Below are 230,686 nucleotides of genomic sequence, written 5' to 3'. Positions count from 1 at the left end.
GGTCAGCTCGCAGCCGGCGTACCGCAGGCCGACATCGTCCGCCAGGTGGCGCTGTTCGGGGCGCAAAACCGCGACGGCTGGGGCGTAGGACTTACGATCCTCATGGCACTCGCCAATCTTCTGCCTGTGCTGCCGGAGGAGGAAATCTATCTCGCGCTGTTCCACGGCGCACGCCGCGTGGCGGCGGACTGCGACGGCGCGGCGCCGCGACGGGAACGCGCGCCGCTTGGCAGCCGGCCGGAGCCGGCCGCGCTCAAGCGCTGGCTGCGGCGTTGGACAAACGTGCGCCATCGTGAGGCTGCCGAGCGCACCCTGCTCACGGCAATTGCGGCCGGCTTTTCCCCGGCTGAACTCGCCGATGCCCTGCTCGCCGCTGCGACCGAGCGGGCGTTCGCCGACACCGGGCACTCGCTCGACTTCATCAACAAGGCATTCGAGTGCCTCGACCTGATCGGCTGGCAACACGCGGCCGCTCTGCTGCCGACAGTCGTCGGTCAGATGGTCGCGGCCCGCGGCACCGAGGAATCGACGGCCTGGCGCCAGCCCGTTGACCTTGTTGCGTTGTGTGAGGAATCAACCAGCGAACTCGCGGACCTGTTCGCTGCCGGACGCGGCTCGCGTGAGTGGTCGGGCCAGGCCGCACTTGCTCAAGAGCTGCTCGGTGACGATCCGGACAGGATCGTTAATGCGCTCAAGGAGGCGATCCGCGCCGGTGCCGCTCCTGCGGAGCTGGGGCAATCCCTCGCGTACGCGGCCGCGCTCAGGGTGGCGCGCTTCGGCAATGCCAATGAGCACGCCGACTGGAAGACGGCGCATCACGTCTTCACCTATGCCAACGCCGTCCACCAGATGCTGGCGCGGATGGGCACTGCCAACATCGACACTCACATCGCGGCCGTCCGCGGCGTATTGCACGGAGCGATGGCGCTCTACCTTGCTCGCTATCTCAATGTGCCGCCGGCGCGCATCCCGGGCGACGGCGGCGAGCGGCTCGATGATCTACCCGCGAATCCAGAGACAATTGGCACCGCCTTGCTTGAGGCCTTCGACCGGCAACGACAGGTCGATCTCGCCGCACGCCTAGTGACACGGCATCTCCAGCTGGGCCATTCGCCGCAGGCGCTGATCGCCACGCTAGCGCATGCGGTGCTGCGCGAGGATGCCGGTTTCCATGCGTATCAGATGCTGGAGGCGGGGATCCGGCAAGTCGGCGCATGGGGCCACACGAACGAGGGCCGGCACATCCTCATCGCGGTTGCCCGCTATCTGGCGGCCCATTCACCGACCGAGCGCGCGTCACTGCAGACAGCCGACATCGCCCGCCGCTTGATGCGGGGCGGCGAGCTGCACCAAGAGGCTGGATCGTTCTGATGTCACGCCCTGATCTGAAGTGGCAACAGCCTGCGCCGGCGAACCAAGACAGGCTTCCAATTACCATTTCGCATTGCCTCTGCTTTGCGAATGGGTATGACGTCCTGATCATGTCCCGGATAGAACCGCGACTGCACGGCTCAATTGGGGGTCCTCTGCTCCGGCGGAAGTCGCGCCGGCCGGGATCTCGATCGTCGGCGTCACGCCTACGCCCTCCAGGCGCTCGCCATCGACCAGGACATCTTCGACTGCGAGCAGCAGCAAGCCGCCTCCGATGAGAAATGCGGTGGCGGCAAGGACCGCGCCTTCTGTCCGGGTGCCGATGAGCTCGCCCAACCTGTACTTTTTGAAACCATAGGCAAGGACCTCCTTGCCGCTGCGCGTACCGCCGTTGATGAGCATCGCAACAGGCTTGCGCCACTTCACATTTACGATTTCGCTGGTACCGCTTCGGTCGGTGACCTGCATTGTTGGCGCCCGACCGTTGAACAAGTCGAGATATTCGGGCTGTGCGCCGCCCCAGCCATCCCGCAAATCCCAGATCAGCGCATCTGCGTCCTTGAGCTCACCTTGCGACAGCAGGCGTTCGAGAGTGCGTTGATAGACGTAGCCCGCATAGCACCAAACATGGACATAGCCGATGCGTTGTCCGTTTGACTCAATGATCCGTGCACTCGACTCCAACCCACGAAGGAACATTTTCGTGGGCTCGAGATCGACCGGCCTGACCGGGATTTGCATCACCGTGGCGCCCCGCTGCACCTCCAGGACAACCGATTCGCCCACCTTCCCACGGAATGACCCGACCGGCTCAAATGCCGTCCCGTCAGCCGCAACTATCTCATCTCCAGCACGGAGGCCCGCCTGCTGAGCCGGCGTTCCGTCTATGACGGCGGTGATCGTGTTACGGCCAGACGTTTCGAGACGCGAAATGATGCCTATGCCAGGGTACGAAATGCGACCGTCCGGAAATGCACCCTGCAGTCCCCGGCGTCGCAGTACGCCGGAAAAGATATCTGCAAGTTGATAATATTCCGGCTCATCCGGCGTGTAGAAGCGCGTATGCGAAGCGCGCAACTCAGACAGCATGGTATTGATGATGCGCGCCAGAGAGTCCTGGGAAGTTGCCCGTTGAACCTCCGGAAGATATCTCTCCCGAACCGCCGGCCAGTAAAGTCCGCTGTGACGCGGATCGTAAAAATGATCACGTACAGTCTGCCAGACGCTCTCGAAGGTCGAAACGCCATCAGCGGGAACGTAGGAGTCGTTGGCCCCTCCCCTTAGAGGCTCCGCGGCGCTCGGGGCCTTCGCAGCCACGGCACAGGCCACCCCTATGGCGGCCAGTCGCAACACCTGGCGACGCGAAGGCGATGTATCGATAGCCTCTTTCATCGTCTGATCTCTCGGCGAAGCGCCGGCCGGGCGCATTCGCCGGCCGTGCGATGTCGGCTCGCTCGCGCTCCGTTGGCGACGTCAGGGCATGCCAGACAGGCAGCGGCGATCTGAGCGAAATAGCCTTTGGTGCGCCCTATGTACCACCGGTGTCATCTGGCCGGCAGGTGGAGAGTATGCATGGCTCAAGCCCCTGCGATCGCGAGCGTTTTGTGCAAGCCGGGCTGGAGGGATGGATTGCCGCACCGCGCCAGAAAAATAAACAAAAATCAATGACTTAACGCCAGTCGCATTGACCCGCGTGTACCAGCGTTGTGCCTGAAGTCGAGCCAAATTGACCGATCGCCGTTCACAACTGAATCACCACAAGATCCTCCAGCGCTCCCCCTCACTGAGCTTGCCCCAGCAATCATTCATTCTCCGCTGCAATCTGAAGACCCGGAGTTCAACCCTGCGCAGGTTTAGCTCTGAAGATCTGCTAACGCAGGCGAACCGGACTAAAGATGTAGTTTCCTTAATTTCCGAGTCTGACCGATGCTGTCGAAAAATGCCCTGCCGCAAATCGCTTGCTGTTGGGGAGACGTTTTCACTTGGCCCGTGGCTGGGCGTCACGGCCTGGCCGGCGAACACATCGCCCAAATTGCCGTGCTTCTTACGCAATCGACGCGCGCACCTGACCGGTTGGCGGGCCGAGCAGATGGAGCGCCATCGTCTTGAGGTTCTGCACGATGGCGGCAAGGTGAAACTCGTCACGAGCGCCGGAGAGACCTCTGAGCCGCATGCGTTCGAACCCGTGGTGGGTCTTGAGATGAGCAAAGCGCATCTCAATGCGCTTGCGTTCATCTCGCGATTTGAGGAAGCGCTTTGTCCCCATCAGCCGTCGCGCCATATCGCGAGCATCTTCGTGAATGTCACGGGGTACCTGTCGGGCAGCCATATTCGGACAGCATCGCATCTTCAGCGCGCAAGCATCGCAGTCGAATTTGGAGGCACGGTAGCGGAGCATGTTGCCGTCGTGCACGGTACCGGTGGTGTGAAGCACTTTGTTTGCGGTTATCCGGGCCTTGCTGGACCTGCGCCTCGGCCTCAAGTCCAGCAAGATACTCGGCCACGGCACCCTTCTGTCGTTGCGCGTCGGTCCAGTCCAACTCATCCGGCGCTTTGGCATGATAACGGCTGGCGTTGGCTTCCATCACGCTCGCATCCACCCCGAACCCTTCGCCCTTGACGAGGCCGGCGGCCATGCACGTTGCAACCACGCGCTCGAAGATATGCCGCAGGATCTCGCTCTCACGGAAGCCTCGCGGCCAGCGCGATGTTCACCACCGAGCCGTCGATGAAGCCACGGTCGACCCGACTATGGTCGTCGTCAGTGTCAGCCACTTGCGACTTGGTGACAGGGCCGCATCAAAAACCGGCGTCGCCTGGATGACCCCCGCGTCGCAGGGCGGCCGTGTGAATCCAATCATTGCAGTCTCGAGAAGGACGGTTATCGCCGGTTAGGGTGCGCCTCGACCCTATCGCCCAATGAAACGCGGTCGCCGGGGTTGCCCTGTAGGACAGTCGAGCGCGTCACGATCCCAACTTCCGAGGTCGGCTGCGGCCTGATAAAGAAAAGCCATGAGTTGTGGGATGGATGACTATCGTGATCTCGTAAGCGCAGGGCTCGCGCTACTATGCGCCGGCATCATGTTGGTCGCCGGCCACCTGTTCCTTGAATGGCAGGCCAAGCGCGCCGACGCTGGTACTCAGATCGAATCTCCAAGAAACAGCGGTCAGCCGCCTGCATTGCTTTCAAATAGTTCGTCATCGTTAAAGGAAACACCTGCTCGAACTCCAAACGGAGGTTAGGCTAACGCAGTCTGCGTGACGCTTTTTGCGCGCGATCGGCTGTGCGCGGGCATCCGCGTTGATGCGTAACTTAAATCACACGCAGAGCTTCCTTCGGCATCTCCCGGATCAGCATGTCGATATCGCCCTGCTCCAGCGTCTCCTTCTCCAACAGCTTCTTCGCCGCGCGGTCCAGAATCGACCGTCGTGTGTTCAGAAGGCCCTGCGTGCGCTGGAAGACCTGGTCGACGATATCCTTCACTTCGCGGTCAACCGCGGCTGCGGTCTCTTCGGCATAGTCACGTTCGCGAACCGGATAGGGCTGGTCCGTGCCCGCGAGGAAATTGCCGGGATCTCGCTCATAGGCGACGCTGCCCAGCTTGTCCGACATCCCGTAGCGAGTCACCATGCTGCGCGCGATGTCGGTCACGCGACGCAGATCATCCGCGGCGCCGGTGGATAGATGGCCAAACACGATCAGCTCGGCTGCGCGGCCACCGAGCAGCACAGCCATCTTGTTTTCCAGCTCCTCCTTGGTCATCAGGAAGCGGTCTTCGATCGGGCGCTGAATGGTATAACCTAGCGCACCTACCCCTCGCGGGATGATGGAGACCTTGTGCACGGGATCGACGCCGGGCAATGAGAGTGCGACTAGGGCGTGTCCCATCTCATGATACGCGACGATCTCGCGTTCCTTGGCGTTGAGCAGACGGTTGCGTTTTTCGAGGCCTGCGACCATGCGCTCCACAGCGTTGTTGAAGTCGCTCATGCTGACCGCCTCGGCGCCACGGCGGGTCGCCAGAAGCGCGGCCTCGTTGACGAGGTTCGCGAGATCGGCACCGGTAAATCCCGGTGTCAATGCTGCAACTGCTTCTGGCTCGACGTCGGCTGCGAGCCGCACTTTCTTCATATGAACCTTTAGAATCTCGATGCGTCCTTTCTTGTCGGGACGATCGACCAATACCTGGCGGTCGAAGCGGCCGGCGCGGAGCAGGGCAGGATCGAGTATTTCCGGCCGGTTGGTCGCAGCAAGGATGACGAGCCCCGAGCGCGCATCGAATCCGTCGAGCTCCACCAGCAGCTGGTTCAGCGTCTGCTCCTTCTCATCGTGGCCACCGGCAAAAGGGCCGATCCCGCGGGCGCGTCCGAGTGCGTCGAGCTCGTCGATGAAGATGATCGCCGGCGCCTTTTCGTGCGCCTGCTGGAACAAGTCGCGCACCCGTGCCGCTCCCACGCCGACGAACATCTCGACGAATTCCGAACCCGAGATCGAAAAGAAAGGCACCCTGGCTTCTCCGGCGACGGCTTTGGCCAGCAAGGTTTTTCCTGTGCCAGGCGGGCCGACCAGCAGCACACCTTTCGGCATGCGGCCCCCAAGTCGGCCGTAGTCGGTCGGATTCTTCAGGAAATCGACAACCTCGCGAAGCTCGTCTTTGGCTTCGTCGACGCCGGCGACATCAGCAAAAGTGACGCCGGTATTGGACTCGACATAGATCTTGGCCTTGCTCTTGCCGATCGCCATCAGCCCGCCGCCGAGACCACCGCCCTCCGTAATGCGCTTGCCGATGTACCACCACAGTCCGACGAACAACAGCACCGGCATGACCCACGAAAGGAGATCGCGCAAAAATGTGCTCTCGATCTGGCCGGTGAAGCGGACGTTGTACTTTTCGAGTTCCTGCGCGACGTCCTGATCAACGCGCGTCGTGATGAATCGCTTCTGACCACCCGGCAGGGGCTCCTTCAGAGTGCCCTGCACTGTGCGATCGGAGATGCCCACGGCATCGACTTTCCCTTGACGCAGCAACTGCTGGTATTCGCTGAAGGGGATAACGGCTATTTGGCTGGCGGTCGAGATGAGATGCTGGATCAAGAAAACCGCGAAAATAGCGGCGATGGCGTATCCCAGATTGAAGCGGTTTTTCCTGGTCATGCCGGAACTCGCTGGCTGTCCCCTTGCCGGACGGCGCGATGCTCAATTTCTCGCGCTTGCTTGGCCTGGATATTCTTCCGGAGCTACGTTGCGCCAACAGAACTGTTCGCCGGCGCTCTAGTTCCCGGACCGGCAAGCGTGGCGGCTCGTCAGGAGGTGGCTGCGACGAACTGCAGGGAATGCCAAGCCAGGATCGCTTCCCGCCCCAGCGCGACCGCAAGGTGCGTCTTGCCAACTCCGGGCGGCCCAAGGTGGCTCGCCAGTGGTGCCCTGCTGGCGCCGATCGGCGACCTCCCGTGTCCAAGCCTCAAGATGCGCTTCAAGGGCTTCCCAGCTCGGGAAGGCGCGGCCAGCGATCGCATTCCGTTTTACGTAGCCAACGCCGTTCTCGGTCTTGCCCTTGGTCCGGGCTCGATATGGCGCGCAGGCGCGTGGCCGGAAGACCCAGTGCTTGGCAAACGCGGTCAGCTTGTCGTTGAGGTCGACCGGGGGCGGCTCAAGAGCCTGGCATGCCGATGCTATGCGCTTATGCAGCCCATGATTGATCACATGTAGCGCCAGGATTTGTCTGCGGCCAGCAACCTGGCCCTCGCGCCGTTCCGGGAAAGCTCCATCGTCGCCACCGACATTCAGAGAGGTCAGGATACTTGCGCAGCGTCGAACGATGGATGCTCAGCTAGTTGAACTGTAATTTCCGGAACTGCGCCAGAAAGCAAGGCAGGCTCGGGCTCGATCTATTCTGCGAATGGCCTCTGCCTGCTGCACGCAGAAGGCAGTCATACGGATGTCACGCCGGGCGGCCTGCACCTCGTGCAATGCATGATTGATTGCCTCGGCAAAATTGTCCATTTCGGCTTCCGAATGGACCGCGGCCACGGCGGGGCGCACGAGCCTGCTTTCACCAACCATTGAGCTACCTACTCCGATGATGCGTACCCGTACTCGGATCGATAAATCGCCCGATCAGCAAGGCCCCCCGAAGGATCCGGCTCGAGCTTAGGAGGGAGAGGAGCCCCAGCGCCATCAGCAGCACGCCGAGCCAGGTTGCCGTCCACCCCTGGCCGTCCTCGCCCGCATCGGCGATGGGATCGGTGACCAGGGTGGCCGGCAGCAGTGAGGCGGCAACCGTATCGGTGGCGGCCGGCGCCGCCGCCAAAAGCGTCTCCACGTCGACCTCGCGCGACGTGGGTTGGTCGAGCTGATCGGTCGCGGGCTTCGCGACAAGGGGGGCCGGCGGCACGAGCGCCGCAGCCCCCGGAGCGGCATCGACCACCTTAAGCGCGGGCGCGGGTGGCGTCGGGTGGGGCGTTTCCGCCGGTGCGGAGCGCAGCAGCTCGGCACGCGCATCCACGCCCGCCTTTCGCTTGCGCAGCGCGGCCTTTATCTCCTCGGGAGCAGCGACACGCTGCTTCGCGGCGCGATGATGCACCGGCTTCTTCACCGTGGCGACCTCCTCGGCGGCCTGGAACCAGCATTTGCGGTGGCCATCGTAACGATAGACCCAATGCTGGCCCTCGGCCGTCGACTTGCCGGGTTTTGGCAAGCACTGCTCTTCGGCGGGAGTGGGAGCAGTGGCTTTCGCGGGAGCGGCATCGAGCGAGAAGAAGTCGGCCAAAGAATTCGAAAATGCCGGCGACGTCGAGAGACCTGCGAGAAGAAAAGTGGCGAAGCAAAATCGCAAATGACCGGACATAGAACCCCCGGTGTTGCGCCCCGCCCGGGAAAACCTTTGGCCGCGACCTGGGTCGCAATGCGACCTAAATCCGGCAATGCGGAGGATTCATTCTGGCCTGGAACCGGAATCCGGGCACGCCGATCCTGCAATCGCGCGCGTTTCGCCGTTGACATCGTATTTGGTCACCGATCCAGTCAGATGAAACGACCCGGCGGTCGCGCCAGGCGGCGCGATTCAAGAGGCCGGCAATGGTCGGGACCAGCCCGGCGGTCAATTTGACGAAAGAGCAAGCCGACCGCATCGAGCGGATGCTGTTGGCTGAGTGGGCAGGCGGGATCATCCCCGATTCGTATCGCGCGCGATAAGAAATCAGATTGGTGGGTGGAGACAGCTGAGAAAGCAAAAGCATTCTGCTTTGAGCACCCAAACGCGAAAACCTCATTCAGTGCAGTCTGCGAAAGAGACGGTGTTGAACTCACCGAAGCCTGGTTGGCGTCAAGCGATTCCAGGTTGTCGAAGCGGGATGAATGAATGATGCCTCGCTGCATGAGTCCGGAAGCGGCCCATCGTGTCATTTCGCGGCCTTGCGCCCTAGATATTCGGCGCAGATGGCGGCGAGCGCATTGCCTTGCGGCAATCGATTGGGATTGTCCGGGTCGCGCGGCTTGGTCGCCTTGGTGATGGCGCGCTCGACCTCTAGCAGAACGACGACTACGGGAAGGATTATCTCAAAGGACTTGAGGCTGTCCGTGAGGTCGTCAAGCATGGGGTATCGATTGTGGGTTTCGGCGACACGAAGCGCTGACGGCTTCCTCGCCGGAAGGGAAACTTCCCCAGTGGAACCAAGCGACTTGTCGCCCGTTGGGGCGCTATTGGCCAGCGGAGACGACGCGCAATCGCGTCAACAGACTTGACTACTCGGCTCGGCCTCCCTCGCGAGGGAAACGACATGGCCGGTGCCGTAAATCAAATTCCCGATCGCATTCCAATCAATCTTGTCGTCAATGGTGTCAGGCGCAAGCTCGACCTAGTGCCCTGGACCACACTCCTGGATGTCTTGCGTGATCATCTCGCGTTGACCGGCACCAAGAAGGGCTGCGATCACGGTCAATGCGGCGCCTGCACCGTGCTGGTCGATGGCCGGCGGGTCAATTCCTGCCTGACGCTCGCGGTCATGAAGGACGGCGCGGAGATCACGACCGTCGAAGGTCTTGCCAGGGATGGCGAGCTGCATCCCCTGCAACAGGCCTTCATCGACCATGACGCCTTCCAGTGCGGCTATTGCACGCCGGGACAGATCTGTTCGGCAGCCGGCCTCCTCGCCGAAGGTCGCGCCCGGGATGCTGACGAGATCCGGGAGCTAATGAGCGGCAATCTCTGCCGCTGCGGCGCCTATCCCAACATCGTCGCTGCCATCCAGCAGGCAATGGGGCGGCCATGATCAACTTCCAATATTCCCGCGCCTCTGATGTCGCCGATGCGATCCTCCTGCTTACCGCCCACCCCGGCGCCAAGCTTATTGCCGGCGGCACCAATTTGATCGACCTGATGAAGGAGAATGTCGAGCAGCCTTCCCGGCTGATCGACATTTCTCGCCTGCCGCTGCGCATGATCGAGGAGACGGCCGATGGAGGGCTGCGCATCGGCGCCTTGATGCCGAACTCGGACCTCGCCTACCATCCGCTGATCGAGCAGCGCTACCCGCTACTCGCCAGCGCCATCCTGGCCGGCGCATCGGCGCAGTTGCGCAACATGGCGTCCGTCGGCGGCAACCTGATGCAACGAACGCGTTGCGCGTATTTTTATGACACGGCGACGCCTTGCAACAAGCGAACTCCCGGCAGCGGCTGCTCGGCGATCGACGGCGTCAATCGCAACCATGCCATCCTCGGCACGAGCGCCGCCTGCATCGCGACCAATCCGTCCGACATGAGCGTGGCGCTGGCCGCGCTCGGCGCGCTAGTGCATATTTCAGGTCCATCCGGCGAGCGCACGATGGCGCTGACCGATTTCCATCGGCTCCCCGGCGACACACCTCATGTCGATACCAATCTCGGCGCCGGCGAGATCATCACGGCGATCGAACTGCCGCCACGCGGCTTTGCCCATAACTACAGCTATCTGAAAGTCCGCGACCGCTTGTCTTATGCGTTCTCCCTCGTCTCGGTTGCTGCCGCGCTCGAACTCGATGGCAACGCGATCAGAGAGGCGCGCGTGGCGCTCGGCGGAGTCGCGCACAAGCCCTGGCGCAGCCTTGAGGCCGAAACGGCGTTGCGCGGCCAGGCCGCAACTGTGGAGCATTTCTCCCACGCTGCTGATCTCCTGCTGCAGGGCGCCAAAGCCCGTGCGCATAACGGCTTCAAGGTCGAGCTCGCTCGCCGCGCCATCGTGCGGACGCTGATGCAGGCCGCGAGCGCCACGCCGCAATCGCAGGCTCACAAGAAGATCGCGTGAGGGACCGATGAACGCCTATGTCGGAACACCAACGTCTCGCGTCGATGGCCGGGCCAAGGTTACCGGGGCCGCCAAATATGCCGGCGAGTTCACGGCCGACCGCCTACTCCATGGCTTCGTCGTCGCGGCCACCATTCCGCGCGGGCGCATCGCCCGGCTCGACACCAGCGAAGCGCTGAAGGTGAAGGGCGTGCTCGACGTGCTCACCCATGCCCATCGCCCGCCGCTCGCCGACAAGGACGAGGCCTGGATGGACGAGGTGGCGCCGGACGAAGGATCGCCATTCCGTCCGCTCTACGACGACAATATCAAGTTCAACGGCCAGCCGATCGCGCTCGTCGTGGCGGAGGACTGGGAAACTGCGAAATTCGCCGCGACGCTGGTGCATGTCGACTATCAAGTGGAGCGGGCATTTGCGACCGATCTCGAAGCCGAACGCAGCAAGGCAACGGAAGTGAAGAAGCCCCACGAGCCGCGCGGTGACGCCGCAGCAGCGCTTGCCGGCGCGGCGGTACGGCACGAGGCGGACTACTTCATTCCGACCGAGCATCACAATCCGATGGAGCTCTATGCAACCACGGTCGTCTGGGACGGCAATGGCAGGCTCACGATCTATGACAAGACGCAAGGCGTCCAGAACGTTCACAAGTATCTCTGCAGCGTTTTCGGCAAGAAGCCGGACGACATCCGCGTGCTCTCGCCCTATGTCGGGGGTGCCTTCGGCTCCGGCCTACGGCCGCAATACCAGGTGGTGCTGGCAACGCTTGCCGCGCTGGCTCTGAAGCGCTCCGTTCGCGTCGTGCTAACGCGGCAGCAGATGTATGGGCTCGGTCACCGGCCGGCGACGATCGAGCGCGTCGGGCTCGGCGCCAGACCTGACGGCACGCTCGAGGCGGTCACACACGAGGCCACGGCCATCACCTCGCGCTATGAGGACTTTTCGCGCAACGACAGCGGCTGGGCCGAACAGCTCTACAAGAGCCCGAACAGCCGCTATTCGCACAAGCTCGTCCGCCTCGACGTCTCCACGCCCTGCGACATGCGCGCGCCCGGCGCAGCTTCGGGCGTCTGCGCGCTCGAATGCGCCATGGACGAGCTGGCAGTCGCGCTCAAGCTCGATCCGATCGAACTGCGGCTGAAGTGCTACTCCGATCGCGACCAGAGCGAAGACCTACCCTACACCAGCAAGCAGTTGCGCGAGTGCTACGCCCGCGGCGCGGAAGCCTTCGGCTGGAGCAGACGCACCCCTGCGCCGCGCTCAATGCGCGATGGCAAGGAGCTGATCGGCTGGGGCATGGCGACAGGCGTGTGGGAGGCGCTGCAGATGCCGGTCGCAGTCCGCATCGTGCTGACCGCCAACGGCCATGCCGAGGTTTCCTGCGCGGCGTCCGACATCGGCACCGGCACTTACACCATCGTGGCGCAGGTCGCGGCCGATGCACTCGGGCTGCCGATCGAGAACATTAGCGCGAAGCTTGCCGACTCGATCTTGCCACAAGCCCCCGTCGAGGGCGGTTCCTGGATGGCTGCATCGAGCGCACACGCAGTATTGGGAGCGGCCGAGGACATTCGCCAGGAGCTTGCGCGTCTTGCGAAGGCGATGCCTGCCTCGCCACTCCGCGACATCGATGCGCCCGATCTGATTCTTGTCGACGGCACGATCGCCAAGGCCGGCGACAAGGACCGTGCGGTCTCGATCGTGGATGTGATGCGCTACGGCAAGCTCGAGCGGATCGAAAAGCAGAAGCTCAATCAGTTCGCAGAGGACACGTCGCACGCGCGCAACACGCATTCGGCCACCTTCGCCGAGGTGAAGGTGGACGAGCAGCTCGGCGTCATCCGTGTCACGCGAGTCGTGAGCGCCGTTGCGGCCGGACGGATCCTGAACACCAAGACCGGCCGCAGCCAGATCATGGGCGGCGTGGTCTGGGGAATCGGGATGGCCCTGCACGAGGAGACGGTGATGGACCACCGCTTCGGCCGGATCATGAACGCGAATATCGCCGAGTACCACATCCCCGTGAATGCCGATATTCACGACATCGACGTGATCTTCGTCGACGAACGCGACGACCGCATTAACAGGCTGGGCGTCAAGGGCCTCGGCGAAATCGGCATCGTCGGCGTCCCCGCGGCTATCGCGAACGCCGTCTATCACGCCACCGGCAAACGCATCCGCCGCTTTCCTATCAAGCTGGACAAGCTTCTTGCCTGACGCGTCCGACGGTATTCCTGACGGATAACCGGCGGCTCGCCGGCACGAGGCCAGCCGCTCTCATCCAACTCGTTGCGATCGGCGCCACCTCGCAGGTCGTCAGCGCCTTTGCACTCTATGCCGAACTCTACAGAACATCGCGTTACGAAAGGACGCTCCGTCAGAAAGGGGGTAACGATCTTCTTGTTTCACTCGAACTGACCGCGCGCAATTGGGTTTTAAAGTTCAAGCTGGGGCGAGCGTGATGGCAGGCGCGCCTCTGATAGAACTCGGACCTGCCGTGCTTAGCCTCACCCAGCAGAACGATATCGGAAAAGCGCCCAAAAAAACGCCCCGAACTTGTCGCGCTCCGGCGGGGCAAGTGTTCGCCGGCAATGCGCAACCCCGCCATGAGCTCGCGATTGACCTCGTCGCGGGCGCGGCTTCGCGTAAGACGGCGATGGGGAGGGTTTCCCTCCATGGAGTGGCGGCGGCCTCTGATGTCGATGTGGATCGCCGGCCGCAGGCGAAGCCGACCGAAAGCCGCTCAGTCCAGCAAGAAACTCGTGCCGCGATGGACAGTTCCCAACGATCCATAGAAACCTTTGCCTAGACCTGTTGTTGGACCGACAAGACAAGCTGCTTGGGGAGTGCCCTGCAAGGCATCTCGGAGGCGACCGACAAGGAGCGCCGCCACAGCACAGCAGCTAGGAGCCGGCCGGAGGCTAGAATGCCATTCAGCTTGACAAGCCCTGCGTTCCGCGACGGCGAGCGCATACCTATCAGATACACCGCAGACGGCGAGAACTTCTCACCGCCGCTGCAATGGTCGGATCCGCCACCGGGCACCAAGAGTTTTGCGCTCGTGGTCGAGGATCCGGATGCTCCATCGGGCACATTCCGTCATTGGGGACTCTACAACATCATGGGCGGACGTACCCTCCTGCCGGAAGGCTTCGGCAGTGGCAAGGCCAAATCAGAGGACATGGGCAAGGGTGTCAACGACTTCGGCGAGCCGAACTACCATGGGCCGGCGCCACCCAAGGGCCACGGCACGCATCACTACCATTTCAAGCTCGCGGCGCTCGACATCGACGTGCTTTCGCAAGCACCAAGGCTTGCCGTGGCCGATGTCTGGAAGGCGGCCGAGAAACATATGCTTGGACAGGCGGAACTCGTCGGCACCTACAGCCGGTGAACTGTCAGATTGTGTCTGCTCGGCACCGATCGAACATCTCTGGTCGCAGGCTGTGGAGTACGGCCGGCGATCGAAGCGGATTGCCAGACAATGGGAAAAAGCAATGACAGTGAAGACAGCGTTTCGAAAATTGTTCCTCGGCCGTCATCGAACGTCAGTTACCGGCGGCATGATCGCTTGGATTGAGCATCTTTGGATTGCTCGCTTGCATCTGGGTCCGCGAGGTTGATCCGGCATTTTTGCGGATTTTCTTCATCATGCTCGCCTCCTTGGCTTTGGTCGAAAACACGCCATTGCGAAAGAGGTTGCTACTAAGTAGCGCTAAAGAGCGAAGCCGTCGTGATGCCCGTGATCCCGATGACCGACAAGGAGCGATGTCTGGATGCGCGCGCCGTGGGATGAAGCGATGGCGCTGCGACGGCCGTTGCCGGATGATGTGCCCAAGATCGTGATGCGCGGGACCGAGAAGGAAGATGGGGCAGCGGCCCGGCTGAAAACGAGGAACAACTCTCCTAAGCCCGAATTGGCTCTCTGGGCCACAAGTTAAGGTCGGCGCGAGGTCCCCACCCCTTTGTGCCTCCTGCCCAAGGCGGGGACCTGCGCTCTGGGAGAATTCATCATGGCTCACCCAACAGAAGAGCAGATACGAAAACGCGCGTTCGAACTGTGGGAGCAGGCGGGCAAACCCGAAGGACGCGAAGACGAGTTCTGGCAACAAGCGCAGGGGGAATTGCAGAGCGCAGAAGAGAGTGGTGATTCAAACAAAGGTGCCGACATTTGACGCCACCGGCGCCGGGGCCGAGATGACGCTGATGCGCTTGGGGCATGCCACCGCCGCCGCGCACTGTCTGGCCCGCCGGTCACCAACATCCGCAACACCTCATCGCAATCGCCGCACTGGCGCGGTTGGCTGAAGCCTCAGAACCGCTGCTCCAACTAGATGGTCTGCAAACAGAAAAATCGCGCCGACAGGCATGGGCGCGACTTTCTCGAATTCGTCAAATTCGATTAGGAATGACGCCGTCGATTACTTCTCTTTGATAACGGTCGTGCTGCCGCTGCTACCAACTGTGCCTTCCTCGCAGACTTTGGTCTGCTTGATGCGGTCTTCGGCTTCCACGCGGGTCTTGAACGCCATCGGACCGATCTGCGTCACGACTTCCTTGTCCGCAGGGCGTGTGGTGGTAATCGTGCATTGACGGCTCGGACCTTGGACGACGTAGTACTCATCGGCTAGTGCTGGTGCCGCGCATCCGATGATTAATGCGCCAGCAAGAAGAAGTGGTGCTTTCATTGTCGCCTCTCCATCAAGTAACTGCCGAATAAAGGACGATCGCGATCAAGAGAAACGCACACGACCGCTCATCCTTCAATCCTCTCGGCGGTTCTGTAACTCGTCCGACAGTTCGGAGTTCCCCGAGTTCCTGGGACGAGGCGAGGCGTTGCAGCGGTCGTTGTTTCCAGGCTCAGCCTATTTCGCAATAGCAACGTTTCTGCGACAGGTTTATTGTTGCCCCCATCACCGGCCAGGGCTATGCCCGTAGGCGTCGGTGGCTGAGAGACCCTTTGCGCTCCCGCCTCACAAGAGCGGCGTCTTCCCCCCACGTCGTAGTTTGACCGAATTCCGGAGCAACCGACACTTGGTGGCCGAGGGAAAGTGGCGCCCAGCAGCGGTTGGGAATGTGAGGTCTGGTATCGCGAAGACTCCAGGACCCGCGTTTCGCCAAATCGCAGGGTCGGTCCCCTAGTGGCTAATCATCCACGGCCGCGCGGTGGGGAAGCCCTTGGCGCCGCTCTTGGTCTTGGTCATCAGCCGCGCCTGCTTTGTCTTGCCGGTCGCGCAGCAGCCGCAGCCGGGACCATGCGAGGCCTTGTATTGCGCCAGCGTCTGCGGCGCGTGGGAGCTGCGCTCGTTGACCGCATGGGCCTTTCGCGTTTCCGACGGAATGCAGAAGAAGTTCGGCGCAGTCAAGATCACTCGGGGCGCCATCGCTTCGCAATGCGGACAGGCTTGAGGATCGTCACATTCCGACATCGGACGGAGATCCTTGAAGGGACCGCAGTCGTCACAAAGATATTCATAGACCGGCATCGCATCTTCCCCTGCGCTTTAGCCTGTTCGACACACCCGCGGCGGACGCGGGGCGGCAAGAGGCACCGTCCCGCATCCTTCTCGCGCAGGGATTACTTGTCCGGCGATATCGGCATCTGGATATCGCCGGTGATGTGCTTGATGGGGCCAGCCGCCGACGGGATGACGTCGAAATCGAAGATCTCTGTCGGCAGCCACAGCGTGGCGCAAGCGTTCGGCACGTCGACGACGCCGGAGATGTGGCCCTGGCACGGCGCGGTGCCGAGGATCGAATAGGCCTGGGCGCCGGAGTAGCCGAACTTCTTGAGGTACTCGATCGCGTTCAAACACGCCTGGCGATAGGCGATGTGAACATCGAGATAGTGCTGCTTGCCGGCCTCATCCACCGAGATACCCTCGAAGATCAGGTAATCCTTGTAGTTCGGTGTGATCGGCGACGGCTTGAAGATCGGGTTCTTGATGCCGTACTTCGCCACTCCGTCCTTGATCACGTCGACCTTCAGATGCAGCCAGCCGGCCATCTCGATCGCGCCGCAGAAGGTGATCTCGCCGTCGCCCTGGCTAAAGTGCAGGTCGCCCATCGAGAGACCGCCGCCCGGCACATAGACCGGGAAGTAGATCTTCGAGCCGCGGGAGAGGTCCTTGATATCGCAATTGCCGCCGTGCTCACGCGGCGGGACAGTGCGCGCACCTTCGGCGCCGATCTTGGCCTTCACGTCCCCCTTGGCGCGACCGCCATGAGCGGTCGGCGCGAACGGCGGATTGGCGAGACCGGGCACGCGCGTCGGATTGGTCGAGATCAGCTCGGCCTCGCGCTTGTTCCACATGTCCAGCATCTTCGGATCAGGCAGACAGCCGATCAGGCCAGGATGGATCAGGCCGGCGAAGCTCACGCCGGGGACATGACGCGACGAGGTGTAGAGGCCCTTGATGTCCCAGATCGACTTTTGCGCCAACGGGAAATGATCGGTCAGGAAGCCGCCGCCATTCTGTTTGGAGAAGAAGCCGTTGAAGCCCCAGAGGCTCTGCTTCAGCGGGCCAACATCAAGGAGATCGACGACCAGCAGATCGCCGGGCTCGGCCCCCTTGACGCCGATCGGGCCAGACAGGAAGTGCACGATCGAGAGATCGATGTCGCGCACGTCGTCGGCGGAATCGTTGTTCTTGATAAAGCCGCCGGTCCAGTCATAGGTCTCGATGATGAAGTCGTCGCCGGGGTTCACCCAGGCCACGATCGGAACATCCGGGTGCCAGCGGTTGTGCACCATGTCGTTTTCATAAGCCGATTTGGTGAGATCGACCTTGATCAGTGTCTCTGGCATCGAGATGCTCCCCTTTTACACGGTTGGTTAGACGGACAGATATTTCGAGACCTGCGCGGCATCGACGCTGTCGCGCGGATCGTCGCGGACGATCTCGCCATTCTCGATGACCAGCACGCGGTCGGCGATATCGAGCGCAAAACTCAGGACCTGCTCGGACACGACAATCGAGAGCCCGCGCTCGTCCCGAATGCGCTTCAGGGTGCGCGCCATGTCCTTGATGATGGACGGCTGGATGCCCTCGGTCGGCTCATCCAGCAGCAGCACCTTCGGCTTGGTGGCGAGCGCACGCGCGATCGCAAGCTGCTGCTGCTGGCCGCCAGAGAGATTGCCGCCGCGGCGGCCCTTCATCTCCAGGAGCACCGGGAAGAGCTCGTAGATACTGGCGGGCACATCCGAGTCGCCCGCGACCACGAGTCCCGTTTCGATATTCTCCTTCACCGTCATGGTGGAGAAGATCATTCGGCCCTGCGGCACGTATGCGAGGCCCTTGGCCACCCTCTCGTAGCTTTTCAGTCCGCCGAGCTCGGCGCCATCCATCGTCACCGAGCCGCTTCTAGCGGGCAGGATACCCATCAGCGACTTCATTAACGTAGTCTTGCCCATGCCGTTGCGGCCCATGATCGCGACGATCTCATTCGGCGCGACCTTGACATTGAGCCCGTGCAGTACCTCGCTCTGGCCGTAGGCAACGTGAAGATCAGAAATGGCAAGCATCGATGTACCTCCTCAGTGGCCCAGATAGACTTCGATCACCTTGGGGTCGTTCTTGACCTTCTCCATGGTGCCCTCGGAGAGGATCTGGCCCTGGTGCAGCACAGTCACTTTGTGCGCGATGTCTTCGACGAACTTCATGTCGTGCTCGATCACCAGCACCGACCGGTCCTTGATGATTCGATTGAGGAGCTCGGCGGTCTTGACGCGCTCGGACACGCTCATACCGGCCACAGGCTCGTCCAGCATCAGGAGATCCGGGTCCTGGATCAGCAACATGCCGATCTCGAGCCATTGCTTCTGGCCGTGGCTGAGCTCATCGGCATAGGTGTCGAGCTTGTCCTTCAGGAAGATCATCTCGGCGATCTCCTCGACGCGCGCCTTGACCTCTGCATCGCGCTGGAATGCCAGCGAGCCGAACACTGTGCGGCCGCGCGGAAAGGAGATCTCGAGGTTCTCGAAAACGGTGAGATCCTCGAATACCGACGGCGTCTGGAACTTGCGCCCGACGCCGGTCTGCACGATCTCGTTCTCCTTCAGCTTCGTGAGCTCCTTGCCGCGAAACTGGATCGAGCCGGACGTCGCCTTGGTCTTGCCGCAGATCAGGTCGAGCACCGTCGTCTTGCCGGCACCATTGGGGCCGATGATGACGCGAATCTCGTTCTCCTCGACATAGAAGGAGAGGTCGTTGACCGCCTTGAAGCCGTCAAAAGAGACGGTGAGGCCGCTTACCGCGAGCAGAAAGTCCTTGGGCTGATGTCCGATGAGCATGACGATCTCCTCACTCTGCGGGGGCGCCGTCGGCGACGGAGGCGTCGTCCCACGCGGCCTTGGACTTGCGCGATCCGATCAGACGATCGATGCGCGGCTGGACGTGATCGGCCCAGATGCCGGCGAGCCCACTCGGGAAGGCGAGCACGACCGCGATGAACAGGGCGCCGAGACCGAACAGCCAGAGCTGCGGGAAGGACTCCGACAACATGGTCTTGGCGAAATTGACCAGCAGCGATCCATAGACCGCGCCGAAGATCGACATGCGCCCGCCGACAGCGGTGTAGATCACCATCTCGATGGAGGGCACGATGCCGACGAAGGACGGTGACATGAATCCGACCTCGAGGGTGAACATCGCGCCGCCGATGGCGGCGAAGATCGCGGCGCCGCAGAAGGCGAAGATCTTGAAATTGGCGACGCTGTAGCCCGAGAACCGCACGCGGTCTTCCTGTTCGCGCATCGCCACCAGGATTCGGCCGAGCTTGGTCAACCGGATGAACTGCGCCGCGACGATGCAGCCAAACAGCAGGACCACCTCGACGAAATACAGGATGAACTTGGCGTGGTCGGTGCGGATGTCCCAGCCGAGCAGCGTGCGCAGGTCGGTGATGCCGTTGACGCCTCCGGTGTAACCCTGTTGACCGATGATCAGGATGCCGAGGATGGCCGCGATCGCCTGGGTGATGATGGCGAAATAGACGCCGCCGACGCGGCGCTTGAACATCGCCGCGCCGATGATGAGGGCAAAGATGCCCGGCACGAGGATAATCGCCGCGAGCGCAAACGGAAGACTGTGGAACGGCTTCCAGAAGAACGGCAGCGCGGTGAGCTGGTTCCAGTCCATGAAATCGGGAATGCCGGGCGTCGACTGGATCTTGGTGTTCTCGACGCTCGATGCCTCAAGCTTGAGGAACATCGCCATGCAGTAGCCGCCGAGGCCGAAGAACACGCCCTGCCCGAGGCTCAAAATGCCGCCATAGCCCCAGCACAGCACGAGGCCGATGCCGACAAAGGCGTAGGTGAGATATTTCGCGACCAGGTTCAGGCGGAATACGTCGAGCGTCAGCGGCAGGATGACGAAGAGCAGGAGCGCGAGCGTCACGAAGCCGATCAGTTCGGAGCGGTTGAAGAAGCGCGAGTTGATGATCATGACCGTGCTTTCTGTTCCTAGCGGCGGACCTTGAGGGCGAACAGACCCTGCGGCCGCATCATCAGGATGGCGACGATGCCGAGCAGCGTGATCACCTTGGCCATTGAACCCGACATGAAGAACTCGAGCGTCGAGTCGGTCTGCGAGATCGTGAAGGCCGAGGCGATGGTGCCGACCAGCGAGGCGGCGCCGCCGAACACGACGACCAGGAACGTATCGACGATGTAGAGCTGTCCCGCAGTCGGCCCGGTCGAGCCGATCATGGTGAAGGCGCTTCCCGCGACACCGGCGATGCCGCAACCGAGGCCGAAGGTCAGGCGGTCGACGCGCTCGGTGTTGATGCCGACGGCGCCAGCCATGACGCGATTCTGCACCACCGCGCGCACCTGCTTGCCCCAGCTCGACCAGAACAGCACGTAGGACACGGCGATGGTGATCAGGATGGTCAGGCCCATCACGAACATGCCGTTGATGGGTATCTGGATGGAATCCGTCGCCTGCCAGGATCCCATCATCCATTCCGGCAGCTCGACGCCGACCTCGCGCGCGCCGAACACCGAGCGATAGGCCTGCTGCAGGATCAGGCTCAGGCCCCAGGTCGCGAGCAGCGTGTCCAGCGGGCGCTTGTAGAGGTGCCGGATCATTGCCCATTCCACCAGCATGCCGAGCGCGCCGGAGGCGATGAAGGCCAATGTCATGGCGATGAAGAAATAGCCGGGGAACAGCCAGGGCGCGACGTGCTGGACGGTGTTCGACGTCATCCAGGTGACGTAGGCACCGAGGATCATGAACTCGCCATGCGCCATGTTGATGACGCCCATCTGGCCGAAGATGATGGCGAGCCCGAGCGCCATCAGGACGTAGACGGAGAACAGGATCAATCCGGCGAAGCCCTGCATCGCGAAGATTGCGCCTAGATCACTGATCGAATAGTCACCGAACATCAACAGTCCTCCGGAATTCCAAATCGGGGCTGCGCGCCGCGCGGGAATAGAGAGCGTGGGCCAAAGAGGTCCACGCCGTTTGTCGGAGAATGAGGGAGCGCCTCAGGACGAGGCCGGTCTCACTGATAGCCCTTGGGGAACGGATCGGGCTCGACTAGATCGGCGGTCTCGTAGACCAGCTCGTACTGGCCGTCGGCCTTGGCCTTGCCGACGCGCGTTTTCGACCAGAGGTGATGGTTCTCGTGGATGCGCACGTAACCTTCCGGCGCGCCCTTGAACTCGACGCCGGGCGAAGCGGCTGCGACCTTGTCGATATCGAAGCTTCCAGCCTTCTCGACCGTCAGCTTCCACAGCCACGGGCCGAGATAGGCAGCCTGCGTCACGTCGCCGATCACGGTCTTCTCGCCCCACATCTTCTTGAACGCGGAGACGAAGGCCTTGTTGTTCTCATTGTCGAGCGACTGGAAGTACTTCATGCAGGCAAACGCGCCCGCAATGTTCTCACCGCCGATACCGTCGATCTCGTCCTCGGTCACCGAAATCGTGAGCAGCGTCTGCTTGGACAGATCGATGCCGGCCGCCTTGAGCTGTTTGTAGAAGGCCACGTTGGAGCCGCCGACGATGATCGCGTAGATCACGTCCGGCTTGGTCAGCTTGATCTTGTTGATCACCGAGTTGAACTGGGTATGGCCGAGCGGGAAGTATTCCTCGCCGACGACCTTGGCGCCCTGCAAGTGGCCCTCGATGTGCTTGCGCGCGATCTTGTTCGAGGTGCGCGGCCAGATGTAGTCGGAGCCGAGCAGGTAGAAGGTCTTCGCGCCCTTGGTCTTGTTGACCCAGTCGAGGCCCGCGATGATCTGCTGGGTCGCTTCCTGGCCGGTGTAGATCACGTTCTTGGATTGCTCGAGACCTTCATAGAAGGTCGGGTAATACAACATGCCGTTGTACTGCTCGAAGACCGGTAGCACGGCCTTGCGCGAGGCCGAGGTCCAGCAGCCCATCACGGCCGCACATTTGTCGTTGACCAGCAGCTTCTTCGCCTTTTCCGCGAAGGTCGGCCAGTCGCTCGCGCCGTCTTCCTGGATGAACTTGATCTTGCGGCCGAGCACGCCGCCCGAGGCATTGATCTGCTCGATGGCGAGCTTTTCGGCTTCCACCGAGCCGGTTTCCGAGATCGCCATGGTGCCGGTCACGGAGTGGAGGATGCCGACAGTCACCTCGGTATCCGTCACCGCGAGGCCCGTGGTGTTCACAACGGAGGTCGGAACGTCCGCCAGCGACGGGCGCGGCAGCATCGTGACGGCCGGCAAGGCCGCCATTCCCATCAACAATTTGCGCCGGAGCGGCGAAATCAGGCCCTTGTTTGCTTCGTCTGACATGAGCACCCCATTTTTGTTCGAGGACACGCGATTGGTCCGGTGAGGATGGCTCGGATTTGTGCACCGCAAGCATACGCAAGATCGCGTATACTGCACCGCAAAATAACGACGTAGGCTTTTGGTACGGGATTTGCGAGGGCTGCGGCCAGCAATCGGGAGTAGGGCTAAGTGGCAGGGCGGCAGCGGATAGACCGTGTCAGGCGCCAATACAATCAGTGGGTCGCCAACCAGACACTGGAAGACTATGCGCTGCGCTTCACCGCAAAGGGCGCGCGCCGCTGGTCCGCCGCCCGGGTCGCCAATACCGCGATCGGCGCAATCTCGTTCCTCGCGCTGGAGGCGATCGGCGGCACCATCACGCTCAACTACGGCGTGACCAACGCCACCGCTGCCATCCTGGTGGCGAGCACGATCATCTTCTGTTGCGGCGTGCCGATTGCCTATTACGCGGCCAAGTGTGGCATCGATATCGACCTGCTCACCCGCGGTGCGGGCTTCGGCTATATCGGCTCGACAGTGACGTCGCTGATCTACGCCGCCTTCACCTTCATCTTCTTTGCGATCGAGGCTGTGATCCTGGCGACTGCGCTCGAGATGTGCTTCGGCATTCCGCGGCCGATCGGCTATCTCATCAGTGCGGTGGCGATCATTCCCCTCGTCACCTATGGCATCACGCTGATCAGCCGCTTCCAGCTCTGGACGCAGCCGCTGTGGATCGTTCTCCATGTTCTGCCCTTTGCGGCGATCGCCTATGCCGATCCGCACTCCTTCACCGAATGGCGCAATTTTGCCGGCGAGCACGGGGATCCATCGGGCAAGCTCGATCTGCTGTTGTTCGGGACGGCAGCCTCTGTGGTGTTTGCGCTGGTGGCGCAGATCGGAGAACAGGTCGACTTCCTGCGCTTCCTGCCGCGCGACCGACGCAGCTCCAAGACCTCGTGGTGGATCGCGCTCATGAGCGCTGGGCCAGGCTGGATCGTGCTCGGCGCGCTGAAACTGCTGGCCGGCTCGTTCCTCGCGTTCTTCGCGCTCAGCCACGGAGTCTCGCCCGAAGACGCCGCCGAGCCGACGCACATGTACCTCGAGGCCTTCCGCTACGTGCTGGCGCGTCCCGACCTCGCGCTCGCTCTGAGCGGCACATTCGTGATCCTGTCACAGCTCAAGATCAACGTGACCAACGCCTATGCCGGCTCGATTGCCTGGTCGAACTTCTTCTCGCGTCTGACCCACAGCCACCCCGGCCGCGTCGTCTGGCTGGTCTTCAACGTGATGGTGGCGCTGCTGCTGATGGAGATCGGTGTCTACAAGGCGCTCGAGCAGACACTCGGCCTCTATTCCAACATTGCGATCTCCTGGGTCGGCGCGCTCGTCGCCGATCTAGTCATCAACAAGCCGCTCGGATTGCGTCCACCGCAGATGGAGTTCAAGCGTGCCCATCTCTACGACGTCAATCCGGTCGGCGTGGGCTCGATGACGATCGCGACCATCGCCTCGATCATGGCGTTCTATGGCGTGTTCGGGCCGACGGCCAAGGCGCTGGCACCCTTCGTCGCGCTCGCCACGGCCTTCATCACGGCCCCGATCATCGCCTGGTCGACCGACGGCAAGTTCTACATTGCGCGGAAGCCAAAGAAGAGCTGGGCCAATATCGAGCAGATCCAGTGCTGTATCTGCGAGCACAGTTTCGAACCGGAGGACATCACCTCCTGCCCCGCCTATGCCGGGCCGATCTGCTCGTTGTGCTGCTCGCTCGATGCGCGCTGCCACGATCTCTGCAAGCCTCATGCGCGGGCACAGGCGCAATTTTCCGAGATGCTCGGCAAGGTATTGCCTGAGCCTATCTATCAACGGATCAACTCTCAGCTCGGCCACTATCTCGGTGTGTTCGCGATTTCCGCCGGGCTCGTCGCGCTGGTGTTGGGACTGATCTACCTACAGAGTTCGGCAAGCGGGAATGCGAACAGCACGCTTGTCTCTGATGTGCTGTGGAAAGTGTTCTTTGCGCTGAGCATCATAATCGGCGTGGTCGCCTGGCTGTTCGTGCTGGCGCAGCAGAGCCGTCGTGCCGCCGAAGCGGAGACGCGGCGGCAGACCACGCTGCTGATCCAGGAGATCGATGCGCACAAGCGCACCGACGCCGAATTGCAGCGCGCCAAGGAAGTCGCAGAGTCCGCCAATCTCGCCAAGAGCCGCTACGTCGTAGGCTTGAGCCACGAGCTGCGCTCGCCGCTGAACGCGATCAGCGGGTACGCCCAGCTCCTGGAGCAGGATACGTCGCTCCAGACCCGGCCGCGCGAGCAGGTCCGTGTCGTCCGCCGCAGCGCCGATCACCTCTCCGGCCTGATCGACGGCATTCTGGATATCTCAAAGATCGAGGCCGGACGGCTTTATTTGTCCCGCGACGAGGTCCGGCTGAGCGAGTTCCTGGATCAGCTCGTGGGCATGTTCCGCCTCCAGGCGGCCGCCAAGGGCATCGAGTTCGTGTTCAAGCGGCCGGCGGCGCTGCCGGTCGTGGTTTATGCCGACGAGAAACGGCTGCGCCAGGTCCTGATCAACCTCCTGTCCAACGCTATTAAGTTCACTCAGGCCGGCAGCGTGCATTTCGTAGTGCACTACCGCAACCCCGTCGCAGAATTCGAGGTAACGGATACCGGCCCCGGAATTCAGGGCGGCGATCTCGAGCGCATCTTCGCGCCTTTCGAGCGGGGTGCGCTCGGCGTTTCGCAACCACAGAGCGGCACGGGGCTCGGTCTCACCATCAGCCGGCTCCTCGCCGGCGTGATGGGCGGCGATATCAAGGTGAGCAGCACCGTGGGCGTTGGCTCGACATTCAAGGTCAAACTCCTCCTGTCGGAAGTGAGCAATCCGCGGCGCATCGCACCGGTGGAAGCACCGGTCTGCGGCTATCTCGGTCCGCGCAAGACGATCCTCGTCACCGACGACGATCCCGTGCATCGCGACCTCTTGCGCGAGGTGCTCGCTCCCCTCGGATTCATCCTGCTCAGCGCGACGGACGGCCCGGGCTGCCTCGCGCTGGCACAGCATTGCCGGCCGGATCTATTCCTGCTCGACATCTCCATGCCCGGCATGGACGGCTGGACCGTGGCCGAGACGCTGCGCGCCGGCGGGCACAATCAGGCGCGTATTCTGATGGTATCGGCGAGCGCACTGGAGGCGCATGGAGCACCGCTGGCGCAGCCCTTCCATGACGGCTATCTGATGAAACCGATCGACATTCCGAGATTTCTCGAGACGATCCACCAGCTCCTGAAGATCGATTGGCTGTACGAGCGGGACGAGATCACCCTGCCGGACCGCCTGCCGTACAGCGGCTCCCGCCCCTCGGTGCAACATATCGAAGAGCTGATCGGGCTCGGGCAGATCGGCTATGTGAAAGGCATCCGGTTGAAGCTCGACGAAATCGGCAGCACGCATCCCGAGCATGCTGATTTCGTCGCCGAGATGCGAACACTAGTCGAGCGGTTCGATCTCGATCAGTACATGTCGACATTGAAGACTCTGCACTCACATGAGCATTGAGCCGAAAAAGCGCGACGTCGCGCTGGTCGTCGACGACTCCCCCGAGACATTGCGGCTGCTCACCGACGCGCTCGACGGCGCGGGCATGACCGTCATGGTCGCCCTCGACGGCGCCGCGGCCATGCGCATCGTAGACCAGATCACGCCGGACATCGTGCTGCTCGACGCCGTGATGCCAGGCATGGACGGATTCGAGACCTGCCGGCGGCTCAAGAGTGACGCAGGCCTTGCCAACGTGCCCGTGATCTTCATGACGGGCTTGGCCGAAACCGAGCACATCGTACGCGGCCTGGAGGCCGGGGGCGTCGACTACGTGGCCAAGCCGATCGTGATCGAAGAGATGCTGGCGCGCATCCGCGTCCATCTCAGCAATGCGCGCCTCACGCAGAGCGCACGCGCGGCTCTCGACGTCTCCGGGCGCTTTCTGTTCGCCGTCAACCGGGAGGGTAAGGTGCTGTGGGCAACGCCACAGGCGCATAGGCTGCTATCCGACCATTACAGCGCACAAGGACGAGAGGACGCGGACTTGCCGACGTCGCTGCTGCAATGGCTGGAACAGGTCCGGAGAAGCAAGGGAAACTCGAAATCGCAAGCCGCCGCGCTGCCGGGCAATCCGCAGCTTCGGATCTACTACATGGGCGAGCTCGCACCCAACGAGTTCCTGCTACGCCTATCCAAGGAGGCCGGCACCAGCCTGCCTCCCGAATTCAGCAGCGAGCTCGGCCTGACCAGTCGCGAAGGCGAGGTGCTGGCCTGGCTTTCCAAGGGCAAGACCAACCGCGACATCGCTCAAATTCTGGGATTGAGCCCGCGCACGGTGGACAAGCATCTGGAGCAGATCTACGCCAAGCTCGGCGTCGAAAACCGCACTGCAGCCGCTGCCGTTGCGGTCAATGCAACGCGACGAAGCTCGTAAACTATAACGATCGAACGCTTCAAGCTGCCGGACGTCGGTTTTGCGCCATAAGCTGCCTGCCAGGCCGAGCGCCCCAGAGGGCGTGTTCGGACAACACCGCGGCTTCAGTTCGCAGGCGTCGCAGTCATGCTTGCTGGCCGCCGCGACCCTGATGCCGTTCTTCGGCGAGCTCGCCGCCGCGGGCGCTGAGGGCGCGGGCATGAACCGGCTGCGCGCTATCGGCGTTGCCGCCGAGCGCGCGATGCTGGCCGCAACACATGGGGTCAACACACATCGCGGCGCGATCTTCGGGCTGGGTCTGCTTTGCGCTGCGGCCGGGCATCGGAACGCCGTCGGCATTCGCAAATCGCTCGGCCGGCTGGTTTCGGAGCGTTGGGGCGACGACATCCTGTCGGGCCCGGTCTCGCTGCGCAGCCATGGCGCCGTCGCATCGCGGCGCTACGGCGCCGGCGGGCTAGGGCGGAAGCTGCCGACGGCTTTCCGTCGGTCTATGACATCGCCCTGCCCGGGCTGCGTGCGGCGCGCAAGCTCGCGCCCCATGACGAGGACGCCGTTCGTTAAGACCTGCATGCGGCTGATCGCCGAGGTCACCAACACCAATCTCCTGCATCGGGGCGGAGTGGAAGGACTGCGCTTCGCCCAGGCGAGTGCCGCCAGCTTCCTTGCCGCCGGCGGCATCGGATCGCCGGATTGGCACCCACGCGCGCGCAACATTCACCAGGCGTTCGTGTCCCGGAATCTCGGCCCCGGCGGCTCCGTGGACCTACTCGCGATGGCGCTGTTCGTCGATCGGCTGGAGGTCAGATGCTGACCCTGCTCTGCGGCGGACAAGGTACGCTTTCGGACACGATCTTTGATCTTGTTGCGGACCAGCCCGCTGCCGAGCCGGTCTTCGCCGCCGCGGCAGCTTTTCTCGGCGCGGACCCGCGGGAGTTCATCGGGACGCGGACCGCGGATGAACTCTTCGCCAATAAGTCCAGCCGGATCCTGACCGTCACATCGGCGCTCATGCGCTGGCCGAGACGATGCAAGCCTTTCGATCCTCCACCCGGTGCTACGCGGCCGACGGATTCCGCACCATTGCGGGCCTGCGCAAGTGGATCGCTTCGGCCTGTGCATCGATCGAGCTCCCACCATTTCTGTCGAATCGGCTGGTCGGTGCCACGCGAGTGGAGTGCGTCCCTGCGGGGGTGAGCAGATCGGTACGGCTCTTGGGTCTGAGGGCCCTCCGCATTCAGGTGAATGCTGCTCACGCATGGGTGCAAAGTTCTCATTTGTCGGGCTATTCCGCCGCGACGCAGACTAGCCCCAAAGTCAACGCTCTCGAGCGTTTTTGGGGAGGATGCGTGCTTCTGCAACGCCAACTGCGTCCATTCAGGTTGCGGGCGACAAACCCCGACCAGCGATGCGCCGCTGCAAATTCTCGACATAGATGAATTTACTTCTTTCGGCCAGGTCGGCGCCGACAGGTCCGTTCTGCCTGCGGCTCCTAACCGGTCAAGCATCACGTGAGAAGCGCTCCGAAGCCGGTTCTCCCAGGCTCCGGACGCCCAAGAGGAGGAGGAAGGGATGAAATTCAGGACGTTTCTCAGCGCGGTCGCTGTCCTAGTGCTCGCTGCCAGCTCGGCGCCGGCTGCCGACAAGGATGCGGCCGACACCGCGGTCGAAGCCGCGAAGAAGTACGCGGGCACGACCATCAGCATCGTCTGGGAGGCCGGCCTCCAGTCTCTCGACCCGCTAAATTATTCAGGCCCGCAATGGGAGAAGCTCACCGGCATCAAGGTGAAGGTCGTCGAAGTCCCAACCGATCAGATGTTCACAAAGATCATGCAGGATTTCAAATCAGGCGCCGGCGCCTATGACGCGCTGAACGTCATCCCGTCCTGGATGCCCGATCTCGCGCGCGCAGGCGCGCTCGAGCCGCTCGACAAGTATGTCGACAAATTTGGCTATCGTGACGAGTTGCAAGACATCGCGGCCGCCTATCGCGACAACCAGATGCAGTACGACGGGAAGATCTACGGCTTTCCGGACGACGGCGACGTGATGCTGCTCTATTACCGCAAGGACATCTTCGAGGATCCGAAGATGAAGGACGAGTTCAAGGCCAAGTTCGGTTACGAGCTCGCTCCACCAAAGGACTGGAAGCAGTTCGACCAGATCGGCCAATTCATCACCGACAAGATGGCGCCCAAGGTTTACGGCGCCGGGTTCTTCCGCACCGCCCCCTATCCGCAATACATGTTCCAGGAGCGCTTCCGCATGGAGGGCGGCAAGTTCTTCAATGCGGAGACCATGAAGGCGACGGTCAATGGTGACGTCGGCCTCAAGGTGTTCAAGGAAATGCTGGCGGAGAACAAGTTCATGCCGCCGGGCGTCGAGCAATGGAATTTCGTCGACAATCTCGCTGCGTTCCTCCAGGGCACGACCGCGATGACGATCTCCTGGCCACCCTACGGTCGCTGGGCCGCGGGCTATGGCTCGGGCGAAGAAGCATTGAAGTGGGTGCCGAAATCGCAAGTCGCCGGCAAGGTCGGCTATGCGCTCACCCCTCTCGGCCGCCCAGAGCTCGGCGTCGGCTTCGACCTTTCGGTCTCGGCCACCAGCAAGAACAAGGAGGCCGCCTATCTCTTCATCCAATGGCTGAACAGCAAGAAGACCAGCCTCGAGCGCGTCCAGCTGCCCTATACGCTGCGCGATCCGTTCCGCCTGTCGCACTATGCGAGCGAGAAATATCGTGGACTCTGGCCCGACGCGCCCGCCTATCTCGATACGATCAAGACGTCCGGCGAGAAGGGCCTGCTCGACCTTTCTCTGCTGCAACAGGACAAGTACGACGAGGCGATGACCAAGGCGATCTCGAGCCTCTGGGCCGGCGAAGATCCCAAGGCCATTCTCGGTCGCATGGCGCAGCAATTCGACGCCATCACCGAGAAGGTCGGCATCGAGAACCAGAAGGCCGTTTACAAGGTCTGGGCCGCCAAGCCCGGCGCCTATCCCCAATAGCTGCCCTAGACACCGCACGGGAGACGTTCGCCCTCCCTGCGGTGCCGTTTTCCTGGACTGATCATGGCGCTTTCCGCAAGTCTCAACGCTGCCGAACAACGCAAGCCGAGCCGCCTCGGACGCGTGCTCGAAGACCGTCTCCCCTATCTTATCGTCGCTCCGGCCATTCTGATCCTTCTCCTGGTCGGTCTGTTTCCCCTGATCTACTCGCTGATCGTGAGCTTCCAACGCATCACGATGACCGAGAATGACACGTCCTTCGTCGGCCTGTTGAACTATGCGGAGCTCTTCAAGGACACCCGGCTGTGGGTCTCACTTGGTCATACCGCCATCATCACCGTGATCGCGCTGCCCTTGGAGTTGCTGATCGGCTTCCTGATGGCGCAGCTCTTCATCGATCGCATGCCGGGGCGCCAGCTCTTCGTCGCGCTGCTTGTGCTTCCGACGGTGATCTCTCCGATAGTCGCGGGAGCGACCTGGCGGCTAATGTTCGACGTCCGCTTCGGTCCAATCGGTCAGATTCTCAGCTCCTTCGCCGGAGAGCCAGTACGGATTCTCTGGACCGTCAATCCCGCCTACGTTTATCCGGCAATCATCATCTGCGAAGTCTGGCAATGGTCGCCGTTCATGTTCCTGCTGCTGCTCGCGGCGCTGTCGAATGTCGATCAGTCCCAGCTCGAGGCCGCTGAGATCGACGGCGCGTCGTACCTGCGCGTGCTTCGCGCAATCGTCTTGCCGGCCATCGCGCCCATCGTCGCCGTCGCCTGCCTGATCCGCGGCCTGGACCTCGTCCGCATCTTCGACATCATCTGGGCCCTCACCGAGGGCGGACCGGGCTCGATGACCGAAACCGTCTCGCTCTACACCTATGTACAAGGCTTCTCGCAGTTTGAGACCAGCTATACTGCCGCTATCTCGTTCCTCGTGATTGCACTGCTCACGCTTATTACCACCCTGGTTCTCAAGCGCATGGACCTTGCGCGATGAGGATCGGCAGGCTTCCGGCCAGAAAAGCCCGCATCCTGGCGCTTCGCTATCTTGGCGCCGGTGTCGTGACCCTGCTGTTTCTGTTCCCGGTCTACTGGCTGTTCATGATCTCGTTCAAGACGCCGGACGAGATCTATCATCTGCCACCCCTGTGGATTCCCGGACAGATCCAGTTCTCGAATTACTACGTTCTGTTCAAGGACGGCGACGTCCTTGCCATCCTGAACAGCCTGATCGTCGCCGGCGTCAGCTCGGGCATCGCCATTGTCCTGGGGACGCTCTGCGCCTACAGCCTCGCCCGCTTCGGCACCGGTGGCGAGAACCTCGCGATGTGGATCATCTCCCAGCGCATGATCCCGCCGATTGCCGTCGTCTTCCCGATCTTCCTGATCTATGTCTATTTCGGCTTGGTCGACGGCTATCTCGGGCTGATCCTGCTCTACACGGCATTCAATCTTCCTTACGTGATCTGGATGATGCGCGGTTACATCGTCGATGTTCCGCTGGAGCTCGAAGAGAGCGCGCTCGTCGACGGCCTCAATCGATGGGAGGTGATCTGGAAGGTCGTCTTCCCGATGGTCCGTCCAGGCCTCATGGCAACCTCGGTCTTCACCTTCGTCTTTGCCTGGAACGATTTTCTGTTCGCACTGGTGCTCACACGCACCGAGGTCATCACGTTTCCGGTCATGCTGACGCACTACTTCGGCGGACAATCGAATTTCTGGGCAAAGATCGCAGCGATGTCGGTCCTCGGCACGTTGCCGATCTTCGTCGCAGTTTCGGTGATGCAACGCTATCTCGTGCGCGGCATCTCCCTGGGCGCAGTCAAGGGTTAGGGAGAGCGGAGTGGCTGACGTCAAGCTGTCCAGGGTACACAAATATTACGGCAACGTGCATGCGGTCCGGGGAGTTGATCTCACCATCGCCGATGGCGAATTCGCCGTGCTGGTAGGGCCATCCGGCTGCGGTAAGAGCACTCTCTTGCGAACCATCGCCGGTCTTGAGGATCCGGATGGCGGAACCATTACGATCGGCGGCGCGGTCGTCAACGATCTGCGCCCCCGCGAGCGGAACATCGCGATGGTGTTCCAAAACTATGCGCTCTACCCCTATTTGACTGTCAACGAGAACATCGCCTTCGGCCTGCGCGCGCGCAAGACTCCAGAGATCGAAATCAGGAAGCGGGTCAGCGAAGCCGCCGAGATGCTCGGCATCGGCACTCTCCTAATGCGCTATCCGCGTCAGCTCTCCGGCGGCCAGCGTCAGCGGGTCGCGATCGGCCGCGCCATCGTCCGCAAGGCGGACCTCTTCTTGTTCGACGAACCGCTCTCGAATCTCGACGCCCAGCTCCGCGACGAGATGCGAACCGAGATCAAGCGCCTGCATCACGAGATCACGACGACGATGATCTACGTGACCCATGACCAGGTCGAGGCGATGACGCTCGCCGACCGCATCGTGCTGCTGCGCGAGGGAAAGATCGAGCAGCAGGGAGCTCCGCTCGAGCTATTCGAGCAGCCCCATACGGGATTTGTGGCCAGCTTCCTCGGCTCTCCCTCGATCAACCTCATCCCGGCGACTCTCAAGACAAACGGCGCCGATGCAGCCGTCGTGTTTCAATCCGGCGATGTGCTGCCCCTTCCGAGCGCTAAGGCCAAGTCACTGACCCATGGGGAGGCGCGGCAAGTTCTCGTCGGCATTCGGCCCCAGCATTTCAGCCGGGCTGGCAGCGGACCTCTGCGGGACGGCGTGGTCGCTTATTCAGCCGTCGCCGACCTTATTCAGCCAACCGGAACCCGCACCTTCACCACCATCAGGCTCGGCGGCGTGGACGCCGTTGCCGAGCTTCAGGCTCATGACGTCACCAGCCATGGCGAGCGGATCGATCTAGCCATCGATCTCAATCGCGTGGTGCTGATCGATCCGGCCAGCGGGCTGGTCATCGCCTAACGAGCGCAACATTCGAGAACGGGAGGGATGAATGGCGTCGATACTGTTTGCATCTGGAATTGGAGCGCCGGAGGGCCCGGTGTGTCTGCCCGATGCATCGATGTATGTGACGGAGATGTCAGCTTCGACCCTTTGCGTCACACGGCTCGATCCTCGCGGCAATCGCCGCGTGATCCGGACGACGGGCGGGCGACCGAACGGGCTGACGACCGACGGCCACGGTAGGATCTGGATCGCGGAAGCCGGCCTCCGGGCGCTGATCTGCATTGACGAGAACGGAAACGAGATCCGACGCATGCGGGGCGAAGGCGCGGACCGCTTTCTGTTTCCAAACGACCTCTGCTTCGGTCCGAACGGACTGCTCTACATGACTGACTCCGGCATGGCCGCGGAGGATTTCATCAACGGCCAAGCTTTCGTCGACAGCTATATGGATCTCGATTGGGACGGCCGTGTGTATGAGATCGATCCGGCAGCCATGAAGGTGCTCCGCGTGCTCGATCGCAAGATCCGCTTCACCAACGGGATTGCCTTCGGTCCCGACAATCACCTTTATGCCAACGCATCCTTCACCGGCGAGATCTACCGATACGACGCGCTCGGCGAGGCCGCGCCGAAACGCGTCCTCTTCGGCAACGTCCTGCAACCTGATTCAAATCCCGATTTCAAAGGGCCGGACGGAATGGCCTTCGGCACGGACGGTCGGCTTTATTGCACGGTCTACAACCAGAAGAACGTCACGGTGCTGGACCAGCGGGGTGAGGTCGCCGATCGCCTTATCCTGGATGGACCCCAGCCGACCAATTGCGCCTTCACGCTCGAAGGCAAGAAGCTGCGCGTCACCGAAGTCGGCAATGGTCAGGTCGAGGAGATCGATATGCCCTGCGAAGGCTTGCCGCTGCATCTTCCGAAATTCGCCTGACGAGGTGCCTCGCGGTTTTGTCCCGCGAGGTCCCTCTCCTAGGCGTCAAAGGAAGCCGATCGATAGCCAGGGCACCGCGGCGACGATGAGTGTGCCGATCAGGAGCGCGATCATGTAGCCCACGATGGGTATCATGCCCTCGTCCGGGTGGATGCGGCTGATGGCGCAGGCGGCATAATAGCCGACGCCGAACGGCGGCGCGAACAGGCCGATGCCCATGGCGAGGACCACCACCATCGCATAGTGGACATCGTGCACCCCGACCTGCCGCGCGATCGGGAACAGCAGCGGCCCGAACAGGACGATAGCCGGAATCCCTTCCAGCACGCTGCCCAGGATGACGAAGGTCACGATCGTCACGGCCAGGAAGACAGGAACGCCGCCGGGAAGGCTTGTCATGAACTTTGCGAGAGAGGCGGAAAATCCTGACTGGGTCAGCGCCCAGGCCATCCCTGTCGCCGCCCCGATGATGAGCAGGATCGCCCCGGACAGCGAGGCCGTCTCGACCAGCATCGGATAGATGCGGCGCCAGTCGAACTGGCGGTAGACGAAGAGACCCGCACAGGCCGAGTAGAGGATGCCGATGGTCGAGACCTCCGTTGCCGTGGCGACGCCCTCGACGACGGCGGTCCGGATGACGAAGGGCAGCGCGATGGCGGGAATCGCGATCACAAAGGCACGGCCGATCTCCCCCAGGCTCGCCCGTTTGACGTGGGACAAATCCTCGCGGCGGTATCGCCACCACACGACAGCGGCGAGCATGACCGCAAGCACCACGCCCGGGAGCAATCCGCCTGTGAACAGTGCGGAGATCGACACACCCGTCACCGAGCCGATCGTGATCAGAACCAGTGAGGGCGGAATCGTCTCGGTCTGGGCGCCGGTCGCCGCGAGAAGCGCAACGAGGTCTCCCGGTTTGGCCCCGCGCTGCCGCATCTCGGGAAACAGGACGGGAGCCACCGCGGCCATGTCCGCCGCCTTGGAGCCGGAGATGCCCGAGACCAGATACATCGCTCCGACCAGCACGTAGTGCAGCCCGCCGCGCACGTGGCCCAAAAGGCTCGCCAGGAAGCCGACCATGGCGCGCGCCATGCCGGTCATCTCGATCAGAAGGCCGAGAAAGACGAACAGCGGGACGGCCAGAAGGATCAGGTGGCTCATGCCCTCGTCCATCCGTCCGATCATCACCACGTCGGGCGTGCTGGTGGTCAGGGCGAGATAGCCGACGGTGGCGAGGCCGAATGCAAACGCAATCGGCACGGCGGCAAAGACCATTGCGCCGACGACGAAGACGAAGAAAATCAGAAGATTCAGATTGCCGAGCGGCTGCAAGACCGGCGCCAGCAGAACGAAGGTCGCGATGATTCCTGCGACGATCGCCAGGGACGCCAGCAGGCTGCGCAGGCTCGCGATGCGGATGAGCCTGAGGACCGCCGCGATCAGCATCAGTCCGATCCCGATCGGCAGTGCGGCCGCACGCCAGCTGTTGACGATCTCGAGCGCCGGCGTCGTGACGAAAGCCTCATCGGCCGCGAATTCATAGGCCGGCCAGACGACGAGCACGAGGAATGCCAGCGATGCCGCGGCTGCTATCACATCCAGGAACGCGCGGACTTCCGCGCTGAGGACGCCGACGATGGCCGTCATCCGCATATGCTCGCCGCGCTGGAACGCAATCACGGATCCGAGCATGGCGAGCCACAGGAAGAGAATGCCGGCGAGCTCGTCGGACCAGACGATCGGCGAGCGGAAGACGTATCTGCCCACGATTCCGGCGGACAGAACCGCGATCTCCGCCAGCACGAGCAGTGCTGCCGGGACCGCGACGACATGGCCAAGCACTGTGTTCGCCGTCACCACCCAGCTGCGCGGGCCCGCTTGAGACTTGCCGGCCGCCATAGCGGCATCGACATGCGGCGTATGGCTCATGCTGGTCATGATAGCTGACCCGCGGCTTTTTCGAGCTGCGACCATGCCTCTTCGCCAAACTTGCCCTTCCAGTCGGCGTAGAAGCTGGTCTTGGACAGAGCCTGGCGGAAGGCGGCACGATCGACGTCGATGAATTTGAGGCCCTTGGCCGAGAGATCGGTGCGCAGCGACTGGCTGAGCTTTGCGATGTCGGCGCGCTGATCAACGGCAGAGCGATCGAGCTCGCGCGTCACGATCTCCTGCACATCCTTGGGCAGGCGTTCGAAGGCGCGCTTGTTGCCCAGGATCCAATAGCCGTCCCAGACGTGCCCGGTCAGGCTGCATGCGCTCTGCACTTCGTAGAGGCGCGCGGTCGCAATAATCGGCAACGGGTTCTCCTGGCCGTCGACGACCTTGGTCTGCAACGCGGAATAGACCTCGTTGAAGTTGATCGGCGTTGGCCCCGCCCCGAGCGCCTTGAAGAGCGAGGTGAGCAGCGGCGCGGGCGGAACGCGGATCTGGAAATTCTTGAGATCATCCGGCGTCCGTATCTCCCGGCCGGACGAGGTCACCTGGCGAAAGCCGTTGTCCCAGGCCTTCGACACCGCCATAATCGGCGTCTTGGCAATCTGCGCCCGGATATAGGTGCCGAGCTCGCCGTCCATCGCCTTCCATACGCTGCCGTAGTCGGCGAATGCGAAGCCCGTGTTCACGATGCCTGCGCTGGGCACCAGGGTGGCGAGAATCGAGGACGATTGATTGAAGAACTCTACGCCGCCGCTGCGAACCTGGGTCATGAGCTCGGTGTCGGAGCCAAGCTGATTGGCCGGAAACAGCCTGATCTCCAGCCGGCCGCTGGTCGCTTCGTGAATCCGGTCGATCGCCTCCTGCGCTCGGATATTCACCGGATGGGTCGGGTCCTGTCCGGTGGCAAACTTGTAGACGAACTCGGCGGCAGATGCCGGCCGGGTCAGAATCCCGCAGAGCGGTATGGCCGTGGCCGCCATCAACAGCGAACGGCGGCTGAAGCTTCCGGGCTTCGAGACAGTCATGATTTCCTCCTGATCCTGCATTGATGTTGGCACCGGCTGCGTCAGCCCAAGCTGGCGTGCGGCCTTCAGGCTCTTCCTTCACCGGCTCTCGATCGCCGGCATTCGGGCAAGAGCCATCGCTCGCCGCCGCAACAAGCGTCGGGCGTAGCTCTTTACCGGGGCTTGGCTGGGGGGCGCTTAGCGCCGGTACACTAGAGCCACTGCTTGATCCGCCTTGCGACCTCTGCGGTGGAAATGCCGTAGCGGTCGTGCAGTGTCGGAAGCGCGCCGGCGTCAAGAAACTCGTCCGGCAATGCAATTTGGCGGAAAGGCGGATGAACGCCTGAACGCATCAGAAGCGCGGCAATGGCCTCGCCAAGGCCGCCGATCGTCGTATGGTTTTCGGCAACGACGACAAGGCGGCCGGGCTTTCCGGCTTCGCGCAAGATCGTCTCGGTGTCGAGCGGCTTGATGGTCGGAACGTGCAGCACCGCTATATCAACGTTGTCGCGCTTCAAGGTCTGCGCGGCCTCGAGCGCACGCATCGTCATGATGCCGGATGCGACAACCAAGGCGTCCTTCCCGTCACGAATCAACTTGGCCTTGCCGAGCTCGAACTTGTAGTCGTATTCGTCCAGGACCACCGGAACCTGGCCTCGCAACAGGCGGGTGTAGACTGGCCCCTGATGAGCCGCGATGGCAGGCACCAGTTGCTCGATTTCGTGGGCATCGCAGGGATCGATGACCGTCATGTTCGGCATCGCGCGAAACAGCGCGAGATCCTCCGCGGCCTGATGGCTCGGGCCATAGCCCGAGGTCAGGCCTGGCAATGCGCAGACGATCTTCACGTTGCGGTCTTCCTCAGCAATCGTCTGGTGTATGAAATCGTAAGCGCGCCGCGAGGCGAACACAGCGTAGGTGGTCGCGAACGGCATGAAGCCTTCGGCAGCAAGGCCCGAGGCAGCGCCGAACAGAAGCTGCTCTGCCATGCCCATCTGGTAATAACGGTCCGGAAATTCCTTCACAAAGATGTGTAGGTCAGTGTACTTGCCGAGATCGGCCGTCATGCCGACCACATCAGGGCGCCTGCGTGCAAGCTCGACGAGCGCGTGGCCAAAGGGCGCCGGTTTCGTCTTCTGTCCCTCCGCCGCGATCGAAGCGATCATGGCTGAGGTGGTCAGGCGCGGCCTGCCCGGGTGTGGTGCTGATCTGATGGCTTTCATGCCTGCCTCCCGGCTTCGAGCGCGGCAAGCGCGAGCTGCCATTCGTGCTGCTCGACGCGGATGAAATGGTTCTTCTCGCGCTGCTCTAGGAAAGGAACGCCCTTGCCCATCAGGGTGTCGGCGACGATCATACGCGGCTTGGGCTGGGGGTGCGATTTGGCCGCATCGAAGGCAGCAACCACGGCATCGAGATCGTTGCCGTCGATGCGCTGCGCGAACCAGCCGAAAGCCTGAAGCTTGTCGACCAACGGCTCGAAGGCCATGACCTGCGTGGAAGGACCGTCGGCCTGCTGATTGTTGACATCGACGATGCCGATCAGATTGTCGAGCTTGTAGTGGCCTGCCGACTGGATGGCCTCCCAGACCGAGCCTTCGTCGAGCTCGCCGTCGGAGAACAACGTGTACACCCGCGCCTCGGATTTCTTGCGCTTGAGGCCGAGGCCCATGCCGACGGCGATGCTGAGTCCAAGTCCGAGCGAGCCGCCCGACATTTCCATTCCTGGCGTATAAGACGCCATACCAGACATCGGCAGGCGGCTCTCGTCGCTGCCATAGGTTTCGAGCTCTTCTTCGGGGACGATCCCCGCCTCGATCAAGGCCGCGTAGAGCGCGATGGCGTAATGCCCGTTCGACAGAAGGAAACGGTCGCGGCCCTGCCAGGAAGGATCTTCGGGCCGGTAGCGCATCGCGTGGAAATAGGCCACGGCGAGAACATCGGAGATGTCCAGCGCCTGCGCGATATAGCCCTGCCCCTGGACTTCACCCATGCGCAGGGCGTTGCGACGAATGTTGTAGGCGCGGTCGGCTAGCTTCGGCGTGTTGGTAAGCGCGTTGCTCGGCGTTTCCATGGATTTGGACCTTGTCTCGCTGGGCTCAGTGGATGAGCATGCCGCCGTTGACGTCGATCACGGCACCGGTCACGTAGGCGGAGAGATCCGAGGCCAGGAACGTGTAGATCCCGGCGACGTCTTCGGCCGTGCCGAGGCGATTGAGCGGAATGCCTTCCAGGATCTTCGCCCTCATCTCGTCGGTCAGCTTGCCCGCGGTGATATCGGTGCCGATTAGGCCGGGCGTGACGCAATTGACGCGGATGCCGTCCGGACCAAACTCACGGGCCATTGCCTTGGCAAGACCAAGCACGCCGGCCTTCGCGGCCGAATAGTGCGGCCCGCCAAAAATTCCGCCGCCACGTTGGGCCGAGACCGACGACATGCATGCGATCGATCCGGATTTCCGTGCGCGCATATGCGGGATCACCGCCTGGGAGAGGAACAGAACACCCTTCAGATTGACGTCCTGGATGCGATCCCAATCGGCCGCCGTGATTTCCAAGAGCTTCACCGGCTGAGTGATGCCGGCGTTGTTGATCAGGACATCGACGCCGCCGAAGGATTCGACCACGCGCGCCACCGCCTGCTCGCAGGACGATTTGTCGGCGACGTCGCACCGAAGTCCAATGTGGGACTGCCCAAGGGATGCCGCAGAATCCGCCGCAGCGCCGGCATCAATATCCAGAATGGCGACCCGAGCGCCCTCGGCGGCGAACCGTCGGGCGGTGGCAAGACCGATGCCGCGCGGCGAAGCCGCGCCCGAAATGATGGCCGTCTTACCGCTGAGCAGCATCAGTTCCTCCCGCATATTGTTCTTCCTTGGCAAGGCTAGGAATGACCCGCGGAAGGCCAATGGACAAGCGCACAGTTGTCATGGATCGATGAATCTGGTTCACTTGTGAAATGCTGTCGAATGTCCCGATATCGGCAATTCGTGCCTTTGAAGCCGCGGCCCGCACCGGATCGTTTCGCGATGCGGCGAATGAGCTTCACCTGACGCCGAGTGCAGTCAGTCATGCCATCCGCAAGCTGGAGGCCACGCTTCGCACGGTTCTGTTCGAGCGCAGCGCGCGCTCCGTGCGGCTCACGCCGGCCGGCGAAAATCTGATGCGTCACACGGGAGCGGCGTTCGATCAGCTCCGCCGCGGACTTGAGGAAGTTGCCGCGCGCGGACCGCAATTGGTACGCGTTCATTCCGCGCCGAGCTTTGCCGCGCAATGGCTTGCGCCGCGCCTCGCACAGTTTCTCGCCTCTTATCCGAAGCTAGAAGTTCGGCTGGCTGCGAGCACGGACTATGCTCGCTTCAGCAACGACGATTTTGATATCGACATCGTCTACGGTCCGCCGCGTGCGGAGGGCGTCGAGATTGCCCCTCTCCCAGAGGAGACAGTCACTCCTCTCTGCTCGCCTGCCCTAGCAAAGTCGATAAGAAAGCCTTCTGATCTCATCGATCAGACGCTCATCCGCTCGGATGTGAAGCAGGTTCAATGGCACCAATGGTTCACCGCCAATGGATTGGAAGCCCCCGCCCTTCACGGAATGAGATTCGATCGGAGCTTTCTTGCGATCGCGACGGCGGCCGAAGGCTTGGGCGTGGCGTTGGAATCGACGCTTCTGGCCGAGCGCGAACTGGCGAGCGGGCGATTGGTGTCTCCATTGGCCGGACGCGCCAACGATATCCGCTACGTCGGTCACCGCTTGATCTACCCGCGCGCAAGCCGACAAAGATCGTCGGTACGAGCTTTTGCGGATTGGGTCGTGGCCCAACTCGGCGGCGGAGATGTTCGCTCCTCGCAGTGAGCGGCAATTCTGGTCGAGCATCACCGCAATCAGACAAGCGAACCGCCGCTTTGCGCCCCCAAGCTGCCTTCCCCGCCAAGTCGCTGCCCGGCTCTTTCTGGAGAACGCCGGGGCGAAGGTCCGCATTACACGAACCGCTGGCAGACTAGATTGTCCCTTTCGCTCGCTCTAACACCCTATTCTACGACGACCACAGGACCGACCTGTATTGTCGGCTCTGCGCGCTGTATTGGAATGGGTGCAGGTACAAAAACAAAAGCCGAACAGCAATATAGCATGCAACTCGGACCATGAAACGTCGCACGACAACCGCTTTATTCTCGACCGCTATCTCCGCGAAGCTCTTGAAAATAAAGGTTTTTGTAATGGTGGGCGCACCAGGGCTCGAACCTGGGACCCGCTGATTAAGAGTCAGCTGCTCTACCAACTGAGCTATGCGCCCGAAAGGCGGCTAACGCCTTGCGAGGCCGGTCGTTTAGCAAAGCGATCCCGGGAAGGCAAGCGATGTGGACGAGGTTTTCCAAGTCTTCATGGCCAGGTCCCAAAAGGAGAAAAGCCGCCGGATTCCAGCGGCTTCGCTCGCTCGGCCCGGAGAATTGCGGGGCCTTACAGGCCTCCGCCATCCAGGTCCGACCCGCCATCCCGGTTCCCGCCGTGGAAGCGGTCCATGCCGCGGTCCATGAAGCGATGGTGCCAGCCCCCCTCACCGCCGAACGGGCCCTGATGACGGGTCAGGACAGCCAGGCGCCGCTTCTGGCCCTCATCGAGCGTCTTGTAGAGGGGATCGGCGGCATCGGCGATCTTCTTCAGCGCCGCGGACGCGGCGCCCATGTCGTCGGCGCGCTGGCGCAGGCGGGCGACCGGATCCTCCGGCTTGTCGGAATCGTCAGGCGCCGCATTCATTCGCGCATTGGCGCGATCGATTCGCAGCTTGGCGAAATCGCGCACGGCCGCCTCGACCGGCGGCCATAGCTTCTCCTGGTCGGCATTCAGCTTCAAGCCGGCATGCACCGCCGCGATCCGCGCGTCGACGAAGGCGGCCCGGTCTTCCGGATTCATGCGCATGTGGCGCATGTGGTCGGAGAAGCGGTGATATTGCGCGTAAACCGCGCCGGAGCCGGCGATGCTGAGCGCGGCGATGGCGGCGATGGCGAACCTTCTCATACGAACCCTCCTCTTGCAAGGTTCCCTGAAGATGGGCGCCATTTGCGCGCGGTTCAACTTACAACTTCGATAGAGAGAGCAGTCTTACCAAGATGTAATCCACGGCTGCACTTTGAAATCATTCGCAACAATCATGCTTGAACGGACGAAGGGCTTCCGCGTCGCGCGGAAGGCCTTCTCGCGTTGCAACGACGGGCGAACTCAATTCGTCGCGCTCTTCGCTTCCTTCTGGAATTCGTCGATCAACGGCTGGCCGACGCGACTCGCGGCATCCTTGTAGACGGGCTCCATCGCCTTGCGCATCGCCTCGTCCTGCTCCGCCGTCAGCGAGATGATCTCGCTCTTGCCGCTCTTCTTGATCTCGGCGAGCGCGTCGTCGTTCTCCTTCTGCGACTGTGCGTTGTTGTAGTCGGTCGCTTCCTTCATCGCCTTCGCAAGCTGGTCGCGGATGTCGGCCGGCAAATCGTCCCAGAACTTCTTGTTCACGATCACGACATAACCGATGTAGCCGTGATTGGTCTGGGTGATGTACTTCTGCACCTCGTGCATTTTCTGGGTGTAGATGTTGGACCAGGTGTTCTCCTGCCCGTCGACGACACCGGTCTGGAGCGCCTGGTAGACTTCGGAAAATGCCATCACCTGCGGCAACGAGCCCAGCGCCTTGAACTGCGCCTGGAGCACGCGCGAGGACTGGATGCGGAATTTCACGCCTTGATAATCGGCCGGCGTGATCAGCTTCTTGTTGGCGCTCATCTGCTTGAAGCCGTTGTCCCAATAGGCAAGGCCGGTGATGCCCTTGGTGTCCAGCAGCTTGAGCAGCTTCGCGCCGAGCGGTCCCTCCGTCACCTTCCGCAGTGTCTTCAGGTCGGGAAGGATGTAGGGCAGATCGAACACCTCGAACTCGCGGATGCCGAGCGGACCGAACTTGGAATTCGACGGCGCCAGCATCTGCACACTGCCCAGCTGCAGCGCCTCGAGCTCTTCCTTGTCCTTGTAGAGCGTCGAGTTCGGATAGACCTCGACCTTCACCTTGCCGCCCGTGTACTTCTCGGCGAGCTCCTTGAACTTCTCGGCCGCCTTGCCCTTCGGCGTATCCGTCGCAACCACGTGGCTGAACTTGATGACGATCGGATCGGCGGCGGCAGCACCGGCAAGCCCCAGAACCAAAGCCGCGACGGATGCCGCGATCGCGAAGGTGCGCATGATCTCTCCCTTGTTGTTATTTGGGCCGCCCAGCATGCGGGCGGCCTTGATCGAGCCGGCTGCATCCATACAGGCCGGCGCGCGCAGGTGCTATTGGCCGTTAGCAGGGCAGGTATTCATCATGAACGCCGCGAGAACCGCTGCGCCCCCTCTCCCGCTTGCGGGAGAGGTTGGGGAGAGGGCGTATCCGCAAGCGTATCGGCAAGCGAGAATCCCCGAGAAACTCTCACCCGCCGCGCTTCGCGCGTCGGCCTCCCCCGCAAGCGGGAGAGGCGAAGTCAGCAACGTCAGCTCGCCGCCGCCGTCTGCACCGTATCGCGCTGGCGCTTCATGACGATCTTGTTGAGCGCGCCGAGATAGGCCTTGGCGGAGGCCACCAGCGTGTCCGGATCCGCCGCACGCGCCGTCATCGAGCGGCCCTCATGCGACAGCCGCACCGAGACTTCGGCCTGCGCGTCCGTGCCTTCGGTGACGGCATGAACCTGGTACAGCTCGAGTTTTGCATCGTGCGGCACCAGGGCCTTGATGCAATTGAAGACCGCATCGACAGGCCCGTTGCCTTCTGCTTCCTCAATACGTGTCTGGCCGTCGACATAGAGCTTCATGGTCGCGCGTTGCGGACCATGGGTGCCGGCGATGACTGTCAGCGAGGTCAGCTTGATGCGGTCGTGCGAGGCCGCCATTTCCTCATCGACCAGCGCCTCGATGTCCTCGTCGTAGATGTCCTTCTTGCGGTCGGCCAGCGCCTTCATCCGCGCGAACGCATCTTCCAGCTGGTTCGGACCGAGCTTGTAGCCCATCTCCTCCAGCTTGTGCACGAAGGCGTGGCGGCCGGAATGCTTGCCCAGCACCAGCGAGGACTGCTTCAGGCCGACCATCTCGGGCCGCATGATCTCGTAGGTCGAGGCGTCCTTCAGCACGCCGTCCTGGTGGATGCCGCTCTCATGCGCGAAGGCGTTCCGACCGACGATCGCCTTGTTGTACTGCACCGGAAACGAGGTCGCCGCAGACACCACCTTTGAAGCGCGGGTGAGCTGCGTGGTGTCGATCTTGTTCCAGTACGGGAATTTGTCGTTGCGTACGTTGATCGCCATCACGATCTCTTCGAGCGCGGCATTGCCTGCACGCTCGCCGATGCCGTTGATGGTGCACTCGACCTGGCGCGCGCCGCCGACGATGCCGGCCAGCGAATTCGCAACGGCCATGCCGAGGTCGTTATGGCAGTGTACGGAGAACACCGCCTTGTCCGAATTCGGCACGCGCTCGATGAGCGTCTTCATGAAGTGGGTGTACTCGTCGGGCGTGGTGTAGCCTACGGTATCGGGAATGTTCACCGTGGTGGCGCCGGCCTTGATGACGGCCTCGACGATACGGCAGAGAAAATCCATCTCGCTGCGGGTGCCGTCCTCGGCCGACCATTCGACGTCGTCGATCAGGTTGCGGGCGCGAGCGACCATGGCAACCGAGGTCTCGATCACCTGCTCCGGAGTCTTGTTCAACTTCACCCGCATATGCAGCGGCGAGGTCGCGATCACCGTGTGGACGCGGCCGCGCTTTGCAAACTTCACCGCTTCGGCGCAGCGGTCGATGTCGGCCGGATGCGCGCGCGACAGACCGGCGATGACGGAGTTCTTGGAGCGGCGGGCGATCTCACTGACCGCCTGGAAGTCGCCTTCGGAGGTGATGGGAAAGCCGGCTTCGATCACGTCGACGCCCATATCGTCGAGCAACTCCGCGACTTCGAGCTTCTCCTCGAACGTCATGGTCGCGCCGGGGCACTGCTCGCCATCGCGCAGGGTGGTGTCGAAAATGATGACGCGGTCCTTCTCGGACTTGTTCACGGGGGCCATTTCGAAATTTCCTTTAAGCTGGTGCGCCCTTCGGTTGGCTCGAGCGCTTGAGGTGTCCGGTGATCTCGTACAACCCCTGAGTGCCAAGGCGCGTCTCGCCCAGCCGGCCCTCAGGGGCAGGTAAGAAGGAGCTCGCCAAGAAGAAGGGTGGGCAGCATCGCGGGCGCGGACGCGGCGGCGCCGGCAGCCGGAGCCGCCTCCCCCGAAATCCCGTCGTTTTGGCCGCGAATCAGCATTGCCAGACCCTTTGAGCCACGAAATCCTCGGCCAAAACCGTTGACGGTTCGTTGCCGGGAGGCTCGTTGAGGCGTTTCTAGACGAGAATTGGCTGAAACTGCAACGCCAAAAGATGGTCAGGGTAACTGACCTGATTAGGGCACGGCATCCGCAGACGTCCGAGGGCGGTCTCGTGGATGTCGCCCGATGAGAACAACCGCCGCGCCCACCCGCTGCGCAAGCTCGCGGCCACGCCGCCGGCCGCTCGCACAAGCTGAACCTCATGGATGCCTTCGGCAAGGACTGGTTCGACGTGCGCGAGGGCGAGGCGTCGGTGTTCAAGCCCGACGGTGCCGGCGGATCGAAGCTGTTCGTTCGCATCGCTGGCGGAGAGGGTGAGGTGAATGCCCTCACCGCGCGCGCACGCGTTCGAACTCCACCTGCGCCCGCGCGAACTTCTGATTGAACAGCCACATCGCATCGAGGATCTCGCGGAAGCTCGCCGACGTTCTTGCCCTGTCGGCGCGTCCGTAGGCAAAGATGCTGTTGTTGCGCAGATATTTCATGACCGTCGGGTCGGAGATCCGGCTTTGAAGCAGATTGCCGGACTTGAGCGCGGCTCGCGTCGCGGTCGGGATGATCTGGATGAGTTCGAAGAATTTCATCTGGTCGATCGGGTCCGGCAGTGTCTTCACGATGTCGGGGATCTCTGCGAAGAGATCGGCGTGGGCATTCATCAGGCCGTCACGCACCGCGGTCCAGTGGTTGAGCCGGTGGTCGAGCCGACCGATGCGGCCCTCTTCCTCCTCGTCGCGCGCGATCAGTTTTGGATCAAGCGAGGCGATGGATGGCTTGATTGCTTGCCATCGTTTCTGGCCATTGCGGTCTTCGGAGGGACCGGTCTGAAAGCTGCCGATATAGGTGTTGGAGCGCCCATTGCCGACATTCTGCTTGCCGTTGGTCTCGGCGAAGAACAGCCCCAGGCTGATGCGGCCGGCCGCATCCGCCTGCCGCGCATCGAGTCCCTTCGCCCGCCCAATCGCGATGCCGAGATCGGCGACGTCCTTGAACGGGGTCTTTGAGGCCTGCGCATTTGCGGGCGGCGCCTCCATGACGTCGAAGAGACTTCTGTACTGGTCGATCAGCGGTTCGATGTCGGCGTCGAAATAGGCCGGTGGAACCTCGTATTTGTTGGGCCGCCCGATCCGCGACGGAAGTGCATCGGTGAGATCCTTGTAGGTGCTCATGACGTCGACGCGCGCCAGGTAAAGGGCTTGCCCCGGCAGGTTCGGAAGCGGCTCGTGCGCCTCGATCTGGCGGCGTCGCTCGGCAAGGATCGCCCTGAAGCGGCTCAAGGCATCGTTGTAGGCATCAATCGCCTTTGACTGCGTGGCTGTGAGCGCGACCTGCTGCGCTTTCGCGGCAGATGTAAGGCCAATGGTGACCGCGGCCGTCAGGCCGATGCCGACCACAAGGACCATCGCGGTGACGTCACGCCTTGCTTCCATGGCTGGTTCCCAAGCCTTGCGCATGCGCGCTGCCTGAATCGTAACCGCCCGGCCAGCAACTTGGAAGCGTGAGCCTTGGTCCAGGCCTCGGCTGCGAGCTGCGTCTTCACGCCAAGTGTCAGATGTTTGCAACACTGCAAACCTATTTGCGCCGCGCCACAATCGCGCCGCAGGAAATACCAAATCGAAAACGCAAGGTGATCCGGCAATGCAACATCAGGGGACACTGATGCGAGAACAGCGGGCGATGATTGGCGACAAGGAGCGCGTCGGCTTTACCTTCTCCTTCCAGATCGCAGATGGCGGCAAACGGCGGGCGTGCTGCGTCAGGGTCGATGCTGCGAACTTTCATGACGCATCGGCCCTGTTCCGCGAGCGATGGCCCGCCATCGAATCGGTGGCGCGCGACAGCATCAGGGCGGCCGGCACAGGCGACGGCGTCATCGCGCTCGAGTTGCCTTTGCCGGCCGACTGACGAAGCCGGTCAGGCATTCGTCGCGCTGCTGCGCCCCAGCACCTGGTAGAGCACGATCGCGCCGAAGGTCGCGGTGCCGATGCCGCCGATCGTGAAAGCGCCGAACTTCAGTGTGAGATCGCCGGCGCCGGCGGTGAGCGCCACCGCGACCGTGATCAGGTTGCGCGGATCGGAAAAATCGACCTTGTTCTCGACCCAGATCCGGCCGGCCATGGCCGCGATCAGGCCGAACAACACGATCGACAGACCACCGATCACGGGACCTGGGATCGACAGGATCAGCGCGCCGAACTTCGGTGAGAAGCCGAGCAGGATCGACACCACCGAGGTGACCGCGAACAGCAGCGTCGAATAGACCTTGGTCGCCGCCATGACGCCGATGTTCTCGGCATAGGTGGTGACGCCGGTGCCGCCGCCGCAGGCCGAGACGATCGTTGCAAGGCCGTCGCCGAGGAACGCACGACCGAGATAGCCGTCCAGGCTTCTGCCGGTCATCACGCCGATGGCTTTGATATGGCCGAGATTCTCGGCGACCAGAACGATCGCGACCGGCGCGATCAGGACAATCGCATCGGCATGGAAGGTCGGCGTGGTGAATCTCGGCAGGCCGATCCAGGGCGCAGCGGAGAGTTGGGCGAAGTCGACCGGCTTGCCGAGACCCAGGCCATTGGCAAGCAGGAGATAGAGGAGATAGCCGCCGACGGCTCCGACGATGATCGGCAGTCGCCGCCACAATCCCGGGGCCGCCACCGCGGTGAGGCCGATGATCAGCACGGTCAAGAGCCCGACCCATGTTTCGAACGTGCCAGCACTCACGGCCTTCACGGCCACCGGCGCGAGATTGAGACCGATCGCCGCGACAACCGCGCCGGTGACGACCGGTGGCATCAGGCGCTCGACCCAGCCGACGCCGGCCCACATCACAATCAGCGCAATGATGCCGTAGAGCACGCCGGCGCCGACGATGCCGCCGAGCGCAACGTCGATATGCGGATTTGGTCCCTGCCCGGAATAGCCGGTCGCCGCGATGACGACGGCAATGAAGGCGAAGCTGGAACCGAGATAGCTGGGCACACGCCCCGCAACGACCGCAAAAAAGATCAGCGTGCCGACGCCGGAAAAGAACAGCGCGAGATTGGGATCGAACCCCATCAGCAGCGGCGCGATGATGGTCGCCCCCGACATCGCGACGCCATGCTGCAGGCTGGCGATGATGGTTTGGCCCCAGGGCAGCCGTTCCTCGGGCAGGATCACGCCGGAGGTCTTCAGCTTCCAGCGCGGAAAGTAGCCGTCTTGTCCCGGACTTGTCGTCGACATGGTTCACCCCCGTTTCGGCGCTGGTCTTGCTGCGCCATCGCCACAGGTCTTGAACAAAATATCAAAAACAACCCCATGCAAAGGAGTCGACGGTGGCGGCACGACGGCCTTCGTTTTTTGCGAAATCATTTGACACGTCGGGCAAATCACTGGCAGAATGCCATCATCGGAGCGAAACCCGCCAAACACTTGCCGCAACGCTCTTAACACGATCGCGCCGTCAGGCGCAGATGGGTTGCCCGGCCTCGAGGCTGCGGGGTACGGTTCATCAAGAAATCGGCGGAACGGGGAGAAAACGCATCATGACCTTACGCCGTGCTGTTTACGCCATGTGCCTGGCCAGCCTCGTCGACAGCGGCCTGGCGCAGGCCGGAACCAACGATATCCTGATCGGCCTTGACAGCAAGATCACGTACGGTGCCGAGGGCCAGACGAACGGCGCTCCGGGCAATGACGCCGTGCTGGTCATGGATATCTCCAACCCAGCCAAGCCCAGGATTCGCTCAAGCCTGCCGCTGGCGAACTCTCTGCTGGGCCCGCCCACGAACCTGCAGATCACACCAGACGGCAAGCTGGGCCTGGTCGCCAATTCCGTGATTCACGTCCAGGAGGGCAACTCCTGGAAAACGGTCCCCGACGACAAACTGTACGTGATTGACCTCACCGCCGATCCGCCGAAGTTGATCGACACGGTTGCCGTCGGGCGACAGCCGTCCGGTCTATCGATTTCAAGCAAGGGCGATCTCGCATTGATTGCCAACCGAGAAGGCAAGAGTGTCTCTGTTGTCTCCATCCAGGGCACAACGGTCAAGGCCGTCGGCGAGGTACCGCTGGAGCAGCAGGCTGCGGCCGTTGTCATTGCACCCGACGGCAAGCGCGCCTTCGTCTGCCTCAACCTCGTGAACAAAATCGGCGTGTTGACAGTCGATGGACAAAACGTGACCTACGACAAGTCGTTGGACATTCCATCGGCATTCAATCCCTACAACATCGACATCACGCCGGACGGCCAGTACGTCATCGCATCGAACACCGGCGCACAGAAGAACAACGCCGATGCCGCGGTGGTAATCGCAGCGGCGGGTCCACATCCCCACGTGGTCGACGTGATGACCCCCGGTACCGGACCGGAAGGCTTCGCCATCGCGCCCAATGGCAAAACCGCAGCCACGGCGCTATTGCTCGGCACCTCGGCCAAGGACAGCGACTGGTTCAAGACCAAACGTGGCGAACTCGTTCTGATGTCGATTGGCACCGACGGCAAGCTGACAGTGACTGCGCGTGCGCCGCTCGGCGGCCTGCCGGAGGGCATCGCTTACAGCCCGAACAGCGACCACCTGTATGTGGCCAACTACATCGACCAGGACCTGCAGGTGTTTAACCTCGCCGATGGCAAGCTGACCGAGGTAGGCCCGAGGCTGAAGCTCCCAGGACAGCCGGCGTCCATGCGCGCGCCAGCGCGCTAGAGCCTCGCAACCCCCTCCAGGCGCTTGATCGGCTTCGATGAACCGGTAATTGTTGCAGAGCGGCCCGCTTAAGCGTGGTCGGCGTTTTATCACTGTTCACTCACGAACGGCCGAGGAGCTTGCGCCGCAAGCTGTAATACCGATCACGCCAAAATCCGGTACGGTATCCGGCCATGGCGGCCTTCGCTTCCGTCAGAGCGTCATCATACGACACGCGCAGGAACTCGACGGTCAGCACGACGCTGTCGAATAGTGCAAACTCGGCCAATTTCGGTTGAGGCTTGCGTGACGCGTCCAGCGATCCTGGGTTGATGAAATATTCGCGATCGGGATCCAATTTCACGACTCCGTTCGCAGGAAGCTCGCGGATGTCTCCACCCTTCCCGATCTCGAAGACTTTTTGCTGGTGCACATGACCGTAGAAGCAAATCTTGCGGCCCGGAAGATCCGCGCGAAGGTAAGCAACATTCTCCGCGATATGGTGAGTGCCGATCATATACTGCTGCACGTCGCGCACGCCGCCATGAACCAAGACTGCACGATCCTCGACAGGAAGGCTTAGCGGCAGCGAACTCAGGTACTCGACGGTGCCGGGCTGGAGCGAGCAGCGCGTGCGCTTGAGCGCATGCATTGCCTTGTTCGAGCAGCGCTCAAAACCAAGGATGCCGATGCCGATGAGATCGTGATTGCCTGCGATCGAGACCACCCCGCGCTCGCGCAAGATGGCAGTGCATTCATCGGAGTCTGCGTTATAGCCAATGATGTCACCGATACAAAGGAGCCGTTCGGGACCGTAAGAATCGATCGCCGTAAGAGCCGCGATCAGGGCCTCGCGATTGCCGTGGATGTCGCCTAGGATGCCATAGAGAGCCATTGGCGCCCACATGCCATCATCAGACTGAACAACTTGCGAACCTTTCGCACGAACGCCATCGCGAACGGCACTGGATCGCTCCACGCGAACACGTTGTAGACGGTTCGCGAGAAGAGGATCGAGGAAACCCAATCCGCGAGGTTCAACTGCCCTTGCCGCGAAAGTGCGCGGTAGGCGCGCCAATCGAGCGGTAGGCTGAAGTAGCGCGTGTCCGTGCGATAGGAAAGACGTGGTGGCCGCCTACCGGCGACGACGTAATTATAAGCGACCTCCATGAGGTTGAGGCCGTTCGCCGCGCCAAGGCAATGCCAGAGATTGAATCGCGCATTCACCTCCAACGCGAAATGCTGACCGGATTCGGGATCGGTCTTGAAGTCTATTTTGAAGGGACCCTTCAGAGGTAACTGTTCGGCAATCCGCCGTCCGAACGCCGCGAGCTCATCGTTCTCGATCATCTCGATAAAGGAGCTCTCGCCCGTGAGCGGCGGGAAGGTCCGCAACTTCCTCCCGACGAAGGAAGCGAGAAGCTTGCCCTGCTCGTCGGAAACCCCATGGAATGACCAAAGCTGGCGATCATTTCCCCGGACGTATTCCTGAAATACGAGCTGATCCCTAAAGGACGCAACAGAAGCTTGCGCCATCGCGGCGCCGCCATTCTCGAAAACAAGGGCCTTGCTACAGTCGCCGAGCAGCCGAGCCTGCAGCATCGAATGGTGCCAATCGCACTTGGAGCGCGGCTTAGCGAGCACCGGTCCATCGATCTCGGAAAGTATATCCCAGTCAAGGCTGCGTGGCACAGGGACTCCTCTGGCGCGCGCGAGTTCGTCAAACCGATCCTTCGTCAGCAGCCCGATCGCGACGTCCGGATCGCATAGAAGCAGCAGAAACTTCTCCTGCAAGCGCTCGCGATGCATATAGATGAGCTCGAGGAAGTAATCCTCGCCATACATTAGAGGAACACGGCGGCCGAGACGGCTGGAAAGTCGTTCGCCGGCGTCAAGCAGCGCATCGACAAGCGCAGTTGGTTCGCTGCGCGGCGGAAGAAGGCAGCGGCCGCCGCAATAGCGGGAGGCGAATGTCGGATCATCGCCTTCGCTCGAGGCGACGATCGCCGGAATGCCCGCCATTCCAAGTGGCCGAAGCAAGACGGTGCCTGCCGCGAGCAGAACAGGCGGCTGCTCCGTCCTCATATAGCGATCCCTCACCTCGAGCATGCTGACCATTGCTCCTGCTCTTGCCCGACCAGGCCGGTCTGTGACCAGCCGAGAGGTCGCTCGCGCTAACTGAAAGCGAAACGGCTTAGGAGGATCGTCAGCCAGCAGAGTCCAACTAGCCACGCCGCCTCCGAAATGATCATAACCACAATGACAGAGGCCGGCACAATCGTTGCTCTGTAGGACCGCTCGGTAATAGCGAGAGTGCTTAGGCTCGACGTTGGTTCGAGAGACATGGGAACGAGCCCTCGGCAACCGGAGTTGAACGGCGCTCGGCTATATGTGGGAGAGATCGTCGCATACGAAACTGCAGGCCGCGATGCGCCGCCACATGCGTTGCGAAGCCGCTTGGCCGCGGCGAAAGCGCGCGGATGGCGCCGCAGCTCCCGCACGGCGCGGTCGGCGAGCACGTCAGGCATGCCGCGCCAGGACAGTGCGATGCTGACATCCGTCATAGGGATCGGCCTCGCGCCGAAACGCCGTTTGTAATCGCTGTTGCCGATGCTGAGATCGAAGTGCCGCACGCCTTGCCTGTGCTGGGCCGCCATCGTCCGTTCGATGCAAAGCAGACTCGGCGAGCAGTTCGACCATGGCCCCCCGGCGTTGGAACTGCGCACCAAGGAATAGTCCGCGCCGTGCCTCAGTCCCAGTGTGGTGGCCACGACCTCATCGCCGCAGAAAAGTGCCGAAACCACGGCGTAGCCGTCTTCGAGTCCGCGGCGGACGACGTCGCGATAGAACTTCGCGTTGCGGGGTTCGTCGAGTACGAACCTCTCTCCCAACTCCTTCATGCGCTTGTTCTGCTGGCGATCCATCACGTCGAGAATCCGCAGCGCCTCGTCGACGTTGACGACGATCTCGAACCTGGCTCCGGGATTGCGGGTGAAGACGCGCCAGCGGCGCGACAACTGTATCTTGGCGATCGAGGCACGATAGTCCTCGAAATCATCGGTGAACTCGACGAGGTTGCCGTTCAACGGGCAGGCAGTCGCCCGCCCGTTCGTCGCCAGCGGGTTGGGACGCCCACGGATCTCGAGCGGCATCTTCACCAAGTGGATTAGGTCGGGGCGCTCGGGCAAGGCGCGCAACGCCGTCAGCAACGCGGAATCCATGGCGCGCAGGCTCGCGGAATCGCGCGGCGCGTCGGACGCCAGTATCGGAGCGTTGTAATCGCTACAGCCAAGATCGGCGAACTCGACGACGCGCACGCCGTGGCGTCTGCCCCACACCAGCGGAACGAGCGCGATGTCGCGCCGCGCTGCGGCATCCACGATGAAGGCGATCAGGGGAGCAGCGTCGAAGGCGCAGTACCACGCATTGAGCCAGTGCTTGTGCTGGAAGACCGTGGCATCGCCGCCGTCGCCCCAGCGCGCGGAGGCTTCAGCCCAATCGCGGGCGAACTCCACACCGTACGACCCGACCTGGTCCATGCTGTTCACTCACCGCGCTTACATAGACTAAATAGGCCGCCGGCGGCTCTTAACTCCGGTGGCCGGCCCTGCCAGGGTCGTGGGGCGCGTTCATTGCGAGGCGCAAACTTGCCCTGCAACCCGGCCATCAGCCATGGAGCAATGTGGTCTGCCAATTCCCGGGGCAAATTGACCGCCGGATTGGTCCCGACCAATGCCGGTCCCCTCCGCTTGCGGTCGTAAACCATCCATCCCTTGCAGCCCTCACGCACCAAATATCTGGGCGGAGCAAGCTCCTTGTCGGTCATCTGTTGCGCCCTTGCGAAGGGGAGTATCCAGCCAATCGCAAGCAGAAAAAACTTGGAAAGCTGGTTTATTCCCGCAGCAGAATCGATCTGGGGCCGTCCGTGTCAATCACATAGGACGCGGCGCAGTCTGTTAGAATATGAAAAAAATGTCAGGTTCCCGGCATTGAGAAGCTTTTTTGGGATCGTCGCTTCCGACTTGTCCTCTTCAAGGCCGTGCAACTGCTATCCGATCGAGGCACGCAATTCGCCTTAGCGCAACAGGGGCGCGTTGGGGATAGCCCTGCCGCAATCGCTCCGCGATCTTCTCGGGTTTTAACGGTGACCAATCAGGTTACTGATGACGCGGCGCGCGCCTCCTCGCAACCAGCTGGCAGGCCCGCGCGATAATCGCGGGTCCAGGCTCGTGGATGTCGCGCTCGACGGCGTGCAAATGTCCGACAAATCCGAGCAGAGTGAATTCCTGGATTATATGCCTGCCGCATGCGCATGGCGCAGCCGAGGCTTTAATTTCCGCGGACTTGGTTCGCGGAAACTAGCGGATGACTCGTTCGCTGGTGTCACGCCGGTAGCTCGTCGAAATGCGCGCGTGAAACTGGATTGCGATGAGAATCGACAGTCAAAGGCAATCTCTCTGTTGGATGTGACATGTCGCGAAACACCGTCAGAGCAATCTGGCTGATGATTGGCGCGACCTGATCGCCCGTTTGCGACCGCAAATGCGCTGGCTTATGCCGGAGCGGCGCGAGAGCAGCAGCGAGCTAGAAGCGGCGGCGCGCAAGCAGGCGACGGAACCGGCATGCTCGACCCTCATGGCGACACCATGGAAGCGGCCACAGTGCCGCTCTCACAACGTGCCAGTCGTCTTGCTCTCCGAATTCGTTAAAGTTTTATGAGCTCGATTGAGGCGCCTTTAAATCGGTCTGCATCAATCTATCCTAGGAAAAAGTGGCAAATACCCCGGGAGGATACATGAGCCTCAGGAAGATCTGCAGCCGCTCCTTCAGTGTTTCACAACACCTGTCGCGCAGTGGAGCGAGTCCGCGCCTGCGCCAGACCAGTTTGTTTCAACAGTTCATTCGAGACCAGTCCGGCAGCTACGTGATCCTGTCCGCGCTGTTGATGCCTGTTTTGGTCGGCACAGCCGGCCTCGGCACCGAGGTTGGATGGTGGTACTACAAGCATAAGAATATGCAGAGTGCCGCCGACTCAGGCGCGGTGAGTGCGGCAACAGCCGTAACTGCGAGCGGCGACCTGACCTCCGAAGCCAATGCCGTGACAGCGAACTATGGCTACGCGAATGCCGTGAACAACGTCACCGTTGTGGTCAACCAACCGCCGAAGACGGGCAACTATACCTCGAACACCCAGGCAGTCGAAGTCGTGGTGAGCCAGCCGCAACAGCGGCTGCTATCGTCGCTGTTCGGCTCAGATCCTGTGCTCATCACCGCGCGTGCGGTCGCCCTACCCAATTCCGGGACAGGCTGCGTACTCGCGCTCAATTCGAGCGCGAGCCCGGCCGTGAACGTGGGCGGAAGCAATCAACTCAATCTGATCAAGTGCAACCTCTACAGCAACTCCGGCGCGAGCCCGTCCCTCAACGTTGCCGGCAGCGCCTCCGTTTCCGCTAATCAGGTCGGAGTGGTTGGCGACGTCTCCGGCGCGAGCAACATCACCGCGACCAACGGCATCCGGACCCACATGCGGGCGGTCGCCGATCCCTATGCAAACGTAGTTCCACCCTCGGAGCCGAGCTGCGACAACAAGAAGTACACGATCAACGCCAATGGGAAGACCAACTCCCTCAGCCCTGGCTGCTACAGTGGCGGCATCACCGTCAATGCTGGAGCCACTCTAAGCCTAAGCCCGGGCATCTATTACCTGGACGGCGCTAATTTAAGCGTCGCCGGTAACGCGACGATTACGGGCACTGGCGTGACGCTGGTCTTTACGGGGTCGGGCAGCAACTGGGGCACGGCCTCGATCGGCAGCAACGCGATCATCGATTTGACGGCGCCGACCACCGGCTCCACCAAGGGGATCGTCATGTACGGCGACCGCAACATGCCTGCGGGAACGGCCTTTAATCTCACGGGCGGCGGCACCCAAAACTTCGGCGGCGCGATCTACCTGCCAAAAGCCAATCTTAGCTTCAGCGGCGGCAACGGCACGAGTACCTCCTGCACCAAGATCATCGCGGATACCCTGACATTCACCGGCACGTCGAATCTTCAGGTCAATTGTTCCGCACTCGGCACTGCGGCGATCGGCTCGCAGACCGCGCAACTCGTCGAATGAGGTGGCTCCGATGCAAATGAAAAAGTCATTATCCGAGAACCGAGGTCGATTACCTTATGTCTTGCGTCGGTACGTCCGCGCGGCAGTCGGCGATCCAAGCGGCGCAGCCGCCATCGAATTCGGCATCATGATCCCGTTATTGTCTCTGATGGTCGTCTCGGTGGCTGATATTGGGCTCGCGGTCTATCGCAAGATGCAGGTCGAGGAGGCGGCGCAGGCGGGAGCGCAATATGCCATTGCGCGCGGCTTTGATACGAGCGGAATCTCCAGCGCGGTAACGAGCGCAACGAATTCCACAGCCATCACGGCATCACCTGCGCCCGTTCAGTTTTGCGGCTGCCCAACAAGCGGTGGAGTTAGCAGTGTTGGCTGCGGTACGGTTTGCCCGGGCGGCGCGCAGGCCGGAACATATACGACGGTCTCGGCGCAGGCGACGTACTCTACTCTGATCAACTATCAGATCGTCGCCGCCACCTACACCTACAACGCTCAATCCACTGCGAGGCTGCAGTGACGTTCACGACGATATGGCGAGACAATCGAGCGGCGTCAGCGCTGGAATTTGCTCTGACCGCTCCGGTTTTCTTTTTATTCATATTTGGAATCATCGAGTTCGGGCTGCTGTTTTGGACCCAGCTCGGCCTGCAACATGGGACGGAAATGGCGGCACGCTGCGCGACCGTCAATCCAACGCTTTGCCCGAGCAGCGACGCTATTGCCGGTTACGCCGCCCAGCAGGCGTTCGGCCTCAGTCTCCCGGCGCAGACATTCACCTACTCCACGCCAACATGCGGCAATCAGGTGAGCGCCAGTTATGCGTTTCAGTTTCCGCAAGTGCTCAATCTCTCGCCACTAACGTTGACGGCCCAGGCGTGCTTTCCTAGTTGAGCACTGTCCTGTCGGTCCGCGCTCAGGTGCGTACCGACGTCGCGCTTTTGGCTCCGAGGCGGACATGCTCCGTGAGCAAAGCGGAATGGGCGGCGGTCGACCTGGTCGCTCGCTGAGGCTGATGCGGTCGGCCCGGAGGACAAAAGGCCTCACTCGTCGATCTGGTCGACCTGCTTGAAGTGGTCGCCCTCGACCGCGTTGACAAAGATCACGGCTGACTTGTTGTCGCCCTTCTCCGTCCATTGCACCGGCTTGGCGTAGGCGATGCCCTGGAATGTCAGCTTGCGCAGCGCTGCCACGACGTCGGCGCGTGTCGGGAGGCCTTGCTTTTCCTTGGCGGCCTCGGCGATCGCAGCCATCAGGACACGGCCCGAGTCGTAGGAGCTCGCTGCATAGTTGTTGATCGGTCCGTACTTCGCCGTGTACCTGGCGCCGAACTCGAACGATCCGGGAACGGTGCCGATGGCGGGTGCGGCGGAGAGAACGCGAACACCTTCCGCTTGCGTCGCGGCCCCTTCGGCGGCCTGAATGAAGGCCTTGGTGTCCCAGCATCCGTCGCCGCAGGCGAACAATTGCGTCAATCCTTGCGCCCGCATCTGCTTGAGGATCAGCGCGCCTTCGCGAATGCCGGCAAAGAACAGCACGTCGAAATCCGCAGGGAACGACCTCACGAAATCGGAGAAGTCCTTCTCCCCGACCTGTACGGATTTGCGCGCGACCACCGTGCCGCCGTCGCCAAAACCCGCCACGAACTGGTCGGCGAGGCCTATGCCGTAAGGCGTTCCGTCGTCGACCACGAGCGCGCGTGTCTTGCCCATCTTCCGCATCAGGTAGCGCGCCAGACCTGGCCCTTTCCTGTCGTCACGGTTGGTCAGGCGGAAGATGGTGGCAAAGCCGCTTTCCGTCACCTTCGGGTTCGATGCCATCGGCGTGATGACGGCAAGGCCGCAGTCGGCGTAGATCTTGCCGGTGGCGATGGCCACGCCGCTATTGACATGTCCGATCACGCCGAGGATCGCCGGATCGTCGCAGAAACGCTTCGCGATAGCCTTTCCGGTCTCCGCGTCCGCCTTGTCGTCGGCAGCCACGGCCGTGACCCTGGCGCCCGCGACGCCGCCCGCGTCGTTGCGTTCATCGACGGCGAGTTCCACCGCCTGTTTCATCTCGACGCCGAAGCCGGCCGAGGTCGTCGTCAACGGCCCGCCGATGCCGATCTCGACATCCCTGCCAGCCAGCTGCGCGACGGCTGGTGCTGCGACCGCGACAGGCAGGACAAGCAATGAGACGAGCAAGGGGAGAGCGCCGCGACGACCGGTCATGGTAACCTCCAAATATCGTTTTGCCGGGATCAGGCTGTCACGCACACCGCGACCAGTCAATAATGGATAGATGGTTACAGATTCCGCTGTGCGCCGGATGCTGAAATGCCTTAGGATGGAGCGGGTCATGGCGCGGCGGAGACCATGCCGGGCACCCGCTGCCACGCAAACATGCGGTTTGATGGTTACACATGAACGCTGATCGCAGGATCAAGACCCCGCTTCTGCTACCCTCGCGCGCCGGCAGTCTCGATCTCGTCGGCGGCGAGCTGGCATGGGATTTCACGAATACGACGTCGGCGCACGGCTCTCCCGCGAGACAAGAGCACCTGAGAGGCTTCGACACGCTCATGCAGTGGGTCGAGCACGCGCGCGTGATGCCGCCCGCCGATTGCGCCTATGCGCGTGCCGCGCTCGCCGGCCATCCGCGTCGGGCGCAACGCATCTTCGAGCGCGCGATCGAGCTGCGGGAGTTGATCTGGACGATCGGGACTGCGCTTGCCGAGCAGAGGCCGGTCGCGGGAAAGCTGATCGCGTCGCTATCGGCCGCCCACTCTGCAAACCTCGGCCACGCCGAGATCAAGATGCGCTTTGGCAGCTACATCTGGGTCTGGGACCCGCGTCGCGACATTGCCGCGGCCATTCTGGGCCCCATCACGCTCTCAGCCTTGACGCTGTTGATGGAGAAGGACCTCTTGCGTACCAAGCGATGCGCGGGCCAGGAATGCGGCTGGCTGTTCTTCGACACGACCAAGAACAATCGCCGCCGTTGGTGCGAGATGCGGGTTTGCGGCAACCGCGCGAAGGTGCGCGCCGCCCGGCATCGGCAAAGACTGGCTCGAAAGAGCTGATCGCTGCGTGGGAAATCTGTCCATTCAACTCAGTGTGGCGGGCAGCGCGGGTGTAAGACAATGCTGACGCAAATCTACGAAGTGGCGACACCTGCGGAAGCCGAGGCGGTTTCGGCAATCGGCGTGGATCATGTCGGCGTGCTCGTCGGCGACGGTGCCTTCCCTCGGGAGCTTCCGGTTCAGAAGGCGGCAGCCGTCATGAAGATGATCCGGGCGCCGTCCGTACTCTCCGCGCTGTTTCTCTCGGCGGATGTCGCTGTTATCGAACGGATGGCACGGGAGCTTGATCCGCCCATCGTCCATCTTGGCGCTTCAAGCGAATTGCTAACGCCCGATCTCGTCGTGGCGCTGCGAAAGTCTCTGCCAAGGAGCAGATTCATGCGGAGCGTACCTGTCACGGGACCTGGGGCGCTAGGTGTGGCGCAAGCATATGACGGTATTGTCGACTGGATCCTGCTTGACAGTCATCGCACGGGTGATGCGCAAATCGGCGCGCAGGGCGTGACGCATGACTGGAGCATCAGTCGAAAGATCGTGGAACGTGTTCGCACCCCGGTCATACTGGCTGGTGGCCTCGGACCAGACAATGTCAAAGAAGCCATTCGGTCGGTGCGGCCTGCCGGTGTTGATTCGAAAACAAAAACCGATCGAGAGGGCACTCACTCCAAGGACCTGGCGAAGGTAGAAGCGTTCTATCGCGCTGCGACGAGCGACTAGATCGCGCTTCTTGTGCCTTCCAACTCCCTTCAGGCCGGCTGGCGACTTTGCGTCAAGAGCAGCGCTCCCGCGCAATTCCGCCAAGGCGGCACAGGGGCGGCCAAGCACAGTATCGTCGCAGCGATCTGGAACAGAAACGGCCGCCGTGCCAAAATGGTCGTGCCCAACCACAGGAGGTCAGCATGCGAACGATTGCAGTGGGAGCACTTTGGATCGTCGCAATGATCACAAGCGCGAATGCTGCGATCAAGGAAGAGCCGGTCACGTACACGGGCGGCGAGACCACGATGAAGGGTTTTGACGACGCGGTCGCGGCCAAGCGCCCCGGAATCGTGATGGACAAGGTGGATCAGGAGGCAAAGGCCGAGGCGGCCAAGTTCTTTGCCGCCGACCTTCAAAAATAGACGAAGGGCCACGCAGGTGGTGGCCTTTTCAGGCAACTGCGCGCCCGTGATGGCACTAGCCCACGCAGCGACGCTAGTTGTTGCGCTTGCGGCATCTCACACATACGCCGCTGACATTGATTATCTGGCTCCCCCCGGAGTTGCGGCAAAAGAGTTTCCCTCACCTCAGCGCCCCGTTGCACGGATTGTCAGCCCACGCCGCTCCGCCGAAGAGCACCGCGACGCCCTGGATGAGGCCGGTCAAATCGCCCGTCTTCTTGAATTGAAGCCAGGCATGACGGTCGGCGACATTGGCGCAGGCAGTGGCTACCACACGGTCAGGCTTTCTTATCTGGTCGGGGCCGCCGGCTCCGTGGTTGCCCAGGACGTCAGGCGGGATTACCTCATCGAGCTTGCCAGGAGAACGGAACTCCTGAAGTTGACGAACGTCAAATTTGCGCTTGGTGACCCACACGATCCGCGCCTCCCAGCTGCCTCGCTGGACGCCGCGATCCTCGTGCACATGTATCACGAGATCGCCGAGCCCTATGCCTTCCTCTACAATCTCACGCCCGCCTTGAAGCCGGGTGCACGGGTCGGAATTGTCGACCTCGAGCTTCCGACGTCGAAGCATGGCACCCCAATTGAGCTCTTGCGCTGCGAACTGACCGCCGTCGGCTATCGCGCGATCGCCACGTACAAGCTCGCAGGGGACGGCGGATACCTGGCGATATTCTCTCCGCCGGAGGTCGCGGATCGAAAATCGCCCTGGGACATCGTTGCCTGTGGGGATCGGCCCGGCACGCGCTGAAATCTGATGGACGCAGGCAGCGCGCCATGAGCTGCCCTCCGCGAAGTCACGCCTTCGCCTGCACTGCGATCACTCGTCCAGGAGGTCGAGGAATTCTTCGACCTTTGCAAGCGGTCCATCGCGTCCTTGGCTGACAGAGACGACCCGATCGCCATCGCGCTGCAGCGATCGCCCCCTGGACTTGCGCAGTCGTCCGGGCAGGAATGTTGCAGCCACGGCCTCAGGTCCGGCATCGAGCCTCACGATTCCCCGCCGCCTACATTCGATCCTGAACCTTGCCATCGCAAAGAAAGCGCTGGCCGCCGCCGGCAATTTGCCAAAGCGGCGGGAAGTCTCCTCCTCCAGGTCGTCCAGCTCGTCTTCGTTTCGGCACCGGGCCGCCCGGGCGTAGATTTCCAGCCGAACCGCCTCCGATTGCACGTAAGTCGCCGGCAACAATTCGGCGACCGGCACATTCAGATCGGGCACCCAGAGATCGGCTGTCCTATCGTTAGCCTTCTCCGAGGCCAATTTCAGAAGGTGACTGTAGAGCACGGGTCCGAAGACCTGCACATGGCCCGACTGCCGCTCCGAAAGCACGTCTCCCGCTCCTCTGAGGTCCAGGTCCCGCGCACTGATGGCAAAACCTGCGCCCGGCCTGTTGAACTCCTCCAGAACGGCCAACCGCTTCTCGGATCGCTCCGAACCCGAGTCGGTCAGCAAATACGCAAACGCACGTATCCCGCTGCGTCCGACCCTTCCCCTGAGCTGATGAAGCTGCGCAAGGCCGAACCTTTCGGGCCAACAGATCACCATCGTATTCGCACGCGGGATATCGAGCCCGCTTTCCACGATGTTGGTCGCAAGCAGAACGTCCGCCGCGCCTTCGACGAATCTCATCATCCGGTCGTCAATTTCGTCACCGGGCAGCTTCCCGTGAAGACAGACGATGCGGAGCTCCAGGGCAATCGCCTGCACTCGCGCCAGCATCGGGTCGAGATCCTGAATGCGCGGACAAATGAGGAAGCTCTGCCCGTGGCGCCTTTGCTCGCGCAGCAATGCCGCAGCAATGGCGGCATCCGACAGCGGCGCAACCTTCGTGACGACTGGAAGTCGTTGAACGGGCGGAGAGGCGATAACGCTGAGATCCCTAAAGCCCGCAAGGCCTGCCGCGAGAGTCCGCGGTATGGGCGTCGCACTCATCCAAAGGGAATGGGCCCCCCTGGCTAGTTCGGATAGCCTTGCCTTCTCCGCCGCGCCAAAATGCTGTTCCTCGTCGATGATGACCAAGCCGAGGTCGGCGAATCGCACATCCTTCGAGGAGAGCGCCTGCGTTCCGACCACGATCTTCAGCTTTCCGCTCTTCAACCCCTCTTTCACTTGCCTTGTTTCCGAGGCCGAGCCGGCCCTCGACAGGTTTCCCACGTCGATCCCGAACGGAGAGAAGCGCTTGCGGAAGGTCGCGACATGCTGCCTTGCCAATACGCTGGTCGGCACGGCGATCGCGACCTGCTTGCCGGATAATACGACGGCGGCCGCTGCCCGTAGCGCCACCTCGGTCTTACCGAAGCCGACGTCGCCGCAAATGACCCTGTCCATGGGGTGGCCGGACGCAAGATCATCCAGAACGTCCCGAATGGCCTTCGCTTGATCGATCGTCGTGAAATAGGGGAAACGAGCGACGAACCTCTCGTAGTCGGGCCCAGGAGGCAGAAGCTTCGGAGCCCGCCGGCGACGCCGCTGACTGATGTGCTTGGAGAGCTGCCTTCCGGCGGCTTGAATTTCTTGCTCCGCCTCAGTGCGCCGACCCCACCACGTACTTCCGTCGGCTTTATCCAGTGTCAGCCCGCCGCGCTCCGATGCGTATGGCCAGATAAGCGCCAGATCGGCAGGCGGAACGAGAACGGCATCGTCTCCCGCAAATGCGAGCCTGATCATTTCGCGCGACGACTCGCGGCCCATTGCCACGGTCTGCAGTCCGTCGAGCACGGCCAGTCCGCGCTGCAGATGAACGACGACTGCACCCTGCTGCGGCACATCTGCGTGGTCGAAAGCCGAATTCCAACTTCTGGCCATCGGCTGCGGATGATGAGCCCTGCTGCCGAGCACATCGGAAGCTGTCACGACGACAAGAGGTTTTCGACCAGGCGCGACAAAACCGGCATCGAAATCAGTCAGAAGTGCGATCTCGCGATTGCGTCCCGCCATGGCCTCGTTCCAGCTGGGAAAGCGCTCCGCCTTGACTCCGCTCATACGCTCCATGGCACGCAGGTCCTCCTCCTGCGCCGCAACGAAAATGAGTCGCGAACCAGTGCGTCGCGTTTCGTCGAGAAACGCGCGGAGAGCCTTCCTCGGCTTTGCAACCTTCGAAAAATCCGGCGTGGGACTGAAAGGAGCTTTTTGGGGCAGCACGCTCATACGCCTGGTCCACTGCTTCCATTCGCGCCGCCCGAGGTATTCGCGCTCTCTGTCGGAGCGACCAGCAGCCTCCTCGATCGTGCTCAGCCAGGCATCGGCATGGGCGAGAACGCCGGCATCCGCGATCCACTTGGCCTGCCCGCAATAGTCGAGCAGGGTCGACCGTTTTCCGCGCTTATTCCCGAACGCCAGCCGCTCCGACATCGGGTCGATCAGAAGCTCCTTGGTCTCGAAAACGATGTCATGCTGCAAGGGATCGAACGCCACGATCCGACTTATCGACCGACCGGAATGTTCTACCCTGAAGGGCCCGAGGGCGCCGGCGGGAAAAATCTCGAAGGTCTTCCCGTGGAACAGCGCGGCCCCGGGATAGTCGGCCTCTTCATCGAGGTCGTATCCGAGCGCTTCAAGCCGCGCCCGAAGCTCTTTTTCTGAAAACGCTGCCCCCACCTTCAATCGGAGAACGGCGCGGGACCAACTCGCCAGCACAGGCAGGCGCTCCATGACGGCCTCTGCCGTGGACACGAGCAGGATCGGCTTCTCCGGCTTGGCAAGGCGCCTCAGGACCGAGCTCCGTCTACCGGCGATTTCGTGCGATGGCTCCAGCTGGTCGAACGGCAGCGTGTTCAGCCTTGGAAAAACTAGCGCATCGCAGCCAGGATCGAGACCATGAATGACGGCACCCAGCCGCTCGGCCCGATTCTCGTTCTCGGCAAGAAAGACAACGCCTTTGCGGCCCGACTTCCTCCATTGCTCGAGGAGATGAAGGGCCACCATGCCGAGGGGGGATGAGGACGAGATCGCAGTCCGAGGTGAAGAATTCTTGCGCTTCGTTGCCTTGCTGGCAACGTGCGCTTTGCTGGAACGACCCACGTTGAACCTGTCATTGATTCGCGGCCAGCCGAGGCTGATGGCGCGTGTTGCTTCGAACAGGCTCACTCCGTTGTGGGAGCTCCGCCTGGGGCTTCGTACATATGCGAATTCGGCCGCGGGCGCACCCTTTCGAAGCTAGCCGCTCCGCAGAGACAATTGCGAAGTCCGCGATTGGTTCTCCCCGCCTGCAATTCCGTCCTATCGCAAATCTGCAGGCAAGGTCGCTAAACTGAGCCTGGAGGCTATACAAGCTCCAGCCGCTGAAGCCAAGTTCGGCGCAACATCGTGCTGTTTCGCGACCTGCGGACCTCGCTGACGGACGTCGATTCAGCGCTCAATTGCCGAACATCCGTTTGAAGGCGGCGCGGGGTAAGCGAGGCCGTCCCGCCTGGGCTGAGCCGTCGCTTGGAGACCCTTTATCGCAGCATAGGCGTTGTTGGGCTATGGACGACAGTTCTAGGCGCCTGGCAACGCGTCCCGAACGTTGAGGCGTTCGCCGCCGGGCTTGGTGACGTAAAGGTGGCTTTCCAGGACGGATTGCATGTTCTCGAACATCGAATAGAGATCGTCGCAATAGACTGACGGATTGTCGTAACCGTTCTTTTTGGAAAAACGATGCGGAAGATAACCGCCGCCGCAAGCGCCCATGAACTTGCAATGCCGGCACTTTTCGCAGAGCTTGATTGACGCATCGCGTGCGGCTTTCCAGCGCGGCTCGTTCCTCACCTCGTCGATTGCATGCTCGAAGATGTTGAAGGCCGTTCGCGTGAAGCCGTCGCCCGCAATCCGCAGCACATCGTGGGCCTCTACGGAACCGTCGGTCATGACGGTGCAAAGTTCAACTGGCTTGTAGCCGACGCCCTCGGTCGGCGAAGTGTTGCCAAGCAAAGCGGTGATCATATCGGAGATGATTCGGATGTTGACCGTTGACTCGCTGCGGTTAGCCTCAAGCCAGAGTTTGAACAGGCCGTTGTAAAACGCGGCAATGGATGGCGGGTTCTCATCCGCTGTCGCATCGGGGATCATGATGTCGTAATTTGCAATCCCGCACTCGGCGAAAAAGTCAACATAGTCCGTGGGCAGGTAAGCGGGATTGCAAACTGCGAGAGCGATTGCTCCAATGCCGCGTGATGCGAGCATGCGGGCGGCCCGCTCCACCGCAGCGTGGGTGCCCGCGCCCTGAAATGTTCGGCGATGAGCGTCGTGAATATGCGCCGGCCCGTCCAGGCTGATTGCGACCGAAATCTTGTGGGCCTCGAAGCAATTCAGCCAGTCATCATCAATCAACACACCGTTGGTGGTCACCGCGATAGGTATTTCGCAGCCGGTTCGTGACGATATTCCCTTGCAGGCTTCGGCAATGCGGTGAAAATTCTCAACTCCCCACAGCAAGGGCTCTCCGCCGTGCAGAACGATAGGGAAATCGATAAGCGGGTTTCTGACCAGGTGCTCCTCTATGCGCTGCAACAGCCGATGCAGCACCTCGGCACCCAATAGCTTAGGCTTGTTGTAAACGGACGCGTCGCGGAACCAGTAGCAATAAGAACAATCGATGTTACATCTCGTTGCAACCTTGACAAGCAGCTGCGAGATCGGCTGGTCTTGGAAGGCGGCAGGATCTGGGTCGTCAGCCGACATGCCAATACCGGGATGCACTCAAAGGAAACTACGACGATCCTAGTAGCCTCGGATAAATCCGCCTTTGCGGAACGCACCAACTCCCGGAGCGTACCCGGCCCTGCGAAAGGCGCCAGCATTCGCCCCTTTGACAAACCCGCCTCGTCTGAAGGCGACCTCCGTGACGGCTTCGGTGCCTTGTCCGCGCAGATCGCCCAGCAACGCGTTGATGCCCTGATGATCGCTGTCGATCGTCGCGCCCGGCCCGTGCAGCTGCAAGAGGCTCGCCAGGATCTTCACTGTCACAATCGACATGGTCATGCTCCTATTCGCGACGCAACTTGAGGGTCGATCGAAAGGCCGGCGCGGACAACCGGCTGAGCGTTCCCTGACCATATACGTTTTCGGCTGCCGCGGCAATGTATCTGGGGTCCAATGTCAAGTGGTTCCGCAATGACCGCATCGCGCTGCTATATTGTGGCGGCGATCGCAGAACGAGATTCTTCATGACCTCAAAAGCTTGGTGCAGGTGGCTTGGTGTGCAGCTGATCGCGCTTGTCTTGATCGGCTTGCCGTCGGTTTCGTCAGTGCACGCCGTCGAGGATGGCCACAAGGTGAGCGTGGTGTCCTTCGGACTTTACGGCGATCAAGGCGTGTTTAGACGTGAGGCGACCGGGGCCGCCGAAGTCGTCGCGAACCGTTTCGGGAGTGACTCCATCGATGTGCAGTACAACTCGCGGACTGGTGGACGAGCAACGATCCAGGCGCTCGCCAAATCGCTGCTTGCTGCAGCCAATGGCCTGGACGCCGAGAACGACGTTCTGTTCTTGATTCTCACCTCGCACGGCTCCCCTGACGGGCTTGCAGTCAAAGCGGGACGGCTCATGCAAACGCTCACGCCCTCCAATCTCGCCGAAATGCTGGCGCGGACGGGCGTGCGACACAAGGTGGTGGTTATCTCGGCCTGCTATTCGGGCGTCTTCATCCCTCGCCTCGCGACCCCCGATGTACTCGTCATCACCGCGGCCGATGCCGAGCATTCGTCGTTCGGCTGCCAGGACAAGGCCAGATGGACCTATTTTGGCGATGCCTTTTTCAATGTCGCGCTCCGGCAAGCCAAAAGCCTGAAAGACGCCTTTGCGATTGCGCGCTCACTCGTCAGGAAGCGAGAGTTGAGCGAGCACTTCGAACCGTCGAATCCTCTCATCGCGGGTGGCGCGAATGTGCAGCCGTTGCTCATTGCGCGTCCCTGAGCGACCTACATGTGCGCAGCCGATGCATGCGCGGCGAAAACGTCGTCGTATTCGTCTGCAGTTCACGTTCAGCGCATTTCAGTAGCCTTCTCGGACTGTCAGGAGTGGGGTCACTCTCCCAAGATCAGTCGTCCCAGTCGACTATTCGCACCCGTTACGAATTCTTTGGGATTTAAGCACTCTTTTGCTCGCGGAATTTACGCGTTCTCGGCGAGGAGAGCCTTCGTGCACCGCAGATCGGGTATGATGATCTTCCCGTCGATGCTCGTGCTGAGCGGAGCCAACAAAGCACGCGCTGCCGGGATCTTGCCCTGAGAACACCATAGCCCTGCGAGGGCATTCGAGGCGCGCAGTTGCCACAGGCGTGCTCCCTGCCGCGCGGCAACGGCTATCGCCCTTTCGTAGCAGATTTCCGCGGCTGCTGGGGAGCCGTTCCCCCTGACCAGCAAGTCGCCCTTTAACCGATGAAGCTCGGCCTCGTACCAGCGACCGCTCGTTCCAGCTACCGTCAACAAGGTCTGGTCAACGAGCTTCATGGCATCGACAAGTTGCTCTGCTTTCGCGAAGGCCTGCGCCAGGAGATAGCGAGCGAACTGCACCCAAATCAGCGCACCAGTCGCTTCCAGCGCCTTCACGCTCTTGCGAAGCTCCGGAAGGCCCTCTTCCACATTCCCGCGATCACAACTCGCCCAGCCTCGAAGCATCCGGCCACCTGCCAGCCAAAGCGGAAACGCATATTCGGTAGCTAGCCTAACGGTTCGTTCGGCGACCGGAAAAGCTGCATCTGAGGCTCCGCATAGCACGTGCGCTCCAGCCAGAAACGCGAGCGCATTGCAGAGACTATGCGGATGCTGGTGCTGTTCGGCGAGGCGCACCGCGTCTTGGCCAGATGCCAGCCCGCGATCGACGTCGCCAAGCAACGTAGACGCAAGCGTCAAATAGGTCTGCGAAACAATCGGGGTAAGTGGCGCGTGATGCGTCGCATCATATAACCCGAGCGAATTGCTCAGATGATCACGAGCAGAAGCCAATTCGCCAATCAGAAACAGCGCCTGGCCCAGAGCACGATGACCGATCAGCTTGGGCATCGCGTTATCCTGCTGCTGAGCTCGCATCAACAACTCTTCCGCCAATGTCCGCGACTGCTCGAAATCGCCTCGAGTGACGTGGAAGGCAATGATCCCGTTGAGTACCGCAAATCTCTGATCAGGGCTCTTGGCCGTGTTGCATAGCTCAAGCGCTCGTTTGTAAGCTTCAACGGTTTCGGCGGCGGCAAACCCCTTTGACGCGGCGAACGCATTCCCCAGCGACTGCTGCAGTTGCAACTCACGATTGTCGCGCTCCAAACCCGAGGGAAGATCGAGCAAGCGCTTGAGGGCCATTTGAAGGTGAGTGCTGGCTTCGACGAAAGCAGATCGTGCACTAGCTTGCCGCGCAGCCCGCATCCAGTAGTCGATCGCAAATTCGGGTCTACCCGCTTCGGCATAGTGCTGCGCAACGATTTCGGGAGCTGTATGAGCAATTTCCGGGACGTCTCTGCATAGAATGTCTGCGATCCTTCCATGTAGCTTTCGGCGCTGGTCATTAAGTATGCTCGCATAGGCTTCGTCTCGAAGGAGCGCGTGCTTGAAGGAGAAGCTCTGATCGCTCAGGTGACCGCTTCGGAATACCAGACCGGATGCCAGCAAGCGATCGATGGCCGCCTGAACATCGCTTTCCGAAAACGGGGCCGTCGCCTTCAACAGCTCGAGGGAGAAGTCACGACCAATTACGGACGCGATCTGAGCGACAGTTTTCGCTGGGGCGAGCAGGTCCAGACGAGCCATTAGCGAATCATGCAATGTATCCGGCACCAGCAGCGTCGAATGCGCGCCGGACCGTTCTTCGCGCGATCCACCACCTCCGCTTTCGAGGACGGCCTTCGTGATTTCCTCGACAAAGAGTGGCACGCCATCCGTCTTGGCTAGAATTTGATCGATTGCGGTCCGCGGCAAGTCTTTGCCCCTGGTCAGGGACTGGACCATTGAAGACACCTGCACCCGGTCCAGTCGATTGACCGCCAACGAGGTCACGTGCGGTTGTTCGGCCCAAGGCAAAGTAAGATTCGGACGATGCAGTAAAATGACCAATACGCGCCAATTCCTTACGCTGTCGCGGATACGCTCGAGCAGTTCGAGGGACGTTGGATCTGCCCAATGCACGTCCTCGAATACGAGGATCATCGGTTGCCGCTCGGCACTGGCCTGCAGCAGAGTGAGGAGAGCGCTGAAGGTTTGGCCCTTTAGCTGCTCGGGTGTGAGTTCTCGCTGGGGATAGCGATCGTCGGGCGGGATCGACAGCAGCGCTGCCAGAGGCGGAACGATCGACTTGGCTTGATCTGTCGTCCGGCGTACCAGATCCTCCAACTTGTTCAGTCTAGCCGCAGCTGAGGTATCGCGAGCTATATCCGCTGCATGCTCCAGATAATGGATGACTGGGTGTAGCGCACTGCTCGTATGATAAGACGAACACTGAAATTGCAAGAAACCGTATCTGTCTCCGGCCAGTCGGTGTCGTAAGGCCAGGATAAGTCGAGACTTGCCAATTCCGGGTTCGCCAGAGATCAGGACTATCTGGCCCTTGCCGTGTTTCGCTTTGCTGTACTGCTTGTGCAAGAGGCGCACTTCAGCTTGCCGACCGATCAGGGGCGTCAAATGCAAGGAGGTACGCGCCTCAAATCGACTCGATAGCGAACCTGGCGCTACGACTCTCCACACCCGAATCGGTCGCTCGAATCCCTTTAAATTGTGATCGCCGAGATCAGCAAATTCAAACAACCCGCCGAGCAGGAGCCGAGTGCGTGGGGCGACCAATATCTGGCTAGGCTCGGCCAGGGCTTGCAGGCGAGACGCCAGGTTTGGTGCATCGCCGACAAGCGCGAACTCGCGCGAAGGGCCTTCTCCGATCAGATCGCCGACAACCACGAGGCCACTTGCAATACCGATACGGACCTCAAGCTTTCCGGCGACCGGAACGGCCACGGCCGGAACCGATTCAACCATCTCCAACGCCGCCTTTACCGCACGTTCGGCATCATCCTCGTGGGCCGATGGAAAACCGAAATAGGCGAGAACTCCATCGCCCATAAGACGCGCTATGTGCCCGTCATAGCGACGAATGGCGTCGCCACAACAGCGCTGGAAGTCAAAGAGGATCTTACGCAACTCCTCGGGATCGAGCTGTGCAGATAAGGACGTCGAACCAACGAGATCGCAAAACAGCACAGTCAGGTGGCGCCTCTCGGCGCTCTGGGTTGTCGTGTGCGGCGATCGGGGATCGACGGACCGGCTGGCGGCGTGCGACGAGCCGCAACGAGCCTGGATTGCCTTAACCAGTTTTTTCCGGTGCCCTAGAGAAACGCCGAGCTTTTCCAGATCGCGCTCGGTCAGATCCGGCAATATTTCCCAATCAATATCATTGCTAACAAACAACTCGGCATATTGCGCCAGTCCAATCTCTTCCAGCCAGTGCTGTAGATCGGTCATCTTGGCACACACCCCGATCGCTTCTGGCGGTCGCGCCGAACCCGCCGACGTGGCACAGCGAGACTGCCCCATCATCCTGCGCATGGATATCTGTGTAGGCAAGCTGAAACTTCTGTCTCTCGGCGCCCTCGTCGGGAACGATCGACTTGAAGGGCGGCAGTTTTGACATCTGCACGGCAGCAGGCGCGCTCGGGACAAAGTAAGGGCCGCTGACGCTCTGAACATGTGACGCCAAAGCGAACCTGTGAAGCTTCCCTTCAGACCACAACAAATGCGGGCGTTCTCCGCATTTTTCTTTCGTCACCCACCTATTTCATCCCGCAACCCCGCGTGGGACGTAGCGCCGGGCCTCGCTTATGCGCCGGTTGGATTGAAAACCGGGCTGGTGCGCTGCCGAGCAATCCGCACGCCGCGTTGGCCAAGGTCGCGCAACTGGACGAACATCATCGCAGTCATCAAGGCGTCATCGAAAGCGTCATGCTGTGCAAGGGTCGGAATCTCCAAGTCCCGGAGGATTGCGGCGAAGGAGAGATCGATTGACGTGTTGGGGGGCGCGTCACCGTATTTGCGCTCGTAGTAGAGCCGGGAAATTTCGATGCGCTCGTTCGGCAGCTCGATACCCACCAGCGGAAGGATGTACTTGTCCAGCATGGCGATGTCGAAGTCGACATAGTAGCCGATCAGCGGGCGCGAGCCGATGAATCGCAGAAAGCTCGGCAGCACCTTCCACACGATCGGCGCCGCCTCGACATCGGACTGACGCAAGCGGTGGATCTTGATGGCTTCCGCCACCATCTCGCTGTCGGGGTGCACGACTGCCTCGAAATGCTCACTGGTCAAGATGCGATTGCCGCGGATCTTGATTGCGGCAATGGTGACAACGTCGTCCGTCCGCGCGTTGAGACCGGTCGTTTCGCAATCGATGACAACAACGTCGTCGTCCGGCGGACGATCGAACATGAAGCGATACGACTGATCGCTCAGGGTCGCCTGATGCAGCAATCGCTTGAGCGCACGAGGGAGCATTTCAGAAGATGCCGAGCTTGAAGTGATGACGAACGATATCGCGAAACTGTTTCACGACCTGGAGCGCGTCTCGCAGCAGATGACGTTCCATGCTCGACAAATGCGCGGGTCTTACCAGCGTGCCGGACGTGCCGGCGGACGCGGCGAGTTGTCCGTCGATCCGGAGCATCAGCAGGAATCGGAAGGCCTGCTTCAAGTCGCGACCAAAATCGGTTCGCAAGACTCCCAGGTCGCAGAGTCGGGATATCCGCTTGTCGGTGGACGTCTCGCGCAAGCCCTGCTCGAGGGCGAGGCTGCGAACGCCATGCACGATGGGAAAAATGCCGCCCTTCTTGAGGTCAAGCGCGTCTCCGCTGCCCTCGGATGTGATGAGGTTATTGAAGAGACCGATCGGCGTTTCGAAGGCGTCGATCGCGCGCGCGAAATGGGCCAGGAATGCCTGCTCGCCGCGGATCAGGTCGATCAGTGCCATCTTGGCCTTGTCCAGCAATTGTTCATTGCCGGCGAACGCTTGCGCGTCATAGATAATGGCCACGTTCATGTGCGCGGCCTGGTCGGGGATTGCGAGCCAGCGGCGGAAATCCGCAAGATAGTCGGAAAGTGGTTTGGACCATGCCGGATTGCTCACCATAATGTTGCCGGGACAGGGCGGAAAGCCGAAACGCTCCAGGGCGCCGGAGAACTCGTTCCGGAACAGCTCCAGCGTTTCGCTTTCGATCGGGCCTTCGAGGATGAGGCCGTTGTCCTGGTCGGTGCGCACGGTCTGCTCGCCTCGCCCTTCGCTGCCCATCGCGATCAGGCAACTGCTGGTGCGCAACTCGGCCGGTGCGACCATCTCGAACAGCCGGGACATCAGGCGCCGGTTGAGGTCTGAGACGATCTCGGCGATCACCTCCACCTTGACGCCCTGCCGCCGGTGCAAGCGTACCTGCGCTTCGATCTGCCGCGCGGCAATCGCCAGATCCTGCTCGCTTGATGCCCGATCGATGCGGCCGGCAATGACCTGAGCGCTGCCTGCCAGAAAGCCCAGGAGGTCGATTTCTTCCAGGACGCCAACGAACCGTTCGCCATCGTGAACTGCGAGACGCCGCTTGTTGTGTTTCGTCATGAGCAGGAGAGCCGAGGAGACGAAATCGTCGGGCCGCACTGACACGATGTCGAAGTTCGCGAGTTCGCGTACCGGCGTCTGGATCGACTGACGCCGCAGCACCACCGCCTTGGACAGATTCATGCCGGTAACGATGCCGATCCGCTCGCCGTCGCGGACAAACAGCGCATTGCTGCCGATCTCGCGCATCCGGTGACCGGCGGCTTCGATCGTGTCGCTCGCAGCCACGAACGATGGCGCATGCAGAAACAGTTCGCCGACCTTTGCGTTCATCAGCGAGCCGTAGCGCCTGGCTTCCTCGTCGTTTGCAAGCTCATCCAGCTTTTGCGAGATTTCGCGGTAGAAGAACGCGGCAAAGCGTGCATTGGCCTTGATCAGCCCAAGGGCCGTTTTCCTGGGGATGACGTAGCAAAGCGTCTCATCGCGGGCGACAAAAGCATGCCCGTTCCGGTCGTGGACAAGTGCACGGCTGTCGAAGGTATCCTTTGGACCAAGCAGGGCGAGCAGACCGGCTTCATCCCACTCCTCGACGGTGCCCTTGATAACGACATAGAGAGCATCCGCCGGAGTATCCCTGCCGATGATTGCTTCGCCCGGACGGTAGTACGCGATATCGAGCGAGGCCCGCAGCGTCTCGGCTTCGCTCGACGCCAGACGATCGAACGGCGGGTTGCTGATGTCGAATGCCTTGGGCATCTCGGCGTTCCGACGACGTGGACGATCCGGAACCGGACGGCGACAATGAAACGGGGCGCCGGCTGGTCCATCGGACCGGCCGGGGCCAAAACGTGTTCCGCAAGTTCTAGTGCGTCGTAGCGGCAGCCGCTCCGATACCGGTCTGGCTCCGGATATATTGCGCGTCAAAGCCCTCGCGGTCGATAGCGGCACGCTTGCTGCGATCCAGGACGGAGAACAGCCAGATGCCGGCGAACGCGAGCGCCATCGAGAACAGGGCCGGATTGTCCAGCTTGATGGGTGCCGAACCCTTGGCATAGCCCAGCGTCACCTCCCACACGGCCGGCGAAAGCACCACGCCGACCACGGCGCTGATGAGACCAAGGAAACCGCCGATCAGCGCGCCCCGCGTCGTCAGGCCTTTCCAGAAGATCGACATCACGAGCACCGGGAAATTGCAGGAGGCTGCGATCGCGAAGGCGAGGCCTACCATGAAGGCGACATTCTGGTTCTCGAACACGATGCCCAGGAAGATCGCGAGCACGCCCAGGACCAGTGTCGCAATCTTCGAGACGCGGATCTCGTCCTGCTCATTGGCTGCCCCGCGCTTGATCACCATGCCATAGAGGTCGTGGCTGATGGATGACGCTCCGGCCAAGGCCAATCCGGACACCACGGCCAGGATGGTGGCGAAGGCGACGGCCGAGATGAAGCCCAGAAACAGGTTGCCGCCGACCGCGTTCGCGAGATGAATGGCGGCCATGTTGGAGCCGCCCTTGATCGCCGCGATCCCGCTCTTGGTCTTCTCCAGGATGGCGCCGTCGAGAAACGCGGCATCGGTGGAAACCAGCGTGATCGCGCCAAAACCGATAATGAACGTCAGAACGTAGAAATAGCCGATGAAACCCGTGGCGTAGAACACCGACTTGCGGGCAGCTTGAGCGTCCTTCACCGTGAAGAAGCGCATCAGGATATGAGGCAGGCCCGCCGTTCCGAACATCAGCGCCAATCCGAGCGAGATCGCGGATAGCGGATTGGAGATCAGGCTGCCGGGCTCCATGATCGCAACCTTCTTGGGATGCACCTGGGTTGCCTTGGCGAACAGTGCTTCCGGACTGAACCCGAACTTGTAGAGAACCGCGCCGGCCATGAACGTTGCGCCTGAGAGCAGCAACACCGCCTTGATGATCTGCACCCAGGTTGTTGCTTTCATTCCCCCGAAGGTCACGTAGATCATCATCAGGCCGCCGACCAGGACCACCGCGATCCAGTAATCGAGTCCGAACAGCAGCTGGATCAGCTTGCCGGCCCCGACCATCTGGGCAATCAGGTAGAACGCAACGGTCACCAGCGAACCGCACGCCGCCAGGATACGGATGTCGGTCTGCCCGAGCCGAAATGACGTGACGTCGGCAAACGTGAACTTGCCTAGATTGCGCAGTTGCTCGGCGATCAGAAACGTGACGATCGGCCAACCCACGAGCCAGCCCACCGAATAGATCAGGCCATCGTAACCGGAGGTGTAGACGAGGCCCGAGATGCCGAGGAAGGAGGCCGCCGACATGTAGTCCCCGGCGATTGCAAGGCCATTTTGGAAACCCGTGATTCCACCGCCAGCCGAGTAGAAATCTGCAGCCGACGCGGTCCGCTTTGCGGCCCAATAGGTGATGACGAGCGTCAGGGCGACGAAGCCTATGAACATGCCGATCGCCGACCAGTTGGTCGCCTGCTTGGAGCCGCCATCAATGGTGCCCGCGGCGAGCGCGAAAGTGGGCATGCCAGCGAGCAGGATCACCACTAACCAAGAGAACTTCTTCATGAGCGGTTCTCCTCGACAATCTTGCGAACGAGTACGTCGTAGCTGGAATTCGCCTGGCGCACATAGAGGCCCGTCAGCACGAAGGCGAGCACGATGACGGACAATCCGATTGGAATGCCGATCGTCGTTACGCCGCTGCCCAGCGGAGTGCCCAGGAACTTGGGCGCGTAGGCCACCAGCAGGATGAAGCCGAAATAGACGACAAGCATGATCAGCGACAGCATCCAGCCCAGCGACGAACGTCGGCGCACGAGCTCCTGGTAGTTCGGATCGCGTTCAATCCTTGCGAGGTTGCTCACATCAATGATCCCTGGAGTTCTTCCCGTTAAGAAGGCCCCTCACCTGCCGGGGTCTGCCTGCCTACACTGTATTGCCCGCGGACAGGTCTCCATGATCCAGATCAAAACCGGTTGATCTACGACTTACGTCTCGGATGAAGCGTTTTCGAGCGTCGCCACTTATACAGCGTACACAATTATATTGCACATGACCTAATCATCACCGTCAGAATTGCAAACAAGACCACCAGAACACCAACGATCGACATGAAGCCAGAGGTCGTCGTCATCCCTTTTTTCCGACGTCGATCGCGCCAAGCAATTCCATGCGAACCTCGGATGGAGGCTCGATTGCCGATTTCGCAGGGCCTGATGACTACCGCGTGATCCAGTTCACGCCGCGCCGCCATGATGGCGACGCGGCCGCAGACTCTACGGATTGGCGGATTCGCCGGTAGGCCTGGCCGCGTGGATTCTCGACCACGGTGACGGTGATGCGCAGCCGGCGGCGACGATCACTTCGGCCGTGCTCGGACGCACCATCAACGGGCACTCCGCAGGCGCCGTGACCCGCGACGACGTCCTCGACGACATCACGCTCTACTGGCTGACGAACACCGCGATCTCGGCGGCCCGCTTCTATTGGGAAAACAAGGGAATGAGCGCGCTAAACGCGGTCAACATCTCGATTCCCACTGCCGTGAGCGTCTTTCCCGGCGAGATCTACCAGGCTCCGCGCAGTTGGACCGAGCGGGCCTACCACAAGCTCATCTACTACAACAAGGTCGACAAAGGCGGACACTTTGCGGCCTGGGAACAACCGCAGCTCTTTGCGGAGGAGGTTCGTGCAGGCTTGCGGTCGCTGCGCAAATCGATCTGAGCATTCTGCCAAACCAAGGGAGCTCGCTGACGTTCGCCGCCCTTCCGACGTCCGGCTTGCGCCCAGAGCTGACCTCCCCGATGTTCGCTGTTTCGCGGCTGTCGGGGACAAGCGGACATGGGGCCGCCTGATCCGAGCGCCAATTATGGGTACGGCCTAGCTCGCCCAGTTCTCGCGGAATTCGCCGAACAGCGTGATGCCGCCGCAGGCATAGATGGTCTGGCCGGTGATGTAGCTCGACTCGTCGGAGGCGAGGAAGGCGAACACGGCCGCGATCTCTTCCGCCGATCCGACCCGGCCGAGCGGGATATGGCTCTCGACCTCCGCACGTTTCTTCGCATCCCCCGTCCAGGCTGCGTTGATCGGCGTGTCGATCGCACCCGGTCCCACGGCGTTGACGCGAATGCCGCGGCCGGCGAATTCGAGCGCCAGCGTGCGCGTCAGGTTCGCCATGCCGCCCTTGCTGATCGAATAGGCGAGATAGCCGGGCTTCGGGACGACCTGGTGTACGCTCGAGCAGTTGACGATGGTGCCGCCGCCTCCACGGCTCACGAAATGTGCCAGCGCCTTCTGCGCGCAGAGCACGGCGCCGCTGAGATTGACGTCGATGATGCGCCGATAGGCCTCGATGTCGAGCGCCTCGCTCGGCGATTCCTTCTGGAAGCCGGCGTTGTTGACCAGGCAATCGAGGCGGCCCCAGCGCGACAGGACGGTGTCGAACATCCGCGCGATGTCCCCCTCGACGCCGACATTGGCCTGAACCACGAGGTGGTCCTGATCGCCATGCCCGCGCTCGCGCGAGGCGGCTTGCGCCTGTGCGAGCGTTTCCTCGGCATCCGCACGGTGCTCAAGGTAGTTGATGGCGACGGTCGCCCCTTCCTGCGCGAAACGAACGGCGATCGCGCGCCCAATCCCTTGGGACGCGCCGGTCACCAGGGCATATTGTCCGATCAGGCGGGAGGCGAATTGAGTTGATCGATCCGATGACTGCATTGGCGGCGTATCCAGATTTCGTCGAGCGGCCGATGACCGTCGATCACAAACGCCGCCCCTCATGCAGCGTTCCAGCGCCGCCTGCAAGAGGCGGCGCTGGATGCTTGCCGGCCGCCGTTATTGCGTGCGGTCCGAGGTCCAGCCCTTGTAGTCGTTGACGTTGTCCCGCGTCACGAGCTTCGAGGGCAAGAGCTCGACGGTGGACGCGGGCTTCTGGCCGCCCAGGATGCCGACACCGACCTGCACGGCGCGGCGCGCCATGAAGAACGGATCCTGCGAGGCCGAGGCCTGGATCTGCGGCGACTGCGGGTCCTTCAGCGCGGCCTCGATGTCGGGGGCGCCGTCGACCGCGGTGATGACGATGCCGGAGCGGCTCTGCTGGCGCGCGGCAAGGTCAGTGCCGATCGCCTGCGGATCGTTGATGGCAAAGATGGCGTCGATCTTGGGGAAGCGGGTCAGGTAGCCCTGTGTCACCGTGAGGCCGCCCTCGCGCGAGCCCTTGCCGTCCTGGTCGCTGGACAGGACCTTGATGCCGGGGTTCTTGCCGAACACGCTCTTGCAGCCATTCACGCGATCGATCACCGCGGAGACCTGCGGGCCGTTCTCGATGATCACGTCGCCCTTGCCGCCAAGCTTGTCGACGATGTACTGGCATGAGATCTCGCCGGCCTGGACGTTGTTCGTGGTCACCGTGGCGTCGGCGCCTTCGGCTGCGGTGTCGACTGCGACGACCACGATGCCGGCGGCCTGCGCTTTCTTGATCGCCGGGCCGATCGCCTTGGGATCGCCGGGGTTCAGCAGGATCAGGTCGACGCCGGCGGCGATGAAGTTATCGATCTGGGTCACCTGCTTGCCGAGATCGTATTCGAAGCCGACGGTCGTGACCTTCACGCTGGGATTGGTTTTCTTGGCCTCGAACTCGGCGCCCTTTGACAGCGCGACGAAGAACGGGTTGCCGAGTGAACCGAGCGAGACGCCGATGGATTTGAGCTCCTTCGCATGCAGCGGCGCGGAGCTCAGGGCAAGCGCCACAGCGGCGCTGGTAAGCGAAATCGTCTTCAACATTGGCTTCCTCCCTGGTCTGATTTGATGTCCGGCGCGACAGACCAGTTGTCGCGACGGAGTCGGACAGCGCGAGTGGCTGTACCGCGCAACCGGTCAGGTGCGCGCCGAGCCTTGCAGGCGGTAACGATCGAGCGCGACGGCGCCGATGATCACCAGGCCCTTGATGACGTATTGCCAGATGTCGGACACGCCGATCAGGATCAGGCCGTTCGACAGCACGGCGATGATCAGCGCGCCGACCAGCGTTCCCCAGATCGAGCCGATGCCGCCGACGAAGGACGTGCCGCCCAGGATCACGGCGGTGATCGCATCGAGCTCGTAGCTTTGTCCGAGCTGCAATCCGTTGGCCGCATAGAGCCGCGCCGCCTGCATTGCGCCGCCGAGGCCGGCAAACAGGCCCGAGACGCCATAGACGAAGATCAGCACCGCCCAGACCTTGATGCCGGCCAGCCGCGCCGCGCTTTCATTGCCGCCGACCGCATAAATGTGCACGCCGAGCACGGTCCTGCGCAGCACCAGCCAGGAAACGAGGATCACGAGCAGCGCAATCACCGACAACCAGGGAATCGAGATCACGCCGGGGATGAGGGTGAGCGAGCCGTTGCCGATGAAGGCATAGGGAATGGAAGGGTTGAACACGGTGGTGTCGGCGCCGAGCAGGCGCGCCAGACCGCGCACGGCGGTGAGCGAACCGAGCGTAACGATGAAGGGCGGCAGCCGCAGCAGCGCGATCAGCGCGCCATTGACGACGCCGAAGCCGAGGCCGGTGAGGACGGCGGCCGGCAGCCACAGCGCCCCGAGCTCGGCCAGCTTTGACAGCGTCAGCCCCGCCATCGCAGACGCCGCCAGGATCGAGCCGACCGAAAGGTCGATGCCGCCGGTGAGGATGACGAAAGTCATGCCCGCCGCGAGCACCGTGTTCACCGCGGCCTGCTGCAACACGATGCCGAGATTTTGCCCCGTGAAGAAGCGACCGTCCGACAAGTAGTGAAAACCGGCGCACAGGAGCAGCAGCACCGGTAGCATGCCGGCGGCGCGGATCAGGACCCGGACGCGCTGGCGCTTGGTCTCCTGCGCGGCGGCAAGCCCGTTGGCCGTGACAGCCTTTGCAGTTCCCTCATCAGGCATCGATGTGCTCCGTCCCCGTAGCGAGTGCCATGATATCCTCCTGGTTCAGCGGCGACTCGGTTCGCCTGATCTCGCCTTCGATGTGCCCCGACCGCATCACGATGACGCGATCACAGATGCCGATGATCTCCGGCAGATCGGACGAGATGACGAGGATCGCGGTGCCGGCCTTGGCGAGGTTGTCGATGATCGAATAGATCTCGGACTTGGCCCCGACGTCGACGCCGCGCGTCGGCTCGTCGAGGATCAAGACCTTTGGCGCGATGGCGAGAAGCCGCGACAGCAGTACCTTCTGCTGGTTTCCGCCGGAAAGCCCGCCGGCGGGCACGCCGACATTGGCGGCACGGATGCTGAGTCCGGCGAAGGCCCGGTCGGCGCGCTCGCGCGCTTTGTCGCGATCGAGAACCCAGCCGAGCTTGGCATCACGCCCGAGCGCCACAAGGTTGATGTTGTCCAGGCACGACATGTCGAGGAACAGGCCGAGCGCCTTGCGGTCCTCGGTGAGATAGGCGATGCCGGCCTCGAGCGCCTCGCCGGGCGTGCGAATCTCGATCGGACGGCCCTCGAGCTCGAGCCGACCTGAAATCCTCGGCGCAGCGCCGATGATGAGATGTGCAAGCTCTGTACGGCCCGCGCCAATCAGGCCGGCGAGCCCGACGACCTCGCCCGCGTGGACGGTGAGCGAGCAGCCCTTGACGCGATGCCCATCGGACATGTCGACCGCGGCGAGCACCGGATGCCCCCTCCCCGCCTCGGGATCATGATCCTTCTTGTAGAAGGACGAGACGTCGCGCCCCACCATCATGCGAACGATGGTGTCAGCGCGGATGTCGGATTTGTCGAGCGAGCCGACCAGCCGGCCGTCACGCAGCACCGTGACGCGATCGCCGAGCGCGTACACCTCGTCCATGCGGTGCGAGATGTAGATGATGGCGAGCCCCTCGGCGCGGAGTTGGCGGATCAGCGCGAACAGCCGCTCGCTCTCGGCGGCCGACAGCGAGGTGGTCGGCTCGTCCATGATCAGGATTTTCGATCGCACCTGCAGCGCGCGGGCGATCTCGACGAGCTGGCGCTGGCCCATGGAGAGATGCGCCACCAGCGTCGACGGCGTGAAATCCGCGCCGAGCCGCTCCAGGATCGGGCCGACGCCCTCGCGCATGCTGCCGCGCGCAAGCAGTCCTGAACGGGAAACCTCGCGGCCGAGGTAAATGTTCTCTGCAACCGTCAGGTTGGGAGACAAAGACAGTTCCTGATAGATGATCGAGATGCCGGCCGCGCGGCCGCCGAGCGGGCCGTGGATGTGCACCGGCTTGCCCTCAATGCGGATCTCGCCGCCAGGATCGGGCCGGTAGGCGCCCGACAAAATTTTCATCAGGGTCGATTTGCCAGCGCCGTTCTCGCCCATCAGGGCGTGAATCTCGCCGGCATAGACGGTGAGGTCAACGGCGCGCAGCGCCTTGATGCCGAAGAAGGATTTGGAGACCCCGCGCATCTCGAGGATCGGATCGTTCATCGTGCCTCCCGGCGCACAATGCGTTTCCCGCGCCTCTTGTTCGTTTGTAGCGCGGTTTGCCCATTAAACAAAAGCGGTGACACAGAGCAATACCGAAGACGGGTATACCGAAGTATGGAGAGCCAGATCGCGCAAGGTTAGTGACGCGGCCGATACAGATCGCGCCACGCGGGGAGCCGCGCAGCGTAAGCGTCGGCCAGCGCGCGCTCGGGCTCAAACGTCTCGACGCGCCGCGGTGGCGTGCAGACGGCGGCGATCGCCTCGCCGGTGACAGCAAGCCGCCCCAATCTCGCCGCACCGAACGCGGCACCGGTCTCGCCTGCTGCAAAGCGATGGATCGGCACGTTCAGCACGTTCGCCAGCACGGCGAGCCAGAAGGCGGAGCGCGACCCGCCGCCGATCGCATCGGCCTCCGCCACGTCAAGGCCGGCGGCGGCGAGCGCGTCGCGGCAATCGGCCAGCGCAAACGCAACGCCTTCCAGCACGGCCTGCACGATCGCCGTGCGATCGGTGCCATGGCTCAGACCATCGAGCATGCCGCGTACATCGGGGTCGTCATGCGGCGTCCGCTCACCGGCAAGATAAGGCAGGAAGCTGACGGGCGACGGCGACTGCGGGCGCGCACCGAGCGGCGCCAGCAATTCGGCTTCCGGGGCGCCAAGCAGCCGCGCGATCCAGGCGAGACAGGACGCGGCCGAGAGGATCGCGCCGGCCTGGAGCCACATCGCGGGGATCGCATGCGCGAAGGTATGCACGACGCGATCCGGGTTCGCGGCAACCCTGTCGGTTGGCGTCAACAGTGCGCCTGATGTCCCCAGCGAGATGAACGCAGTTCCCGGGTGGACCGCACCGATGCCGACGGCACCGGCCGGGTTGTCGCCGGCACCCCCCGCAATCATCGGCCGTTTTACCATGCCCCAGCGCTCGCTGAGCTCGCGCGTCAACCGCGCCGCCGGCGCACAGCCTTCGACCAGCCGGGGCATGTGCGCGCGCGACAGGCCGGTCGCGGCAAGGCCCTCATCCGACCAGTCGCGCCCGATCACGTCGAGCCATAGCGACCCCGAGGCGTCGGAGACATCCTCGATCGCTTCGCCCGACAGGATCAGGCGCAGATAGGCCTTCGGCAGCAGCACGAGCTTTGTCGCCGCAAAGATCTCGGGCTCGTGCGCCGCAATCCACAAAAGCTTCGGCGCGGTGAAGCCGGGCATCGCCTTGTTGCCGGTCGTGGCGCGCAAAGCCGGCCAGCGCTCTTCGAGCAGGCGGCACTCGGCCGCAGAACGGCCATCGTTCCAGAGAATGCAGGGGCGGAGTGGCTTGAGGTTCGCGTCGAGCAGCGTCGCGCCGTGCATCTGGCCGGACAGGCCGATGCCCTCGACCGCGGCCAGTTCGTGCGGATGATCCGCCCTCAGCTCATCCAGCGTCACAAACGCCGCCTCGATCCAGACCCGCGGATCCTGCTCGGAATAACCGGGACGCGGCGAGGCCGTCGCGAGCGACCGGCTCGTGCTCGCGATCACGCGCTGGGTGTCGTCGACGAGAACGGTCTTGACCGCCGAGGTGCCGAGATCGATGCCGAGATACATGATGCTGCCGCGATGCCGCTCCTTGCGGGATTCTACTCTTCGAAGAAGCCCGGATGTTTGGCGACAAAGGCCTGCAGCTCGCGCGACACGCGATCGAGATGGTTGGACATCTCACGTCTGGCCTCATCCGGCTGATGCGCGGCTATCGCGCCATAGATCGCCTCGTGCTCGCGGAACGTTGCTTCGGGCCTGCCCGGCTCGGGGAGCAGAGTGCGGCGCACGCGCTCGAGATGCGTGCGGATCGGATCAAGCACTTCGCCGACGCGCGCGAGGTTCAGGTTTTCGGTCAACTGGCGGTGAAACCTGGTGTCGAGCTCGTGGAAGCCTTCAAGGTCTCCGCTGGCGATCGCCGCTTTCTGATAGGCGAGATTCTGACCAAGCGCCGCGATCGCCTTGTCCGACATGTCGCCAGCGCAGACTCCGACGACCTCCACCTCCAGCGCGCGCCGCATCAACATCCATTGCCGCACATCCTCGAGGTGAATCCGCGCGACGTAGGAGCCACGCTGCGGCTCGACCACGACCAGCCCTTCGAAGGCGAGCCGGTTGATCGCGGTCGTGATCGACAGCCTCGATACCTCGAAAATGGCGCACCACTCGTTCTTGTCGATTGGCGTTTCAGGCGCGAGTTTTCCGGACACGATCGCGCGCTTCAGCGCCACGTAGGCCTGATCTACCTTCGACCCGCCCGCCCTGCGCCCTCGCACCGCAACGGTTCCTCCGCTCAATCCACCCACTGAATGCATGCTCTGGTCCCCCGACTGATTTTCACTTTTTCGATTGGCGAAGTCCAATTGCAAGGACGAAGGCTTGACGAACTGCAGCTGATATAACTAGCATATCAGTCAAAGAACGACCATCAGCTGCGGCTCAGTGTCCGTCAGAGACTGAAGGCCCGGGCTGGGAGGAACAGCACGATGGAAACACGCTTCGGTGCAGTCGGAGCGCCGGATGAGTCACGTGGCCACGCCTCCCGCGTGATCGAGCTTGGTGCCCGCGCCAGCGCGCCGAGCGACCGCGTCGCCCTCTTCGCCGAACAGATTTCCAAATCCTTTGCCGGGGTGAAAGCCCTCAACAACGTCGACTTCGATCTGCGTCACGGCGAAGTGCACGCGCTGATGGGTGAGAACGGTGCCGGCAAGAGCACGCTGATGAAGATCCTTGCCGGCGTGCACACGAGTTACGACGGCGCCATTCACATCGAAGGTCATGCGGTGTCGTTCAGCGGCGTGCGCGACGCCGAGGAAGCCGGCGTGGCGATCATCCATCAGGAGCTCAATCTCGTTCCCGAGTTGAGCGTGGCGGACAACATCTTTCTTGGTCGCGAGCCGCTGATCGGCGGCCTGCTGATCGATCGCCGCCGCATGGCGAGGGCGGCCAAGCGCCTGCTGGCGCGCCTCGGCGTCAACCTCGACGCCGAAAGCCGGATTGCCGACCTGCGCGTTGGCGAGCAGCAGCTGGTGGAAATCGCCAAGGCGCTGTCGCTCGACGCCCGTATCCTCATCATGGACGAGCCGACCTCGGCACTGTCGTCATCGGAATGCGAGACGCTGTTCAAGATCGTGCGGCAGCTCGCACGCGAAGGCGTTGCGATCATCTACACCTCGCACCGTATCGAAGAGGTTATCGAGCTCGCCGATCGCGTGACCGTCCTGCGCGACGGCAGGCGGGTGGTCACCGCGCCGATCGGCGACTTGTCACGCGGCGCGATCATCTCGGCGATGGTCGGCCGCGACATGACCGCGAGCGATCGTGGTTCGACGGCGATGGATGGCGCGGTCATCCTGTCGGTCAAGGACCTGACGCTCGATACTCTCAGTCCGCGCGGATCACGGCGGACCCTGCACGGCGTCAGCTTCGAACTGAGACGCGGCGAGATCCTGGGGATTGGCGGGCTGCTCGGCGCCGGCCGAACGGAGATCCTGGAGTCGATCTTCGGCGTCGCGCGCGGCTGGCGCGGCGGCCAGATCGCGATCGATGGCGCGGTCGCCAGCATCCATTCGCCGGCGGACGCCTATCGCCTCGGGCTTGCGCTGGTCAGCGAGGACCGCAAGGAGCGCGGCCTGCACCTGGCCGCCTCGATCTGCGACAACATCGCGCTGCCCTCGATCGGCGCGCTGTCGCAATTTGGCGTGCGCGCCTTCGGACGCGAACGTGCGCTGGCGGCCGAGATGATCAGCCGCCTGTCGGTTCGCTGCACCGGCATCGGCCAGGCAGCTGCAGCGCTGTCGGGCGGCAATCAGCAGAAGGTCGTGATCGGCAAATGGCTCGCCACCGAGCCGCGCATTCTCCTGCTCGACGAGCCGACCCGCGGCATCGACATCGGCGCCAAGCAGGAAATCTATCGCCTCATCTTCGACCTCGCCGGGCAAGGCCTCGGCATCGTCGTGGTCACCTCGGAAATGCCCGAGCTTCTCCTGTTGTCCGACCGGATCCTCGTGATGTGCGAGGGACGACAGACAGGCCTCCTGACGCGCGAGAACGCGACACAGGAGGAGGTGATGCGCCTCGCCGCACCGGGCATGGCGGCGTGGTCGCAGGAAACGGCATCATGACGCTACTCAGGCTCCTTTCGCGCACCAAGCTCTATTGGGGACTGCTGATCATCTGCCTGATCGGCGCCCTCACCTCTCCGCACACATCGTCCGGCAACAACATCTTCATGTCCTACGCCAACCTGACCGACGTGCTGCGCCAGGTCTCGATCACGGGGCTCGTGGCAACAGGCATGACCTTGGTCATTCTGCTCGGCGGCATCGATCTATCGGTCGGTTCGGTCATGGGTTTCTCGACGGTGATCTGCGCAATGCTGCTCACCAAGCCCGGCTGGACGTCGGCATCGGTGATGGGCGTGCCGGCAGCGGTGCTCGTCTGTGCCGTCGCCGTGGCGCTGACCGCGCGCTTCATCTTCGCAGGCCTTGCGCGCAGCCGCGATGTCGGTACCGGGCGGCGCCGCGAGATCGCGCTGTCGCCACGGCGCAGCGTCGGCATTCCGGTGCTGCTCGGCATCATCGTCGCGACCGCTGTTGCGTGGTGGACGGCGAGCCAGGTACCGGTCAAGTTCGGCGTTCTCGGCGTCCTTCTCGTTGCGCCCTGCCTCGCGCTTGCGCTCGGAGCGATCAACGGACTGCTGATCGTCAGCGGCCGGCTGCAGCCCTTCATCGTGACGCTCGCGATGATGGTCAGCGCGCTCGGCATCGCACGCCTCACGGCGGGCCAGGACAACGCCGTGGTGCCGGTCTACACCGGAACCAATGCGACCGAAGCATTTGAGCTGCTGCGCTCGATGCTGTGGGGCGTGCTGCCGGTACCGAGCGTTTTCTTCCTGGCCGCGATCATCCTGTTCGGCGCGATCCTGCGTTTCACGACCTTCGGCCGCTATGCCTATGCGATCGGCGGCAATGTCGAGGCGGCGAAGCTCTCGGGCATCAAGGTCGCGCAAGTCCAGTTCACCGCCTATCTCCTCTCCGGCCTGCTCGCCGGGATCGCCGGCGTGCTGTTCGTCGCGCAATACCGGCAAGGCAAGCCCGATGCGGGCGCCGGGCTCGAACTCGACGCCATCGCCGCGGTGGTGATCGGCGGCACCAGCCTGATGGGCGGCCGCGGCGGCCTCGCCGGCACCTTCGTCGGCGTCCTGATCTTCGGGCTCCTGTCGGACATCCTCCAGCTTCAGAACATCGACTCCAACGTCCAGCTCCTGATGAAGGGCTTGATCATCGTCTGCACCGTGCTGGTGCAGGAGCAGAATCTCGGCCAGCTCATCTCGCGATGGCGATTCAGCCGGTCGTGGGAAGCGAGCGTCGATCCGAAAACAGCCGAATCCCATCGGCTGCCAAGCGCCGCAAAGGCGCAATTTGCAAGGGAGGATCTCGATGAAGCGTCGTGAATTCTTAAAACTGTCGACCACCATGGCCGGTGCGGCCATGACCGTTTACATACCTGCCGGCTGGAGGCCGGCCAAAGCCGCCGCCAAGTGGAAGGTCGGCTTCAGTCAGTGCACCACGCTCGAGCCGTGGCGCGTGCAGTTCAACAAGGACATCCAGGCGGAAGCGAAGAACCAGCCTGATGTCGACCTCGTCATCACCGACGGCCAGGACAAGACCGAGAAGCAGGTCGCCGACTGCGAAAACCTCATTGTGCAGCAGGTCAACGTGCTCCTGATCTCGCCCAAGGAGTCGGCCGGGCTGACCGGCGTCGTCGAGAAGGCAATCGACGCCAAGATTCCGGTCATCGTGCTCGATCGCAACGTCGAAACCAAGCGCATCACCCAGTTCATCGGTGGCGACAACGTCGCGATCGGCAAGGCGGCCGGCGAGCATGCGGTGAAGCTGCTCGGCGGTCCGGGCAAGGCAGCCGGCAACGTCGTCGAAATCTGGGGCGGCATGGGCACCCAGCCCGCGCATGACCGCCACGACGGCTTCCACGCCTTCACCGACAAGGAGCCGGGCATCAAGAACCTGCTCAACAACCAGTCCGGCGACTGGAAGCAGGACAAGGCCTACAACATCATGACGACCGCGCTGCGCAACAACGAGAAGATCGACCTGGTGTACGGCCATAACGATCCGATGGCCTACGGCGCCTATCTTGCCGCCAAGGACGCCGGCCGCGACAAGGATATCAAGTTCATTCTCGGCATCGACGGGCTGCCGGACGAAGGCGTTACCTGGGTCGCCAAGGGGCAGCTCACGGCGACGTTCCTCTATGCGACGCCCGGCGCCGAAGGGCTGCGGCAGGCAGTCAAGCTCCTCAAGGGAGAGAAGCTGCAACCTGTCATCACCCTGCCGACCATGCTGATCACCAAGGACAACGCCCCCGAAATCCTCAAGAAGAACGGGCTGCTCTGATCGGCTGGTGCCACGGCCGCACGCAAAAACAACGAAGTCCGGTTCGACCCGATTGAACCGGACTTGCGGAATCTTGACGTCGTTATGGACGGCGGCGCCGTGACGTTGGATAGTCGTCAATCCAAGAAACTGATCCGTGTCCCGGGAGATGCCGCATGCTGAAGTCAATCGATCCTCTTTTGAATGCCGATGTTCTTTTTGCACTGCGGTCCATGGGGCACGGCGACGATCTCGTGCTTTGCGACACCAATTTTCCGGCCGACGCGGTCGCGCGCCAGAGCGTGCTGGGGAAGCTCATCCGCATCGACAACGTCACCTCGGCTCGCGCCGCGCGCGCGATCCTCTCGGTGCTGCCGCTCGACAGCTTCGTCGACAAGCCGGCGTCCCGCATGGAGGTCGTCGGTCAGCCCAACGAGATTCCGAAGGTGCAGGGCGAGGTTCAGGCCGAGATCGACGCGGCGGAGGGACGATCCAGTCCGATGGGATCGATCGAGCGCTTCGCCTTCTACGAGCTCGCAAAGAAATCCTATTGCGTGATCCAGACCGGGGAGCGGCGCTTCTATGGCTGCTTCATTTTCAAGAAGGGCGTCATCCCGCCCGATGCGGCTTGAGGTGAACACGGCCCCGCCCGGTCAACGCGACGGCCACACGAGACCGCCGGCATGAATATGACATCGAGATGATGTCGCGCTTACGGAACCGGCGCGCTCATCATCGGCGATGGCTGCACATCATCGCGCCGGCGCATTCATCTTGCAGCGCGGCATCGCGAGGAGTCTGCTGGTCATCGCCGGCGCACTCGGCCTGAACTCGGCGTGCATTCGTTGACTTTGATATGCGCCGTTGCATACTCGATGCGGCATCTGTCACTCATCACGACGACACCGAAGCCCATCCTCGATGTGCTCCGGTGACTCAGACTTCACATCAAGAAGGTCAAACTTCACATCAAGAAGGTCAAAAGGGAGGGTATCGCGATGAAACAGCAAGATTATGATTGGCTTTCCGCACTCCATGCGAACCGGCGTACGGTGCTGAAGGGTGCGGCAAGCGCCGCGGCATTGGGCGCGAGCGGAGCGCTCGGCACGTTCTCGGAGATTGCGCTCGCACAAAACAATCTTCGCGCGCAGATTGGGCAAATTCCAGGCGTGGGCAAGGGCGCGCCGACGGATGCCGACTGGCAGAAGGTCGGCGAGCTCTGCCTCGGTCCGACCAAGGCAAGCATCAAGGAAGGCGAGTTCAAAGGCGTCGAGCTCTCCTTCATGGGACTGAACAATCAGAACCTGCACAACCTCCTGTTCCGCGGCTTCCTCAAGCCATGGGAGGCCTATACGGGCGCGAAGATCTCCTGGATCGATCTCGCCCAGGCCGACTACAACCCGCGGCTCCAGCAGGCGATCGCGACCGGCACGGTCGATTTCGACATCCTGGAGATGGGTGCACCGTTCGAAGGCGATGTCTGCGGCAAGGGCCTGGCGTCGGAGATGCCGGACTGGGTCAAGAAGCAGATCGATATCGACGACTATGTCGATTATCTGAAGCCGCCCGTCGGCACCTGGAACGGCAAGACCTATCGCGTCACCATCGACGGCGATTGCCACAACTTCAACTACCGCACCGATGTCTTCTCTGACCCTGCCCTCGCCAAGGCCTGGAAGGATGCCGGCAATGCGAGCGAGTGGGGCGTGCCGAAGACCTGGCAGCAGGTCCAGGCGGTGACGAAATTCCTCAAGGGCCAGAAGTTCAAGGGCCAGAACGTCTACGGTTATCTCGATGCGCCCAAGCCCTGGGGCGGGTTCGGCTTCTATTTCCTTGGGAGCCGCGCCACGGCCTACGCCAAGCATCCCGACGACAAGGCCTGGCTGTTCGACGTCGACACGATGAAGCCGCGCATCAACAATCCGGCCTGGGTGCGCGCCATCCAGGACGTGATCGACGCGCTGCCGTCCGAGCCGGCCGATCAGCTCAACGCCGATCCGAACACCACCGGCTTCCAGCAATTCCTGGCCGGCATCGGCTCGATGATCCCCTGGTGGGGCGACATCGGCCAGGTGGCGAAGGCGAGCGACACCTCGGTCATCGGCGACACCGTCGGCTTCGACATCCTGCCGGGCTCGGACGATGTCTATAATTCCAAGACCGGCAAATGGGAGAAGCTGCCAAGCGGCCCGAACCACGCGCCGAATTGTGCCTATCTCGGCTGGGGCATCTACGTAATGGCGCGCGTCAATGGCGACGAGAAGAAGCACAAGGCGGCGTGGAGCGCGGCCGCGCATCTCGGCGGCAAGGACCTCTCGTTCTGGATGGTGCTGTACCCGTCCGGCTTCCAGGCCCACCGGACCAGCCACTTCCAGTACGATGAGTGGGTCGCAGCGGGCTATGACAGGAAATATATTACATCCTACCTGAACTCGCAGATCGGCTCCTACAACCACCCCAACAGGGCCGTCGAGCCGCGCATCCCCGGCATCTTCCAGTACTACAGCATTGCGGAAGACGAGCTGACGAAGATCTTCGCCGGCAAGGTCGACCCGCAGACCGGGGCGAACAACATCGCCGCGGCCTGGGAGAAGCTGACCGACCAGATCGGCCGCGAGCGGCAGATCGGGCTCTATAAGGCCTCGCTCGGCGTGTAGCGCGATTACGCGAGATCATCTACCCTCGGCTGGCGCTCCGCGCCAGCCGAAAACTTGCCCGGCCGCATAACCGGCACTGAATGCGACTCATCTCGATGCAGAATTCCGTATCCGTAAGCGACGACCTGCACCACCAGCCAGCGGCGAAGCGCGCGCCCGGCAGCAGGAAGGCCGCTGGCCGCGCGCTTGTTCTGCTGGCTTCGCTCGGCTTCGCGCTTGTCGTTCTTATTCAGGTCTTGCACACGACCGGCGCAACTGGCGCCGGATTTTCCGATTGGCGTCCGATCCTCATCGCCTACCTGGTCTGGGCCGTTGCTTTTGGCGTCGGACGGGTTCTGACCCGTGGCGAGCGTGGCCAGCGGGCGCTGTTCCTGCTGCCGGCGGTGTTCTTCACCGTCGCCGTCGTGATCTTCCCGACGATCTTCGGGATCTATATCGCCTCGCTTGACTGGAATCTCAGCTCGATCGAGGGCCCGCGCTTCAGCGGCTTCGACAATCTCAGGGGCATGCTGAACGACACTTATTACTGGAATGCGCTCGGCAACATGGTCTTCTACACCGTCGCGGTGCTCGGCGAATATGCGATCGCGTTCGGACTGGCGCTGCTGCTCAGCGCCGAGATCCGCGCGCGAAAATTCTTCCGCGTGGTCTTCCTGCTGCCGATGATGCTCAGCCCGGTCGCGGTAAGCTGGATGATCGGCAAGTCGCTGCTGGAATATCGTTTCGGCCCGGCGGCCACGCTGGCGCGCTATCTCGGCTGGGACAACCCGGCATTCTTCGCCTCGCCCTGGATGGCGCGGTTCAGCATCCAGGCGATGGACGCCTGGGTCTCGATCCCCTTCATCATGATCATCCTGCTCGCAGGCCTGCAAGCGATGCCGAAGGAGGTGCAGGAAGCGGCCAAGGTCGACGGCGCGAATGGCTGGCAGTCGTTCTGGCACGTCACCTTCCCGATCATGCTGCCGGTCAGCATCACGGTCCTGATCATCCGCATCATCTTCAAGCTGAAGCTCGCCGACATCGTGATCAACGTGACGGCCGGCGGCCCCGGCGGGGCCACCGACACGGTGTCGAGCTTCATCTACCGCGTCTACCGCGACCGCTCCAACGTCGGATACGGCACGGCGCTCGCCATGGTCTATCTGCTCTTGATCATCGTGCTGCTGACGCTGATGTTGCGCCTGTCGAAGCGCTGGACTCAGAAGGTCGTGTAGAGCAAAGGGAGTTTGAGCGATTGGCCATGTGGAGCGTAGCATCGAAGCCGAACCGCAAACATCCCGCGGGGCCGCGCGCCAGGCGCACGCTCGGCCGCACGCTGATCTACGCCGCATTGCTGCTCTGGACCTTCATCTGCCTGTTTCCGATCTATTGGACCGTCACGACCTCGTTCAAATCGGCGGTCGATGTGACTCAGGCGCACCTGATCCCCTGGGTCGATTTCCAGCCGGACTGGAAAGGCTGGCGCTCGCTCGGCCTGTCGCCCGATACGCTGTTCGGGACCTCGACCGCGCGTTCCGAGTTCACGAACCGCTTCGTCAACAGCATCATCACTTCGGTCGGCGCATCGCTGCTCGCGCTCGCCCTCGGATCGCTCGCCGCCTACGGCCTGAGCCGCTTCCGCTACAAATTCGCCTGGATGCGCAATGACGACATCCTGTTCTTCTTCATGTCGCAGCTGATCCTGCCGCCGGTCGTGCTCGCGCTGCCCTTCCTCGTGCTCTACAAGGCCCTGGCGCTGCTCGACACGACGTTCGGCCTGATCCTGCTCTACACGCTGACGGTGCTGCCGATCGTCATCTGGATCATGCGCGACCAGTTCAACGCGATTCCGATCGAGCTCGATGAGGCCGCCTTCGTGGATGGCCTGTCGACCTGGGGCGCGTTCTTGCGCATCATCCTGCCGCTCGCGGTGCCCGGAATGGTCGCCGCGTTCATCCTTTCGCTAGTGCTGTGCTGGAACGAATATTTCTTTGCCGCCCTCCTCACCAGCACCGACGCGAAGACGCTGCCGGTGATGGTGGCGAGCCAGACCGGCTCGCAGGGCATCAACTGGTGGTCGATGGCGGCGCTGTCGACGGCGGCTATCGCGCCGCTCGTCCTGGTCGGCATTTTCCTTGAGCGCTACATCGTCAGCGGACTGACGACGGGCGCCGGAAAATAGCACCGATCGCCTTGCTCACGCGGGCACGGGCGCATCCGCATCGAGCAGGCGCGCGGCCTTCAGATCGGCCCAGAGCGCGCTCGGGACCTTGGTGGTGAGCGCGGCCACGTTGCGCTCGACCTCCTCCGGACTATGCGCCCCCAGCACCACGCTCGCCACGGCCGGGTGGCCGAGAGCGAAGTGCACGGCGGCCGTTGGCAGCGCCACGCGATGCGCCTCGCAGACGCGCTGGATCTCGGTGACCCTCGCCACGATCTCCGGCGGCGCGTCCTGATAGTTGTACTTGGCGCCCTTGACCGCACCAGTAGCGAGAATGCCCGAATTGAAGACGCCGCCGAGCAGCACGGCAATGCCCTGCTCAAGCGCCAGCGGCAAGAATTCCTTCAACGCCGGCTGCTCCAGCAGCGAATAGCGCCCGGCCAGCAGCATCACGTCGAACGTGCCGGCTTTGGCAAAGCGCACGCACATGTCGGCTTCGTTCACGCCGATCCCGATGCCTGCGACCACCCCCTCCGAGCGGAGCTTGTCGAGCGCCACATAGGCGCCGGACATCGCCTCGCGAAATCGATCTTCGATCGCGGCAGCACCGTGCGTCCAGACGTCGACATCGTGGATCAGCAGCAGGTCGATCCGGTCGGTGCCGAGTCGAAGCAGCGACTGCTCAACCGAGCGCATCGTGCCGTCATAGGAATAGTCGACCACCGCCCTGTGCGGCTGGCCACCGACAAAACCCGACCGGTTCTCCGGGGCGTGGAACGCGTCCATCCAGCGGCCGACCTTGGTGCAGAGGACGACGTCCTCGCGGGCCACGCGCCGCAGCGCGGTGCCGCAGCGGTGCTCCGACAGGCCGTAGCCGTAGAGCGGGGAGGTGTCGAGCAGATTGACGCCAAGCGAGAACGCCCGCTCCGCGGCGGCGATCGCCGTCTGGTCGTCAAGCCTGAGGAAAAGGTCACCGAGAGGGGCGGTCCCGAAGCCGAGGACGGAGACCTCAAGCCCGGTCCGGCCAAGCGTGCGGCGCGGCAGTGGTGATTGTGAAGCCATGATGGATGTTGCTCTTCTCTGCGCGGCTTGCCCGCCGGTCTCATTTTCGACGGTGCGCAGCGTAGGTCTTTGCCGCCGTGTGTCAACGGGCAAGCGCGGGCCGCCGCGCTATGGAGGCCAGGCTTCACAAGGTTTCGATTTCCATCTGACGTGGTTCGGAATCCGGGTGCTTCGGAGGCATATCGGTTTGTACGACAGCAAATATCTCCAAGGGTTGATCGTATCCCTTGATGATCTGCCTTCCGACCGAAAGAAGGGGAATGGTATCTCTCACTCCTTCGGCGACCACCGGATCGGTCAGGATTTGCGCGTCCTTTGCGAGGCCGCACAGCCGGGACGCCAGATTAACGACGTTGCCCAGGGCGGTGTAGTCGAGCCGACCTTCATAGCCGACGGTGCCAACCGTCGCCATTCCCATCGCGATGCCCACACCGAAACCGATGGCATGGCCGGCGGCGCACCACTTTCCCGCAACTGACTGCACCGCCACCTGCAGATCGATCGCGAGCCGAACAGCGTGGTTCGCTGGGTCGTCGCAGGCAACCGGCGCGTTGACGAGCAGCATCACTCCGTCGCCGGCAAAGCGGATCAGTGTCGCTTCATGGCGGGTCGTGACCGCCCCGACCGCTGCATAGTACTCCCGCAGGACTGTCATGATGGAGTCCGGCTCGGCGCGCGCGGAGAAGGCGGTGAAGCCGCGCAAATCACCAAAGACCGCGACAACCTCGCGCCGCCGTCCTTCGAGTAGTTCGTCGGAGTGCTCGACCAATTCAGCGACTTGTGGCGCGAGAAACTGCTTCAGACGGTCGATGCGGACGGACTTCTGTTGCGAGATCGCCAACTCGGATGCCATCTCGTTGAAGCGGACGGCGAGCTGCTCCAATTCATCGCGACTGGAAATCCTGATGCGGTGCGCGAATTGTCCGGTACCGATCCGCTCGACCCCCTCCTCCAACTGCTTGATCGGACCCGACATGCGGTGCGCCCGCCAATAGGCCAGCGCGAGTGCGATCAGCAGGCCGAGGACGATGAGAAGAGACGAACGCCACAATGCTGCGCGGATCGATGCGAACGCCTCCAGGACCGGCTGCATGGCAATCACCGTCCAGCCGACTTCGGCAACGTGCACCGAAAGCGCAACAACCGGCCTGCCCCTGTCTCCGGTCAGGACCGCGCGCCCACTCGTGGTGCCCAAAAGATGTCTGATCCGGCCGAAGTCCTCGGAGCCGCTACGTCCGCGCAGGACCAGGCTGATGTCAGGATGGGCGATCAGGTGTCCGGAATCGTCGACCACGATGGCGTGGCCAGTGTTGCCGATTCTGATAGCGGCAATGACATCCCAGATCAGCTTCAGATTCACCTCGGCAACGGCAACTCCAGCCGCCGGAAGATTTCCGGCAACCGCGATCCTCATATAGGGCTCGGACTCGTGCTGATACTGTACTGGACCGTACCAGACCTTATTGGCGCGCGCGCCGATGACCGCGGGATCCGCAGACATATCGACGCCCCGGCCCGTCCTGTTCAGACGCAGCCTGGACACGAAGACCCGTTCGGTTCCTGTTTCGTCGAGCAGCGAAACGGAGACGATTGCGGGGACCTGCTGCAACAGGCGCAGCGCGTCGATACGGTGCAGGTCATCGTCCCCCTGCAGCCAGGGAAACTGCACGACCCAGCCCAATTGGTCGCGAATCTCGTCAGTGAACGCCTCTATTCTGCTTGCGGCGCCGCGAGCCTCAGCCTGGAGGACCTCGCTGATATGGCGGCGCTGGTCTCGATAGCCGAACGACGCTTCCACTGCCGCACCGAGTACGAGAGGCACGAGCGCTGCGACAAACAGAGTGACGAAGTACTTGTAAAAGAGAGAGCGACGCGGGCTCGTTCTCCCACGGTAGCCAGTCAAGGATTCTTGCGCAGACCCTTCCGACATCTCGATCTCAGGCGATAACCTTGTTGGCGCGAAACAGTATGGCGGACGTGTCCAACTCAATGCCCAGGAGCCGAGCTGTCTTGAGATTAATCACCAGTTCGAATTTTTCCGGCCGCATAACGGGAAGAGCGGCAGGATCTTCGCCGCGCAGGATCCGGTCGGCATAGCTCGCCAGCCAACGGTAGGTCGCGCGCTGATTGGCGCCGTAGCTCAGGAGACCACCGGCTTCGCAATACTCGGACCAGCCGAACATCGAAGGCAGCCGGTGCGCCAGCGCGAACTCCGCGAGTTTTGCCCGGTCGACCATCGTCACAACATCAGGAAAAACGAGCATGGCATCGACGTCCTCACCGCTCGCCTCTTCGAGCGCGTTGTTCAGCTCGCCTGCGCCAGCGAAAGGAATATAGCTGGGCTTGATACCGAGGCCGGTGCACGTCTGCAGCGTGGCGTGCCATTCCGACGGTTCCCCGGGATGGTCGGTGTTGGAAAGCACCGCGAGCCTTCGCAGCCTTGGATAGATGTCCTTGAGCAATTCGACGCGCTTGCCGGCCAATTCGAGCGAAAGAAACGTGCTGCCGGTGAAATTGGTGCCGGGTTGTGCGAGACTCTTGACCACGCCCAACGCGACGGGGTCCCCGCTCAGCGCGAACAGGACGGGGATGTCCTTGACTGTCGTCATGGCGCGCGTCGCGGGACCGCTGGACACCGCAAGATCCACGTCGCCGCGTCTCAATTCGGAGATGACCGGGCGCAATGCAGCTTGATTTCCATAGTATTTCACGAGGGTGAAATTCCTGCCCTCGACATATCCCAGCGCGCGCAGCCCCTCGCGAAATCCGTCCAGGAACGGATCTGGTTCGGAGCCGGTGGATAACCAAAGGATATGGTAGACCTTTCGTGCTCCTTGCGCGCGCGCAACGGCAGGCCAAGCCGCGGCGCCGGCGACAAACCGTAGGAAATCCCGTCGTCTCATAGGTGCACCATCGTTATGACCAAGCTGCACAGAACAGGCCCATTCTGTCGCCGTCTTGGACCACCGAGGTCGGCCGAGCTCTCATCAGCGGCTCGATACTTGGTCTTGGTTCTTTCGCTCCTGCTCGATACCGGCCTGTCGAAGGAGACTGCCTCCATCATTGGTCGGCGGAACGACGCAAAAAGATGCAAGATCCGATCTGGTTTTAGCTTTAGATCAGCTTGTTTTTTTCTTGAGAGCGCCCCGCCAACACGTCAATAACGTTTACCGAATGCGGGAACTCATTGCCCGGGCTCCACGACGGATGGTCCGGCGCGAGGGCTTTGTGACAGCAATTTGTTGGAGCGGATCATATCGTCTTGCGCTGCACGCCTTTTTTCCGCGCGTTGAATGGTGCTCGCTCTCGAAACGGACCGCGGGCCGGACTAACCTGAAGTTGCTCGGCCGGGATCAACCGGCCGGCGAACCCCACCGGGAGGAAGCAATGACACGCCAACTGTGCGATTCCCAACAGCGCGATCCGGAGACCACGCTTTCACGACGATCACTCGTCCAGGGCCTTGCGATCGCTGCAGGCGCCACAATGACGGGCGCCGGCGCCGCGCTGGCGCAGAACGCGCCGGCGGCGCCGCCGACGACGATCACAACGCCGCCGCGCGATTTCGGTCCGAACGGCGCGCCGACCACCTATTTCTTTGATCCCGATGTCATCGCGGTCGATCCGTCGTTCGAAAGCCTTGCGCAACCCAACACGGCGATCAAGCGCCTGTATACGGGGTTGTTGTGGGCCGAAGGTCCGGCGTGGAGCGCACAGGGCCGGTATCTGGTGTGGAGCGACATCCCCAACAACAGGCAGATGCGCTGGACCGAGGACGACGGTCGCGTCAGCGTGTTCCGTGCGCCTTCCAACAACTCCAACGGCAACACGTTCGACTTCCAGGGCCGCCAGCTCTCCTGCGAGCATCTCACCCGCCGTGTCACGCGCTACGAGCACGACGGCACCGCGACTGTGCTCTGCGATTCCTACAATGGCAAGAAGCTGAACTCGCCGAACGACGTCGTCGCCCATCCAGACGGCAGCTACTGGTTCACCGACCCCCCCTATGGCGGCCAGCTCTATGAGGGCGAGCCTGACGGCCCGGGCGGCCCGAGCAATGCCGGCGGCAAGCTCAATCCGCGGATCGGACAGCCCGCCGGCTTCGCGCCGGGCAAGCGCGAGCTGCCGACCAATTGCTATCGCATCGACCCCACTGGCCGCATCGACCTCGTGGTCAGCGAAGACCAGGTGCCGGATCCCAACGGCCTCTGCTTCTCGCCCGATTTCAAGAAGCTCTACGTCGTCTCGACCGGCAAGGGTCCGGGCGACACAGGTGCGGGCGGCAAGGGCGATATCCACGTGTTCGACGTCGGCAGCGATAACAAGCTCTCAAACCAGAAGCTCTTCACCGATTGCGTGATCGACGGCGTGAAGTGCGGGCCGGACGGCGTGCGCTGCGACGTCAACGGCAATGTCTGGTCCTCCAGCAATGCAGGGCGCGCCGTCGGCTATAGTGGCGTGACGGTGTGGTCGCCGGGAGGCAAGCTGCTCGGCCGCATCCGCCTGCCGGAGGTATGCGGCAACGTCTGCTTCGGCGGTCCCAAGCGCAACCGCCTGTTCATGGCCGCGAGCCAGTCGCTCTACGCCGTCTACACCGCGACGCAGGGCGCAGCGCCAGGCTGAAGCAGCGCGAGCCGGATCACGACGAGGCGCCGGCGTGCCCCGCCGGCGCCGAATTGTCTTGGTAGTCGCTTTGATGCGTGACCGGATTGCCAGGGGAGACGCCATGCGCGTTGTCATCTGCGGCGGCGGCGTGATCGGCGCCTGCACCGCTTATTTCCTCAGCCGCCGCGGCGTCGATGTCATCGTCGTCGAAAGGACCGAGGTGGCCGCTGCGGCATCCGGCAAGGCCGGCGGATTTTTGGCGCTCGACTGGTGCGCCGGCACGCCGCTCGATGCGCTGGCGCGGCGCAGCTTTGCGCTTCACGCGCAACTGCCGCACGAGGTCGCGGGCGATTGGGCCTACCGCCGTATGACCGCCTATGGCGGCTTCGTTGCGGGCGATGAGGCGCAGCGTGACACGCCCTCCGCGCTCGGCTGGCTGTGCAATGGCGTCGTGATCGCGCACCGGCTCGGCACGACGGATACGACGGCCATAGTCCATCCGCGCAAGTTCACCTCGGCCATGATGAACGCGGCGCTCGCGCAGGGCGCCGCGCTGCGCCAGGGTCGCGTCACCGGCATCGCGCGCGATGCGAATGGTACGACCGTGAAAGGCGTCGGGATCGATGGCGGCGTCATCGAGGCGGATGCCATTGTCGTCGCCATGGGACCATGGTCGCTGCTGGCGACCCAATGGATGCGGCTGCCCGCCGTGTACGGCCAGCGAAGTCCGAGCATCGTGTACGATACCGGCACGGAGGTCCCGGCCGAGGCGCTGTTCCTGGAGTATGACGAGAGCGGCGGCGCAATATCGATCGAGGTTTTTCCGCGCGCGGATGGCAGCACGCTGATCACAGCATTCTCGGACGTCGCACCGCTGCCAGTGGACCCCGCGGCCGTGACGCCGGACCAGGACGCCATCGATCGCCTGCAAGCGATCGCCGAACGGCTGTCGCCGGCCTTTCGCGCCGACAGGATCATCGCGCAGCAGGCCTGCTTCCGCCCGGTCACGCGGGACGGCCTGCCGCTGATCGGCAGAGTGCCGACCAGCGAAGGCCTTTACGTTGCAACCGGACATAATGTCTGGGGCATCCTCAATGCGCCTGTGACCGGCGAAGCGCTGGCGGACTTGATCACTGAGGGCGCAGCACGCAACGTCGATCTAGCGCCGTTCGATCCTGCCCGGCTCCAGCCACTCGATCCGTCGCTGCTGCAAGCGCGTTGATCGCGAGCCCGAGCATTGCTCAAGCCGGCCTAGATTGGCCGGAGAAAGCAGCTTCCGCCTCATTCCGCAGCCGATCCGGCGTCTCCAGATAGCGCGGAGAATAATGAAACGTGGTCATCCGCTTAACGCCTGCTTCCCGCGCGAGATATCCGGCCTGCGCCGCGGTCAGGTGAAGGCGCTCGGAAGCAAGTTGCGCATCATCACCGGCAAACGCCGCCTCGATGAAGAGGTGATCGGCACCACGCGCGAGCGCGACGATCTTTTCGGCGTTGGCCGGGGTGAAGGCAACATCGGTCACGTAGGCGACGCGTTGCCCGGGCGCGACCTTGAGCGCGTGCCGGGTCAGCTCGCCCAGCGGGATCGTCCGGGCGCCGTCGATCTCGATCAATGCGTCCTCATGTGCGCCCTTCCGCACCGCGCTCTTTGCGGCATTGAGCCAGGGGCCCACCTGAAGGCCGAGCTGCGCGAGCCCGGATGTCCAGACATTAACGCGCAGGGTTTCCTGCAACGCAAATCCAAGGCAGGGAATCCCGTGATCGAGCGTCGCAGCCTCGATCCGGAGATCGCCATTCGCAAACACCAGCCCCGGTGCAACGGATGGCTCGTCAAGCGGCGAGCTGCGAAACTGCCGCTTCGCGCAGAAGCCGGTCCAGTCGCCGAGCCGGCCATCACAGAATTCAGCGGCAGCGATCTCGAAGCCCGGCGACTCCTCGTTCAGCAGATTCCAGCTATACGACGCCAGCTTGCCGGCGATGCCCGCGATGAGACCGGGCGGTCCTATCACGCGCAAACGGCCCGGCTGATGATGCCTGACCCGCAGCAACTGATCGAAGCCGGCAAAGTGGTCCATGTGACGGTGACTGACGAAGATATCGCTGATGCGCAGCAATTCCCGATTGGCCAGAGAAGACAGATCACCAAGGTCAAACAACATGGCGCGCCGCCCGAACCTGAAATCGACCAGCAGTCCGGGATCGGCAAACGGCTCGTTGACGAGGCGGCATTGAACGAGTTGAGCCATCAATAGGACCTTCCTGCGCAGGGCGACGTTATCCCGACAATGTCGGCCGGGCGACCGCCTTCGCATCTCGTGATCGAGGGCGGGCGTCGGTCCGTGCATGCTCGCGTCGCGAGCGCCTTGCGCCTCGCGGTGGACGCGAATGCATGCCCGTCAGCAGAATCTGCATGCCTACAGCGAGCCTCGCTGCACTCTATTTGCGCAGGGCTAGACTTTAGTCCGGCTCTCACAATTCGGAATGCAGTTTCACTTGCCGAGATTGACCTCGCCGTTATAGTCGCGCCCAATAGCTCAAAAGAGGCTTGTTTTAAGAGGAGAGAAACAACGTGAAAAACAGACTCCCTGGTGCATTGCGGATATTCCTCGGTGCGGCAGCGTTCGGCGCACTGATCACCGGGTCAGGCGCGGCGCTGGCAGCAGATCCCATCAAGATCGGCGTGATCGCGGAGGCGCAGGCGATCGCCGGCGCATCGATCCCGCAGGCCGCGCAGCTCGCCGCTGAGGAGATCAACGCCAAGGGCGGCGTCGATGGCCGCAAGATCGAGATCATCTCCTACGACAATCACTCCTCCTCGGCTGATTCAGTGCGCGCATTCCAGCGCGCGGTCAACGAGGACAAGGTCAACGCCGTCATCGCAAGCTATATCAGCGAGGTGGTGCTGGCGCTGGAGCCCTGGGCTTCGCGCCTGAAGACGCCGTTCGTCACGCCGGGCGCCGCCTCCAACGAGATCAGCAAGAGCGTTCACGCCGATTACGCGAAGAACAAGTACACCTTCCACGGCTACCTGACCTCGGCCGCGCTGGCGCTCTCGGTCTGCGACGCCGCCAAGGACCTGCTGGTCGAGAAGATGCACATGAAGTCGGCCGTCATCATGAGCGAGGACGCCGCCTGGACCAAGCCGCTCGACGTCGGCTACGAGGAATGCCTGCCCAAGGTCGGGTTGAAGGTGCTCGACCACATCCGCTTCTCGCCCGACACCACGGACTTCACGCCGATCTTCAACAAGATCGAGGGCGCAAAGCCGGACGTGATCATCACCGGCATCTCGCATGTCGGCGTGCAGCCGACGGTGCAGTGGAAGAACCAGCAGGTGCCGATCCCGATGTTCGGCATCGCCTCGCAGGCGACCAACGAGACGTTCGGCAAGGACACCAACCAGGCGGCCGAAGGCGTGCTCTACCAGGGCGTCTCCGGCCCCGGCGTCGCGGTGACGCCGAAGTCGGTGCCGTTCGCGGAAGGTTTCCGGAAGAAGTACGGCAACTATCCGTCCTATGCCGGCTACACCGCCTATGACGAGGTCTACTACATCGCCGACGCCGTGAAGCGGGCGGGCTCGACCGACGCCGACAAGCTGGTCGATGCGCTGGAGAAGACCGATTGGGAAGGCACCATCGGCCGCGTCCAGTTCTACGGGAAGGACGATCCGTTCACCCATTCGATCAAATACGGCAAGGGCCTGATCACCGGGCTGATGCTGCAATGGCAGGACGGCAAGCAGATCGCGGTCTGGCCCAGGGACGTCGCCAAGACCGACGTCAAGTTCCCGAGCTTCATCAAGCTCACCACGAACTGATCAGAACAGCTCCCGGGCCAACTCCCGGGAGCTTTCACATGCGGCGGACGCAGCACCTTTCCTCCAAAGAGGCAGCGAGACTGCCTTTCAAACACCAGATTGCCAATCGTAGATGCAAGCATTCCAGATCCTGATCGATGGCTTTGCCATCAGCGCCCTCTACGCTCTGGGTGCAACCGGCTTCACCCTGATCTTCGGCGTCTCCGGCGTGCTCAACCTCTCCCACGGGGCCATCATGGTGGCCGCAGCGGTGGCGGCCTGGGCCGCCGCCAGCATCCTGCACGTCGACACCTATTCCGGCGCGCTGATCGGGGTGGCCGTCGCCCTCGTCACCGCCTTTGCCACCTACTTCGCGGTGGTGAAGCCGATCCAGGATTCCCGCCGTATCCCCAACGAGGAGAAGGAGATCTTCGTCCTCACCGGCACGCTGCTGTGGGGCATCATGATCCAGGAGCTGATCGCCTATTTCTTCACCAACAACGCCAAGACCGTGCTGCCGATCGTCGAGGGCGTCGTCGACATTCTCGGCGTCCGCACGCCGCGCAACGAGATCTTCACCGCGGTCGTGTGCTGCCTCGTCATCGCCCTGCTCTGGCTGCTCGTGAACCGCACCCGCACCGGCAAGGCGGTGCTGGCGGCCTCGATGAATCCGCGCGGCGTCACCCTGCTCGGCCTCGAGCTCACCAACATCTACATCGTGGTCTGGGCGATCTACGGCGTGCTGGCGGGCATTGCGGGCGTGCTGCTCGGGATGTTCCTGGGGGTCAGCTCCTACAGCGTGGGCCCGCTCACGGCGAGCGCGTTCTCGATCGTGGTGCTCGGCGGCCTCGGCAGCGTCTCCGGCTCGCTGATCGCGGCCTTCGTCGTCGGATATCTCGAAACCATCACGGCCTATCTGGTCTCGCCCGCCTATCGCACCATTCCGGCGCTGCTGCTTCTGGTGGTCGTCATGTACATCCGGCCCCAGGGCCTTCTGGGGAGGCGCTGAGATGTCCGGTTTCTTCACCTCGCGCCTGTTCTTCGTCTCGCTCGCGCTCGTCCTGATCGCGGCGACGTTGCCGCTCTACGTCTCCGGCTATGTCCTCGGCCTGCTCACCGTCGCCTTCTATTTCGGCGTCTTCGCCATGGCCTGGGACCTCCTGTTCGGCTTCGCTGGCGAGGTCAACTTCGGGCCCACCTTCCTGATCGGCGTCGGTGCCTACACGGCCGGCATCCTCAACAACCAGTTCGGCTGGTCGGTCTATCTCTGCATCGTGCTCGGCGCGCTCGCCTCCGTCATCGCCGGTCTCGTGCTGGCGCTGCCGGCGCTCAGGGTGCGCGGCCCCTATTTCGGCCTGACCACGCTGGTCGCGGTCCTGATGCTGCAAAACTTCGTCGTGGTGTTCGCCGATCTCACCGGCGGCGAGATCGGGCTCACGATCCCCGATGTCATCACCATCAACGCCGGCGCCAACTACTGGATCGCGCTCGGCTTCATGACGATCTCGGCCGCGATCCTCTACGGCCTGTCGCAATCACCGATCGGGCTCGTGCTCCAGGCAAGCGGCCAGGACCCGGTGCAGGCCGGCGCCCTCGGCTTCAACATCGTCAAGCACAAGCTCGCCGCCTTTGTCGTCAGCGCGTTCTTCTCCGGTCTCTCCGGCGCACTGCTGGTGTTCTACTTCGGCACCGCCTCCGTCGGCACCGTGGTCGACGTCGCGGTCGGCGTGAACGTCATCGTCTCGGCGGTGCTCGGCGGCCGGCGCACCGTGCTCGGCGCTGCCTTGGGCGCGATCTTCCTGATCGTCGCCGGCGAATTTTTGCGGCCGACGGGCGAGCTCGCGACCTTCATCGTCTCGGCGGTCGCCCTCCTCGTCGTGCTGTTCTTCCCCGGCGGCTTCCTCGGAGCAGCCCTCTCGCGTGAGGCGCGCTCGTGATGGATCAGAAGATTGCAAACAGGCCTGTGCTCGAAGTCCGCGGCCTCACCAAACGCTTCGGCGGCTTGACGGCGGTAAAGAACCTCGGCTTCGAGGTGAACGGCGGCGAGATTTTCGGCCTGATCGGGCCGAACGGTTCGGGCAAGTCCACTGCGATGAAGAGCGTGATGGGGATCGAGCGCCCAACTGCCGGCGAAGTCGTGTTCGAGGGCGAGAACGTTGCAGGTCTCCCCGCGCACAAGATCGCGCGCAAGGGCTTTGGCATGGTGTTCCAGCACTCACGGCCGCTGAACCGGCAGACCGTGCTGGAGAACATCATGGTGGCTCTGCTGCCCGACAGCCTGTTCATGCTGTTTCCCGACAAGGCACTGGTTGAACGCGCCAAGTGGATCGCGGACCGCGTCGGGCTAGGCGCCGTGATGAGCCGACGTCCGCCGACGCTGCCTTTTGCCGATCTGCGCCGGCTCGAGCTTGCCAAGGCGATCGCACGCGACCCGAAGGTGGTGCTGGTCGACGAACCCTTCGCCGGCCTGACGCGGGCCGAGGTCGACGTCTTCTCCGACCTGATCCGCAGTTTTCGTGATGAGGGCCGCGCGGTGATGCTGGTCGACCACAACGTCAAGAGCGTCGCCGCGCTCGTCGACCGCGTGCTCGCGATGTACCTCGGCGAGGAGATCGTCACCGGCAAGGCCGACGAGGTGATGAAGAACGAGACCGTACGGCGGGTCTATCTCGGCGGCGCGATCCAGACCCATGCGCGGCCCGAGACGAGCTTCAAGGACAAGGTCCCGCTGCTGCAGGTCGAGAATGTCAGCGTCTTTTACGGCAAGGCCCAGGCGCTGGAGAACGTCTCGATCCACGTCCATGAGGGCGAGTTCGTCTCGATCGTCGGCCTCAACGGCGCCGGCAAGACCACGCTGTTCAACACCATCTCCGGCTTCCTGCCCTATGGCGGCGAGATCCTGCGCAGCGGCGAGAAGCTGCGGGGCACGAGCGCGGCGAAAATCGCGCGCAGCGGCCTCGTGCAATGCCCGGAATCGCGCGAACTGTTCGGCGAGATGACGGTGCGCGAAAACCTCGATCTCGGCGGCCAGCATTTGACCGACGCGGCGCGCGGGGCGCAACTCGCCTGGCTGTTCGAGCTGTTCCCGATCCTGAAAGAACGCCAGGGACAGCTGGCGCAGACGCTGTCCGGCGGCGAGCAGCAGATGCTCGCGATCGGCCGCGCGCTGATGATGCAGCCGCAAATCCTGATCCTGGACGAGCCGACGCTGGGGCTCGCGCCCGTCATCCTCGAGCAATTGTCCAAGGCGCTGGAGAAGCTGCGGCAGACCACGTCGATCACGGTGCTGCTCGGCGAGCAGAACGTGACCTTCGCCCTTCCCCACGCCGACCGCGTCTACGTGCTCGAGCATGCACGGATCGTCTGGGAGGGCGATCCCGGGCGGTTCGCGGCGGAGGCCGGCGCCGGATATCTCTGACGATTGCCATAACGACAATAAAACACAGCAAGGGAGACAAGCATGCCAGTATCGAAGTGCCTTAGCAGCAACCTTCTTCTCGCCTCCGCACTGGCGCTGTGCCTCGCGGCGCCTGCCTACGCGCAGTCCGGTGACCCCATCAAGATCGGCGTCATCGCCGAGGTACAGTCGATCGCGGGTGCTGCGACGCCGGGCGGCGCGCAAATCGCCGCCGACGAGATCAACGCCAGGGGCGGCGTGCTCGGCCGCAAGGTCGAGATCGTCACCTATGACAACAAGAGCTCATCGGCCGATTCGGTGCGTGCCTTCCAGCGCGCCGTGAGCGAGGACAAGGTGTCCGCGGTGATCGCGAGCTATATCAGCGAAGTCGTTCTGGCGCTGGAGCCCTGGGCGGCGCGGCTGAAGATGCCGCTGATCACGCCGGGCGCTGCGTCGAACGAGATCACCAAGGCGATCCACAACGACTACGAGAAGAACAAATATACGTTCCATGGCTACCTGACCTCCGCCGCGCAGGCGCAGCTCGTCTGCGATGCCGCAAAGGACCTGCTCGTCGATCAACTCAAGTTCAGGACAGTCGCCATCATGAGCGAGGACGCGGCCTGGACCAAGCCGCTCGACATCGGCTACGAAGCCTGTCTGCCCAAGGCCGGCCTCAAAGTCGTCGAGCATGTGCGTTTCTCGCCTGACACCACCGACTTCACGCCGATCTTCAACAACATGGAGAGCAAGAAGCCGGACGTGATCGTCACCGGCATCTCGCATGTCGGCGTGCAGCCGACCGTGCAGTGGAAGAACCAGCAGGTGCCGATCCCGATGTTCGGCATCAGCGCGCAGGCCTTGAGCCCGACCTTCTGGAACGACACCAACGGCGCGGCCGACGGCGTGCCGTCGCTGGCGGTCGCGACGCCAGACGTCGCGGTGACGCCGAAGACCAAACCGTTCGCGGCGGGCTTCAAAGCCAAGTTCGGCACGCCGCCGGCCTATACCGGCTATACCGCCTATGACGAGGTCTACATCATCACGGATGCGATCAAGCGTGCGGGCTCGACCGATCCGGACAAGCTGGTCACCGAGCTCGAGAAGACGGACTTCGAGGGCACGATCGGCCGCATCCAGTTCTACGGCAAGAATGACGAGTTCACACACGGCATCAAGTCCGGGCCCGGCGCCGTGACCGGTCTGGTGTTTCAGTGGCAGGACGGCAAGCAGATCACGGTCTGGCCGAAGGCCATCGCGGAAGGAACGCTCAAGTTTCCCAATTTCGTGAAGCTGTCGCAGTAAAGGCCGGACGGTAGGCCTCCACAGGTTTGTGATGCCCGGCTCGCCCCGGGCATCCACGTCTGAAACGCCACTTGCAAATCTGGCAAGGTCGATCAGAGTGACAGGAAGCGGCACGCGGGCAATTTTCAGAACCTGCGGCTCATCGCGGAGGACCCATGCTCCCCTATGTCACCCACGACCCGCGCTTCGAGCGGCTGGTCATCGGTCATGTCAATCTCGAGAAGCTTTTCACCGGTTGCCGCTGGGCCGAAGGCCCGGCCTATTTCCCAGCCGGCCGCTACCTCGTCTGGTCCGACATTCCCAATAACCGAATGATGCGGTTTGACGAGACCGATGCATCGGTCTCGGTGTTCCGCTCGCCCAGCTTTAATTCCAACGGCAATACGGTCGATCGGCAGGGACGGCTGGTCAGTTGCGAGCATTTCATGCGGCGCGTCACCCGCACTGAGCATAACGGCTCGATCACCGTGCTGGCCGACCAGTTCGACGGCCGCCGGCTGAACTCGCCCAACGACGTTGTGGTGAAGGCCGACGACTCGATCTGGTTCTCCGATCCGACCTACGGCATCGACAGCGACTACGAGGGACAGCAGAGCCCCTCCGAGATCGGCACCAGCAACGTCTACCGGATCGACGGCAACACCGGAAAGATCACGCGCGTCGTATCCGACCGGGTGCAGCCGAACGGGCTGGCTTTCTCGCCCGACGAGACGCTGCTCTACGTCGCCGACACCGGCGCCACGCATGTCCCTGGCCTGCCCGCAACGATCTGGTCCTACAAGGTGGAAGGACAGCAAACGACCGGAGACGCCACGCTGTTCGCCACCTGTCCCGAGGGCCTCTACGACGGCTTCCGCTGCGACATCCATGGCAACATCTGGACGTCGGCCGGCCGCAGCGTTTTCTGCTACGCGCCTGACGGCACGCATATCGGCACGGTCCCAGTCGGGGAAATCGTCGCCAACGTCTGCTTCGGCGGCCCCCGCCGCAACCGGCTCTACATCTGCGGCCAGACCTCGCTGTATTCGATCTATCTGAATACGCGGGCTGCGGTGTAGAGAGAAAGCCAGTGACGAGACGACGGGTTTTGATAGCCATTGCGCTTGTGGTGGCAACGTTACGCTGAGCTGGAAGGCTAAAGCGGGATGAAATTAAGTACGATCGATCATCTGGGTTCACCTCTCCCGTAGGGAGAGGTGGGCACCCCTCGGCTCGTATCGATCAGTTGTGCCTCAGCTCGTGACCCGTTCGCCGCGCCCATAGACCAGCAGCATGAAGATGATGACGAGACCGTAGATCACCTGCCGGCCGGCTTCGGGCATGTCCATGATCGAGAGCACGCTGTTGAGGAGCACGATCAGCACGACCCCGATCAGCGTGCCGAGATAGCGGCCGCGGCCGCCCAAAATGTTGGTGCCGCCGATCACCACTGCCGCGATCGACGGCAGCAGATAGGCGTCGCCCATGCCCTGATAGGCTTTTGTGGAATAGCCTGCCAGCAGGACGCCGGCGAGCGCGGCCGCAACCCCGCAGATCACGAAGCAGATCACGGTGACGCGACGCGTGTCGACCCCGGCCAGATACGCCGCCGCTTCCTTGTTGCCGATGGCATAGATGTAACGGCCGAGTGCCGTGCGCTGGAGCATGGCGGCGACCAGCACCGAGACCGCGGCCCAGACGAACAAGGCGTTGGGAATGCCGAGCGTGCGATCGGCGGCGAGCGTCCGCATCAAATCGGTGGCGGCCGTCTGCGGCGCGTAGCCGCCGGTATGGGCGACCATCAGGCCGCGCATCACCGCGTTGACGCCCAGTGTGAAGATCATCGAGGGCACGCGCAGATAGGCAACGCCGATGCCGTTGACAAGCCCGACCAGAAGCCCGATCCCGAGCCCGACGGGAATGGCGAGCGGACCGCCAATCGACGTCGCCATCATCGCGGCGGCTGCGAGCGTCCACGGCACCGACAGGTCGATCTGGGCGATCAGGATCACGATCATCATGCCGGCCGCCACGATGCCGAGGAAAGCGCCGATCTGGAGCTGCTGTAGCAGATAGGTCGGCGACAGCAGCGGCGCGCTGCCAAAACGGGCGAAGGTGTAGACGGTGCCCGCCACCAGGATGACCAGGATGAAGAGCGCTGCAATCAGGATCGGGCGGTCGTCGCGCGAGAGGCTGAGAGAGGCCGACGTCATCGGAACAGCTCCAACGTATTCTTGACGCGCAGGACACCGAGCGCGCCGATGCTGACCGCCGCCAGCAGGATCAGGCCCTCGAACAGCGGTTGCAGCAGGGGCGCAATATCGAAGATGCGGAAGAAGAAGGAGATCACGCGCAGGATCATAGCCCCGAAGATCGAGCCGATCGCGCTGCCGGTGCCACCGAGCAGCGACGTGCCGCCGATCACGACGGAGGCGATGGAGTTGAGCGTATAGGCGCCGGCCTGCGGAATGTCGGCATTGCCCGAGGAGGTCTGGATGGCCAGGAACAGGCCCCCGCAGCCGGCGAAGAAGCCGGCAAGCGTGAAGGCCGCGATCTTGGCGCGGTCGATCGGCAGTCCCGACATATAGGCCGCCCCTTCGGCTGAGCCGACCGCATAGACGGCGCGGCCGAGCACCGAGCGGCGGAACGGCACCCAGACCAGGAGCGCGATCAGGACCAGCAGCACGAACGGCACCGGGATCCAGGCCAACGGTGCAAACCAGCTTGCGGCGCCATCGTCGAAGAAATGCACGGTCGCTGCGAAATCGCCGAGCGAATTGGTCAGCGCCCAGTTGAGATCCTCGTCGATCTTGCCGCCCGGCGTCGGCCGCAGGAACAGCGCGATGCCGATATAGACCGCACCGGTCGCGAGCGTGGCGATGATCGGCTGGATGCGCCCATAGACGACGACGCAGCCGTTGACCAAGCCAGCGAGGGCGCCGATGGCGAGGCATACGACGATCCCCAGCAGGATGCCGCTGACGCCACCGGGAAATGTACCGAGGAACAGCTGCAGGCCGAAGATATCGAGATGCAGCGGCGTGCCTCCTGCCGTCCCCGTGAGCAGATAGCTCGCAAAGCATCCCACCATGGTCATGACGGCGCCGACCGAGAGATCGAGCCCCGACGCCAGCACAGGGACGGTCTGGGCCATGGCCAGCATGGCCAGCGCAAAGATCTCGTCGCTGTTCTGGACCAGCACCGCCGAGGAGAAGCCCTTGGGATGCGCGAGGTTGTAGAGCACGTAGAGGACGCAGAACAACAGGATGGCGGTGACAATGCTAATGTTCTGGCGGACGCGGATGGCAACATCGTCAAGCATGGACCGCTCCGGCACCGGCCGGCGCTGCAGCATCGATGTTCAGCGCGCTCGCAATGATATTGGTCTCGGTGAGCTCATCGCCTTCGAGCTCGCGCACGATACGGCCATCATACATGATTGCCACCCGATCGCAGCAGCCGATCAGCTCGTCATAGTCGGTCGAGTAGAACAGGATGGCGGCGCCTTGATCGGCGAGCTCGCGCATCAGCCGGTAAAGCTCCTGCTTGGTGCCGACGTCGATACCGCGCGTGGGATCGTTGAGCAGGATGATGCGCGGCTCGGTCATCAGCCATTTGGCGAGCACCACCTTCTGCTGGTTGCCGCCCGAGAGCGTCGAGACCGCATCGCTCGCCGCGCCGATCTTGATCTGGAGCCGGGCGATGGCGCGCCTGACGGCTTCGCTCTCCCTGGCGCGGTCGACAAGAGGGCCGGTCGAGATTGCGTCGAGCGAGGCGATCACCAGATTGTCTGATATCGACATCGGCAGCATCAGGCCTTCCGTCTTGCGATCCTCAGGCACCAGTGCAATGCCAACCGACTTCGCAGCTGCCGGGGAGCCTGGCCGCACCTCGCGGTCTTCGACCGTAATGCGCCCGGAGATGCCGCGCAGCACGCCAAAAAGCGCAAGCAGCAGGGATTTCTGGCCCTGGCCGTCGAGGCCACCGAGACCGATGATCTCGCCGGCGCCGACGCGGAGCGATATGCGGTCGAGACGACCTTCCCAGGACAGGTTGTCGAGCGCCAACATCGGCTTCACCGAGGTACGGGCCGGCTTGGCAGGGTATTGAGCCGTGATGTCGCGACCGATCATGAGCTGAACGATCTCTGCGGTCGAGCGTCTGCCCTTATCGAAGGTTTCGATATGGCGCCCGTTGCGGAACACCGAGGCACGATCGGCGAGCGCCTCGACCTCATGCATGCGGTGCGAGATGTACAAGATCGCGACGCCCTCGGATTTCAGCCGCGCCAGCATCGCGTAGACCTTCTCCACGTCGGCGCTGGTGAGAGCCGAGGTAGCCTCGTCGAGAATCAAAAGCTGCGGCTTCTTGCCGAGCGCCTTAGCGATCTCGACGATCTGGCGTCGCGACAGCGGCAGGTCGCGGACGCGCATCAACGGGTTGACGTCCTCGCACCCGATCTCGGCCAGCAGCTGCTCGGCGCGGCGGCGTTGCGCCCGCGCGTCGATCAGGCCGAACCGACGCGGCGGCGAGGCGATCGAGATGTTGTCCGCGACCGAGAGGTCGGGCATCAGCGACAGTTCCTGGAAGATGCAGACCACACCGGCGGCGTTGGCGGCCGAGGGCGTCGCGAAGCTCACATTGCTTCCGGCAAGGCGCATGCTACCGGCGTCGGGCTGCACCACACCGGCGATGATCTTGATCAGTGTCGATTTGCCAGCGCCGTTCTCGCCCAGCACCGCGTGGATCCTGCCGCGCTCGCAGGCGAAGTCGACGCCCTCGAGCGCCCGCACGCCGGCATAGCGTTTGGAAATGCCGGATAATTCGAGAAAGGCTCCTTGCGTCAGGAATGCATCCGACATGGGGCGTCCTCACGCAGCGGCGGCCCGGCCAAGGCCGGGCCGCAAGCTGGATATCTCCAGCTCTGTCACTGGGTGTTCTTTTCGCTTTGCGCCATGATCTCCGGCGCGGTGAAGTTCACGCCGCAGGGCGTGAACTGGTTCGGCGCGAAGAAGTTCGCGCTGAGGTCGGGCCAGTAGTTGGTGCCGGCCTTGAGATCCTTGTAGGTCGCGACCGGAATCGGGATCGAGATCAGCTGCGGCATGGGATTGCCCTGCAGCGCCGAGATCGCCGCCTTCATGGCGATGGCGACCAGCGCCGGCGACTGACCGTAGGACATGCCCTTGAGGCCGTCCTTGGCGTGATCGGCGATCTGCTTGCGATACTCGTTCTCGCCCTCGCCCGACATCGGCACGAAGGGATGCTTGGCCGCCATCATCGCCTGCACGGTACCGTCGGAGCCGCCTTGCGTGAACACGCCGTCGAAATGACCGTGCACCGCAAGCGCGTCCGCCGTCACCTTCTGCGAGGTGCCGGTATCCCAATTGCCGACCACTTCGGTGATCTTGAAGCTGTTGCCGGGCGCTTCCATCACCTCGCGGAAGCCGAGATGGCGGTCGCGGTCGACGGAATTGCCGGGCAGGCCACGCACCTCCAGGATGTCGCCGGACTTCTTGCCGCTTTCATCCATGATCCATTTCGCCGACATGCGGCCCATTTCCTTCTGGTCCTCGTTGACCATCATCACCTTGTCGGTGTCGAGGATGTTGTCGAAGGGTACGACCACCACGTTGTTCTTGTCGGCGAGACGGATGATGCGGTCGAAACCGTCGGGCGCCACCGCGATGGTGACGATGCCGTCAAAGCCCTGATTGATGAAGTCCTCCATCGCTCCGAGTTGCGCTGCAACATCGGTGCCGGTGGAGACCACTTTGAACTCCTTGATGTTCTCCTTGATGCCGGGCTGCTCGGCAAAGGCCTTCGCCGTCTTCACCATCTGGATGCGCCAGGTGTTGCCGACGAAGCCGTTGACGAGGGCAATCTTGTAAGGCCCCGGCTTCTTATCCCACTGGAAGAACTTGGTCTGGCTGGACCAAGGCTTGAAACATCCGGGATCGGCGCCCGGACCGGACACGACCTTGGGGCCTGCCAAAGCACTGACCGGGGATAGCAGGAGACCGGCGCAAGCCAGCCCTGCAAGACGATGCGTCCATTCCATGTCCCTTCTCCTTGAGCGTTTTGCGTTCCAACCCTTAAAAACTGGCTCGATGGCCATGCCGGGAATTGGGCTTCCCATGCAATTTGCCCGGCTAGGATGGCACGCAACCTCCGACGCGCACAAGAAGAATGCCGGTCGGAGCGCACGGCGCGCTGCGTGCGATCACGGCTAACCATCACAATTGCGGGAGGCATTGCGGCCTCGTCCGCCGCAGCAGAAAATGCACGGCCGACAAGCGGATGTTCGCAGCAGGCTTGATGCGCGGCGAGCAGGCAAGCCACGGCGGCGATGGGCCAGTCGGCTTTCGGCGACCTCGTCGCGAGGCACGGCGCAAAAAGAATGAGACTCAGGGAAAAGTGCGGCTTTGGCGGTCGGGCGAGGCGTGCGCCGATCATGCGAACAACCTCGATCCCGGTCGGCGGCATGTCCGAATTGCCTACTCCACGCATGTTGACTTTCCGGCCACCCCTCCAAATACTCCGCGAAAACAAGCGTAAAACCCGTCTCAGACGACGGTTCAAAGGGAGGATAGGATGCCGACTTCACGCAGGGCGCTGCTGAAGACCTCGGCGGCTGCCGCCGCCGCACTCAGCCTCGATTGGACGCGCGCCCAAGCACAGGCTGAAACATTGCGCATCGGCGTGATCTACGATCTGACCGGCCCATTTGCGGCGGGCGGCTCGGTCGCCTCCTCGATCGGCGCACAGATCGCGATCGACCTCGTCAACGAGAAGGGCGGCATCGGCGGCAAGACCAAGATCGTCCCTGTCGCCGCCGATTCCCAGAGCAAGCCCGATGTTGCGATCAACGAGGCAACACGCCTGATCGATCAGGAGAAGGTCGACATCATCAACGGCGTCTATGCAAGTGCGCACGCGGTCCCGCTCGCGGCCAAGGTCGAACAGCAGAAGAAGATCCTCTGGATCACGACCGCGGTGTCGACCGCCGTGTTCAAGGACAAGAACCTGCAATACGTTTTTCGCGCGCAGATTCACTCCGACCAGTATGGCCAGGCCTTCGCAGGCTTCCTCACCGAGCACGCCAAGGGCAAACTCGGCATGGACCCGAAGGACGTCAAGGTCGCGCTGATCCACGAGGACGGCCCCTATGGGGTGGGCGTGGCCGCAGCCGACGAGACCTACGCCAAGGAAGCTGGAGTTCAGGTCGTGCTTAAGGAGGGCTATTCGGCCTCGGCGCCCGATCTCTCGGTGCTCGTGACGAAGATCAAGCGCGCCAAGGCCGACGTGATCTCGCATGCCGGATACAATCCCGACATCACGCTGTTCCTGCGCCAGGCGCGCGAGAGCGGGCTGCGCTTCAAGATGCTGTTCGGCGCCGGCGCCGGCTACAGCCAGCTCGACAAGCTGCGCGCGACGTTTGGTGCTGACATCGACAATTTCTGCAACATCGACCCGGTGCCGGCGCAGTTGCTCGACCCCTCGAAGCTCGCGCCCGGCATGGGCGATCTCATCAAGACCATGGTCTCGCGCTATCAGAAGACCGGCGCGACAGACGTGCCGCCACACTGCTCGATGGGCTTCAACCAGACCTGGGTGCTGCTCAACAATGTGCTGCCGGTGGCGAAGGAAAAATACGGCAGCTTCGAGCCCGATGCGATCCGCAAGGCTGCGCTCGACGTCGATATCCCCGCGGGCGGCACCATCCAGGGCTACGGCGTGAAATTCTTCCCACCGGGCACGCCGCTCTCCGGCCAGAACGAGCGCTCGACACCGGTCGTGATGCAAAATGCCGGCGAGCACATCTCGGTGGTGTGGCCGACGAATATTCGCACACAAGACCCGGTGTTCCCGCTGCCGAAAGGATCGACATACGGGGCGTAGGGATTTTGCGGCCACGGCGAGACTGCGCTTCCTCGACCCGCTTGCGGGGAGAGGGTTGGGGTGAGGGGGGTCTCCACGAAGACGGTGAGAGACGGACCCGCGGAGAGTCCCCCTCACCCGCGCCGCGGCCCCGCCGGGAGCGTCACAACACCACCCGCCGGCCCTCATCCGCGGCCCAGTAGCCGGCGTAATTCACCTTGATGGTCTCGAACGCCAGCGCCAGATCCGACAACGGCTGCCGACCGGTCGCCACGCACTCCATGAAATCCTGGATCTCCTGCAAATAGCCGCGCGTCCATTCCTCCTCGAGGCAGACATATTGCCAGCCGGTTTTGCGATCGACCTTTTCGGTGATGTAAACCGAGGCGAGCTTCTGCTCGCTGGTCTGGTAGCTCATCAGATGCGTGTTCGGCGTGATGTTGGCGAACAGCGAGCCGCCACTCGTGTAGGTCTCGATCAGATTGCGCACGCCGCCCATGATCATGTCCCCGGACAACACCGTCGCCTTGGTGCCGTCGGAGAAGGTGATGGTGAGCGTGCCCCAATCCTCGACGTCGACCGGGTTGGCCTTGATGTAGGTGCGCTCCTCCGGCTTGAGACCGGCGGTGACGTTGCCGACGTCGCAGGTGACGCTCGCGATGCTGATCGTCTCGCCACGCGCTTTCGCTTCGACCTGCTTCAGGTACAGCACCGCTGAGAGCGGGTGGCACCCCATACGGATCAGCGAGCCGCCGCCGGTCATCGCCCATTGCGCGGCGTGCGCGGCATGTGAGCCGGAGTGGCTCTCCTCACCCTTCATGAACAGGATCTTGTCCTTCGTCGCCCTGATGATTTCCGCGGTCTTGGTCACCGCCGGCGCGTAGACCCAGTCCTCGGCATACATGAAGAGCTTGCCGGTACGTTCGACGGCCGCGCGGGTCGCCTCCATCTCCTCCAGCACGCGCTCATACATCAATGCCTTCGGCACGTGCTTCCCGATCGGCTGCTTGTCGCCCTGGCGACCGAAATAGCCGGCAAAGGGCTTTTCGCAGATCACGTGCTTGCCCGCCTGCATGGCCGCAACGATCATCGTCGCATGCAGATTGGGCGGCGTGCAGATGTCGACGACGTCGATATCGTCATCTGCAATCAGGTCGGAAAAGCTGCGATAGCTGCGCGGGATCTGATGGCGGCGGGCGAACTCGACGACATGGTCGCCGCGCGCGGCCACTGCCCCAACTTCGACATCCACGCCATAGACGCGCCGAAACGCATGCATATGCAGCTCCGACACGAAGCCGCAGCCGACGAGCCCCACCCTGATCTTCGCCATTACGACGCCCCCTCGCCATTTGGTTGGGGGTATTATAGCGGGCTCGCCGGCAGACGCTTGCCTATTGCAGGGAGACCCGCACCACGCCGGCGCTCATCATGCCGAGCGCGCGGGCGGCGGGAACGGAGAGGTCGACGATACGGCCACGAATGAAGGGACCGCGGTCATTGACCCGGCACTGGATCGAGCGCCCGCGATAGGACACCGTGAGCACGCTGCCAAACGGACGCGTCCGGTGAGCGCAGGTCATCTCGCCGTTCCCAGCGGTTTTTCCGTATCCGTAATATGAGGCAAGTCCGTTTTCAGCATGCGCTAGAGAAAAGGTGACAAAACAGAACAATAAAGTCGTCAGAGCTCGCACGGCACCCCTCCGGGTTGGCCCTGCCCGGCGCTGCAAACGTCGATCTGTTCCCTGAAGTTCCCCAAGCACTGCCGGTCCAAGACCGGAAGTGCCATCACACATTGTTACGGTTTGTGAAAAACCAACGTGCGCAGTTCGATGCTTTCGCGCGGCGGTGCGTCGGTCGGCGTAGTTGGATCGACAAAGGCGGTATGCGGCCCGAAGCGGATACGGCCGTCGGCCGCGGAATCATAGCACTTCAGCAGCAGCGCTTCATCCCGCGTCATCCCTGGGAAATAGAACCAGCGATGGTTCGGGTTGTATTTCACTGAATAGGTTTCGCCGCGGCGGTTGGGATAGATCAGCTCGGAGGCGACGAGATCGTCGGGTGCGACCGTCGTGCCGTCAGCCATTGCAAGCGGAGAATCGCGCCAGGGGCCGCGGGTCGGCCGCCAGAGATTGATGATCTGCACGCGGCCCCTCAGCAGCTCTTCGGCCTCGTCAGGGACACGAGACCTACAATCCCGCCTTTGCGATCGCGTCCGAGAAGGAGCGATCGACGATGCCCGCGGCGTCGAGCTTCTGCTTGATCAGACCCCAGCGGAAATAGAGATCGATCGTGGCCTGCTCGTCCACGACCACGCTGTCATCGATCGGCGTGATGCGGATTTTTGCGCGCGAGAGCCAGTTTTGCGGGACCGCGGTCGGGATGTTCATCAGCCTACCCCAGGTCTCGGCATAGCCGTTCACGTTGTCCAGAGACCAGGCCCGCGCTGCGGTGAGGCGCCGGATGAAGTCGGTCAGCTCGGCTCGCTTGTCACGGATGGCCTCGGGCCGCGCCACCTGAAAGCTGAGGCCCGGCGTCAGGCCTTCCGAGGTGATGATGCGGCGCGACTTGAACAGCACCTCCTCCTGGCTGACATAGGGCTCCCAGGTCGACCAGGCATCGACCGATCCCTGGCTGTAGGCGATCTTGGCATCGGATGGCGCGAGGAATGCGATCTGCACATCGCTCGCAATCCAGCCGTTCTTCTCCAGCGCCGCGAGAATGAGCTGATGGCCGATCGAACCGCGCCCCGTTGCGATCTTCTTGCCGCGCAGATCGTCGAAGCTCTTGATGGGCGAGGTCTCGGGCACGAGGATCGCAAGCCCCTCGCGCGTCTGCCGGATCGCAGCGATCGCCTTCACCGGCGCGCCCGAGGCCGCGGCGAAGGTGAAGGGCGCGTCGCCCACGAGGCCGGTCTCGATCGCGCCGGCGCTGAGCGCCTCGAGCAGCGGCGCGGCCGCCGGAAACTCCTTCCACTCGATCTTGTAGGGCACGTCGTTGAGCTGGCCTGCCGCTTCCATCACGGCCCGTGCATTGCCCTTCTGGTCGCCGACGCGCAGGGTGGTTTGCGCTGCTGCAAGGTCGAGTGAACCGAACAGCATCGCGCCGGCCAGCATAAGCCGGATCATTCCGCGGCCTCACCGCGGGCGACTTGACGCTTGGCAATCAGCTCGCGCGTCAACGGAATCAGCTCGCGGCCATACTCGATGGTATCGATCAGGGGATCGAAGCCGCGGATCAGGAAGTGCGAGATGCCGAGGTCGTAGTAATCGCCGAAGACCTCGGCGACCTGCTCGGGCGTGCCGACGAGCGCAGTGGTATTGCTGTTCGCACCGGTCAGCTTGGCGATCTCGGTCCACAGGCGCTTGTCGATGCGGCTGCCCTGATCGGCGAGGCTAAGCAGTCGGCGCGCGCCGGCGGTGGCATGGCCGTCGGCCGGCTTGCGATAGCCGGTCTTGTCCTGAAGCGCGGTCGCACGCGCAAGGATCGCTTCCGCCTTCTCCCAGGCCAGCTTCTCGGTCGGCGCGATGATCGGCCGGACCGACAGGCTGAAGCGCGGCGTCGGTCGCCCCTGCCGGACGGCTGCGTTATGCACGCGCGAGGTGACGTCGCGCACCTGGGCGTAAGATTCGCCCCAGAGCGCGAAGGTGTCGGCGTGCTTGCCGGCGACGTCGATCGCGGCATCCGAGGCGCCGCCAAAATAGATGCGGATGCCGTCAGGGTGATATGGTTTCACCTGCGAGAAGGCATTCTCGACCTGGTAGTACTTGCCTTTGTAGGTGAACGGCTTGTCGCTGGTCCATTCCAGCCTCACGATGTCCAGGACTTCAGACGTGCGAGCGTAGCGCGCGTCCTTGTCGTCGAGCGTGTTTCCGTCCTGCCGAAGCTCGGTGGCGTTGCCGCCGGTGATGACGTGCAGCGCGACACGGCCGCGGGAGAACTGGTCGAGCACGGCGAACTGCCGCGCCAGCAGCGTCGGCGCAGTGAACCCGGGCCGTTGCGCGATCAGCACGTTGAGGCGATCAGTCACATTGAGGACGTGCTGGGCCACTTGCAGGCTGTCCGGCGTCGTCGAATGAAACGCCAGTAGTGCACGATCGAAGCCGGCATTCTCATGCGCCTTGGCAACCGTCTCGATGTGGGTCGGATTGAGGATCGGCCCTTCCCGAACGATGGTCTCGGATGAATTGTTGGTGCTGATGTAGCCGATGAACTCGATCGACATTGATCGTCTCCTTGTTGGTCTCAAAGTCCGAGCGCGGCACGGCCGAGGCCGATGCGGGTGGAATCATCCTGCGGGGTGTGCACGCGGCCGCACAGCACGTCGCGATAATGCCGCTCCAGCGGATTGGCGCGGGTGAGCCCGTGATTGCCGGTCAGCGACAGCGCGTCCTCGACCACGGCGACGGCGTTGTTGGTCACAGTCAGCTTGATGACGTTGGATTCGGCGGCCGAGAGCGAGGCCCCGTCGTCGAAGTCGCCGGAAAATGAAGAGATCAGCCTGCCATTTACGGCAAGCCGTGCCTCGATGGCGCCGAGAACCTCCTGGGCGCGAGGCAGTGTCGACAGCGGCGCGCCCAGACTGGCGGGGACGCGGTGCTTCAAGAACTCGATGAGCCAGTCGCGCGCGGCCCGCGCGATGCCGTCATAGATCGCGGCGACGAATACCGTGTGCACGATCGCCTGCGTGACATCCGGCGCGCGCCAATCCGCGGGCCTGCGGACATCGATCTCGGACTCCAGCGGGATAACGACGTCATCGAAGAGGACGTCGTGGCTGCCGCTCGCGCGCAGGCCATGATGGTCCCAGGTCTCGACGATGCGCGTGCCCGGCAGGCCCGCCGGAACCAGGAACTGCCCAACGCGCGGCTCCGCCTCGTCGGTCCTCGCCCAGACCAAATACCATTTCAGGATCGGCGCGCCCGTCGAACAGATCTTGTGACCAGTCAGGCGCCAGCCGGTCTCGGTGCGCCGCGCTATGGTCGACGGCAACCCACCGCGCGCCGGCGATCCGAGCTCCGGCTCGACGCGTAGCGCGTTGATCAACGCAAGGCCCTCGACGCTCTCGCGCGCGAGCTTGCGCGACAGCCGCGCCGGCCAGCTCGCGCTCCTCGCCATGACGAGGTGGTTGATGTAGTGCATCGACAGCACCAGCGCGGTCGACGGGTCGGCCTTGCCGATGATGCCGAGGATGCGCGCGGCATAGCGCGCGCCCGCTCCGGCCCCCCCGTGCGCGGCCGGCACCGTCAGGGATAGCAGACCGGCTTCCGACAGCTCCCTGAAATTCTCGAAGGGGAAGCTGGCGGTGCGGTCATGCTGGGCCGCGCGCTCGGCGAAGCCTGCGGCAAGGACCTGCGCGCGCTCGACATAGTCCGGCTCGCCTTGCGACGCGCGAGGTTTTGCGGCCGTCCCCTGCGGCGCTACCATGTGGCGTCGAGCCCCAGCAGCCCGAGGATCTGGCGGCGCAGCTCCGCCAGATAGGGATCGCCACGATGCCGCGGATAGGGTCGGTCGACGCGGATGTCCGCCTTGACACGCGCCGGGCGCTCGCTGAACACGATGACGCGGTTGGCCAGCACCAGCGCCTCCTCGGCGTCATGCGTCACCAGCAACGTCGTAAACCTCTTGCGCTGCCAGAGCGAGACGAGCTCGGCCTGCATCGTGATGCGGGTCAGCGAGTCGAGCTTGCCGAGCGGCTCGTCGAGGATGAGGATCTTGGGATCGTTGACGAGCGCGCGTGCGAGTGCAACGCGCTGCGCCATGCCGCCGGAGAGCTGGTGCGGATAGGCGTTGCGGAAGGCCGACAGCCCGACGAGATCGAGCGCGGCATCGACGCGCGAACGCTGGCTCTTCAGGATGCCCTGGGCCTCGAGGCCGAGTGCGACGTTGTTCCAGACCGTGCGCCAAGGGAACAGCGTCGGATCCTGGAACACGACGACACGGGAGGGATGCGGATGCGTGATACGGCTCTCGTCCTCGCGCAAGGCGCCCGACCTCGGCTTCTCCAGGCCCGCGACCAGCCGCAGCAGCGTGGACTTTCCGCAGCCGGACGGACCGAGCAGCGCAACGAACTCGCCGGGCTCGACGGCGATGCTGACATCGCTGAGCACCGGAAGCGCGGCGCCGTCGATGTCGAAGGCGTGGCTGACCTGCTCGATGTCGAGCGCAGCACCGGCGGCGGGATAGGCGATGACCTCGGCGGTCGCTACCATTTGACGGTCCCCCTCCGCCAGACCAGGAGACGGTCGCGGATCGCAAACAACAGCGTGATCGCACCGGAGCAGAGCAGCGACATCACAATCAGCGCCGCGTACATGTTGGCGTAGGCCGCCCAGCCCTGCGCCCATTGCAGGTACCAGCCGAGCCCGGCCTTGACGCCGATCATCTCGGCGATGACGAGGACGGCAAATGATGAGCCGAGGCCCATGAACAGGCCGACAAAGACGTGCGGCAGGGCTGCGGGGATCGCGACCTTCAGCACCAGGAAGGATGGCTTCGCGCCCAGCGTGCGCGCCACGTCGTAATAGGCGTTGCTGACGCTCGCGACGCCCGACCAGGTCAGCACGGTGACGGGAAAACCGGTCGCGAGCGCGATCAGGAAGGTCGAGGCGCTCCAGCCCGACGGGAACGTGAAGAAGGCGATCGGCAACCAGGCGGTTGCCGGCAAAGGGCCGATGAAGCGCAACACCGGATGCACCCAATAGCCGATTGCGCGCGACCAGCCGATCGAAACGCCGGTGAGGAAGCCGATGGCTGCACCGACGAGATAGCCGCCGAGCTGGAGTCGGACCGAGGCAAAGACGCTGTCGAGCAGCTTTGGCAGATCGTCGGTATAGACCTCAATGATCGCCTGCGGTGGCGGGAAGAATGGCAGCGGCAGCCACGCGAATTTTGCAGTCGCGACCTCCCATAGCGTCAGGATCAGACCGAGCGCCAGCAGCCACGGCGCGCGCTTGCGCAAGGCGCGTCCGGCAGAACCGAGGTAATCGGCACCGACCGTCCCGAACAGCGCGAAGGCGGCGATGATGAAGGCAGCGATCCCAAGTGAATGCGTCCGCGACCAGTCGCCGACGTCGTCCCAGAGCAGACAGGACAGGCCGAAGGCGATCCAGGCGAAGCTCGCCGCGACACCGGCACCGGACTCCTTCAACCAGCCGGCAAGCGCAAACTCGCGCGGTGCGGTGGACGGCAGGCCGTCAGACAGCGAATACGTCGACATAGATTCGCTCCGCGAATTTGGCGGTGTCCGTGCTCGGCTTGAATACCGAGACGCTCTTCAGATCATCCGCATAGGCCTTGAGCTCACGCTTCAACACCTCGCCGACCGGGTGGTGATGATGGGTGTGGTAGCGCACCATGCCTTCGAGATCGGCGAGCGTCGCCGCTTTGGGCGCGTAAGGCTGGAACGATTTGGCTGCCTTTTCCGGATTCTGCGACGAGAACATCGCAGCATCCAGCAGCGCTTGCGTGATAGCACGCGCGACCTGCGGCTCGTCGCGCACCAGGCTGCCACGCAGGCCCAGGATGCAGCAGCTCTTGTCGCGATATTCCCCGTCGAGATTGGAGGCGACTTCCTTGTACTGACTGTCCTTAAGCCAGAGATAGGCGAGCGGATCGGACGACAGGAAGGCCTGCACCTCACCCTTCTCGACGGCGACGTTGAGGAGATTGCCGGGATAGGCCCGCCAGTCGACGTCCCTGATCGGATCGATGCCGAGCTTGGAGAGCTGGATCGAGAAGAAATTCTTGTCGGGACCCGCGAGATCGCCGACCGCGACGATCTTGCCCTTGAGATCGGCGAGCTTGCTCACGCCGGAGTCCGCCCGCGACAAGACGCGCATGCAGCCGCCATGAGTGCCGGCCGCGATCTTGACGTCGAAGCCCTGCTCCAGCGGCTTCAGCCAGCGCAGCGCCATGCCGAGACCGGCGTCGCTCTTGCCCGTTGCGATGGCTTCCAGGAGCTGATCGGTCGAGCCGGAATAGTTGACGAGCTCGACGTCGAGATTCTGCTTCTGGAAGAAGCCGTGCTCGATCGCCACGGGGACGGGCGCGAGGCAGACCGCGCCTGCATTCCACGACAGTTTCAGTTTGCGCGGCGCGCCGGTCAGCACAGGTCCATCGGAGGAGGTCTGGCACAGCGGGAACTGCGAGAAATCGATCGCCGGCCCGACCGCGCGCGGCACGAAGGCTTGTGCGCTGAGAGCGCCGAGCGGCGCGGCGAACCCAGCTGCTAGGCCCGCCCGCAGCAGGCGGCGCCGGTCGAAGTCCACCCCGCCGCGCTTGTCCTCGTTGTCGCTCATCTGCACCTCATTGCCCCAAGGATTGCCAAGGCTCCGCCACATGCGCAACGCGGCGCGTTGCGCATGTTCCCTGCGGAGCCGCGTTAAGAGAAAAGCATTCTCGAGGCGAACACGTCGCCTCTTGATTACGATGTGCAAATGATGCGGCGCGCTGGCCGCATCGTCAATGAAATGGAATTTCGAATGTTGCGAGCAGCGCAGTCATTCCCTCCACCAGTGCGCGCATCGACGAAGAAAGGATTTTTCGCCTTCGCTGCGATTGCCGATGATCGTCGCGTCTCCGTTGTCCGCACGATCTCCGCGCCAGATCAGACGTCGCACACGTCGCGTTCTGGTAGGACCTCGTTTCGAGAAACGTCCTTCTGGCAAGTGCACGCAATTCGGTCGACCGTTTCATTGACTGCATGTCGCGCGTTCATAGACTTGATCGTCTCGCTGCATCGTTCGCTCACGCGTCGTGAGCAAGGACAACAAGAAGCATCATATGAGCATCAACTCCCACTCGCACGACCGCCCCTTCGCACGCCGGCTCGCGGCGTCACTGCTCGCCGCCACAATCACACTGTCGACAGCGGCTGCGTCCTTCGCAGCGGACACGATCGTGCTGCGCGTCGGCGACCAGAAAGGCGGCAACCGTTCTCTGCTCGACATCTCCGGCTATGCCAAGGACCTGCCCTACAAGATCGAATGGTCGGAATTTCCCGCGGCGGCACCGATCCTCGAGGCATTGAACGCGGGCGCGCTCGACGTCGGCTACACCGGCGACCTCTCTTTCCTGTCGGTCTATGCCGCGGGCGCACCGATCAAGGCGATCGGCGGCACCAGATCGGACGCGAAGACCCAAGCCATCCTCGTGCGGCAGGATTCACCGATCAGGTCGGCCGCCGACCTGAAAGGCAAGCGCCTAGCCGGTACCCGCGGCGGCTGGGGCCAGTTCCTGATCGACGCGACGCTTGAGAAGGCGCAGATCAAGCTCGACGACGCGACGTTCGCGCCGCTCGGACCGGTCGACGCCAAGATCGCGCTGCTCGCCGGCTCGATCGATGCCTGGGCGGTGTGGGAGCCCTATGTGTCCTTTGCAACGCTGAAGGACAAGGCGCGCGTGATCGCCGACGGCGAAGGGTTGACGCCGACCATCACCTTCATCGTCGCTTCCGACAGCGCCATCGCCAGCAAACGCGCCGCCGTTCAGGATTTCCTGCATCGCCTCAGCAAGGCGCGGCTCTGGTCGCTCGATCACCTCGGCGACTATGCGAAGAACACTGCCGAGCTGACCAAATTGCCGGAAGACGTGCTGCTCAGCGCCTACACCGCGCAGCGCACCAGCCCGATCGAAATCGATGAGAATGTGGTGAAGGAGGTACAGGAAGCCTCCGATCGCGCCACCCGCTACGGCATCTTGCCGAAGAAGCTCGACGTCGGCCAGGCCGTCGATCGCAGCTTCACGGCGGCCGCCGCAGGCTCGAACTGAGCGAGCCAGAGATGAGCGGTCCATCCCTCAAGGCCGGACCGCTTCATCTCGCGGCGATCGTACTGGTGCACGTCGCCTGCATGGCGGCGATAATCTGGTTCTCATTGTGACCGCGCGCGTGCCTGCGTGGTCACCAATATCCACGATAATAAGGCCGGTGCCAGGCGCGGTATGGCCGGTAGTAGCCATAGCTGTAGCCGTAATACGGTCGATACGGGCGGTAGTAGCGGGGATAGGCATAATAGGGCGAATAGGCGTAGCCGGGCCCGTAGCCGTAGTAGGCTGGCGCGTAGCCGTAGCCATAACCATAAGGGCCGCCGTAATAGCCGTAGGGCGCGGTGCTCGCGATGGCGCCACCGATGATGGCGCCGGCTGCGAGCGCTCCCAAGCCCCAGCCCCATCCGCCGCGCCAGTACACCTGCGTGGTATCATCGCCGACGACGGCTTTCATCGCTGCCACGTTGGTCGGCATCGGTGCCGCCGCGGCCTGCTGCATTTGGCCGGCCATGACGGCTCCGGCGACCGAACAGGCAATTGCTGTTTTCAAGATACTCATCGCCTCACTCCCTGTCTGACGTTTCCTTTGGAAAGAGGATCGCACGCCGCATGATCTGGCATCTTTGCGCTGAGTCAAAGCAATCCGTTTGCGTGCACTGCATTTGCGTGCACTGCACAAGGAAGCCGTCGTCGATCCCGACCGTCTGAAAACCTCAGAAAGCCGGCGCGGATCGCACCAGCTCCCGCCGCGAGCGCTGAAATGCCGCAGGTACGCCCACAAGCTGGACCGAAGCGACTACTTCGTCCTCAGGCCTGGATCGGTTGCCGATGCCATGAGATCGCCTGCCTCACGGCCGCCATGCGTAAACCAGCTCTGGCGCAGATCGACGTTTCGGAGCGTACCCGAACCGAGCAGGCAGCCAGCCGCCGTCGGGACCACGACAAAATCGTTGCCGAAGGCGAGCACGTCGATGCGATAGGTGTGCGTCCCGGCGTCGACGAGCTGCCAGTGGCCTTGCAGCAACTGGACGTGACGATCGCTCTTGGCGACGGCGGTGCCGTTTTCCTTCAGCGACAGGGTCCACGCCCCATCGAAGGAGGCGGTCTCGGCGCAGAGCGAGAGGACCTGCCAGGCCTCGGCGAGATCGCGTTGCTGGACCGGGTGATCCGGGGTGCCGATCAGGTAAGCCAGCCCGACTGAAAGCAGCCGCAACAGGCCGAACATTTCGTTGGCGCAGGGCATCGGATGAATCCAAAAAATATCAAAGCGATCTGAAATAGTCTTCAGCCTACCACCCTTTCGGGGCGATCGGGAAGACTCGGCAATCGAAAAAAGCCGAGCCGCAGGGCGGCCACGGCCGACTGGCAACCAACAGGCCACTTTCCGAATTGTTATCCGTGCCGCTAGAATTCTGCTTCGATGCAGCCGTCCCCGGCTTCCAGTAATGGAGGTTTCGGGGCGATAAAAACGGGGCCCCCCGGGAGGACAGAATGAATCGTGTTGGAAATGAGCCACTCGCGCGCCAGGCCCTGGCCTTCGTTCTCGCTGGCGGACGAGGAAGCCGTCTTCTCGAGCTGACCGACCGCCGTGCCAAGCCCGCGGTTTATTTCGGCGGCAAATCCCGCATCATCGACTTTGCGCTGTCGAACGCAGTGAATTCCGGCATCCGTCGCATCGCGGTCGCCACCCAGTACAAGGCCCACAGCCTGATCCGGCACCTCCAGATGGGCTGGAACTTCTTCCGGCCCGAGCGCAACGAGAGTTTTGATATCCTGCCGGCGAGCCAGCGCGTCTCGGAGGCGATGTGGTACGTCGGCACGGCCGACGCGGTCTACCAGAACATCGACATCATCGAGTCCCACGCCTGCCGCTTCATCGTGGTGCTCGCCGGCGATCACATCTACAAGATGGACTACGAATTGATGCTGCGGCAGCACGTCGAGAGCCACGCCGACGTCACCGTCGGCTGCCTCGAAATGCCGCGGACGGAATCGAGCGGCTTCGGCATCATGCATATCGACGACAGCGGCATCATCCAGTCGTTTCTCGAGAAACCGAAGGACCCGCCGCCGATGCCGGGCAAGCCGGACATGTCGCTCGCCAGCATGGGCATCTATGTCTTCGATGCCAAATTCCTCTTTGAGGAGCTGAAGCGCGACGCCGCCGACCCGAATTCGAACCATGATTTCGGCAAGGACATCATTCCCCATATCGTCAAGAACGGCCGTGCGGTGGCGCACCAATTCTCGAGCTCCTGCGTCCGGTCCGGCGACGATACGCGCTCCTATTGGCGCGACGTCGGGACCGTCGACGCTTACTGGGCCGCCAACATCGACCTCACCGACGTGGTTCCCGAGCTCGACCTGTTCGACCGCTCCTGGCCGATCTGGTCCTATTCGGAAATCACGCCTCCCGCCAAGTTCGTGCACGACGAGGAGAGTCGGCGCGGGCAGGCGGTGAGCTCGCTCGTCTCAGGCGGCTGCATCATTTCCGGCGCATCGCTGCGGCGCTCGCTGCTGTTCACCGGCGTGCGGATCAACTCCTATGCCAATGTCGAGAATGCGGTGATCATGCCCTACGTCACTGTCGGTCGCGGCGCGCGGCTGCACAACGTCGTGATCGACCGCGGCGTCGAGATCCCTGAAGGTCTCGTGGTCGGCGAGGACCCCGAACTCGACGCAAAGCGATTCCGCACAACCGAGCAGGGCGTCTCGCTCATCACCCAGCCGATGATCGACAGGCTCAATGCATGGCGTTGATGCGCGTACTCGCGGTCGCATCGGAAATCTATCCGATCATCAAGACCGGCGGTCTTGCCGATGTCGCCGGCGCACTGCCGGCCGCATTGAACGTCCATGACGTCGAGATGCGGACGCTGGTGCCGGGCTATCCGGCCGTCATGCGGGCCTTGCCGAAGGCCGAGGAAATCCGGCGCTGGCCGGATTATTTCGGCGGGCCTGCGCGCCTGCTCGCGGGCATTCACGACGAGCTCGACCTCTTCGTGCTCGACGCACCACATCTCTACGAGCGGCCGGGCAACCCCTACGTCACCGCAGATGGTACTGACTGGCCCGACAATGGCGTGCGCTTTGCGGCGCTGTCGCGCGTCGCCGCCGATATCGGCCTCGGCCTCGTCCCTTCGTTCGTGCCTGACGTCGTGCATGCGCACGACTGGCAGGCGGCATTGCTACCGGCCTATCTGCACTATGCCGGCGGTCCCCGCCCCGGGACCGTAATGACGATTCACAACATGGCTTATCAAGGCAAGTTCGCCTACGAGATGCTTGCTTCGTTCGGCCTGCCACCGGAGTCCTTCAGCCTCCACGGCGTCGAATATTTTGGTGGGATCAGCTTCCTGAAAGCCGGCCTGCAATTCGCCGATCGCATCACCACGGTGTCGCCGACCTACGCGCAGGAAATCCAGGGCGACGAGGGCGGCATGGGGCTCGGCGGCCTCTTGCGCGAGCGCTCCGGCGTGCTCAGCGGAATCCTCAACGGCATCGATATCGGCGTCTGGAATCCCGAGACCGACCCGCACATCGCCTATCGCTTCGGCGCGAAGGAGCTGCAATTCCGTGCCGCCAACAAGGCGGCGCTGCAGAAGCAGTTCAATCTCACGCCGTCGGCGGAGGCGCTTCTGCTCGGCGTGATCAGCCGGCTGTCCTGGCAGAAGGGCCTCGACCTCCTGCTCGAGACCATTCCGACGATGCTTCGCGAAGGCATGCAGCTCGCGCTGCTCGGTAGCGGCGATGCCGATCTCCAGGACCGCTATCAGTCCGCGGCACGCGCCCATCCCGGCCGCATCGCGGTCGTGATCGGCTACGACGAGATCCTTGCCCACCTCATCCAGGCTGGCTCCGACGCGCTCGTCGTGCCGTCGCGGTTCGAGCCGTGCGGCCTCACCCAGCTTTGTGCGCTTCGCTATGGCGCCGTGCCGGTCGTCTCGCGCGTCGGCGGCCTCGCGGATACGGTGGTAGACATCGGCGAGGCCGACAGCAGCGGGCACGATGCGACCGGATTCAAGTTTGGGCCGGTCACACCGGAAGGTCTCGCCGGTGCGCTTCGCAAGGCCAACCTCGCCTTCCACGATCATTTGACCTGGCGCAGGCTGCAATTGAGCGGCATGACGACCGACGTCTCCTGGCGCAACCGGGCCGGCGATTATGCCGCGCTCTATCGCACGATGACCGCGGCGCGCCGGTAATGGCCTGGACCATCTGACGCATTTCCATCGTCGAATCAGTGCTATAGAGCGGGCTCATGGAACCGCTCCTCATCAAGCTGCTCGGGTTCGCTGCGGCAACCTGCACGACCCTCGCCTACGCCCCGCAATTCATCAAGGTCTGGAAGACCCGCTCCACCGAATGCTGGGGCTTGCGCTCTGGCTGACCTACGGCCTGCTCTCAGGTGACGCGCCGCTGGTCGCGGCCAACGCGATCACCATGGTGCTGGCGGGCGGCATCCTGCTCATGAAACTGAAATACGGCTAACGATCAGCCGCCGAACTCGTACGATGCCATCGCGACGCTCGCGACCTCGTCGACGAAAAGGCGGTGTCCCGTATCGCCGTCCGCCGCGCCGGCTGCGACCATCAGCGGCAGCAGATGGTCCTCGCGCGGATGTGCAAGGCGCGCTCCCGGCGCGTTCTGCCAGTCGATCAGCATGGTATTGCGCCGCGCAGCGTCTGGCTGGCCGATTGCCTCGTTCAGATAGGCCTCGAACTCGTATGAGACGGACTTGGATTCCGCGCGTCCGAAGCCGCGCATGTTGTGATAGGTGAGACCGCTGCCGATGATCACGACGTCCTCATCGCGCAGCGCGGTCAGCGCCTGCCCCACCTTGATATGCTCGGCGGCATCGTAGGTCGATTTCAGCGACAGCAGCACGATCGGCATATCGGCGTTCGGATACATCAGGCCGAGCGGCACGAAGGTGCCGTGATCAAAGCCCTGGTTGGCGTCCTCGCGGCAATCGACGCCGGCACGACCCAGAAGATCCTTCACGCGCGCGGCCAGGGCCGGTTCGCCCGGCGCGGGATATTTGAGGTGATAGGTATGCTCGGGAAAACCGTAGTAGTCGTAGACCATCGGCGGATGCGCCGAGGTCGAGACCGTGAACTGCTCCGCCTCCCAATGACCGGTGATGACGAGCGCCGCCTTCGGCCGTGACGGCAGCCGTTGGGGTAGCCGGCTGAACTCCTGCGCGGTCTTGGCATATTGCACGCGCCTGTCGTCCATGAACGGCCAGGGTCCACCGCCATGCGACAGGAAGAAGGTCGGAAATCGCGTCATTTGCCTCGGCTCATCTCTCTTGCAACAGGCGCGGCTAAGGCATGATCCGGAAAAGTGTGAAGCGGTTTTCCGAAAAGATCATGCGCAAACAATAACCTAAAGCGCCATGATGATTCATCCCAATCTCATCGCGCTTTAGGCTTACGCGCTTTTCGGCGGCGAGCATAGGGAAACACACGTGGTTAGCAAGTCGTTAACGATTTGCCTTCCAAAATCCGCGCCCGGGTCGAAGCACTCGACCGGTTGGTTTTTGCGGGAAGCAAGATGGCAAAGTTTGCGCTGGGGGATGTCGTCAACAGTGACAAGGGTCGCCGCGGGGTCGTCCGCGCCGTCTACGTGTCGAGGGAAGGCCGGCAGTGCTACGCCGTCGAGAAGGACGGCGCGATGGACTTCCTGGAGGAAGAGAAATTGACCGCCGCGCCCCGCGTCGAACTCGCGGCGTAGGCTTTTGGCTCGTCCCTTCGCTCAACCTTTGGGGCTGCGCCGTTCAAGGCGATCCAGGCGATCCGACCAGGGATCGTCCCCGCTCGAGACCCGATCGTTCGATATCTGAAGCAACCGCTCGCCCTGCGATGTCGCATCCCAACGCGGCAGGCCCGGCCCGTTGGGATCGCCGCTCCTCGCGAAATTGGTCCAGTAGCTGCGCAACTGACCCGCAAGCTCGCGGTCGGCGCGCGTAAACGGGCTCGCGCCCGGCACGCCCTGGGCGCCGAAGATGAACTGCAATTCCCGTCCGTGACCGCCATCGCCGTTCGCTCGCTGGGCTTCGCCTATGTAGGAGAAGCGATAGCGGTAGGTCGGCGCGCCGGTCGCCGCGTGCAGACGCGCGAGGAACCGCGCGGGCTCGGTGAAGACCCGGTCCGTATACAGCCGGGCGGCAAGCTCCGCAGGCTTGCCGGAAATGCCGGGATAGAGCGCCTTCAATCGATCGGCGGATTCACGGGCGAGGCGGAGCTCCTCCTTTAGATCGGGCTCGCCGACAAAACTCGTCTCGTCCTCGTTCGAGCCGATGATCAGCGGAATGGGGCTTTCATGTGCGGCACCGAAGCCGCTCGCGATGTCTTCCGTCACGAGCCGTCCGTCCAGCACCGGGCCGAAGCTGCGCGCGGATTTGGCGAACAGCAGGGTCTCGGCCGCGAGCAGCATTCTCGTATCCGACGCACGCGGATCAGACGTACTCCTGTCGCGCGCGACCAGGGAGAACACGCGTTGGCCAACGCCCTCAGCCTCTTGCAGCGACGCCACGCCTTCACGCGCGGGCAGCGACTGCAAGATCGCCTTGTGAAACAACTCGCGTGCCTGCGGGCAAAGCATCAGAAGGGCAATCGAGGTCGCGCCGGAACCAGAACCGAACAGCGTGACGTTGTTGGGATCTCCGCCGAATGCGGCGGCGTTGTCATGAACCCAGCGCAGCGCCTGGATCTGGTCCATCATGCCGTAATTGGCGCTTGAGCCGTCGGGCGCATTCACGGCGAGCGCGGGATGCGCAAGCCAGCCGAACACGCCGAGACGATAATTCACCGTCACGACGATGATGCCGGCCTGCGCAAGCTTGGCGCCATCGAACAAGGGATCATTCGCTGTGCCCGTGACGAAGCCGCCGTCATGGAAGAAAACCATCACCGGCAGCGGTCCATCGACGCCGAACGGTCGGAAGACGTTCAACGTCAGACAATCCTCGCTCGCATGCGGCATCGCAGGCTGCAGGCACGCCGGACCGAAATCGTAGGCGGTCCGCATCTCCGAGCTTTCGGGAAGCGCCTCCGGCGCGCGCCATCGGAGCAGCCCGAGTGGCGCGGCCGCGTACGCCAGTCCCTTGAAAGAGGACACCTCGCCTTCGACGGCGCCGAGCATCTGGCCTTCATGCGTCAAGGCAAACGGGTATTGCCCGGCCAGCTGGGCCGCAGCCAGGCCGACCTGCCCCAGGACCATCGAAGCCGCAGCGAGCGCCAGCAAGGACCGCATCGGCGAAATCTCAATGCGCGAGAAGCTCGAGGCCAAGTTACGTCGGCAACATGCGGCTCGGCAAGCCCGGCAGTTTGCACACGGCGCGTGATCCAGAGACGTTCCCCACGCTTGCGCGTTAGCCATGCTTGCCCGTCAGCTCCGCGAGCGCGCGGCGCGCGACGATGCCCAGCTCTCCGAGCGTGGAATGCCCGGCTTCTGCCGCCTTGATCAAGCGCTCGGCAATGAACCGGCGGCTGTCGTGATCACCGCCATGCGGCAGTTGGCGGCAGGTTTCCTCCAGCACCACGTCCATGTTCGCCTTGGTTCGCTCGCTCAGCTTCTTCATGGCGTTTCGTGGGAGCCTCGGTCCTTCAAACGTTGAGAGCCTTTTCTCCGAGAGCAACGGCGCGGACTCGGCATCGGCGGAACAACAGCGTGATTGCGTCGAAAAATCAAGCGCTCCCGGCGGTTGCTGCGCCGCGGCGTACGCTGCGCTTCGATTTCCAGCTACCCAAGATTGAACTACGCGCTGATGACAAACCACCGCTGCGGCGATAGCCTGTCGACAAAGCAAAATGCTCGGGAGGATAATCGCATGGCTGAGGCAATGGTTGCAGCACCTGCTTCGGAGGCCATCCGGAAAGCCCAACAAGTAGACGTCGCCGTGGTCGGCGCAGGTTTTGCCGGTCTCTATCTTCTCCACCGCCTGCGCAAGGCGGGCCTGACGACGGTCGCGCTGGAAGAGGCCGACGATGTCGGAGGCACCTGGTACTGGAATCGTTATCCCGGCGCACGTTGTGACATTCAGACCATCGACTACAGCTACACGTTCGATCCGGAGCTCGAGACGGCCTGGACCTGGTCGGAGAAATACGCGACCCAGCCGGAAATCCTGCGCTATCTCGGTTTCGTCGCCGATCGCTACGATCTGCGGCGCGACATCCGCTTCAAGACCAAGGTCACGGAAGCGAAGTGGGACGAGGCCACCGAACGCTGGCAGCTCACGACCAGCAACGGCCCGGTTGTCTCCTGCCGCCACTACATCATGGCGACAGGCTGTCTCTCCGCGCCGAAGCCGCCTGAAATCGACGGCGTCAAGGATTTCAAGGGCGAGGTCTATTTCACTGGGCGCTGGCCGCATGACGGCGTCAATCTCTCCGGCAAGCGCGTCGCCGTGATCGGCACCGGCTCCTCAGGCATCCAGTCGATCCCGATGATCGCCGAGCAGGCTGCTCATTTGACCGTGTTCCAGCGCACGCCGAATTTCGCGCTGCCCGCCCACAACGGTCCCGCGCCGGCGGACCGCCTCGGCCTGCTGCAAGAGAATCGCGCCGCCTATCGCGAGCAGGCGCGCCGGTCGATGGCCGGCGTTCCCTATCCGCAACAGATGGACGTAAGCTGGCAACTGACCGAGGCCGAGCGCCGCGCGCGCTTTGAGAAGGCGTGGGCCGCCGGCGACCTCGTCCACATCCTCAGTCAGCTCTGGGCCGATCAGGCCGTCGATGTCGACGGCAACGGGCTGGTTGCCGACTTGATCCGCGAAAAAATCCGGGAAGCGGTGAAAGACCCCGAGGTCGCCGCAGCCCTGACACCGCACGATCATCCGTTCGGCGCCAAGCGGCCCTGCCTCGATACCAACTATTATGCGACCTATAACCGGCCCAACGTGACGCTGGTGAATCTGCGGCAAGAGCCGATCAAGGCGATCACCGCCAACGGCATCACCACCGACAAGCGCAGCTTCGACGTGGATGCCATCGTGTTCGCGACCGGCTTCGATGCCATGACTGGCGCGATCCGGGCCGTGCATCCGATCACCGGCCGCGGCGGCAAATCGCTGTCCGACGTCTGGGCGGACGGGCCGCAGACCTATCTCGGCCTGACCGTGGCGGGCTTCCCCAACTTCTTCATGATCACGGGACCCGGCAGCCCGTCGGTGCTGTCGAACATGGCGGTATCGATCGAGCAGCACGTCGATTGGGTGGTCGAGCGCCTGGCTGCACTTCGCGACGCCGGCTTCACCACCATCGAGGCGACGGAGACAGCGCAGGCCGGATGGGGACAGCACATGGCCGACTGCTCGATGCTGACGCTGCATCGGCTCGCCAACACCTGGTACACGGGCGCCAATGTTCCCGGCAAGGTGCAGGGCCTGATGCCCTATACCGGCGGCGTTGGCCCCTACCGCAGCATCTGTGACGAGATCGTTGCCCGCGGCATGCTCGGCTTCAGGCTCACCGGGCCAGAGGTCGCTGCGCAGTGCAATGACGGCGAGGTCGTGCGCCTACAGCCGGACGTGCGCATCGTGCTGGGTATGCTGGCGCAGCTGAACCTGCCGCCGATCGAATCGATGGGCGCGCTGGGTGCGCGCGCCTTCGTCAACGACTTCAACAAGGCCCGCCCCGCAGGCCGGCCGGTCGGCGAGGTCGTCGATGGCACGCTCGATGGCGCTGACGGTCTGCTGCCTTATCGCCTCTATCGGCCGGCGACGCCGGGGCCGCACCCGATCGTGGTCTATTTCCACGGCGGCGGGTGGGTGCTCGGCGACGAGCAGTCCGACGACCCGTTCTGCCGCGACATGTGCCGGCGCACGGGCATGATCTTCGTCAGCGTCGGCTATCGGCATGCGCCGGAGCACCGCTTCCCGGCGGCCGCCGAGGACGGCTATGCGGCGACGCGCTGGGTCGCGGCCCATGCGGCCGAGCTCGGCGGCACGCCCGGCCCGGTGCTGGTCGCGGGTTGGAGTGCCGGCGGCAATATCGCGGCCGTCACCTGCCAGCTCGCGCGCGATCGTGGAGGCCCGCAGATCTCCGGCCAGCTTCTGGTGTGCCCGGTGACCGACTGCACGTTCGACCGTCCGTCCTATGAGCAAAATGCGGTCGGCTACTTCCTGACGCGCTCGCTGATGTACTGGTTCTGGGACATCTACTGCTCGCCGGCCGAGCGCACCGATCCGCGCGTCTCGCCGCTGCGCGGCGAGGTCGCCGGCCTGCCGCCGGCGTTCGTGGTGACTTGCGAGTTCGATCCTTTGCGCGACGAAGGCATCGCCTATGCGGACGCGCTCGCAGCTGCGGGCGTTCCGGTCGAGCAGTTGCAGGCGCGCGGCCATTTCCATTCGTCCTTCACCATGGTCGACGTGGTCGTCACGGGCGTCAGTGGAAGGGTGCAGATGGCGGACACCTTGCGCCGCTTCGCCGGCCTTCCGCCCGAGGCACGGCGTAGCGATGACGCGAGCCGCGGTCACGCGCCGCCCGCGCACAAGATCGCGGCCGCCGCGAGCTGACTGCCGGTGGCTCCTGGTAACGTGAGCTGTGGGCCTTCACCGGTCAGGATCCGCGGATGTGGTCAAAAATGGCTTCGTCGACGGGGAACGAATCTTAGGCGCCAGCGTTGTGACGGCGTGGCATTGAGATGCAGCGATAGGTGTGGGCCCCGGCACGCGACCATGCGTGCTGGGGTTCTTTTTGCGTGAGCGCGCAGCAGGGGCAGATGTCTTCAGAATCCAAAGTGAACTTCGGCGCAGCCGCGTGCTTGCGCAAATGGCCCTCGCTCGGAAACCAACGGCGCGAGGACCGGGAGACCTACCTCGTGCTCGAAGACACGCTGGACCGATGCATCACGGCCTTCATGGAGAAGCCGCAGGCAACCAGGCACCTCTATCAAATCCATACGTCGCCACAACCGCCACTGGTGACGCAGATTCTCTCGCCCGATCACATCGCCGAGCTGTCCCGGCTGCGCGAATTTCTCTAGGTGCCGCACGACGACGAACGAACATCGCGAGGAACAATTTTCTGCGTTTTCCCGTTGATGGTGATGCGAAGCGAAGGCGTGAGTTGCCCACGATGCTCGAAGCCGTCCCGTCATCCCTCGATGTGCCCTATGGCGCGGATCAGACACTGTTCGTCGTGATCGACCAGATTGGCGGCGCCAGGGAAATCCGCATCGAGCGTGCGGATCTCGACCAGGCGATCGGCGAGTTCATCGCCGGCTGCTTCAGCGATCCCGTACGGGTCATTTCGTTCAACACGCTCGAGCACTGGGTCAAGGACATCTCGGCCGACGTCGCTCTTGAAATTCAATCCCGCTGCGACATCGAGGGCACCGACCTGCCCGACCATCTCCGGGACTTCGTCGAGCGCCACATCTGCGCGAGCTCCTGCAGCTCACCCGGCCTGCACGCGGCACTTCGCGCGCAGCTTGCGGCACGCTAAAGCGCGATGCGTTAGATCGCTCGCCAAATGTTCGGCAACACCGACATGAAAAAAGCGCCGCATCGCGGCGCTTTTTCCGTCGGCACCCTCAATGGTGCCAGAACAACGCTAACAGCAGGATGATCGGCAGGGGAACGCCGAGCAGCCAAAGCAATGCACCTCTTCCAAATCCCATGATTCTCTCCTCCTCTTCATCACGGACATGACGCCGGACGCAAAGAGAAGTTCCTGGCCAGATGGCATGGCCGAATGCAGGAAAACAGTATCGGGATGATCAAGCCTGCCGGCGCTTGCCGACGATCGCCTCGATCTCGCGGCGACGATCGCCTGCGAAGGACAACAATTTCTCGACCGTGCGCGTATCCGTGATCCGTTTCGCCAGCCGCTCGGCACGCGCAGCCTGGTCCTCAAGATACTGGATCGTGTTCACGCGCCCTCCCCGAACCGTCGAGATTGTGTGCCGCCATGGTGCTTAAGCGACACTAACAGCCGGTTAAGCTCGCTATGCGGATGCGATCACGCAGTTCTGGTCTCCGGCGACGGGCGCCTACTGCATCACGTCGAGCTTCACGTTGGCGACGCCCTTGTTGATCATGCCGAGCGCCTCCGCGGCCGAATAGGAGACGTCGACGACGCGCCCGCGGACATAGGGTCCGCGGTCGTTGACGCGGACCGTCACCGAGCGGCCGGTGGAGACGTTGGTCACGCGCAGGCGCGTGCCGAACGGCAGTGTAGGATGGGCGGCGGTGAGTTCGCGCTTGTCGAACTTCTCCCCGCTCGCGGTCTCCTGATCATCCGAGTAGAAGCTTGCGACGCCCTGCGAGGCCGTGTGTGTCTCGACCGCCCGCACCGGCGAACGGTGCCGCGGCCGCGCGTACACGCCGGCGAGCTTTCGCGGCTCGCGATGGCGCTCGGCCACCGCCTGCCTGCTTGCGGTCGCAAACTCGGATTTCTGCCGCGCCACCGGCGATTGCGCACAGGCTGCGAGCGATGCGGCACCGATAACGGCGAGGACAAGGCGGGCGGCCTGCCCGCGGGAACCTCGGCTTGCGCCGATCTGGTGAACGGTTCTGGCACATTCGAAGCGAGACATGATTACGCGCCTCCGACCGGCCCCTAGTCCGTCGGTCAATGGAGGCAGAACCTTGTCAGAAAAGGAGCCGCCCGGAGGCCGGTGCAGTTTCGCCCGCGCTGTTGCGATTCAATCACAGTGGCTGCCTGCCCCGAATCGGGACATGGCGTGCGATCGCGCCGACGTCAGCCAGGCGATTCCGGCCGGAACAGCGCGTGCGCCTCGCGCCGCACCTCGCGTACGGCGTTCTCCGTGAAGAGCCGCGCGATCTCACGCCAGTAAAGCTTGCGCCATCGCCGTTGTGGTCGATCCGGACCGCCGATGTCGCCGCTGACGCGCACTCCACTCGGGCGCCGCCCATCGGCTTGGCAGCCCGGCCAGAGATCATCTGGTGCTGCCACCGGCAGCGGCAGACGGGTGATGGTGAGCGTCGGCCAGTGCATCACCAACGGCATCGCGAGCGAGGCCAGCAGCACGACCACCCAAGCGGTCACGTGCACGTGTGGATTGCGCACGCGAAAGAGATAAAGACCAACAGACGACGCCTCCCAGTACAAAAGGAGCGCAGCGCCGCCTCCGCCAGAGTTGCGATCATTCTTTCTTCACTCCCCTCACCTTTTTCGCCTTGGCCACCTGGTCGGCCAGCGTGCGCAACTGCTGCTGATCGAGCATCGCATTATCGACCATGCCGACCAGCACCTCCTCGATCGAGCCGTTGCAGAACCCGTCGACGATGCGCTGGACGGCCTTGGCCGCGACGCGCGCGCGGGGCTCGACCTCTTGGTAGACATAGGTGCGTCCGTCCACAGTGTGCCGCGCGTAACCTTTTTCCTCCAGCCGGCGCAGGACGGTGCGGACCGTCGACTCCTTGAGACGACGCGGCAGCCGCTCTCGCACGGCCTCGGCCGTTACCGGCCCGTGAGCCCAGACCAACTGCATGACCTCGCGCTCGAGGTCGCCCAGTTCGGGCAAACGATCGTCCATTGTGTCTGACCTTGAGAATTTCTTGTAACGCTACAGATCGTCGCATATACGATCGGGCTGAGCAATGGCAATGGTGCCGTGGCGCTAACGATCCGGTCGCGGGGACGGGCGGCACCGTCAGTAATGCGGCTCGTACATTTGCGATCGGACGAGGCCCATCACGTCATTGGGCGTGGGCCCTTCCGCAAGGCCGCGCTGATAGGCGACCTGCGCGACGGCGGCCGCGATCCGGGCGGAGACCTCGCGGATGCGTGGCAGCGCCGGATAGAGGCTGCCCTGGTCGAGATCGTCCTTGCCGACACAATCGGCGAGCGAGTGCGCAGCAGCCATGAACATCTCGTCGGTCACCAGGCGCGACCGGCTGGCGATCACGCCCAGGCCGACACCCGGGAAGATGTAGGAGTTGTTGCCCTGGCGCGGGACGAAAGTCCTGCCGCCCAGCGTCACCGGATCATAGGGACTGCCGCAGGCGAACAGCGCGCGGCCCTCGGTGTAGCGGTAGGCGTCCTCGGCGGAGCACTCCGCCTTCGAGGTCGGGTTGGAGAGCGCGAACACGATCGGATGCGCGTTGAGCCTCGCCATCGCCTTGAGTACGTCTGGCGTGAACGCACCGCCGACCGCCGCCACGCCGATGATCGCGGTCGGTTTCAGCGTTTCGATTGCGGAAAGGAAGTTGGCAATCTGCTCATGGTCGTGGGCGTAGCGCAGCTTGTGACCGGACAGGCCGGCGCGACCCTTGACGACGAGACCGCGGGAATCGACCAGCCAGTTGCGCCCGAGCGCTTCGGCTTCGGACGTGCCCTCGGCCATCATCGCCGAGACCACGAGATCGGCGATGCCGGTCGCCGCCTCGCCCGCGCCCAGAAACAGGATGCGTTGATCCCTGAGTTTGCCGCCGCTGACGCGCAGCGCCGAGAATAGGCCGGCAAGCGCCACCGCCGCCGTGCCCTGGATGTCGTCGTTGAAGACGCAGGCCTCGTCCCGGTATTTGTGCAGAAGCTTGAACGCCGAATGGTTGGCAAAATCCTCGAACTGGATCAGCACGCCCGGAAACGTCTTGCGCGCGGCCTGCATGAACTCGTCGACGAGACTGTCATAGGCTTCGCCCGTGAGGCGGCGTTCGCGCAAACCGAGATAATAGGCATCGCCCAACAGCTCCTCATTGTTGGTACCGACGTCGAGCAGGATCGGCAGGCACTGCTCCGGATGCACGCCGGCACAGGCCGAATAGAGCGAGAGCTTGCCGACCGGGATGCCCATGCCGTTGGCGCCGAGGTCGCCGAGCCCGAGGATCCGCTCGCCATCGGTCACCACGATCAGCTTCGCCGGATAGGGCCAGTTCTCCAGCAGTTCGGCAATCTTGCCGCGGTCGCGCGAGGAGATGAACATGCCGCGCGGACGCTGGAAGATCAGACCGTATTTCTGGCAGGCGAGCCCGACCGTCGGCGTGTAGATCAGCGGCTGGATCTCATCGATATTGTCGCAGACGACGCGAAAGAACAGCGCCTCGTTGCGATCATGCAACGCATTCAACGCAACGTACTTCTCGAGGTCGCTCGGAAGATTGCGTAAGTTGATCAGGACGCGCTCCGCCTGGTCCTGCATCGTCAGCACGCAAGGCGGCAAGAGGCCACGCAGGCCGAGCGCGTCACGCTCCTGTTCGGTGAAAGCGGTGCCCTTGTTGAGCAAGGGATCGCGGAGCAGCGTCATGCCACGCGGCGAGCTGGAAGGCGTTGAGTGGGCGCTGACGCGGTCAGGTCTATTCACGAATTCCCCCAAGAGTTTCTTATGTAAGAACGAACATTGTCGGCCACCCTTCGAGTGAGATCAAGGACGTTGCAGGTCCAGACCTGATTGTGATCTCGCACCGCAGCGACGCGCACGCGTGAGGAAGAATGATGCAGACCGCCGCTGGATCGCGCCGGCCGCAACATTTAACGCCGCGCACGCCGGCGACATGCGCGCCGGCGCCGGGCGCCGACCACGTTCGTTGCGTGAAGATCGGCCGCCATCCGCTCTGAGAGAATCCGCGCCGGCGTGTCGGTCGGCTCCGCCGCGAACGGCACCCCGAGCGTGATGGGCCGCGACGGGAGGCAAGCAGGAAAATCAGCCGGTCACCCGCCGTAAGGTCAGGTTCGAGGCCGCATCGACCGGCGCGGCAATCTGCATCAGGATGGTTTGGGTGGACGAGGCAATCTCGATTCCGTTTTCCTGGAAGCGTAGCTTCATGCGGCGATTGAACTCGCGTTGAACCGGCCAACGGCCGCTGTCGGTGCAACGGATCTGGCCGACGATCGACACCATCGAACCATCCACCTTATCGATGCCCCAGAGCTCGAGATCGCCGCGGATCGCGGCGCGGAATTCCGGCTCCCGCCGCATTTCATCGACGATGTCCTTGAGGATCTGTCCGGCGCGATCGGTATCCTCCTTATAGGCGACATTGACGCTGACGGATGCATTTCCAGCGCCGCGGCTCGAATTTGTGATGGTGGTCACCGCGCTGAACGGCACGATGTGCAGCGATCCGTCTCCGGCGCGCAGGCGAAGAGTGCGGATCGAGACGTTCTCGACCACGCCCGTCAATCCGGACACACTGACGGTATCGCCGACCTGGACCGTGTTCTCCAGGAGAAGAAACAGGCCGGTGATGAGATCCTGCACCAGCTTTTGCGAGCCGAAGCCGATGGCGATACCGACGATGCCGGCCCCCGCCAGGAGAGGAGCGACATTGACGCCGATCTCGCTGAGCGCTGTGAGACCGACGACCGTCGCAATCAGGCAGAGCAACGCCGTCCGCAGCATCGGTTGAAACGTGCGCAGACGCGCCGCACGGGCATAATGGCCGTCGCGCGACAGGACATTGATCTGCCGATCCATCAACGCGTTGCTGGCCTCCCAGATCGCCGCCGCGATTCCCGCGGCAATGCCGATGGTCGCGACCGCGGACAGCAGCCTGCTGCCGATCTGACCGCCATAGAACCAGACAATGGCATCCACGCCCCAGACCTCCAGCGCGGCCACGAAGCCGATAAAGGCGATGATGCCCGAGACGATCTTGCGCAGTAGGGGCAGATAGCGGTTGGCGCGGATCTCCAGGCCCGGAAAGCGCTGGAGGATCTCCGGATTGATGCGGAAGCCGCGGTCGATCAGGCTCAGCGTCACCATGATTGCGACGCGCGTGATCAGCGCAACCGCGATGGTGCCGACGAAATACTGGAGCAGCAGCGAATAGCCGTTGTGGATGTTGAGCGCCCAGACCGCCCACAAGGCCAGATCGAGTGCAATCGCAAGATAGTGCCAGATGCCGGCAACGCGATTGCGCACCCTTGCCGCAAGACCTTGCCGGCCGGCCGGCGCGCGAATGGCGTCAGTGACCTGGCGGCGGCATTGCAGGATGATGACCACGATGAAGAGATGCACGATCAGCAGGACCATGCGCAGCAAGGCCGCATAGCCGGCCCGATGCAGGCCGAGCAGCAGCGCCACATTGGCAAGGGCGATGCCGGACACGCCGACGCCGACGATGCGCCGCGCCCAGATCTCGATATAGGCCGCGGTCTCGGCGCGAACCGGAAAGAGGCCGAAAGGTCCGGCGAGCGCCCGGATCAGACAGATGAATCCGCGCGAGAATGCGTAGGCATTGACGACGGCGAGGATGACCAGGCGGACGGTTGCCGGCTCGCCGATCTCGGTGCCCAGCAACGTCGTTGCGATGCCGACAAAGACGAACACCGGAAGCAATTCGATCGTGAGGCGGCAGAGCACGAAGGGCAAACGGAGCAGGAGCTGCCAGGCCCGAGCCAGACTGGCACGGCGGCGATGCAGCTCAGGCTCGGCGGCCACGGACAACGGCGGTTCGATGATCGGAGACGCCTGCGTGGGCACGCGCAGAGGCTGCGGCACGCGCGCCTCTAGGAATGCGACCGGACGCCTGATCAGGCGGAAAATCAGCCACTCGGCCCAGAAGGCGCAACCGAACACCAGCGCCAGTTTCCACGCAATCTCGATCAACAGATCGTAGGCGGCGGGATCGTTCGCCGTCCGCACGATCCAGTAGTAGAACGTCGGAAAATGCGTGAGCGTCCGCGCCACGTCGGCGACCTGACGCGAGATCTCGCCGATCTCTTCGGAGACCGTCAGCAGAAGCTGCGCGCCGAGGCCGTCGGCCGACAGCGAAGCCGCCGGCTTCTGCTGGGGCGCGGGTGTCGTGGCCTGCGGCTGATCCGGCACACTGGCGATTGCGCGCAGCGTATCGATCATCCGCGCACGCTTCTGATCGTCCTGCAGCGTGTCCAGCGCGCGCCGGGCCTGCTCTGGGGAGAGCGTCGCAGCACTGCCGGTCGCAGGTGGCGCCGGTTCGGCGCGTGCACCGGGACAAGCTGAGATCGCGAGGAAGACGCAGGCAGCGAGAAGCGCCGAAGACAGCCTTTGCGACACGAAGAGTCCCCAGAAATAGCTAAGGCGGTGTCAGAACCGGCACCGCCTTGTGTACGAGTCATGTCGGATCATCGCTATTCGCCCCGATCCTGTGTCGGAAGTTTGCCATCGCGGCGACTTTCTCTTGGCATTTGTTGCGACGCATGAATCGGGAACTGCGGCGCAGCCAATGCCGCAAGTCAGATAGCGGCGGCAACAGGGGGCAATATCATGAGATCACGGCGCCGGTACGTGCTCTCGGCGGCGGCCACCATGCTCGGGGCTTGGCCTGTTGCTGCGCAAAGCGGCACGAGCTTCGGCTATCGCAGCTTCACCGTCGACACCTCTGCGAACCGGAATCTTCCCGATCACTCGGCGATTGATGAGCGCTGAAGCGTCAGATCGACGTGTCGCCGACGCCGGTGGCAGACTCCGGACCCGCCAGCGCATGCATGACCACGCCCGGCAGGACCAACTCCATCCGCCCGACACCTATGTGCTGACAAACGTGCAGAAGTTCTTTGCGATGATGGATGGGCAAGACCCAAAAATACAGCGCCGGGAAGGTAAGGGGCCATGCCTCACTGATGCGGCCCGCTTAACCTTGACCCGGCGTGCCGTTCGCGGTTTTTGCCGCTATGCGATAGTCCGAACGAGCTCCATCGCACTTAACGCGGCTGGATCTGCGGAGGTGGTGTCATAGACCTCCCCTTGCTCATGATATGAACGTTATGCATGTGTCGCGCTGGGCGACGAATTTCATGCTCCTCCCGTGCCATAAAACTGTCAAGCAGTAAGGGTGGCGGAGCGAGCAAATGTGAAGCGCCCGCGCACATGTTCCCATCGGAATAAATTGGTTCCGCCGGCGTTTGTGTCGACGGCGAACTACGAGACCGGCCTCGCCGCCAACGTCGAGCGTTTCTGCTCCTGGTGGGGCCGCGGCTATTGACCGGAGTAACTTCTCGAGGGCTCAGAGAAACATCTCGGTCAGGTCGGCCGTCGAAGTATTGCCGATCTGGTCAAAGTGCCTGTCGAGCCAGCTTCGCGCCGCCTCGCGGCCCTCGTCGCGCAACCGGCACAACAGGCTCCATTCCGGGTGGAATTGCGTAGCAGTCCCGAGCTGCGACATCAACTGATCGTTGCCGATCCAGTGCATGTACATGCGGCTGTGCGTCTCCTTATCGAGCTCGCCATTGTCGATCAGCCGCGTCGCGAAGGCGATCGCGCGCATCTCGCGCATCAATGATGAATTGAAGCTGATCTCGTTGATGCGGTGGAGCACGTCGGCCGCGCTCGCCGGCAGCTCGTCGCGCCGGATCGCAGTCACCTGCACGATGATGACGTCGTGGCTGCCCTTGCGATAGATCAGAGGAAAGATCGCGGGATTGCCGAGATAACCGCCGTCCCAATAGTGCTCGCCGTCGATTTCGACCGCCTGGAAATAGGGCGGCAGGCAGGCCGAGGCGAGCACGGCGTCCGCACTCAGCAGCGGCGTCTGGAACACCTTGATCTTGCCGGTCCGGACGTTGGTGGCGTTGAGGAAGAGCTGCGGGGCCTCCGCTGATGAGTTCAGCCGGTCGAAGTCGACGACGCGTTGCAGGAGCGCGCGCAGCGGATTGAAATGAAAGGGATTGAGCAGGTTCGGCGGCACCGTGTGGGTCAAGGTGTGGATGAAGGCGTGAACCGGATGGTATTCCGGCGGCAGCTTGAGCGCCTGGATCCACTGGTTGAGGGGCGAAAAGAAGTCGTACACCATGTCCATGCGCGAGACCTCGTACCAGAACTGACGGAGGTTCTCCCGCGCGCCATCGGCGCCGCCGATCGCCATGCCCGAGGCCATCGCCACCGCATTCATCGCGCCGGCGCTGGTCGCGCTGATTGCTTCGATGGCGAGCCTTCCGTCCTCCAGCACGAAGTCGAGCACGCCCCACACAAACGCGCCGTGCGCCCCGCCGCCCTGCAGCGCGAAGTTGACGTTCTTCACATTCTTGCTGCCGTTGCCCCTCACCTTCGCCTGCTGCCTCCCTTGGCTTCACGCTCCAGAGCTTCCCGCACCGCCTCGAACTCACGCAGGGAGGCCCTGTCGGCACGGGGAAATCGCAGATCGAGCCGCTCGAGCGCGGCGACGATGACGGACCCGATGACGACGCGCGCGAACCATTTGTGATCGGCGGGCACGACATACCAGGGTGCATGGGTTGTCGCGGTGTGCCGGACGATGTCCTGATACACTGCCTGGTAGCGCGGCCACAGCGCACGCTCCTTGATGTCGTCCATCGAGAATTTCCACTGCTTGGAGCGATCCTCCAGCCGATCGAGGAAGCGCTGGCGCTGCTCTTCCCGGGACAGGTTGAGGAAGAATTTCAGGACCACGGTGCCGTTGCGCGCGAGGTAGCGCTCGAAGGCGGAAATGTCCTCGAAGCGCTCGCGCCAGATGCTCTTGGTGAGGAGGCGCGGCGGCAGCTTCTCCTTGGCGAGAATCTCCGGATGCACGCGGGTCACCAGGCATTCCTCGTAATGGGACCGGTTGAAAATGCCGATATGGCCTCGCTCCGGCAGTGCGACCACGTGGCGCCAGAGAAAATCATGGTCGAGTTCGTGGCTGGTCGGCTGCTTGAACGCGGTGACCTCGCAGCCCTGCGGATTGATGCCCTCGAACAATGCCTTGATCGCGCTGTCCTTGCCGGCGGCATCCATGCCCTGGAAAATGATCAGCACCGACCAGCGGTCCTGCGCATAAAGCTTCTCCTGGAAGTCCGCGAGATGCTTCTTGTTGGCCTCGAGGATCTCCTGCCCCTCGTCCTTGTCGAGGCCGCCCTTCTCGTTCGTCTTGTGCTCCTTCAGGTGAAACTTGCCCGAACCATCGTAACGGAAGGGCGTGATGAACCGGGCGAGCTCTGCGGCGGGCGCTTTTGAGGGTTTGTTGTTCATGAGCTCGGAGATGGTTTGCGTAGCGGCTTCAATCGTTCGAGCAGGCTACCAAGAATGCCCCTGGGGAGGAATATGATGAAGAGGACGAGCAGCACGCCATAGACGAGGTTGTCCCAGCCTACGGCCTTGGTTCCAAATCCGATGCGCAAGCTTTCGGCGAGCAGGATGGTGATGATGGCGCCGACCGTCGGCCCAAGGGAGACGAACAGGCCGCCGACGATGGCTGCGAACACCATCTGGAGCGACACGGCGATGCCGCTCACGGTGTCGGGGGTGATGAACATCTGGTACTGGCAGTAGATCGCGCCGGCTAGCGCCGTCATCAGGGCGCTGGTCAACGTGATCTTCAGCTTCTCCGCGGTGACGTCGACGCCGGCGGCGGCCGCAGCGTCCTCATCCTCCGAGATCGCCTCCAGCGCGTAGCGGCTCATGCTCCGATCGATCCAGTGCCAGACCACCAGTCCTGCGAACCAGACCGCAAGCGCGACAAGATACCAGGTCGTCTTGTCATCAAACTGGAGCGCCCAAAGCCTGTTGCCCGTCGCGCGGTTGGGCGTATAGCCGAGCGAGCCGCCGGTCCAGTCGCGCGTGGCGGTAATGACCTGGAGCACGATGCCTGACAGCGCCAGGGTCACCAGAACGAAATAGTGCCCGGTGATCCGAAAGCGGAAACAGGGGTAGCCGACGACAAGCGCCAGCGCACCGGCCGCAACCATGCTGATGGGGATGCCGATCCAGGGCGACAAACCCAAATGGTTCCACAACAGCGCCGTGACATAGGCGCCGATCCCCATGAAGCCGCCATGGCCGAGCGACACCAGGCCGAACCGCCCCATCATCGACCATGATGTGTAGGCGAACGACCAGATCAGGATCAGCACCAGGATATGCAGGTGATAGGGATCGCGATAGACGAACGGTAGCACGACGAGTGCTGCAAGCCCGACTGTCCATGCAGCAAGCCGCGCCCTCCTCGTCATCGCCGCCTCGCTAGCAGGCCGGCGGGCCGGATGAACATCATGACGATGAAGAAGGCGAACGCCAGCACGTAGCCCCATTCGAGGTCTGAGAACAGGCCGCCGAGCGAGATGATCTCGGCGAAGACGAAGGAGGCGATGAAGCCGCCGATGAAATTACCGAGGCCGCCGAGCACGCAGATCAGGAAGGTGATCGGCCCGAATGACAGGCCGACGAAAGGATGCACGTCATATTGCAGCACCAGGAGGCAGGCGGCGAGGCCAGCGAGCGCGCCGCCAAGCGCGGAGGTGATGATGTAGATCCTCTTCGTATCGACGCCCATCAGCGCCATGATCTGGCGGTCCTGGGAGATGGCGCGGATCGCCGTGCCGGTGAAGGTACGCGTCATGAACAGATAGACGGCGACCATGCCGACCAGCGCCGCGATGAAGGACAACAGCCGGGCATAGCTGAAATTCATGTCGCCGAGGGTGAGTACGGGCAGGCGGATGCCGAGATTGCGGAAATCGATGCCGAAGGCGACGGTGGCAAAGCTCTGGAGCACGAACAGCACGCCGCCGGTTGCGAGCAACTGGTTGATCGGCGGCGCGGTCAGCAGCGGCGCGATTACGAGATAGTGCAGCGCCGCACCAAGCAGCGCGACCAGCAGGATGGTGAATGGCGCGGCAATGAAGTAGCTGATGCCGTAGTACTGCACCATGAAATACATGGCGTACATGCCGATCATCACGAGCTCGGCATAGCAGATCCAGGTCACGTCGATGACGCCGAAGATCAGATTCAGTCCGAGCGCAAGCAGCGCCAGCACGCCACCGAGCAGAATGCCGTTGATCACGGCCTCCAGCAGATAGATGTCGAAGATGTCTAGAAATGCCTGCATGCGCCCGTCCGCCCCTCACACCCCGAGATAAGCTTCCTTGACCGTGTCGCTCGCCAGCATCTCGGCCGAACTGCCTGAGCTGCGGATCGTGCCGGCCTCGATCAGATAAGCGCGGTCGACCACGCGCAGCACCTGCTGCACGTTCTGCTCGACGATCAGAACCGTCAGCCCACTCGCGCGAATCCGCTTCACGAGCTCGAACACCTGCTGCACGACCACCGGGGCGAGGCCCGCGGAGGGCTCGTCAAGCAGCAGAAGTTTTGGATCGGACATCAACGCGCGCCCGATCGCACACATCTGCTGCTCGCCGCCCGACATGGTGCCCGCCATCTGGTGGCGGCGCTCCTTCAGGCGCGGAAACAGCTCGAAGACGATCCCGAGCCGCTCGGCATATTTGTGGCGCGCCTCCTTCGTGAAGGCGCCCATCTTGAGATTGTCATCGACCGAAAGTTGCGGAAACAGCCGCCGGTTCTCGGGCACATGCGCGATTCCGAGACTGACGATGCGGTGTGCCGGCGTCGTCAGGACATCGACGCTTTCCATTTTGATCGATCCGCGCGCCGGACGGATAAGGCCCGAGATCACACGCATCAGCGTGGTCTTGCCGGCGCCGTTCGGGCCGATCACGCCGACCGCCTCGCCGGCCTTGACCTCGAGATTGACGCCGAACAGCGCCTGAAAGCTGCCGTAGCCGGCATCGACGGATCGAAGCTCCAGCATGACCTACCCTCCGGCGCGGCGGCGCGCTTCCGCCGCCGCGGCTTGCGTGGTCTCGGCGTCGGTCCCGAGATAGACCTCGATCACCCGTACGTCGCTGGCGACAGCGCTCGGCAGCCCCTCCGAAATCTTCTCGCCGTGATCGAGCACCATCACGCGGTCGACCACGCGCATCAACACGCCCATGATATGCTCGACCCAGATGATGGTGACGCCGAGATCGTCGCGGATCTTTCGCAGCATGTCGGCAGCCTGATCCATCTCGGCTTCATCAAGGCCGCCGAGGCTTTCATCGGCAAGCAGCAGCTTTGGTCCCGTGGCAAGCGCCTTTGCCAGTTCGAGCTTCTTGAGCCCTGCGGCACCAAGGCCATCGACGCTCGCATGCCGATCGGTCGGCAGACCAACCATGGCGAGCGCGCGCTCGGCTGCCTGCTCGGCCTCAGCGCGGCTGTGGCGACCTTGTCCGTAGTAGCCGGCGAGCGCGACGTTCTCGAAGATCGTCAGGCGGCGAAACGGCCGCGGGATCTGGAAGGTGCGGCCGATGCCGCGATTGATGATCCGATGCGGCGCGAGCCCCGCGATCTCGGCCCCTGCGAACACGATCGAGCCCGCGGTTGGGGTAAGCGTGCCCGAGAGCATGTTGAAGATGGTGCTTTTGCCCGAGCCGTTGGGGCCGATCAGGCCGAGGATCTCGCCCTGATCGACCTTGAAGGAGACGTTGTTGACGGCCGTGAAGCCGCCAAAACGTTTCACCAGCCCGCGAACTTCCAGCACCGCATCCCTCCCCCGCGTCTCGCGCTACTGGTGGCTGTAGGTGGAGCCCTTCGGCAGCGGCAGCACGGCCTCGCGCTGCGCCTGGCTCTTCGGCCACACCACATAGGATTTGTCGTCGAGATACTGGATCACGACAGGGAACGATCGCTCGTTCTGGCCCGCCATCGGCGTGCCCTCGCCATAGAACTTCACGCCGAAGCCGAGCATGGTGCCGCCTTCGGGTATGTCGGTATCCAGCGCCGCCTTGCGCAACGCATCGGGATCGATGCCGCCATACTTTTTGATCGCGCGCGGCAGAACGTCCGCCATGAAGACGTAGGTGTTGGAGGCGCCGATCCCGACATGGGCGGAACGGATGGCGACGCCCGGCTTGACCTTGTCGAACTCCTCGCCGACCATCTTGATCACGGGCGCAAGCTTCGGATCCATGGTCTTCTGATTGGCGAGCCAGATCGAGATCGGATCGGTGTTGAAGATGTAGTTGGCGTCGGCGCCCATGCCCTCCTTCAGCTTCTCATAGACGCCGTAGCCGGCACCATGGCCCATCAGCGCGGCGAACTTCAGGCCCTGCTCTCGCGCCTGGCGAAGCAGGAGCGTGATGTCGGGATTGTAGCCGGTGTGGAAAATCACGTCGGGCTTGGCGCGCTTGAGCTTCGTGACCAGCGCGGAAAGGTCGGGCGCAGTTGCGGAGTAACCCTCCTTCAGCACGACGTTGAAGCCGGCCTTCCGGGCGCCGGCCTCGTTGCCCTTGGCGACGTCCACGCCGTAGGCGCCGTCCTCGTGGATGATGGCGACGCGAAGATCCTTCGGCTCCTTGCCGAGCTTCTCCTTCGAATTCTGCGCGATGAAGTCCATCGTCATCATGCCGAACTGGTCGCCACTTGCCTGCGGGCGAAACACGTATTTGTAGTTCTTGTCGGCGAACACGGCGGACGAGATGCAGGTCGTCATCCACATGAACTTCTTCAGCTGTTCGACGCGGGCCGCGACCGGCACGCATTGCGCAGAGGAGAAGAAGCCGAGCACCATGTCCACCTTTTCCTGCTCGAGCAGGCGGACGGATTCGTTGATGGCGACGTCGGGCTTGCTCTGCGCGTCGGCGTAGACGGCCTCGATCTTGTAGCCCTCGACGCCGGTCTTTGCGAACTGGTCGAGAATGATCTTGGTGCCGATATATTCGAGCTCGGACCCGCCGCCGGCGAGCGGGCCGGTCAGGTCAAAAATCACGCCGATCTTGATCTTCTTATCCTGAGCCTGGGCAGGCGCCGCCAGACCCGTCGCCGCGATCGCGACCATCAGCCCATGTACCAAGTGACGTACCAAACGGGCAGTCATGCGCATGCGCATCAAAACCTCCCTGGAGGATTGTGCATTGCAGTCTTCTTGCTTTTACATTTTTGCCCATCACATGGGCTGGGAGATGCGATGTCAAGCCGAATAGCGTCGCGGGCTCGATGCGTCAGCGTGCGGCGAACTGCTGCTCGATGAAGGCCGTGACGAACCGCGGCATGGTCGGCGTCAGATCGCCGCTCCCGTAGACCAGGTGAATGCCGGCGAGCTCGGGATGCTCCTGGGCGGCAAGGTTGGCCTCGATCCGGTCGCGAATCGCGTCGCCCGGCAGCTTCAGGTCCAGAACCCGAATAAGCGCGATCGCGGGTCCCGACACCACGCAATGCCAGTGCGCTTCCGCCTGATAGTCGGCGGCCGTGAGCCCGGTCTCCTCCTCGATCTCACGCACCACGCTGCCGGGGATGTCGAGCGCGCCGTCCTTGACGTCATCGAGGTCCGGCGTGCCCGACGGAAAATAGATGCGCCCGGCATTCGCCGTATGTTCGCCCATCACGCCCAGCACGAAGGCTCCGTCCGAGGCGCGGAGCGCGCCCATGCCAAAGCCGTTGAACACGGCCTTGTCGGGAAATCCCCAGTCGCGCCAGGCGAGAAAGCTTGCGAAATCAGTCTCGAAATAACTCGCTGCGAAACGATCTTGATCGACTACGGGATCGCGGCCGATCAGCACACGACCATTCCACAGCTTTGGCCGTTCGCGCTGCTTCTCGGCAAAATGCGCCGCGATCTCGGCGTGCCGTTCTTGCGCGAACGGCCACGCCTGCGATCGCACGATGAGATCGAGCGTCGTGACGCGATGAATGATCGGAGCCGTCATGACACCTGCATATCAGCGCTTCACGTCAATTGCTCGGCAATACTGCTTGGCCGCACTACTTGGAATTCATCCCTGTGGTCTTCTTGGCCTGCTCGACGAACTTGTTGGTGAAGGTCTTGCTGACGTCGATCTTGGCATTTGCAACCTCGGGCGAGCCGACGCTGAACACCGCGAGCACGGCGTCCGCACCTTTCGGATCCATCTTGCCTGTTTCCGAGAACATCGGGATCGTGTTCTTCAGCGCTGCGAGATAAAGCTCCTTGTTCTTGCCGACCATCTCCTCCGGCATCTTCGCCATGACGTCCTCCGGCGAGTGCGAATGGATCCAGGCGAGCGTGTTCAGGATCGCATTGGTCAGCGCCTGCGTCTCCTTTTCGTGACCGGCGACCCAGGCCGCGGTCGAATACAGCGCGCCGCCCGGATACTCGCCGCCAAAAGTCTCGAGCGTATCCTTCTGCGTGCGGGTGTCGCTGAGGATACGCAGGTCCTTGTGGCTGCCCTGGAGCACGGTAACGGAGGGATCGAGCATCACGGCCGCATCGATCTGGCCCTGCTCCATGGCCGCGACCGCAGTCGCGCCGAGGCCGACGCCGATCACGGCGGTGCCGGCGGGATCGAGGCCGTTCTTCTTCAGGAGATATTTCAGGAAGAAATCGGTCGAGGAGCCGGGCGCGCTGACGCCGACCTTCTTGCCGGCCAGATCCTTCACCGACTTGATCTCGTTGGTATGCGAGGGCGCAACCACCAGCACGAGGCCGGGATAGCGATCATAGACCACGAAAGCCTGCAACTCCTGCTTCTTGGCCGCGAGGTTGACGCAATGGTCGAAATAGCCGGAGACGACGTCCGCGCTGCCGCCGAGCACGGCCTTGAGCGCGTCCGAGCCGCCCTTGAGGTCGACGAGGTCGACATTGACGCCGGCTTTCTCGTACTCACCGAGCTGCTTGGCCAGCACCGTGGGCAGATAGCACAGGCAGGAGCCGCCGCCGACCGCGATGGTGACCTTGCTCTGCGCTGCGGCGAAGCCGGTGGTGAGCGCGAGCGCGAGCAGCGCGCCCGCGAGCCTGGCAATCGTGTTCTTCATTGGCTTCCTCCGTTCGGCTGGCGGCACATTAGAGCAGCGGGGCTGGCTTGAGAAGGCGACTTACGGATACACCTACCCTCGCCCGTCCGCGGCCGTCGGCCGCCACACGAGAAGCCGGCGCTCCACCATCGTCACGCCCGTGTCGATCAGGAGGACGAAGGCCGACAGTACGAACATCCCGGCAAACACGCCGGCAACGTCAAACACGCCTTCGGCCTGCTGGATCAGATAGCCGAGGCCTGCGGCAGAGCCGAGGTATTCGCCGACGACGGCGCCGACCACGGCAAAGCCGACCGAGGTGTGCAGCGAGGAGAACATCCACGACAGCGCCGAGGGCCAATAGACGTGCCGCATCAACTGCTGCTCGCTCATGCCGAGCATGCGGCCATTGTCCAGCACGGTGCGGCTGACCTCCTTGACGCCCTGATAGACGTTGAAGAACACGATGAAGAACACCAGCGTCACGCCGAGGGCGACCTTTGACCAGATGCCGAGGCCGAGCCACAGCGCGAAGATCGGCGCGAGCACCACGCGCGGCAGGGCGTTGACCATCTTGACGTAGGGATCGAATACGGCCGCGACCAGCGGCTGCCGCGCGAACCAGAAGCCGACCAGCACGCCGCCGAGCGAGCCGATCACGAAGGCGAGGATCGACTCCCAGAGCGTGATCCAGAGATGCTTCCAGATCACGCCGCTCGCGAACCAATTGACGATCTGGCTGAACACGTCGACCGGGTTGGAGAAGAAGAACGGCGGCAGCAGGATCTTTCCGAACACCGGAACGGTGGAGAGCACCTGCCAGAGCACGATCACGACCGCGGCGACCAGCAATTGCAGCGAGAGCAACGTCAGGCGCGACATCAGACCGCCTCCGCCAGGGTGGATTGCGCGTAGCCCTTCATCACCTCGTCCTTGAGCACGCTCCAGATCTCGCGATGGAGCGCATGGAACTCCTTGTCCAGCCGCACCTCGAAAATGTCGCGCGGGCGTGCAAGCTCGACCCGCCAATTGCCGATGATGCGCGAGGACGGCCCCGCCGACATGATCACGACGCGGTCGGCGAGTGCGATCGCCTCCTCGAGGTCATGGGTAACGAACAGCACCGCCTTGCGGTCGGCGCTCCAGAGCTCGAGCAGGAGATTGCCCATGACCTGCCGGGTCTGGGCATCGAGCGGGCCGAACGGCTCGTCCATCAGCAGGATTTTTGGATCACGGATCAGCACCTGCGCCAGCGCCACACGCTTGCGCTGGCCGCCGGAGAGCATGTGCGGATAGCGGTTGGCGAACGCTCCGAGCCCGACCGAGGTCAGCCATTTTTGCGCGCGCGCGAGCGCATCGGGGCGCGGCGTGCCCTTGATCTCGAGGCCGATCGCGACGTTGTCGACGGCAGTCTTCCAGGGGAACAGCGCGTCGGCCTGGAACAAATAACCGGCGTCCCGGTTCAAGCCTGCGAGCGGCTGGTCGAACACCTTGACGCTGCCGGCGGCGGGCTTCAGCAGCCCCGCGGCGACGTTGAGCAGCGTGGATTTACCGCAGCCGGTCGGGCCGACAATGGCGACGAACTCGCCCTGGCCGACGGTGAGCTGCGCCTCCTCGACCGCGGTATAGACGCGCCCGTCCCCCAGCCGGAAGGCGACTTTGGTATCCTCGAGCGCCACAGCCGTGGGCGTTGTCATTGCCGATTCCTCCCAGCTCTTGGCTGGATGCCTTAGCCGCTTGCGCCGGCAAGTTCAATCGAGCGGCCAAGCGTGGTACCCATACGGGGTCGCATACATCAATCTCCCCTACGGGAGTGCAAGGCTGAGTACGCATCGATGCCCTCCAAGCCCATGATCGGTTATGCGCATGTCGCGAAAAACTTCGGCGCCGTCGCGGCCGTGGGCGGTGTTTCGCTCGACGTCGCCGAGGGTGAGTTTCTGGCCATCGTCGGCGGCTCCGGCTCGGGCAAGACCACGCTGCTGCGGCTGACCAACAGGCTGATCGAGGCCGACCGTGGCACGATCACCGTCGAGGGCGAGGACATCGGCCACGTCGACCCGGTCGCGCTGCGGCGCCGCATCGGCTACGTCTTCCAGAGCGGCGGACTGTTTCCGCACCTGAGCGTCGCAGACAATGTCGGCGTCACGCCGAAGCTGCTCGGCATCCCGCAAGGAGGGATTGCCGCACGCGTGGACGAGCTACTCGACCTGGTGCGGCTCGACCGCACCCAGCATCGCGATCGATTGCCGCAAGACCTGTCCGGCGGACAGCGCCAGCGCGTCGGGGTGGCGCGGGCACTCGCGGCGCGCCCGCGGATCGTGCTGATGGACGAGCCGTTCGGCGCGCTCGATCCCCTGACCCGCGACGCGCTCGGCGAAGATTATCGCGCGCTGCATCACAAGCTCGGCCTGACCACGGTCATGATCACCCATGACATGACGGAAGCGATCTTGCTCGCCGATCGCATCGCGGTGATGCGCGCCGGGCGACTGCTCGCGCAGGGCACGCCGGCGGAGCTCGGTCGAAGCGGCGATGCCTACGTGCTGGAGCTGTTGCGGACGCCGCGGCGCCAGGTCGCGCGACTGAACGAGCGGCTGCCGCAGGGTGGTGCGACATGAGCTCGACCTCCGACCCACGCTGGGGCGAAGCGCTCTCGCATCTGCCGGACTATCTCGGCAATCATGTACGGGTGAGCCTTGCCGCGCTCGCGCTCGGGCTCGTCATCAGCCTGCCGCTCGCGATCCTTTGCCGCAACCGCCCGGTGGCGCGCAACATATTGCTCGCGCTCGCGAGCATCGTGCAGACCGTGCCGGGGCTCGCGCTGCTCGCGCTGTTCTATCCGCTCCTGCTGCTCGCGACCTCCGTGACTCTCGCCTGGTTCGGCGTCGCCTTCTCCGCCTTCGGCTTCCTGCCGGCGATGCTCGCACTCGCGCTCTATTCCATGCTGCCGGTGCTGCGCAATGGCATTACCGGGTTGAACGGCATCGATCCCGCCTTGCTCGAAGCGGCTCAAGGCGTCGGCATGACGCCGCGGCAATCGCTTGTCATGGTGGAGTTGCCGCTGGCGCTGCCGGTGATAATGGCGGGCATCCGCACTGCGGCGGTGTGGGTGATCGGCACGGCAACCTTGTCCACGCCGATCGGGCAAACCAGTCTCGGCAACTACATCTTCGCGGGCCTGCAAACCCAGAACTGGGTGTTCGTGCTGTTCGGTTGCGTCGCCTCGGCCGTGCTGGCGCTTGCGGTCGATCAATTGCTCGGCCTGATCGAAACCGGCTTGCGCAATCGCAGCCGCCTGCGCACGACGCTTGGCGGCGTCGGGATTGCGGCGCTGGTTGCCGCGACGCTGGTGCCCTCGCTCGGACGCTCGTCTCCCGCTTACGTCGTCGGCGCCAAGACGTTCGCCGAGCAATATGTTCTGTCGGCCCTGATCCGGGATCGCCTGGCGGCGGCTGGCCTGCCGGCGATGACGCGATCCGGCCTCGGCTCCAACGTGGCGTTCGAGGCGCTCAAGGCCGGCGACATCGATCTCTACGTCGATTATTCCGGCACGCTCTGGGCCAACCAGTTGCACCGCACGGACATCAGACCGCGCAAGGAGCTGATCGACGAGCTGAAGACGGCACTCGCCAAACAGAATATCACGCTGCTCGGCGAGCTCGGCTTCGAGAACGCCTATGCGCTGGTGATGCCGCGAAAGCGCGCGGAAGCGCTTGGTATCCATTCCGTCGCCGACCTCGCCGCGCATACGTCAGGCCTGTCGATCGCCGGCGACTACGAATTCTTCTCGCGCCCGGAATGGGCGGCGTTGCGCGATGCGTACGGGCTCGCGTTCCGCGCACAACGGCAGATGCAGCCCGATTTCATGTATGCGGCGGTCGCAAGCGGCGAAGTCGATGTCATCGCGGGCTACACCAGCGATGGTCTGATCGCGAAATACGATCTCGTGGCGCTCGACGATCCCAAGCGGGCGATCCCGCCCTACGACGCCATTCTGCTGCTCGCCCCCAAGCGCGCCGGCGATGACCGACTCAAGGCCGAGCTAAAACCGCTGCTCGATCGGATCGACATCGCCGACATGCGCGAAGCAAATCTGCGCGCCAGCGGCAACGACGCGAACTCCTCGCCAGATGCGGTGGCCAGGTGGTTATGGACCAAGATCGGACAACGATAGAGCGGAATGGAGGGGGTAGCCGTGTTGCGGGAGAGTTTGGCCACCCCCTCCCTGACCCTCTCTGTCGAGCGTCGCCTGCGGGTCGAGCCCGGAGGTCGGCTCGTCCAGGATCGCGATTTCGGCACGTTTGACGATGATCTCGGCAAGCCCGAGGCGCTGGCGCATGCCCCGCGAGAAGGTCGTGACCCGCCGCTCCGCAACCTCGGCAAGCCCGACGCGCGCAAGCGCCGCCGCGATCCGCCGCGTCCGCTCGCCCCGCGACAGGCCCATCAGCCTCGCGGTGTAGACGAGGTTTTCAGCTGCCGTGAGCTGGTCGTAGAAGCCGACCGCATCAGGCAGATAGCCGACGCGCCGCTTGACTTGTAGCGGCTGGCGCGCCGGATCGAAGCCAAGCACGCTGACCCTGCCCGAAGAGATCTCGGTCAGGCCGAGCATCATCAGGATGGTCGTGGTCTTGCCGGCGCCGTTCGGGCCCAACAGGCCGAACACCTCACCCTTTGCGATATCGAAGTCGATGGCGTCCACGACCGCCGTCGACTTTAGTTCGAAAATCACGCCTGGCGTCGAAAGATTAAAATATCGTAATACGATATATTTAGAACGGAGCGTCGACGATTTGCCGCAATGGTTATCACCGACGAAAGGATGCGGTCTGTCGCGGTGGTCGACGATGACCTGCTCGCGCAGACGCGGGTGCCGAAACGGCGTTAAAGCCCGTGGATCATGCCGGCGTTGATGAGCAGGCGATTGAGGCGTCGCGCTTCCATGCCGTCCTTGCAGCCATAGAAGATGCCCTTGCAGCGTAGCATCACGTCCTTCTGCGCGGCGAAAGACGGGTCGAGCGGGATACCTGCGGCTTCCTGGATCACCAGCGGCAAATAGGCGCCATCGATCGTATCCATCACCGCGTCGCTTTTCACTGGCTCGAAATTGATGGCGTCGATCGCATAATAGGTGGCGTAGAGACGCGGATCATAATCGTCGAGCTTCTTGCCGAGCCCGCCTTCGTCGAGCCCGGGCTCGAGGAGCTGCGGCGCAAATTCCGGTTGATGATCGCCATAGCGCACGATCAGGAAGGGCTCACTGGGAAACTTCTTCTTCAGCCCGGCCAGGAAGGCCTGGTACTGCTCGGCGCTCATCATCTGGCGGCGCAGATATTCGTCGATCGAGGGCGCGTTCCCTGGCGCACGCCAATTTGGCATCAGATCGGGACGGAAACGCGTCTCCCAGGGAAAATGATTGGCGCCGAGATAGATGAAGCTGAACAGCGGCTTGTTCGGCGGCTGCTGGCCCATCAACTGAAGCGCCTTGTCGTAGAAGAAGGAATCCGGCTCGACGTCCTTCGCGCCGAGGTCCTTCGCGTCATAGAAGCGCTCGATGCCGGTCGTGATCTGGAAGCTGCGCGCGCTCATGAAGGCGCCGTAGGCCGGATACAGCGACATCGTGTCATAGCCGCAGCGGCGCAAGCTGAGCGGCAGGCCACGCTCGACGCGGCCCGAGGCGATGCGCGTCACGAAATAGGCGAAGCGGCCGAACGAGCGCGACGACAGGCCGGCGAGCACGTTGTATTCGGTGAACCAGCTCGGCCCGCCATTGCTCTCGGCAAGGAAGGTGCGCTGCTTGCCGTCCCAGGATTTGAAATGACTGCCGTAGCCTGGTGGCACCTTGATGCCTTGCGCGGCTCGGATGTCGAAACTGGATTCATCATGGATCATGATGATGTTCGGCCGCCGCCCCGCTGGATGGCAGGCATCGACCAGCGGCATGTTGAGATGCTCGTCGGTCGAGGCGGCGGATTCCATGAAGCCGTACTGCACGAAGTCGGAGACTGCAGTGACGCCGGAGCGGAAGAATTTGGAGAGATAGCCGTCGTCGTAATAACCGCGCCAGGCTTCGTCCGGATGATAAAGGGAATAGCCGACCAGCGCGGCGAGGCAGGCGAGCTTGCAGGCGAGCGCCGGCAGGCGGCGGATGCGGAACGGATCGAGCCACCACAGCGCATACATCAGCGGCAGGATGACGAGGCAGGCGCCGATCACCGACCAGCGCAGGTTCGGGAAGATCGTGAACAGGAAGGCGACCGTGTCGCGGTCGATCATCATCAGGTCGATGAAGTTGACCGTCATCTGTACGACGTCGTGCTTGAGCCGCGACAGCAGCACCAGCACCACGACCATGGTCAGCGACAGCGCGCCCGACAGCGCAGGGCGGCGGAGCAGGGTGATCCAGAAGAAATTGAGGATGCCCCACGCAAGCGCGAAACCGAGGCGCGAGCCGAAGTCGGTCTCGGTCTCGTACATCAGTGCGAGTGCAGCCAGATGCGGGGAGGCGACGGCGAGAAGGCGCCAGATGCCGATCGCGGCAACGCTCGCCAGCACGGCGGTGGCGGCAGAAGGACCTGGGTTGGGCGCGGACGCCATTGACGACACGCTGAACACGGTCCGGCGCGCTGATGCCAAGTCCTCTGGCCGGCCTGCTGGCGGCCAGAGCGTCCCGGCGCCGCCGGAGAGCGCCGTGTCATAAAACTGTAGCGGAACAGTCATGAGCAGGCAACGCGCCACGCCGTCCGACCTTCGCTTAATACTAGCGGGCGGCGAATGCGCGGCCCGGCTTCGCGATGCCGGCGATGAAGACGTCGATCACCGCTGCGGCCATCTTCAATCTCGCCCTCCTCGACGCCCCAGCGCGGAAAATGGCCGTCAAGGTTCATGCGTGCAAAACCATAGACCAGGGCGCGGGCAGCGATCTGGGTTGGCTTCAACTCGTCCTGTCGCAACAGGCCCTGCCGGGCTGCCTCACCCAGCATGCGCTCGGTCAGCGCGATCAGTTCCGCATTGTCGCTGGTGAGCTCAGGCGAACTGCCATGGGCGAAGTAGCGCCCTGTCGAGATGATCTCGAAATGGGCGGGGTTGCGCATCGCCCAACGCAAGTTGCAGCGCAGCGTCAATCAGCACGCGGCGGAGATCGCCGTGGTGGTAGGGCCGGGCTTCGGCGGCGCGGCGGCCTACCCGAGGTTTGGACTTCTGGCTGGCGGATTTGGGCATTCAGATAACCACGGCCGAGGTGCGCTCCCCCTTCCGCTTGGCGGGGGAGGGTTGGAGGGTCGTGTCATGAGCAGGACGACCAGGTGGAGAGAGTCCCACCCGGCGCTTCGCCGTAGCCGTGGATCGCAGGCGTCTCCTAAGAAGACGGCCCACGCCCCGCAACGGGAGAGATGCAGCGAGCCCGGCGATGCCGCTCCATGCGGCCTTCCTCGTCCCCATCCTCGCCGTCATGGCGCTGCGGCTGATCGCGATGGCCCGAGCTCGCGCCCGAAGCCGGTCGCGGCGGGCTAGCCTGTTAGTTGAGCAATCAAGCAGCGCCATTTCGCATCTGCGACGGCCTGCAAGAACCTCGATCAAACGTCAGTTCTTAGCCTAATGCGGCGCGCGAGGTCGTCCGCTCGCATTCGCGCAACAGATGGCAGGACGGATGAAGAGCCGAATGCTAGACTCTGACGCCGCTGGGTTTTTGCGGATTGGAGAGGCGAAGAAAAGACCTCAGAAACAGCGCGAGCTCAAGAATATGCTTTAAGTGTCAGTTCTTGATCTTCAGGTTGCGCCTCAACATCGAAGAATTTGAATGAAGCACCAGCGTTTGCGCTGAGAAGGAAAGAGCGAGACCACAGGCTGTGATCTCGCTCAGGTTGTAGCCGCAAGGGCTTAAAATTTGGTGTAGCTGGTGGGAAGGCCCCCCACTCAACTCTCGCATCCCCAGGCGCGGTGCAGCGCGCCATCGATGCGCCGCAGAGCCGGGACCTGTTCAGCGGCTTGGACCCCGGATCAACAGCCCATCACCTCGTGCTGCGCTGCATCCGGGGGACGCCAACGTCAGTTCTTCGACTTGTCGACCAGCGCGCCCTTCTTGATCCAGGGCATCATGTCGCGGAGTTTCGCGCCGACCTCCTCGATCGGATGCGCGGCGAGCCTGGCACGGGTCGCCTTGAACGAGGTCTGGTTGACCTTGTTCTCGAGCATCCAGTCGCGCGAGAACTTGCCGGACTGGATATCGTTGAGAACCCGCTTCATCTCCTTCCTGGTCTCGTCGGTGATGATGCGCGGACCGGTGACGTACTCACCGTACTCGGCGGTGTTGGAGATCGAGTAGTTCATGTTGGCGATGCCGCCTTCATAGATCAGGTCGACAATCAGCTTCACTTCGTGCAGGCACTCGAAATAGGCCATTTCGGGAGCGTAGCCGGCCTCGACCAGCGTCTCGTAGCCGCCCTTGATCAGCTCGACGAGGCCGCCACAGAGCACCACCTGCTCGCCGAACAGGTCGGTCTCGCACTCTTCCTTGAAGGTGGTCTCGATGATGCCGGCGCGGCCGCCGCCGACCGCCGAGGCGTAGGAGAGGCCGAGGTCATGGGCGTTGCCCGACACGTCCTTGGCGATTGCGATCAGGCAGGGCACGCCACCACCGCGCTGATACTCCGAGCGCACGGTGTGACCGGGGCCCTTCGGGGCGACCATCAGCACATCGAGGTCGGCGCGCGGGTCGAGCAGGTTGAAGTGGACGTTGAGGCCGTGCGCGAACACCAGCGCCGCGCCCTTCTTCATGTTGTCGTGCAGGTGCTCGCGGTAGATGTCGCCCTGAACCTCGTCCGGGGTCAGCATCATGACGAGGTCGGCCCATTTCGCGGCCTCCGCCACCTCCATCACCTTGAAGCCGGCGGCTTCCGCCTTCTTGGCCGAGGCCGACCCCTTGTACAGCGCAATGGCCATATCCTTGACGCCGGAATCCTTCAGGTTCAGCGCATGGGCGTGGCCCTGGGCGCCATAGCCGACGATGGCGACCTTCTTGCCCTTGATCAGATTCAGGTCGGCGTCGCGATCGTAATAAACACGCATAGTCGTTTCCTCATTGAGGGCCGAAAATCGGCCAATGGTCAGGTGTCGAGGGGTGAAATTTGCGGATTTCGGGGGCTGTCTAGAGCATTTTCCGCCCCGAAGGAAACCCGTTTCTGCATGGAAATCCGCGGCATCATGCATCCGTGAAAACGGGGTAGAGGGAGGCAAGCAGCAGGACCGCCATCAGGATATTGAAGGCGCGGACCAGCCGCTCGGAGGTCAGGATCGGCCGGAGCGCGCTCCCGAACAGGGCCCAGACCACGGTCGAGACCGCGCCGACGATCAAGCTGATCAGGGTCTGGATGGCGATATTGATGGGGAATTGGGCAATCGCCGCATAGGCAGTGAGGGTGCCGATCACGATCACCCATCCCTTGGCATTGATCCACTGGAACATGGCCGCGCCCCAGAAGGTCATCGGCCCCCTGCCCTTTTCCTCGCCCGGCTTGGCCGGGCCGGAAAGGGCGATCGCGACGGCCAGATAGATCAGGTAGGCGGCGCCGGCATATTTCAGGATGGTCTGGAGGATAGGATACGCCAGGAAGACCGTCCCCAGCCCCAGACCGACGGTTGCGACCATGAAGGCGAATCCGATGGTGATCCCGGCGATGTGGGGAATGGTGCGGCGGAAGCCGTAAGTCAGGCCCGACGACAGCAGCATGATGTTGTTCGGGCCGGGCGTGAAGTACATCACGATCGCAAAGACGATGAAGGCATACATGAGCGACATCTTCACCTCACGCTGTCTTCGGCAGGACTTGCGGACGCTTGGCCAGCAGCATCACCGCGATACCGCCGATCACGGTCAGCATGCCGGCGAGCCGCAGGGGTCCGAACCGCTCAGCGAACACGATGCTCGACGCGGCCGAGCCGACGAAAGGCACCAGCAGCGCGAACGGCACGACCTGCGCAGCCGGATAGTCGTGCAGCAGCCGGCCCCACAGCCAATAGGCGATGCTGGTCGAGAGGCCGCCCAGCGCCAGCATGCAGAGCGCAGTGGTCAGCGACATATGCGTCAGCGCTTGCCAGGTCGGCGCCGGACCATTGGCGATCAGCGCCAGTGCCAACAGTGGCGCGGCTGACGTCAGGCACAGCCAGGCGAACAGGTCGAACATCGGCACGCCGCGGGCGCCGCGCAGCAGGAGATTGCCGATCGCAAAAGAGACCGGCGAGATCATCAGCACCGCGAAGGCACTGATGCTGAAATCGTAGCCGACGGTGCCGCAGATCAAGAGAAGGCCGATCGCGGCAATGGCAATGCCTGATGTCTGCACCGGCGTCGGCCGTTCGCCGAAGGCGAGCACTGCAAAGCCGATCGTGAACAGCGCCTGGCTCTGCACGACGACGCTGGTCAGCCCCACCGGCACGCCATGGGCGATGCCATAGGCCTGAGTCAGGAACTGGCCGAGGAACAGCGTGGAGCTGATCGCGATCAGGAGCGGCCAGGCGATGCCCGGTTTGCGGATGAACAGGCAGGGCACCGCGGCAATCGAAAAGCGCAGCGCCGTCATGAGTTCGGGCGACAATTCGTCGAGCGCCAGCCGGCTCGCCACGAAGGCAAGTCCCCAGACGATCGCCACCATGACGGCGATGAGGATGTCGGCCGGCTTCATTGCTGTTCTTCTTCGGGCTCTGTTTTGCGTGCGTGTTCTTGTCGTTCAGCCTTGCTAGCCGGCGCTTACGTGGAAGGGTTGGATTTGCGCAGCAGATAGGTGCCGTGCATCGGGGCGTGATAATCGGCCGAGACGAGCGTGAAACCGACGTCGGTCAGCATTCGCTCCATCACCCAGCCGAAGGTGGAATATTCGTCGCGCATATGCGTGACGACAGTCTCGCGCGAAAACTCGTGGTTCTTGATCTGGAAGTCGGCCCATTGCTCGACGTCGCGCTCGGCCGCATCCGGCATCGAGACGAACACGATGTCGCGCAAATAGAAGCTCGAACCCGGCTTCAACGCGCGATAGATGCGCGACAGCGCCACTGCCTTCCAGAAATCCGGCAGATGATGCAGCGTGAATTCGCTGACGATGAGGTCATAGGAGTCCGGCTGATAGGAGAAGCTGAGCAGGCCCGCCGATTGCGTCGCGACCTTGGCCTTGCGGTCGCGCGCATAGATCTCGGCGAGCGCCAGCATCGCCGGCGAGATGTCGATGGCGTCGACCTCGGCGCCCATCAACGCGGCCTCGGTCGCAAGTACGCCATTGCCGCAGCCGATGTCGGCGATGCGCCAGCCGCGCTGGACGCCGAGCATCTTCAGCGCGGCGCGCGCGCGCAGATCGGCGTCATCGTGGTTGTCGTAGATCGAGGCGACCGCGGGCTCGATGCCCATCCGGTTGCGTTCGTTGTAGTACCAGTCGCGCGCCAGCATTGTTCACATCCCTTCAGGCCCGCGACCGATCGCGGCAACCCCGGTGCGCGACACCTCGACAAGGCCGATGGGGCGCATCAGGTCGATAAACTGGTTGATCTTGTCCGTATTGCCCGTGATCTCGAACACAAAGCTCTCGGTGGTGGCGTCGATCACGCGGGCGCGGAAGGCGTCCGCCAGCCTGAGCGCCTCGACGCGATGCTCGCCCTCGCCGCGCACTTTCACCATCGCGAGCTCGCGCTCGATCGAGCGCCGGGTCTGCGTCATGTCGACGACGCGATAGACCGGGATCATGCGGTCGAGCTGATGCTTGATCTGCTCGATCACCATCGGCGTTCCTGTCGTGACGATGGTGATGCGCGAGAGATGCTTCTGGCTCTCGGTCTCGGAGACCGTGAGGCTCTCGATGTTGTAGCCGCGTCCCGAGAACAGGCCGATGACGCGGGCGAGCACGCCGGGCTCGTTCTGCACGAGCACCGAGAGCGTATGCGTCTCGTTGGGATCGTGGCGGTCCTCAAGGAAATAGGCGGATGCGGGCTGGTTCATGATCGTCCCCTCAAATCTTCCTCGTCATGCCCGCGAAGGCGGGCATCCAGTAATCACCGGCGCCTGAGATTCCCACACCTGCCGCGACGTACTGGATCGTCCGGTCAAGCCGGACGATGACAGCGGAGTTCTCGGCAAACGCTCGGGTCATCATGCAACCACCGTTTGGGCGATCGGCGCGTCCGTCCCAACCCAGCGGCGAAACAGCTCGAAATCGATGTTGCCGCCCGAGAGCACGAGACCCACTCGCCTGCCCCCGAGCCTGCTCTTCTCCTGCAGCGCTGCCGCGAGCGCGGCCGCGCCGGCGCCTTCGGCGAGATTGTGCGTGTCGGTCCAATAGGCGCGGATCGCCGCGGCGACCTCGTCGTCGGTGACCTCTACGATGCGCGATGCGCCCTTGCGGATGAGCGCGAGCGCATCGGCGTCGGGAATGCGCGTCGCCATGCCGTCGGCGAGCGTGTTGCTGGTTTCCGTCGTCACGACCGTGCCGGCCGCAAACGACAGCGCGTAGGACGGCGCCTCCGTCGACTGCACGCCGACGATCTCAGTCTTCAGACCGAGCAGGTCGCGCGCCATGATGCAACCGCAGATGCCGGAGCCCTGGCCGATCGGCACGTAGAGCACGTCGAGATCAGGCTGGGCCCGGAACAATTCCAGCGCATAGGTCGCAACGCCCAGCACAAGGTCCGGGTGGAACGACGGCACCATGTGGAGGCCTGCGAACTGCGCACGGCGCTCGGCTTCCTCGCGCGCGGCCTGAAAATCCTCGCCGTGCTCGACGAGCTCGGCGCCAAAGGCCCTCATCGCGCGGTTCTTCTCGACCGAATTGCCGCGCGGCACATAGATCACCGCGGGCACGCCGTGCCGGCTTGCGGCAAACGCCAGACTCTGTCCGTGATTGCCGCGCGTTGCCGAGATGATGCCGGGCGTGTTCGGCCGCCCGCGCTTCAGCCGCTCGAGATAGACGAGCCCGCCGCGCACCTTGAAAGCGCCGATCGGCGTGTGGTTCTCATGCTTGACCACGACGCGGGTACCGAGCCGGTCGGCGAGAAGCGGCCAGGTGTGTGCGGGCGTCGCCGGCACCGCCTGCCCCACGATCGCATGCGCGCGCTCGAGCTCACGGAGATCAAACATATTGTGTTCCCGTCGACCTTCTCTCGCTCCTGTCATCCCCGCGAAAGCGCGGATCCAGTATTCCAGAGGCGCCACAGAGCAATCGAGAGGCCGCGGCGTACTGGATCGCCCGGTCAAGCCGGGCGATGACAGCGGAATTTGTGTTCGGCGGCATCACACCAGCGCCTTGCCGCCGGCGAATGCGGTTGCCGTCGCCTCGTCGTCGGCCTGCTCCGGCAACAACATCTCGTTATGCGCCTTGCCTGAGGGGATCATCGGGAAGCAGTTTTCGAGCGCCGCGACGCGGCAGTCGAACAATACCGGGCGCTTGACCGAGATCATCTCCTTGATCGCGCCGTCGAGATCGGCGGGCTTGTGCGCCCGGATGCCGACGCCGCCATAGGCTTCCGCGAGCTTGACGAAATCCGGCAGCGCTTCGGAATACGAATGCGACAACCGGTTGCCGTGCAGCAGTTGCTGCCACTGCCGCACCATGCCCATGTACTGGTTGTTCAGGATGAAGATCTTGATCGGCAGTTCGTACTGCACCGCCGTCGACATCTCCTGGATCGTCATCTGCACCGAGGCGTCACCCGCGATGTCGATGACGAGGCTGTCCGGGTGTGCCACCTGGACGCCGACCGCGGCCGGCAGGCCATAACCCATGGTGCCGAGGCCGCCGGACGTCATCCAGCGATGCGGCTCCTCGAAGCCGAAGAACTGCGCCGCCCACATCTGGTGCTGGCCGACCTCGGTGGTGATGTAGACGTCCTTGCCGCGCGTCAGCTCGAACAGGCGCTGGATCGCGTGCTGCGGCAGGATGATGTCGTTGTTCTTCTTGAAGTACAGCGAATTGCGCGCGCGCCATTGCGCGATCTGCTGCCACCACGCTCTTATGTCGGGCTTCTTCGCCTCTGCCTTAAACACCTGGAGGATGTCGCCGAGGATGTTGCCGCAGTCCCCGATGATCGGAACATCGATGCGGATGTTCTTGTTGATCGAGGACGGGTCGATGTCGATGTGGATCTTCTTCGAGCCGGGCGAGAAAGCGTCGACTCGGCCGGTGATGCGGTCGTCGAAGCGCGCGCCGACGCACAGCATGACGTCGCAGTCATGCATGGTCATGTTGGCTTCGTAGGTGCCGTGCATGCCGAGCATGCCGAGCCAGTTCTTGCCGGACGCCGGATAGGCGCCCAGGCCCATCAGCGTCGAGGTGATCGGGAAGCCAGTGACCTCGACCAGCTCGCGCAACAGTTTTGAGGCTTCGGGTCCGGAATTGATCACGCCGCCACCGGAATAGATCACCGGTCGCTTGGCATTGGCGAGCAGCGAAACGGCTTTGCGGATCTGCATCGCGTCGCCCTTCACGCGCGGCGCGTAGGAGACGTGCACGTCGGACTTGCGCGGCGGATGGTAGGTGCCGGTCGCGAATTGCACGTCCTTCGGCACGTCGACCAGCACCGGCCCCGGCCGGCCCGAGGTGGCGACGTAGAACGCCTCGTGCAGCACTTTTGCGAGATCGTTGACGTCGCGCACCAGCCAGTTGTGCTTGGTGCAGGGTCGCGTGATGCCGACAGTGTCGCATTCCTGGAACGCGTCATTGCCGATCAGATGTGTCGGCACCTGACCGGTGATGCAGACAAGCGGAATCGAGTCCATCAGCGCATCCGTCAGCGGCGTCACCATATTGGTGGCGCCGGGGCCGGAGGTCACCAGCGCGACGCCGGGCTTGCCGGTCGAGCGCGCATAGCCTTCCGCGGCATGGCCCGCGCCCTGCTCGTGCCGCACCAGGACGTGCTGGATCTCGCTCTGCTGGAAGATTTCGTCATAGATCGGAAGCACCGCGCCGCCGGGATAGCCGAAAATGTCCGTCACGCCATGATCGATGAGCGCGCGCACGATCATCGCGGCGCCGGTCATCTGGTTCGGATCGTGGCTGTTCTCGGTCATTGGTCTTGCTCCGGATGCGCTGTTGTCAGCGGCTTCGTTCAGGTCTGGTTCGGGAAATAAAAAAGGGCCCCAAGAGGCCCCATGCGCACCGCTCGGTTTTGGATGGCCGCTAGCCATCCCCGGCGATGCGCCTGGGTACGACGACGATAAGGAGTTTGGTAATAATGTTACGCATGAGGTCGGCTCGACTTCCCAAAGGTTGCGCGAAACATAGCGGCCAAACCCTGGATGTCAAGGCAGGGCGGCCATTTTCGCGCGATTTCGAGGACTGTAGCGGCGTTCCTGGCATTCGGCGAGAGGGAATCTTGCGACACGGACGCAAAAGCTCGTCATTCCGGAGGCGATGCGAGGCATCGCGCGCGAAATCCATAAAGGTTCGCGAAGCTGCAGCCGCCTGTCATCCCGCACGACCTCCTGGGGGTGTGGGTTCCGGGCTCGTGCGCCCCGGCGGTTAAGCGAGCCAGCGCCTCACCCCACCCCCACGGCAGCGGCCAGCCATCCCCGCCTGCTGCGGCTTCACCCATTCGAACTCCGGCAATTGGTGCCGGAACCAGGTGAACTGGCGCTTGGCGTAGTGGCGGGTGTCGGCCCGGCCGATCTCCGCCGCCTCGTCCAGGCTGATTTCGCCGCGCAGGTGCCGGATCAGCACGGGCACGCCATGGGCCTTCATCGCCGGCAGCAGCGGATCGAGATCGCGCGCGGCGAGTTGCTCAATTTCCTTGAGCGCGCCAGCCCTCAGCATGGCGTCGAAGCGGGCATCGATGCGGGCGTAGAGTTCGTCGCGCTCGGGGGCAAGGAACAGCGCGCTGAAACTGTCTTTCGGCAATAGTGGCGGCTGGCCCTCGCGATGCCAGTCGAGCAGCGAGCGGCCGGTCGCCTCGACCACTTCGAGAGCGCGTGCGATGCGGGTGCGGTCGCGCATATTCAGCCGCCCGGCGGCGACGGGATCGCGGCCAGCGAGTTCCGCATGCAGTGCCTCGACGCCGTTGCGCTCGAGCCGCGCGCGCACGCTGTCGCGCACCTCGGGCGGAATCGGCGGCACCGTCGAGAGGCCCCTCGTCAGCGCCTTGAAATAGAGCCCGGTGCCACCGATGAAGATCGGCAGGCGGCCTTGCGCCAGGGCCTCGGACAACGCTACCGCAGCATCCGCGAGCCAGGCGCCGGCCGAAAAATTCACGGCCGCGTCGACATGGCCATAAAGACGGTGCGGGACCTGCGCCTCCTCGTCCCGCGTCGGACGCGCCGTGATGATGCGCAGATCGCGATAGACCTGCATGGAATCGGCGTTGATCACGACACCGCCGGCACTCAGCGCAAGTTCGAGCGCCAGCGCCGACTTGCCGCTGGCGGTCGGGCCTGCGATAAGCACGGCCTTGCTCACTTGCCCCTCGCTCACGAAAACCTCAAATGTCCCTCGTCGCCACGCTGATCTGCAATCCCAATAGTCCCGCGCTCGACAGCACCATCGTCGACGGCGCGCGTGCCGTGCTGCCCTCGGCCGCGCCCGCGCATTGGCTGTTCGACGGGGTCGCGGTCGACATACCCTTCGGCGCGCAGGATAACCTCCAAGGCGATCGCCACGCCATTGAACAGCGGTTGCGCGAGCTGCGCGGCGACCTGCCGATCGACATCGTCGTGCAGCCTGCCGGCTTCCGGCGCAAGAGGCTTTTTCTCGCCGACATGGATTCCACCATGATCGGCCAGGAGTGCATCGACGAGCTCGCCGATTTCGTCGGGCTCAAGGCGCACGTCGCTGGTATCACCGAGCGCGCCATGCGCGGCGAAATCGAGTTCGAGCCCGCCCTGCGCGAGCGCGTCGCGCTGCTGAAGGATCTGCCGGTCGGCGTCGTCGACGATGTCCTCGCCAAGCACATCACGCTGACGCCGGGCGGCCGTGAGCTGGTCACGACCATGCGCGCCCACGGCGCCTACGCCTGTCTCGTCTCCGGGGGTTTTACGCTGTTCACCAAAGCGGTCGCCGCGAAGATCGGCTTCCAGGAGAACCGCGCCAACGAGCTGATCGTGCGCGACGGCAAGTTCACGGGCGAAGTGAAGGAGCCGATTTTGGGTCGCGCGGCAAAACTCGCGACGCTGGTTGATCTCATGGAGTCGTTCGATCTCGACGAGATCGATACGCTGGTCGTCGGCGACGGCGCCAACGATCTCGCGATGATCCAGGCGGCTGGGCTCGGCGTTGCGTATCACGCCAAGCCCGCGGTGGCGGCCGCAGCGACAGCGCGCATCGACCACGGCGATCTCACCGCGCTGCTCTATGCGCAGGGGTATACGCGCAAGGAGTTTGTGGAGGCCTAGCCCTCGCCCTCCGCCGTCATCACCCGCGCAGGCGGGTGATCCAGCATTCCAGAGACAGCACGGGGATACGGAAAGGCCGCGGCGTACTGGATGCCCGCTTTCGCGGGGCATGACAGTTAGTGTGTGGCCGCACAGTCCCGCCTCACAACGAGCCTTACTGCACGCTCAGCGCCACGAACCTCAACTCGCCATCGCCGTTGGAGACGAGCAGCAGCACCGACTTCTTGCCGTCCTTCTTGAGCTGGTCGATGCGCTTCTGGACGTCGGCGCCGCTGGACACGGCCTCCTGCGCCACCTCGACGATGACGTCGCCGGCGGAAAGCCGCTTCTCGGCGGCATCCGAATTTGCATCGACATTGGTGACGACCACGCCCTTCACGGTGTCCTTGATCTTGTAGCGGGTGCGCAGGTCCTTGTTCAGCGTCGCCAGATCGAGGCCGAGCGCCTTCTGCGTTACCGGCTTCTCCGGCGCCGGCTCGTCGGTCTTCACTGCGGCCTGGACCTTGTCGGGATCCTGCAAGCGGCCGAGCTTGACGTGCTTGGTTTCCTCCTGGCCCTTGCGGATGACGACGACGTCGACCTCCTTGTCGACCGCCGTATCGGCGACGACGCGGGAGAGATCCTTCGGGTCCTTGATGTCCTTGCCGTCGAACTTGACGACGACGTCGCCCGGCTCGATGCCGGCGGGCTTTGCCGGGCCCTTCTCATCGACACCTGCGACCAGCGCGCCACGTGACGGCTTGATGTTGAGGCTTTCGGCGATCTCGTCCGTCACGCTCTGGATGCGCACGCCGAGCCAGCCGCGCCGCAGTTCGCCGAACTGGCGAAGCTGGTCGACGACGCCAGCCACGGTCTTCGACGGCACGGCGAAGCCGATGCCGATCGAGCCGCCTGAGGGCGAGATGATCAGAGTGTTGACGCCGATGACCTCGCCTTCGAGATTGAACAGCGGGCCGCCGGAATTGCCGCGGTTGATGGCGGCGTCAGTCTGGATGTAGCTGTCATAGGGGCCCGACGAGATGTCGCGGTTCTTGGCCGAGACGATGCCGGCCGTCACCGTACCGCCGAGGCTGAAGGGGTTGCCGATCGCAACCACCCAGTCGCCGAGACGCAGCTTGTCGGAGTCGCCGAACTTCACCGCGACCAGCGGCTTCGGCGGCTTGAACTTCAACACTGCGAGGTCGGTCTTCTTGTCGACGCCGACGAGGTCGGCCTTGATCTTGGTGCCGTCGTTGAGAATGACGTTGATCTCGTCGGCATCCGCGATGACGTGATTGTTGGTCACGACGATGCCGGAGGTGTCGACGATGAAACCGGAGCCCAGCGAGTTGGTCTTGCGCGGCGGGCCGCTGTCGCCTCTGTCGCCGCCCTTGCTGCCGCCGCCGGGACCGCGGCGGTTCTTGAAGAAGTCGTCGAAGAACTCCTCGAAGGGCGAGCCCGGCGGCAATTGCGGCATGGTGTTGGTGCCGCCGCCTTTGGCTTCGACGGTCTGCGAAGTCGAGATGTTGACGACCGCATCGATCACCTTCTCGGCGACGTCGGCGATGCCCTCCGGTCCGCGCGCGTAAGCCGGCGAGCCGAACGCGCTGAACGCGCTGATGGCGATCGCAGCCAGCCCAAGTCGCACGCAGTGGCGCAAACGGGTCGTGGCAATGGTGGCAGCGGTCATTGTGATCTCCGAACGAGAATGAGGGATTCGTGCTCCAGACTGCGCTCGAACGGGGTGGCGGCGCAAGCACGGAGGTTAACGGGCCTCATAATACGGCGAAAAACCGGCGGCTTCGCTTCAATTTAGCGTTCGCGTCGGAGGTGTCGGGCTCAGTGGCGCCGAAACCACCAGATCAGGACCAAGCCGGCGACGGCCGAGCCGATGCCCACGGCGCGCAGGATGTGATCGGGAGTTGCAAGCGCGCTCTTCATCGCCTTTCGCATCCAGGCGGGACTTGCCGCGAACATCAAGCCTTCCAGCACAAACAGGATGCCCAAGCCGATGAGGAAGTCGGCAAACGCTATGGACCTCATCGGACTGGAACCTCCCCTTTTTCCGTTCTTGTTCCGCGAAGGGGCGGCGCCGGCGCCGCCCCTCGTTTCGTTTTATTGTTTCGGTGCCGCCTGCGCTTCGGCGCCCACCCTGCCGCTCGGGCTACCGAAGTACCGGAAGAATTCCGAATCCGGCCGCAGCAGATAGCGGGTGTCGCTCGAGCGCAGCCCATTCTCGTAGGCCGTCATCGAACGGTAGAAGGCGAAGAAGTCCTGGTCCTTGCTGTAGGCTTCGGCGAACAGGCGATTGCGCTCGGCATCGCCAGCGCCGCGCGTCTGCTCGGCCTGCGAGTTGGCTTCCGCGACAATCACGGTCGCCTCGCGATCGGCCTTGGAACGGATTTCCTGCGCCTTCTGGCCGCCCTGGGCACGGAACTCGGCCGCTTCGCGCTGGCGCTCGGTCTTCATCCGATCGTAGACGGCCTGGCTGTTCTGCTCGGGCAAATCGGCGCGGCGGATCCGGACGTCGACGACCTCGATGCCGTAGCCGTCGGCCTCGCGGTCGAGCTGCTCGCGGATGCGGCCCATCAGCTTCTCGCGCTCGTCACGCACCACGGTGATGAAGCTGACCTCGCCGAGCACGCGGCGCAGCGCCGCGTTCAGCAGCGTAGTGAGCTGGAGATTGGCGGCCTGGATCGAGCCGACACTCTGATAGAAGCGCAGCGCGTTCTTGATGCGGTAACGCGCAAATGCGTCGACCACGAGCCGCTTCTGGTCGGAGGCAATCACTTCCTGCGACGGGTTTTCCAGATCGAGGATGCGCTTGTCGATGCTGATTACGCTGTCGATGAACGGCGCCTTGAAATTCAGCCCGGGCTCGGTGACGACCTTGACGGGCTCACCGAGGCGAACCACGAGCGCCTGCTCGGTCTGTTGCACCGTGAAGACCGAGCTATAGGCCACGATCAGGATGAGCAGCAGGGCGATCAGCGAGACGATGCCTGTAACCGGAGACCTCATCGGGTTCCCCCGCCCTGCTGACCGGAGGTCGCCGCTGGCCGCTTGGGCGTCAGCTCGTTGAGCGGAAGATAGGGCACGACGCCGCCTTGTCCCGTCGCTCCGCCGTCATACACGAGCTTCTCCGAACCGCCGAGCACGCGCTCCATCGTCTCCAAATAGATCCGTTCACGCGTCACGTCGGGCGCCTTCTTGTATTCCTCGTACACTTTCAAAAAGCGCGCGCTCTGACCCTTGGCCTCGGCGACCGCCTGCTGACTGTAGCCTTCGGCGGCCTGGAGGATCTGCGCGGCGCGGCCGCGCGCTTCCGGCACGACGCGATTGGCATAGGTCTGCGCCTCGTTCTGCAACCGCTCGAGATCGGCGCGCGCCGCCTGCACGTCGCGGAAGGCATCGATGACCTGCGCCGGCGGGTCGACCTTCTGCATCTGCACCTGGGTAATCAGGATGCCGGAGCCGTAGCTGTCGAGCGTCCTTTGCATCAATTCCTGCACGCCCTGCTCGGTGGTGTTGCGGGCGCCGGTCAGGATCGGCTGGATCTGCGAGCGGCCGATCACCTCGCGCATCGCGCTTTCGGCGACCGCCTTCACGGTCCCTTCCGGATTCTGGATGTTGAACAGGAAGTCGCCGACGCCGTCGGGCTTGATGCGCCAGAGCACGGTGAAGTCGACGTCGACGATATTCTCGTCGCCGGTCAGCATCAGGCTCTCTTCCGGCACGTCGCGGATGGTCCGGCCGCGCCTGGAGGGATCGTCGATCAGCGTCATGCCGATGGAAATGGTCGATACACGCAGCGCCTTGGGCAGCAGCACCGTCTCGATCGGATAAGGCAGATGGTAATTCAGGCCCGGCTGCACGGTGCGTACATGCTTGCCGAAGCGCAGGACGACGCCGAGCTCTTCCGACTGCACGCGGAAGAAACCCGAGGCGAGCCAGATCGCGACGATGAACAGCACGATGACCGTGATGCCGAGGCCGCTGAAATAACCGCCGGGCAGAAGCTGCTGAAGGCGGTCTTGGCCGCGCCGCAGAAGGTCTTCCAGATCCGGCGGCCTCGGCCCGACCGGTTGCGGTCCTGTGCCCCATGGCCCCTTCGAGCCCGAGCCCCAAGGGCCACCGCCCTGATTCTTCCACGGCATTCGACAGTCTCCTCGGCCGGGTCTGGAATTGCCCCCGCCTGCTTTGTCCGGTCCGGCTTTATAGGGGAGGCCTTGTCCCCTTACAACGCACGCCTGACCGTCACCGAGCTATGCCGCGCTGAGGAAATGTCAATGTAAACATTGGTAAAAGCGGTTAACGTTGCGGCCGCCGACGATATGTCACATACGAGAAATCGGCGCTGTCGTCCGGCCCCGCCGGATGGCGGACACGCGCGACCTCCTCCCACTCCGCCGTGCTGATCTCAAAAACAGTATCGCCCTCGGGCCGCGCATGCACCTCGGTGACTTCGAGGCGGTCGGCGCGATCGAGCCATTGGCGATATATTTCGGCCCCGCCGATCACCGCGATCTCGGCGACCGAGCGCCGCAGGGCATCGCCGCGCGCGATCGCATAGGCATCCGCCGAGGACGTGGTCACGACGGCGCCAGCCGCACGGAAGCTCGCATGGCGGGTGATGACGATGTTGGTGCGGCCCGGCAGCGGCCGGGGCAGCGACTCGAAGGTCTTGCGGCCCATCACCACGGGCTTGCCGATGGTGAGCGCCTTGAAGCGATGCATGTCGGATTTCAGCCGCCAGGGGATGGCGTTGCCGGCGCCGATGACGCCGTTCTCCGCGATGGCGACGACGAAGACGATCTCCATCAGGGCGCCTTCCCTGCAAGCCGCGTCAATGCGTCACCGGTGACGCGGCACAGCGTCCAGTCATCCATCATGACCGCGCCGAGCGACTGGTAGAACGCGATCGACGGCGCGTTCCAGTCGAGCACCGCCCATTGCAGCCGCGACCAGCCGTTGTCTACGCATTCCTTCGCGAGATAGTTGAGTAGCGCCTTGCCGATGCCCTTTCCGCGATGCGACGGTCGCACGTAGAGGTCCTCGAGATAGATGCCGTGGCGGCCGCTGAAGGTTGAGAAATTGACGAACCACACCGCAAATCCGACCACCTCGCCGTTCCATTCGGTGATCGCGCAATAGAGCCTCGGGTTGTCGCCGAACAGCGCATCCGCAATCATCGCCTCGGTCGCCTCGACCTCGTGCGCGAGCTTCTCGTACTCGGCGAGTTCGCGGATCAAGGAGAGAACGAGCCCGGTCTCACCCGGGCGCGCGCGGCGGATGCTGAGCGACATTTAGACGGCAACTTCCGCCTTGATGTGCGGATGCGGATCGTAGCCGACCAGCTCGAAATCCTCGTAGCAGAAGGAGAAGATGTCCTTCACGTCCGGATTGATCCGCATCACCGGCAATGGACGCGGCGTCCGTGTCAGTTGCAGCCGCGCCTGTTCCAGGTGATTGGAATAGAGATGGGTGTCGCCGAGCGAGTGCACGAAGTCGCCGGGCTTCAGGCCCGTGACTTGCGCGACCATCATGGTGAGCAGCGCATAGGACGCGATATTGAAGGGCACGCCGAGGAAGACATCGGCCGAGCGCTGGTAGAGCTGGCACGACAATTTGCCGTTCGCGACATAGAACTGGAACAGCAGATGGCAGGGTGGCAGCGCCATCTTCTCAACATCGGCAGGATTCCAGGCGGTCACGATCAGCCGGCGCGAATCCGGGTTTCGCTTGATCATGTCAACGACATTGGCGATCTGGTCGATGCTACGCCCGTCGGCCGTGGGCCAGGAGCGCCATTGATGGCCGTAGACCGGCCCGAGATCGCCGCTGGCATCGGCCCATTCGTCCCAGATGGTGACGCCGTTGTCCTTGAGGTACTTGATGTTGGTGTCGCCCTTCAGGAACCACAGCAACTCATGCACGATCGCCTTCAGCGGCAAGCGCTTGGTGGTCAGCATCGGAAAGCCGGCGGCAAGGTTGAAGCGCATCTGGTGGCCGAACACAGACAGCGTGCCGGTGCCGGTCCGGTCGCGCTTCTCGACGCCGTCTGAGAGAATCCGCTCGAGCAGGTCCTGATACTGGTGCATGCGTGCGCTATGGGCCCTTTGGGGGGACGGCGAACTTAGCGGCCGGCCCCGTGCTGCGACAGCAGTGATTCGCTGCTTCGCACAGATTATACCCGGAAAAGTGAGCGTTCCGCCGGCAAACGACAAGGGGCGGAACTTGCGTCCCGCCCTAGCCCTACCCTTTTGATAATACTAGCCAAGTTGGCAAGTGCCGGGTTCAGTTCTCCGATTCCGTGAACACCTCGTCGCGCTTGGCGCGCAACACCGGCAGGACGGTGAGAACCAGCAGGGCGGCTGCGATCGCGAGCAGCACGGCGGAGAGCGGACGCGTCACGAACACGCTCCAGTCGCCGCGCGAGATCAGCAACGCGCGGCGCAGGTTCTCCTCCATCAGCGGTCCGAGCACCATGCCGAGCAGCAGCGGCGCGGGCTCGAAATCGTGCTTGATCAGCCAGTAGCCGACCAGGCCAAACACGCCTGCGAGAATGACGTCGACCGGCGCGTTGTTCACCGAGTAGATGCCGATCGCGCAAAAGATCACGATCGAGGGGAACATCAGCCGGTAGGGCACGCGCAACAGGCGTACCCAAATGCCGACCAGCGGCAGGTTGATGATGATCAGCATCAGATTGCCGATCCACATCGAGGCGATCATGCCCCAGACGAGGTCCGGCTGCTTCTGCATCACCTGCGGGCCCGGCACGATACCGTGAATGGTCATCGCGCCGACCATCAAGGCCATCACCGCGTTCGGCGGGATGCCAAGCGTGAGCAGCGGGATGAAGGAGGTTTGCGCCGCCGCGTTGTTGGCGCTCTCCGGCGAAGCCACGCCTTCGATCGCACCGCGACCGAAGCGCGAAGGATTCCTCGCGATCTTCTTCTCCAGCGTATAGGCGGCGAAGGACGCGATGACCGCGCCGCCGCCGGGGAGGATGCCGAGGATGGAACCGAGCACGGTGCCGCGTCCGATCGCGGGCGCCGAGTCGATCAGGTCCTTCCTGGTCGGCATCAATCCCGTGATCTTCTGCTGCACGAGGTCGCGGTTCATCTCCGCGCCGGCGTCGAGGTTGCGGATGATCTCGGCAAAGCCGAACACGCCCATCGCAACCGTCGCAAAGCCGAGGCCGTCGGCGAGCTCCGGAATATTGAAGGCCATGCGCGAGGCGCCGGTCTCGATGTCGGAGCCGACCATCGACAACAATAGGCCGAACACGATCATGGCAATCGCCTTGAGCACCGAACCTTTCGCCAGCACCACCGCAAAGATCAGGCCGAGCACCATCAGCGAGAAGTATTCGGCCGGACCGAACGCCAACGCGAGCTTGGTCAGGGGCGCGCCGAGAACGGCGATCAGGACGGTCGCCACGCAGCCGGCGAAGAATGAGCCGATCGCCGCGATCGCCAGCGCGGGACCGGCGCGGCCCTGCTTGGCCATCTGATGGCCGTCGATGGCCGTGACGACGGAGGTCGCTTCACCGGGGATGTTGACCAGGATCGAGGTGGTCGAGCCGCCATATTGGGCGCCGTAATAGATGCCCGCGAGCATGATCAGCGCGCCAACCGGCGGCAGCCCGAAGGTGATCGGCAGCAGCATCGCGACCGTTGCGACCGTGCCGATGCCCGGCAGCACGCCGACCAGCGTGCCGACGAGAGCCCCGATCAGGCACATGAGGATATTGATCGAGATCGGAAGCGACAAACCGAAGAGCCACCAGGGAGACCACCAGCTGACTTGAAACACGACGCCGAAGCCGAGGCCCAGATTGTGAAAGAGATCAACCATCACGCCCCTCACTGGACCAGGAATCGCGGGAACATCGGCATCGGCAATCCCAGCACGTAAGGAAATAGCAGCGCGCAGCCGAGCGTCAGGCAGGCGCCGACGATGACGGCCTCGATCCAGCGTGTCTCATGCGAGCCGGTCGCCGCGATCAGGAAGCTGGCGAACGCGCAGACGATCAGGCCCAGCGGGCGGATCGCCAGGGCGAAGAAGACAATCGCCGCCATCACGAACAACGGCCCGCGCCAGGAATAATGCGAGAGCCCCGCGCCCTCGTTCAGGAGTCCGGTCAGCGCGATGGCGGCAGCCAGCGCGACCAGCAGCCCGCCGAACATGCGCGGCGCGGTGCCGGCGCCGAACTTGAAGCCCTGCATGCCATGCAGGTCACTGGACGCCCACAGCGCGAACAGCGCCACCGCCATTAGCACGATGCCGCCAATATAGTCCTGCGGCGCACGGATGATCATGAAGAGCGTCAGGATAGCGACTGCAAACAGCGGATAGGAGTAGATCAGCGCCAGCAGAACGTCCGAGGACAGCGCCTTCTTGGCGTCAGCGCCGAACGCCCCGAACGCTGCAGCAGGCGCTCCCGCCAGAAGCGCGGTCGCATGGCTGATCAGAACGGTCGCCGGGCCGCGCCCGCCACCCCATCCGAAGATCGTCCCGATCGACCAGATGAACTCGAAAATCTGCGGCGCGAGCGCCAGCAGGACGATGCCGATTGCGACCGATGTGTTTCGCGTCGCTGTCGCCGAGTGGCCCATTGTGTCGGCCATGCATGTCTCCTCCGCGACCCGTAAGTCACGAGCCTTGTTGTTCTATTGGATGGAATTAGATCCCCACCACCAGCATCATTGCCTAGCGACTTTCATTACACAACGCCAGCAAATCCCAAGACACCCCCGGCGAGCAACAACCAGAGCGGATTGACGCGCGACACCGAGGCAAGCACCGCAACGCCCGCCATCAGCAGCGCGGCAATCACGGTGTGAGTAGTGGATTGGGCGAGGATCAGGGCGCTTGCCGCCATCAGGCCGATCGACAGCGGAACCAGTGCGGCCTGGATCATCGCGGGCCAGCACGACTGGCTGGGCCGGTTGAGGAGGCGGCTCACATAGTAGGCAAGCAGGGCCGTCGGCAGGCACATCGCAAGCGTTGCCGCAAGCGCGCCGGGAATGCCTGCAACCGCATAGCCGATCAACGTGACGATCAGGACGTTCGGTCCGGGCGAGAGCTGCGAGATTGCAAAGGCGTCGGCAAACTGCTTGTCAGTCATCCAGTGATGCACGTCGACGGCGATGCGGTGCATCTCCGGCACCGCTGCGGCCGCACCGCCGACCGCGAACAGCGACATCAGTGCGAAGGTCGAGATCAGCGCCCAGATCGGGTTCTGGCCATTCATGCTGCTACCTTCCGTCGCAGAACAACCGTGACAGCGATGCTGGCAGGCATCGCAACCAGCAGCACGGCTTGCAGCGGCAGCCGCAGCACGCCGATCGCAACCAAGACGGCGGCCATCAGGACGAGGGCAATGACGTCGGCGCGCTTCAAGAGCGGCGTCATCATGCGAAACACCACCGCGATCAGCAGCCCGACGGCCGCGCAGGACACGCCCGCAAGTGTCCGGCGCAAGACCTCGAGCTCGCCGAAATGGGCGTAGAGCACGGCGAGAGCCGTCATGATCAGCGTCGGCGGCACCAACAACCCGGCGAAGGCGGCAACGCCGCCGGCAAGCCCGCGCAGCCGCGAGCCGAACACCATCGACAGGTTGACGATGTTGGGGCCCGGCAGGAAGTGGCAGAGCGCAAAGGTCTCGTTGAACTCGTCCGCCGTCATCCAGCCGTGGTCGTCCACGATCGCCCGCCGCGCGAACACCAGGACGCCGCCGAAACCGGCCAGCGACATCCTGGCGAAGGCCATGAACAGGGCGAAGAGGCCCGGGGCAACGGTCTTGGCAGTCATATGCGGCTCTTGAACGGCCGGCGCCGAATCCGAGGACATGACGGCAGCTTAAGGGGGCGGCTCTCCCCGCGCCAAGGCCGGCCTTGTGGGCGGCCAGCACCTTTCCAAAGGAACCCGCGCCAAACCCCTGTCTTTCCCGACCTTTGCCCCCTATATTGGGGGTGCCGGCTTGCCGGCTATGGAAATAAACGGTCGTCGCAATAAACCATTCGGACCCGGGGGCGGTACCCGGCGCCTCCACCAAAGCCCACCAGCGGGCTACCCCAGAGCGGGCTTTGGCGGGGGCGAAATAGGATCGACGAGGGCGTAAAGGGCGTACTTTTTCCCGGTATTGTTCCGCCGTTATCGGGCTACTGCAATAGTTGCCAACGACAACTTTGCTCCGGTTGCTCAGGCTGCGTAACGCAGTTTGAAAGACCACTTTAAAGTCCTAGCGGGTTAAGCTCCGCTAGGCGGGGTTCGGAGGCACCTGGCAACAGAAGCCTCCACTTCCAATTTTCTCCCGCCCATTTTTTCTCGCAGGCGGGACTCCTGCTGACCGGTCGGGCGCGGTACCATTGCGGCTTGGCGAGTCGGCGCGGCAGCGGCTCGGGAAATACGACAGGACCGATAGTCAGGATCCATAATGGCGACCGATCATATCCGATACGACGTGCTGGCACGCGACGCATTGCGCGGCGTGCTGCGAAAGGTGCTGAGCGATGCCGCAGCGCACGGATTGCCCGGCGAGCATCACTTCTTCATCACCTTCGTATCCAAGGCGGAGGGCGCAAAGCTGTCGCCGCGGCTGCTCGCGCAGTACCCCGACGAGATGACGATCATCCTGCAGCACCAGTTCTGGGATCTGACCGTGCTCGAGGACCGCTTCGAGGTCGGCCTGTCCTTTGGCGGCATTCCGGAGCGGCTGGTGGTGCCGTTCAGCGCGATCAAGAGCTTCCTCGACCCGTCGGTGAAATTCGGCCTCCAGTTCGACACCTCCGATGTCGCCGAAGTGCCGCCCGCAGCGCTCCCCGCGGCCCCTGCTCCCTCGGCCGTCTCGGTCCCCGCGCCGGCTGCCGAGAAGGCGGAAGCTGAGGACGAGCCCACGGCCCCCAACCAAGGCGGCGCCGAGGTCGTGCGACTGGATCGCTTCCGCAAGAAATGATCCAGGTCGCGACGGGCGAGAACCCACGCGCGGCCAAACCGCCTATATAGATGAGCATCGACAAGCCGCGCGCGTTCCGCGCGGCAGAATGGATGTGCTCATGGACAAGACGACCCGCCCCTCACGCTCTTCCACCCGGATCGAGACCGACAGTTTTGGTCCGATCGAGGTCCCCGTCGACCGCTATTGGGGTGCGCAAACCGAACGCTCCCGACAGAATTTCCGCATCGGGGAAGACCGCATGCCGATCTCGCTCGTGCATGCACTCGGCATCGTCAAGCTCGCCGCAGCCCAGACCAATCGCGAGCTCGGCCTCATCGACCAGCGCCGAGCGAACGCGATCATCCGCGCCGCGCGCGAGGTGGTCGAGGGCAAACTCGATGATCACTTTCCCCTGGTGGTGTGGCAGACCGGCTCGGGCACCCAGAGCAACATGAACCTCAACGAGGTGATCGCCAACCGCGCCAATGCGCTGCTCGGCGGCGAGCTCGGCGCCAAGAAGCCGGTGCATCCTAACGACCACGTCAATATGAGCCAATCGTCGAACGACTCGTTCCCGACAGCGATGCATATCGCGGCCGCCGGCCGGATCACGGCCGATCTCATTCCCGCGCTGTCCGAGCTGCTCGGCGCGCTGCGCAAGAAGGAGAAGGCGTTCGCAAAGATCGTCAAGATCGGCCGCACCCATACCCAGGATGCGACGCCGCTGACGCTCGGCCAGGAATTTTCCGGCTATGCCGCACAGGTCGAAAGCGGCATCGCGCGATTGAAGGTCGCGGTGAAGGACCTGTATCCGCTGGCGCAAGGCGGCACCGCGGTCGGCACCGGGCTCAACTCGAAGCCGCGCTTTGCAAGTCTGTTCGCCAGGCACGTTGCGACCATCACGAAACTGCCCTTCACCAGCGCCGCCAACAAGTTCGAGGCATTGGCGTCGAATGATGCCTATGTGCTCGTGCACGGAGCCATCAATTCGGTGGCGACGGGGCTGTTCAAGATCGCCAACGACATCCGCCTCTTGGGATCTGGTCCGCGATCGGGGCTGGGCGAACTGATCCTGCCCGAGAACGAGCCCGGCTCCTCAATCATGCCCGGCAAGGTCAACCCGACCCAGTGCGAGGCGATGACCATGGTGTGCTGTCAGGTGTTCGGCAATCACACCGCGATCACACTCGCCGGCAGCCAGGGCCATTTCGAGCTCAACGTCTTCAAGCCCGTGCTGGCCTACAACATGCTGCATTCGATCCGGCTGCTCGCCGACGCCGCGCGCTCGTTCACCGAGCATTGCGTCTCGGGCATCCGCGCCGACGAGAAGCGGATCCGCGAGCTGATGGAGCGCTCGCTGATGCTGGTGACGGCGCTGGCGCCGAAGATCGGCTACGACAACGCGGCCAAGGTGGCGAAAACGGCACATGCCAACGGCACCACGCTGAAGGAAGAGGCACTCCGGCTCGGCTTCGTGTCGGCGGACGAGTTCGAGCGGCTGGTCCAGCCCGAGAAGATGACCCACCCGGGCTGAGTTCCGAATTCTGATAGGCCCTCCGTAATCGTACGGAGGCAAAAACCCCAGGAAAAATGAGGCCGGAATGGAGGGATTTGATTACCGTCAATGTCCTGGGTCTGGCGCATGCTAGGCGGGTATTTGCCCCCAGACGGGGCGAAATTGATTGTTTGATGGTATCAGAGGCCGATTGACGAGGACCAAATGGCGATCAAGTCTCGTGGTGCGCAGCACAGCGCTTTGTTTTCAAGGATTTCATCCTGCCTGCCGAGGATTGGCTGATGGAGACGCGGCATGGGGAACATCATCAACTTGAACCGCTTCCGGAAACGCGCCGAGCGGGAAGCCTCGGCGAAGCGGGCGGAGGGCAACCGGGCGAAGTTCGGCCGCAGCAAGGCCGAGCGATCGGCGGAGGAGAAGCGCGAAGCCCAAGCGAAGGAGCGTTTGGATCAGCATCGGATCGAGCGCGAGGAACAGCCATGAAATCGCCCGTCGTCAAGCGATCGATCGTCGTCGCCGGCCACAAGACCAGCGTCAGCCTGGAAGAAGCCTTCTGGAACGGCATGAAGGAGATCTCCGGCCTGCGCAACATGACGCTGTCGGAGCTGGTGGGCGAGATCGACAGCAATCGCCAGCAGGGCAACCTGTCGTCCGCGATCCGCCTGTTCGTGCTCGATTACTTCAAGAACCGCGCTATGGCCGTGCTGGCCGAACAGAAGGTCCCGGCGCAATAGAGCGCCCCAAGGCGTTCGACAAAACGCCGCCGCGAGGCCCGCACTTTATAATCACTCTAAGGTGCGGTCCTACCTGCGTGAGCGCGCTTGACCTGTCTCGCCGCCGTTGAAAATACAGGGCATGACCGACGACACGATCACGCTCCCGCAAACCTCCGCACAGATGCCCTCGGGTTCGCCCTTGGGCTTGCCTCTGGGACTGGCCCAACGCGGCTATTCGGGCGTCATCCAGCATCTTTCCGCCAGCGGTGCGGGCTCGGCCCTGTCGGACGTCGAACTGGAAAGCCGCCTGATCGAGCTAGGCTTCGTCGAGGGCGCCAAGGTCGAAATCCTGCACGAGGGCATCGTCGGCCGTGACCCGATCGCGGTGCGCGTCGATAACGTCACCATCGCGGTGCGCCGTCGCGAAGCCATGGCCATCATCGTCGCGTAAGCGACCGGACCTCTGACCCAGACTCTTGATCCCATGGAAGCTCCCCTGCTGCATCTGGCCCTGGTGGGCACGCCGAACAGCGGCAAAACCTCGCTGTTCAACGCGCTGACCGGCAGCCGGCAGAAGGTCGCAAACTATCCCGGCGTCACCGTCGAGCGCAAGGAAGGCTTTTTCGTTACTCCCTTGGGACGCCAAGTCTCGGTCGTCGACCTGCCCGGCACCTATTCGCTGCGCGGCCGCAGCCCGGATGAGGAGATCACCCGTGACATCGTACTCGGCAAGGCGTCGGGCGAGACGAGGCCCGATCTCGTGCTGTGCGTGGCCGATTCCACCAATCTGCGTCTGACCATCCGCCTTCTGCTCGAGCTCAAGCGCACCGGACGACCGATCGTGCTGGTGCTCAACATGTTCGACATCGCAACCCGCCGCGGCATCACGGTGGACGTGGCGCAGATGGCCGACGCGCTCGGCGTGCCCGTGGTCACCTCCATCGCGGTGCGCAAGGGCGGCACCGCTGACCTGCTCAATCTGACCGACGAGATCTCGGCGCAGGTGCAGCCGCAGACGCAAGAGAACAGCTGGCGGCCGCTCAGCGTCGCCGAACTCCGCGCCACGCAGCGCGAGGCTGACCGCATCATCGCCTCCAGCGTCAGCCTGCCGAGCCGGCCCGATACCTGGACCGCGCGGATCGACACCGTGGTGCTGCATCCCGTCGGCGGCCTTATCGTGCTCGCTTTGATCCTGTTCGTGATGTTCCAGGCGGTGTTCGCCTGGGCGCAGCCGCTCATGGAGCTGTTGTCGTCCTCGTTCGACGCGCTCGGACAGTTCGTACACGACACCCTGCCCGCCGGGTTGTTGGAGAGCTTCCTTCAGAACGGCGTGATCTCCGGCGTCGGCAGCGTCATCGTGTTCCTGCCGCAGATCATCATCATCTTCCTGTTCATCCTGCTGCTGGAAGATTTCGGCTACATGGCGCGCGCCGCGTTCCTGATGGACCGCATCATGGGCGGCGCCGGGCTGCACGGCCGCGCCTTCATTCCGCTGCTGTCGAGCTTTGCCTGTGCCATCCCCGGCATCATGGCGACACGCGTGATCGACAACCGGCGCGACCGGCTGACCACCATCCTGATTGCGCCGCTGATGACCTGCTCGGCGCGTATTCCGGTCTATACGCTGATCATCTCCGCCTTCATCCCGGCCAGGCAGGTCTGGGGCTTCGTCAATCTCCAGGGGCTCGTGATGTTCGGCCTTTACGGCGCCGGCATCATCAGCGCGCTTCTCGTCTCGTTCCTGATCAAGTTCTTCATGCTGCGCGACTATGCGCCGGCGCCCTTCATGCTGGAACTGCCCGACTACAAGATGCCGCGGCCGAAATCGATCGCGATCGGCATCTTCACGCGCGCAAAAATGTTCCTGCAGCGCGCCGGCACCACGATCTTCTCGATGATGGTCTTGATCTGGTTCCTGGCCTCGTTCCCGCAGCCGCCCGCTGGCGCGGCGGACCCCGCCATCAATTACAGTCTCGCGGCGATCCTCGGCAAGGCAATCGCGCCGCTGCTCGCCCCCGTCGGCTTCAACTGGCAGATCGCAGTGGCCCTGATCCCGGGCATGGCGGCGCGCGAGGTCGCAGTGGCAGCCCTCGGCACGGTCTATGCGATCGAGGGCGGCAAGGAAGCGGCCGAGCAGATCGGCCAGGTGCTGGCGACCAAATGGTCGCTGGCGACTGCCCTGTCGCTGCTCGCCTGGTACATCTTCGCCCCGCAATGCGCTTCCACGCTCGCGGTGATCCGGCGCGAGACCGGAAGCTGGAAATGGATGGCGACCACCTTCGCCTACATGTTGGCGCTCGCCTATGCCGCGAGCCTTGCGACCTACACTATCGCGGTGACGCTGGGCGCGGGATAGCCGGTCGCGCCGTCTCTCCAAGAGCCGCTTTTTCAAAATATCAAAAACAACCCCATGCAAAGGAGCCGGCGGCAGCCGGCGCCCTCCCTGCATATTCGGAAAATCCGTTGACACGTCGGGCAAATCACCGGCACAATGCCATCATCGCCTTCCCTGACGATCATAGCGAAGTCGATGCTCGTGATGTGTTCGGAAACCGCTCCGGTATAGCGAACTTTTGCAAGCCACGCGGCGGCGGCGCAAGCCAGCAGCCGTTCGCTACTCCCGACTTCTGCGCCGCCCACTCGCTTAGCGACAGACCCACACCCCATTCACCAGCACACGGGCGCACGCCGGCGCCGCCACAGCGGCTCCTACGGTCGCACCTACGGCGGCTCCGCCGACTACGGCGCGGCGGGTTGTTCGACGAGCAACGCCGGCAGCGCTTACGGGAGTTGCCGGTCGGCCCACCCTCGCCTGCGCGCTGTCGACCGAGAATGACGGGACATACTCTGGCGACCACTGCACGGAGCCGATCGCGGAGCAGGCAATGATAGCCGCGCCAAGCCACCATTTTTTGTAGGCATTTTTCATAACGATCTCCTTTGCTTACATGAACGCTACTCTTGCTTGCCACTCAGGACCGGTCAGAGGCCGAGGCCCTCCGCTGGTCGCTGCTGATCTCCTACCTGCGCCGGCGCGGTGGCGGTGGGACCGGCCCTAGATCGCGTTGCCAAATCGTCCCATTGTCGAACTGAATGAGCATGCCATCCGGCGAATAGACCGCGCTCTGGTTGAATGCGTCGATCCAGATCCGGCTCGCCGGCCAGTACCAATCAGGCCAGGCGCGAGACGGCTGTCCTGCCTCCGTCAAGAGATTAAGTTCAGTCCCGTTCTGGGTAATTTGAGCCGGGAGATTTCCCCGACACATCTGAACGCATTTGTAGACGCCGGTGAGATTGATCGGTTGGGCCGACGCAAGAGTCGGCGCAAGTGCCGTTATCATCACGCCGATGACGAGCGACAAGCGTTTCATGCAAATCACTCCCTCTACAAATAATCAGGCCTTTCCCAAACGGATGGGTTGCCAAATACAACCAGCCGCTCTCTCGATACGAGATCCGGATTACTGCGAATTTCGATCCTTGCTCGCTCCCCTCAACCGCGTCGCCGTTGACGGCGACTTCACCCACTCTGCCATCTGGATGCAGGTGAGAAGATCGACATAGCTCTGGCTTCCGCCGCTCGTGGCTTCAACTTCGCAACTGGCACGAAGGGAACGGTCAGCAGTGCCCCAAACCGTGTTGAGCTGCTGCTGTGCAGCCGTCTCGTCGCGCATGCAGTCGGCAAAGCTTTGTGGCAGGGCGAGCCCATTTGCCTTGTCGTCAGCCGTGGTCGCCTTGCACATCGCCTCCACCTTCAATTCGGGGACGCGATCGGAGACGGGCATCACAAACAATTGGCTTCCGAGGAGCGCCGCAAATAACGCCGCAATCTTCATCTTGACCTCCTTCAAGCCCTGTCAAATGAACCACTTTGCAATGCCGCTAGCGCCGCGTCAGAACTGGCCTGGCCGGGCTGGAGGACCAGGCCAATCGGATCGCAGGTCGTTGCGATCAAATGGGCCTTGCCTGCAGACAAAACTGCTCGCGCAGCAACCCGCGAGAGGAAGCTCGAACGACCGGCTCACATCATCCATCGCCGGGAATTCTCCGACCATGAGCCTTGCGAAATAGGCCCTCAGCAAACGATCGAAAGTCGACTGTGCTTCACTAAACTCGCGACCCTCAGGGCGGAGGTCCGCGACAATCCCATCCAGTGCTTGTTGCGCCATGGCCTGCCTCCTCGAAGCAGTACACCACCCGGAAGCCTTTTTTCCCGTTGTCAGTAAGAGATGAGCCGCGATCGATCGGTTTGATCCATCTCAAATGACTCGCGCTTTTTTTAATGGGAAGCAAAGACCGCCGGGTGTCAGCCTTGATGAAGCGCGCAACAAATGTTGCCACTGTCCTCAGGTGAGATCGTCGGCGCGATGTAGGTACTACTTTGTGATCATCCGCTTCGGTGGCGCGGTGGGCATCGGCGGTGCCGGCGAGATCACAAATGTCACCCAGGCATTCCAGCCCTCGGGCCTGTTTTCCGCGGCGAATTCCTTGTAAGCCTTGAAATTGAGATAGCCTTGCATGTCGCCGACCGGGAAGATGAAGCCGACCTGCGGGCCTGCGGCCACGACCTGCGAACGGAAGCAGCCGACGCGATCGCCAGAGCCGCTGTCGCAGCCGAGCTGTTTGTAGACGTAACCTACCAGACCGACCTGGACCTGCTTGCTCAGGAATTGCGAAGCGCCCCAGTCGAAGTGCATGTCGACACCGCTTTGATACTGCGTATCGGGGTTCGTGAAATTGTAGGTGAAGCCCAGCACGCCGGACAGTTCGTGTCCGGTCTGTGGATTGAAATAGGTGTAGCCGCCGCCCGCGTCGATCGTCCCATGTCCGAGCCCGATATTGGCGAGGCGCATGGACTGGTAGGCACCTACCGGAATATCACCGGTGATATAGGTCATGTAGTTGTTGACGCCGGCATTCCAGCGCAAGGCGAATTGCGGGATCAGATCGCCAAAGGCCGTCAGGGAATCGCTGATGGAATCGAAGCGCGAGAACGGAATCGAGCCCAGTGGCGTTGCAAGCGTACCAGTCAGCAATCCGTTGAGCGAGGTGGTGTTTGCGCCGTAGATTCCGATGAGGCTGGCGGATGCCTGGCCACCCAGCACCGGCGTTGCAAAAACGTAAGTGGCGTTGAGCAAGCCGAGATCCACGTTCGCATTGACGTTGGCGTTCAACGTGGCGGTCAAATTAGCCGGGATTCGGCCGATCTGGATTTCGCGTGCGCGCGCCACGTCGCCGCCGGCGGACACCGAGGTGTGATAGTAGATCGCAGCGGCCGTCCAGCCCGGCTGCTGAGGTGTGGCAGCGAGGCTGCCGAATGTGCCCGAAATCCAGAAGCTGATGCCACTTTCATCGGCCAAGGTCTTTGCAGGTATTGATGCGATGGCCGCAAATGCGATCGCGGCAAGCGCCTTCCCCATTCTCATGGCAGTCCCTTCCCGAACCACGAGCCTGCTCAGTGCGAGCGCCGAATACGATGCTGACAAATATGACCGGGCATGCTGCGCCGGGCTATAGCTGTCACTATGGCGAGAATAATTGACAACCGGATGTTGCGAAAGGAGCACACTGCTAGCCCGTTACCGCTCGCGCGGAAAAAAATATCTCCGCTTCTGAACCGTCATTTGATGTGTTGATCCATATCAAGTTCTTGTTCTTGTCGCTGGCAAATGATCGCCCCTCATTTGAAGGGAGGAATTGCAATGAGCGCCGCCCGATCCTTTATTGTTACTGCACTTTCACTGACACTTTCCTTTTTGGCTCCCGCATACGCGCAGCAGACTCAACAAGCCGCACCGCCACCCGGCTCACCCGCGGCGACCATCACCATTCCCGGCGACCAGCTTCCGCCTCCGCCGCAAAAATTCGGCGGCAAGATCGAGCGTGATGCCAGGGATTCAAAACCGTATTGGCCCTCGCGCGTGGTGCCGCCGAAAGGCGCGCCCAACGTGCTCCTGATCATCACCGACGATGCCGGCTATGGCGTGCCGAGCACCTTCGGAGGCGTGATCCCGACGCCTGCGCTGGATCGCATCGCACAGAACGGGCTGCGCTACACCAATTTCCATTCGACGGCGCTGTGTTCGCCGACGCGCGCCGCGCTGATCACCGGGCGCAACCATCATTCGGCAGGGTACGGCGTGGTCGCTGAACAGGCGACCGGCTATCCCGGCTATGACAGCGTCATCACGAAGGATAAGGCGACCATCGGCCGGATTCTGACAGATAATGGCTATCACACCGCCTGGTTCGGCAAGAACCACAACACGCCCGAATACCAGTCGAGCCAGGCCGGTCCGTTCGACCAGTGGCCGACCGGGATGGGCTTCGAATATTTCTACGGCTTCATGGGTGGCGACACCAATCAGTGGCAGCCCGGCAATCTCGTCCGCAACACGACGCCGATCTATCCCTACGAAGGAAAGCCCGGCTGGAATTTGATGACGGCGATGGCCGACGAGGCGATCGACTATGTCAACCGCATGAACGCGCTGTCGCCCGACACGCCGTTCTTCGTGAAGTTCGCCCCCGGCGCAACCCATGCGCCGCATCATCCGACCCCGGAGTGGGTCAAGAAGATCAGCGACATGCACCTGTTCGACCAGGGCTGGAACAAGCTGCGCGACACGATCTTCGAGAACCAGAAGCGGCTGGGCGTCATTCCACAGAATGCCAAGCTGACGCCGTGGCCGAAGGATCTGATCAAGGAATGGGATCAGCTTTCGGCCGACGAGAAGAAGCTGTTCGTCCGTCAGGCCGAAGTCTTTGCCGCGTTTGCGGCGTACGCCGACAACGAAATCGGCCGGGTGATCCAGTCCATTCAGGACATGGGTAAGCTCGACAACACGTTGATCATCTATATCGAGGGCGACAACGGGACGAGCGCGGAAGGCCAGCCGAACGGCACGCCGAACGAGGTGGCGATGTTCAACCAGATCAACCCCTCGGTCGAGGATCAGCTCAAATATTTCTACGACGTCTGGGGGACCGATAAGACCTACAACCACATGTCGATCGGCTGGGCCTGGGCATTCGACACGCCGTTCTCCTGGACCAAGCAGATCGTTTCCCACTTCGGCGGCACGCGCCAGGGCATGGCGATCTCCTGGCCGGCGGCGATCAAGGACAACGGCGGCATCCGGACCCAATTCCACCATGTCATCGACGTCGTGCCGACCATTCTCGAGGCCGCCCAGATCAAGCAACCGGTATTCGTCGACGGCATCAAGCAGAGTCCGATCGAGGGCGTCAGCATGATGTACACGTTCGACGCCAAGAACGCGAACGCGCCCTCGACCCACAAGACGCAGTATTTCGAGATGATGGCGGATCGCGCGATCTATCATGACGGTTGGATCGCCAGTACCAAAGTCTTGAGGCCGCCGTGGGTGACAGCAGGCGTCAAGCTGCCGAACCCGGTCGACTATCCTTGGGAGCTTTACGACCTCAGCGGCGACTGGACACAGTACGAGGATGTCGCGGCCAAAAATCCTGCCAAGCTGAAGGAGATGCAGGATCTGTTCTGGAAGGAGGCGGAGAAATATCAGGTGCTGCCGCTCGATTCCTCGGTAGCCGGGCGATTGGTGACGCCGCGACCGAGCCTCAGCGCGGGCCGCACCTCCTTCGCCTGGACCCGGCCGATCACTGGCACGCCGAACGGCGATGCGCCGAGTCTGCTCAACACCTCCTACAATCTCAAGGCTGACGTCGAGATTCCGCAGGGTGGTGCCGAGGGCATGCTGATCACGCAAGGCGGGCGGTTCGGCGGATACGGCTTCTACGTGTTGAAGAACAAGCCCGTATTCACCTGGAATCTGGTCGACCTCAAGCGGGTGCGTTGGGAGGGGCCTGAACTGACGCCTGGCAAGCACGTGATCGAGTTCGACTTCAAATATGACGGTCTCGGCGCCGCCACCATGGTGTTTGGCGACTACAGCGGCATCGGAAAGGGCGGCACCGGGGTGCTCAAGGTCGACGGCGCCGCCGTCGCGACTGAGAAGATGGAGCATACGCTTCCCTTCATTCTGCAGTGGGATGAGGCGCTCGATATCGGGTCGGATACCGGCACCCCGGTCGACGATAACGACTACAGCACGCCGTTTGCCTTCACCGGCACGATCAACAGGATCACGCTGGACATCGATCGACCCAAACTGAGCCAGGAGGACGTCAAGCGGCTGCAGGAGGCTGCGCGTGCGGCCGGCGACGGTCCGTCCGCCGACGCCGGACAGATGGCTTCGGCCGAACCACAAGTCGGCACTGTCGGCCTAAGCCTGGTCGACAAGATCCAGTTGCGGATCGACAAGCGCGAAGGCTGCCGCAAGCAGGCGGAGGCCAAGGGTCTCGGCATGGTGGACCGGATCAACTTCGTCCAAAGCTGCGTTCAGCAGTAGTGCGTGACGCCGCGGGGCCGCCTCGGGCGGTCCCGCGATAACGAACGCCTTGTACGATCAGAGAGGACTTCGACATCTAGGTGGATTTTGCAATGAATATGCGTGAGACCTTTGCGATGCTCGTGCAACCAGCTCCCGCCGCCCGGTGGCGGAGTATCGCTACGCTCCTCCGTTAAAGAACGCCATGAACATCGCCAATCAGTGGATGAATTCGATGCTGGGGCCAGGTGCTCTGGCGCTCGGTGCCGCTACCACAACTGCGGGGGATGAGCGCAGCGCGGACTCGGGCTTGATCTGAATCAACCGGCGGAGGCCGCAGCGGAGATCAACTCGGTGCGTCAGACGGTTCAGGAGGTCGTGACCGGGATTCTCTCTTTGTGCCTGCAATCGCTGCCGGCTAGGCGGTGATGCCGGTGCCACGACCGATCCGAGGTGCGAGGGCAGTACAGTGACAGACATTGCCAGCACGACCGGAGCCCCTGCTCGGCGCAGCAATCCGCTGGGCGGTCTACTCATCTTTCGCCAGACGATCAGGCGCAAGATCGTCGGCATTGCATTGGCATTGATCATCCTGATGGTGATCACATCGGCGCTATCCATGGTGATGTCCAGGCGCGTGGAGCATCTGCTCGACGAACTGACAGCCCGATATATCCCCGCCTATGGTCATCTGGCACGAGCCAACATCCGCTCGCTCGAACGCGCGCTTGCGCTGCGTCGAATGGTGATCGCCAAGATGCAAGTGCCTCCGGATGAGGAAGCGTATGCGGCCCGCCTGCGTTTCTTTCAGGAGAAAGATGATGAAGTCGAGCAGGAGGCTGGCGCTGCGCGCAAGCTTATCAACGCGATCATAGACGACGTCAGCACCCCTTCGGACAACGCCGCCCTGGCGCGCATCGAGAACCGTATCGACAACGCCATGACGGAGGGCCGCGCCAGACTGGGCGAAGAACAAACGAAGTTGCTGAAGCAACTCGATTCCAAGGATTTTGCCGAGACTCGGGCCACGCTGGCACGCGTGGACACTCTGCGCGATCAGCTCACCCAGAAGATCGATGCAATCCGCGCCGACATGCTGTCGCAGGTGTTTGCAAGTACATCGATCGTGATCCGCGATCAGCAGCAAGCGATAGACGTATCAGCTGTCGTCACAGGTCTTGCGGCCGCGCTTGGCCTGGGCTTCGCTTTCCTTGTCAGCAGCGGCATCACACGTCCGGTACGACGGTTGCTGCAAGGCACCCAAGAGATCGAAGCCGGCCACTTCGATCAATTGATCAGTGTCTCCACCAAGGACGAGATCGGTCAACTCTCGGCCGCGTTCAACCGGATGGTCGAGCAGCTGCGCCGGAATGAACGTATCCGCGAAACGTTCGGTCGGTATATCGATCCCAGGGTCGTGGAAGGATTGCTCGACCGGCCCGATGCGGCGACCCAGGGCCAGCGCCGTCTCATGACCGTGATGTTCTGCGACATGAAGGGCTTCACCTCGATGAGTGAAGGCATGACGCCCCAGGGGCTCGTCAAGGTCATGAACTGCTATTTGACGATGATGTCGGAGCCGATCCGGGAACGCCGCGGGGTGATCGACAAGTATATCGGCGATGCCATCATGGCCTATTGGGGCCCGCCGTTCATTGAGGAAGCCGACCAGGCTCGCCTGGCGTGCCTCGCCGCGATTGACATGGTCGATCGGGTGCCGAAGCTTCGCAAGCAACTGCCGGAGCTCTTGGGGGTGCGCGTGATACCGACCGAATGCGACATCCGCATCGGTATTGCCACGGGCGAGGTGTTGACCGGCAGCATCGGCTCGGACCTGATGATGAGTTTCACCGTCATGGGCGACGCCGTCAATCTTGCGTCCCGTCTCGAGGCGGTCAACAAGGTCTATGGATGCCGCATTCTGATATCTGAAGCCACTGCCGCCACGGCAGGGACCGAACTCGAACTGCGTGAGATCGATCGCCTGGCGGTCGTCGGACAGAGCATGCCGCAAGCCGTGTTCGAGGTGATGGGGAGGCACGGAGAACTTACGAAGCAGCGGGAGCTGTTGCGATCCCGATACAAAGAGGGTCTTGCCGCCTATCGGATTGGGCGCTGGGAGGAAGCGCGCAAGGCCTTCAACGCTGGCCTCGAGGTATCTCCAGGCGATGGCCCGTCGCTCGCTCTCCTGAGCCGCGTTGACCATCTTCAATCCAATCCGCCACCGGCCGACTGGAATGGTTCGTGGCACATGGAGCACAAGTAAAAGACGGGGAAAGCGAGACATGTACAAGCATTTTGGCTTACTGGTGCTGGTAAGCACGATGGTCGGGCCGACGGCCTCTATCGCCCAAACCGCTCAGGAAACACCGCAGACCATGCTTGCGGCGCAGATACGCTTGCAAGGTTTTACCTGTGACAAGGCGCTCGGTGCGAGGAAGGACGCGAGGCGCTCCAAGCCGGATCATGCAGTCTGGGTGCTGAGGTGCGGCAACGCGACTTACCGGGTGAGCCGTGCCCCCGACATGGCTGCGAGGGTCGAGCCGCTGCGCTGAAGGCCCCGTCGACTGGACTCGCGTGATATGGACTGCGCTTCACGATCATGACGTGAGCAAGTAGGATTGCCGGGACACGCTCAGATCGGTGAGCAGACGTGGGTAAAGGCGCCGGAAAGCACCGCAAGCGCGATAGGGTCCGCACGCAAGTGCGACCGCCTAAGCCCGCCGTTGTCCTTCCACAGCAGGCTCCAGCCGCCACGCCGAAAACCGCCATGTGGTTCGCAATCGGCGCCGGCGTGCTGCCGCTTGTTCTGACCGGCGCGCTGTTCTGGTTCAATGCATCGAATACCTCGATTGAACAACATGCGTCCGCCGAACTAACCTTCGCCGGCAGCCAAGCCTGTAGCGGCTGTCATCAAATGGAAGCCGCCCTTTGGAAAAGTTCGCAGCACCGTCACGCCATGGATCACGCCACCGATGCGTCCGTGCGTGGCGACTTCAATGATGCGGCATTCGAATATGCGGGCACGCGCTCACGCTTCTTCCGGAAGGATCGGAAGTTTCTCGTCGAGACGGACGGACCCGATGGCAAGCTGGCAACGTTCGAGGTGAAATACACCTTCGGGCTCGATCCGCTGCAGCAATACCTGATCGAACTTCCGGACGGCCGCGTTCAGGCGCTGTCGATCGCATGGGATACCCGACCCAAGGACCAGGGCGGCCAGCGCTGGTTTCAGCTGTATCCCGATGGTGCAATCACCCATGACGATCCCCTGCACTGGACGAAGCTGAACCAGAACTGGAATTTCATGTGCGCGGAGTGTCATTCGACCGCCGTGCACAAGAACTACGATGCCACCACGGACCGGTTCGCCACGACCTTCTCCGAGATCAGCGTCGGATGCGAGGCCTGCCACGGTGCAGGCTCGCGACACCTTGCCTGGGCACGCGGGCAGCATGCGGCTGGCGACCAAAACAAAGGGCTGCTTGTGAGATTCGACGAGCGCACCGGCGTCACCTGGTCAACCGACGCCGGGACATTGACTCCGACGCGCACCGCGCCCGCGCCGGCGTTGCGCAAGGAGGTCGAGACCTGCGGGCGCTGCCATGCACGCCGAGGCCAGCTCTCAGAGGACTGGATGCCAGGCAAGTCGCTCTCGGAAACACATCGGGTGTCCCTGCTCGATCGGCAGCGCTTTCACGCCGACGGACAGATGCGTGATGACGAAGAGACATACAACTATGCCCCGTTCAAGCAGAGCAAAATGTTCGCCAAGGGCGTGACCTGCAGCGACTGCCACGACCCGCACAGTGCGGTGCTGAAGGCACCGGCCGATGCGCTGTGCGGACAATGCCACGCAACGGACAAATATGAATCTGCCGCCCACCGGCAACATGCCAACGTCACGCCACCGCCAACCTGCGCCTCCTGCCACATGCCGGAGCGTCGATACATGGTGGTCGATCGTCGCCACGATCACAGCTTTCGGATCCCCCGCCCCGATCTGTCGGTGCAGTTAGGCACACCGAATGCCTGCAACGATTGCCACCGCGACAAGTCCGCTGCCTGGGCGGCGCAACAGGTCGAAACCTGGCTCGGTCCGCAGCGACCCGGCTATCAGACCTACGCGCGAGCGTTTCGTGCGGCCTGGAGCGAAGCGTTTGACGCACAGGCACTGCTCGCAGCCCTCGTCCGGGCAGACGACGTCCCGGAATTGGCCCGGGCGAGTGCGCTGGCCGAGCTTCCGCGGCCAGATGTCGATCTGATCCGCCGCGGCCTCTCCGATCCCGATCCGCTGGTCCGGCTGGGAGCGCTTGATGCCCTGGAAGGTATTCCGACCGACCAGCTATGGGGGCTCGCCTCTCAACAATTGACCGACCCGGTTCGCGGCGTGCGGATTCGAACCGCCGAGGTTCTTGCGTCCGTTCCCACGCACCGCCAGCCTGCGTCCGATCGCGAGAAATTCGGGCGGGCCGCAGCCGAATTCGTGGCCGCGCAAAGATTGAATGCGGATCGCCCGGAGGCGCGCACCACCCTCGGCAGTTTCTTTGTGCATCAAGCCGACGCTGGCGCGGCGGAGGTCGAATATCGGGCGGCACTCAGGCTTGATCCTACGTTTTCGCCTGCCGCGATCAATCTCTCGGACCTATATCGCCAGCTACGGCGCGAGAGTGACGGCGAACGGGTTCTTCGCGACGCTTTATCCGGGTCGCAGCAGAACGCCTCGTTGCACCACGCCCTTGGCCTGGCGCTGGTGCGTGAGAAACGGAACGAGGAGGCGCTCGATGAATTACGTCAAGCGGCTGCGCTGGACCCCGGCCAGTCGCGCTATGCCTACGTGTACGCCATCGGGCTGCACGCAGCAGGCCGCCGCGACGATGCGCTTGCTGTCCTCAAGGCGAGCCTGTCCCGGCATCCCAACGACCGCGACGGTCTCTCGGCGGCAATTGCGTTCAGCCGAGAGAGCGGAGATTTTGCAGCAGCACTGGAATTTGCCGAGCGGCTTGCGCGGCTGATACCTGGCGATCACGCGCTCACACAACTCATCGAGCAACTGAAACATTAGCTATCGCGGCAGCCTGGTCGCCCTGGGGCTGACAAAGCCATCAGCGATCAGGAAGGGGTTGCGAATTGCGCACGGCATAGAGCGGCGTTCTGAGCGTCAGCTGGTAGGCCGGCTTCGGCACCCACATGATTTCAGCGGTGACACCGAACAGGCGGTTGTCGTTGTCGTCCATGCGGTCGAGATCGAGGCGCACGATCGGCTGCGTGAAGGGCTGGATCGGCGCAAGGTTCAGAAGCTGCGCGCCCTCGAATGACTGCACCCCGAAGCGTCCGGTGAACTTCCAATTGCTCGGCCATTGGTAGTAGCCGCCGAGATAGCCGATCGTGTTGGGTCTGACCCTAACCAGCGCATTGCCGACATCGACGCGCGTGTGTTGAACGCCCGCGAGCAATCCCCTCGTCTCGTCCTTGTCCAACGCATATTTGAACTCGAGGATATTGTTGAACGAAGTCGCGGTCAGCGGTCCATTGGGGATCGACTGGGTGATCGTCGACTGCAGCGTCACGGTCGGGAAGCGGCCGCCGTTCTGCTGATAGAGGTCCGCCTGGAAACCGATATTCCAGCTCGTGATGTCAAATGACGACCAGCCGCCGCCTCCAAACTGCGTCGAACTGCCGGAGACGCCAGCGTAGAGCGAGACGGCGTCGGTGACGTCGACGGTGAACGGAAGGTCAACGTTGACCGATTTCGATGACGGCAGGCCCGCCGACAAGGCTGCGCTGTTCGGTCCGGCGAGAGTTTGCACCGCGTTGAAGAATGAGGGATGGCCAAAACCAAACGCCAGAGATCCCGCTGGAATCTGCGCATAATAGGTCCTGAGATCGAGGTACATCGTCGGCACGGCCGGCTTTGTATCGCCGTCGTCCACATCTGCGGCCAACGAGCTTGCCGCCGGACAGATCAGGACGGCGCCGAGGACGGCCTTCAGGGCAATCCGAAAGTCAATCACACCCGGGCTCCCAGTGAACACAAACCGGCTCCGCCGCAAGGTGGCCCCCGATGCGGCAACGCATCTTGTCACGATCGCATCGCCGTGTCCGCAAGGATTCGGATCGCGGTTGCCAGTTGACCCGGGTCGATCCCGGTGAGCATTCGGTTCAGCAGTTTGCGCAACATGGGCGCCGTGGCCAGCCCATACGACAACACCGTTTGACAACCTCGCGCCGACGAGCCGTCCGTGCACCAATTCGGAGGTGGTCCTGCATTGATTTCGGTCAATGGTAGGGCTCGAGGGCATGTCACGTTTTCGCATCGTCCTTCAAAGGAGAGAGCAATGGCCAGACATGCCAAGCTATTTGGACTGCTGGTGACTGCCGCGCTCTTAACGGCAGCCCCACTGTCGTTCCGCTACTCGCAGGCGGTGCCGCTCACCGTGTCCATTGACGTAGCCGAGGCGCGCGTCGGGCGCCCCCTCACGCCCATGAGCGTTGCAGGCGTCAACCGCAGGGTCCATCGGCGCGCCTACTACGGTGCGGCAGCGGCAGGAGCCGCAGCCTATGGTGCCTATGGCTATCGCCGGTCTTGTGGATACTATCCCTATCCGCCCTGCTATTGAGCATCGCATGGGGCTCGCCGGCTCGACGAGCCTCGCCTTTCCCATCGTCCTGCTGACGCGCGTTTGCGCCGCAACTCGCGGACCGACGTTGCGTCACTCAAAATTCATCATCCCCCGGGGCGATTTCGCAGCCTCGCAAGCTATTGAGCTAGATCAATACCGGGCCCGTCTCCGGCGGCAGCGTCGAGGTCTGACTGCGACGGATAGACCATGAATTTGCTGCTCAAGGAAATCCGGCATAGCCCGCTTCTGTGGATGTTGATCTTCGTGCCGGTGGTGATCGCGCTCGAGCGCATCATGCCGGACGCGCATACGCTGCTGTTCGTGCTGGCCGTGATTGCCATTGTTCCGCTCGCGAGCCTGCTCAGCCATGCAACGGAGGCCGTGGCCGAGAAGACCGGTGATGCAGTCGGCGGCTTGTTGAATGCCACGCTTGGCAATCTCACGGAGCTGATCATCGCCATCACTGCATTGCAGGCCGGTCAGTACATGCTGGTGAAAGCCTCGATCGCGGGCGCCATCGTGACCAACTCGTTATTCATGCTGGGCGCATCCCTGTTTCTGGGCGGGCTGAGGCACCGCGTGCAGGAATACAACCGAGCGGGCGGCAGGCTCTATTCCGCGCTGCTCCTGATGGCCACGATTGCCCTGTTGTCGCCCTCCGCCGTTGCCGATCTCAACTTTCCCGGAAGCCAGGCGACGGTGCAGCGCCTGAGTGCCGCCTTGGCGGTCCTGCTGATTGCAGCCTACGGCCTCAGCCTGCTGTTCTCGCTGAAGACGCACAAGGAGCTGTTCGCGAGCAGCGACCATGGCGAGGCAGCCGGCCCGACGCTGCCGGTCGGGGTCGCCGTTCCGACGCTGGGGGTCGTTACCGTGCTGGTTGCGCTCGTGAGCGAGATTTTCGTCGAGTCGGTGCAGAAGGCGGCCGAAACGCTCGGCATGAGCCCGGCGTTCGTCGGATTCATCGTCGTTGCCCTGGTCGGCGCTGCAGCCGAGATGGCTGTGGCATTTGCTGCGGCACGCCGGAACAGGCTCGATTTGAGCGTGAGTATCGCGCTGGGGAGCGCGGCGCAGATCGCCTTGTTCGTCGCACCCGTTCTTGTGCTCCTCAGCTACGTTGTCGGGCCGCAGCCCATGGACCTCCAATTCTGGCCGGGAGCAGTGACCATGGTCATGATCGCCACGGTGGTGACGTGCTTCATCACCAATGGCGGACGATCGGCCTGGTTCATCGGCGCGCTCCTGCTCTGCATCTACGCGATCTTCGCGATGACGCTCTACATGGTCCCGCCGGGTTCGCACGGCCCGGTCTAGGACGCCGGCCCGGATCGGAGCGCGGCTTGCCCGCATGATGCCCGGCGTGGTCTGCAAGACCATTTGACACGTCCGGCAAATCGAGGACGGGCATCCTCACCTTGGGCTGCGGCCTTTGCTGCGCTGCACGAATTTCGCCGTGGCCGGTGGCAGCCCGCGAAGAGCCGGTGATCCCTGCCCAAGAGCCGAATTGAAGAAATCGAATGCTCAGGGCATCCTGCTTCCATGGCTTTGACCTTGGCACTCGTGACGACCATCTGCGCCGTTGCGCTGACAGAGCGCAGCATCGAACACCTGCTGTTTGCGATCGCGGCGCTCTTCCTCAATGCAGCTCTGCTGCTGGTCTTTGTTGCCGATTTCGAGAGAGCGATCCTGCTGTCCGGCATGCTGGCAGTCGCAATCGCCGGTGTATCAATCGTAAAATTCAGACACAGCGCACTCAAATTGATCGTTTCCGATGTGCCGCTTGCGTTTGCAGGCACAGTCCCGTTCTTCGTGTTGCAATACCCGCGCATGATGCTGGGTGTTCTCGTCGCGGGCATCTTGCTCACTTTCGCTTCGATCGCCGTTCTGGTCTACGCCGCCGGATCTCCGATTTCCGTTGCCGTCCGAATTCCCTTGCTCTGCCTTGCACTCATCGGCTTCGCGAAGGCTTCCGCCGATAAGGGGCGCCACGTCCTTGCGGCTGACGCTGACGCAAGGACGGTGCTTCTATTCCACCTTCATGGCCTCGCTCATCGACCCTGCATCCTGGCGGCAGTTCAATGGGCTGGCTCTGAGCGATATCGCGAACGAACCGCTGCCGCTGAAGGAGGCGATGCCTGCGCGCTCCAGCGAACGTCCGGACATTATCGTCATCCAGCACGAGTCGATCTTCGACCCGCGCATTTTTGGCCTGCCGATCGAGCCAATCGTCGAAGCGTTCCTGTCTCCGGCAGACGGGGAATTTGGTCGGCTCAACGTGGACATCTTCGGTGGCGGCTCGTGGCAGTCGGAATTCAGCCTGCTGACCGGTCTTTCGAGTGCAAGCTTCGGTTCGAGTGCCTACTACCTCTTCAAGAAAGGCGCCGGCCGATTCCACAGCAGCCTCCCGCGCTCGTTGGCATCGCTCGGCTACAGGACGACACTCACATCGAGCTGTCGTCGCAACTTTCTCGACTACGATGAATTCTACGGCTCGATCGGCATCGACGAACGCATCTTCATCGACGATTTTCCGCCGCCTTTTGATATCAGACGATTCGAGGCGACAAATTCGGATGCAATGTTCCTCGAAGCGGTGATCGATGCTCATGCCAAGAGGATTGCCAACGACCCGTCACCTCAATTTCTCTATGTGCTGACCAACTTCAATCACGGTCCGCATGATCGGCGGCTGGTGCCGTCCGGGCAGTTTGAAAGGGAGCGCGCCTTTGCCATGGCGAACCTTCCCGATGCCGGATATGCCGAATATTACGCGCGACTCGTGGAGACCGCCTCGACCTGGCAAAAGCTGAAAGAGAGGCTGGCAAGCAGTATTGCGGGGCGCCCCGTTCTCGTCATGCACTATGGGGACCACCAACCCGTATTGACGAGACGGATCGATCGGCACCTCGAGGGCTCGGTCGATAGCCGGCGTCCGTTTCGCACATTCTATGCGATCGAGGCTTTCAATATCCCCCACCTTGCCCCCGGACCGGGCGCGGACCTTGACATCGCTTTTCTTGGAACCGTCGCTTTGCAACGAGCGGGCCTCCCGCTTGATCCGATATTCGCCACGCGTGCGAGCTTACTGGACGATTGCGGAAACACCTACTTTGCATCGGCTTCCGAACGGAAACGTCGATTCCACCGCACGCTCGTGAATCGGGGCTTGATAGACTTGAAGCCGCGCGTTCAGCACGCCCGCTAGTCTAAAGCGCGATGAGATTAGGATGAATCATCATCGCGCTTTAGGTTATTGTTTGAGCATGATCTCCGCGCAAACGCGGTCCGCGTTTGTCGCGAGGGAAAACCGCTTCACACTTTCCGGATCATGCTCTAGCGGAAATAATCCAGCACAAGGTCGAGGTCCGGGCGGCCGGCAGCGGTGCCGTTGAGCTCGGCGTCGATCACGCGGCGGCAGGCTTCCACGGCGGCGTGGTCGCCGAGATCGTTGGCGGCTTCGAGCACGAGCCAGGCCGCGTCGACCGAGGCCTTGTCCGGCTTCGCGCTACCGAGGTCGGCGTTGAGCGGCTTGTTGAGTTTCTTGCGGGCTGCGGTGCCGAATTGAGGCAACATGGCAAATACTCCCCTGCGGTTTCCCGGATAGCGCTCAGTGCATGTGCAGCTCGGCCTGACGGCCGGCCGCGGGATCGGCAGCAGTGCTGTTCTTGCGCGACTGGTAGAATTTCAGGATGCTGCGCGAGGTCTCGATCTTGAGCCTGCCGAACTCGCGCTCGCTGTCCTTGAGCTCGCGCGCGGTGATGAGATGATCCTTGGCGCCGAGGAACAGGAGCGACATCGTCGTGTCCCACGCGAAATCCAGCGCCTTGCACAGCACCAGCAGCATCTCGCGATTGCGGTCCATCAGCGCGCGCTCGATCACGTCGACCGGCAGCGCCGAGAGCAGCGATAGGCCGATCTGCACCTCGTCGAAACGATGCTGGCGCGCATAGTTCGAGATCGAATCCTGGTTGAGGTTGCCCTGGCGATGCTGCGTCGTCACTACGCGCTTGGCGACGAAATAACTGCGCGACGAAGGCCCGAATTTCGACTGCAGGTCGCCGGTAACGTCAGTCACCGAGCTCTGGATCTGCGACATCATCTCCGGCCGTTCGCTCTCGAGCCGGCGGCGGACGTCCTCCGACGCCTTGGCGATGAGCTGCTGGAAGACGTGCCGGGGCACGTCCTTGCGCAGGCCGAGCTGCTCGGCGAGGATCGAATCGCCCTCGGCGCGCCGGACCATGTGCAACAGGCTCGAGCCCGAGAAGCGCGCGCCCTCGTTCTTCGCGACCGAAGTCACGACCTCCTGGTTGCCGCGCTTGACCAGTACATCCGTCACGGCTTCGCCGATCGACTTGCGCTGCGAGATCGCGAGCAGGTGGTCTTGTCCCTTGGTCAGGGCGTTCTCGACAAGCATCTTCTCGTCGAGCCGGTCGGACTCGCGCAGCACGGGGCCGGCGACCGCGATCTCGTCGTCGAAGGCGAGCTGATGCAGCACGTTGAGCGGGGCGTGGTCGCAGGCGACCATCAGCTCCGAGAGCTGCGCCCGCGCCACGACCTCGATCTCGTCCGCGAGCTTGCCGATCACCTCGCCGAACATGCTGATTTCGTCGTCGCGGTAGCGGCCGGTGATCAACAGGTCGGTCGCGTGCCACAACGCACGTGCACGGCTTTCGTTGGTGCCGCGCGCAATCGCGTCATCCAAATCCTGCAGAAGCGATTTCGCTTCGTTCATGGCGAATGTCCCCAGTTCTTGGCGGGCCGCCCTGTCCGCTTGGCAGGACGCCGAATTCCTCTTCCGAACCACGCTAGCCGTCAAACGCGAGAATTCGGTAAAATCGGCAAAGCAGTTTTTCCGAGCAAAATTCCCTAAAATTTGCGCTGATATCTTTACGCCCACGCAAGGGCCTCGCGCCCAACGCGCGATACGATTGAGATGAGTGTCATCGCGCTTCGGGTGATTGTTTGCCCATGATCTCCGCGCAAACGTTCCGCGTTTGTCGCGAGGGAAAACCGCTTCGCACTTTTCCCGATTATGCTCCCGCATGCGGGCTTTAGGGATTGGACTGCGGCACCAGGACCATCGGCGCTTTCGGCTTGGGCCTTGCCGGTGGAGGACCGGGCGCGGGCCTGACCTCGATCGGCGGCGGAAGCGGTGCCACCTGCTGGCTCGCGATCGGCGGGCTTGAAATCGACGGACTCGAGACCGAAGGACTCGGTGCGGCCGGTGCAGCCAGCGGCGGCCGCGGTGTCGGAGCGGCTTTGGGCTCGACCTTCACCTTGGGCTGGGCGCGGCGGGGATCGCGGCCGGGCATCGGTACGTCGACCAGCGGCGGTAGCTCGGGCGCGGCGTCAGGTGACACGAGCCGGGGCAATGCCGCAGTCGCCGGCGGCGGCTCGCCGCGTTCGATGGCATCGAGCCGCCGCGTCTCGCGGTCGATCGTCCGTACCGCCAGCCACGAGGACAGCGGCGTGAGATCGACGGTGCGGTTGAGCTTGTCGGGCGGGCCTGCCGCGAAGAGCTGGATTTCGGGAGGCGCGCCGGAGAGGCCGGTCATGATCGGCGTCAGGCTGGCGCGGATGTCGGCCTGGTCGGCGGGAATGTCGTAGCCGCCGGAGACGATGGCGCGGGCGTTCTTTGCTTCCAGCGTGGTCGCGCCGACGCGCAGGCGGCCGTCGCGGATCGTGAACGGGATCTGCGCCGAGCCGATTGCCAAGCGGCCCGCCGACAGCGCCGGCTCGACGAGCTGCCTGAGCCTTGTGTCGTCGGCGACCTGGCCGCCATCGCTGGCCCGGATCGCGACCTCGAAAGCGCGCGGATCGAGCCCGGTGAGCTCGGCCTGGTCCAACGTCACGGTGCCGTTGCCGGCGAGCGCGCCGGTCAGCGCCGCAATGCTGCGGCCCTGGGCCGACAGCGCCATCTGCACCGACGCGCGGCCCTTGGGGACGGCGAGATTGCGATAGCGCAGCACCGTCGCATCGACATTGGCAAGCTGGATGCGTGCGTTCAGCGACAGGCCGTTGGGGCCTTCGCGCGCGTCGATGCTAGCGGTCATCTCGCCGCCGCCGATGCCGCCCTTCAGCGAATCCAGTGCCAGCGACTGGCCGTCATTGCGGATCATGCCGCTGAAGGGCCGCATCTCGATGCCACCGGGCAATCCGCCGCGCAGGGCCTGGAAGGTGATGCGGCCGCGCCAGCCGCCCAGAAGCCCTGCCGCGAGAGGCTGATCTCTATCGCGTCCGGCCGCGCCGATGGCGACGCTGAGCGCCGGAACCACATCGAGCGTATCGAGCCCGACCTCGCCCTCGATGCTCTTCTCCGGGTCCAGCGTCATCACAAGACGGCCGCGCAGGTGCGAGCTAGATGCGGTGCTGTCGAGATCATCGAAGGTCAGCCTGTTGCCGGACAAGGTCAGGCGCGAGGACAGGTTGACGGTTTGTGCCGACTTCTCGCCCGCACCGATCCCGAACAGCGGCGCGAGGTTGGCGTTGCGGACGCGCAAGTTCACGCTGGCTTTCGGATCGGGCGAGGGCAATTCGAAGCTGCCCTGCGCGTCTGCATCCAGTCCACCGCCCGCGATTTTCGCATTGAGCTGAAGCGGCCGGCCCCAGGCGCCGCTCACTTTGGCTTCGGCTTGCGAAGCCCCCTCGCCTGCCGCGACCACGCGGTCGAGGCCGAACAGGGTCAACAGCGAGCTCGCCTGCGGTGCGGAGAGTTTTGACTCCAGCGTGAAGTCGCTGTTGCGCAGCTTGTCGAGATCGAGGCCGTTGATCGCCGCCGCCAAGACTTGCGCCGACAGCGTCGCCCTTCCCTTCAACTGCGGCGCATCGAGATCGAGCGCGGCACGCGCGTTGGTGCGATCGGCATGCTCGGCATTCTTGTCCAGGCTCAGATCGAGGTTCAGGCGCGTTGGCCCCTGCAGCGCGTCGAGGCGATCGAAACGTGCACTGAACGCCGGCGCGACCGGGTTGATCAGGGCTGTGAGCTGAGACAGGGAATTGGCCGCGGACTTAAGCGTCAGCTTGCCGGTCGCATGCATACGATCGAAACTGCCGCTCGCCTCCGTCGTCACGCCGCTCGCCTGGCCGAACTGCAGCTGCTCCAGCGACAACGTGGTCGGACTATAGCCGAATTTGGCGGCGAACGGCCGCAGCTCCTGCCCGGCCGAGACCGCGCGGCCGACGTCGAGCGACAGTTTTGCCTCGTCCGGCCACTCGCCTTGCGGCCCGGCGAGGCCGCGCACGAAGCTTGCGGCCGCATCGAGGTCGAGCCGGTCGGCCTTCAGCTCGGCATCGATCCGCGAGCCCGTGTTCGCGGCAGTCTGCACGAAGGCGATGCGGCCCTCGACCGCGCCGCCCTCGATCTCGGCCTTCAGCTTGTCGATCGCCAGATGATTGGCGGCGACCGTCACGTCGCCGCTCAGGCGCAGCGGCTTGGTGCTGCGGCGATTGATCTCGCTGCGGCCCTGGAGCCAGCCCACCAGCGTATCGGGATCGCTGGATTCGATGCTGAGCCGGCCGCTGAAGCTGTCGAAGCCGGGGCTGGCGCCATTGAGCGCGACCTGGGTCATGCCCGGCGCGCGCAGATCGAGCCGCTGGAACGTCCAGGACCTGCCGTCGGTCTGCAACTCCGCGGCAATGTTTTGCAGCGGCCGGCCGCCGAGCATGATCTGCTCGGAGCTGAACGAGATCTGCGCCGGGATCGGAGCCTGCGGAATGGCGGCGAGCCCCGCGCGCAGCGCCGGCAGGATGCGCAGCGGCTCGGTGTTGTCCTTGGCCGCAAGCTTGTCGGCATCGAGCTGCCGCGCCGACAGATTCGCACGCAGCAGGGGCGCGGCGCCGAATTTGAGGTCGCCGACGCCGGCGACCTTCAGCGCGGTGTCTTCAGGTCCAAAGCTCGCCTCGATCTGGTCGAACTTCGCAAGCGACGGATCCGCCTTCAGCTTCGTGGTGAGCTTCCAGGGCGTCGGTGAAGCGGCTGTCGGCTTGTCCTTTGACGTGTCCTTGGGTGGAGGCACGGCGAGCGTGAGCGCGCCGTCGAATTTCGGCAACCGGCCGTCAAAGGCGAGCACGCCTTCGAGATCGGCCAGGATCGCGCGCTCGCCGGGATCGATATTGATGTGGAGACGGGTGGCGCTGCCGTCGGGGCTCGGGCCGGAGGAAACGCGGAACGGATAGCGCGTGCCGGAGACGGTGACGTTGCCGTCGCCCCGCACCGAGCCCGCGAGCGAGCGGACGTCACCGGCGAACGCGATGTCGCTCAGTTCCAGCGTCGTGCGGCTGGCGGCATCATGAAGCGCGATGCGGCCGGTGAGGTTCAGCCGCTCGATCGCGAGCGAGGCGAGGTTGAAGCTGCCGCTCGCCGTCGACGGCAGGTCGACCCGGCCCTTGGCATCGAGGCCGAGCTCGGCCGCCATGCCGCTGACCGTCAACTCGGTGGCGCGCCATTCGCCGCGCATCAGCGAAGAGAGGCTGAACTCGACGTCGAGCTTGTCGGCGCGCAGTTTGCCCAGGTCGTTGTTGCCGCCGAAGGTGACCGAGCGCAGCCGCAGCGTCGGCGCCGGCAACAGCCGCGCATCGAGCTGGCCGGCAACCCGCACCGGGACGCCGATGATCCGGGTCGCCTCCGCCTCGAACTGGGGCCGGAACCGGCTCCAGTCGATGAAGTAAGGCCCGATCAGCGCGGCCAGCAGCGCAATGATGAAGGCAATCGCCAATCCGAGCAGCGTCGTCTGCACGGGTCTCCCCTCGGCCAAACCGGCACCCGAGCCAAACCCAAGCCAAATCGAAGCCTAAGCCGCGCCGGAACTGCCCCTTATATAGGAGCAAGTGTGGCGAAGTCACAGCGACTGTTGCGCACGGAGGTTAACGCTACCAGCTCGCCGGCAGCCGCTTCAGGCCGCGCAGGACGAAAGTCGGCCGCCATTCCGGGTTCTCGACATCGTCGACCCGCAAGTCCGGCAGCCGCCTGAGCAGGGTGTTGATGGCGATCTCGGCCTCGATGCGCGCCAATTGGGCGCCCAGGCAGAAATGGATGCCGCCACCGAACGACAGCGGCTTCACGTTCTCTCTGATGATGTCGAGGCGGTCGGGGCGGTCGGGATAGACGGCGGGATCCCGGTTGGCCGAGCCCAGGAGGCACAGCACGGTCTCGCCCTTGGGAATCCGCTTGCCGCCGAGATCGTCGATGTCCTCCAGCGTCACGCGCCCGGTCATCTGCACCGACGAATCGTAGCGCAAGAACTCCTCGATCGCGTTGCTGATCAGCTCCGGCCGGGCCTTGAGCAGTGCCAGCTGGTCCGGATTGCGATGCAGGGCCAACAAGCCGTTGCCGATGAGATTGACGGTGGTCTCGTGGCCGGCGCCGAACAGCAGGATGATGTTGGCGGTCAATTCCTCATTGGTGAGCTTGTGCCCATCTTCCTCGGCCTGCACGAGCTGGGTGGTGAGGTCCTCGCCCGGATTGCGGCGGCGCAGCTCGAAAAGCTGCTGGAAGTACATCTGCGCCATCAGGTTGCCGGCGTTGCCTTGGCGGATTTCTTCCGGAGACAGCGGTACGGGATCGAGCAGCCGGCCGCCATCGCGCGAGCCCTTGTAGAACACCTCGCGGTGATCTTCGGGGATGCCAAGCATGTCGCAGATGATCGTGACCGGCAGGCGGAAGGCAAAATCCTCGATCAGGTCCATGTGGCCGCGATCGATCACCTCGTCGAGCGTCTGGTCGACGATGGCCTGGATCCGCGGCCGCATGTCCTCGACCCGGCGCGCCGTGAAAGCTTTCACGACCAGGCCGCGCAGGCGGGTGTGGTCGGGGGGATCGGCGTGCAGCATCCAGTGGCTCATGCTGCGGAAGACCGGCTCCTCCATGATCTTGGGACCGTAGCGGCGCTTGCTGCGTTCGACGAAATCCTTGCCGAAGCGCTTGTCGCGCATCACGAGGCTCACCTCGGCGTGCCGGCTCGCCAGGAAGGAACCGAACGGGGTTACATGCATCGGATCGACCGTACGCAGCCGATCGTAATAGGGATAGGGATCCCTGATGAAATCGGGGGCCAGCGGATTGAACAGCGGATCGCTTGTTCCCGGCTGCGCATGCTCGTTCATGGTGACCTCAATCGGTTGCCGCATGACATCGAAAACGCAGTTGCCCGGAAAATGTGCGGCGTGACATCGCTGAAAATCAGCAACTCGATACACTGTTGTATCGAGTTGCATTTTGCCGTAATCTGCTTCGATGTCAAGGCTGAGGACCAGGCCGACCAGGGACGACACGCGCGACAAGCTGTTCGACGCGGCTGCCCGCGTGTTCGAGCAGGAAGGCATCGGCGCCGCCAGCATCGAAGCGATCGCCGCCGCGGCCGGTTTCACCCGCGGTGCCTTCTACTCCAACTTCAAGAGCAAGGACGAGTTGATCATCGCGATGCTCGAGGACCATGTCGAGCAGTCGGTCCGGCGAAATCTCGACCTGCTCGCGCAGCACACCGATCTGGACGATTTCATTGCGGCGCTGAGGGCCATGGACCGCAGCCGCCAGGATCCTCTCGGCCGCTCGCCGCTCCTGCACATGGAGATGATCCTCTATGTGGCGCGCGCCGAGAAGCGCAGGCCTGAGCTCGCCAAGCGCCTGCGCGCGCGGCGCAAGCTGGTCGCCGATATCGTGGCGGGCGCGCAGGTCGGCGGCATGAAGGTCAAGGACCCGTCCTGGGCCGCGGCCGTGGTGCTGGCGCTGGAAGACGGTTTTCGCCTGCACCGGCTGATCGATCCGGACACCACACCGGCCGACAGCTTTCTGCGTGCCATCGGCGATCTCCGCCGAGCGATGGGACCTTCATCGCGTTGACGCGGTCTCTGAGAGGCCTGAAATCACAAACGCCATAGTCAGGGCGCGCATTCAGGACCACAAGCGGCATTGTTCGGTCTGATCACAAGCCGTCCGCTTGGCTGCCGGAAGCTGAGGTCTCCGCTTAGGATGACACTCGCTGGCCGGAAACAGCCCCGCGCTGCGCCCTGTGCAGCCGGCCGGCCACGGCCCGCACCTTGCCTGGTGCGGCCTGCCAGATCGACAGCGCCGACAATCCGCTGAGGACCGCCGCGATGGCAAAGGCGAGCGTGTAGTTGCCTTCGAGATCATAGAGGAATCCGGTCACCCAGGGACCCGCCGCCCCGCCAGCGAGCGCAGCGAGCATGATCGTGCCGAAGATGCTGCCCTGGTGCCTGCCCTGGAAGATCTCGAACACCACCGCGCCCATGATCGACGTCAGCCCGTAGCCGAGCGCGCCTTGCGCAAACACCATGACGTAGACGAGCCACAGCGACGGCTGGTATCGCAGCGCGATCAGCGCCGCAAAGCAGATCGCAAAGCCCGCGCAGCTTGCCGCCCAGACCAACTCCCGGCCGATCCGGTCGGAGACATGGCCAAGCAGGATTTGCCCGGGAATGCCGAGCAGGCTGACGATTCCGAGCGCCCACACCGCGACGCTCGGGCTGAATCCGATGTCGAGCAGAAATTTGGTCTGATGCACCTGCACCGCGTACCAGATGTACAGGCCGCAGAAATAGCCGAGCGCGATCCACCAGAACCGCGCCGTGCCGAGCGCCCGCTTCAGAGTCCAGTCGGTGCCGGCCCAGACGGGATCGACGATATTGGAAACGGGCTTTGCCGCGCTCGCCGACGGTGCAGCGTCGCCATCCGCCTGCAAGCCGAGATCCTCCGGTCGCCTGCGCAGCAGCAGGTTGATCGGTGCCAGCGCGATCAGGACCAAAAGTCCCAGCGCGGTGCAGGCGGTGCGCCATCCGCTCTGCTCGATCATGTGCTGCGCCCAGGGCAGCAGCGTCACCGAGCCGATGCCGACGCCGGCAAAGGCAATCCCGATGGCGAAGCCGCGCTTGCGGATGAACCAGTTCGGCAGGAACAGCGACTGGCCGGAATAGCCGAGGCAGACGCTGCCGGCACCGACCATGACGCCGATGGTGACATAGAGATGCCAGGGTTGGCTGGTGAGCGGCGCGAGCAGCAGTCCGCCACCCATCAGCGCGACGCCGACCTCCATCACCGCGCGCGGCCCGGCGATGTCCATCAGCCGGCCGATCAGCGGGCTGGCCACGCTAGAGGCCACGAAGCCGAATGAGAAGGCGCCCGCGGTGACGCCGCGCTCCCAGCCGAACTCGGAGAGGATCGGCGGATAGAACAGCGAGAACGCGGTGCGCGCATTGACCCCCACGGCCATGGTGACGAAGGTCACCGCGACGACGACCCAGCCATAGAAGAACGGAAGCCGCATTGTGTCGGTTTCATCCCTGGACGATCTTTCCGATCATCGGGGGATGCCCGGGTCAAGCGCTTTTCGCGCATGCCCCGGCCACGCTTGCGCCCGGCGCGGCGATGCGTCTCAGGCGGCTTGAGCACTGGCTTGGACCTTGCACTACAGCCTCGCTCTCGTTCGCCGGGGCGATAGCCGACCCAGGCCGAGCCGCCCTTCAACCTGCTTTATCGGCAGATCCTTACCGGCGACACCCAGAGTTTGAAATCAACGTCCAGCATATCCTCATCGAGGGCTGGCGCATCGCCGCCGATGCCGATCAGGAACCGTCGCCTGGCCGGCTCGGCGACGATGGTGTGCAGCGTCTGGGCGTTGCCGTAGTTGTGCTCAGGAGTTTGGCTGCCACCACCCAAGTATCGCAATGGCGAGGCATGCAAGAAAGGCTACTGTCTGGTGCCCGATTTCCATCCAGTACCGGACCGGCGCGGTGTCTCTATGAAAAACCTGACTCGGCCAGCCCAGAAGTCCGTCCACAAGCCAGTCCAGAATACCGGTGCTATGATAGAAGGACGTGATTTTTCTCTCGGCAAGGCCACACCGCACCTTGCGGATGCAATCGACGCACAAATAGATCGCGACGATGCGAGCGACGATCTCATAAAAGAAGAACTGCATTCAAACATCCGTTCATCAAGTCCCGATTGGACGATCAGGCCGTACTCCTCGTCGATCGGCAGGCCAGGCGCAGACATGCATGAGCGCTACTTGGTTTGTAGTGTGGCCGGATTTGGTGTTGGTTCAAAGATTGACCAGGGCGCCGGTGGCGCCTCATGTCAGCTCCGGGACACGAGCGGAAATACCCATGATTGATCGTCAGATTTCCGCCTGATCGCCGGAAAGCTGAGGTCTGCGCCTCATGAGTAGGCGCCCCGGTTCAGGGGGCTCTTCGCGGACGGCGCGTCCAGCTTTCGGCATTGACTGCGCCCGGCGGGACCTCGCCCTTGATGATCGTCTCGACCTGACGCACGGTTTCCAGCGACTGGTATTCGATCGCCTGCGGCGTCAGGCCGCCGACATGCGGTGTGGCGACGACGCCGGGCAGGCGCGCCAGCTCCGGCGTCGGCATCTGGTCCGCCGCGCGGCCGACATCCATCGCGGCGCCGGCGATGCGCCTCTCGCGCAGCGCGGCCGCAAGCGCCGCCTCGTCGACGAGATTGCCGCGCGAGAGATTGATGAAGACGGCATGCCTTTGCATGCGCGCCAGCGCCGCCGCGCCGATCAGATTCTCCGTCTGCTCGTTGGCAATCGCAAGGCAGACGACATAGTCGGATGCCGCGAGGAGTTCGTCGAGCGAAACGTGCCTGATCGCGCTATCGTCGATGGTCACGAAGGGATCGGCGACCAGCACCTCCATGCGCAGCACCTTTGCGACCTCGGCAAGATAACGCCCGATGCTCCCAAAGCCGATGATGCCGAGCTTGCTGCCAGCGAGCTGGCGCCCCATCCGCGCTTCAGGCTTGCGGCCCGCCTGGTAATCCGCCGTCGTTCGCGACACACCGCGCGACAGATCGACCATGAAGCCGAGCGCGAGCTCGGCAACCGCCTGGACGAAGCCGGGACCAGCGCGCGTCACCAGCACGCCAGCCTTTGATGCGGCCTCCACATCGACGTTGCGGATGTCGACGGCGCAGCGAACGAAGGCGGAGAGGCGCGGCAATTGCGCAAAGATCTCGCCGCGGCCTTCGGTCATGCGATCGGCGACGATGATGTCGGCGTTTTCAGCGGCGCGGACGAGGCCGGCGGCATCAAGCGCCTGGTCGCCCTCGTGCAGGATCACCTCGGCTAGCGCCTGCAAGCCTTTGAGGCTGCGCTCGCCGTAATAATTCCTGCGCATCTCCGGCGTATGGGCCAGCAGAACCTTCACGGCGAAAACTCCTTCAGAGCGGAACATTTTGAAATCGATTGGGCCGCGGGCTCTTTCAACCTCTCCCGCTTGCGGGGAGGTCGGCGCGAAGCGCCGGGTGGGGGTTCTCTCCGCACTCGGAGTATCTCCATCGCGGAAGCACCCCCACCCCAGCCCTCCCCCGCAAGCGGTAGAGGGAGCGCACCTCCTTCGCGGTAATCAAGCACAATCCCCCCATCACGGTCTAATAACCGAATGCGCGCGGCAGCGCGGTCGAGATCGACGGCACGAAGGCAATCACGAGCAGGCAGAGCATCAGCAGGCCCAGATAGCCCGTGATCGGCTTCACCGTCCGCTCGATCGGCACATTGCCGATCAGGCAGGCGCCGTAAAGACCGAGCCCGAGCGGCGGCGCGAACAGGCCGATGCCCATTGCGATGACCAGCACCACGCCGAAATGCAGGGGGTCGATGCCGAGCTGCACCGCGACGGGGAGCAGCAGCGGTCCGAAGATGATCAGCGCGGCGGCGCCCTCCAGTACCGAACCCATCACGATCAGGACGAGGATCGCGAGCAGCATGAACAGCCAGACGCCAGAGGTCTTCGACAGGGCCAGCATGAAGTCGCCAACCGCGTGCGGCACCTGCTGCAAGGTCAGCGTGAAGGCGAGCGACTGCGCAGCCGCGACGATGAACAGTACCAGCCCGGCGCGTGTCGCGGCCTGCACAAAACTATGCGCGGCGGCTTTCAAAGTGAGCTCGCGGAACACGAGACTGCCGACCAGAATGGCATAGGCTGCGGCGAAGGCGGAGATCTCGGTCGCGGTGGCAAAGCCGGTCTTGAAGCCGGTGAAGATCATGAAGATCAGGCCGAAGGACGCGATCGCCCCGCTCCAGAGACCAGAGACCGGAATCTGCGGCTCGGGATCCTCGGCTTCAACCGAGGCCGGCGGCTTGCCGAAGATGATCGACACGGCGATCAGCACCAGAGCCATGAGGGCCGCCGGCAGCAGGCCCGCCATGAACAATCCGCCGATCGAGAGGTTCGCAACGAAGCCGAGGATGATCAGGTTGATGCAGGGCGGAATGGTTTCCGCCATCACCGCTGAGGCCGCGAGCAGTGCCACGGCGCCGCCCGGATTCTGACGGGAGCGCCGCGCGGCCGGGATCAGCACCGAGCCGACGGCTGCGACATCGGCCATCTTCGAGCCGGAGATGCCGGAGAACAGCACCATCGAGGTGACCATCACGACGTTGAGGCCGCCGCGCATGCGGCCGACCGCGCGCTGCAACAGTTCGATCAGCCGCACCGACATGCCGTTGGCTTCCATGAGGTAGCCGACCAGGATGAAGAAGGGGATCGCGAGCAGCACGAAGTTGTCGATGCCGCGCGCCATCTGCTGGGCGAAGATGACGCCGGGCAGCGAGCCCTCCACCCAGATGAATATCAGCGCCGCCAGCGCCAGTGCAAAACCGATCGGCAGGCCGCCGAACAGCGTGACGAAGAAGCCGATCAGCATCACCGTGCCGGACGACGGCACCGAAGCGGGCAGCAGCGCATCCCAGGCGAGATAGAGGCCGGTCACCACGGCGATCGCAACGAGACCCTTGGCGATCTCGGACAGCGGCCTTGCACAGAGCTGATCGATTGCGAACACCGTCATGAACAGCGCGCCGACGCCCATCGGATAGAACGTCAGCTCCAGCGGCAGCCCGGATCCCGTGGTCTGGCCCGCGGTCAGCGTGCCGAGCTTGATCGCGTTGTAGGCGACGTAGGCCGAGATCAGCACGATCAGCAGCGCGCCCGCGGCATCGACCAGCGCCCGCAGCCGCAACGCCAGCATGTCGCGGAAAAAAGAAACGCCGACATTCTCGCCGCGCGCGAGCGCGCTCGCCGCACCAAAGAAGGCCGATCCGACCATCAGCCCACGCGCGACGTCGTCAGACCATTCGACCGGCGCATTGAAGAGGAAGCGCAGCAGCACCGAAATGCACACCACGACGAGATCGGCGGCCAAGAGGATCGCCGCGGTCGCGTCGCTCACGCGCAGCAAAAGGGGGATGCTCCCGCGGCGGCCGCCTGAGAGGGACGCGGCGGCTGTCATCGTCACCTTCAGGCCTGGGTCGCGCGGATCATGTCGATGACGGGCTTGGATTCAGGCCGCGTCTTGATGAAGTTGTCAGTCTGCGGCATGACGCGCCTCCTGAACGCGTCGCGGTCGCATTCGGCCACCGTCACGCCCTTCTCAGTCAGCGCCGCAAGCGCCTCCTTCTCGACCGCAAGGCCGTGCGCACGCGTGTCGGCCGCGGCCGCCTTCGCGGCAACGAGAAAGCCGTCGCGCAGCTTCGGATCCATGCGGTTGTAGGTCATGTCGCTGAAGTAGATCGCAAGCGGCGAGAAGTTGTGCTGCGTCAGCGCATAGAACTTGGCCGTTTCGAAGAACTTGCTCGCCAGGATGGTCGGTGGGTCGTGCTCGAGCCCGTCGAGCACGCCGGCCTGCAGCGCGGTGTAGATCTCGCCGAACGCCAGCGGCGTCGCGGCCGCGCCCATCAGGCGCAGGCATTCCGTGATGACGGGGTTGGGCAGCGTTCTGATCTTCAGGCCCGCGAGATCCTCGGGCGTCTTCACCTGCTTCTTCGCCAGCACGCTGCGCGAGCCGAAATTGTAGGCCCAGGCGATGATGCGGATGTTGGCGCCCTTGAGCAGCGCATCCTCGATCGGCTTGGCGGCGCCGGCATCGAACGCCTTGGTCTGCTGCGGGAAACTCGCAAAGAGATAGCCGAGGTCGAAGGTGCCGACGAGCGGCACCAGATTGGCCGAGATCGACGAGCCCGATACCATCAGGTCGATGACGCCGAGCTTCACCGAATTGATGACGTCGATTTCCTGGCCCAGCTGATTGTCGGGGAAGAACGCGACCTCGACCTGCTCACCGAGCCCGTTGGCCTTCAGCTGCTTGACCAGATTGTCGTAGTAGACGCGGCCGTTGGCATATTTCGGATCGTTCGGCAGCGAGGAGGAGCATTTCAGCTTCAACGTCGCGGCCTCGGCGCGGCCGATGATGGCCGGAGAGAATACGAGGCCGGCGGCTACCGCCGTCGAGGTTTTGATGAACGCGCGACGGCTCACTGGCACGATTGTCATGTGCTCTCTCCCCAAGCGTTTTTTTATCGTGCCGCAGTCGTTGCCGCAGCCGTTTCATCGACTGTAGGGCCAAAGCGACAAGACAGGCAAGGGTAGCGGTACGTGGCGACACGGAGGGCGGCAGGCGCGGACGTTTCGGCGAAGAGACGCGCGACGAATGGTGCCGCGCGCGGCCAGGCTCAAAGCCGATCGATCCAATTCAGCTTTGGATCAATGCAGAGGTCATTCTGCTTTTCCCGCGACGAAACTCGACAAGGCTGCGGGACATGATCCCGCAGCCTTGTCTCTCAATTAATCCTTGCGAAGGACGTCAGCGCGAGTGCGCGCCGCTCAACTGGCCAACCGCGACGTCCTGGCGCGAGGGGCGCAGCGCGTAGGCGCCGTCGCCGATCAGCGCCTGCGCAACCAGTGCGATGGCCCAGAACGCGGGGAATTCCCAACCGCCCTTCGGATTGGTGAAGAAGAAGCCGGCCGCGCCGTGCACGGTGAAGATGGCGCCGAGCAGGATCGGAATGCCGGCGAGCGCGGCGTAGCGGGTCCATACCCCGAGGATCAGGGCGATGCCGCTCGCCACCTCAACCGTCATCACGAGATAGGCGAGCTCGGGCGGAAAGCCCAGGCTGCCGAAGAACTTTGCGGTCCCGGCGGGGGTAAAGACGAAAAATTTCAAGCTGGCATGGGCGAGAAACAGCACACCCAGCGTCACGCGCAACACCAGCGCCGCATAGGGCGCGGTACGGGAATCGATCATAATGGTCTCCTTTGATTTCTCACCTTATGATCTATTCTCAATTCGCTGATAATCTGCTATTTTGGAAGAATAGTTCACACCAATAGAGTGAAATCATTGCTAGACCGCCTGACCAGCCTGGAAGTCTTCGCCAAGGTGGCGGCGGTCGGCAGCCTGTCCGGCGCCGCACGCGCGATGGGCTTGTCGCAGACCATGGTCACCAAGCACGTTGCGTCGCTTGAAGGCCGCCTCGGCATCAAGCTCTTCCATCGCACCACGCGCCGGCTGTCCATCACCGAGGCCGGGCGCAGCTACCTCGAATCCTCCGAGCGTATCCTGGCCGACATGGAGACCGCCGATGCCACGGTCGCGGCCGAACGGGTCGAGCCGCGCGGGCTGCTCCGCGTCAACGTGCCGGTGGTGTTCGGTACCCGGCAGATCGCGCCGCTGCTCGGCGATTTTGCCGAGCGCTATCCGAAGGTCACGACCGAACTCGGCCTCAACGACCGGCTGGTCGATCTCGCTGAGGAAGGCTGGGACCTCGCGATCCGCATCGGGCGCTTGCGCGACTCCAGCATGGTGGCGCGACGGCTGGCACCGAACCGGCTCGTGGTGTGCGCCGCGCCGTCCTATCTCGCCAAACACGGAACCCCGCGCACCGTCGCCGACCTCGCCGCGCACAATTGCCTCGGCTACACGCTGTCGCAGCAGGCGAGCGCCGCCGAATGGCTGTTCGGCGCGGACGGCGAGATCCGCGTCCAGGTGAGCGGCAACCTCCGCGCCAACAATGGCGATGCGCTGCGCGCCGCCAGCCTCGCCGGCCTTGGCCTCGCACGGCAGCCGACCTTTATCGTCGCCGATGATCTGCGCGCCGGGACCCTGGTGGCGCTGCCGCTCGACCAGCCGGAGATGCAGTCGTCGGCGGTGCATGCGGTCTATCTGCCGGACCGGCGTCCGCCGGCGAAGGTCCGCGCCTTCATCGATTTCCTGGCAGCCCGCTTTTCGCCGGAGCCGCCTTGGGATCGCGGCCTGGTCTGACAACGCCACCACCCAGGGTGGCATCTCCGGCAGCAGACCTGCCCAATTTGCCGCACGTGTCAGCGTGAGCTAGCGCACAGACTCCGTCATGACACACAGCTAGAAAAGCTGTCACCCTCGCGCGCATTGCCGATGGAGGTGACACCATGCGCCGTCCGGCCCTTTGCAATCTGCTTCTTGCATCCAGCCTTCTCGTTCTTTCGCAGCTCATCACCGTGACGGACGTCTCTGCCGAAACACGGCTCGCGCTCGTGATCGGCCAATCCGCCTATCGCGCAGTGCCCGAACTGCCCAACGCCGCCAACGACGCCAAGGGCATGACCGAACTGCTCGGCAACGCCGGCTTCAGCGTCACCACCGCACCCAACCTCGCGCAGAACGAGATGCGCCAGGCGATCAGCGACTTCGCCGGCAAGGTCGCCGCCAGCGGCGCCGACACCGTCGCGCTGGTGTTCTATGCCGGCCACGGCCTGCAGATCGACGGCGAGAACTATCTGGTGCCGGTCGACCTCGATCCGAAGCGCGAGGCCGACATTCCATTGCAGGGCGTGCGGCTGAACGACCTGCTCAATACGCTCGGCGCACTGCCGACGCGCGCGCGCATCTTCATGCTCGATGCCTGCCGCAACAATCCGTTCCCGGCGCTCAGTGGCGCGGGCCACGGGCTTGCCATCGTCGACACCAGGGCCGGCGCACCGGGCTCGTTCATTTCCTACTCGACATCACCGGGGGCGGAAGCCGAGGACGGCTCCGGCATCGACAGCCCCTACACCACGGCGGCGCTGACGATCGCCAAGCAGCCGAACCTGCCGATCGAGGAAGTCTTCAAGCGCATCCGTGTCGCCGTCGCCCAGTCGACGGACGGCCGGCAGATCCCCTGGGAAAGCTCGTCGTTGACCGCTGATTTCAAGTTCTTCGGCGAGAGCAGCGCCCAGCAGCCCTCCGCTCCCGGCGCGGGTTTGCCGGCGCTGGCCAGCGCAAGCCGCAGCGTCGAGGACTGGCGTCAGGAGCTGCGCGGCAAGGAGCCGAAGGTCGCCTACGATCTCGTGATCGCCGACGACAGCGTGCCTGCGTATCAGGCCTATATTGAGCTATACGCGCAAACGTCCTACACGGCGCGCCTGCGCATGATCCTGGAACGCCGGCGCCAGATGATGGCGTGGGAGCAAGCGGTCGCGATCAACACCCGCGCCTCGTACGAGACCTATCTCACCAACTGGGGCGGCAGCGACCTTGCCGCGACCGCGCGCAGGCTGCTGCTCCGCGTGCAGAACCGCAACTACGGCCCGGTCGCCGCGGCGGCTGCAGTCCCGGTTGCCGTCGCGATGGCGCCGACCTGCCCGTGTTCGACGCCATCCACTCCTGCAACGCCGATCAATCCGACCGTGGCGCCGATCATCAAGAAGCGCGTCGATGACACGCCGCCGAAGAGGAAGGTCGTCGACACGCCGCCGAAGCGCCGGCCTCCACCGGACGATGTGGTCGTGGAGCGCGCTCCGCCCCCGGGGCCGCCACCGGCCGCCGTCATGCAAGGCATCGGCATCGGCGTCGGAATTGGCCTCGGCATGGGAATGGGCGGCGGGCGCGGCGGCGAGATGAACCACGGCGATTATCGCAGGTAGCCTTACTGCTTCATAAACGCTCTAACTCCTCATCCTGAGGGGCTTGCGAAGCAAGCGTCTCGAAGGATGTGGGCCACAGGGCAGGACCTCATGGTTCGAAACGCGCTTCGCGCTCCCCACCATGAGGGTTAGTGACAAAGGCTGAGATCGAGAAGGCGCCCGCAGATGCACAGGGACCTGCGGGCATCTTCATGAGCGCCTGACATCTTTGGATTCCTGTTAGTCTGCTCCCCGCCATTGTCGCCGGGGAATTCGTATCGATGCCGCAAGACGCTGACGCCAAGCCATCCTGGCCGCTATTGCGGTCGCTCTCGTCCTATCGCGCTGGCCTGCTGCCGGGAGATCTGATGGCAGGCCTGACGCTCGCGGCGATCGCCATCCCCGAGCAGATGGCGACATCGCGGCTCGGCGGCTTCGAGCCGCAGATCGGCTTCTTCGCCTTCATGGCGGGCTCGCTCGGCTTTGCGCTGCTCGGCAGCAACCGCTTCCTGTCCTGCGGCGCCGATTCCACCATCACACCGATCTTTGCCGGCGGCCTTGCGGCAGCCGCCGCGACCGGCTCGCCGGAGTATCAATCGCTAGCGATCGCGCTCGCGCTGATGGTCGGCGCGATGCTGGTCGCTAGCGGCATCTTTCGCCTTGGCGGCATCGCGAATCTGTTGTCGGTGCCGGTGATGGTCGGCTTTCTCGCCGGCATCTCCGTCCACATCATCGTCTCGCAACTGCCGGGCGTGCTCGGCGTGGAGGCGCCAAACGGACCGACGCTCGATCGCATCGGCACGCTGGCGCGCGAGCTTGGCCGGTCCAATCCCTACACGATCCTGATCGGCTTCGGCGTGCTCGCCGTCGTGTTCCTCGCCGAGACGATCAGCGCCAAGATTCCCGGCGCGCTGATCGGACTTGTCGGCGCGACGCTGGCGGTGATCGGGGCCGGGCTCGAAGGCAAGGGCGTGAAGGTGGTCGGCACCGTCCCGGGCACGCTGCCGATGCCGACCTTGCCGGAGCTTGCCCCGGAGGCGTGGGTACACCTCGTTCCGCTGGCCTTCGTGATCACCATCGTCGTGATGGTCCAGACCGCGGCGACCACGCGATCGTTTCCGTCCGATCCCGACAAGCCCGCCGACGTCGACCGCGATTTCCTCGGCGCCGGCGCCGGCAGCCTGCTTGCCGGCGTGTTCGGCGCGTTTCCTGTGAATGCCAGCCCGCCGCGCACAGGCATCGTGGTCGAGACCGGTGGGCAGTCGCAACTGTCAGGCCTCGCCGCGGCGCTGATCGTGCTGGCGCTGCTCGCCTTCGGCACCGGGCTGTTGCAGCACGTGCCGGACGCGGCGCTCGGCGGCATCCTGCTGTTCGTCGCGCTCCGGATCATCCGCGTGAAGCAGATCGCCACGATCTATCGCCAGTCCTTCAGCGAGTTCCTGCTGATCCTCACCACTGCCGCGCTGATCATCGTGCTGCCGATCGAGCAGGGCGCGTTCCTCGGCATCGTGCTGTCGCTCCTGCACGGCATCTGGAGCACGACGCGCGCCGAGCTCGTCGAGTTCGATCGCGTGCCGGGCACCACGATCTGGTGGCCGGCGCATCCGCATATCGCGGGCGAGCGCGTCCCCGGCGTCGCCGTAATCGGATTGCAGGCACCGCTGTCGTTCCTCAACGCGCCGGGTTTCCGCAACGACGTCGCCGATCTCTTGAAGACCGCGACGCCGAAGCTGATCGTGCTGGAAGCAAGCGGCATGGTCGAGATCGACTTCACCGCGGCCCAGGTCCTGCTGGAGGTCTTCAAGACGTGTAACCAGCAAGGCGTCACCATCGCTGTCGCGCGGCTGGAGTCGGTCCGCGCGCAGAACGCGTTCGAACGCTTTCGGCTTTACGACGCGCTACCGAGCGACCGCGTCTTCCACAGCGTCGACGAGGCTGTCCGGAAGCTCGCCGGCTAGGCCTGTACTCATATGACGCGGGCGATGTGGAAATGTCCGCTGTGGGGTGGAGCGGAAGGGTTTGACAGGCAAACCCATCCGGACTCGATCGAAAGTGATCCAAGGCGGACGTTGCTACGGGGCAACACCGGCCGGAAATCCGGGGGTGCGCCGCCTCTTGGAAAGGTTCCGAATTGCAATCGCCGCGAACGGCAATGAGAATTTGTTGGGGGGTGGTCAAATGAGCAACCGACTTATTTCCATTATTTGCGGGAGCGCTTTAATCGTAGCAACAAGCGCCGCTGTCTTTGCCGCTGATATGGCCGTCAAAGCTCTTCCGTCAGCGCCGCCGCCTGCTAAGTGGGATTGGTCCGGGTTCTATATCGGTGTGGGCGGCAGCTATAACTGGACCCATTTCGACCAATCGCTGCAGGGCGTATCCGGCGGGGATGTCCCGATCGCTGTTGAACTACGTCGGGCCGACGTTGCCGGAATGAATGTTACGCGGCCCTCGTGACGTGGGCAACGGGGTTGATCGTCATGCGATTGTGGCGAGCTTGAAGGGCCGCACGCAAAACCGACAATTGCTTATGCGCCTTCAATCGTCGGAAGCCCTTGTTGGCCTCGATCATGCCGGCCGCGACCCATCGCAAGGCCATGCCGGCATCCCGCCAGCGTTTGACGTTGCGCGTGACGCGGCGAATGGTGCCCATCATGTTCTCGGCGATGTTGGTACAAGCGAGCGATCGACGAAGCTCCTTCGGCAGCTTCAACCGGACGACAGTCAGGATTTCGTCGAGGCCTTCGAGGATGCTGGCCGCTACGCCGGGCCATTGCTGGTCGAGTCGACGCGCGAGATTGCGGATCAATTTTTCAGCCTTGTCGGCGTCATCGAGCTCCCAGGCCTGGCGCAGCACCCGACGGGTGGCCGCATGATGCTCTTTCGGCAGGCGTTCCATGATGTTGCGCGCCTTGTGGATCTGGCAGCGCTGGATCGCAGCGGCCGAACCGAAGGTGCGGCGGATCGCCTTCGACAACGCCTTCGCGCCGTCGGCGATGAACAGTCTTGGCACCGTCGGGTCGAGCCCGCGCGAGACCAGGTTGTCCAGCAGGGCCTGAACCGTTGCGGCGTTCTCGGTCGCCCCTTCCACCAGCGCCAGCGGATGCTTGTTGCCTTCGCCGTCAACCCCGATCGCGGCCACCAGCACGAGATCGTCGCCGAGATGCAGCCCGTCGATTTGGACCACCAGAAGGTCGAGCGCGGACAGATCGGCAGCCATGAAGTCGGCCAGCCGCGCCGCCGACAGCGCTACGAACCTCCGCGAGGCCGCCGACTTCGAAACCCCCGATCCGGGCGGTGCCGGCACGTCACCCTCGGGCAGCCGGACAGCGCGGCCGAACCGGCGCGTCGACACATTGATCAGCATCAGGTTCATCGCCCAGCGACCGAGCCAGTCCTCCTCCGCCGCCGTTTCCCAGCTCGGGATCGTGACCTCGCGGCCGTCCACGCCCCGGACCCGCGGGCGCTCGACCTCGATCTTGCCGCCGTGGAAGCCGATCCGTCCCCGCGTTCGGCCCCAACGGTGCGCCCGCCGCGCCGCGTCGCGACCGTGGCGCGGCCCGCAGGCCGCCGTGACATCCGCCTCCATCATCGTGCCGAGCGCCTCGATCCCTGCCGCAAGGCAGAACCGATCGAAGCTCGCCCGCACTTCTGCAAACGCTTCGTCCACAGCCCCGGTCGCCGGCCAACCAGCCGGTGTGATATCTCTCGTCATGGCGTTGCTCTCCTTTGTGGAATCAGCACCCCGAGCCTACCGGCTCAAGGTGGGCAACGCCGACCTCTTCAGAAATTCAACAGAACCCGGGACATCCCGTATCCGGCCTCATCAGTGTATTTGATGCGGGGGTGCTAACCGCCCAAGGGCAAGAGGGTGGTCCCTTTTTCGACTACAATCGAAACAAATCCGGTTTCGCCCCCGATGTTCAGTTCGGCTATATGCATCCGTTTGCCGGGGGCGACTGGCTGGCTGGGCTCAAGTTCAATTATAAATACGCAAACGTCGACTCGAAGCAGAACGTGAGCATTCCGCAGAATGGGACCGGCACCGTAGTAAGCGGACCGAACGCCGGAACCTCTGGACCTATCACTGGGTTCTTGGCGATCAGCCCAGCGGAAATCAATCTCAAGCATCAGTTTTCGCTTATCGGCACCATCGGCCGGGCATTCGGCAATTTTACGCTATACGCCGGTGGCGGTCCGGCCCTGTTCGGCGTGGAGTCCAATTTTATCAATGGGATTCCCTTTGCCACCCAGTCGTTGAGAGGAACGTTCCCCACCAGCCTGCCGATCACCGTATTTAATCAGAATTGGGTGTGGGGCGGCGCGGCGCAAATTGGTACTACCTATTCCTTTGCCAGCGGCTGGTTCTTAGATTTTGCCTACACCTATGCGCGTTCCACGAGCTTCACCATCTCCGACACGGTCACTGTATTCAACCAGAATGGGACGTTGTCGACCTCTGGGTCTGCTGTCTTGAACGCCCAAGAGCGGGTCACCAATCAATCCGTGACGCTAACGCTCAATTATCAATTCCACTGATCTGATTACGGCGACTTCCGCTTCTGTGCCTTCGCGACGTTTGCACCGCCACCAGACCTCGGTCGCGAACGGGGCGTAGCGGAAGTCGACGGACAGCCGAGTGTTGCAGATGGCGACGCTCGTGACCGACTGAGACATCGAGGTCCGGGCAATGCTTTCAGCGCCGAACACGGCGTTAGCGGGTCTTGCCGCGCATCGCATCCCACCACGGACAGGTGCCAGCCATGCGTTCGTAGTTGCCTTCCATCACCTGAACAGTGGCGCGGCGCGTCTCAGCACGTGGGGTGGGCGCGCCGATGTCCTCGAACAGGCCCTTGTGGCCCCAGAAGCTGCCAAGGTTGGTCATCTCCACGGGTGGCGTTACGTCGTCGACCTCCCTGCCACCCCAGCCGCATTCCACGTAGATATCCGACGGGGTGCGCATGTAATACGACGTCATGAGGTCGTTGGGATGGCGGCCGAGTGTGGCGACGATTTGCTCCGGGGTGCTCTGCAGCAGATCGTAGCCCTGGCCGACATCGTCGAGCTGATAGTACTCGACGAGCAGGTGATGCATGCTGCGCACCGGCGCGGCCACGAGAGCCACGCTGTGGTGGCGTGCGTTGACATGCATGAAGTAGGCCTTCAGCGGGGCAACCATGAAGTCGCTGATGCGAAACCCCAGCAGGTCCTTGTAGAAGGCCAGGGCGGCATCGATGTCGGGGAATGTTAGAAGGGTGTGGCCCATGCCTTGTGGGCCGGTACGGAAGCCGGAGACGTCGCGGCCAGGCTTAAAGACAGTGTCAGCTACCTGGGCGCCGTGGAAGGCTTCCAAACGATTGCCGGCGGGATCAGCGAAGGAGATCAGGTCCGTCACACAGCGCTGATCGGCCAGCGCTGCGGGTTCGTGCTTCACGGCGACGCCGGCGGCTTCAAGGCGGGCAGCGAGCGAGTCGAGAGCCGCGGCATTGGCGACTTCCCAGCCGAAGACCCGAGCGCCCGGCTCAATGGCCCGGTCGATGAACAGGCGCTGTTTGCGGTCGTCCATACGGAAGGCACGCATCGAGCTGGCGCGGTCCACGGCCTGCATGCCAACGTTTGATGTGGCGAACGCGGCCCAATCATCGAGGTTCGACGCGCCGACGCCGAGATAACCGAAGGCCTGGATTTCCATGGTCTATCCTCCCCGGTTGTTTTCTCGACAAGGCTAAGAGGCCGCGAGCGCCATTGCAATCGGTGTATTGGGGCGTTCACTCGTCAACCGACAGCAAAATACCGGCGTGGTCGCGACAGCCGGAATAGCGGGCATCACAAATTCACGCTGCCAAGTGGGCTGATGGCTGATCGCTTCAGTTGGCGCAGTGCAGCGGTATGTCTGAAGTTTGGGTAGATCGGACGTGGCTGGCCAACTGCAAGAATGTCGAGATTGACCCTAAACGGATGTTGGCTCCCACGCGACCTCAAGCGCGCGCAGAAGATCACTTTGTACCCGGTTCACAGGTCGGCTCGCGTGGGCGGTGAGCCGCCCTTTAGGTCGACCACGGCCAGCTCGGCTTTCGCCTTGGCGACTTCGCGCAGGTAATCCAGCATCGGCACGTCGACTCAGGGCTGAAGGGACGCCGCGTAGGCGGCTAGCGCCACCATGTCGTCGAGCGTCAGCTTGCTCACATTGGTCGCCATCAGCGGGCTCCATGGACCGGCCCGCGTGCCGTGCTGAAAATCGTAGAGTTGCCGCACGAGGTAGCTCGGCGAGCGTCCAGCGAGGCCGGGGATCGGTCCCACTCCGCTCAGTTCGGGCCCATGGCAGATCGTGCATGGCGCGCTCTTTCCGTTGCCGCCGGTGGTAGCGAGTTGTCGGCCCTGTTCGACGCTCCCAGGCGGCACGTAGGCGATGAAGGGCGATCGCGCGTCGCGCATCTCGAAGCGCTCCAGATCCTCCGGAACCTCGATGATGCGACCGGCGATCGGCTCCATCTCCCCGCCCGGTAAGGCCGCGAGAAACCACCCGGCGACACGGGTCTTCGGTACGGTGGCGGTCTCCACCACCTTGATCACTGCCCGCGGCTTCAACCCGGAGAAATAGGCCGCTGCCTGTTCGATTTCCGTATCGGTAATGCCCCTTGCAGTCTTGATCATCAGCTGCGGCGGGATTCGTTGCGGGACGGAGGTCGTCCGCTCGCCGCTTTTGAAGTCGGCCATCTGCTGAACGATGTACTGCGCGGAAAGGCCGGCAATGCCGCTATTTTCCGGCCCGCCCGGCCCATCCGCCCGGTGACACACGCCGCACGCCATTACGTCCGGCTTGCGGCCATGAGCGACGATATCCGGCAGCGGCGGGTGGTCCGAAGGATGCCAATCGAGGGCGAAGAATAGATCTCGTGCCTGCGTGAGCGTGAACGCGGCAGTGCTGTCGGGAACATGCCGCGGCGCCCCATCGTCGGGATGCACTTTGAAATCCGGCGGGTTTACCGGATACGCCCAAGCGGGCGGCGCATCATCAGCTTGCGCCCACGTTGTGAGCGGCGCGGCGGACAGAGCTAGGCCAAGCCCCAATCCCACGAGGATCGCATTCATAGTCCGCCTCCCCTGAGTTCCTCCCCCGGTTGGTGGACTGGTCGCCATCCCCGAACTCGACCATACGCTGCTAAGTCTGCGCCCCCGAAAGCCGATACGCAACTTGTCCGGCGCGGGCCCCATTGCGGCAAAGGGCCGCTTTGGGTCGAGACGGGCCGCAATCGGCGGGTACCAAGTCTCAGGATTTTGTTGACTGGAATTGACTCCATCAATGCCACCCGCCACCGACGAGTTGTCGGCTCTTGGCCCTTCGCGTCTTTCACTCGTGCGCAGCAACGGGTCGCTTCCGGAGTGAAGCGGACGCAATTCAGGCACGTCCGGAAGCCGGATTTATGAATACAAACCCCAAGGCAAGTCGGTATTACTGCACGAGCGCCGCATAGTCCTTTTGCACGGCCTCCCGAATCCAGCTCGCCTGGATCGCGCGATCGCGACAAATCCCGCGGGTCTCGTTGAGGTGTCCTATGAGAGGCAGAGCCGACTTGATTTGCTCGCCGCAAGTATTACGGCTTGTGACCCCGGCCGTGCGTTGCAAGCTAAATCTGCAGAAGTGGCGGTGACTGGTCTTGCGCTTCTGTATCCGGCCCTCGCGTGGAGCAGATCGCTCCTGGCCATCATGGATATCCGCGCGCGTCCGATCTCATTCTCGGATAGGCCCTCAAAGGCCAGTTGGGTCACCAGATAACGCGACGGCTAGACCGTTCCTCCATCTTCCTCAAATTTAACTCGCAGACCTCGGCGGGTACTACCAAGCGGCTCAACGATTGGCTGAAGCCATCCCTTCGGAGTCGCCGTCGCTCGCTCGCCTTAATCGGCGAGCGACGGGGGCGGAGAAGGGTGGCGGTCATCCCTTTGGTGAACCAGAGCAAGCTTATACCGCTCACATCATACCGCTGCCGCGCTGAGACGCGTCTCGTATACACGATGTTCTACAAGCACGCTCCATGCGATGCGGGCCAGCTTGTTAGCTAGAGCTGTAGCCAGCACGTTATGGTGCAACCGTTGAGCCGCGGCAGCAAGCCAAGGTCCAAAGCTGTGCTGCATCCAATTCCTTGGCCGAAGCAGAACGACGCGGGCGGCCTGCAGGAAGAGCATGCGAAGGTAGCGATTGCCGCGTTTGGTGATGCGTCCGAGAATCGTTCGATCACCTGTGGAGATCTGCTTGGGGACCAAATCCAGCCAAGCAGCAAAATCTCGGCCGCGTGTGAAGGCAGCTCCTTCAGCGATCGCAGCGACGATGGCGCTCGAGATGATCGGGCCTATGCCCGGTATTGTCATCAAGTGCCGACAGGGTTCCGTGTTCTTGGAGAGCACATCGATTTCGTCAGTTACAGCCTCGATGCGATCGTCGAGGCGGCGCCAGTCTTGAGCCAGATCCTCTAGGATGCGAACCATCCGCGGTGACAGGACATCTGTGCGTTGGGCGAGGATGTCCGGCAATGCGTGGCGCAACCAGTGGAGCCGCTGCCTCACCGTGATGCCGTGCTCCAGGAGAAAGCAGCGGATCTGATTGATGATCGCGGTCCGTTGCCCACCAGGCGATAGCGCACGCGATGCAACGCCTGCAGATCGAGCTGCTCATCGGTTTTCGGCGGTACGCACCGCGTCGTGGGGCGTTGCACGGCTTCAGCGACCGCATGCGCATCTCGAAAATCATTCTTGTGGGTCTGCCGGAAAGGCTTGGCGTAGACCGGCGGCACTTGCCTCACGTCGTGGTCGAGGGCGAGCAGATCGCGGGTCACATAGTGCGTTCCCATGCCTGCCTCTATCCCGATCAAGCATGGCGGCATATTCGCCAGCCGCGACACAATTTTGGCGCGCGCCACATTCTCGCGCAGCACAATTTCTCCTCGGGCATCGAGGCCAACTAGGTGCAGTATGTTCTTGCCCGGATCGATACCAATGGTAACGACTGCGGTGGCAAACTTGCGCGGCATGGCGTGGCTCCTTCTCCTGACTACCCCACAAGCATGCTCGCTGGTTGGGCGGGAGCACGGCCGGTCCATCCCATTCTGAGACATGCCGGAAATCCGCTCCGCCACGCTGGCTGAGAACCAGTTCCCATGCTTTGATAGCCTGAGCTGAGATCGATCGATCGGAGGCTTCGTTGGCAGGCGAGCATATAGAGCGGCGGCTCGCGGCGGTGCTGGCGGCTGATGTGGCCAGCTACTCGCGCCTCATGGGCGTTGACGAGGTCGGCACGCTAGCCGCCCTGAAAATGCACCGCCGCGAGGTCGTCGATCCAGCCATCGCTGCCCATAACGGCCGCATCGTCAAGACGACGGGCGACGGCATGCTGGTCGAGTTCGCAAGTGCTGTCGATGCAGTGACCTGCGCGGTTGAGGTTCAGGAGAAAATGGCAGAGCGAGCGGCCAGTGGAGCTGGGCCGCGCATCCTGTTTCGCGTCGGAATAAACGTTGGCGACATCATCATTGACAGCGATGACATCTTTGGCGACGGCGTCAACGTCGCAGCGCGGGTCGAGAACGAGTGCGAGCCGGGTGGAGTTTGCTTGTCCGCCAATGCCTTCGAGCAGGTCAGAGGCAAGACCAGCTTCTCGTTTGATGATCTCGGCGAGAGATCACTGAAGAATATAGAGCGGCCGGTCCGCCTTTACGCGGTGCGCTCGGCTGCACAGTCGGCGGCCAGCCCGAGGTCGTCTCCGGATGGGACCAAAGCCCTACCACTCCCGGACAAGCCCTCGATCGCCGTGCTGCCGTTCCAGAACATGAGCGGCGATCCGGAGCAGGAATATTTCGCGGACGGGATGGTGGAGGACATTATCACCGCGCTTTCGCGGTTCAAGTGGTTGTTCGTCATCGCTCGCAATTCGAGCTTCACCTTCAAAGGCCCAGCCGTCGATATCAAGGAAGTCGGGCGTCGGCTTGGCGTACGCTATGTCCTTGAGGGATCGGTGCGCAAGGCGTCGGGGAAAGTCCGCATCACCGCACAATTAATTGATGCGGCTACTGGCGCGCACATCTGGGCGGACAGGTTCGAGCGGGACTTGACGGACGTTTTTGCTCTTCAGGACGAAGTGACGGCCGCTGTCGTCTCTGCGATCCAGCCAACGTTGCTTAAAACAGAAATTGTAATGGCGGCGAGACGACGACCAGAAAACCTCACCGTGTATGATTTGTATCTCCGAGCAATACAGCAGTATAACCTGTTGACTCGCGACGCGATGGCCGAAGCGGCTCGGTTAGCCTATCGTGCACTGGAGCTGGACCCTCGGTTCGGCTTTGTGGCTGCTCTGGCAGGTCTCTGTCACATGAACAATGTCACTTTGGGTTATGCCATCGATCCTCAGTTAGACAGACAGGAAGCAATTCGGCTTCTTCGCTTGGCATTGAGCGTCGATGATGGTGATCCGGAAACATTAGCATTTGCTGCCATAATCTCGGCGTTCATGGTCGGCGATTCTGAAAGTGAAATCGAAATGGCAGACCGGGCGGTCGCGCTCAACCCAAACTCATTTAACGCATGGCGCGCGCGAGGTTGGGTCTATCAAACTGCGGGCCTACCAGAGGAAGCGGTCCGAAGCTTTGAACGTGCCGTGCGCATGAGCCCAGTAGACCCGCGGCTTCACATAACGTTCACTGGGATGGGGTTTGCCTTTATTGAGCTTCGTCGCTTTGAGGATGCCATCATCGCGGGAAAGAAAGCCCTTCGTCAGAACCCCTCCTATTCGGCAGCTTACCGTTGTCTCGCGTCCGCTTTCGCCCATGTCGGACGTGACGATGAGGCGCGTGAGGCAGCGGCGCGTCTGCTTCAGGTCGATCCCTCCTTTACGATTTCCGCGTGGATTGCTCGCGGAGGGCAATCGAACTCGAAGCTGATGATTGAGGGCCTTCGAAAAGCGGGTTTGCCTGAGTAAACCGCCTATGCCGACGGGGCGCATCAATGCGCGAGTCCGGAAATGGCCCTTCGCGTCTTTCACTCGTGCGCAGCAACGGGTCGCTTCCGGAGTGAAGCGGACGCAATTCCGGCACGTCCGGAAGCCGGATTTAAGAATACAAACCCCAAGGCAAGTCGGTATTACTGCACGAGCGCCGGATAGTCCTTTTGCACGGCCTCCCGAATCCAGTTCGCCTGGATCGCGCGATAGAGAATCTGCGCCGTCTTCATGTCGCCCGCCTTCATGCAGAGATCGACGATGCGACGGACGGCGTCATCGCGCATCAGATCGTCCGAGATCTTCATCGCGATTTCCATCGCGGCGCGCGCCGCGCGCTCATAGCGCTCGCTTTCATGCTTGCGCTGCTTCTCGGCCGATGTTCTACCGTGGTCGGCGCGCGCGGCAACGCCGCCGCCCCATTCGGCGCTCGCGGATGCGGACTGGCAGATGTCGCGGATGCGATCGGCAGCCTCGATGTCGCCGATCGGCCACTGGATCGGCTCATCCCAGACGTCGGACAGCTTTTGCCTTGCGAACCACTTCATCGCCCCGCCACCCGTGGTCTTCCGTCCACCGCATCGTCGAGCTTCAGCTACGCCCAGCATAGAGAACCCAATCGCGCCCGGCGAGGCGGTTTTTCCCGCCACAGTCTGCGGCCTGCGCCGCGCTCAGGACGTCCGGCGCGGGCCGATCGCCTCGAATTGCGCCTTCTGTTCATCGTTCAGCGTCGCATAGAAATCCTCAAGCGCGGCGCGCACCGACTTGACGCCGTCGAGCATCACGTCGAGCCGTTTGCGGATCGCAGCCATCCGCGCCGGCGGCGTCATCACGTCGCTGGGCTCGCAGGCCGCCTTGAGCGACGCGCTGACCTTGGCGCTGGTATCCTGGAGCACTTGCAGCGCAGCGCGCTGGGTGTCGTCGGGATGAAGCCTCGCCTCGATTTCGGCGCCTGGCCAATCGAGCCCAACGGGCGTACCACAATTCTGCACGAGCGACGCATTGGCGTTGCTGGACGCCGCTGTGCGGCGTTGGTCCTCGGCCAGCGCATTGAAACGTGCCTTCTGCTCGTCGGTGAGCGAACCATAGAATTTGTCGAGCGCCGGTTGCACCAGCTCGACGGCCTTCGTCATCGCCTCGACGCGCTGCTGCATGGCCGCCAGCCGGCCCGGCGCCGTCGCCGCGACCTGCGTTGGACAGGACGCGCGGATCAACTCGGCCGCCTGGATCGAGGCATTGCCGAGAGCATCGAGATCGGCGCCTTGCGCGTCCGTCGGCTGCACCGCATCTGCGATCTGGTCGACCGGCAGACCGACGATCTCGCGGCGGTCGCTGCCGCAGAGCTGATCGAGCGGAACGCCCCGCGCCTGCCGCCGTCCATACGGACGCTGCGGTAAATAGGTCGCGAGGCCGTCATAGCCGTAGGGGCCGAAGATGCCGGCATAGATGTCCGGGTAGCCGTAACCCCAGAAGCCGAGGCCATCGCCCCAGATCGTATAGTCGTAGAGATCGTAATAGGCGAACGGCCAGAACAGCGGTCCGACCCAGCCATAGAAGCCACCTGGATGCTGCCACCATCCGCTGCTTGCGCCATGCCAGCCGGCAAGCGCGGCCGCGGCCGCGATCTGGGCCCGCGCCGCCGGATTGCTGATCAGCCGGCCGTTGCGGAAGGCGCTGGAGTGGACGTTCAGCGCGTTGCGGAAGCTTCCAGGATGCACCGCTGCGTTACGGATATGGCCAAAATTGCCGGCGCCATGCGGGACGCCTGCGCGCGTGAACGAATGAGATGCGAACCTTGCGCCGCCGCCGTGATGCCCGCCGCCAACATGGACATGACCGAACCCGTGGCCACCGAAGTGACCACCGCCGCCGTGGCCACCAAAGTGACCACCGCCGCCGTGGCCGCCAAAGTGACCACCGCCGCCGTGGCCGCCAAAGCGAGCGCCGCCACCGTGGCCGCCGCCGTGCCCTCCACCGCCGCCGCCGTGACCGCCGCCCTTGGCCAGAGACGCGCCCGCCAGCATGCAGGCAAGGGCCATCGCGGAAATTCCAATGACCGGTCGCAACATCGCATCCTCCCGAGAGTGCCGCGCCATTGAGGCATCGGAACTTGTCGGGAATTGGAACCGACCGGCTTGCCGAAAG

General features: G+C 63.2%; 197 protein-coding genes, 1 tRNA gene, 1 other RNA gene and 9 pseudogenes (1 of these 208 cut by a window edge). 79 read left to right on the top strand and 129 right to left on the bottom strand.

What is annotated here, in order from left to right; all coding sequences use genetic code 11:
• Positions 1-1,371 carry the 3' portion of a Rieske (2Fe-2S) protein gene (locus tag QA640_RS13225; RefSeq protein ID WP_283041069.1) on the top strand. Its footprint begins 411 nt before the window's first position, so the window shows 1,371 of its 1,782 coding nt (coding positions 412-1,782); its start codon lies beyond the left edge, outside the window; the stop codon is at positions 1,369-1,371.
• Positions 1,372-1,479: 108 nt separating this feature from the next.
• On the opposite strand, the gene QA640_RS13220 is transcribed toward QA640_RS13225, so the two are convergent.
• From QA640_RS13220 to QA640_RS13180, 9 genes and pseudogenes are all read right to left on the bottom strand, one after another.
• Entirely contained in the window at positions 1,480-2,763 is a 1,284-nt protein-coding gene (locus tag QA640_RS13220; protein WP_283041067.1) for a S41 family peptidase, read from the bottom strand.
• A 652-nt stretch (positions 2,764-3,415) separates the two neighbouring features.
• The gene (locus QA640_RS13215) at positions 3,416-3,700 is read right to left on the bottom strand and encodes a transposase (protein WP_349253717.1); all 285 of its coding nucleotides are present in this window, start codon (positions 3,698-3,700) and stop codon (positions 3,416-3,418) included.
• Positions 3,675-4,007 carry a hypothetical protein gene (locus QA640_RS13210; RefSeq protein WP_283043152.1) on the bottom strand — a complete coding sequence of 111 codons (333 nt, stop codon included), beginning with the start codon at positions 4,005-4,007 and terminating at the stop codon, positions 3,675-3,677. The genes QA640_RS13215 and QA640_RS13210 overlap by 26 nt, the downstream gene beginning before the upstream one ends.
• A 677-nt stretch (positions 4,008-4,684) precedes the next feature.
• Positions 4,685-6,526: an ATP-dependent zinc metalloprotease FtsH gene (ftsH, locus tag QA640_RS13205; protein ID WP_283041066.1), complete on the bottom strand. Its 1,842-nt coding sequence runs from the start codon at positions 6,524-6,526 to the stop codon at positions 4,685-4,687.
• A 152-nt stretch (positions 6,527-6,678) separates the two neighbouring features.
• A pseudogene (locus QA640_RS13200) lies at positions 6,679-6,777 on the bottom strand (ATP-binding protein); the annotation flags it as partial.
• A 7-nt stretch (positions 6,778-6,784) separates the two neighbouring features.
• Positions 6,785-7,003 (bottom strand): annotated as a pseudogene (locus tag QA640_RS13195) (IS21 family transposase); the annotation flags it as partial.
• A 436-nt stretch (positions 7,004-7,439) separates the two neighbouring features.
• On the bottom strand, positions 7,440-8,141 hold the full coding sequence (locus tag QA640_RS13190; RefSeq protein ID WP_283041065.1) for a hypothetical protein: 702 nt from the start codon (positions 8,139-8,141) through the stop codon (positions 7,440-7,442).
• A 254-nt stretch (positions 8,142-8,395) separates the two neighbouring features.
• Entirely contained in the window at positions 8,396-8,749 is a 354-nt protein-coding gene (locus tag QA640_RS13185; RefSeq protein ID WP_283041064.1) for a hypothetical protein, read from the bottom strand.
• Between the two features lie 23 nt (positions 8,750-8,772).
• Entirely contained in the window at positions 8,773-8,967 is a 195-nt protein-coding gene (locus QA640_RS13180) for a hypothetical protein (RefSeq protein ID WP_283041063.1), read from the bottom strand.
• 183 nt (positions 8,968-9,150) lie between these two features.
• Between QA640_RS13180 and QA640_RS13175 the strand changes: the two genes are divergently transcribed.
• From QA640_RS13175 to QA640_RS13150, 6 genes and pseudogenes are all read left to right on the top strand, one after another.
• Positions 9,151-9,642 (top strand): (2Fe-2S)-binding protein, encoded by a 492-nt coding sequence (locus tag QA640_RS13175; RefSeq protein ID WP_283041062.1) that lies wholly within the window; start codon positions 9,151-9,153, stop codon positions 9,640-9,642.
• On the top strand, positions 9,639-10,655 hold the full coding sequence (locus tag QA640_RS13170) for a xanthine dehydrogenase family protein subunit M (protein ID WP_283041060.1): 1,017 nt from the start codon (positions 9,639-9,641) through the stop codon (positions 10,653-10,655). The genes QA640_RS13175 and QA640_RS13170 overlap by 4 nt, the downstream gene beginning before the upstream one ends.
• 7 nt (positions 10,656-10,662) lie before the next feature.
• Positions 10,663-12,870 carry a xanthine dehydrogenase family protein molybdopterin-binding subunit gene (locus QA640_RS13165; RefSeq protein ID WP_283041059.1) on the top strand — a complete coding sequence of 736 codons (2,208 nt, stop codon included), beginning with the start codon at positions 10,663-10,665 and terminating at the stop codon, positions 12,868-12,870.
• 709 nt (positions 12,871-13,579) lie between these two features.
• Positions 13,580-14,047: a YbhB/YbcL family Raf kinase inhibitor-like protein gene (locus tag QA640_RS13160; RefSeq protein WP_283041051.1), complete on the top strand. Its 468-nt coding sequence runs from the start codon at positions 13,580-13,582 to the stop codon at positions 14,045-14,047.
• A gap of 619 nt (positions 14,048-14,666) precedes the next feature.
• A complete protein-coding gene (locus QA640_RS13155; RefSeq protein WP_283041050.1) occupies positions 14,667-14,828 on the top strand; it encodes a DUF2934 domain-containing protein in 162 nt (53 codons plus the stop codon).
• Positions 14,829-14,847: 19 nt separating this feature from the next.
• Positions 14,848-14,978 (top strand): annotated as a pseudogene (locus QA640_RS13150) (SOS response-associated peptidase); the annotation flags it as partial.
• 96 nt (positions 14,979-15,074) lie between these two features.
• Here the strand turns inward: QA640_RS13150 and QA640_RS13145 are convergent.
• The 8 genes from QA640_RS13145 to urtA all read right to left on the bottom strand — a co-directional run bounded on the left by QA640_RS13145 (position 15,075) and on the right by urtA (position 22,422).
• A complete protein-coding gene (locus QA640_RS13145; RefSeq protein WP_283041049.1) occupies positions 15,075-15,341 on the bottom strand; it encodes a hypothetical protein in 267 nt (88 codons plus the stop codon).
• Positions 15,342-15,791: 450 nt separating this feature from the next.
• Entirely contained in the window at positions 15,792-16,139 is a 348-nt protein-coding gene (locus tag QA640_RS13140) for a zinc ribbon domain-containing protein (protein WP_283041047.1), read from the bottom strand.
• Positions 16,140-16,231: 92 nt separating this feature from the next.
• Positions 16,232-17,461 carry a formamidase gene (gene fmdA / locus QA640_RS13135; RefSeq protein WP_283041046.1) on the bottom strand — a complete coding sequence of 410 codons (1,230 nt, stop codon included), beginning with the start codon at positions 17,459-17,461 and terminating at the stop codon, positions 16,232-16,234.
• Positions 17,462-17,488: 27 nt separating this feature from the next.
• Complete coding sequence (urtE, locus tag QA640_RS13130; RefSeq protein ID WP_283041045.1) at positions 17,489-18,178, bottom strand: urea ABC transporter ATP-binding subunit UrtE; 690 nt, start codon at positions 18,176-18,178, stop codon at positions 17,489-17,491.
• A 12-nt stretch (positions 18,179-18,190) separates the two neighbouring features.
• Positions 18,191-18,946, bottom strand: coding sequence for an urea ABC transporter ATP-binding protein UrtD (gene urtD, locus QA640_RS13125; RefSeq protein WP_283041044.1), 756 nt, complete (start codon positions 18,944-18,946; stop codon positions 18,191-18,193).
• 10 nt (positions 18,947-18,956) lie between these two features.
• Positions 18,957-20,099, bottom strand: coding sequence for an urea ABC transporter permease subunit UrtC (urtC, locus tag QA640_RS13120; protein ID WP_283041043.1), 1,143 nt, complete (start codon positions 20,097-20,099; stop codon positions 18,957-18,959).
• Positions 20,100-20,116: 17 nt separating this feature from the next.
• Entirely contained in the window at positions 20,117-21,043 is a 927-nt protein-coding gene (urtB, locus tag QA640_RS13115) for an urea ABC transporter permease subunit UrtB (RefSeq protein ID WP_283041042.1), read from the bottom strand.
• 119 nt (positions 21,044-21,162) lie between these two features.
• Positions 21,163-22,422, bottom strand: coding sequence for an urea ABC transporter substrate-binding protein (gene urtA / locus QA640_RS13110; protein ID WP_283041041.1), 1,260 nt, complete (start codon positions 22,420-22,422; stop codon positions 21,163-21,165).
• A 168-nt stretch (positions 22,423-22,590) separates the two neighbouring features.
• Here urtA and QA640_RS13105 point away from each other — a divergent pair, with 168 nt between their 5' ends.
• From QA640_RS13105 to QA640_RS13070, 8 genes are all read left to right on the top strand, one after another.
• Positions 22,591-25,962 carry an ATP-binding protein gene (locus QA640_RS13105; protein WP_283041040.1) on the top strand — a complete coding sequence of 1,124 codons (3,372 nt, stop codon included), beginning with the start codon at positions 22,591-22,593 and terminating at the stop codon, positions 25,960-25,962.
• Positions 25,952-26,878, top strand: a complete 927-nt coding sequence (locus tag QA640_RS13100) for a response regulator (RefSeq protein ID WP_283041039.1) — start codon at positions 25,952-25,954, stop codon at positions 26,876-26,878. The genes QA640_RS13105 and QA640_RS13100 overlap by 11 nt, the downstream gene beginning before the upstream one ends.
• Positions 26,879-27,008: 130 nt before the next feature.
• Positions 27,009-27,689, top strand: coding sequence for a triphosphoribosyl-dephospho-CoA synthase (locus QA640_RS13095; protein WP_283041038.1), 681 nt, complete (start codon positions 27,009-27,011; stop codon positions 27,687-27,689).
• A 758-nt stretch (positions 27,690-28,447) separates the two neighbouring features.
• Entirely contained in the window at positions 28,448-29,884 is a 1,437-nt protein-coding gene (locus QA640_RS13090; RefSeq protein ID WP_283041037.1) for a sugar ABC transporter substrate-binding protein, read from the top strand.
• 63 nt (positions 29,885-29,947) lie between these two features.
• The gene (locus tag QA640_RS13085; protein ID WP_283041036.1) at positions 29,948-30,871 is read left to right on the top strand and encodes a sugar ABC transporter permease; all 924 of its coding nucleotides are present in this window, start codon (positions 29,948-29,950) and stop codon (positions 30,869-30,871) included.
• Positions 30,868-31,707, top strand: coding sequence for a carbohydrate ABC transporter permease (locus QA640_RS13080; RefSeq protein WP_283041034.1), 840 nt, complete (start codon positions 30,868-30,870; stop codon positions 31,705-31,707). The genes QA640_RS13085 and QA640_RS13080 overlap by 4 nt, the downstream gene beginning before the upstream one ends.
• 10 nt (positions 31,708-31,717) lie before the next feature.
• Positions 31,718-32,821: a sn-glycerol-3-phosphate ABC transporter ATP-binding protein UgpC gene (ugpC, locus tag QA640_RS13075; protein WP_283041033.1), complete on the top strand. Its 1,104-nt coding sequence runs from the start codon at positions 31,718-31,720 to the stop codon at positions 32,819-32,821.
• Positions 32,822-32,852: 31 nt separating this feature from the next.
• Positions 32,853-33,743, top strand: a complete 891-nt coding sequence (locus QA640_RS13070; protein WP_283041032.1) for an SMP-30/gluconolactonase/LRE family protein — start codon at positions 32,853-32,855, stop codon at positions 33,741-33,743.
• A gap of 45 nt (positions 33,744-33,788) precedes the next feature.
• Here QA640_RS13070 and QA640_RS13065 read toward each other — a convergent pair whose 3' ends face one another.
• The 5 genes from QA640_RS13065 to QA640_RS13045 all read right to left on the bottom strand — a co-directional run bounded on the left by QA640_RS13065 (position 33,789) and on the right by QA640_RS13045 (position 39,528).
• Positions 33,789-35,642 (bottom strand): TRAP transporter large permease subunit, encoded by a 1,854-nt coding sequence (locus QA640_RS13065; protein ID WP_283042784.1) that lies wholly within the window; start codon positions 35,640-35,642, stop codon positions 33,789-33,791.
• A gap of 35 nt (positions 35,643-35,677) precedes the next feature.
• Complete coding sequence (locus tag QA640_RS13060) at positions 35,678-36,703, bottom strand: TRAP transporter substrate-binding protein (RefSeq protein ID WP_283041031.1); 1,026 nt, start codon at positions 36,701-36,703, stop codon at positions 35,678-35,680.
• Positions 36,704-36,894: 191 nt separating this feature from the next.
• On the bottom strand, positions 36,895-37,905 hold the full coding sequence (locus tag QA640_RS13055; RefSeq protein ID WP_283041029.1) for a transketolase family protein: 1,011 nt from the start codon (positions 37,903-37,905) through the stop codon (positions 36,895-36,897).
• Positions 37,902-38,753 carry a transketolase gene (locus tag QA640_RS13050; RefSeq protein WP_283041028.1) on the bottom strand — a complete coding sequence of 284 codons (852 nt, stop codon included), beginning with the start codon at positions 38,751-38,753 and terminating at the stop codon, positions 37,902-37,904. The genes QA640_RS13055 and QA640_RS13050 overlap by 4 nt, the downstream gene beginning before the upstream one ends.
• 25 nt (positions 38,754-38,778) lie before the next feature.
• Positions 38,779-39,528 (bottom strand): glucose 1-dehydrogenase, encoded by a 750-nt coding sequence (locus QA640_RS13045; protein ID WP_283041027.1) that lies wholly within the window; start codon positions 39,526-39,528, stop codon positions 38,779-38,781.
• 110 nt (positions 39,529-39,638) lie between these two features.
• Here QA640_RS13045 and QA640_RS13040 point away from each other — a divergent pair, with 110 nt between their 5' ends.
• Complete coding sequence (locus tag QA640_RS13040; protein WP_283041025.1) at positions 39,639-40,535, top strand: LysR substrate-binding domain-containing protein; 897 nt, start codon at positions 39,639-39,641, stop codon at positions 40,533-40,535.
• Between the two features lie 366 nt (positions 40,536-40,901).
• Here QA640_RS13040 and QA640_RS13035 read toward each other — a convergent pair.
• From QA640_RS13035 to QA640_RS13015, 5 genes are all read right to left on the bottom strand, one after another.
• Positions 40,902-40,977 (bottom strand) — tRNA-Lys (locus QA640_RS13035).
• 164 nt (positions 40,978-41,141) lie between these two features.
• Positions 41,142-41,699: a Spy/CpxP family protein refolding chaperone gene (locus QA640_RS13030; protein ID WP_283041024.1), complete on the bottom strand. Its 558-nt coding sequence runs from the start codon at positions 41,697-41,699 to the stop codon at positions 41,142-41,144.
• Positions 41,700-41,900: 201 nt separating this feature from the next.
• The gene (locus QA640_RS13025; RefSeq protein ID WP_283042783.1) at positions 41,901-42,902 is read right to left on the bottom strand and encodes a TRAP transporter substrate-binding protein; all 1,002 of its coding nucleotides are present in this window, start codon (positions 42,900-42,902) and stop codon (positions 41,901-41,903) included.
• Positions 42,903-43,189: 287 nt separating this feature from the next.
• Complete coding sequence (locus tag QA640_RS13020) at positions 43,190-44,752, bottom strand: 2-isopropylmalate synthase (protein ID WP_283041023.1); 1,563 nt, start codon at positions 44,750-44,752, stop codon at positions 43,190-43,192.
• Positions 44,753-45,378: 626 nt separating this feature from the next.
• Positions 45,379-46,476 (bottom strand): hypothetical protein, encoded by a 1,098-nt coding sequence (locus QA640_RS13015; protein ID WP_283041022.1) that lies wholly within the window; start codon positions 46,474-46,476, stop codon positions 45,379-45,381.
• A gap of 229 nt (positions 46,477-46,705) precedes the next feature.
• On the opposite strand from QA640_RS13015, the gene QA640_RS13010 reads away from it, so the two are divergent.
• Complete coding sequence (locus tag QA640_RS13010; RefSeq protein WP_283041021.1) at positions 46,706-46,951, top strand: hypothetical protein; 246 nt, start codon at positions 46,706-46,708, stop codon at positions 46,949-46,951.
• Positions 46,952-46,960: 9 nt separating this feature from the next.
• On the opposite strand, the gene QA640_RS13005 is transcribed toward QA640_RS13010, so the two are convergent.
• A complete protein-coding gene (locus QA640_RS13005) occupies positions 46,961-48,268 on the bottom strand; it encodes a solute carrier family 23 protein (protein ID WP_283041020.1) in 1,308 nt (435 codons plus the stop codon).
• A 302-nt stretch (positions 48,269-48,570) separates the two neighbouring features.
• On the opposite strand from QA640_RS13005, the gene QA640_RS13000 reads away from it, so the two are divergent.
• On the top strand, positions 48,571-49,734 hold the full coding sequence (locus tag QA640_RS13000) for a YncE family protein (protein ID WP_283041019.1): 1,164 nt from the start codon (positions 48,571-48,573) through the stop codon (positions 49,732-49,734).
• 100 nt (positions 49,735-49,834) lie between these two features.
• Here the strand turns inward: QA640_RS13000 and QA640_RS12995 are convergent, their stop codons facing one another.
• From QA640_RS12995 to QA640_RS12985, 3 genes are read right to left on the bottom strand one after another with little or no spacing between them, the layout of a single operon-like run.
• Positions 49,835-50,608, bottom strand: a complete 774-nt coding sequence (locus QA640_RS12995) for a metallophosphoesterase family protein (protein ID WP_283042782.1) — start codon at positions 50,606-50,608, stop codon at positions 49,835-49,837.
• Positions 50,587-51,831 carry a hypothetical protein gene (locus QA640_RS12990; RefSeq protein ID WP_283041018.1) on the bottom strand — a complete coding sequence of 415 codons (1,245 nt, stop codon included), beginning with the start codon at positions 51,829-51,831 and terminating at the stop codon, positions 50,587-50,589. The genes QA640_RS12995 and QA640_RS12990 overlap by 22 nt, the downstream gene beginning before the upstream one ends.
• Positions 51,832-51,887: 56 nt before the next feature.
• On the bottom strand, positions 51,888-53,252 hold the full coding sequence (locus tag QA640_RS12985) for a GNAT family N-acetyltransferase (protein WP_349253716.1): 1,365 nt from the start codon (positions 53,250-53,252) through the stop codon (positions 51,888-51,890).
• A gap of 1,256 nt (positions 53,253-54,508) precedes the next feature.
• Here QA640_RS12985 and QA640_RS12980 point away from each other — a divergent pair.
• The 3 genes from QA640_RS12980 to QA640_RS12970 are packed head-to-tail and all read left to right on the top strand — an operon-like array spanning position 54,509 to position 56,722.
• Positions 54,509-55,834, top strand: coding sequence for a pilus assembly protein TadG-related protein (locus QA640_RS12980; RefSeq protein ID WP_283041017.1), 1,326 nt, complete (start codon positions 54,509-54,511; stop codon positions 55,832-55,834).
• A 10-nt stretch (positions 55,835-55,844) separates the two neighbouring features.
• Positions 55,845-56,348: a TadE/TadG family type IV pilus assembly protein gene (locus QA640_RS12975; protein ID WP_283041016.1), complete on the top strand. Its 504-nt coding sequence runs from the start codon at positions 55,845-55,847 to the stop codon at positions 56,346-56,348.
• A complete protein-coding gene (locus QA640_RS12970; protein ID WP_283041015.1) occupies positions 56,345-56,722 on the top strand; it encodes a TadE/TadG family type IV pilus assembly protein in 378 nt (125 codons plus the stop codon). Before QA640_RS12975 ends, QA640_RS12970 begins: the two co-directional genes overlap by 4 nt.
• A gap of 149 nt (positions 56,723-56,871) precedes the next feature.
• Here the strand turns inward: QA640_RS12970 and QA640_RS12965 are convergent, their stop codons facing one another.
• On the bottom strand, positions 56,872-58,041 hold the full coding sequence (locus tag QA640_RS12965; RefSeq protein ID WP_283041014.1) for a branched-chain amino acid ABC transporter substrate-binding protein: 1,170 nt from the start codon (positions 58,039-58,041) through the stop codon (positions 56,872-56,874).
• Between the two features lie 191 nt (positions 58,042-58,232).
• Here QA640_RS12965 and QA640_RS12960 point away from each other — a divergent pair, with 191 nt between their 5' ends.
• The 4 genes from QA640_RS12960 to QA640_RS12945 all read left to right on the top strand — a co-directional run bounded on the left by QA640_RS12960 (position 58,233) and on the right by QA640_RS12945 (position 60,803).
• On the top strand, positions 58,233-58,892 hold the full coding sequence (locus QA640_RS12960; protein ID WP_283041013.1) for a CGNR zinc finger domain-containing protein: 660 nt from the start codon (positions 58,233-58,235) through the stop codon (positions 58,890-58,892).
• 60 nt (positions 58,893-58,952) lie between these two features.
• Positions 58,953-59,609 carry a phosphoribosylanthranilate isomerase gene (locus QA640_RS12955; RefSeq protein ID WP_283041012.1) on the top strand — a complete coding sequence of 219 codons (657 nt, stop codon included), beginning with the start codon at positions 58,953-58,955 and terminating at the stop codon, positions 59,607-59,609.
• Between the two features lie 182 nt (positions 59,610-59,791).
• Positions 59,792-60,013, top strand: a complete 222-nt coding sequence (locus QA640_RS12950) for a hypothetical protein (protein WP_283041011.1) — start codon at positions 59,792-59,794, stop codon at positions 60,011-60,013.
• Positions 59,991-60,803, top strand: coding sequence for a methyltransferase domain-containing protein (locus QA640_RS12945; RefSeq protein WP_283041010.1), 813 nt, complete (start codon positions 59,991-59,993; stop codon positions 60,801-60,803). The genes QA640_RS12950 and QA640_RS12945 overlap by 23 nt, the downstream gene beginning before the upstream one ends.
• 69 nt (positions 60,804-60,872) lie before the next feature.
• Here the strand turns inward: QA640_RS12945 and QA640_RS12940 are convergent, their stop codons facing one another.
• The gene (locus QA640_RS12940) at positions 60,873-63,704 is read right to left on the bottom strand and encodes a DEAD/DEAH box helicase (protein ID WP_283041009.1); all 2,832 of its coding nucleotides are present in this window, start codon (positions 63,702-63,704) and stop codon (positions 60,873-60,875) included.
• Positions 63,705-63,869: 165 nt separating this feature from the next.
• Between QA640_RS12940 and QA640_RS12935 the strand changes: the two genes are divergently transcribed.
• Positions 63,870-63,992, top strand: coding sequence for a hypothetical protein (locus QA640_RS12935; RefSeq protein WP_283041008.1), 123 nt, complete (start codon positions 63,870-63,872; stop codon positions 63,990-63,992).
• Between the two features lie 537 nt (positions 63,993-64,529).
• On the opposite strand, the gene QA640_RS12930 is transcribed toward QA640_RS12935, so the two are convergent.
• Positions 64,530-65,711 carry a radical SAM protein gene (locus tag QA640_RS12930; protein WP_283041007.1) on the bottom strand — a complete coding sequence of 394 codons (1,182 nt, stop codon included), beginning with the start codon at positions 65,709-65,711 and terminating at the stop codon, positions 64,530-64,532.
• Positions 65,712-65,750: 39 nt separating this feature from the next.
• Positions 65,751-66,005: a hypothetical protein gene (locus tag QA640_RS12925; RefSeq protein ID WP_283041006.1), complete on the bottom strand. Its 255-nt coding sequence runs from the start codon at positions 66,003-66,005 to the stop codon at positions 65,751-65,753.
• A gap of 191 nt (positions 66,006-66,196) precedes the next feature.
• Between QA640_RS12925 and QA640_RS12920 the strand changes: the two genes are divergently transcribed.
• Positions 66,197-66,943, top strand: coding sequence for a C13 family peptidase (locus QA640_RS12920; protein WP_283041005.1), 747 nt, complete (start codon positions 66,197-66,199; stop codon positions 66,941-66,943).
• 197 nt (positions 66,944-67,140) lie between these two features.
• Here QA640_RS12920 and QA640_RS12915 read toward each other — a convergent pair whose 3' ends face one another.
• The 5 genes from QA640_RS12915 to QA640_RS12895 form a co-directional block, all read right to left on the bottom strand.
• The gene (locus QA640_RS12915; protein ID WP_283041004.1) at positions 67,141-70,467 is read right to left on the bottom strand and encodes an adenylate/guanylate cyclase domain-containing protein; all 3,327 of its coding nucleotides are present in this window, start codon (positions 70,465-70,467) and stop codon (positions 67,141-67,143) included.
• Between the two features lie 354 nt (positions 70,468-70,821).
• Positions 70,822-71,493 carry a 3'-5' exonuclease gene (locus QA640_RS12910; protein WP_283041003.1) on the bottom strand — a complete coding sequence of 224 codons (672 nt, stop codon included), beginning with the start codon at positions 71,491-71,493 and terminating at the stop codon, positions 70,822-70,824.
• Position 71,494: 1 nt separating this feature from the next.
• Positions 71,495-73,297 (bottom strand): putative nucleotidyltransferase substrate binding domain-containing protein, encoded by a 1,803-nt coding sequence (locus tag QA640_RS12905; protein ID WP_283041002.1) that lies wholly within the window; start codon positions 73,295-73,297, stop codon positions 71,495-71,497.
• A 106-nt stretch (positions 73,298-73,403) separates the two neighbouring features.
• On the bottom strand, positions 73,404-75,095 hold the full coding sequence (locus QA640_RS12900) for a cation acetate symporter (protein ID WP_283041001.1): 1,692 nt from the start codon (positions 75,093-75,095) through the stop codon (positions 73,404-73,406).
• Positions 75,092-75,394, bottom strand: coding sequence for a DUF485 domain-containing protein (locus QA640_RS12895; RefSeq protein WP_283041000.1), 303 nt, complete (start codon positions 75,392-75,394; stop codon positions 75,092-75,094). The genes QA640_RS12900 and QA640_RS12895 overlap by 4 nt, the downstream gene beginning before the upstream one ends.
• 246 nt (positions 75,395-75,640) lie before the next feature.
• Between QA640_RS12895 and QA640_RS12890 the strand changes: the two are divergent.
• Both QA640_RS12890 and QA640_RS12885 read left to right on the top strand, forming a co-directional pair.
• Positions 75,641-75,774 (top strand): annotated as a pseudogene (locus QA640_RS12890) (glyoxalase); the annotation flags it as partial.
• A 38-nt stretch (positions 75,775-75,812) separates the two neighbouring features.
• Entirely contained in the window at positions 75,813-76,253 is a 441-nt protein-coding gene (locus QA640_RS12885; protein ID WP_283040999.1) for a hypothetical protein, read from the top strand.
• A 156-nt stretch (positions 76,254-76,409) separates the two neighbouring features.
• Here the strand turns inward: QA640_RS12885 and QA640_RS12880 are convergent, their stop codons facing one another.
• The 6 genes from QA640_RS12880 to QA640_RS12855 all read right to left on the bottom strand — a co-directional run bounded on the left by QA640_RS12880 (position 76,410) and on the right by QA640_RS12855 (position 83,242).
• Positions 76,410-77,246 (bottom strand): SDR family oxidoreductase, encoded by an 837-nt coding sequence (locus QA640_RS12880; protein WP_283040998.1) that lies wholly within the window; start codon positions 77,244-77,246, stop codon positions 76,410-76,412.
• Between the two features lie 117 nt (positions 77,247-77,363).
• Complete coding sequence (locus tag QA640_RS12875) at positions 77,364-78,311, bottom strand: ABC transporter substrate-binding protein (RefSeq protein WP_283040997.1); 948 nt, start codon at positions 78,309-78,311, stop codon at positions 77,364-77,366.
• A 93-nt stretch (positions 78,312-78,404) separates the two neighbouring features.
• Complete coding sequence (locus QA640_RS12870; protein ID WP_283040996.1) at positions 78,405-79,439, bottom strand: ribose ABC transporter permease; 1,035 nt, start codon at positions 79,437-79,439, stop codon at positions 78,405-78,407.
• Positions 79,432-80,952 carry a sugar ABC transporter ATP-binding protein gene (locus tag QA640_RS12865; RefSeq protein ID WP_283040995.1) on the bottom strand — a complete coding sequence of 507 codons (1,521 nt, stop codon included), beginning with the start codon at positions 80,950-80,952 and terminating at the stop codon, positions 79,432-79,434. The genes QA640_RS12870 and QA640_RS12865 overlap by 8 nt, the downstream gene beginning before the upstream one ends.
• A 137-nt stretch (positions 80,953-81,089) precedes the next feature.
• Entirely contained in the window at positions 81,090-82,535 is a 1,446-nt protein-coding gene (xylB, locus tag QA640_RS12860; RefSeq protein ID WP_283040994.1) for a xylulokinase, read from the bottom strand.
• A 32-nt stretch (positions 82,536-82,567) separates the two neighbouring features.
• Positions 82,568-83,242: a GntR family transcriptional regulator gene (locus QA640_RS12855; RefSeq protein ID WP_283040992.1), complete on the bottom strand. Its 675-nt coding sequence runs from the start codon at positions 83,240-83,242 to the stop codon at positions 82,568-82,570.
• Between the two features lie 210 nt (positions 83,243-83,452).
• On the opposite strand from QA640_RS12855, the gene QA640_RS12850 reads away from it, so the two are divergent.
• The 7 genes from QA640_RS12850 to QA640_RS12820 all read left to right on the top strand — a co-directional run bounded on the left by QA640_RS12850 (position 83,453) and on the right by QA640_RS12820 (position 92,179).
• Complete coding sequence (locus QA640_RS12850) at positions 83,453-85,090, top strand: sugar ABC transporter ATP-binding protein (RefSeq protein WP_283040991.1); 1,638 nt, start codon at positions 83,453-83,455, stop codon at positions 85,088-85,090.
• A complete protein-coding gene (locus QA640_RS12845) occupies positions 85,087-86,421 on the top strand; it encodes an ABC transporter permease (RefSeq protein WP_283040990.1) in 1,335 nt (444 codons plus the stop codon). The genes QA640_RS12850 and QA640_RS12845 overlap by 4 nt, the downstream gene beginning before the upstream one ends.
• Positions 86,408-87,382 (top strand): substrate-binding domain-containing protein, encoded by a 975-nt coding sequence (locus QA640_RS12840; protein ID WP_283040989.1) that lies wholly within the window; start codon positions 86,408-86,410, stop codon positions 87,380-87,382. The genes QA640_RS12845 and QA640_RS12840 overlap by 14 nt, the downstream gene beginning before the upstream one ends.
• Before the next feature lie 155 nt (positions 87,383-87,537).
• Entirely contained in the window at positions 87,538-87,993 is a 456-nt protein-coding gene (locus tag QA640_RS12835; RefSeq protein ID WP_283040988.1) for an RbsD/FucU family protein, read from the top strand.
• 366 nt (positions 87,994-88,359) lie between these two features.
• Positions 88,360-90,018, top strand: coding sequence for an extracellular solute-binding protein (locus QA640_RS12830; protein ID WP_283040987.1), 1,659 nt, complete (start codon positions 88,360-88,362; stop codon positions 90,016-90,018).
• Between the two features lie 95 nt (positions 90,019-90,113).
• Entirely contained in the window at positions 90,114-91,232 is a 1,119-nt protein-coding gene (locus QA640_RS12825; protein ID WP_283040986.1) for a sugar ABC transporter permease, read from the top strand.
• Positions 91,233-91,258: 26 nt separating this feature from the next.
• Positions 91,259-92,179, top strand: coding sequence for a carbohydrate ABC transporter permease (locus tag QA640_RS12820; RefSeq protein WP_283040985.1), 921 nt, complete (start codon positions 91,259-91,261; stop codon positions 92,177-92,179).
• A 15-nt stretch (positions 92,180-92,194) separates the two neighbouring features.
• Here QA640_RS12820 and QA640_RS12815 read toward each other — a convergent pair whose 3' ends face one another.
• The 3 genes from QA640_RS12815 to QA640_RS12805 form a co-directional block, all read right to left on the bottom strand.
• A complete protein-coding gene (locus tag QA640_RS12815; protein WP_283040984.1) occupies positions 92,195-93,220 on the bottom strand; it encodes an aldo/keto reductase in 1,026 nt (341 codons plus the stop codon).
• Between the two features lie 124 nt (positions 93,221-93,344).
• Positions 93,345-95,150, bottom strand: coding sequence for an adenylate/guanylate cyclase domain-containing protein (locus tag QA640_RS12810; RefSeq protein ID WP_283040983.1), 1,806 nt, complete (start codon positions 95,148-95,150; stop codon positions 93,345-93,347).
• A gap of 7 nt (positions 95,151-95,157) precedes the next feature.
• Positions 95,158-96,123, bottom strand: coding sequence for an ABC transporter substrate-binding protein (locus QA640_RS12805; protein ID WP_283040982.1), 966 nt, complete (start codon positions 96,121-96,123; stop codon positions 95,158-95,160).
• Between the two features lie 484 nt (positions 96,124-96,607).
• Between QA640_RS12805 and QA640_RS12800 the strand changes: the two genes are divergently transcribed.
• Together QA640_RS12800 and QA640_RS12795 are read left to right on the top strand one after the other, a co-directional pair.
• Positions 96,608-97,843 carry an SMP-30/gluconolactonase/LRE family protein gene (locus tag QA640_RS12800; protein ID WP_283040981.1) on the top strand — a complete coding sequence of 412 codons (1,236 nt, stop codon included), beginning with the start codon at positions 96,608-96,610 and terminating at the stop codon, positions 97,841-97,843.
• A 103-nt stretch (positions 97,844-97,946) separates the two neighbouring features.
• Positions 97,947-99,047 (top strand): FAD-dependent oxidoreductase, encoded by a 1,101-nt coding sequence (locus QA640_RS12795; protein ID WP_283040980.1) that lies wholly within the window; start codon positions 97,947-97,949, stop codon positions 99,045-99,047.
• 19 nt (positions 99,048-99,066) lie between these two features.
• On the opposite strand, the gene QA640_RS12790 is transcribed toward QA640_RS12795, so the two are convergent.
• Complete coding sequence (locus tag QA640_RS12790; RefSeq protein WP_283040979.1) at positions 99,067-100,068, bottom strand: MBL fold metallo-hydrolase; 1,002 nt, start codon at positions 100,066-100,068, stop codon at positions 99,067-99,069.
• Between the two features lie 353 nt (positions 100,069-100,421).
• Between QA640_RS12790 and QA640_RS12785 the strand changes: the two genes are divergently transcribed.
• The 6 genes from QA640_RS12785 to QA640_RS12760 all read left to right on the top strand — a co-directional run bounded on the left by QA640_RS12785 (position 100,422) and on the right by QA640_RS12760 (position 107,378).
• Positions 100,422-101,639, top strand: coding sequence for an ABC transporter substrate-binding protein (locus QA640_RS12785; protein WP_283042781.1), 1,218 nt, complete (start codon positions 100,422-100,424; stop codon positions 101,637-101,639).
• A gap of 112 nt (positions 101,640-101,751) precedes the next feature.
• Positions 101,752-102,627, top strand: coding sequence for a branched-chain amino acid ABC transporter permease (locus QA640_RS12780; protein WP_283040978.1), 876 nt, complete (start codon positions 101,752-101,754; stop codon positions 102,625-102,627).
• A 1-nt stretch (position 102,628) separates the two neighbouring features.
• The gene (locus QA640_RS12775; RefSeq protein ID WP_283040977.1) at positions 102,629-103,555 is read left to right on the top strand and encodes a branched-chain amino acid ABC transporter permease; all 927 of its coding nucleotides are present in this window, start codon (positions 102,629-102,631) and stop codon (positions 103,553-103,555) included.
• A complete protein-coding gene (locus QA640_RS12770; RefSeq protein ID WP_283040976.1) occupies positions 103,555-105,036 on the top strand; it encodes an ATP-binding cassette domain-containing protein in 1,482 nt (493 codons plus the stop codon). Before QA640_RS12775 ends, QA640_RS12770 begins: the two co-directional genes overlap by 1 nt.
• A gap of 42 nt (positions 105,037-105,078) precedes the next feature.
• A complete protein-coding gene (locus QA640_RS12765; protein ID WP_283040975.1) occupies positions 105,079-106,320 on the top strand; it encodes an ABC transporter substrate-binding protein in 1,242 nt (413 codons plus the stop codon).
• A 155-nt stretch (positions 106,321-106,475) separates the two neighbouring features.
• Entirely contained in the window at positions 106,476-107,378 is a 903-nt protein-coding gene (locus QA640_RS12760; protein ID WP_283040974.1) for an SMP-30/gluconolactonase/LRE family protein, read from the top strand.
• 174 nt (positions 107,379-107,552) lie between these two features.
• Here QA640_RS12760 and QA640_RS12755 read toward each other — a convergent pair whose 3' ends face one another.
• The 4 genes from QA640_RS12755 to QA640_RS12740 all read right to left on the bottom strand — a co-directional run bounded on the left by QA640_RS12755 (position 107,553) and on the right by QA640_RS12740 (position 112,357).
• Positions 107,553-108,512, bottom strand: a complete 960-nt coding sequence (locus QA640_RS12755; RefSeq protein ID WP_283040973.1) for an ABC transporter permease — start codon at positions 108,510-108,512, stop codon at positions 107,553-107,555.
• A complete protein-coding gene (locus tag QA640_RS12750; protein WP_283040972.1) occupies positions 108,509-109,621 on the bottom strand; it encodes an ABC transporter permease in 1,113 nt (370 codons plus the stop codon). Before QA640_RS12750 ends, QA640_RS12755 begins: the two co-directional genes overlap by 4 nt.
• Positions 109,614-111,161, bottom strand: coding sequence for a sugar ABC transporter ATP-binding protein (locus tag QA640_RS12745; RefSeq protein ID WP_283040971.1), 1,548 nt, complete (start codon positions 111,159-111,161; stop codon positions 109,614-109,616). The genes QA640_RS12750 and QA640_RS12745 overlap by 8 nt, the downstream gene beginning before the upstream one ends.
• Positions 111,162-111,226: 65 nt before the next feature.
• Complete coding sequence (locus QA640_RS12740; protein ID WP_283040970.1) at positions 111,227-112,357, bottom strand: sugar ABC transporter substrate-binding protein; 1,131 nt, start codon at positions 112,355-112,357, stop codon at positions 111,227-111,229.
• Positions 112,358-112,890: 533 nt separating this feature from the next.
• On the opposite strand from QA640_RS12740, the gene QA640_RS12735 reads away from it, so the two are divergent.
• Positions 112,891-114,198, top strand: coding sequence for an ABC transporter substrate-binding protein (locus QA640_RS12735; protein WP_283040969.1), 1,308 nt, complete (start codon positions 112,891-112,893; stop codon positions 114,196-114,198).
• A gap of 142 nt (positions 114,199-114,340) precedes the next feature.
• Here QA640_RS12735 and QA640_RS12730 read toward each other — a convergent pair whose 3' ends face one another.
• The 9 genes and pseudogenes from QA640_RS12730 to QA640_RS12690 all read right to left on the bottom strand — a co-directional run bounded on the left by QA640_RS12730 (position 114,341) and on the right by QA640_RS12690 (position 122,477).
• Positions 114,341-115,510, bottom strand: coding sequence for a Gfo/Idh/MocA family oxidoreductase (locus tag QA640_RS12730; RefSeq protein WP_283040968.1), 1,170 nt, complete (start codon positions 115,508-115,510; stop codon positions 114,341-114,343).
• A gap of 61 nt (positions 115,511-115,571) precedes the next feature.
• On the bottom strand, positions 115,572-115,871 hold the full coding sequence (locus QA640_RS12725) for a septal ring lytic transglycosylase RlpA family protein (protein WP_283040967.1): 300 nt from the start codon (positions 115,869-115,871) through the stop codon (positions 115,572-115,574).
• Positions 115,872-115,975: 104 nt separating this feature from the next.
• Positions 115,976-116,359, bottom strand: a pseudogene (locus QA640_RS12720) (CmcJ/NvfI family oxidoreductase); the annotation flags it as partial.
• Between the two features lie 7 nt (positions 116,360-116,366).
• Entirely contained in the window at positions 116,367-117,305 is a 939-nt protein-coding gene (locus tag QA640_RS12715) for an ABC transporter substrate-binding protein (protein ID WP_283040966.1), read from the bottom strand.
• Positions 117,302-118,402 (bottom strand): LLM class flavin-dependent oxidoreductase, encoded by a 1,101-nt coding sequence (locus QA640_RS12710; protein ID WP_283040965.1) that lies wholly within the window; start codon positions 118,400-118,402, stop codon positions 117,302-117,304. Before QA640_RS12710 ends, QA640_RS12715 begins: the two co-directional genes overlap by 4 nt.
• Before the next feature lie 20 nt (positions 118,403-118,422).
• Entirely contained in the window at positions 118,423-119,604 is a 1,182-nt protein-coding gene (locus QA640_RS12705; protein WP_283040964.1) for an acyl-CoA dehydrogenase family protein, read from the bottom strand.
• Positions 119,598-120,389, bottom strand: coding sequence for an ABC transporter ATP-binding protein (locus tag QA640_RS12700; protein WP_283040963.1), 792 nt, complete (start codon positions 120,387-120,389; stop codon positions 119,598-119,600). The genes QA640_RS12705 and QA640_RS12700 overlap by 7 nt, the downstream gene beginning before the upstream one ends.
• Complete coding sequence (locus tag QA640_RS12695) at positions 120,383-121,396, bottom strand: ABC transporter permease subunit (protein ID WP_283040962.1); 1,014 nt, start codon at positions 121,394-121,396, stop codon at positions 120,383-120,385. Before QA640_RS12695 ends, QA640_RS12700 begins: the two co-directional genes overlap by 7 nt.
• On the bottom strand, positions 121,374-122,477 hold the full coding sequence (locus tag QA640_RS12690) for an ABC transporter substrate-binding protein (protein WP_283040961.1): 1,104 nt from the start codon (positions 122,475-122,477) through the stop codon (positions 121,374-121,376). Before QA640_RS12690 ends, QA640_RS12695 begins: the two co-directional genes overlap by 23 nt.
• Before the next feature lie 484 nt (positions 122,478-122,961).
• Between QA640_RS12690 and QA640_RS12685 the strand changes: the two genes are divergently transcribed.
• Complete coding sequence (locus tag QA640_RS12685; RefSeq protein WP_283040960.1) at positions 122,962-123,948, top strand: ABC transporter substrate-binding protein; 987 nt, start codon at positions 122,962-122,964, stop codon at positions 123,946-123,948.
• Positions 123,949-124,078: 130 nt separating this feature from the next.
• Here the strand turns inward: QA640_RS12685 and QA640_RS12680 are convergent, their stop codons facing one another.
• Both QA640_RS12680 and QA640_RS12675 read right to left on the bottom strand, forming a co-directional pair.
• Positions 124,079-124,504 (bottom strand): hypothetical protein, encoded by a 426-nt coding sequence (locus QA640_RS12680; RefSeq protein ID WP_283040959.1) that lies wholly within the window; start codon positions 124,502-124,504, stop codon positions 124,079-124,081.
• Between the two features lie 237 nt (positions 124,505-124,741).
• On the bottom strand, positions 124,742-125,188 hold the full coding sequence (locus QA640_RS12675) for a hypothetical protein (RefSeq protein ID WP_283040958.1): 447 nt from the start codon (positions 125,186-125,188) through the stop codon (positions 124,742-124,744).
• Positions 125,189-125,436: 248 nt separating this feature from the next.
• On the opposite strand from QA640_RS12675, the gene glgC reads away from it, so the two are divergent.
• From glgC to QA640_RS12660, 3 genes and pseudogenes are all read left to right on the top strand, one after another.
• Positions 125,437-126,705, top strand: coding sequence for a glucose-1-phosphate adenylyltransferase (gene glgC / locus QA640_RS12670; protein WP_283040957.1), 1,269 nt, complete (start codon positions 125,437-125,439; stop codon positions 126,703-126,705).
• Positions 126,696-128,150, top strand: coding sequence for a glycogen synthase GlgA (gene glgA / locus QA640_RS12665; protein ID WP_283040956.1), 1,455 nt, complete (start codon positions 126,696-126,698; stop codon positions 128,148-128,150). The genes glgC and glgA overlap by 10 nt, the downstream gene beginning before the upstream one ends.
• 56 nt (positions 128,151-128,206) lie before the next feature.
• Positions 128,207-128,436, top strand: a pseudogene (locus QA640_RS12660) (PQ-loop domain-containing transporter).
• A 3-nt stretch (positions 128,437-128,439) separates the two neighbouring features.
• On the opposite strand, the gene QA640_RS12655 reads toward QA640_RS12660, so the two are convergent.
• Positions 128,440-129,237, bottom strand: a complete 798-nt coding sequence (locus QA640_RS12655) for a class III extradiol ring-cleavage dioxygenase (protein WP_283040955.1) — start codon at positions 129,235-129,237, stop codon at positions 128,440-128,442.
• 264 nt (positions 129,238-129,501) lie between these two features.
• Here QA640_RS12655 and QA640_RS12650 point away from each other — a divergent pair, with 264 nt between their 5' ends.
• The gene (locus tag QA640_RS12650) at positions 129,502-129,681 is read left to right on the top strand and encodes a hypothetical protein (protein WP_283040954.1); all 180 of its coding nucleotides are present in this window, start codon (positions 129,502-129,504) and stop codon (positions 129,679-129,681) included.
• A gap of 21 nt (positions 129,682-129,702) precedes the next feature.
• Here QA640_RS12650 and QA640_RS12645 read toward each other — a convergent pair whose 3' ends face one another.
• Positions 129,703-131,202, bottom strand: coding sequence for a carboxylesterase family protein (locus QA640_RS12645; RefSeq protein ID WP_283040953.1), 1,500 nt, complete (start codon positions 131,200-131,202; stop codon positions 129,703-129,705).
• 118 nt (positions 131,203-131,320) lie between these two features.
• Positions 131,321-131,530, bottom strand: a complete 210-nt coding sequence (locus tag QA640_RS12640) for a hypothetical protein (protein ID WP_283040952.1) — start codon at positions 131,528-131,530, stop codon at positions 131,321-131,323.
• 249 nt (positions 131,531-131,779) lie between these two features.
• On the opposite strand from QA640_RS12640, the gene QA640_RS12635 reads away from it, so the two are divergent.
• From QA640_RS12635 to QA640_RS12625, 3 genes are all read left to right on the top strand, one after another.
• Positions 131,780-134,467, top strand: coding sequence for an alpha/beta hydrolase fold domain-containing protein (locus QA640_RS12635; RefSeq protein ID WP_283040951.1), 2,688 nt, complete (start codon positions 131,780-131,782; stop codon positions 134,465-134,467).
• Positions 134,468-134,673: 206 nt separating this feature from the next.
• On the top strand, positions 134,674-134,937 hold the full coding sequence (locus tag QA640_RS12630) for a hypothetical protein (protein WP_283040950.1): 264 nt from the start codon (positions 134,674-134,676) through the stop codon (positions 134,935-134,937).
• Between the two features lie 92 nt (positions 134,938-135,029).
• The gene (locus tag QA640_RS12625) at positions 135,030-135,398 is read left to right on the top strand and encodes a hypothetical protein (RefSeq protein WP_283040949.1); all 369 of its coding nucleotides are present in this window, start codon (positions 135,030-135,032) and stop codon (positions 135,396-135,398) included.
• Positions 135,399-135,672: 274 nt separating this feature from the next.
• Here QA640_RS12625 and QA640_RS12620 read toward each other — a convergent pair whose 3' ends face one another.
• The 7 genes and pseudogenes from QA640_RS12620 to QA640_RS12590 form a co-directional block, all read right to left on the bottom strand.
• Positions 135,673-135,828: a hypothetical protein gene (locus QA640_RS12620; RefSeq protein WP_283040948.1), complete on the bottom strand. Its 156-nt coding sequence runs from the start codon at positions 135,826-135,828 to the stop codon at positions 135,673-135,675.
• Between the two features lie 117 nt (positions 135,829-135,945).
• Complete coding sequence (locus QA640_RS12615; RefSeq protein WP_283040947.1) at positions 135,946-136,491, bottom strand: septal ring lytic transglycosylase RlpA family protein; 546 nt, start codon at positions 136,489-136,491, stop codon at positions 135,946-135,948.
• Positions 136,492-136,655: 164 nt separating this feature from the next.
• Positions 136,656-136,970: a hypothetical protein gene (locus QA640_RS12610; RefSeq protein ID WP_283040946.1), complete on the bottom strand. Its 315-nt coding sequence runs from the start codon at positions 136,968-136,970 to the stop codon at positions 136,656-136,658.
• A gap of 91 nt (positions 136,971-137,061) precedes the next feature.
• Complete coding sequence (locus tag QA640_RS12605) at positions 137,062-137,454, bottom strand: BlaI/MecI/CopY family transcriptional regulator (protein ID WP_283040945.1); 393 nt, start codon at positions 137,452-137,454, stop codon at positions 137,062-137,064.
• A gap of 117 nt (positions 137,455-137,571) precedes the next feature.
• Entirely contained in the window at positions 137,572-139,164 is a 1,593-nt protein-coding gene (locus QA640_RS12600; protein WP_283042780.1) for an NAD-dependent malic enzyme, read from the bottom strand.
• A gap of 278 nt (positions 139,165-139,442) precedes the next feature.
• Positions 139,443-139,544: pseudogene (locus QA640_RS12595) on the bottom strand (tripartite tricarboxylate transporter substrate binding protein BugD); the annotation flags it as partial.
• Between the two features lie 16 nt (positions 139,545-139,560).
• Positions 139,561-141,894: a mechanosensitive ion channel domain-containing protein gene (locus tag QA640_RS12590; RefSeq protein WP_283040944.1), complete on the bottom strand. Its 2,334-nt coding sequence runs from the start codon at positions 141,892-141,894 to the stop codon at positions 139,561-139,563.
• Positions 141,895-142,104: 210 nt separating this feature from the next.
• Here QA640_RS12590 and QA640_RS12585 point away from each other — a divergent pair, with 210 nt between their 5' ends.
• Positions 142,105-142,266 (top strand): hypothetical protein, encoded by a 162-nt coding sequence (locus QA640_RS12585; RefSeq protein ID WP_283040943.1) that lies wholly within the window; start codon positions 142,105-142,107, stop codon positions 142,264-142,266.
• Between the two features lie 577 nt (positions 142,267-142,843).
• Here the strand turns inward: QA640_RS12585 and QA640_RS12580 are convergent.
• The 11 genes and pseudogenes from QA640_RS12580 to QA640_RS12530 form a co-directional block, all read right to left on the bottom strand.
• Entirely contained in the window at positions 142,844-143,881 is a 1,038-nt protein-coding gene (locus QA640_RS12580) for a patatin-like phospholipase family protein (RefSeq protein ID WP_283040942.1), read from the bottom strand.
• Complete coding sequence (locus QA640_RS12575; RefSeq protein WP_283040941.1) at positions 143,878-144,804, bottom strand: polyphosphate kinase 2 family protein; 927 nt, start codon at positions 144,802-144,804, stop codon at positions 143,878-143,880. The genes QA640_RS12580 and QA640_RS12575 overlap by 4 nt, the downstream gene beginning before the upstream one ends.
• Positions 144,776-145,784, bottom strand: a pseudogene (locus QA640_RS12570) (branched-chain amino acid ABC transporter permease); the annotation flags it as partial. The pseudogene QA640_RS12570 and the gene QA640_RS12575, both read right to left, overlap by 29 nt.
• Positions 145,781-146,662: a branched-chain amino acid ABC transporter permease gene (locus QA640_RS12565; RefSeq protein WP_283040939.1), complete on the bottom strand. Its 882-nt coding sequence runs from the start codon at positions 146,660-146,662 to the stop codon at positions 145,781-145,783. The pseudogene QA640_RS12570 and the gene QA640_RS12565, both read right to left, overlap by 4 nt.
• A gap of 15 nt (positions 146,663-146,677) precedes the next feature.
• Entirely contained in the window at positions 146,678-147,382 is a 705-nt protein-coding gene (locus QA640_RS12560; RefSeq protein WP_283040938.1) for an ABC transporter ATP-binding protein, read from the bottom strand.
• A 3-nt stretch (positions 147,383-147,385) separates the two neighbouring features.
• Positions 147,386-148,153: an ABC transporter ATP-binding protein gene (locus QA640_RS12555; protein WP_283040937.1), complete on the bottom strand. Its 768-nt coding sequence runs from the start codon at positions 148,151-148,153 to the stop codon at positions 147,386-147,388.
• Positions 148,154-148,177: 24 nt separating this feature from the next.
• A complete protein-coding gene (locus QA640_RS12550; RefSeq protein WP_283040936.1) occupies positions 148,178-149,500 on the bottom strand; it encodes an ABC transporter substrate-binding protein in 1,323 nt (440 codons plus the stop codon).
• A 112-nt stretch (positions 149,501-149,612) separates the two neighbouring features.
• Complete coding sequence (locus QA640_RS12545) at positions 149,613-150,317, bottom strand: NUDIX hydrolase (RefSeq protein WP_283040935.1); 705 nt, start codon at positions 150,315-150,317, stop codon at positions 149,613-149,615.
• Between the two features lie 55 nt (positions 150,318-150,372).
• Positions 150,373-151,401 carry an ABC transporter substrate-binding protein gene (locus QA640_RS12540; protein WP_283040934.1) on the bottom strand — a complete coding sequence of 343 codons (1,029 nt, stop codon included), beginning with the start codon at positions 151,399-151,401 and terminating at the stop codon, positions 150,373-150,375.
• 72 nt (positions 151,402-151,473) lie between these two features.
• Entirely contained in the window at positions 151,474-152,262 is a 789-nt protein-coding gene (locus QA640_RS12535) for an ABC transporter permease (RefSeq protein ID WP_283040933.1), read from the bottom strand.
• Positions 152,262-153,077 carry an ABC transporter ATP-binding protein gene (locus QA640_RS12530; protein ID WP_283040932.1) on the bottom strand — a complete coding sequence of 272 codons (816 nt, stop codon included), beginning with the start codon at positions 153,075-153,077 and terminating at the stop codon, positions 152,262-152,264. Before QA640_RS12530 ends, QA640_RS12535 begins: the two co-directional genes overlap by 1 nt.
• Before the next feature lie 138 nt (positions 153,078-153,215).
• Here QA640_RS12530 and QA640_RS12525 point away from each other — a divergent pair, with 138 nt between their 5' ends.
• Together QA640_RS12525 and QA640_RS12520 are read left to right on the top strand one after the other, a co-directional pair.
• Positions 153,216-153,998 carry an ABC transporter ATP-binding protein gene (locus QA640_RS12525; protein ID WP_283040931.1) on the top strand — a complete coding sequence of 261 codons (783 nt, stop codon included), beginning with the start codon at positions 153,216-153,218 and terminating at the stop codon, positions 153,996-153,998.
• On the top strand, positions 153,995-155,554 hold the full coding sequence (locus QA640_RS12520) for an ABC transporter permease/substrate-binding protein (RefSeq protein WP_283040930.1): 1,560 nt from the start codon (positions 153,995-153,997) through the stop codon (positions 155,552-155,554). Before QA640_RS12525 ends, QA640_RS12520 begins: the two co-directional genes overlap by 4 nt.
• Here the strand turns inward: QA640_RS12520 and QA640_RS12515 are convergent.
• The 11 genes from QA640_RS12515 to miaA form a co-directional block, all read right to left on the bottom strand.
• A complete protein-coding gene (locus tag QA640_RS12515) occupies positions 155,528-156,109 on the bottom strand; it encodes an ABC transporter ATP-binding protein (RefSeq protein WP_283040929.1) in 582 nt (193 codons plus the stop codon). The two genes, QA640_RS12520 and QA640_RS12515, sit on opposite strands and share 27 nt — an antisense overlap.
• Before the next feature lie 152 nt (positions 156,110-156,261).
• A complete protein-coding gene (locus QA640_RS12510) occupies positions 156,262-157,974 on the bottom strand; it encodes a sulfatase-like hydrolase/transferase (RefSeq protein WP_283042779.1) in 1,713 nt (570 codons plus the stop codon).
• A gap of 119 nt (positions 157,975-158,093) precedes the next feature.
• The gene (locus tag QA640_RS12505; RefSeq protein WP_283040928.1) at positions 158,094-158,471 is read right to left on the bottom strand and encodes a TetR-like C-terminal domain-containing protein; all 378 of its coding nucleotides are present in this window, start codon (positions 158,469-158,471) and stop codon (positions 158,094-158,096) included.
• Positions 158,472-159,423: 952 nt separating this feature from the next.
• Complete coding sequence (gene ilvC, locus QA640_RS12500) at positions 159,424-160,443, bottom strand: ketol-acid reductoisomerase (protein WP_283040927.1); 1,020 nt, start codon at positions 160,441-160,443, stop codon at positions 159,424-159,426.
• 133 nt (positions 160,444-160,576) lie between these two features.
• On the bottom strand, positions 160,577-161,179 hold the full coding sequence (locus QA640_RS12495; protein ID WP_283040925.1) for a LysE family translocator: 603 nt from the start codon (positions 161,177-161,179) through the stop codon (positions 160,577-160,579).
• Position 161,180: 1 nt separating this feature from the next.
• A complete protein-coding gene (locus tag QA640_RS12490; RefSeq protein ID WP_283040924.1) occupies positions 161,181-162,056 on the bottom strand; it encodes an EamA family transporter in 876 nt (291 codons plus the stop codon).
• A gap of 65 nt (positions 162,057-162,121) precedes the next feature.
• Positions 162,122-162,811 (bottom strand): class I SAM-dependent methyltransferase, encoded by a 690-nt coding sequence (locus QA640_RS12485; protein ID WP_283040923.1) that lies wholly within the window; start codon positions 162,809-162,811, stop codon positions 162,122-162,124.
• A gap of 3 nt (positions 162,812-162,814) precedes the next feature.
• Positions 162,815-163,357 carry an acetolactate synthase small subunit gene (gene ilvN / locus QA640_RS12480; RefSeq protein ID WP_283040922.1) on the bottom strand — a complete coding sequence of 181 codons (543 nt, stop codon included), beginning with the start codon at positions 163,355-163,357 and terminating at the stop codon, positions 162,815-162,817.
• A 150-nt stretch (positions 163,358-163,507) separates the two neighbouring features.
• On the bottom strand, positions 163,508-164,491 hold the full coding sequence (locus QA640_RS12475; RefSeq protein WP_283040921.1) for a threonine dehydratase: 984 nt from the start codon (positions 164,489-164,491) through the stop codon (positions 163,508-163,510).
• Between the two features lie 153 nt (positions 164,492-164,644).
• Positions 164,645-166,420, bottom strand: a complete 1,776-nt coding sequence (locus QA640_RS12470; protein WP_283040920.1) for an acetolactate synthase 3 large subunit — start codon at positions 166,418-166,420, stop codon at positions 164,645-164,647.
• Between the two features lie 451 nt (positions 166,421-166,871).
• The gene (miaA, locus tag QA640_RS12465; RefSeq protein WP_349253715.1) at positions 166,872-167,816 is read right to left on the bottom strand and encodes a tRNA (adenosine(37)-N6)-dimethylallyltransferase MiaA; all 945 of its coding nucleotides are present in this window, start codon (positions 167,814-167,816) and stop codon (positions 166,872-166,874) included.
• A gap of 11 nt (positions 167,817-167,827) precedes the next feature.
• Here miaA and serB point away from each other — a divergent pair, with 11 nt between their 5' ends.
• Positions 167,828-168,733: a phosphoserine phosphatase SerB gene (gene serB / locus QA640_RS12460; protein WP_283040918.1), complete on the top strand. Its 906-nt coding sequence runs from the start codon at positions 167,828-167,830 to the stop codon at positions 168,731-168,733.
• 154 nt (positions 168,734-168,887) lie between these two features.
• Here serB and QA640_RS12455 read toward each other — a convergent pair whose 3' ends face one another.
• From QA640_RS12455 to QA640_RS12405, 11 genes are all read right to left on the bottom strand, one after another.
• Complete coding sequence (locus QA640_RS12455) at positions 168,888-170,402, bottom strand: Do family serine endopeptidase (protein WP_283040917.1); 1,515 nt, start codon at positions 170,400-170,402, stop codon at positions 168,888-168,890.
• 149 nt (positions 170,403-170,551) lie between these two features.
• Positions 170,552-170,755, bottom strand: a complete 204-nt coding sequence (locus QA640_RS12450) for a DUF2065 domain-containing protein (RefSeq protein WP_283040916.1) — start codon at positions 170,753-170,755, stop codon at positions 170,552-170,554.
• 72 nt (positions 170,756-170,827) lie between these two features.
• Complete coding sequence (locus QA640_RS12445) at positions 170,828-171,733, bottom strand: protease modulator HflC (RefSeq protein WP_283040914.1); 906 nt, start codon at positions 171,731-171,733, stop codon at positions 170,828-170,830.
• Complete coding sequence (hflK, locus tag QA640_RS12440) at positions 171,730-172,869, bottom strand: FtsH protease activity modulator HflK (RefSeq protein WP_283040913.1); 1,140 nt, start codon at positions 172,867-172,869, stop codon at positions 171,730-171,732. Before hflK ends, QA640_RS12445 begins: the two co-directional genes overlap by 4 nt.
• Before the next feature lie 154 nt (positions 172,870-173,023).
• Entirely contained in the window at positions 173,024-173,533 is a 510-nt protein-coding gene (locus tag QA640_RS12435) for a dihydrofolate reductase (RefSeq protein WP_283040912.1), read from the bottom strand.
• Positions 173,533-174,018 carry a GNAT family N-acetyltransferase gene (locus QA640_RS12430; protein WP_283040911.1) on the bottom strand — a complete coding sequence of 162 codons (486 nt, stop codon included), beginning with the start codon at positions 174,016-174,018 and terminating at the stop codon, positions 173,533-173,535. The genes QA640_RS12435 and QA640_RS12430 overlap by 1 nt, the downstream gene beginning before the upstream one ends.
• On the bottom strand, positions 174,019-174,813 hold the full coding sequence (locus QA640_RS12425) for a thymidylate synthase (RefSeq protein WP_283040910.1): 795 nt from the start codon (positions 174,811-174,813) through the stop codon (positions 174,019-174,021).
• 196 nt (positions 174,814-175,009) lie between these two features.
• A complete protein-coding gene (locus tag QA640_RS12420; RefSeq protein WP_283040909.1) occupies positions 175,010-176,575 on the bottom strand; it encodes a tripartite tricarboxylate transporter permease in 1,566 nt (521 codons plus the stop codon).
• An 8-nt stretch (positions 176,576-176,583) separates the two neighbouring features.
• A complete protein-coding gene (locus QA640_RS12415; protein ID WP_283040908.1) occupies positions 176,584-177,348 on the bottom strand; it encodes a tripartite tricarboxylate transporter TctB family protein in 765 nt (254 codons plus the stop codon).
• 95 nt (positions 177,349-177,443) lie between these two features.
• Complete coding sequence (locus QA640_RS12410) at positions 177,444-177,974, bottom strand: chromate transporter (protein ID WP_283040907.1); 531 nt, start codon at positions 177,972-177,974, stop codon at positions 177,444-177,446.
• On the bottom strand, positions 177,971-178,573 hold the full coding sequence (locus QA640_RS12405) for a chromate transporter (RefSeq protein WP_283040906.1): 603 nt from the start codon (positions 178,571-178,573) through the stop codon (positions 177,971-177,973). The genes QA640_RS12410 and QA640_RS12405 overlap by 4 nt, the downstream gene beginning before the upstream one ends.
• An 85-nt stretch (positions 178,574-178,658) precedes the next feature.
• Between QA640_RS12405 and ssrA the strand changes: the two genes are divergently transcribed.
• The 7 genes from ssrA to QA640_RS12370 all read left to right on the top strand — a co-directional run bounded on the left by ssrA (position 178,659) and on the right by QA640_RS12370 (position 184,248).
• Positions 178,659-179,024, top strand: a transfer-messenger RNA (tmRNA) gene (gene ssrA, locus QA640_RS12400).
• Between the two features lie 135 nt (positions 179,025-179,159).
• Entirely contained in the window at positions 179,160-179,678 is a 519-nt protein-coding gene (locus tag QA640_RS12395) for a ClpXP protease specificity-enhancing factor SspB (protein WP_027524421.1), read from the top strand.
• Between the two features lie 88 nt (positions 179,679-179,766).
• A complete protein-coding gene (gene fumC, locus QA640_RS12390; RefSeq protein WP_283040904.1) occupies positions 179,767-181,194 on the top strand; it encodes a class II fumarate hydratase in 1,428 nt (475 codons plus the stop codon).
• 276 nt (positions 181,195-181,470) lie between these two features.
• On the top strand, positions 181,471-181,659 hold the full coding sequence (locus tag QA640_RS12385; protein ID WP_283040903.1) for a DUF4169 family protein: 189 nt from the start codon (positions 181,471-181,473) through the stop codon (positions 181,657-181,659).
• Complete coding sequence (locus tag QA640_RS12380) at positions 181,656-181,910, top strand: ribbon-helix-helix domain-containing protein (protein ID WP_283040902.1); 255 nt, start codon at positions 181,656-181,658, stop codon at positions 181,908-181,910. The genes QA640_RS12385 and QA640_RS12380 overlap by 4 nt, the downstream gene beginning before the upstream one ends.
• Before the next feature lie 163 nt (positions 181,911-182,073).
• Positions 182,074-182,343: a FeoA family protein gene (locus tag QA640_RS12375; protein WP_283042778.1), complete on the top strand. Its 270-nt coding sequence runs from the start codon at positions 182,074-182,076 to the stop codon at positions 182,341-182,343.
• A gap of 33 nt (positions 182,344-182,376) precedes the next feature.
• Complete coding sequence (locus QA640_RS12370) at positions 182,377-184,248, top strand: ferrous iron transporter B (protein WP_283040901.1); 1,872 nt, start codon at positions 182,377-182,379, stop codon at positions 184,246-184,248.
• Positions 184,249-184,536: 288 nt separating this feature from the next.
• Here the strand turns inward: QA640_RS12370 and QA640_RS12365 are convergent, their stop codons facing one another.
• The 4 genes from QA640_RS12365 to QA640_RS12350 form a co-directional block, all read right to left on the bottom strand.
• Positions 184,537-184,821 (bottom strand): hypothetical protein, encoded by a 285-nt coding sequence (locus tag QA640_RS12365; RefSeq protein ID WP_283040900.1) that lies wholly within the window; start codon positions 184,819-184,821, stop codon positions 184,537-184,539.
• Between the two features lie 91 nt (positions 184,822-184,912).
• Positions 184,913-185,272 (bottom strand): hypothetical protein, encoded by a 360-nt coding sequence (locus QA640_RS12360; protein ID WP_283040899.1) that lies wholly within the window; start codon positions 185,270-185,272, stop codon positions 184,913-184,915.
• A gap of 81 nt (positions 185,273-185,353) precedes the next feature.
• On the bottom strand, positions 185,354-185,728 hold the full coding sequence (locus tag QA640_RS12355) for a hypothetical protein (RefSeq protein WP_283040898.1): 375 nt from the start codon (positions 185,726-185,728) through the stop codon (positions 185,354-185,356).
• A gap of 540 nt (positions 185,729-186,268) precedes the next feature.
• Complete coding sequence (locus tag QA640_RS12350) at positions 186,269-187,312, bottom strand: transporter (RefSeq protein WP_283042777.1); 1,044 nt, start codon at positions 187,310-187,312, stop codon at positions 186,269-186,271.
• A gap of 282 nt (positions 187,313-187,594) precedes the next feature.
• On the opposite strand from QA640_RS12350, the gene QA640_RS12345 reads away from it, so the two are divergent.
• The 4 genes from QA640_RS12345 to QA640_RS12330 all read left to right on the top strand — a co-directional run bounded on the left by QA640_RS12345 (position 187,595) and on the right by QA640_RS12330 (position 195,329).
• Positions 187,595-190,285, top strand: coding sequence for an arylsulfatase (locus QA640_RS12345; protein ID WP_283040897.1), 2,691 nt, complete (start codon positions 187,595-187,597; stop codon positions 190,283-190,285).
• Between the two features lie 574 nt (positions 190,286-190,859).
• Complete coding sequence (locus tag QA640_RS12340; protein WP_283042776.1) at positions 190,860-192,530, top strand: adenylate/guanylate cyclase domain-containing protein; 1,671 nt, start codon at positions 190,860-190,862, stop codon at positions 192,528-192,530.
• 19 nt (positions 192,531-192,549) lie between these two features.
• Positions 192,550-192,819: a hypothetical protein gene (locus QA640_RS12335; RefSeq protein ID WP_283040896.1), complete on the top strand. Its 270-nt coding sequence runs from the start codon at positions 192,550-192,552 to the stop codon at positions 192,817-192,819.
• Between the two features lie 215 nt (positions 192,820-193,034).
• On the top strand, positions 193,035-195,329 hold the full coding sequence (locus QA640_RS12330) for a cytochrome c3 family protein (protein WP_349253714.1): 2,295 nt from the start codon (positions 193,035-193,037) through the stop codon (positions 195,327-195,329).
• 40 nt (positions 195,330-195,369) lie between these two features.
• On the opposite strand, the gene QA640_RS12325 is transcribed toward QA640_RS12330, so the two are convergent.
• Positions 195,370-196,278: a hypothetical protein gene (locus tag QA640_RS12325; RefSeq protein WP_283040894.1), complete on the bottom strand. Its 909-nt coding sequence runs from the start codon at positions 196,276-196,278 to the stop codon at positions 195,370-195,372.
• A gap of 324 nt (positions 196,279-196,602) precedes the next feature.
• Between QA640_RS12325 and QA640_RS12320 the strand changes: the two genes are divergently transcribed.
• From QA640_RS12320 to QA640_RS12310, 3 genes are all read left to right on the top strand, one after another.
• On the top strand, positions 196,603-196,884 hold the full coding sequence (locus tag QA640_RS12320; protein WP_283040893.1) for a hypothetical protein: 282 nt from the start codon (positions 196,603-196,605) through the stop codon (positions 196,882-196,884).
• A gap of 210 nt (positions 196,885-197,094) precedes the next feature.
• Positions 197,095-198,198 (top strand): calcium/proton exchanger, encoded by a 1,104-nt coding sequence (gene cax / locus QA640_RS12315; protein ID WP_283040892.1) that lies wholly within the window; start codon positions 197,095-197,097, stop codon positions 198,196-198,198.
• Between the two features lie 679 nt (positions 198,199-198,877).
• The gene (locus QA640_RS12310; protein WP_283040891.1) at positions 198,878-200,089 is read left to right on the top strand and encodes a sulfatase-like hydrolase/transferase; all 1,212 of its coding nucleotides are present in this window, start codon (positions 198,878-198,880) and stop codon (positions 200,087-200,089) included.
• 128 nt (positions 200,090-200,217) lie between these two features.
• On the opposite strand, the gene QA640_RS12305 is transcribed toward QA640_RS12310, so the two are convergent.
• From QA640_RS12305 to QA640_RS12290, 4 genes are all read right to left on the bottom strand, one after another.
• Positions 200,218-200,457, bottom strand: coding sequence for a hypothetical protein (locus tag QA640_RS12305; RefSeq protein WP_283040890.1), 240 nt, complete (start codon positions 200,455-200,457; stop codon positions 200,218-200,220).
• Between the two features lie 34 nt (positions 200,458-200,491).
• Entirely contained in the window at positions 200,492-201,616 is a 1,125-nt protein-coding gene (locus QA640_RS12300) for a DUF2336 domain-containing protein (RefSeq protein WP_283040889.1), read from the bottom strand.
• Between the two features lie 319 nt (positions 201,617-201,935).
• The gene (locus tag QA640_RS12295) at positions 201,936-205,619 is read right to left on the bottom strand and encodes an AsmA-like C-terminal region-containing protein (RefSeq protein WP_283040888.1); all 3,684 of its coding nucleotides are present in this window, start codon (positions 205,617-205,619) and stop codon (positions 201,936-201,938) included.
• A 133-nt stretch (positions 205,620-205,752) separates the two neighbouring features.
• Positions 205,753-206,985: a cytochrome P450 gene (locus QA640_RS12290; RefSeq protein WP_283040887.1), complete on the bottom strand. Its 1,233-nt coding sequence runs from the start codon at positions 206,983-206,985 to the stop codon at positions 205,753-205,755.
• A 130-nt stretch (positions 206,986-207,115) separates the two neighbouring features.
• Here QA640_RS12290 and QA640_RS12285 point away from each other — a divergent pair, with 130 nt between their 5' ends.
• Positions 207,116-207,721, top strand: a complete 606-nt coding sequence (locus QA640_RS12285) for a TetR/AcrR family transcriptional regulator (protein WP_283040886.1) — start codon at positions 207,116-207,118, stop codon at positions 207,719-207,721.
• A gap of 124 nt (positions 207,722-207,845) precedes the next feature.
• Here the strand turns inward: QA640_RS12285 and QA640_RS12280 are convergent, their stop codons facing one another.
• On the bottom strand, positions 207,846-209,162 hold the full coding sequence (locus QA640_RS12280; RefSeq protein ID WP_283040885.1) for an MFS transporter: 1,317 nt from the start codon (positions 209,160-209,162) through the stop codon (positions 207,846-207,848).
• Positions 209,163-209,368: 206 nt separating this feature from the next.
• Positions 209,369-209,578, bottom strand: coding sequence for a hypothetical protein (locus QA640_RS12275; protein WP_283040884.1), 210 nt, complete (start codon positions 209,576-209,578; stop codon positions 209,369-209,371).
• A gap of 58 nt (positions 209,579-209,636) precedes the next feature.
• Between QA640_RS12275 and QA640_RS12270 the strand changes: the two genes are divergently transcribed.
• Positions 209,637-210,011 carry a hypothetical protein gene (locus QA640_RS12270; RefSeq protein ID WP_283040883.1) on the top strand — a complete coding sequence of 125 codons (375 nt, stop codon included), beginning with the start codon at positions 209,637-209,639 and terminating at the stop codon, positions 210,009-210,011.
• A gap of 64 nt (positions 210,012-210,075) precedes the next feature.
• On the opposite strand, the gene QA640_RS12265 is transcribed toward QA640_RS12270, so the two are convergent.
• The 4 genes from QA640_RS12265 to QA640_RS12250 all read right to left on the bottom strand — a co-directional run bounded on the left by QA640_RS12265 (position 210,076) and on the right by QA640_RS12250 (position 214,939).
• Positions 210,076-211,065 (bottom strand): hydroxyacid dehydrogenase, encoded by a 990-nt coding sequence (locus QA640_RS12265; RefSeq protein ID WP_283040882.1) that lies wholly within the window; start codon positions 211,063-211,065, stop codon positions 210,076-210,078.
• Between the two features lie 223 nt (positions 211,066-211,288).
• Positions 211,289-213,148, bottom strand: coding sequence for a TRAP transporter large permease subunit (locus QA640_RS12260; protein ID WP_283040881.1), 1,860 nt, complete (start codon positions 213,146-213,148; stop codon positions 211,289-211,291).
• Positions 213,149-213,156: 8 nt separating this feature from the next.
• A complete protein-coding gene (locus QA640_RS12255; RefSeq protein ID WP_283040880.1) occupies positions 213,157-214,188 on the bottom strand; it encodes a TRAP transporter substrate-binding protein in 1,032 nt (343 codons plus the stop codon).
• 310 nt (positions 214,189-214,498) lie between these two features.
• Positions 214,499-214,939 (bottom strand): DoxX family protein, encoded by a 441-nt coding sequence (locus tag QA640_RS12250; protein WP_283040879.1) that lies wholly within the window; start codon positions 214,937-214,939, stop codon positions 214,499-214,501.
• Between the two features lie 96 nt (positions 214,940-215,035).
• Here QA640_RS12250 and QA640_RS12245 point away from each other — a divergent pair, with 96 nt between their 5' ends.
• From QA640_RS12245 to QA640_RS12230, 4 genes are all read left to right on the top strand, one after another.
• Positions 215,036-215,956: a LysR family transcriptional regulator gene (locus QA640_RS12245; protein ID WP_283040877.1), complete on the top strand. Its 921-nt coding sequence runs from the start codon at positions 215,036-215,038 to the stop codon at positions 215,954-215,956.
• 146 nt (positions 215,957-216,102) lie between these two features.
• Positions 216,103-217,578: a caspase family protein gene (locus QA640_RS12240; RefSeq protein ID WP_283040876.1), complete on the top strand. Its 1,476-nt coding sequence runs from the start codon at positions 216,103-216,105 to the stop codon at positions 217,576-217,578.
• Positions 217,579-217,838: 260 nt separating this feature from the next.
• The gene (locus QA640_RS12235; protein WP_283040874.1) at positions 217,839-219,515 is read left to right on the top strand and encodes a SulP family inorganic anion transporter; all 1,677 of its coding nucleotides are present in this window, start codon (positions 217,839-217,841) and stop codon (positions 219,513-219,515) included.
• Positions 219,516-219,735: 220 nt separating this feature from the next.
• Positions 219,736-220,011, top strand: coding sequence for a hypothetical protein (locus QA640_RS12230; RefSeq protein WP_283040873.1), 276 nt, complete (start codon positions 219,736-219,738; stop codon positions 220,009-220,011).
• Here QA640_RS12230 and QA640_RS12225 read toward each other — a convergent pair.
• On the bottom strand, positions 219,995-221,269 hold the full coding sequence (locus QA640_RS12225; RefSeq protein ID WP_283037679.1) for an IS256 family transposase: 1,275 nt from the start codon (positions 221,267-221,269) through the stop codon (positions 219,995-219,997). The genes QA640_RS12230 and QA640_RS12225 overlap by 17 nt on opposite strands.
• Before the next feature lie 131 nt (positions 221,270-221,400).
• Between QA640_RS12225 and QA640_RS12220 the strand changes: the two genes are divergently transcribed.
• The gene (locus tag QA640_RS12220) at positions 221,401-222,093 is read left to right on the top strand and encodes a hypothetical protein (protein ID WP_283040871.1); all 693 of its coding nucleotides are present in this window, start codon (positions 221,401-221,403) and stop codon (positions 222,091-222,093) included.
• A gap of 175 nt (positions 222,094-222,268) precedes the next feature.
• Here QA640_RS12220 and QA640_RS12215 read toward each other — a convergent pair whose 3' ends face one another.
• From QA640_RS12215 to QA640_RS12205, 3 genes and pseudogenes are all read right to left on the bottom strand, one after another.
• The gene (locus QA640_RS12215; RefSeq protein WP_283040870.1) at positions 222,269-223,246 is read right to left on the bottom strand and encodes a VOC family protein; all 978 of its coding nucleotides are present in this window, start codon (positions 223,244-223,246) and stop codon (positions 222,269-222,271) included.
• Positions 223,247-223,674: 428 nt separating this feature from the next.
• On the bottom strand, positions 223,675-224,646 hold the full coding sequence (locus QA640_RS12210) for a cytochrome C-binding protein (RefSeq protein ID WP_283040869.1): 972 nt from the start codon (positions 224,644-224,646) through the stop codon (positions 223,675-223,677).
• Positions 224,647-225,531: 885 nt separating this feature from the next.
• Positions 225,532-226,583, bottom strand: a pseudogene (locus tag QA640_RS12205) (IS110 family transposase).
• Positions 226,584-226,753: 170 nt separating this feature from the next.
• Between QA640_RS12205 and QA640_RS12200 the strand changes: the two are divergent.
• Complete coding sequence (locus QA640_RS12200; RefSeq protein ID WP_283040867.1) at positions 226,754-228,523, top strand: adenylate/guanylate cyclase domain-containing protein; 1,770 nt, start codon at positions 226,754-226,756, stop codon at positions 228,521-228,523.
• 161 nt (positions 228,524-228,684) lie between these two features.
• On the opposite strand, the gene QA640_RS12195 is transcribed toward QA640_RS12200, so the two are convergent.
• Positions 228,685-229,089: a hypothetical protein gene (locus QA640_RS12195; RefSeq protein ID WP_283040865.1), complete on the bottom strand. Its 405-nt coding sequence runs from the start codon at positions 229,087-229,089 to the stop codon at positions 228,685-228,687.
• Between the two features lie 123 nt (positions 229,090-229,212).
• Positions 229,213-230,610: a Spy/CpxP family protein refolding chaperone gene (locus QA640_RS12190; RefSeq protein ID WP_283040864.1), complete on the bottom strand. Its 1,398-nt coding sequence runs from the start codon at positions 230,608-230,610 to the stop codon at positions 229,213-229,215.
• Positions 230,611-230,686 lie beyond the last annotated feature (76 nt).

Source organism: Bradyrhizobium sp. CB82 (genome assembly GCF_029714405.1).
Taxonomy (GTDB): domain Bacteria; phylum Pseudomonadota; class Alphaproteobacteria; order Rhizobiales; family Xanthobacteraceae; genus Bradyrhizobium.
Note: the sequence above shows the minus strand (reverse complement) of the source record. Positions and strands in the feature narration are given on the sequence as shown.

Bases quoted from the DNA above. Each gene is read 5' to 3' on its own strand.
- QA640_RS12710 (WP_283040965.1), bottom strand. From the start codon at position 118,402: ATGTCGATCGAGTTCATCGGCTACATCAGCACCAACAATTCATCCGAG.
- QA640_RS13030 (WP_283041024.1), bottom strand. From the start codon at position 41,699: ATGAGAAGGTTCGCCATCGCCGCCATCGCCGCGCTCAGCATCGCCGGC.
- QA640_RS13155 (WP_283041050.1), top strand. From the start codon at position 14,667: ATGGCTCACCCAACAGAAGAGCAGATACGAAAACGCGCGTTCGAACTG.
- QA640_RS13000 (WP_283041019.1), top strand. From the start codon at position 48,571: ATGACCTTACGCCGTGCTGTTTACGCCATGTGCCTGGCCAGCCTCGTC.
- QA640_RS12195 (WP_283040865.1), bottom strand. From the start codon at position 229,089: ATGAAGTGGTTCGCAAGGCAAAAGCTGTCCGACGTCTGGGATGAGCCG.
- QA640_RS12345 (WP_283040897.1), top strand. From the start codon at position 187,595: ATGAGCGCCGCCCGATCCTTTATTGTTACTGCACTTTCACTGACACTT.
- QA640_RS12755 (WP_283040973.1), bottom strand. From the start codon at position 108,512: ATGACGTCGGCCTCTCTCAGCCTCTCGCGCGACGACCGCCCGATCCTG.
- urtE (WP_283041045.1), bottom strand. From the start codon at position 18,178: ATGCTTGCCATTTCTGATCTTCACGTTGCCTACGGCCAGAGCGAGGTA.
- QA640_RS12675 (WP_283040958.1), bottom strand. From the start codon at position 125,188: ATGCCCTGCGCCAACGAAATGTTCGGCCTGTTGCGGCTGCTTTCAGTC.
- urtB (WP_283041042.1), bottom strand. From the start codon at position 21,043: ATGTTCGGTGACTATTCGATCAGTGATCTAGGCGCAATCTTCGCGATG.
- QA640_RS13170 (WP_283041060.1), top strand. From the start codon at position 9,639: ATGATCAACTTCCAATATTCCCGCGCCTCTGATGTCGCCGATGCGATC.
- QA640_RS12655 (WP_283040955.1), bottom strand. From the start codon at position 129,237: ATGACGCGATTTCCGACCTTCTTCCTGTCGCATGGCGGTGGACCCTGG.
- QA640_RS12305 (WP_283040890.1), bottom strand. From the start codon at position 200,457: ATGTTGCCTCAATTCGGCACCGCAGCCCGCAAGAAACTCAACAAGCCG.
- cax (WP_283040892.1), top strand. From the start codon at position 197,095: ATGAATTTGCTGCTCAAGGAAATCCGGCATAGCCCGCTTCTGTGGATG.
- fmdA (WP_283041046.1), bottom strand. From the start codon at position 17,461: ATGCCAGAGACACTGATCAAGGTCGATCTCACCAAATCGGCTTATGAA.
- ftsH (WP_283041066.1), bottom strand. From the start codon at position 6,526: ATGACCAGGAAAAACCGCTTCAATCTGGGATACGCCATCGCCGCTATT.
- QA640_RS12815 (WP_283040984.1), bottom strand. From the start codon at position 93,220: ATGGCTTCACAATCACCACTGCCGCGCCGCACGCTTGGCCGGACCGGG.
- hflK (WP_283040913.1), bottom strand. From the start codon at position 172,869: ATGCCGTGGAAGAATCAGGGCGGTGGCCCTTGGGGCTCGGGCTCGAAG.
- QA640_RS12960 (WP_283041013.1), top strand. From the start codon at position 58,233: ATGAACGCTGATCGCAGGATCAAGACCCCGCTTCTGCTACCCTCGCGC.
- QA640_RS12645 (WP_283040953.1), bottom strand. From the start codon at position 131,202: ATGCGGTCCTTGCTGGCGCTCGCTGCGGCTTCGATGGTCCTGGGGCAG.
- QA640_RS12875 (WP_283040997.1), bottom strand. From the start codon at position 78,311: ATGTTGAAGACGATTTCGCTTACCAGCGCCGCTGTGGCGCTTGCCCTG.
- QA640_RS13005 (WP_283041020.1), bottom strand. From the start codon at position 48,268: ATGTCGACGACAAGTCCGGGACAAGACGGCTACTTTCCGCGCTGGAAG.
- QA640_RS12420 (WP_283040909.1), bottom strand. From the start codon at position 176,575: ATGGTTGATCTCTTTCACAATCTGGGCCTCGGCTTCGGCGTCGTGTTT.
- QA640_RS12825 (WP_283040986.1), top strand. From the start codon at position 90,114: ATGCAGAATTCCGTATCCGTAAGCGACGACCTGCACCACCAGCCAGCG.
- QA640_RS12640 (WP_283040952.1), bottom strand. From the start codon at position 131,530: ATGAAGAAGCTGAGCGAGCGAACCAAGGCGAACATGGACGTGGTGCTG.
- QA640_RS12940 (WP_283041009.1), bottom strand. From the start codon at position 63,704: ATGGAGCGCCTGCCTGTGCTGGCGAGTTGGTCCCGCGCCGTTCTCCGA.
- ilvC (WP_283040927.1), bottom strand. From the start codon at position 160,443: ATGCGTGTTTATTACGATCGCGACGCCGACCTGAATCTGATCAAGGGC.
- QA640_RS12625 (WP_283040949.1), top strand. From the start codon at position 135,030: ATGCTCGAAGCCGTCCCGTCATCCCTCGATGTGCCCTATGGCGCGGAT.
- QA640_RS12795 (WP_283040980.1), top strand. From the start codon at position 97,947: ATGCGCGTTGTCATCTGCGGCGGCGGCGTGATCGGCGCCTGCACCGCT.
- QA640_RS12225 (WP_283037679.1), bottom strand. From the start codon at position 221,269: ATGACGAGAGATATCACACCGGCTGGTTGGCCGGCGACCGGGGCTGTG.
- QA640_RS12910 (WP_283041003.1), bottom strand. From the start codon at position 71,493: ATGCTCCCTCGTGCGCTCAAGCGATTGCTGCATCAGGCGACCCTGAGC.
- xylB (WP_283040994.1), bottom strand. From the start codon at position 82,535: ATGTATCTCGGCATCGATCTCGGCACCTCGGCGGTCAAGACCGTTCTC.
- QA640_RS12300 (WP_283040889.1), bottom strand. From the start codon at position 201,616: ATGAACGAAGCGAAATCGCTTCTGCAGGATTTGGATGACGCGATTGCG.
- QA640_RS12980 (WP_283041017.1), top strand. From the start codon at position 54,509: ATGAGCCTCAGGAAGATCTGCAGCCGCTCCTTCAGTGTTTCACAACAC.
- QA640_RS12430 (WP_283040911.1), bottom strand. From the start codon at position 174,018: ATGTCGCTCAGCATCCGCCGCGCGCGCCCGGGTGAGACCGGGCTCGTT.
- QA640_RS12845 (WP_283040990.1), top strand. From the start codon at position 85,087: ATGACGCTACTCAGGCTCCTTTCGCGCACCAAGCTCTATTGGGGACTG.
- QA640_RS12190 (WP_283040864.1), bottom strand. From the start codon at position 230,610: ATGTTGCGACCGGTCATTGGAATTTCCGCGATGGCCCTTGCCTGCATG.
- QA640_RS12510 (WP_283042779.1), bottom strand. From the start codon at position 157,974: ATGGCGTCCGCGCCCAACCCAGGTCCTTCTGCCGCCACCGCCGTGCTG.
- QA640_RS12790 (WP_283040979.1), bottom strand. From the start codon at position 100,068: ATGGCTCAACTCGTTCAATGCCGCCTCGTCAACGAGCCGTTTGCCGAT.
- QA640_RS12250 (WP_283040879.1), bottom strand. From the start codon at position 214,939: ATGATCGATTCCCGTACCGCGCCCTATGCGGCGCTGGTGTTGCGCGTG.
- QA640_RS12630 (WP_283040950.1), top strand. From the start codon at position 134,674: ATGTCTTCAGAATCCAAAGTGAACTTCGGCGCAGCCGCGTGCTTGCGC.
- QA640_RS12745 (WP_283040971.1), bottom strand. From the start codon at position 111,161: ATGTCGGATGCATTCCTGACGCAAGGAGCCTTTCTCGAATTATCCGGC.
- QA640_RS12850 (WP_283040991.1), top strand. From the start codon at position 83,453: ATGGAAACACGCTTCGGTGCAGTCGGAGCGCCGGATGAGTCACGTGGC.
- QA640_RS12485 (WP_283040923.1), bottom strand. From the start codon at position 162,811: ATGCTGGCGCGCGACTGGTACTACAACGAACGCAACCGGATGGGCATC.
- QA640_RS12455 (WP_283040917.1), bottom strand. From the start codon at position 170,402: ATGACCGCTGCCACCATTGCCACGACCCGTTTGCGCCACTGCGTGCGA.
- QA640_RS13180 (WP_283041063.1), bottom strand. From the start codon at position 8,967: ATGCTTGACGACCTCACGGACAGCCTCAAGTCCTTTGAGATAATCCTT.
- QA640_RS12900 (WP_283041001.1), bottom strand. From the start codon at position 75,095: ATGAAGAAGTTCTCTTGGTTAGTGGTGATCCTGCTCGCTGGCATGCCC.
- QA640_RS12730 (WP_283040968.1), bottom strand. From the start codon at position 115,510: ATGGCGAAGATCAGGGTGGGGCTCGTCGGCTGCGGCTTCGTGTCGGAG.
- QA640_RS12650 (WP_283040954.1), top strand. From the start codon at position 129,502: ATGGCAAAGTTTGCGCTGGGGGATGTCGTCAACAGTGACAAGGGTCGC.
- QA640_RS12925 (WP_283041006.1), bottom strand. From the start codon at position 66,005: ATGTCGATTGTGACAGTGAAGATCCTGGCGAGCCTCTTGCAGCTGCAC.
- QA640_RS12880 (WP_283040998.1), bottom strand. From the start codon at position 77,246: ATGCAGTCATCGGATCGATCAACTCAATTCGCCTCCCGCCTGATCGGA.
- QA640_RS12770 (WP_283040976.1), top strand. From the start codon at position 103,555: ATGGATCAGAAGATTGCAAACAGGCCTGTGCTCGAAGTCCGCGGCCTC.
- QA640_RS12760 (WP_283040974.1), top strand. From the start codon at position 106,476: ATGCTCCCCTATGTCACCCACGACCCGCGCTTCGAGCGGCTGGTCATC.
- QA640_RS12370 (WP_283040901.1), top strand. From the start codon at position 182,377: ATGGAAGCTCCCCTGCTGCATCTGGCCCTGGTGGGCACGCCGAACAGC.
- QA640_RS12380 (WP_283040902.1), top strand. From the start codon at position 181,656: ATGAAATCGCCCGTCGTCAAGCGATCGATCGTCGTCGCCGGCCACAAG.
- QA640_RS12585 (WP_283040943.1), top strand. From the start codon at position 142,105: ATGAGATCACGGCGCCGGTACGTGCTCTCGGCGGCGGCCACCATGCTC.
- QA640_RS12975 (WP_283041016.1), top strand. From the start codon at position 55,845: ATGCAAATGAAAAAGTCATTATCCGAGAACCGAGGTCGATTACCTTAT.
- QA640_RS13140 (WP_283041047.1), bottom strand. From the start codon at position 16,139: ATGCCGGTCTATGAATATCTTTGTGACGACTGCGGTCCCTTCAAGGAT.
- QA640_RS13100 (WP_283041039.1), top strand. From the start codon at position 25,952: ATGAGCATTGAGCCGAAAAAGCGCGACGTCGCGCTGGTCGTCGACGAC.
- QA640_RS12615 (WP_283040947.1), bottom strand. From the start codon at position 136,491: ATGTCTCGCTTCGAATGTGCCAGAACCGTTCACCAGATCGGCGCAAGC.
- QA640_RS12930 (WP_283041007.1), bottom strand. From the start codon at position 65,711: ATGTCGGCTGACGACCCAGATCCTGCCGCCTTCCAAGACCAGCCGATC.
- QA640_RS12475 (WP_283040921.1), bottom strand. From the start codon at position 164,491: ATGTTTGATCTCCGTGAGCTCGAGCGCGCGCATGCGATCGTGGGGCAG.
- QA640_RS12280 (WP_283040885.1), bottom strand. From the start codon at position 209,162: ATGCGGCTTCCGTTCTTCTATGGCTGGGTCGTCGTCGCGGTGACCTTC.
- QA640_RS12765 (WP_283040975.1), top strand. From the start codon at position 105,079: ATGCCAGTATCGAAGTGCCTTAGCAGCAACCTTCTTCTCGCCTCCGCA.
- QA640_RS12530 (WP_283040932.1), bottom strand. From the start codon at position 153,077: ATGACAACGCCCACGGCTGTGGCGCTCGAGGATACCAAAGTCGCCTTC.
- QA640_RS12550 (WP_283040936.1), bottom strand. From the start codon at position 149,500: ATGCGCATGCGCATGACTGCCCGTTTGGTACGTCACTTGGTACATGGG.
- QA640_RS12600 (WP_283042780.1), bottom strand. From the start codon at position 139,164: ATGACGCTGCTCCGCGATCCCTTGCTCAACAAGGGCACCGCTTTCACC.
- QA640_RS12215 (WP_283040870.1), bottom strand. From the start codon at position 223,246: ATGGAAATCCAGGCCTTCGGTTATCTCGGCGTCGGCGCGTCGAACCTC.
- QA640_RS12840 (WP_283040989.1), top strand. From the start codon at position 86,408: ATGAAGCGTCGTGAATTCTTAAAACTGTCGACCACCATGGCCGGTGCG.
- QA640_RS12410 (WP_283040907.1), bottom strand. From the start codon at position 177,974: ATGAATGGCCAGAACCCGATCTGGGCGCTGATCTCGACCTTCGCACTG.
- QA640_RS12405 (WP_283040906.1), bottom strand. From the start codon at position 178,573: ATGTCCTCGGATTCGGCGCCGGCCGTTCAAGAGCCGCATATGACTGCC.
- QA640_RS12560 (WP_283040938.1), bottom strand. From the start codon at position 147,382: ATGCTGGAGCTTCGATCCGTCGATGCCGGCTACGGCAGCTTTCAGGCG.
- QA640_RS12350 (WP_283042777.1), bottom strand. From the start codon at position 187,312: ATGGGGAAGGCGCTTGCCGCGATCGCATTTGCGGCCATCGCATCAATA.
- QA640_RS12260 (WP_283040881.1), bottom strand. From the start codon at position 213,148: ATGACAGCCGCCGCGTCCCTCTCAGGCGGCCGCCGCGGGAGCATCCCC.
- QA640_RS12355 (WP_283040898.1), bottom strand. From the start codon at position 185,728: ATGAAGATTGCGGCGTTATTTGCGGCGCTCCTCGGAAGCCAATTGTTT.
- QA640_RS12365 (WP_283040900.1), bottom strand. From the start codon at position 184,821: ATGAAAAATGCCTACAAAAAATGGTGGCTTGGCGCGGCTATCATTGCC.
- QA640_RS12690 (WP_283040961.1), bottom strand. From the start codon at position 122,477: ATGAGCGACAACGAGGACAAGCGCGGCGGGGTGGACTTCGACCGGCGC.
- QA640_RS13050 (WP_283041028.1), bottom strand. From the start codon at position 38,753: ATGGAAACGCCGAGCAACGCGCTTACCAACACGCCGAAGCTAGCCGAC.
- QA640_RS13210 (WP_283043152.1), bottom strand. From the start codon at position 4,007: ATGGCCGCCGGCCTCGTCAAGGGCGAAGGGTTCGGGGTGGATGCGAGC.
- QA640_RS12905 (WP_283041002.1), bottom strand. From the start codon at position 73,297: ATGCCCAAGGCATTCGACATCAGCAACCCGCCGTTCGATCGTCTGGCG.
- QA640_RS12490 (WP_283040924.1), bottom strand. From the start codon at position 162,056: ATGAAGCCGGCCGACATCCTCATCGCCGTCATGGTGGCGATCGTCTGG.
- QA640_RS13220 (WP_283041067.1), bottom strand. From the start codon at position 2,763: ATGAAAGAGGCTATCGATACATCGCCTTCGCGTCGCCAGGTGTTGCGA.
- QA640_RS12470 (WP_283040920.1), bottom strand. From the start codon at position 166,420: ATGACCGAGAACAGCCACGATCCGAACCAGATGACCGGCGCCGCGATG.
- QA640_RS12425 (WP_283040910.1), bottom strand. From the start codon at position 174,813: ATGCACCAGTATCAGGACCTGCTCGAGCGGATTCTCTCAGACGGCGTC.
- QA640_RS12685 (WP_283040960.1), top strand. From the start codon at position 122,962: ATGAGCATCAACTCCCACTCGCACGACCGCCCCTTCGCACGCCGGCTC.
- QA640_RS13080 (WP_283041034.1), top strand. From the start codon at position 30,868: ATGAGGATCGGCAGGCTTCCGGCCAGAAAAGCCCGCATCCTGGCGCTT.
- QA640_RS13165 (WP_283041059.1), top strand. From the start codon at position 10,663: ATGAACGCCTATGTCGGAACACCAACGTCTCGCGTCGATGGCCGGGCC.
- QA640_RS12395 (WP_027524421.1), top strand. From the start codon at position 179,160: ATGGCGACCGATCATATCCGATACGACGTGCTGGCACGCGACGCATTG.
- ilvN (WP_283040922.1), bottom strand. From the start codon at position 163,357: ATGAACCAGCCCGCATCCGCCTATTTCCTTGAGGACCGCCACGATCCC.
- QA640_RS13090 (WP_283041037.1), top strand. From the start codon at position 28,448: ATGAAATTCAGGACGTTTCTCAGCGCGGTCGCTGTCCTAGTGCTCGCT.
- QA640_RS12740 (WP_283040970.1), bottom strand. From the start codon at position 112,357: ATGGAATGGACGCATCGTCTTGCAGGGCTGGCTTGCGCCGGTCTCCTG.
- QA640_RS12830 (WP_283040987.1), top strand. From the start codon at position 88,360: ATGAAACAGCAAGATTATGATTGGCTTTCCGCACTCCATGCGAACCGG.
- QA640_RS12750 (WP_283040972.1), bottom strand. From the start codon at position 109,621: ATGCTTGACGATGTTGCCATCCGCGTCCGCCAGAACATTAGCATTGTC.
- QA640_RS12820 (WP_283040985.1), top strand. From the start codon at position 91,259: ATGTGGAGCGTAGCATCGAAGCCGAACCGCAAACATCCCGCGGGGCCG.
- QA640_RS12995 (WP_283042782.1), bottom strand. From the start codon at position 50,608: ATGGCTCTCTATGGCATCCTAGGCGACATCCACGGCAATCGCGAGGCC.
- QA640_RS12415 (WP_283040908.1), bottom strand. From the start codon at position 177,348: ATGGCCGACACAATGGGCCACTCGGCGACAGCGACGCGAAACACATCG.
- QA640_RS12335 (WP_283040896.1), top strand. From the start codon at position 192,550: ATGTACAAGCATTTTGGCTTACTGGTGCTGGTAAGCACGATGGTCGGG.
- QA640_RS12950 (WP_283041011.1), top strand. From the start codon at position 59,792: ATGCGAACGATTGCAGTGGGAGCACTTTGGATCGTCGCAATGATCACA.
- QA640_RS12385 (WP_283040903.1), top strand. From the start codon at position 181,471: ATGGGGAACATCATCAACTTGAACCGCTTCCGGAAACGCGCCGAGCGG.
- QA640_RS12735 (WP_283040969.1), top strand. From the start codon at position 112,891: ATGCCGACTTCACGCAGGGCGCTGCTGAAGACCTCGGCGGCTGCCGCC.
- QA640_RS12935 (WP_283041008.1), top strand. From the start codon at position 63,870: ATGAATGACGGCACCCAGCCGCTCGGCCCGATTCTCGTTCTCGGCAAG.
- QA640_RS12695 (WP_283040962.1), bottom strand. From the start codon at position 121,396: ATGTCGACGTATTCGCTGTCTGACGGCCTGCCGTCCACCGCACCGCGC.
- QA640_RS12775 (WP_283040977.1), top strand. From the start codon at position 102,629: ATGTCCGGTTTCTTCACCTCGCGCCTGTTCTTCGTCTCGCTCGCGCTC.
- QA640_RS12330 (WP_349253714.1), top strand. From the start codon at position 193,035: ATGTGGTTCGCAATCGGCGCCGGCGTGCTGCCGCTTGTTCTGACCGGC.
- QA640_RS13145 (WP_283041049.1), bottom strand. From the start codon at position 15,341: ATGAAAGCACCACTTCTTCTTGCTGGCGCATTAATCATCGGATGCGCG.
- QA640_RS13175 (WP_283041062.1), top strand. From the start codon at position 9,151: ATGGCCGGTGCCGTAAATCAAATTCCCGATCGCATTCCAATCAATCTT.
- QA640_RS13085 (WP_283041036.1), top strand. From the start codon at position 29,948: ATGGCGCTTTCCGCAAGTCTCAACGCTGCCGAACAACGCAAGCCGAGC.
- QA640_RS12810 (WP_283040983.1), bottom strand. From the start codon at position 95,150: ATGTCGGAAGGGTCTGCGCAAGAATCCTTGACTGGCTACCGTGGGAGA.
- QA640_RS12230 (WP_283040873.1), top strand. From the start codon at position 219,736: ATGAGCAACCGACTTATTTCCATTATTTGCGGGAGCGCTTTAATCGTA.
- QA640_RS12805 (WP_283040982.1), bottom strand. From the start codon at position 96,123: ATGAGACGACGGGATTTCCTACGGTTTGTCGCCGGCGCCGCGGCTTGG.
- QA640_RS13015 (WP_283041022.1), bottom strand. From the start codon at position 46,476: ATGGAAGCAAGGCGTGACGTCACCGCGATGGTCCTTGTGGTCGGCATC.
- QA640_RS12320 (WP_283040893.1), top strand. From the start codon at position 196,603: ATGGCCAGACATGCCAAGCTATTTGGACTGCTGGTGACTGCCGCGCTC.
- QA640_RS12375 (WP_283042778.1), top strand. From the start codon at position 182,074: ATGCCCTCGGGTTCGCCCTTGGGCTTGCCTCTGGGACTGGCCCAACGC.
- urtA (WP_283041041.1), bottom strand. From the start codon at position 22,422: ATGTCAGACGAAGCAAACAAGGGCCTGATTTCGCCGCTCCGGCGCAAA.
- glgA (WP_283040956.1), top strand. From the start codon at position 126,696: ATGGCGTTGATGCGCGTACTCGCGGTCGCATCGGAAATCTATCCGATC.
- QA640_RS13010 (WP_283041021.1), top strand. From the start codon at position 46,706: ATGCGAGAACAGCGGGCGATGATTGGCGACAAGGAGCGCGTCGGCTTT.
- QA640_RS12965 (WP_283041014.1), bottom strand. From the start codon at position 58,041: ATGACCGGTCGTCGCGGCGCTCTCCCCTTGCTCGTCTCATTGCTTGTC.
- QA640_RS12575 (WP_283040941.1), bottom strand. From the start codon at position 144,804: ATGAACAACAAACCCTCAAAAGCGCCCGCCGCAGAGCTCGCCCGGTTC.
- serB (WP_283040918.1), top strand. From the start codon at position 167,828: ATGTCCCTCGTCGCCACGCTGATCTGCAATCCCAATAGTCCCGCGCTC.
- QA640_RS13055 (WP_283041029.1), bottom strand. From the start codon at position 37,905: ATGAAAGCCATCAGATCAGCACCACACCCGGGCAGGCCGCGCCTGACC.
- QA640_RS12985 (WP_349253716.1), bottom strand. From the start codon at position 53,252: ATGGACCAGGTCGGGTCGTACGGTGTGGAGTTCGCCCGCGATTGGGCT.
- QA640_RS12990 (WP_283041018.1), bottom strand. From the start codon at position 51,831: ATGGTCAGCATGCTCGAGGTGAGGGATCGCTATATGAGGACGGAGCAG.
- QA640_RS13045 (WP_283041027.1), bottom strand. From the start codon at position 39,528: ATGCTGCTCAGCGGTAAGACGGCCATCATTTCGGGCGCGGCTTCGCCG.
- QA640_RS12955 (WP_283041012.1), top strand. From the start codon at position 58,953: ATGCTGACGCAAATCTACGAAGTGGCGACACCTGCGGAAGCCGAGGCG.
- QA640_RS13025 (WP_283042783.1), bottom strand. From the start codon at position 42,902: ATGCGCACCTTCGCGATCGCGGCATCCGTCGCGGCTTTGGTTCTGGGG.
- urtC (WP_283041043.1), bottom strand. From the start codon at position 20,099: ATGATCATCAACTCGCGCTTCTTCAACCGCTCCGAACTGATCGGCTTC.
- QA640_RS12545 (WP_283040935.1), bottom strand. From the start codon at position 150,317: ATGACGGCTCCGATCATTCATCGCGTCACGACGCTCGATCTCATCGTG.
- QA640_RS13185 (WP_283041064.1), bottom strand. From the start codon at position 8,749: ATGCAGCGAGGCATCATTCATTCATCCCGCTTCGACAACCTGGAATCG.
- QA640_RS12525 (WP_283040931.1), top strand. From the start codon at position 153,216: ATGCCCTCCAAGCCCATGATCGGTTATGCGCATGTCGCGAAAAACTTC.
- QA640_RS12920 (WP_283041005.1), top strand. From the start codon at position 66,197: ATGACCTCAAAAGCTTGGTGCAGGTGGCTTGGTGTGCAGCTGATCGCG.
- QA640_RS12605 (WP_283040945.1), bottom strand. From the start codon at position 137,454: ATGGACGATCGTTTGCCCGAACTGGGCGACCTCGAGCGCGAGGTCATG.
- QA640_RS12635 (WP_283040951.1), top strand. From the start codon at position 131,780: ATGGCTGAGGCAATGGTTGCAGCACCTGCTTCGGAGGCCATCCGGAAA.
- QA640_RS12700 (WP_283040963.1), bottom strand. From the start codon at position 120,389: ATGGTAGCGACCGCCGAGGTCATCGCCTATCCCGCCGCCGGTGCTGCG.
- QA640_RS12450 (WP_283040916.1), bottom strand. From the start codon at position 170,755: ATGAGGTCCATAGCGTTTGCCGACTTCCTCATCGGCTTGGGCATCCTG.
- QA640_RS13060 (WP_283041031.1), bottom strand. From the start codon at position 36,703: ATGACTGTCTCGAAGCCCGGAAGCTTCAGCCGCCGTTCGCTGTTGATG.
- QA640_RS12255 (WP_283040880.1), bottom strand. From the start codon at position 214,188: ATGACAATCGTGCCAGTGAGCCGTCGCGCGTTCATCAAAACCTCGACG.
- QA640_RS12445 (WP_283040914.1), bottom strand. From the start codon at position 171,733: ATGAGGTCTCCGGTTACAGGCATCGTCTCGCTGATCGCCCTGCTGCTC.
- QA640_RS13070 (WP_283041032.1), top strand. From the start codon at position 32,853: ATGGCGTCGATACTGTTTGCATCTGGAATTGGAGCGCCGGAGGGCCCG.
- QA640_RS12290 (WP_283040887.1), bottom strand. From the start codon at position 206,985: ATGAACGAGCATGCGCAGCCGGGAACAAGCGATCCGCTGTTCAATCCG.
- QA640_RS13020 (WP_283041023.1), bottom strand. From the start codon at position 44,752: ATGGCCCCCGTGAACAAGTCCGAGAAGGACCGCGTCATCATTTTCGAC.
- QA640_RS12540 (WP_283040934.1), bottom strand. From the start codon at position 151,401: ATGAAGAACACGATTGCCAGGCTCGCGGGCGCGCTGCTCGCGCTCGCG.
- QA640_RS12915 (WP_283041004.1), bottom strand. From the start codon at position 70,467: ATGACCGATCTACAGCACTGGCTGGAAGAGATTGGACTGGCGCAATAT.
- QA640_RS13040 (WP_283041025.1), top strand. From the start codon at position 39,639: ATGCTGTCGAATGTCCCGATATCGGCAATTCGTGCCTTTGAAGCCGCG.
- QA640_RS12505 (WP_283040928.1), bottom strand. From the start codon at position 158,471: ATGCGCAACCCCGCCCATTTCGAGATCATCTCGACAGGGCGCTACTTC.
- QA640_RS12680 (WP_283040959.1), bottom strand. From the start codon at position 124,504: ATGAGTATCTTGAAAACAGCAATTGCCTGTTCGGTCGCCGGAGCCGTC.
- QA640_RS12340 (WP_283042776.1), top strand. From the start codon at position 190,860: ATGGTGATCACATCGGCGCTATCCATGGTGATGTCCAGGCGCGTGGAG.
- QA640_RS12270 (WP_283040883.1), top strand. From the start codon at position 209,637: ATGAAAAACCTGACTCGGCCAGCCCAGAAGTCCGTCCACAAGCCAGTC.
- urtD (WP_283041044.1), bottom strand. From the start codon at position 18,946: ATGCTCATCGGACATCAGCCCAAGGACTTTCTGCTCGCGGTAAGCGGC.
- QA640_RS12520 (WP_283040930.1), top strand. From the start codon at position 153,995: ATGAGCTCGACCTCCGACCCACGCTGGGGCGAAGCGCTCTCGCATCTG.
- QA640_RS13065 (WP_283042784.1), bottom strand. From the start codon at position 35,642: ATGGCGGCCGGCAAGTCTCAAGCGGGCCCGCGCAGCTGGGTGGTGACG.
- fumC (WP_283040904.1), top strand. From the start codon at position 179,767: ATGGATGTGCTCATGGACAAGACGACCCGCCCCTCACGCTCTTCCACC.
- QA640_RS12565 (WP_283040939.1), bottom strand. From the start codon at position 146,662: ATGCAGGCATTTCTAGACATCTTCGACATCTATCTGCTGGAGGCCGTG.
- QA640_RS12285 (WP_283040886.1), top strand. From the start codon at position 207,116: ATGTCAAGGCTGAGGACCAGGCCGACCAGGGACGACACGCGCGACAAG.
- QA640_RS12800 (WP_283040981.1), top strand. From the start codon at position 96,608: ATGACACGCCAACTGTGCGATTCCCAACAGCGCGATCCGGAGACCACG.
- QA640_RS13160 (WP_283041051.1), top strand. From the start codon at position 13,580: ATGCCATTCAGCTTGACAAGCCCTGCGTTCCGCGACGGCGAGCGCATA.
- QA640_RS12705 (WP_283040964.1), bottom strand. From the start codon at position 119,604: ATGGTAGCGCCGCAGGGGACGGCCGCAAAACCTCGCGCGTCGCAAGGC.
- QA640_RS12835 (WP_283040988.1), top strand. From the start codon at position 87,538: ATGCTGAAGTCAATCGATCCTCTTTTGAATGCCGATGTTCTTTTTGCA.
- QA640_RS12865 (WP_283040995.1), bottom strand. From the start codon at position 80,952: ATGAACGATCCGATCCTCGAGATGCGCGGGGTCTCCAAATCCTTCTTC.
- QA640_RS12535 (WP_283040933.1), bottom strand. From the start codon at position 152,262: ATGTCGCGCCTGACGTTGCTCTCGCTGCAATTGCTGGTCGCCGCGGTC.
- glgC (WP_283040957.1), top strand. From the start codon at position 125,437: ATGAATCGTGTTGGAAATGAGCCACTCGCGCGCCAGGCCCTGGCCTTC.
- QA640_RS12435 (WP_283040912.1), bottom strand. From the start codon at position 173,533: ATGGAGATCGTCTTCGTCGTCGCCATCGCGGAGAACGGCGTCATCGGC.
- QA640_RS12240 (WP_283040876.1), top strand. From the start codon at position 216,103: ATGCGCCGTCCGGCCCTTTGCAATCTGCTTCTTGCATCCAGCCTTCTC.
- QA640_RS13215 (WP_349253717.1), bottom strand. From the start codon at position 3,700: ATGGCTGCCCGACAGGTACCCCGTGACATTCACGAAGATGCTCGCGAT.
- QA640_RS12235 (WP_283040874.1), top strand. From the start codon at position 217,839: ATGCCGCAAGACGCTGACGCCAAGCCATCCTGGCCGCTATTGCGGTCG.
- QA640_RS12210 (WP_283040869.1), bottom strand. From the start codon at position 224,646: ATGAATGCGATCCTCGTGGGATTGGGGCTTGGCCTAGCTCTGTCCGCC.
- QA640_RS12870 (WP_283040996.1), bottom strand. From the start codon at position 79,439: ATGCCTGATGAGGGAACTGCAAAGGCTGTCACGGCCAACGGGCTTGCC.
- QA640_RS12780 (WP_283040978.1), top strand. From the start codon at position 101,752: ATGCAAGCATTCCAGATCCTGATCGATGGCTTTGCCATCAGCGCCCTC.
- QA640_RS12715 (WP_283040966.1), bottom strand. From the start codon at position 117,305: ATGATCCGGCTTATGCTGGCCGGCGCGATGCTGTTCGGTTCACTCGAC.